A 230686-nucleotide genomic window follows, 5' to 3' on the forward strand; every position below is an offset into this window, starting at 1 on the left:
TGCCTTACAGTCTTCTATTGCATAGATACCCATATTCACAGCTGGTATCCACTTTATGCTCAAGGGTTTGACATCTGCCTCGTCAGTCTCAAAGATCACCTAGACCTTTTTACTCCGCGCTTACCCGAATCTCGCCTCATTTGGTTTCCGCCAGTAGTCATGGATAATGATATACCCGTCCAAATGGAAAAAGAATGGGACCTACTATTCGTCGGTAAAGTTGATCCAGAACTAACTCCCGAACGAATGTTTTTTCTTGACCAAGTCGCGAAACTTGTTCCGGATCTTCATGTTACTCAAGGTGAATACCGTAAGCTTTTTCCTAAAGCTAAAGTGGTTCTCAATATTGCAGAACGCGGGGACTTAAATTTCAGAGTATTCGAAGCTCTTGCCTGCGGTTCATGCTTACTAACACCGTACATTGAACACGGCTTAAATGATATATTCAAAGACGGAGTACACCTTGTCACATACAAGCCCAATGATGCTCCAGACCTTGTTGAAAAATTGCAGGGACTACTTAATGATGACGAGCGTAGAATACGCATAGCAAAGCAGGGAAATGATCTAATTGAATCTTCCCACCGAATCATACACCGCGCGGGAATTCTTCATAATCTGATTATAGATATGGACACTGAAAAAGCTGTCAGTGATCGACTTTCTGCAGCCCCTACACTTCGCAAAAGTTTTATGAAAAGTATCTACCTGCATTGGGCCGAAGCCATCGACGATAATAAACTTAAATCAATATATTTAAAAGCCGCTAAAGATTAACGAACCAGCCCTTCTTAACGACGCACAGAAAAACCCCGGTGAAGATAATCTTCACCGGGGTTTTAATATTTATCGCCCTGATTAAAAAATCAGGATTAGACTTACTGTTACTCTCTAATATGAAGAGCCTTGGTAAGTTTAGCGAGAATTTCAGGCTTGCAGTTAAGGTCTTCAGTCTGCTCAAGAAAGTGCCTGCGCTGTGCAAATCTATCTTTGAGAGTCTGCATGTACAAAGTCTGATTATCGGTATTCTTAGGATTGTATGTGAAATGGTATCCTGGAAGGAAGTTTTCCATACAATCACGTTTAGGTAGCTGTGCACCTGGTAGCAGATCCCAGTCTTCCCACTCAAGCTTATCTTGCAAGATCAATGACTGCAGGTGCAAGGATGTCTGTAGCGGAATAGGATGGAGATCAGTATCAGAAGATTTCCAGAAACCAACAGAGTTAAAGCTGTAACCCGTTGCGCCGTTTTCGTAGACCTTGGTAAATGCATCAACATCTTTCCAAAGTTCGTAAACTCTGAATGGATTTGCGTAAGGAATGAAAACAAGCTTTTTAAGTTCTTCTTCTGAAACGTTTTCTGCAAGGTTACGCTTAGTCATCAGGGCTGCGCCCATTGCAACTGCGAGATTTGTGTCAGTAAAACGAATAAGTGGAGGCAAACATGTATCTTTCATGAGCCAGCAAAGGACTTCAGGGAACTTACAACGATTTACATGAGATCCTAAAACGTCGCGATCAATAAGAGCGCGCCCATTTGGATTACGTAAATCCTGACCAATAGGAAGTACTTTACCGTCAACATTAAGAGTAGCATGGTTCATTACTGATACCATGTATTCCCAGTCGGGGTTGCCCAGAGGTCTTGAGTCGGTTTTATCAAAAAGAGTCGGTTCCCATACACGGCAAACACGATTATCGATATCAATTTGGAATGCATCATCATGCAAAACTTTCTTAGTGAACCCTTCAGGTAGAGTTCCACCGTTATCATGGGAGTTTGTGTGAGATGATTTACCAGTTCCGGAAAGTCCGAAAAAGGCAATGGAACGCTGTCCCATTTTCTTAGCATCAGCACTCTTACATCCAGTGAAATCAATTTCCTTGATTCCACCATGACAAGCAGCCATTCCAACACGAATGCCGGAAGTCCAAGCAAGTGTCAAAGTTCCCTTTTTGCGCTCACCGAAGTAACGCATACCGAAATTGTAGATGACGTTACATTCTTCATCTACAAGAGCGAGCTGTGGGAAACCCTGGTTATGATAAAAAGGATCTTCATTACGCCAAACATTGTCACCGATGATGATAATATCCTGAATGGGCAATTTTGAGCTTTTTTCATACTCTGCTGCCAACTCTTCGTATGGAGTAAAGTTGACAAGCCAGTTATAAATATTCGCAGCATCATCTTCACCACCAACAATGGTAGCTCTGATCATAAGATCTTTATCAAGGCCGATAATCGCTTCAGCCTTAATTAGAGGACGTTGCTGCATATCAGAGATAGCTTCTCTGAGATCTCCGAGGACTTTGCGCTGAGTTGATCCATCAAGTTTATTATAAAACCTGCGAGCCAAACCTGTGCGTCCAACGATCTTACCATGACAATGGTTTAAAACAGTTGCGCCTTCTGGAAGGCCCAAACGTTTTGCTGCCTTAGGATAGATCGGCTGATCCGTTTCCATGACATCCCACTGTTTTTTAGCAAGTTCATATGCCTCTGCAGCATTAACTTTTCTAACTCTTTTATCGTTAACGAGTGTTTCTGCAATAGCCCTTAAAGGTGGTATTTTAGAAAGATCGTCTTTGTAAAAATCATAGGTAGATTGACTAGCCACTGGTTACTCCTCCAAAGAAAATATAAGTCTGACTGACTGTTAAGATTCGCCCTAACCCTATTCCTAGAAAAAATCCACCCTAACCTGAACTCTGCTCCAAATGTCAGCAAGAACTCTGCATAAACCAACATGATTTAAAGAGTGATCACCCTACTACTATAATCAAAACATTTAACCGAAAATATACTTAAGCAAAAAGGCGCACTCTCATTTTGAGAATGCGCCTTTTGACATTAGTCTTTTAACTGGACCTTTTTTTTCTGCATAGTTGTCTCCAGACCGAGCGTTTTAAGCGCAATACTGCGCTTAAGCTTTTTCGTTCTCGCTCGATTTGTAATTACCATGATCATAACTCTACAGTCCAAGTACAGACCAGAGCACACCAGCCGCAACCGCGGAGCCAAGAACTCCCGATACGTTAGGTGCCATGGCATGCATGAGCAGGAAGTTATGAGGATCTTCTTGGCGTGCTACCATCTGGACAACTCGCGCGGAGTCAGGAACAGCGGATACACCAGCAGCTCCAATCAGAGGGTTTATCTTATCCTTAAGGAAAAGATTCATAAGCTTGGCAAAAAGAAGGCCACTTGCAGTAGCCACACAAAAGGAAGCCGCCCCTAGTCCGAAAATGAGCAGACTATCAGGAGTCAGAAATGTCTGAGCCTGAGTCGAAGCTCCAACGGAGAATCCAAGAAGGATAGTAACGGAATCAATGAGTGATGTACGCGCTGTTTCTGCCAAACGCTCAGTAACACCAGACTCTTTAAGCAAGTTACCTAGGAAGAGCATACCGACCAGAGCAAGAGACCCTGGAGCGATAAGAGCTGTGATTATGAATGCGCCGACAGGAAAGAGAACTTTCTCACGAGCTGATACTTCTCTTGGAGCTTTCATGCGAATGAGACGCTCTTTTTTAGAAGTAAACAATTTCATAATCGGAGGCTGAATTACGGGAACTAGCGCCATATACGAATAAGCCGCAATGGCGATGGCTCCCAGCAGATGCGGGGCCAGCTTCGACGAGAGGAAAATAGCAGTAGGACCATCCGCCCCACCGATAATACCAATCGCGCCAGCTTCAGCTGGGCTGAAACCAAGATACATAGCTCCGACGAGAGTAATAAAAATACCCATCTGAGCTGCTGCACCAAGCAGTACAAGTTTAGGATTCGAGAGCATACACGAAAAGTCCGTCATGGCTCCGATTCCAAGGAAGATCAGCGGTGGGAAAAGCCCTTTGCTGACTCCGAAGTAGATGTATGAAAGAACGCTTCCTTCGTCATAGACGCTAAGAGGCATACCCGCGATAGACGGGATATTACCTACAATTGCTCCAAACCCGATAGGCAAGAGCAGAAGCGGTTCGTAGTCCTTTATGATAGCAAGGGCGATGAAAAATATTCCGATGACAATCATTAAGAAATTGCCAATCGTCATTTCAGCGAACCCTGTGGTACTTAAGAAATGAAGAAGTATATCCATAACGTTCCGTCTAGCTCTTATTTTTGTGCAGATATGCAACTGCAGCTGCGACTATCTCCGCTTCATTAGGTCCTGCCGGAGCGGGAGCCTCTACACCGCTATGGTGCGCAGAAGGAGGGATAATCATATTACAGAAAGCAGCCAGCTTCGGAAGCATAGCTATGTAAAGACTTACCAGCAGCAAAGCCACAAATACGATGCCCATGCCCGTCAAAGAAAGGGCAATCCCGTTCCCATCGGTTACATGTTGCCAACTGAACACCATTTCCTGCATTGGAAACTCCTTTTGCGTTTAAAAATGCTCAGCTAGATAGATAGAAGAACTAAAGGCTGGCCCTGTTTGACCTGATCACCACCAGCAACTTCGATAGAAGCTACAGTTCCGGCAACATGAGCCTTAACTTCCATTTCCATCTTCATAGCTTCCATAATCAATAAGGTCTGACCTTCCTGAACAGCCGTTCCGGGCTGGACAGCAAGACGGATAATAAGACCAGGCATTGGAGCTGCAATAGGCTCGGTTGCTCCGCCCGCAGGCGCGGCAGAACCGGCTGCTGCAGGAGTACCATCTCCGGCTCCAATATTGAAAGACTTACCGTTAAGAGTAGCAGTCGCACCATCAACAGCAACAGAGTAAGACTGTCCGTTAACTGAAACATTTACTGTTCCAGAACCGGTTCCAGCGCTACCGCCGCCAAGATTTGCAATCTGCTCTGCTTCAACGTCTTTCTTATAGCGAATGCCCACTTTGGCATCGCCTTTAAGATAGGCAACGCCTTTATCTTTACAGGTAGCAACGATGAATACGTTCTCATCATTTACAGGCAAGCCTTCCTCTTCGAGGACCTTGCGTGCAGGTCCGAGACCTTTCGTAGGATCAGCATCGTTGAGTTCGATAGGGCTTTTCGTAGTAACTTCAAGTCCCATCTTCTCAGAAGCAAGCTTAATAAGCTCAGCATCAGGCGCAACAGGAGTTTTACCAAAGTAACCGAGAAGCATTTTACCGTAACCGTCAGCAAATTTTTCCCATGGTCCGAACATAACGTTGTTAAACGCCTGCTGGAAGTAGAACTGGGAAACAGGAGTAACGGAAGTACCGAAACCACCTCTGCGAACAACTTCACTCATTGCGCGAATAATCTCAGGGTAGCGATCCATAAGACCGTTATCTCTGAGCATCTGAGTATTAGCTGTCAGCGCGCCGCCGGGCATTGGGCTGAAAGGAATCATTGGATCAACCATAGTTGCTTCTGGCGGCAGGAAGTAATCCTTCATGCAATCGCGGAAGACATCTTCGGCTGTGATAATTTTGTCGATATCCACATCAATAGTGTAGTCGGTGCCGCGCAGAATGTGCCACATGGTGACAATATCAGTCTGACAGGTTCCGCCTGACGCTGGAGCCATGGACAAGTCGATGGCGTCTGCTCCGGCCTCAATGGCGGACATGTAGCAGAGACCGCCGATTCCGGCTGTTTCGTGAGTGTGGAAATGAATCATTGTATCTGCGGGAAGCATCTTGCGTGCGAGCTTGATAGTCTCGTAGACCTTGGAAGGAGTCGAAGTTCCTGATGCGTCTTTAAAGCAGACGGAATCATAAGGAATACCCGCATCCAAAATCTGGCGCAGAGTGCTTTCGTAGAAAGCCGCATCATGAGCACCGGAACATCCAGGAGGAAGTTCCATCATGGAAACAACAACCTGATGTTTAAGGCCGGCATCAGCAATACACTGCCCGCTATAGATCAGGTTATTGACGTCATTTAGTGCGTCGAAGTTTCGGATGGTAGTAATACCGTGTTTTGCAAAAAGATCCGCATGAGCTTTAATGACATCACTGGATTGAGATTCGAGACCAACAACGTTAACACCGCGAGACAGAGTCTGAAGATCTGCATCAGGGCCAGCTGTGGCTCTAAATCTATCCATCATATCAAAAGCATCTTCATTGGAATAAAAATATAGGGCTTGGAAACGTGCTCCCCCGCCAGCTTCAAACCAGTTGATTCCTGCATCTCTAGCTGCTTCTACAGCAGGCAGAAAATCATCGGTCTTAACTCTGGCTCCGTATACGGACTGAAAGCCGTCACGAAAGGCAGTACACATAAACTTAACTTTCTTCTTGGCCACTTCCCCTCCCTTGGTATGTGAATGAGTGAATCACCGCAATCCCGCCGGACCGCGTTTAAACATTCTTGTTAAACATATTTTTCTAAAGGAAACCAAATATTTACAACACTACACTCGCTATGGTTGCATCGAACACAACCTCATAACAAGCTGAAAGTGAACATCGAGTAGCACAATTCCGTCACAATTTCAGCAAGAAACCGCACCCTTAAAAAAATCATTTAAGAAAGGCTGGAATATATATGGCAGATGAGCAGGAGAAACATACGTAAAACCTACTATAGCCGAGGAATTTAATAAGCACAGGATTCGGATTCTATAAAGAAAAAAGTTGTGCAACAAAAGTTGCAAAGCGACAATTTTGTTTGACAACAGCTTCCTCTGTTACGTTTATAGCAATTTAAGGCCGTTTTTTATTGCATAAAAGTTAATTTGGCTAATAAAAACTCATTCTGCAACGGCAAAAAAATAATTCGAAAAGTTAAATTCCTACCCAACCAGTATCTATTTACCGCCAAAAGAGCACCTTAATTCAAAACAACCTTTCAAAATCAAGATAAACTACATTGAGATTCGAATAATTACTTCTTTTGTCTAAGATCTCCTATAGAAGACCCTTCTGAGTTACTGCGGTCACCATTAATAGTTTTATTAGCGGCACCACAATCACAACCACAGCCGCACCCTCCGACTCCCTTTCGGAACCATTTGATTCCTAAGTACAAGGCTGCAACCCCTATAATGACGAATACTAGTATTTCCTGCATAAGGCTCCTCGGTGATATAGAATTTCATTATCAGCTTCTTTTAACTTAATATTTATACAATCGAAGTCAACTAAAACCAAATCCGGCAATACAATTCAGGCAGCATCTTTGCACCATTACCGTAACAGGATCTATAAATACCACCGAGGGCTGATCAAGGCCTTATTTACCTATACTATCAACATCAGTCCGATACAACTTAACTGTTGCCCTTAATTTACTGACAGATCCGTACAGATAAAAATTACTGAGTTACTTGATTCTGTATAATTCACCTCAACGTAAAATGAATAAAAAAATCCTCCCTGGCCCAGATTAGACAAGAGAGGATTTTTTTTCATAGTAAACATAACTTCTCATGCGAGAATTTTTTGCAGCAAGACGATAAGTTTTTCTAGGGGTTCTGGAAATCTTTCCAGAAAGCTTTGAAGTGTAATATAGCTGGCAGATAAAAAAGCAACGAATCCGCCGTATACTACAACATCAAACAAAACCGGAATTGTTTTTCCCTTAATTTTAACTTTGGGCATATTTTTCCTCCTTCGTTAGAGGAGGCAACATATGTACCAGATAATATTAAGAAATATTAACTATTTACTAAGACGTCTAATGAACAATAGCCCTACCCCGCCCATAAGAATAGCCCATTCAAGACCAAATCCGGCAGTAGGATTCAAAACACATCCACCGCCAGTATCTGAGGGACTTTGCACTCCCAACGCAGCAGGGTCTTTAATAACACCAAGGGTTGGATCAGTATCGTATTTTCCGTTATCTTTTACAACGTAATTTACCCAGTAATTGGTGCCCAAAGTAAGCACGGTCTCTGAAGGCAAATAATTTTCGCTATCATCCTCCATCCACCAAGCCCCCTCAGTATCAGGATCTGCGACAGAAGCGTAGCTGCCAAAAGGTATACTGGTCCCATTTGCTTCGTAACACTTCATAAGAACCACATCAGCGACTGTTCCGTTAAGGCTTGTGGAATTAAAACTAAACACCCCGTTAGCTCCGGAACTGCTTACAGTAGCGGTAAACGTAGCAAGTGGAGAACGCAGGTTAAAACTGGAAGGAATGCTAAAAGTGTCCTGAATGACAGTATCTGTCGTTGCATTTTGGGTATTAGCAGTAACTGCAACTGTTACACCGGCCTGCTGATGTTCAGACTTTTTAACATAATCCTCTTCTATCGCCATACCCAATTGAATGGGACCATTCATAGTAGCTGAAGTAATTACTTGCTGTGGAACGGTAAGACCATCATCCGTGGTCTTAAAAACAACAAGTGTATCTATCGCAAAACTTGATACGTAAATTAAAGAATCCTTCACGATCAAGCCGTAAGGATTGTTTACAGCTGTACCTGCGGCTGAGATAGTGGTACTTGGAACAGTTACCCCACTTGAAGCGAGAGGGAAACTCATAATCGTGTCAGTACCACCTTGACTAATATAAATAATATCATTTGATATCCATAAGCCACGAGCGTCGTTCATCACGCCTGACACACTGAATGTTCGCTTAGGAGCTACATTTCCAGTGTCTGTAACATTAAAGACCGATACCAGATTCAAACCGTTATCAAGTACATATAGGTCACTGCCGTAAACCATCATCATACAGGGTTTTGAAAATCCTGTAGCAGCTCCGACGATCTCACGTTTAGGAGCGACATTACCACTATCAGAAGTATTAAAAACTTTGATGGACTTGGAACCTTCGTCTGCAATATAAATCTCGGAGTTGGAAATAAACAGCCCTCGTGGAATGTTAAGCCCTGGTGCAGCTCCGCTAATCACCCTTGTAGGGGCAATATTGCCAGTACCAGTTGAAGGGAAGACGGATATTGAGTCGTCATTCTCGTCGGTAATGTAAACTTCTTCATCATATAAAAATAAACCATAGCCATGACCTCCGCTGAGCAGAGTGGCAGCTCCGGAAATATTGCGCGCAGGAGTTGATAACCCGTCATCGGCACTGTCAAAAACCAGAATTTCCCCGCTATCGCGAGACATAACGTAAAGGTCTTCCGCAGAAGCAACAGCTCCTCCGAAAAGCAAAGCCGATAAACAAACGGTAATATATAGCAAAAAAGTACTTCTAATCACAATAGTAGACCTCCCCAGATATTCTATTTATTAGAGCTATTTATCCTATACAAGCAACAAATCAAGGTTGTAATAGAAATAACAGCAAACCAATTTTAATATATGATCCATTTTAAAGGAAACCAAATAAAAAAGTCCCCCCTTGTCAGTAACTAGACAAGAGAGGACTTTTTTTCGGAGTAATCTTACTTTCTCATGCGAGAAATTTTTGCAGCAGGCCGATAAGTTTTTCCGCTGGTTCAGGAAATCTTTCCAGAAAACCTTGAAAAGTAATATAGCTAGCCAACAAAAACGCAGCGAATCCGCCATATACTACGACATCAAACATGACTGGAATTGCCTTTTCCATAATTCTCTCTTTGTGCATATTTTTCCTCCTCGCTTTGGAGAAGCAACATGCATACCAGACAACATTAAGGAATTAGAATAACACCAAAGAGTGCCTAATAAATCATAGAATAGGATTCATAATATACAGCCTAAAAGACCTCAATCTAATTTCAAAACAGCTTGACACAACAAGTAGTGTGTCATAGTTTTTAAAAACGTATGCAGTACTAAGCTCATTAATTCGTTTTCTAGCTCGCTGCCACCTTTCTAATATTAATAAAGGTAGCGCAATAAATAAGGATTTGAACTATGCACATATCAGAGGGAGTTTTATCTCTTCCCGTTCTTGCCACTGGAGCGGCTGTAACAGTCGCCGGAACCATGATCGGACTGAAAAAAATTGATTCAGAAAAGCTCGTAACAGTTGCTCTGCTTTCGTCTGTATTCTTTGTCGCATCGCTTATTCATATTCCTCTAGGACCAGGCAGTGCGCACCTTATTCTCAGCGGGCTTATGGGGCTGGTACTCGGATGGGCCGCCTTCCCCGCGATCCTTACCGGATTACTATTGCAAGCTATCCTCTTTCAATATGGAGGACTCACTGTCATCGGCGTAAACACTGCCACTATGGCCTTGCCTGCGGTTCTCTGCCATTACCTATTCCGCTCTCTGCTCAATAAGGGCGGCAAGAGCATGACTGTCGGCGCATTTCTTTGCGGGGCGGTATCAATCGGACTTTCGGCGATGCTGACCGCATTCGCATTATCTTTCACCGACGACAGTTTCATCGGCGCGGCACAGCTTATTGTATATGCGCACTTGCCCATCATGATTATTGAAGGATTTATCTGCGTATTCACATACAGCTTCCTTTACAAGGTCAGACCTGAAATGCTGATGGCTACTCAAGAATAATTTACGCTAACGCGACTTATATGTTTCACGTAAAGAAGCGCGTAAGAGGATATCCTCTTACGCGCTTCTTTCTTGGCTATAACAAAAAGGATTAAACCGAAAACAGCTTACTCGATAACTTTCATACTCTGCCATTTACCGCCCTTGAAGCGTAAGTAAAAAGAAAAGCTTAGAGCAACCACGTAAGCGGTAAAAATCGCCCAGAGGAAATTAGGACCAAGCTTCCAAACCTCCACCCCGAGATAGCACGGTATTACCATCAAAGTTACACATAAAAAACCGACAAGCTTCATAACCCAGACAACATCTCCCGCACCCTTCAATGCTCCAGAGTAGACAAGCGCAAGTCCATCAAAGAAAATATAAGCAACCGTGAACAGCAAGAAGATTCGACCATGCTCAAGAACTTCTCCAAATTGCGCATCACCGATATCATGAGGACGAAACATACTTATCAAAGTGTCCGGTATGGCTATGTAAATCAGCCCCATAAAGAGCATCCACGCACAAGTGATATGAAATGCACAGGTCGTAGCTCTTTTAGCATACTCAGGGCGCCCCTGCCCTATTGCCTGACCAACCAGAGTACTAACTCCGACAGAAATACCATAGGCGGGGAAAAATGTTATTCCGTCAATAGAAAGAACAATATTGCTTGCAGCAAGAATTGTTGTTCCAAGCCTTCCCACCATATAAACAAAAAAAGTAACGGCAAAAATATCTAGAAAGAACTGAACCCCGTTTGACAAACCATACTTTATGAATCTGCGAAAAAGTTGCGGAGCGAATTTAAAATTACTTAATACACCGTATTTCTTCTCATTCTTACTATTAAAGATAAGAGGAATATAAAGACCTACAATTACACATCCAGCTAGAACAGTCGCAATTCCAGCCCCTTGAATACCCAACTCTGGGAAAATCCAAACACCGTTTATGAGTGCATAATCTAATGGAATATTGACCAGTGCTCCCACCATGTTCACGATCATAACGGTTCTGGTAAGCCCGCGTCCTGAATAGAAACTTGATAGTGCTGTATCTAGAACAGGCAGCCCTGCTCCGAACATCAATATTCTAAAATATTGGATCTCGAGCACGGTGACTTCAGGCGGATGTCCACCCAATACAAGCAATGGAGTCAGGAAATGACCAAAAATCACAAGAATGACCCACGCTGCGAGTGAAAAATATATGCCCTGCCATAAACTAGTTGCGACCTTGTCTGGCCTTGCGGCTCCGGTATATTGAGCAATGAAAACGTTTATATAGCTGGCAACGCCCATAAAGAAGGATATGAATAAAAAAGCAAGGATCCCTGCTGGAAGTGCGGCGGCAATTGCCTCAACGGAATACCTCCCAAGGAACACTCTATCAGTAATCTGCATAATAGTAGTAGAGGCCATGCTAACAGCAAGCGGTAAGCTTATTTTTAAAACATCCTTATAGCCAAAAGGCCTATTCCAAAGGGAAGACATTGAACGTTACTCCGTAAATAATAATTTTAATGTACATACGCATAAATATTGCAATCGGTTTAAGCAACCAAAATTTTCGCAAAAAAAAAGCCGCTTCCGGAATTCCCGGAAGCGGCTTGAACAGTCGTAAATAAAAAAATTATTTAACTGCGTCCTTGAGGAATTTTCCAGGAGTGAACTTTACTCCGCGTGATGCTGGAATCTGAATAGCGTCTCCAGTCTGAGGATTGCGTCCGGTTCGTGCGGAACGCTCAACGGTCTTAAAAGTACCGAATCCTGTAAGAGTCACATTACCTTCTTCTTTAAGTCCATCTTCGATTGCACCAAGAACACCAGCAATAGCTGCAGATGCATCTTTAGCGCTCATATCTAATTTTTCCCGGAACTTCTTAACAAGAACAGCCTTACTCATAATAAACTCCTTCAATTTGTTTTTACCGCTACCCAAGCGATATATCCGTACCCCAAAAAGGCCACTACACCATTCAACATCAAAAAGCCATAGGCAAAATGTTTTATTGCCAATCGCAGCATTACTTTACAAATAATTATAATAGAACCGCATTATGTCAGAAACACAATTGACCGTAATCAAGTTTGATGCGGAGGTGGCGGACTACAGGTGATACCGAACAATTGTCAAGTGAAACCTCTTATTTTGCGTATTTTTTAACATAAACGACACATTAAGCCAGTTTAAATTTTTAAAAAGAAAATTCAGCTATTATAATGCTCTTTTTTTATTCTGTGGTGTTGACTTATGGCTTCCGTGTCTTAATTTAGTTGAGCTTCACTTAGATGTAGCGGTCGACTCTTGCCGAAATACAAAGGTCCGGCCTTTAAAATCAAAAGTAGAAACCGCCATAACCACGCGGATTCTTTATTCATTATTAACCAATACTTTATTTAGTCGAGGGGGAAACATGAATCTCAAGCCACTACAGGATCGCGTACTTATCAAGCGTCTGGAAAGCGAACAGAAAACAGCCGGTGGAATTATCATTCCTGATTCAGCAAAAGAAAAACCTATGAAGGGTGTTGTTGCTGCTGCAGGTCCAGGTAAAGAAAAAGCTCCTATGTCCGTAAAAGAAGGTGACGTAGTTCTCTTCGCTAAATACGCAGGCAACGAGCTTTCCATTGATGGTGATGACTTCATCATTATGCGCGAAGAAGAAATTCTCGCAGTTGTTGAATAATTTCCGTTATATAAATTAAACGAATTTCTCTCTGGAGGATATTTAGATGGCAAAAGCTATAGAATTTGACGTAAAAGCACGCGAGCACCTCAAAATCGGTGTAGACACCCTTGCTGAAGCTGTAAAGGTAACACTCGGACCCCGTGGTCGTAATGTAGTTATTGAACAGTCCTGGGGCGCTCCTATCATCACTAAAGATGGTGTTACAGTTGCGAAAGAAATTGATCTCGAAGACAAATTCGAGAACATGGGCGCACAGATGGTTAAGGAAGTTGCTTCCAAAACCAATGACATCGCTGGTGACGGAACAACTACAGCGACTGTTCTTGCTCAGTCCATCTTTGCTGAAGGCGTAAAGCTCGTTGCTGCAGGCCGTAACCCAATGTCCATCAAACGCGGAATTGATTCTGCTGTTGCTGCCATTGTTGAAGAACTTAACGTTCTAGCTAAGCCTACACGTGACAAAGCTGAAATCGCTCAGGTCGGAACTATTTCCGCAAACAGCGATTCCACCATCGGCGAAATCCTTGCAGAAGCAATGGACAAAGTCGGTAAAGAAGGCGTTATCACTGTTGAGGAAGCAAAATCCATGAAGACTGAACTTGATGTCGTTGAAGGCATGCAGTTCGATCGCGGATACCTTTCTCCTTACTTCGCAACTGACACAGACAAAATGGTTTGTGAATTTGAAGATCCAATGATCCTTCTCTGCGAAAAGAAAATTTCCAGCATGAAAGATCTTCTCCCTATTCTGGAGCAGGTTCTCAAAATGTCTCGCCCTCTGCTCATCGTAGCTGAAGACATCGACGGTGAAGCTCTTGCAACTCTCGTAGTTAACAGACTTCGTGCTAACCTTCAGGTTTGTGCTATCAAAGCTCCTGGCTTTGGTGATCGCCGTAAAGAAATGCTTCAGGATCTCGCTATCCTGACTGGCGCACAGGTTGTTTCCGAAGACGTAGGTCTGTCTCTTGACGCTATGACCATCGACGGACTTGGAACTGCTAAACGCGTAAGAGTCGACAAAGAAAACACCACTATCATCGATGGTGCTGGTTCTGTTGAAGACATCAAAGGCCGTGTACGCAGAATTGAAGCTCAGGCAGCTGACTCCACTTCTGACTACGACCGCGAAAAGTTGCAGGAACGTCTAGCTAAGCTTGTTGGCGGCGTTGCAGTAATTAAAGTCGGTGCAGCAACTGAAGTTGAGATGAAAGAAAAGAAAGCTCGCGTAGAAGATGCTCTTAACGCAACTCGCGCAGCTGTTGAAGAAGGCATCGTAGCAGGTGGCGGAACCGCTCTTGTTCGTTGTGCTCTCGTTCTTGACAACCTCAAAGCTGGCAACGATGACGAACTAGCTGGAATCGGTATCATCCGCCGTGCTGCTCAGCAGCCTCTACGTATGATCGCTGAAAATGCTGGTTTCGAAGGTTCTATTGTTGTAGAAAAAGTAGCTGCTGGTAAAGACGGCTTCGGTTTCAACGCAGCAACAGGCGTTTACGAAGACCTCATCAAAGCTGGTGTAATCGATCCTAAAAAGGTTACCCGCATCGCTCTACAGAATGCAGCTTCCGTTTCCAGCTTATTGCTGACAACAGAATGTGCAATCTCCGAAGCTGTTGAAGAAGATTAATCTTCAACAACTAGTTTCACAGTAAGAATATAAGGCCCGAACGCTTAAGCGTTCGGGCCTTTTTTGGTGATATTTAGGCTAGGCTGTATGCCTCCGGAGGCTGAGCTCCGCCAAACAGACCCTCCCCCTAAATGGGATTCCATAAGGGGTCGCACTCCTTTGGCCTCGGAGACGAACTCATCTGTTAAATTGCACGCAGTGCGTCAAAATTGCTTTTTATAAGTACAAAAAAAAGAGCCGCATCAGTATATACTGATGCGGCTCTTTTATAAGCTATATTTAGCAGGGTTTTACCAATCGAGAGTTGCTTTGAAAGCTTCTGCAAGAAGGTGAACCTTACTTCTGACAATGCCTGTTGTACCTTCAGCAATACCAAAGGAATTAAGACCTGTTGTCATTCCGATACGCCCGCAGAATTGTCCTTCGAATAGCGCTTCAAACTGCTGAGCTTTCTCAGGAGAAACAGTCACTGCGAATCTACTTGCGGTTTCACTGTAAAGAGTTGAAAGAGTGCTCATGCCATATTCACAAGGCACAGAACACAAATCAATCTCAGCACCGATTCTACCGCCGAGAGACATCTCAGCAAGAGCAACTCCCAATCCGCCATCGGAAAGGTCATGACAGGCGCTTATGAGGCCCTGACGCATGGCTGCCTGAACAGTCTGATAACGTTTTAGAGCAGTGAGAGCTTCAACATGTGGAACTGAAGGATGAGTAAAACCAAGTTGTGAAGCAACTTCGGAGCCACCCATTTCATCTCTAGTCAAACCTAGAACATATATAAAGTCTCCAGCCTTCTTAAAGTCTGAAGTAACACACATATTAACATCAGGAACAACCCCGACTGCTGAAAAGAGAACGGTAGGCGGAATGGAGATTTTTACGCCCCCGCCCTTGTAGTCATTTTTCATGGAGTCTTTACCGGAAATACAAGGCACACCGTATGCGCGGCTAAAGTGAGAAAGGGCCTGATTGGCTCTAACCAACTGTGCTAGTTTGTAATGTCCGTCTGGAGTTGTTTCAGACTGAACTGGATCACACCAACAGAAGTTATCGATTCCGGCCATGTGGGAAATATCACCACCGACTGAAACCGCGTTTCTAACAGCTTCATCAATGGCATTAGCCATCATCCAGTAGGTGTCGAGGTCGCTGAACTTAGGACAGATACCGTGAGAAACGACAAGTCCCTTCTCCGAATCAAGGTCCGGCCTGAGCACACCTGCATCAGCAGGTCCATCTTCTTTCTCACCAACTAGAGGCTTAACAACGCTACGTCCCTGAACCTCATGGTCGTACTGACGGATAACGTATTCTTTACTACAAATATTAAGTCTGCCGAGCATATCTTTAAGCAGGGCAGTATGATCTTCAACTACAGGCTCACCTGTGAACTCAACAACAGGACGATCCCATACAGCTTTGAGCTGCATCTGCGGAACACCATCATGCAGGAAGTCCATGCGGAGGCTAGCAACAGGCTTATCACCATATCTGATATTGTATAGACCGCTGTCTGTGTATGTTCCAAGAGCAGCAGCTTCAACATCCATTTCTTTTGCAAGAGCCATAAACTCGTCAAGCTTTTCAGGTGGAACAGCAAGAGTCATGCGTTCCTGAGCTTCGGAAACAAGAATTTCCCAAGGCTTAAGTCCATCATACTTGAGAGGAGCTTGCGCGAGATCGAGATCACAGCCGCCAGTATCTTCTGCCATTTCACCAACAGAAGAAGACAAACCGCCAGCTCCGTTATCAGTGATAGCGTTGTATAGTCCGGTATCACGAGCGCGCATGAGACAATCATACATTTTGCGCTGAGTGATAGGGTCACCGATCTGAACTGCTGTTGCAGGGGAACCTTCATGTAGCTCTTCGGAAGAGAAGGTAGCTCCATGAATCCCATCTTTACCGATACGTCCACCGGTCATAACGATAATATCGCCAACCTGAGCTTGTTTTTCATGGCTCAGACGGCCAGCAACTTTAATGGGCATAGTGCCGATGGTTCCACAATAAACAAGTGGTTTACCTAGATATCTTTCATCAAAGACGATAGATCCGTTTACAGTCGGTACACCAGACTTATTACCGCCATGCTCAACACCTTCGCGTACTCCTTCGAATACCCTGCGAGGATGCAACAAACGAGGAGGAAGCTCGCCTTCGTGGAAAGGTGAAGCAAAACAAAAAACATCTGTGTTACAGAGAAGGTTTGCTCCAAGCCCAGTTCCCATAGGATCGCGGTTAACACCGACGATTCCGGTAAGCGCTCCACCGTATGGGTCTAGAGCGGACGGGCTATTGTGCGTTTCCATTTTAACGCAGACATTCAGCTTTTCATTGAACTTGATAACTCCGGCATTATCCTTAAAGACGGACAGACAAAAATCGTCGTCGCCCTTTTCTTTACGGATATCGCGAGTCGTGTTCTGAATGCAGGTTTTGTAAAGGCTGTCCACGGTAGAAGAAACACCAGTTTCTCTGTTCTCGTATTCAATCTTAGAGGCGAAAATTTTGTGCTTACAATGCTCAGACCAAGTCTGCGCGAGAGCTTCAAGCTCAGCATCAGTAGGCTTAGCGCCAATCCCTGATTTTTCGCGTTCTGCGATAACTTCTGGATCGGAGTAGTAATCACGAATGACACGGAATTCTTCAATGGACATGGCAAGAGTATTTGCGCGGCTGAAGTCCATCATTTCTTCATCACTCATAGCGAGCAAATCGATGGTGGCAACTTCGTCGCTAGCTTTGCCTGTAACCTGAGCTGCTTTAGCTTCAAAGCCTGGGGACTTTTCCCACTCGTCGGCAGAACGAATTTCGTAACGCTGAATGAGTTCATTAGCTAAAAGATCAGTTACGATGGACGATATCTGATCTTTTTCAAGCTTCTCTGCGAAAATATACTGAGTAGAGGTATAAACCTTAACTTTAGTAGCATCTTCAGGAGTAATAACTAGAACTACGGATTCTTGTGCTGTACGCCCTTCGTTGTCAGTGACACCGGGACGAAAGCCGACTTCCACGTTCCATGTAAAATTATCAGCAATAGGGGTAAGAGCAACATCATGAAGCACAGGGTCATGCAACACGCCAAGCTCTAAGACCTTATCAATATCAGCTTTTTCAAGCCCTTCAACAGTATATACTTTAATAGTCCGGACTTCGCCGGCTTCTATTCCGAGCTCTTCCCGAATCTTACGAGAAACTCTATGCCCCTGAACATCACGGACATTTTTTTTAAGACCAACCTCAACCCGCCAGAGCATGGTTATCTCCTTTTTTAATATAACTAACGAGATCTCAGCAAAAGCTTAAGACTCTTTTTCCGCCCATTTCAACAAATTACCGCCTAAATCTTTAGCAGCGTATGCCGCCGTGTCAGCTCTCTTAAGCATGCTGACAGAAGTGTCACCATCTTCTAAAACGGTCATACCGCCGCTGATGGTAACTCTTCCTGAAAATTTCTTCTCTATTTTCATCCGAATTCTATTCCCGATCATCTCAAGTGAGTCAGGACGAACCTCAGTGACAATAACTCCGAACTCATCTCCGCCGTATCGACAAGGAAAGTCCATTCCAGCTCTAAGCTCTTCTTTCAATATTTTAGCCACAGTTTTTAGAACAGCATCCCCAGCCTGATGTCCTTCTGTGTCATTCACTTTTTTAAATCCGTCCAGATCAAAAAACAATATACCAACAGGCCGCTTAGTTCTCCTGCTACGGGTAACCTCGCGCGCCAGCATTGTATTGAACTGCGTATGATTAAACAGCTCAGTCAACCCATCAAAAACAGCCTGCTTTTTAAGCTTCTCTTCAAGGCGCCTGACAGTTGTCATATCCCGGGCAACGATAAGATATTTATCTCCGGAACCTGCAAGCTGACTGATAACAAGTTCAAAGGGCAACCCCGCAGAATCAGTCCTTTTCATCAAGACTTCCACTACCGTTTTCTTATCCTCAAAAATTTCCGGACCCCATCGACCTGTGAAGGACTCTGTCGGGCTTGCTATATTAAAGATATTACGCCCTAGAAAAATCTTTGAATAACGTGAGGATGCATAGTGAACATTTCCTTTAGCATCTACGGTGAGAACCACATCACGCATAGAATCAATAAGCCCTTCAAGAAAATCTCTTTGTTTAAGAGCCTGAATCTGGCTTTCTGACACCTCAGTCATATCTTCCATTATGACTGATATTGCCATCCCCTCTTCGCTCTTCTGCTTATAAGCGGAAAAGTAAAGACAAGCTTCACGAGGCGTGCTTCCTGTGCGAAGGCGGACACATAGAATTTTGCTAAATGACTTTTTGGCCTCTTCATCAACGAACGCCCTCCACTCCACGCCAAGGCCGGCACTAACGCCTAGATCTAATAATTCACCAAAATCTTTAATACCGGAAACACCGGCCCCTCCAAGAATACGTCCCATCTCCTCGTTCATATCAAGAAGGTCACCGCTGATATCTAAGCGGGCAATCCCAAGAGGAAGAGTTTCAAGCGTAAGGGAGCGCCCTTCGGTCAAATGCTGATTAGAACAATAGTGTTCATAAGCCTGACCAACGAATTTAAAATATAGCTCTAAATTTTTCTTCTCATCCTTTGAAAGTCCGGGGCACATACAACGGAATTCTCCGTGATCGACACCACGACTGCTGATCTGTATCCCCACTCCGCGAAAAGACCAGCGCAAATCCGGTCTGACAACTTTAGAAGCGACTTTATCCAGAGCGAGTCCTTCCGCCTTATACAAGGAATACTTATCTAGGTCAGGTGACTTAAGCGCCAGTTCCCATTCAGTAACATCCCAGTTAAGTTTAACGTGGCGACCTATTATGCGTGGTATAGAATCGAGGCCACCTTCTGCGGTCAGCAGTTCCAGACTCATGAAATAACTTGATTGCAAAGACTTGATGGAATGATTGTAAAACCCGGCTCTGCTGTCACGTTCCCCCATACCTAAAGTACTGAGCATGGACTGAAATTTAGTGCGGCAGACACTTCTAAAGTCCTCAATATCGTCTGCATCCATATCAAGAGCAGTCTGCAATTGGACTTCAAATTGAAGCACATTAAACGGTGCAGAAAAGCTACCGAGTTCCATTTCTGCCCATTTCGTAGCTAAAATAACAGCTTGTGTTGGCAAATCAAATGAATCGAGATCATCCAAGGAATGGTGATGCAAAAGAGAGGGACACTCAAGAGTTTTAAGCTTCCAACGAGACAACAATAGTTGGCTAAGAGCACCATGAGACATACCCCAAACATCATTTTCAACAGCATCCTGCTCAGGATAAGACATAGTTACTGTATCTTTGTGACATTTATCTGGAAGCTCTTCCGGAGCGGCGCATCTTAAAAAAAGTAAGGAAATATCTTTAAGTAAACAGCAGAGGTAAATTTTATCAGCATGCTCAGGACAGGTCCGAGAGGCTATCAACTGGGCAGAAATAGCTCCCCAAACGGTAAGCATCCAATCATCATATATATCGTAATCGCATTTTTCGAGACTGCCAGTCGTATGCTTTTGATATGAAACCGTAACGGCAAGATTCAAAAGTTCACGAGTCCCTAGGACAATAGCTGCCCTTTTGAGATCAGAAACTTCCTGTGACAGACCGTAAAAAGGAGAGTTAACTAGGCTAAGAATTGTAGTTGATAGGGCAGGGTCTGTACTGATGATCTTTCCCATCACAGAAAAATCAGGTTCAGGCTTTGCGGCCTCCTCCATCAGTTGAAGCATCACCGGAGGAAAACTAAGTTTCATCATCAGCCGAGGTGATTCAAGGATCGCATCAAGACTCATTGTCAACAACTCCTCTCTTTTACCTACAACTACTTCCGACGGGTCAAAACAAAATCTGCGGCTTGCTTAAGAACAAGACATTCTACGCTGTCATCCAGTAAAGACAAACATTCTTTTGCTTTTTCTATATAATCGGCCGCATACTGCCTTGTTTTTGTCCCAAGCCCCTGCTCTCGAATAGATTCCAGAACAGCATCACGTTTTGCATCAGAAATTGTGCGATCTTTAATCTCTGCAAGTAAATTCTGAGCTTCATTACCTTCTAACATCTCAAGGTAAAGAATCAAAGGTAAAGTAACTTTACCTTCTCTCAAATCTCCGCCTTCCGGCTTACCGGTATCACCGACAGGAGATTCGTAATCGATAGCATCATCAACCAGCTGAAACGCAATTCCCATATTTAGCCCAAAATTTCCAAGCGCATCTTCTAAGTCAGAATCATCGCTCGCAATTGCTGCGCCAATCCGGCAGGAAGCTTCAATGAGCCGTGCAGTTTTACCTATGATAATGTCCATGTAGACATCGCGGTCAACTTTAGGCTCGGAAATATGTGCGATTTCAAGGATTTCGCCTTCTGCTGTGGACATTATCGCCGACGCGAGAATATAGCTTATACGAGAAATTCCGTAATCTGCTCCAATGCGATTAGCTAGGGCAAGAAGAACATCTCCGGCTAAAACAGTCTCGGTAACACCAAAAACGAGATGCGAAGCTTCAACTCCACGTCTCAAATCAGCATCATCAAGTATATCGTCATGAAGCAAGGTTGCAGCATGCAGCAGCTCGAGTGAGCAGGCTAAAGGATAAATATCATCCTTTGTATATCCCAATCCCCTAGCTGAAAGTATGGTGAGCACAGGACGTATCCGTTTACCGGGAGCAAGCAGAACATGCTTTGCGACCCCTTTCACCAATCCCGCAAGCTTATCGGTTTCTTCAATTAGAAAGCCGTTAATGCGAGGCAACTCTTGTTCGAAATATGCTAATAACTCAGTCATCCGCGTATGAATTATCCCAATTGTGTGTGAGAAAAGTACAAAAAAAGCAGGATTGTATTATTTCAACAGTGTAGAACAAACTCGGCCGAGTTCGGCCAAAGCTCCACGCAAATCCCAATCTTCTTTGTCTCTTGATCCCACGAGGTTCGACACAGTACGCACCTGACATACAGCTACTCCCGAAAGAATAGATCCATATGCAGCCGCAAAACCTTCCATATTTTCTATATCAGCCTCAAACTCGTCTCTCATCCTGACAGCTTCATCCGCCGTCGCCGTAACTCCGCTAACTGTTAAAGAAACAGCTTCGGGCAGTTTTGCGAATCGGTCAAGCCCGGACTTTCTGAGTGCAGATCCGGAAACAAGATTAACTGTATTCCAGATCTTCTCATTATCCACTTCCGCAAGGCAGAAGCCAAGACCTTTCGCATCAATATTCTTTCCGACCTTCAGTCCGTACTCAGGCCAGATTTCAGTCTTTACCATACAAGCTGAACAAACAGGAAAGCGCTGAGGATCAAAAGTGCCAGCAACTCCGGCAAGGATAACAAGTTCCACATTGTGCTTGGCTAAAGTCTGCCCCAAAGCAAAAGCGGAATTAATCACTCCTATCCCGGTAACAAGCAAAAGGCCTGATTTGCCTGCGAAGTCAAATGGAGCCGCAACTCCCTGCTCAAGTTCAGGAAGCTTACACACCCCACCAAGGGCCGCTTTCATTTCCTTAACTGTTGCAGTTGCAAAAAGAATTGACTTCAAAGTCCCCCCGAAGGTTCAACCGACTACAATCTCCAGAATCTAATTCCAGCTTTATCAAGCTCATCGCGATCAAAAAAGCATTTTACGTCAATAATCAAAGCATTTGCAGGAACTCTGAACCAGCTCTTGATTTCGTCAAAACTTAGATTGCGATATTCGTCATGCGAAACAGCAAGAATAACCGCATCCAGCCCGTTAAAATCAGAGAAAGGAACAGTTTTAAGTCCATATTCTTCTACAGCTTCTTCCGGATCAGCATAAGGATCGTGAACAAGAACATTGACCCCGAAGGAACGAAGCTCATCTACAACGTCAACAACCTTTGTGTTGCGGAGATCAGGAACATTTTCCTTGAAGGTCAAACCGAGAATACCGACCTTAGCATTTTTAACTTTGCTGTCACCATCAATCATTTGTTTAACTGTGGTTTCAGCCAAAAATTTACCTACAGAGTCATTAATCTTACGTCCGGCTAGAATAACCTGTGGGTGATGCCCGAGAGCTTCAGCCTTAGTAGTAAGGTAGTAAGGGTCAACTCCGATACAGTGCCCACCAACTAAGCCCGGACGAAACGGAAGGAAATTCCACTTTGTTCCAGCAGCTTCAAGAACGTCAAGAGTATCAATACCCAAACGGTCAAAAATCATGGACAGCTCATTCATGAGAGCGATGTTAAGATCGCGCTGAGTATTTTCAATAACTTTAGCAGCTTCGGCAACCTTAATGCAGGCAGCGCGGTGAGTCCCAGCTGTAACAACAGTGGAATACAGCTTGTCTAAAAGATCCGCAACTTCAACAGAATTACCGGCAACAACCTTTACGATTGTCTGTAAGGTATGTTCTCTGTCACCGGGATTGATTCTCTCTGGAGAATAACCAACACCGAACTCAGTTTCATACTCAAGCCCTGATTCTTTGGCGAGAATCGGAACACATATATCTTCAGTAAGACCCGGATATACAGTAGATTCATATACAACTATCGATCCGGTAGACATATTCTTACCGACCATTGTAGATGCGCCGACAACAGGGCGAAGATCAGGATTGCGTGCTTCATCGATCGGAGTAGGTACTGCGATAATTATTACGCCAGCATTCTTAAGCTCAGTAGGATCACTGGTGAACTCAACGAAATTATGAAAATCTGTTTCCAGAACTTCTGTTGTGCGGTCATAACCTTTGCGAAGCTCACTGATGCGCTGCTCGGAAATATCCAGCCCCAACACATTGAAATGACGTCCAAGAGCAACGGCAAGAGGCAGCCCGACATATCCGAGGCCGACAACTGCGACAGTGGTTTTCTTATCTTTTATATCTTCAAACTTAATCATGACTTCTAATCCTTTAATGTTTTACCGGAAAGCCGGTGACTATAATTCTTGTTCAATTACCATCTAAAATTTTATCAACAAACTTCCGACAGAAGGGTGGACAATGCTTAGCTGCCCATATAAAACCAGAGCTATGAATATTGACTGGTCTTTTTTGCTATCTGCCCTAGGCCTAGCCTTCATACTTGAAGGAATTCCCTACTTTTTGTTTTCTGAGCGTATGCCCAGAATTCTAATCTCTATCATCGAAAAAGGTCCGAAGCAGATGCGTATTCTCGGTCTGATTGCTATGATCTTCGGATTACTGCTTATCTCATTCGGGCAGTCTCTCGTTGACCTTTGACCGCTTACTCTGCTGACTCCAGAGGTTTTTCCGCCACATGAATGTACACAATTCCTGACAGCAGAGGGATGAACATCACTCTGCCGAATCCGGACTTGCGCAATTCTTCTCCTAAAGTTCTTTCGTCTGGGAAAGAGCGGATAGTGTCCGCTAAATACTTGTACGCACCGGAATCACCGGATACGACTTTACCCAAAAGCGGAAGAACCTTATTCAAATAAAAATTGTAAAAACCTTTCCAAATACGCTTGCGCCCTGAACCAAACTCAAGAATACAAAATCTTGCGCCGGGTTTGAGTGTGCGCAAAATCTCTTCATATGCATCTTCACGTGGAAGAATATTGCGGATTCCGAATGCTATGGTTGCGCCGTCAAGACAAGAGTCTGGCAATGGTAGTTGCTTTCCATCTGCTTGAACTGCCGCCACCGTTGCACCTCTTGTCTTCTCATGCTTGCCATCCAACTTTTTGGACTTCCCACAAGAAAGCATCGGATATGCGAAATCCATAGCTAGAACTTTGATGGATGGGTACTGTTTTTTCAGTTCCACAGAAACATCCAAAGTCCCAGCAGCAAGGTCAAGAACAAGGCCATTCTTAACTGGGCGAACAAGCTTTACCAAACGATAACGCCAGTAAATATCCTGCCCAGCGCTAAGAGCGTGGTTTAAAAAATCGTACCAGCCGGCAATTCGCCCGAACATGTCTGCAACTTTTTTACCATGCTCCTGATGCGTCTGCTCCTTCATCTACTTTGAATCTCCATTAGCTTCTTCTGTCGCAGCATTTTGTTGTGCTCTGACAGAAGCAATAACATCGGCGTATATAGAGCTGAAATTTTCGGAAAAGTTAGACGGAGAAATTCTTCCCACTTCGATGAATTTTACGACTATTTCCTTAGTTACCTGCAAAGCCTGCTTCTCAATTTTATCCATAATATGCTCCTGCTTGCGCTGAAAACCCCGCCCGGGGGAAATGGCCACGACCTCCACAGGTAGGGCTACCGGGCGGGTAAAAAGAAAAAAACCGAAAAGCCCTTCTCTTTTGAGAGGCTCAGTAACATGAGACCCCCATTTAGTCGACCCGCCTATTTTCCCGCATTTTGCACGCAGGACCCTGTGAAAATCAAACAATTTATCAAATATTTAAGCCACATAAAGTAAAGAGGTCCGCTGGAATATAACCTCCAGCGGACCGTCAAATTAATCTGTATTTTTTTTCGTCCAATTATTCTTCAAATTCACGGGCAAGAGCCGCAATTTCCTCTCGAATAATTCTAGCAGCTTCAGCCGGGACGGACTTTTCAAGCTTCACAGCAAGAATATCATCAATAGTAGACTTGAAGGATTCTTCAATTTCTGCCTTCATCTCGTCTACCTTCTCGGCAATGCGAGGTGTCAGATAGTCTTCTATCTCTTCGGTTAAGGTACTCTTTATACGATAAAATGAAGTAGATTCAGGATCAAGTTCTTTCTCCAAAACGCTACTTACCAATTCTTCTACATTTGGAGCTTCATCCAGACGTTCTTCAGTAATAGATACACGCTCGCCCATTTCGACCTGAAGAGTATCTACAGCCGTAATGCGCTCGCCAATTTCAGTCTGAATATTTTCTGCAGCCGAGACGCGTTCGCTAATTTCGGCCTGATTATTTTCTGCGACCGAGACACGTTCGCTAATTTCGGTCTGAATATTTTCTGCGGCCGAGACGCGTTCGCCAATTCCGGTCTGAATATTTTCCGTGACCGATACACGTTCACTCATTTCTATCTGATTATTTTCTACAGCCAAGACGCGTTCGCCTATCCCAGACTGAACCTCTGCGGCAGCAGCGGCTGCAATTGCAACAACCGCCGGAGCTTCCGGCTTAAGAACTTCGCTTAATTTCTGATCAATGGCAGAGTCTACATCAACACCCTGAGACAGCTTATCCTCAAGAGCCTGAATATTTTCCATCATCGCAGAAACGTTACTTTCAAGAGAATCAAACTTAGCAAGCTTATCTTCTAATGTGGCAATCTTAGAAGAAGACTCAGCAAGTGCAATCTCAAGATCTTCCGCACGCTTTTCAGCTAGTGCAACTTTTTCTTCAAGGTCAGCACCCTTACAACCCGCTGCATTCTCTTCAACAAAATATTTCAATGAGCCTAACTGAGAGTCAAGCTGGCTGACTTGTTCTGTTAAGCTATCAACAACCTCAGAACTAACTGATGCGACAACCTCATCAACCGGTACGGAATCATCCTCCAGATCAGAGAAGTCCATGTCGACATCTTCAAGTAATTCACCAAGATCAATGTCACCATTATCAAGATCGACATCATCATCGATAGAACCCAGAAGGTCAGCATCTTCAAATTCAGCAACATCAATTTCAGGATCAGAATCATAATCTAAAGATTCGCTCTCTAAAGATAAATCAAGATCATCAGTATCTTCAAGAAGAGAATCTAAATCTACATCAAGATCTATATCTTCTGCTGCAACCTCTTCTGTTGCGACTTCTTCTAGCACTGGTTCTTCTGCGGTAAGCTCTTCTATCACGGGTTCTTCCGCAACAGCTTCCACCACAGGTTCTTCTTCCGGAGCAACATCTATGACATCTGCCTCAACCATTCCCTCTGCTTCAGCAATTGGTTCTGCGCCCAACAAATCATCAAGAGGATCAAGGCCTTCTTCTGATACTTCTACTAATTCATCCTCTCCATCAGTAAGCAGAGCTTCGATATCTTCATCAGCAAGCACATCGTCAACAACGCCTGAAAGATCAACGCCATCTTCTACTTCGCCAAGCAAGTCATCAAGTTCGCCAAGTTCATCATCACCGGAATCTTCAAGCAACTGATCAAGGTCCGCGACATCTGTATCGCCATTAAATAAATCATCTACATCAAGATCATCGTCCGCAGCTACAGTCGTCTCGCCGCCAAGATCATCAATGAGATTATCCAATCCTTCAGGGTCAATATCTGCATCTGCAGCCCCATCAAAATCAGCCATCAGCTCTGCTTCGCCGAGATCAAAATTTTCTAATAAATCGTCAGTATCTTTGTCCACGGACCCTGCTTCCTCAACAATATCGTCAAGCTCAAGCACATCTTCCTCAACGACATCATCCAGAACAAGAGCATCATCTCCTGCTTCCTCAACGACATCAGTCAAATCAAGAATATCATCATCCGCAACATCTTCAATAACGTCGTCAAGCACAAGAGCATCATCATCTCCAGCGTCCTCAACAACATCAGTCAAATCAAGAATGTCATCATCCGCAACATCTTCTATAACATCATCAAGCACAAGAGCATCATCGGCTCCTGCGTCCTCAACAACATCAGTCAAGTCAAGGATTTCGTCGCCCGCGAAATCATCAACTATATCATCAAGTACGAGGACATCGTCCTCTGCTACAACATCGTCAAGCACCAGAAGATCTTCATCCTCGGATTCATTTGCAGCTGACTCGTCGAGATCAAGGTCTTCAGAGAAGAGATCTTCGAGTTCCTGCTCAAAAATATCATCGACATCAGGAGCGCCAGAAGAACCGCTATCAGCAATTTCTTCCGCGATATCATTAAGGTCTAAAACCTCGTCCTTTGCCTGCTTATCCTGTGAATCCGGGGTCATAGCTTACCCTCTGTGAAAATTTAAAAAGGGGACCCGTAAGTCCCCCTTCATTACAAAATCAAGAATACTTACTTCTTTTTCTTAGGGTGACAATCGCCACACTTAGTAGGTCCAGTCTTAGCTTTAGCTTTCTTCATAGACTTATGACAGCCTACACAGCTATTGTCAGCTTTAGCATGGAAAGCAGAGTAGAAAGACTCAGGCTTTTTCTTGCCTTTTTTACTTGTGTCAACGTGACAGCCTTCAGAAGAACATTTCTTTACAGCAGCTTTGCCGTCCCAAGTGTGGTGACACTTAGCACAGTCAACAGCAACATGTCCTTTGTGAGAAAAATCAACAGGCGCTTTAGTCATCTTAGCACCAGCTGGTGCTTTCAGAACCATATCACCAGGAGCATCTACAGCGTACAAAGTAGGGAGTGCGAATGCACATACTAATGCAGCTGTAACCATACAAATCAATAAGGTCTTTTTCATCCTAAGTTTCCTCCATTAAAATAACGTTAACCTAATTACAGTCTCCTAGAGGATTTAATTTAGAAAAAAAACCATGTCAAGCACACTCAGCAAAAACAATCTATTAAGATCAACTAAATCAATCGCTTTTACGACTCATTAAATATCATATTTTCTTGCATATCCACGAGGAGTAAGCATCTTATCCCCAACTGCTCTACTTGAAGAATTACCAATAATTAATACAGTTTGCATATCTACATCTTCTTCATTCACAGAACCTAAAGTCACGACCTGAACTCGCTGACCTTCCCGATATGCTTTATTCACAATCCCGACAGGAGTTGTCTCGTCACGAAATTCTTTTATTATTTTAATAGCATCTTTCAAATGTCCGGCTCTTTTTTTAGAACGCGGATTGTAAATTGCTATAACAAAATCCCCATCAGCAGCACATTTTAACCGTTTTTCTATCTTTTCCCACGGAGTGAGCAAATCACTTAAGCTGACGGACGCAAAATCGTGCATAAGCGGAGCACCAAGAAGGGCCGCAGCCGCAGTAAAAGCTGGAATCCCAGGAACGACTTCAAAACATATATCCCTAAACAGATCACGCGCTTCAAGAAGCTCCATAATGAGCCCTGCCATGGCATAAATCCCGGGATCACCACTGCAAACCATCACCACGTCTTTGCCGGCCAACGCTTCATCAATAGCTTTTCGGCAACGCTCTACTTCCGCCATCATGCCAGTAGATAAAACATCTTTGCCCTCAAGCAAATCTGCCGGAACCAGCTTCACATAGCCCGTATAACCTACCACACAATCAGCTTGTTTAATAGCGTCTCGAGCTTGAGGAGCCATTAGACACTCATCGCCCGGCCCGAGTCCTACGACTCTAAGACACCCTTTATTATGAGATCCTTTGCTACAGCCATTGTTACTCGCGCACTTTTGTTCTTCGGTATTATCAGATCCATTGTTCCGGCCTGTTTCATCGCTGCCGCTTCGCATACGCTGCCAACTCCCATATGTTTCATCACCATTCCCGAGGGATTGGTTCCTTTAATTTTGTCTAATTCATCTGCACTGAAAAATTTTATTTCGAGCCCCATGCGCTCGGCAAATTCAAGCATCCCAACTTCATCACTTTTAGCATCAATGCTGGACATAGAGCCAATTGACTGGCCCGCAACGCCATGATCAGCCAAAACGGCCACAATCAACGCGTATATTTCTTCAGCCGGAACACCTCTTCGACATCCCACACCAAGCCGCAGACATTGAGGGTAAAGCTTGAGCACACTTTCCGGCAAAACGTGAACACGCCAATCAATGCAAACGCCGCATCGTAAGTCCGCAAGTTCGCGGACATTCTCAACTCTATAAAAATAAGCACTAAGTCCATCCAAGTCCATATCCCCTTCAGGATCGTAAACTCCGACCATTTCGCCATCGAGCAAAGCACTGTTCACAGTCTTTATCCTGTCTATCTCACCAATAACCAGCCCATTTTTCTGAGCAAGCATGTCTATAGAAGGAACTCCGGCACAGTCTGTAGCGGTAGTAACCACAGCAGTCGCCCCGATTTTACCGGCTATCATGTAAGCAAGTTCATTGGCCCCGCCCAAGTGGCCCGAAAGAAGTGAAATGACAAACTGCCCTTCCTGATCAAGCACCACCACAGCGGGATCTTTATCCTTTGATTCCAAATGCGGCGCAATAGCGCGAACCACAATGCCCGAGGCGGCAATAAAAATATGGGAATCGTAAAGAGAAAAAGTTTCCGCAATAAGCGGCAGGAATTGCGTGTAAGAAATATCGCTATCATCAGCGTAGCGTTCAAGTACATAGCAAACTGCGTCTGCTTCTGGTGCAATGGAGCGCGCAAGTTCCGCGCCTTTGGCAGTTAGGGCGTATATGGCTGTTTTGGTGTTCATAATACTTCTCTAATTAAAGTAGATACCGGAAGAAAGCAAAAGTTCGGGAAGAGTTAACCTCTCCCCGAACTTTACGTGGAATATTTTACAAGAAACTAGTTACTAGCCTTTAAAGCTTTTAACAGCTTCCAAAGTAGCTTCGTAATCTGCTTCGCTGTGAGCGAAGGAAGTGAAAGTACATTCAAAACCGGAAGGCGCGAGGTTGACCCCATTTGCGCGCATGTGGCGGTAGAATGCGGAATAAACATCAGCATCACCAGTTTTTGCGGACTCAAAATCAGTTACCGGCTTGTCTGTGAAGAACATGGTAAAGATTGACGCAATGTGGTTCATGGTGATTTTGAAACCGTTTGCTTCGAGAGCGGCTTTGCAATCCTGTGCCAGCTTTAGTGTACGAGCTTCGAGAGCGTCGTAATCCTGCTGCTGTAATGCACGAAGGGTTGCGATTCCTGCGGCCATAGCAACCGGGTTACCGGAAAGCGTTCCAGCCTGATATACATCTCCGCAAGGAGAAATACGGCTCATATATTTACGCTTACCTCCGTATGCTCCTACAGGGAAACCGCCGCCGATGATCTTACCGAGTGTGGTTAGATCAGCTTCAACGCCGAAACGTTTCTGAACACCGCCGGAAGCGACTCTGAATCCGGTGATAACTTCGTCGAAAATAAGGAGAGCTCCATATTCGTCACAGAGATCGCGTAGTCCCTGAAGGAATCCTTCAGCGGGAAGAACGAGACCCATGTTACCTGCTACAGGCTCAACGATGATAGCCGCGATATTTTTGCCTTCTTTTTCGAAGACAGCTTTAACTGCTGCGAGATCATTATATGGAGCAAGCAGAGTATCTTTAACTGTGCCTTCAGGAACACCGGGGGTTCCGGGAATGCAGAAAGTTGCGAGACCTGATCCTGCGCTAGCAAGGAAACAATCGCTGTGTCCGTGGTAACAACCTTCGAACTTGAGAACTTTATCTCTGCCAGTCACACCGCGTGCGAGGCGGAGCGCACTCATTGTTGCTTCCGTACCGGAATTAACCATACGAACCATATCTATAGAAGGGATCATCTTAATGATTTCTTCTGCGAGTGTAATTTCATCAGGACAAGGAGCACCGAAACTTGCGCCCATATCAACAGCTTTATGAGCCGCGTCTTTGATTGCCTGATAACCGTGACCGAGCATCATTGGGCCCCAGCTCATTACGTAATCAATGAGTTCCTGACCGTCGACAGACCACATACGGCTGCCATCAGCTTTTTCAATAAAAAGAGGTTCACAGCCAACGCTTTTGCAAGCTCTTACAGGGCTGTTAACACCGCCGGGAAGAACTTCCTGCGCATGCTTAAATAGTTCAGAAGATGAAGCCATTAGAGGCACTCCTTATCTATACGGTTAAGTGATAATTTATAATAATATTAACAACTTTTGAGAGTGCAGAATAATTGTTCTCTAACAATTATGCCGTGCTCTCATTTAAATTCGAAATATTTCATTGAGGTCTTTTTGAGTTCTTTAAGACTTCTCAAGATACAATTGTCAGTGATACCTGTTTCAGACTCCAGCTCTTTGACCACATTTTTGCAGTCATCAGGCCCTTTGCCGTGAATCATAGTATATAGATTGTATTTCCATTCAGGATACGTGGTGCGCAAATAGCAGTGGCTGATTTCCGGTCTTTTAGCCATGTATTCGCCAATTTTCATTGGGTCCTGCTCATCCTTAACGCACCATGCAACCATCGCATTTGCACCATATCCGGCTTTCTGATGCCTGAGAGTGGCACCAAAGCGACGAATAATCTTTTCATCTTTAAGACGAGTGAGCAGCTCGATTACTGTTCCTTCATCAGTTCCAGCTTTCTCAGCTATATCTGCATAAGGGGTTAAACTCTCTGAAAGAGTTCCACCTGCAAGCGCCAAAATATTCTCTTCAAGCTCAGTAAATTTAATAGCCATGTATCCATCCTTGACTGCGACCGTTAATTAATTTCAGGCCGAATTCGTTTTTATAAAAATGGTGATACCTGCATATCGCCTCATCCTCAAGGGCTGAAACACAAATAATTACCCTCAGCCGTTTGTATAGGCAGTAAACATTGTTACCTGTTAAATATATTATCGACACAAGCCCTCTTTTATGACTTAAGTCATAGACTTAAAATCACAATAATGAGATATTCAATGCATTAATAATTTTTTATAGGAGGTAGCTTAGAATTTGATGCTAAGGAATGAGGTTTAAGAGAGATAACTCCTAACAGCATGGAGGTGACTGAAAAATGCCAGACAACCCTAAACCAAAAGGGAGTGGCGGTTTCAGTCGAAAATGGCGTTGGGGAGTTGCAACGGGACTTTTGGTAGCAGTTGTTACGGTGCTTGCATCCGGGTTTATGATAGACACGACAAATACAGATGTATTTTGTCAAACGTGTCATGAAATGAAACCGTTCAGGGCTTCATGGCAAAAATCAGTACATGGCGGACAAAATCCGCAGGGCTTTGCGGCTCAGTGTGTTGATTGCCATCTGCCACACGGAAATTTTCTGGAATATCTTACAACCAAGGCAATTACTGGAACGAGTGACGTAATCCATCATATCACGTTCAACCCTTCAGAGTTCGACTGGGCCGAAAATGCCGAGAAGAACAGGTTGAAGTTCACCTACGACAGTGCCTGTAGGCATTGCCATGTGAAGCTGGAACCAGTTGGTGTTAAACCTGGGGCTCTTCTCGCCCACCGGGCTTATCTCTACGGTCAGACTGATAAGAAGTGTGCAAGTTGTCACCCGCATGTCGGTCACAAAGACATGATTGAAATGGCCAACGAGTTCTTCAAGAAGGACTTATGATTTTAATTGGGGGTAATCATGTTGAAGCAGATGATTAAATTAGTGATAGTTGCTACGCTTATAGCACTATCCACCGCAGTGGCTTTCGCTGCTGCCGAGGCTCCTTTTCCTAACCTAGCTCCAAAAGAGCTGGTTGTTAAAAGGGGATTTTCTGAAGACGCTAGTAAATGTATTGAATGTCATGCAAAGAAAACACCCGGGATTGTGGAAGATTGGAAAACGGGCAAAATGGCCCATGCCACAGTATCCTGTTATGACTGTCACGTTGTTGAAAAAGCATCACCGATGGCTAGTCAGTGTGAAGGACTGAAAGGAACTAATACTTTCATTTCTCCAATGGTGTCTTCCAAAACATGTTCACGCTGTCACCCGCAAGAAGTTGATCAGTTCCTGAAAAGTGGACATGCTAAACTTGCCGGTGCTCCAGTCATCGAAAACAAAAAATTCCTCAAACTTATGTACTACTACGAAGGTGCAGAGTTTATTGGAGTGAAATCAGGCTCACCTGAAAGCATGGCATCCCGTGCCTCTGGCTGTCAGATGTGTCACGGAACTCAGGTCGAACTTGGACCTGACAACAAGCCTATCAACAACACATGGCCTGGCGGCGTGGGAACACGCTACCCTGATGGCTCAATCGGAACATGTACTGTTTGTCATACCAGACATAAGTTCTCCATTGAAGAAGCACGCAAGCCTGAAGCTTGTGCTAGCTGTCATTTAGGACCAGACCATCCGGATATCGAAATTTATCTGGAAAGCAAGCACGGCCAGCGCTACCTCACCCATGGTGAAGAGTGGAGATGGGACAGTGCACCTGATGCATGGCAGCCGGGCGATTACGATGCTCCAACCTGTGCAGTCTGTCACATGAGCGGAATTGGCGAACTCAGCACTACTCATAACGTCAATGAACGCCTCAAGTGGGACCTCATGCATAAGAAGAGCGTTATCCGCAGCGGCGAACGCGGTGACGGTGAGAAGGGCGACAAGCTCATGCGTAAAGTATGTGCTAACTGTCACGGTATCACTCACACCAACGTTCAGCGCGACACCCTTGATGCTTCTGTAGCTCTCTACAACAAGTACTGGGAAGGCGCGACTGTGATGCAGAAGGAACTTGCTGAAAAGGGACTTCTCCTCACTGATGATCCTTGGAATGATGGATTCCAGGAGCTGATGTACTACCTCTGGCATCACTGTGGTAGACGTGCCCGTCAGGGTTCAGCTATGAATGGACCTGACTATGCACATTGGCATGGTTTCTTCCAGGTATTCCAGGTTTACAAGGATATGCAGAAGATTCATGATTCCCGTATCAAGAACGGTAAGATTGAAGAACTGTCTCACGTAATGAGCACCGGACCTCTCTAGGCCAAGCGCATACGTAATTGATTGAAAGAGAAGGGGCCGCACATTGTGCGGCCCCTTTTTTACATTATGAGTATTCTGCACTTACCTGAGTGGCGCCGGACCGTTTAAATAGTATTCCTGAACCTTTTGAATCCAGAAGTAATCTTCACTTGGCGGACTGCCAACTCCATCGGTGCTCTGCCCGACTCCAGCTCCGAAGAGAACCGCGGTTACTCCGGCTCTGGCTGTTTCTTCCATATGACTGCCCCAAGTTATAGAATCAGAACTTGCGCTGAACTTCGAGTCATTTACCTTATTACCAAGGAAATGAGCCATCCTGTTCTGATTGCCCGGCTTGAAAGTGTCACCAAGGAACCATGTGGTTGCACTGTCCTCATAATTCCTATGAGTATTCGTCAGTTCAGGATACTTTTCTCCAGTATAAGCACTTATCGCGGTAGACTGATTAATGTGTCCAACCGGAATCTGCCAAAGTATAACTGGCAAACCTGATTCACTACTAATCTCCTCAGCAACCAAGAGATAGCTATTCCAATGATCGGAATTCCAGAACCACGGTGAATTAAATGGATCATCGGGATTCTTAACTCCTGCATCAAGGCCGTACTTGTCGATACTTAGGAAGTCTGCACCATGTGATAGAACTCCCGCCTCTACAGCATAAGCGGCGATATCCCGCGCTGTTTGAGCTATATAGTTACGACCAGCATCCCAGCCCATCTGAGCCCAGTCATCAAAATCAGTACGTCTTATCAAGCCCCTTCCACCATTGCTGCCAGCCTTTGCCCAAAGGTTTAGCTGCCAACCGAAGTGAACATTATCACCCTTTTCAGAGATGGTCTCATTAATGCGCTTTACAGTGTCGACAACAGTGCCGTCAGCAGTGCTTATTTCATGTGCCCTCTTGCCCGAATTCTGTTGCATGTACCCTAAGAAATCAGGCTCGAGGATCACGCCGTATAGTTCGCCCTTCATTATAGTTGTTACTTCGGAAAGGAAGAATTCAAGATTACTATGGTACGCAGCCATGTAGTTTGCATCCTGTACATTCTTCAAATCATCAACATAAGACTCCACAGTGTCAGGAATGTTGTAAAAGACAAAGAAAGGAATCATGCCGAACTTGAGACTTTCGCGAGCAAACAATCTTGCTCTAACGTTACCCCAAGTGGTCCAGCCGTTAATTGGTCCGCCGTTAATATAAATGTAACGGATATCCATTCTACGCCCCTTCCTTTCTTCGCCCATGTCCTTCCAGAACATAAGATCTTCCGGTGTGTCTTCAGAACCTGAACCTACTGCCAAATACTCTGGCATACCGGGAAGTTCACCTGAACTTGAATCAACACGCAAACCAGTGAAGTAGGTCTTCCCGTCTGCGGTATCAATCCGAAGTCCTGTTCGCCCTGTTTCCTTACCGCTTATTTCTATAGATGAGCCGGATACATCAATATCGGCGACATCAGGATTGCGGGAAAGAACACGGGTTATCTGCTTGTCAAAGTTAAAGGTTGTAGTCTGGAACTCATTTACATGAATCTGGAATGCAAGGTTTTCATCCAAGATGAAAGTCGTTTCATCACGATCGTCGTCATACCTTGAGCCATCACCAGCATCCACAACCGGAGTTTCAGTTGCGGTACCACCAGAGCTACTGCTGCCCGTGCTACCAGATCCAACGTTAATAGTTACAGAGCCACTTTCTGAATAAGCTCCATTTGTTCCATATAGTCTGACAGTATAAGCATACTGGCCGGAATCGCGGCCGGTAAGGGCTGCCATCCCTGTTTGAGCCTGCGGAGAATTCGGTGTCAGATCTTCAGAATGCACCTGAATACCATTTTCAAACAGTCCCCATCTTATCGCGTTATCGCCCCACCACATGTTCCATGCTACGGAGTAGTCGCCGTAACTTTGAACTGGGCTGACCCATGCCATTACAGGCTTGGCAGGTGCGCCAACAGCCGCTTCACCAGAATCAACTTCACCGCTGGTTCCAGAGTCACCAGTACTACCTGAACCGCTATCAACAACACTGGAATCATCCACTGAATCCCCACCCGAACCGACACCATTCTCATCACCGATTGAACCGGATTCGAGGAGGTTGTTTGCAAGAGCACCAAGAAGAGACTTTTCATTATCAACATCACGAATATCGCCTGAAAGCTCCCATAGTAATGCTCCGCCAAGCTTCTGCGCCTTAATATAATCAGTCTTGTTCTTGATAGATCTGACATCATCAAATGTGATGAACATACCGCCAGTCTTGCCGCCGGAGATATTTGCTCCATATGCATAAGAACACTTCGACTCACTGTCCCAGAACAAGGTAGTTCTGCCATCATCAATCATCTGACTGATTAACCAGTAATCAAAAGCACCTGCTTCCCAATGACCGGGACCAGAAGGAGCAGGAATACCTGTTGCCGGCTGGAAGACTCCATTTTCAGTGCTCTGCACGCCTTCCCAAGCCCTGCCATAAAAAGGCACGCCCAGGACAAGCTTTTCCGAAGGAACGCCCATTGAGAGATATGTCTGAACAGCACTCTCAATGCTTACGTCGCCATTATCGCTCGGATGAGCCTTCATTGCGGCATGATGTCCTGTCACATTCTCCCACCCGCCGTGAAAGTCGTAAGCCATCAGATTAATGAAATCCAAATAAGGCATCATTCCTCTAAGATCATAGTTCGCAATCTTATCTGAACCGGCAGGTCCGGCAATAGTCAGCTCATACTTGTCACCTGTTTCAGCTTCCTTTTCATCAAGCTGTCTTCTAATTTCACGTAACAAATGCACATAATTATCACGGTCAACCGGACGATATCTCTGGTATTGCTTTTCCAGTTCGATAGACATCTGAGCATTGGTTAAACCATCAGGAGGCTGAGGCAATCCGCCCGAAACAGGATACTCCCAATCAAGATCAATCCCGTCAAAACCCTGATGAATCATCATATCTACAGCAGAAGCCGCAAACCTCTCGCGAGTCTCTTCAGTCAATGCAACATCGGAGAAGAAAGTTGAGAGAGTCCATCCGCCCACAGAAAGCATCAGCTTGATGTGAGGATACTTCTGCTTAAGCTGCCTGAGTCTACCGAAGTTTCCGGCACGACTGAGACTTGCGTCCGCCCAACTCTGAGCAGGCAAACCATTTTCAGCAGGGAAGACCTTCTCAAAATCTGCATATTCGTCCACAGACTTAACCTTCAAAGTAGTTCCATCGATACCTACAAAGGCATAGTTGATATGAGTCAACTTATGAGCAGGAATGTCAGCAACCTGATAATCTCTGCCGTAAATTCCCCACTGAGCAAAATTGGCTATAACCTTTCTACCAGTGTACTCAATAGGATCACCTTCGCCAGTAGTACCACTCTCTGTTCCTGAATCTGTGCCGGAACCAGTATCTGCCCCTGTCCCCGCACCGGAGTCAGTTCCAGATCCAGAATCTGTGCCGCCACTTCCAGTATCATCACCACTTCCGGTATCACTACCGATTCCGGTATCACCACCGGTTCCAGTGCCGGAATCACTTCCACCAGTTGTACCGGAGCCACCGACAGTTGAAACAGCTACTCCATTCAATGAAACATTGGTAAATGCTGACGGGTCAACATTACCGGGCTGTCCGTTGAAACCGAATGAGATAGCACCGCCAGACGCTACATTACCATTCCAATCAAGCGGTCCGACCTTATAGTGATCCCCATTGTGCTGAAGAATCTTAGCGTTCCAAATGGAAGTGATATTTCCACTGTAATCGAACTCAAGAGCCCATCCATTCACAGCTGAACTAACCGTTACGTCTGCCTTGCCGCCAAAACCAGCACCCCAATCTGAGGTAATAGTAAATGTGGACTGCGCGGAAACGGAACCGCTGCCACTTGAACTTCCGCCAGTGCTTCCGCTGGAATCTCCACTGGAACTGCCACTATCGGATGGAGGCGAGCTGTCACCGGATGACAAGACAAAATTCTTCACCATATCGGAGGAAAGAGCGCCTTGTGTCTTTCCATTAAATCCGAATTCCAGAACAGCTCCAGCCGCCAAATTATTATTCCAATCCGGGCCTGAAACAGCATATGTGTGAGAACCGTCACTCTCTTCCACATCACCATCAATGCTGGCACTCCAGATCGAAGTTATTTCAAAAGGCACATTAAAAGTGGCCTTCCATTGTTCTAACTTGTTACCGCTGTCATTTTCGAACGATATCTTGCCGTCAAATCCTCCGCCCCACCACGTGGAACCATAAGAGAACTTTGCTGCAGCCGAAGCATCAGCACTGGCAAAACCGACTAGGCAAAAAATTGCCAACATGACACATAAAACTCTACGCATTAAAAACCCCTTGTATTAAAAGGTTAAAAGCTGTTTATGAAAAGATTCATTAAACTTGCTTCTAATCCGCATAACCTGCTCCAGTTTGCAGCCGGAACATCAGTTAAACTTAATAAATACAAAGCACCATGCATGCCACAGAGTTAACATACTTAAATACTTCACTTTAGACACAAAACGACCATTTAATGACTACTGATATTTCGTAAACATGGTTGATTTACATTCTACATTCCGATATTTCCTTAAAAACAGATATCCTCTTTACTCTAAAAACAGGACACCAGAATGCCCTACGTAAGCTTCCTGAAAGAACTTGTCGGTGAACTTTCCATCAGCGAATTACAGAAACGCTTTCTGCAGTTGATACTCAACTTACAGAATGTTGAACGGGGATCGATCTGGATAAAGAAAGAAGACAAAATTCAATGCATAGAAGCCGAAGGTAAAGAGAGCGATAAAATACTGCACACAATACTTAGCACGAAGAGCAAAAGTATTGTCGGCTGGGTTCTTGAGAACGAAGAGATGACCATTGCTGAGGGCGGGGTGGACAAGAGGCATTACAAGGATATCGAAGAAGAGCTGCACAAGAAAAGCCGCCTTATATTATGTTTTCCTTTGTTTCTTACCAGTGGAGAAATATACGGAGCCGTACAGGTTATCGACACCAGCGCGGGAGGTAAAAAACTTAACCTGAAACCTGAATACCTCAAAATTTTGCAAGATATGGTGGACATAGGTTCCATTGCCCTCTCCAATGCCCTGATCAGACAAAAAAGAATCGCGCAGGTAAAAGCTCTCCACGACACCATTGATTCAATGTATTCTGGAAGGTTTCTGCTTGGCGTAAGTCAGGCTTTCAGCAAAGTAATGACCCAGCTCGCAAGCTACGCCGTAACGGATTACCCCATCCTTATTTATGGGGAATCAGGAACGGGAAAAGAGCTTATCGCTAGAGAAATTCATAGACGAAGTCATCGTAAAGACATGCCTATGTTCATCCAGAATTGCAGCGCAATTCCCGGTCCGCTTCTGGAATCAGAACTTTTCGGATATGTAAAAGGAGCTTTCACAGGAGCATTCGAAAATAAAATCGGGCTATTTGAGGCTTCCAGCGGAGGAACAGTGTTCCTAGATGAGCTGGGTGAAATGGAATACGCTCTTCAGGCAAAATTATTGAGGGTCATCGAAGAAAACGAAGTAAAGCCTCTCGGCTCCAACCAGTCCCGTAAAATTAATATGAGGATCATATCCGCAACTAACAAGGACCTTGATCAGGCACTTAACGACGGAACTTTTCGGCAGGATCTGTTTTACAGGCTGAATGTACTGCCACTCTTTTTGCCCCCACTTCGGGAAAGACGGGAAGACATTCCGTTTCTCGTCGAACATTTCATTAATAGAGAAGCCCGTTTCATGAATTGTCCTCGAAAAAAGCTAACCGCGGACTCCATAAAACAACTTAAGGAGTACCGCTGGCCCGGTAATATCCGAGAACTTGAGAACTTCATCCGCCAGTTGATGGTGCTCTGCCATGAAGAAATTGTAACACCTGCGGATCTCCCTTCATATATCAGCGGAGATCAGTGCGGAACCGAGACTCATTTCACGCACTGCTCAGACACCTTTACGCCTTTTACAAGCGAGGAAGGCCCCAGCCCGACCCTGAACATGGAAGGGCTTACATGGAGCGAAGTGGAAGAATCTTACGCAAAATTTGTCCTCGAGAGCAGCGACGGAAATATTTCCCGTGCATCAAAAATTGCCAACGTAAATCGATCAACCTTCGATTCGCGGCTAGCAAAATTAGGCATAAAGAAATAATTGCCATGAGACATACTTATCAACCTACATGGTCATGCAGGTTGCCATAATCACTTAGTATGAGTACCTTGCCCAAAGTAAGTTAATATCAATATATATCCGTACAGAAAGGGTGTAAGCCAATTCAACGGAATTTCTAATAAGTTTGGTGAAGGAGTAGATATGAAAATCGCTGTTATCGGTGCGGGAGCATGGGGAACAACCCTCGCTAACACGCTTGCCAAAAAAGATCTGAACGTCAATCTCTGGGTCAGAGAACAGGAACTTGTTGACGAAATTACTAAAACCGGGCGCAATACGGTCTTTCTGCCGGACTTTGACCTTTCTAAGAATTTAATATGTGACAGCGACCCAGCAAAAGTGATGGAAGGCGCTGACTACTTTATCCTTGTAGTTCCGAGTCAATTCATACGCTCAGCTCTGGCAGACTTAAAGCACCTATTCCCACAAAACCCAGCTATCATCTGTGCGAGTAAAGGAATCGAGCTAAACACCGGTGCACCTATGTCTCAGGTTGTATTTGAAGCGCTTGAAGGACTTAACCCAAGATACGCACATATTTCAGGTCCCACTTTCGCTTATGAGCTTAGCGCAGAAATGCCTACATCAGTTGCTCTCGGGTGTGAAGACGAAGAGCTTGGCAAGGAAATTCAGGCTATTTTCGCAAGCAAATATTTAAGAGTCTACACCAACCCGGATTACCGAGGCGTTGAAATCGGCGGAGCTATTAAAAACATTATGGCAATCGCAGCCGGCATAGCTGACGGACTTAAGTTCGGACACAATGCAAGGGCTGCCCTCATAACCCGCGGAATAGCCGAAATGAGCAGACTCGGAACAGCCATGGGAGCAAATCCCGCGACCTTCATGGGACTTTCAGGCATGGGAGATCTTGTCCTCACCTGCACTGGCGACCTATCCCGAAACAGGCAGGTTGGCTTGAAACTAGGACAAGGACTGAAACTATCTGAAATTCTAAAAATGAGAATGGTAGCCGAGGGAGTCAAGACAACCGAATCAGTTCATGCGCTTGCTCAAAAACTGGGTGTGGAAATGCCCATCACAGAGCAAGTTTATAAAATTTTATATGAAGATAAAAACCCCGCAGAAGCCGTTCGCGATCTGATGGGACGCGACCTCAAACCTGAATAACAAATATTAAGGGGATTACTATGAAAAGACTTTTACTCATTGGAGCGACACTACTAGTTCTAGGCGGTTGCTCTTCGTGGCATAATTCAAACATTGTCGATCCAGCAGATAGGAATAAGGTCCTTGCCAGAGATAAAGCAAACTGTGAAAAGCAAGCGGCGCAGAGAGTTCCAATCGGGGCAGAAGAAAGTGGAGAGAGAAACGAGCCTACTACATATTCTGCTCTATTTTCAGAAAATTACTCACAGGTAAGCACTTACGACAAATGCATGAAGGCTCGCGGCTGGTACAAGAAATAATCAAGCTTAGTTATCAATAGAATTAGAATAAAAGAAAGCCCCTGATGGAATCTCCGTCAGGGGCTTTTTATATTATGCTTCGGCTCGTTTGGCCCGATACTTTTCAATCTGAGTTATGGCTCGCCCAGTTAAGGCTCCAAATTCAGGCTTTGTAACCTGATCGTCAGCCTTAACCTTTTCACCTTTATGATGAAGCCCCTTTGTTATCAATGAGGAGAAAAGAATTACTGGAAGCCGAGCAAGAACAGCATCTTCCTTAATATTGCGGGTAAATGTGTATCCATCCATTTGTGGCATTTCAATATCTGAAACAATCACATCTAGTTTATCCACTATAGATGAACCTTCATCTTCTGCTTTTTTCTGCATGGCTTTCAATCCTTCCCATGCCTCAAGTCCATTTGTAAAAAGATGAACGTCAAAATTAGCCGCCAAGAAATTTTTATTAAGCAAAGCCCGGACAGATGCGGAATCATCCACAATTAAGGCCGACCACCTTTCAGGAGCAGAAACAGCACCTTCCTGATTTTCAATCATAGTAGGGTCAAGTTCTGCAAGGATACTCTCGAGATCAATCATCAAAACAAAACGATTGTTAAGTTCAATTGTCCCTGTAATACAATTTGAATCCAAATCAGCTATATATTTGCTCGGTGTTTTTAAATCAGCCCAACCGATTCTATGAATCTGAGTTACTCCGGTAACAAGAAATCCAGTAACAACGCCATTAATCTCCGTAACAACTATTAATTGAAATTCTGAATCTTTTCTTTCTATTTCAAGCCATACAGATAGATCAATAATGGGCAGAATCATATCCCGAAGCGACATTGTGCCTAAATAGCTAGGATGAGGAGCTCCCTCAGCAGCTTCCAATCCCGCCGGGGCTTCAACAACCTCAAGAACCTTGGCGACGTTTACCCCGAAATAATCCCTTGATTCATTTCCACCGTTTTTCTCATCAATATAAAACTCAATTATTTCGAACTCATTAGTTCCGGTATCCAATAATATCTCATTACCGCTCATATACCCCCCGACTCCACTTCTATATTATGAATTTACCATTCAGATCTATTCTTGACTTCTTTACGCGGTTAATATTTTATGAATATATTTACACTTTTTTGTTTAAAAATGCACTCACAATTAAATTCAATTACTCAAATTTTATTAAAGCAATCTGTTTGCTCCATCAAGTATAATGATATATAAATCAAATTACTCATAAATTTCACAATTAGACAAGGATACTCATGATTACCAAGCGCTCACTCACCAAACTGGTTGCAATACTTTTCGTACTATTAATAGCGGGTTGCTCCAGCCACGATGTAAAGCCTGCAGTACCTATAACCGTCTTTAACCCAAGTTCAGGCACTTTTAATGCTCGCATCGTTCTTTTCCAATTAAACGGAGCAGGACGTGTTCAAAATCTTGAATCCGGAATTGTCCCAATTGCGCAGCAAGCTATCACGACGCTTGAAGGGATCGGCTACCATTACACACCTGATGGACCTGTAAATTATTTGATTGAAGCCAGGATCGGAAGCCTCTCACCTAAATTGGTTGCTCAGGGAGCCTCTGAACGGGTCGGTTTCGGAGTGGGAAGTTACGGCGGCCTTTCTTACTTCCAAAAGTATCCGGTCCTAGTAACTCAGTGGACACCAGAAATGCAGAGAATAAAAAGTGGCCCGGATGCCTGCTTTATCACTATGCAAATACTCATAAAAGAACTTAAAGATCAGCGCGAAGAAGTTGTTTACTACGGCACACCAACTCCTATTGAAGTTCCTTACAAGCTCGGTTGCCCTTTTTCAGAGTGTGGTCAGGGAGTAAGTCGGGCCTTGTCAAACTACTTACTGAAAACATTCACTCCAGCTGTCAGATAGTAAATATACATACTTGCCAGAACTTAAACAGAAACATAGAATGCGCATCCTAATGACTTAGACTCCCCTTACACCAAGGGGTCCCTTATAATTCGTGCAAGAACTGGAAGGTTTGAGTGGAAATTAATCGCCCTTGGCTCGATCATTATGATGCAGAAGTTCCAAAGAAAATTGAATTTAACTACTGCCCACTATTTGACTATCTAGACAGAACAGCTGAAAAATGGCCTAAACGCAAGGCAATTGAATTTCAGAACTGGTCTATTACATACGAAAAGTTGAAGCACGCTTCCGAGATAATGGCGGCAAACCTTCGCAAAAATGGTTTAGAAACTGGAGACAGGGTCGCAATAATGCTTCCCAACACTCCCCAGATGATCATTACTTATTGGGCTGTGTTAAAAGCCGGGGGCGTGGTGACCATGACCAACCCCCTTTATATGGAAACCGAGTTGGTCCATCAGCTCACGGATTCTGCAGCAAAACTGGTTATAACCTTGGACATGCTCTGGCCAAAGTTAGAAAAGCTGCGCGAAAAACTACCTGCCCGGAAGTATTTCGTTACGACAATATCAGACGCGCTTAAATTTCCGCTCAAACAGTTATACAAAATTAAGAACCTGAGAGATAAAAGTACGCCTAAAGTACCGTACAACGGATCTTCCATCATTAAGTGGAAAACCCTCCTCGAGGGGAAAGATACGTACACGGCATCGAACATACACCCTACCGAAGATACGGCTCTTCTCCAATATACTGGAGGAACAACGGGTCTTTCAAAAGGGTGTAGCATCACTCATGCAAATTTAGGTGCCAACATTCAGCAGTTCCATGCAATGCTGTATTCTCTCGGACGGGACCGCGAAGTGGTCCTTGGAATTTTACCGTACTTTCATATCTACGGCCTTACCGTTTGCCTGAATTATCCGACCTCACTAGGTGCAACGATGATTCCTTTCCCGCGCTACGTACCGCTGGATGTGCTTAAGGCCATGCACAAGCTTAAGCCCACCCTTTTCCCCGGAGCACCAGCTTTATACATCTCTTTGCTCCAACAAAAAGAACTTTCACAATTTGATATTGCATCGATCAAATATTGCCTATCAGGATCATCCCCAATGCCCGTCGAGGCTATTCAGCAATTCAACTCCGTGTTCGGGTCAACTATAGTGGAAGGATTCGGACTGACCGAGGCATCCCCTGTAACACACTTGAACCCATTGGACGGCAAAAAAAAAGCTGGATCGATAGGGGTTCCTGTTCCGGGAACTGATGCCGCAATAGTTGACATGGAAGTGGGTAGCATACCCATGCCTGTTGGAAAGATGGGAGAACTCATCATCCGCGGACCACAGGTTATGAAAGGGTATTACAACAAACCCGATGAAACTGCCGGAGCACTTCGAAACGGCTGGCTCTACACGGGTGACATCGCATACATGGATGAGGACGGTTACTTTTTTATTGTTGACCGTAAAAAGGACATGATCATTTCCAGCGGTTACAATATTTATCCACGCGAGATCGATGAAGTTTTATTTGAGCACCCAAAAATTCAAGAAGCTGTAACAGTCGGCCTGCCCCACAAAACACGCGGGGAAATAATCAAAGTATACGTCGTCCTAAAAGAAGGGCAATCTCTTGATCGCACAGAAATCATAACCTACTGCCGCGAAAAATTGGCTGCATTCAAAGTTCCAAGGCAAGTCGAATTTCGCAAAGAACTTCCAAAAACTATGGTAGGCAAGGTACTCAGACGTGCTTTGCGCGAAGAAGAAGCAAGAAAAAACAGCTAGTTTCTCTTTGGATAAATTGAACTTACGTAAGGTTCATCTGAATAAAACACACAGATCAACTTTGAATCTTAAATGTTTATTCGGGTGGGCCTTTTTTTAGTGAGTTTTATCCGAAACAAACGGCAGCAAGTATGCTTTTATTTGACAAATGATAGCCTCGCGTCCATGCTACTTACATAAAACGAGATAATATATTATGCCTAATTTGACACAATTGATAGCGTCAATTTAACAGGAACAACCAATCCGAGGTAAATATGCAAAAAGAGATGAAAACATTCACCATCGCTGCCGGGACACTTGGAAACGCGACCTTGCTCCAACGTGGAGTAAGAATACACGGAACAGCAGGGATGAGCATAAGAGAATTTATTGAGATCGGTTTAGGACTTGCGCCAGAATATGTAGAAAAGCAAATCCGAACTATTTTCTTAAACAACTCGCCCGCCGACGATATTGATATTGTGCAAATTAAGGATGGGGATATTTTATCTCTATCAGGAGCGCTACCGGGAGTGGCCGGCATGGCGATGGGGCGCGACACTGCCATTAGTGGATTCAGAAGTGAAATACGAGCAGTAAATTCGGGAGATGTAGGCGAAGGAGATGCCTTTGTCTCCGTCAAATTATTCAACCTGATCGCACGGGATTCAGGGCCAAAATTGCTTGAGCGCGGAGTAATCGTTAAGGCAAGTGAGATTCTTAAAAGCTATGGCGAGAATGCGCCCGAAGGACTTGCTGCGGAAGACGGAACCGTCATACTTAAAACTATCGTCACTTAAGACTGAATTTATTCCCTGTTAGGCACACAAGTAAAATCACTATTTTAAGATCGATTGTGTAAGCCAGATAATCACTTGATAATAAGACATAAAAAAGCCTGCCGGAACAATCCGGCAGGCTTTTTAAATTCTATATAATGTAGGAACTATTTATCAAGAAGCTCAAGCATAGCTCTCTTCATTCCACTTGTATCGATACCAATTTCAGCGCGAAGCTCTTTCTGCGTTCCATGTTCGATGAATTCGTCAGGAATACCTAGGCGCTTAATGTTATGCCCATCAATAGCGTTGTTATCGACTAGCATTTCGACCACTGCGGAACTGAATCCACCAGCCATAGCATTTTCTTCTACAATAACAATATTTTTGAAACGCTTTGCCAGTTCGAGAATCTGTTTCTCAGGCAAAGGTTTGATAAAGCGAGTATTGAAGACTGCAATCGACTTTCCATGCTCAGTATCAAGATCTTCAACAGCTTCAACCGCAGGCCATACTCTGGACCCCACAGTGATGATCACACCATCAGAACCATCACGAAGGAGTTCACCTTCACCGATGTTTAGAACAGGTGGAAACTCATCCATCTCTGCGCCGATACCAACTCCTCTAGGATAACGAACCGCTGCCGGACCATCGAAATCTATAGCAGTGCGGACCATGCGAGCTAGTTCAGCTTCATCCTTAGGAGCCATACAGATAATGTTCGGTATATGACGCATGAAAGACATGTCGAATGCGCCATGATGCGTTGCACCATCAGCACCGACCAAGCCTCCGCGATCAAGAAAGAAGTTTACATTCAGATTTTGCAGACATACGTCATGCACAATCTGGTCATATGCTCTCTGGAAGAACGTAGAATAAATCGCAACCGCAGGTTTATACCCCATAGTTGCCAGCCCGGCTGCAAAGGTCACAGCATGCTGTTCGCAGATTCCAACATCAACAAATCTATCAGGATAATTTTTCCTGAAACAATCAGTCCCGGTTCCTTCAGGCATTGCCGCTGTGATGGCCATAATCTTGTCATCTTTTGCAGCAAGTTTGCAAAGAGTGTCACCGAAAACTTTCGTATATGAAGGAAGGCCGCCTTTAAATTTAGCAGCCATACCTGTCTCAGGCTCAAAGCTTCCTACGCCATGAAAATAAGTAGGATTATCTTCAGCAGGTGTATAGCCTTTGCCTTTTTTGGTCAGAACATGAACCAATACGGGAGTATCAAGCTTTTTCACCTGCTCGAATACATCGATCAAAGCCTCGGTATTGTGCCCGTCAATAGGCCCGAGATAGGTAAAATCAAGTGCCTCAAAAAGCATTCCCGGTGTGAAGAAACTTTTAAAAGAATCTTCGCCGCGCTTAGCATACATAGCTAAGTCGTCACCAATTTTAGGAATCTGCTTGAGAATCCCTTCAAAATCTTTTTTAAATCTGGTCAGTACCGGATGTGACAACTTCCGACTAAGGAAAGATGACAAAGCGCCAACATTTGCAGAGATGGACATTTCGTTGTCATTTAAAACAACAACCATCTTGCGCTTCATGCCACCGGCCTGATTAAGCCCTTCGAAAGCCTGACCGGCAGTCATAGAACCATCACCGATAACAGCAACGCAGTTACGATCTCCGCCTTCGATATCATTGGCGACAGCCATACCCAGAATAGCCGATATAGACGTACTGGAATGCCCTACACCGAAGTGGTCATATTTATTTTCCGCCATCCGTGGAAAGCCACTGATGCCGTCTTTATGACGCAGTGTATGAAAATTCTCATAACGCCCAGTCAGGATTTTGTGAGCATATGCCTGATGACCTACGTCCCAGACAATACGATCATTATCAAAATCAAAACACTTAAAGAGTGCTATGGTTAATTCAATTACGCCAAGCGAAGGAGCAAGATGCCCGCCCCCCTTGGAAACAGTATTTATAATACACTGTCTGAGTTCATCGGCCAGTTGGGCCTGCTCTTCTTTGTCAAGAGCCTGAACTTCTACAGGATTCTTTATGCTTTTAAGGAGCGGAAAATCTCCGCAACCACATGATTTATCATTACTACTCATATTCCCCGAACCTCGCACCGGGTTATATTTCTCAAACCTCAGTAATAAAACACCCAGTTTCGTTATGACAACGCACTATAAATTAAATGACCACCCAGTCACTTAACAGTGTTAACTACCTAGCACAAAAAGAATATTATGCTTCTCTGAGAAACCATCAATTAATAAACTCTATCAACTATATATTGAGCAAGTTCGGCCAAGAGCTCAGCTTCCGGACCGGAATAAGGGGAGAGCAGTTCAACCGCTTCGTCCACATATTTACGGGCAAGTTCTTTGCTTTCTTCAAGTCCGATCAAGTTGGGGTAGGTCGATTTACCCTGTTCTTCATCACTTCCTACAGGCTTACCAAGAGATGCTTCATCGCCAACAACATCAAGTACGTCGTCAACAATCTGAAATGCAACTCCAATCAAACGACCATATTCTTCGGCACGTCTGACATCGTCGTCGGTAGCTCCTGTTCCTTTAGCCAGAACAGCGCCGGATTTACAAGCAGAAAGAATTAAAGCACCAGTCTTCATTGAGTGCATAATCTTGAGTTCATCAAGACTTACATCATCGCGACCAGTGTAATCCATATCTACATCCTGACCACCGACCATACCGCAAGCCCCTGCGGAATAGGCCATCAAGCTGATTGCTTCAACAATATTTTCAGCCGGAGCCTCAGCTTTTGCCATGAGTCCGAACGCTTCTGTAAGCAGTCCGTCCCCAGCAAGAATAGCTGTAGCTTCGCCGAACATTTTATGATTGGAAGGCTTACCGCGTCTTAAATCATCATCATCCATTGCAGGAAGATCATCATGAATCAAGGAGTAAGTATGAATAAGTTCAAGACTCGCGGCGAATGGCATAAGAGCCTCTTTCTTCGCTCCCAACATCTGGCCCCAAACGAGCACAAGCACAGGGCGAAGTCTTTTTCCACCAGCAAGCAGACTGTAATCCATCGCATCCAGCAACCTTTTAGGTATGCCGCGATTCTGTAGACATTCAGCCAGATATTTTTCTATTTCTCCCGCGTGAACCGCGAGTTTTTCTTTAACTGTCATCCGTCATATCCTCACTTTCAACTTTAGCGTCAAAGTCTTCAATCAAACCGTTACTGACTATTTTAACTTCATTTCCGGCTTTCTGGAGCTGACTAGCACAACTTTTAGCAAGAGCCTGTCCTTCCTTAAAGAGAGCTACACCCTCTTCAAGCGGAAGGTCCCCCCGCTCAAGTCCCGCAACTATTACTTTCAGCCGCTCCAATCTTTCTTCAAAAGTTTTATTATCTTTCATATGATTATTTTCATATTGCATGCCCTAAAGGCCAAGCAATTTATCCGTACTTTTTTCAAGTAAAAAACGGGGATCAACAAGCCTGCCCTGCACGCTTACGCTCATATGCAGATGCGGCCCGGTGACTCTACCAGTTGATCCAACGCGACCAATTAACTGTCCGCGCTCAACCGTGTCGCCTTCCTTAACATCGAATTGAGAAAGATGGAAATACAGAGTCACAACCCCGTTTCCATGATCGATGTAAACACAGTTTCCGGCATAGTAGTGATTCGCTACAAGTATAACCTTTCCGTCCGCCATTGCGCGAATCTTAGCGCCCTTAGCTCCGCGAAAATCTAAACCTCTATGCGGATTCTTAGGTTTACCGTTCAGTATGCGTCTGGCCCCGTAAGGACTAGACTGCGCGCCCTTTGTCGGGCGACTGAAAGGAACAAACCACATTCTTTCAGCGGTCTGAGTTTTCTTGGCAGCCGAAACCTCCACCCGATCATTCTGAATACGAGCTGATACCTTCTTCGGAGGCGTAACCATTTTCTCAGGCAATGTTAAACGCTGAGTTTTGTACTTTTTATTATAAACTTTAATCTTTCGACTAAACTTACGTTCCTTCCCATCTTCAACAGTGGTTATAATAAGCTCCTTCTTTCCAGCTTTATCAGCGAGAACATCGGTCCCAAACATAACCAAGGAAATATTTTTACCCTTCCAAGTCCTTATTTCCGGCGATACCGTTGTACCCAGCCACTTTGCTGAAACAGAGTCTAAAGTCTTATCAGATGTAACCCTAACAAGGAAAGGCTCACCCAGACCGACTTTCTTCGGAAACGCTAAAGAAACAGCCGCAAAAGCTGATGAAGCAAAAAGCAGCATAAAAATAAACGTAAACGTTAAAGCTTTTATCCTTCTCATGGATTTTTTCAACTTAAATTCTCCATTTTAAACTTGATCAAGCAATCACAATTATTACATTTAAGAAGGATAAACATCAGTCTAACAGGTTCATCCTCTAAAAAAATACATACAAAAAAACTATTTATCTACAACAGTAGCTCTGATTTCACCGGATTTAACCCGAACAATCAAGCCATCACCGCTAGCAACTTCATCAGGACTGCGCAAAAACTTTCCAGTCTTTTCGAGCGTAACAAGACTATACCCTCGCTCAAGCGGCTTTTCAGGATCAAGCATTCGCAGGGAATTGGCCATATTGTCAAATTCAGAAACCTTATTATCTATAAAGACCTTACCCGCCCTTCCAAGGCGAGCAGAAAGATCCGAAACCTCTTTATCAAGCCTATCAAACTGACTCGCACCGAGTGCGCCAGAAAGCCTATAAACAAGTCCTTCCAGCTCCAAGCACTTACGCTCCGTAAACAAATCAACAGCCCGATCAAGACGCTCTTTTTCTTCATCAAAAGAACTTAGTAATCTTTCAATCCGCTGCGAAGGAGACAGCCATGACAAACCTTTACGCAAAGTATCAAGTTTCGCCATCTTCACTTCAAGAAAATTTTCATAATTCCGAACTAAGTTACCCTCAAGCTCATCAACGCTCTGCATAAGCGTTTCACGCCGAGGCCATAGTTCCTGCGCCGCATGACTAGGCGTAGCAACCCGCTTATCCGCAACATAATCTGCAATGGAAGTATCAACCTCATGCCCCACACCGCAGACAACCGGCACCGTCGATCTATAAATAGCGTCCGCAACACGTTCAGTATTGAAAGCCCATAAATCTTCAAGAGATCCACCGCCACGAATCAGCACAAGAACTTCCGCCCAGCCGTCATCGCAAACATCATCAATAGCCTTAGCAATCTGATCAGGGGCTGAATCGCCCTGAACAAGCGAAGGATAAATTCGTACCTCTGCGCCAGTGCCGCGCCCTTCAGCAATACGCAAAAAATCAATCACAGCTGCTCCCGTCGCAGCCGTCACAACAGCAACCTTGGCGGGCGAACGAGGGATTTCCATCTTACGCTCTTCCGAGAAATAACCTTTATCAGCAAGCTTGCGTTTCATAGCTTCAAAAGCAAGCTTCAAATCACCAACGCCCTGCTCCTGAATAAGTTCAGCAATAAGCTGATAAGCCCCACGAGGCGCAAAAACATTCATATGACCAGCACAAAGAATCTCCATGCCGTCTTCAAGCCTAAGAGGCTCTCCCGTCTCAACTTCGCCAGTCAGCGGATTGATTTTCTCCGCACCATCCCCAGCCCCCTCTCGCTGATTGCCTTTAAACCAAACAACAGAAAGACCAGCATCGCCATCAGTCAGCGAAAAATAAATATGACCAGATGCTGGACGTGCCAGATTAGTGACCTGACCTTTCACCCAAATAAAGGGAAATTCAGCTTCCAAAACGTCCTTAACAGCACGCGTTATATCACTAACAGAAAATATTCTCATATTGGGGAGGATGCCTTCGGCGACCAGAGGGGGGACCCTTTTGGGAAAAGGGTCCCCCCTCTGGACTCCCCCCTCCAAAACTTTTTGGCGGGGGGGGAAGTTATTTTAGTAAGAATTTATTTTGGGAATGAGTTAACCTAGGACCGACGGACGCGAGCACGCACAAAAACTCTAACTATTAAGCCAGAATTATACGTCCTTAAAGACCCCAACCCAACTAAAAAGTTTTGGGAGTCTTGAACCCTTTTCCCAAAAGGGTTCGAGCCGCCGGAGGCATACTAACCCTATACTATAAAGTTAAACCCCATGACTGCCATATTTCGGCGCGCCATGTGGTGAAGGCTTCTGCGAATCCTTCGAGTGGTAATTCTATTTTTTCGCCAGTTTTGCGATTCTTGGCTTCTACTATTCCGTTTTTGAGTCCTTTGCCGCCCAGTACTAGCTGCATTGGATAACCGATAAGATCTGCATCTGCGAATTTTACGCCTGGTCTTTCTTTACGTTCATCGTAAGCTACGTCTATGCCCATTTCCATGAGCTGTGCGTAAAGCTCTTCAGCTTTTTCACCTACTGCTAGGTCTTTGCCACCTAGTGAGATCAGGCAAAGTTCGAAAGGTGCTATGGCTGGTGGGAAAATGGCTCCGTTTTCATCATTGTTCTGCTCAATTGCAGAAGCCATGATGCGGGAAACTCCGATTCCGTAACAACCCATGATCATAGGTTTGCTTTTGCCGTTTTCGTCTAGGAATGTTGCATCCATTGCTTTGGAGTACTTTTCGCCGAGCTTGAAAACATGCCCGACTTCTATTCCTTTGGTGAATTCGATTTTGCCACCACAGTCGGGGCAAGGATCGCTTTCGGTGATGACGCGAAGATCTGCGAACTGTTCGATTTTGCAATCGCGGCTTAAGGAAACATGCTTGATGTGTGCATCTGCTTTGTTTGCGCCAGCTACCCAGTCGGTTGCTCCGCAAAGCTCATGGTCAGCGAAAACGCGTTTGACGCCAAGCCCTACTGGTCCGGCAAATCCTACTGGAGCGCCGGTCCATTCTTTGACCTGATCTTCAGTCGCTAATTCGATTTCGTTACCACCGATTAAGTTTCTGAGCTTAACATCATTGATTTCACGGTCACCGCGAACTAGCGCGGCTACAGGTTCGCCATCAACATTGAAGAGCAATGTTTTAATGAGCTTATCTGCTGAAATTTCTAGGAAAGCACAGACTTCTTCAACTGTGTGCTTAGCGGGTGTTGCAACTTCTTCGATTGCAGCGCATTCGTCTTTGCACTCAGTTTTTGGTGCGCTAACTTTGGCTTTTTCGAGGTTAGCCGCGTATTCACATTTGTCATCGAGACAGACAGCAATTGTATCTTCGCCAGTGTCGGCTAGAACATGGAATTCGTGTGAAAAGTCGCCACCGATTGCACCTGAATCAGCTTGAACTGGACGGAAACGAAGTCCTATGCGGGAGAATATCTTTTTGTATGCTTCGAACATCAAGCCGTAAGAAGCTTCTGCCCCAGCTTCATCCTTATCAAAGGAGTAAGCGTCTTTCATGACAAATTCACGACCACGCATCAGACCGAAACGGGGACGAATTTCGTCACGGAATTTGGTCTGAATCTGGTACAAGTTGAGCGGAAGCTGTTTATAAGATTTAACTTCACCGCGAACTAGATCAGTAACAACTTCTTCGTGTGTCGGTCCGAGGCAGTAGTCACGGCCATGACGATCGTTAACTCTTAAAAGTTCTTTACCGTAGAAATCCCAACGGCCAGTTTCTCTCCAGAGATCACCGGGCTGAACCATGGGCATGAGCACTTCAAGAGCGTATGCACGGTTCATTTCTTCACGGACAATATTTGCTACCTTGTTCAAGGATTTGAGTCCGAGTGGAAGGTAGTTATAAATTCCGCTGGTCACCTTACGGATCATTCCAGCACGCATGAGCAATTTATGTGAAACAACTTCCGCGTCGGAAGGGTCTTCTTTCAATGTAGGTATGTAAAAACGGCTTAAAAGCATTTATTTTCCTTTTTTTTCTTCCAAAAATAATTCTATCTCTTTCATAAATTCGGGCAGCAAATTTTCATCGCCATGAACTTTGCGAACAACTTCACCTTTGCGGAAAATGATCCCGAGATCGCGACCACCGGCAATGCCGATATCAGCTTCACGAGCCTCACCCGGACCATTCACAACGCACCCCATCACGGCCACAGTGAATACATCCTGAACTCCGCGCAATTTATCTTCCACCTGCTGAGCAAGCTCAATCAGTTCAATCTCAGTTCTTCCACAAGTCGGACAGGAAATAATTTCAGGCCCTCTCTCACGTAGTCCGAGCGAGCGTAAAATTTCCCACGCAACTCCAACCTCAGCAACAGGATCATGAGTGAGTGACACTCGCATGGTGTCGCCCAGACCTTCCCAGAACAAAATACCAAGTCCTACCGCAGACTTAACCGCGCCGCGTACAAGAGTACCAGCCTCGGTAATGCCCACATGCTGAGGATAATCAACTTTCTCAGAAAGAAGTTTATAGGCAGCAATTGTGTTCAAAACGGACGAGGACTTGAGCGATATTTTAACATCATGAAAATTTCTTTTCTCAAGCAGTGCTACGTGTCCCAGAGCACTTTCAACCATAGCTTCAGGAGTCGGTCCGCCATATTTAGCAAGCAGAGCCTTATCAAGAGATCCACCATTTACACCTATGCGAATAGGAACCTTGCGGTCCTTCGCAGCGGAAACAACAGCGTCCACCTTATCTTCTCCGCCAATATTACCGGGATTAATACGCAAGGCATCAATGCCCGCATCAATCGCAGATAGTGCTAGGCGGTAGTCAAAATGGATATCAGCTACAAGCGGAACAGGAGAGTTCTTGCGAATTTCTACCAGAGCAGCAGCAGCCTCTTCATCCGGCACAGCAACACGCACAATCTCACATCCGGCTTCAGCCAGTGCATTAATCTGTGCGCCCGTAGCCAGCACATTCCGAGTATCTGTATTACACATGGACTGAACCCTGATAGGGTTGTCACCGCCGATTCCGACGTTGCCAATAAACAGCTCACGAGTCTTTTTTCTTTTGATCATTTTTCACCTGATTTATTCAATTGTCGCATCTAAATCAAACACGCGCTGTGCACCTTAATACATATATCCCTCGGAGCCAACTGTTGGGATATAGGTGGTTATGTGCCTCCGGCGGCTTAAACCCTTTTGGGAAAAGGGTTTAAGGATCCCAAAACTTTTTAATTGGGGGAGCTTTTTTATAAGAAGAATTACTTTGGGCTAGTTGATGTGGTTGTTTGCTATTTTACCCAGTTTATTTCTGGGCATTTTGCGAAATGATTCTCTGTTAAGAAAGCTCCGTCCTTTTGATCATTCAACCTTGGATGATAGCTTGTTAATTTTTGCGATTCTGGAATGAATGAGCAAAATTCCTGCGCATCTTTCCCCCAAAGGAACCATTTTGCCCCAGGCCTGCTCTGATTAATAAAAGTCAGCAATTCTTGAGAAAAATGTTTCCACGCAATGGCGTGACTTCCCGAATTGTCTATTTCGCATGTGAGCGCTGCATTTAGCATTAATACGCCCTGCTCTTCGAAATGACTGAATAGCTCTGTCGGGGGGAGTATAGGGAAAAGGCCAGCATCGATATCATCACGAACTTTGCTGATAGGGGCTATCTCGTCTGATCCTGTATAATTTTTATGGAGTAGTTTAAGCATATTTACGAGAGAAGCATTCCGCTTGAGCTCCGCCCAACTTTTAATATCTCCCACTTCAAAAGACCTACCGGTTGCGACTCCGCGCTGTGGATACGGGTCCTGCCCAAGAATCACAACTCGAACTTTATCAAGATTCATTTGGCTGAAGCGTAAAACCCGTTCAGCAGAAGGAGTGAAGTTCGTTCCAATCGCGTGCTCAAGATATCTAAGGTGTATGATTTTTTCAGTGGTAAAAAAAGAATCCCAAGAACTATGAATCTCGTATGTTTCGTCACAAAAATTAATTTTCATTAAAAATATCCTAATGAGGTTAGTAGTTCCAAATTCTTTTCTTTTTCTTTATTTCTGCCTTGGCGCTCGCTCTGCCCTTCACCTAATACGGTGCAAGGTTTGCAGCCTAAAGATCTATACCCTTGATCGTAAAGCTCACAATGCGGAATACTGTGCATAGTAATAAACGACCATATATCCATTTCGGTCCACTCTAATATGGGATTAGAAATAGTATGATCTGGATTATCGCGGTGCTCTATGGCTTCCCTTTTTGTCCTGCTGGGATGCTCATCGCGGCGTATTCCAGTTATTAATACTTGTATATTGTGCTCGGTTATAGCCTTTTGAAGGGGCTTTATTTTCAAATCGCGGCAACACGTCACAGCATCCATTGCCACTGGATAAGAGTTTATATCCACTTCAGGCCTAAGCACTTTTAAATTGATATTCCACTTTTGTGCAAGTTCATCCCTGAATAACATCACTTCCGGGAATTTTACGCCAGTATCAATTGACACAGCAAGAGGAGAATCTATCCCCTGCCCTTTTAAAACTTCGCACCAAACTGCTAAAACTACTGTGGAATCTTTGCCACCAGTCCATGCCACTGCAATTTTAGACGGATCGAATTTGAGCAATAAATCTGCCATTTGCTCAGCTAAATTCTGAACCTTTTCATCAAGGGTTGAATCTGTCGTGATTGTAGAAATTTCGTTCAAACTTTTACTCCTTAACATGCTGCCTTTTGTTCTTGCCTGAAACGACTTTTTTATCAAGATCACTTATCCATAAAAACGCCGTCTATTACGGGACTAGGGAAAGAATAAAGACCTTTAAGTTGATTAAGGTTAGCATCTTAATATACATAATTTGAATACTCTTTTTTGTTTTTTTAATACCAAAACGTTTTGGGGTTGCCCATGTATGCAGAACTCGCAGTCCTTACCCTGTTAGTATTTTTATATAGTTCTTTTGCTGGTCGAATTGAGCGAAGCGATGTTTCCGGCCCGATGGTATTTGTTATTGCAGGACTCATACTTGGCCCCATGGTCCTTAAAGTTTTCACTGCGGAAGTAACCCGCAACGAATTTAGGGTTATTGCCGACCTGACATTAGCACTCATACTTTTTATAGATGCTTCGAAAGCCGACCTGAAAACAATCAGACGCCAGATTCATATTCCGGCACGAATGCTCTTGCTCGGTTTACCTGGATCAATTGCTCTAGGGTCCATACTCGCGGTTGCACTTTTCGACGGTTTATCGTGGCATGAAGCAGCCATTCTTGGGACCATGCTTGCGGCAACGGATGCAGCATTGGGGAAAGCAGTGATCAGCAACACTGATGTGCCAGTCCGGATTCGCGAAGGATTAAATGCTGAAAGCGGCTTAAATGATGGGCTCTGCGTTCCAATTTTACTTGTTTTTATTGCATTGGCTCTAGGCGCGGAGCAAGGCGGCACAGGACTAGCGCTAGAGTACGTGGCGCGGGAACTTGGCATAGGATTAATTGTAGGACTTGGGTTAGCGGCTTCAGGGGGCTGGTTGCTACGATTATGCTGGAACAAAAAGTGGGTTACGGAAACATGGGCACATGTTGCTGTTGTAGCTTTGGCTTTAGCCACGTTTTCGGTAGCTCAGAGTTTACATGGCAGTGGTTACATCGCGGCATTCACTGGAGGGTTGCTATTCGGCTTCCAGTCCAAAGGATCCACACATGAAATGCTGAAAGCCGCCGAGGCCGATGGTGAGACCATGGCTATGTTAACTTGGTTCGCATTCGGAGGGGCAGTTATAGGGCAAAACTATCATCTATTCACATGGGAAGTGGTACTTTATTCCGCCCTAAGCCTCACCGTAGTCCGTATGATACCGGTATTTATATCCCTAATTGGCACTGGTGAAAGTGTCCCTAGCCGTCTTTTCCTTGGCTGGTTTGGACCCCGCGGCCTAGCTAGCATAGTCTTTGCCATTATTGTTTTAAATTCAAACATTCCTAACGGACCTTTTTTGACCTTAGTTGTTGTTTGCACTGTATTTCTAAGTCTTATTGCGCATGGCATTACAGCTAATCCACTTGCTCGCTGGATAGCAAAAATCGAAAACAAAAATTAAATACTATTATCTGACCTAATGACTCTTAATATATCTTAATACGGTCTGGTCAAATACTTGCTTGAGGATTTTATCTATTAATTTTTAAAATCCAAAAAAGGGAGGTTTTATGGTTGGAATTTCATCACTTGATAGCAGTTTGACCAGTGGTGTTTTAGACACAAGTCAAGCCATTCAAACAAAAAAAGTTGACGACGAAGAGCTTCTTAACTCTAAGACACAATCCGGCGACACCGTTTCCATTTCTGCAGAAGCTATGGCCTTATTCAGCTCAAAGCTTGAAGAATATGGAGCAGAAAACCCTTCAGAGCTTAGTGACGAACAAAAAGAAGAGTTGAAGGGGACCATGGATGAGTTTGCTATAGAGAACGGAATTGATCCTACTCAGGTAGGAGGAATGCCACCGCCTCCAGAAGGTGGAGGAGAAGGTGCTTCGGACAGTGAAGGGGAAGGCTCTTCGGAAGGGGGAGGCGCTGGTGGAGCTACAGGTGGCGAAGCGGCCCAAGGTTCTACAGGAACCTCTGACATGATAAGCGACAAAGAAGAAGAAATTGAAGAAAAAGAAGAAGAAATTGAAGAACTCAGAGCTAAAGTCAGTGAAGATGAAGATGCTGCGGAGCAGCTAAAGACTAAACAATCTGAACTAGCTTTACTTCAATCTGAACTTGCTCTCCTTGAGCAGCAATCAGCATAAACTGAACTTCTAATTGTTTAGTACTGCCTTAAAACGTGGCACATTTGTCATTAGAAAAACCCCGAATTCGACTTAACGAATTCGGGGTCTTTTTAATTCTTTACATACAAGTAGGCAGTTAGAAACTACCAGCCTGTTTTCTTTTGACTAGTCTTCTATTGAGTAGTCCATTTCAGAGAGCTGCTTGAGAAGTTTGTATCTCTGCTTACAATCTTTTTCGATTCCAGCACGCAAAGTTTTGGAAGTCTCAGGCATCATGCGCTCGAGCATTGCGTAGCGGTTTTCGCCAGAAAGGAAGTCCTGAAGAGTTCCATCTGGGCTCTTGTATTCAAGAACGAGCGGGTTTTCGCCATTTTCAGCGCGACGCGGGTCGAATCTGTAAAGAGGCCAGTAACCGGACTCAACAGCAAGTTTACCTTCGAGCTGAGTTTTACCCATGCCCTTCTTAATACCCTGATTAATACAGGGTGCGTATGCGATAACAATAGATGGGCCGGGGTAAGCTTCCGCTTCGAGGAATGCTTTCATGACCTGATTCTTGTTTGCGCCCATAGATACGGATGCAACGTAGACGTAACCATAGGTCATCATCATGCGTCCAAGGTCTTTCTTGGCGGTCATCTTACCACCAGCTGCAAACTTAGCGATAGATCCTAATGGAGTCGCTTTAGATGCCTGACCACCAGTGTTGGAGTACACTTCGGTATCCATTACCAGTACGTTGATGTCCTTACCGGAAGCGAGAACATGATCAAGTCCGCCAAAGCCGATGTCATATGCCCAGCCATCACCACCGAAGCACCACATGGACTTCTTAGTGAATATATCTTCCTGCTCTTCGATTTCGCAAAGTATGTCGCTGAACTCAGCTTCAATAGCTAAGAGTTCGCGGAGCAGATCACCGTATTCGAGAGATTTAGCTGCATCTTCTTTATTTGCAATCCAGCCTTTCATAGCGTCGCGCAGTTCATCACTGACTTCGCCTTCCATGGCCTGATTCATGAGCACAACTAAACGGTTGCGACGGTTGGAAATAGCCATTTCCATTCCGAAGCCATATTCAGCAGCATCTTCGAAGAGTGAGTTGCCCCAAGCAGGTCCGTGTCCTTCCAGATTCTCACAGTATGGAGTGGAAGGAGCAGAAGCACCCCAGATTGAAGAACAACCTGTTGCGTTAGCGATAATCATACGCTCACCGAAGAGCTGAGTAAGTACTTTTACATAAGGAGTTTCGCCACAACCTGCACAGGCTCCGGAGAATTCCATGAGTGACTGCTGGAGCTGGCTGCCCTTAACAGTTGTGCGAGGTAGAATTTCGTCCTTGAAGGATACGATTTCGGAGAAGTCATAGTTAGGAACCTGAGCTTCTGTCTGAGTCGCAATAGGCTTCATGACCAAAGCTTTTTCCTTAGCAGGACAAATATCAGCACAGTTACCACAACCCTGACAGTCAAGTGAGTTGACCTGCATGCGGTACTTAAGGCCTTCAAACCCTTTACCTTTGCCGTCAACAGTTTCGAAACTATCCGGTGCAATTGCCATTTCTTCATCGTTTGCAACTACTGCGCGAAGAGCACTGTGCGGACAAACGAAAGAACACTGGTTACACTGAATACAGTTATCTTTGATCCATTCAGGAACCAAGATTGCTACACCGCGTTTTTCAAAACGGCTGGTTCCCATTGGGAAGCGGCCATCTGGTGAAAATGCGCTGACAGGCAGTTCGTCACCTTTCTGAGCAAGGATAGGCTTAACAACGTCAGTGATGAATTCTGGATCGAAGTTTTCTTCTACAGCTTCATCTTCAGCAGTTGCCCATGATGCAGGATATTTAATTTCGTTGAGGTTAGCTTCTGCTTCATCAACTGCGGCATTGTTCATGTTGACGATCTTGTCGCCCTTCTTGCCGTATGCTTTCTTGATTGATTCTTTAAGGAATGCAACAGCGTCCTCGAAAGGAATAACTTTTGCGAGTTTAAAGAATGCAGTCTGCATGATCATATTAATACGACCACCGAGACCAACTTCACTAGCAATTTTCACAGCATCAATTGTGTAGAACTTAAGGTTGTTCTCAGCAATTTTGCGGCGAAGCTTAGCTGGAAGTTCAGCTTCTAAATCTTCAAGGCCCATGCTGGTGTTCAGCAGGAAGGTTCCACCATCGCGGATTCCTTCAAGAAGGTCGTAAAGTTTTACGTAGCTTGGATTATGACAAGCGATGAAATCTGAGATTTCAACGAGATATGTAGATTTAATCTGATGATCACCAAAACGCAGATGCGATACAGTAATACCACCGGATTTCTTGGAATCGTAAGCAAAGTAACCCTGCGCAAACATGTCGGTTTTATCACCGATAATTTTGATCGCCTGCTTATTCGCGCCGACAGTACCATCAGAACCGAGTCCCCAGAACTTACACTGAACTGTTCCTTCAGGAGTTACATCCAGATTTGGACCAACTTCAAGTGAAAGGCGGGTAACATCATCATTAATACCGACGGTGAAGTGATGTCTAGGAGCAAGAGCCTTCATATTGTCGTAGATTGCTTTGACCATGGAAGGAGTGAACTCCTTAGAACCAAGGCCGTAGCGTCCTGCGTGAACAGGAAGATCAATGTTCATTTCTCTGAGAGCAGTACAAACATCAAGATACAAAGGATCACCGATAGCACCGCCTTCTTTAGTGCGGTCGAGAACAGTAATCTGCTGAGTTGTTGCAGGCAGTGCGCGTCCGAGATGCTCCATAGAGAATGGACGGAATAGTCTTACTTTAACAAGACCGTAGCTTGCACCCTCTGCATTAAGCTTTGTGATTGTTTCTTCAATGGCTTCACAACCGGAACCCATTGCAATGATCACATCTTCAGCTTCAGGATCACCTACGTAATCAAACAGCTTGTATTCACGGCCTGTGATGTCAGCAACTTTTTTCATTGCGTCTTCTACGTAACCGGGAACAGCATCTCTGTAAGGATTTATAGATTCAAGTGCCTGGAAGTAAATATCAGGATTCTGTGCAGTACCTCTAGTATGAGGGTGCTCAGGGTTTAGTGCGCGGTCGCGGAAGTCTCTAACTTTATCCCAGTTAAGAGCGTCAGCCATATCTTCATAATCGATAGTTTCGATTTTCTGAATTTCGTGTGAAGTTCTGAAACCATCAAAGAAATGAAGAAATGGAATTGACGAATCGATGGTTGCCAGGTGGGACACGAGTGCAAGGTCCATGCTTTCCTGAACTGAGTTGGAAGCAAGCATTGCAAAACCTGTCTGACGACAAGCCATTACGTCCTGATGATCTCCAAAGATAGAGAGAGCATGCCCAGCAATCGCGCGAGCTGAAACATGGAAGACAGTAGGGAGAAGCTCGCCTGCGATCTTATACATGTTAGGGATCATCAGCAGAAGACCCTGAGATGCTGTGAAAGTACAGGATAGGTTACCAGCAGCCAAAGCTCCGTGTAGGGCTCCGGCGGCTCCGCCTTCGGACTGTAGCTCACGAACTTCCATAGTAGTGTCAAAAATATTTTTTACACCCTGAAGCGCCCATTCATCTGCGAATTCGCCCATAGGTGAAGATGGAGTGATTGGATAGATCGGTGCGGTCTCACACATTGCGTATGCTACGTATGATGCTGCTTGGTTTCCATCCATAGTTTTCATTTTTTTAGCCATTATTCATTCTCCGTGTCTTTTGGTTGGGAAGGCGTGCAATGCGCACCTTAGCATACGAGTATACAGGTTGCCTACCTGTAAATAACCGCATCCCGAGCAATCTACTATTTTTTTGGCCCTGATCGATCAATCAAACAATTTGGCAAACATGCCACTAAGCCAGTTCACAAGGGAGACACACATAAGACTATTGAATCAGCAATCAACTCTTAATATTTTCTGGTAAAAAAGATTCAACTCTGGTTTGCCTCCTGTTCTGCTTGTGCCTGAATAGCAGTAATAGCAACAGTGTTGACAATGTCTCGAACTTTACAGCCTCTGCTTATGTCATTCACAGGCTTTTTAAGACCCTGTAATATAGGCCCTATTGCTACAGAATCGGTAACAGATCTCTGAACTGCTTTATAAGTATTATTACCGGTATTGAGATCAGGAAAAATTAAGACAGTAGCCTTTCCTGCAACGGCATTACCAGGCATAAACTCTTCAGCCTCATAAGGGTCAATCGCTACATCGTATTGAAGCGGTCCTTCCACTGCCAGATGAGGTGCTTTTTCGCGGACCAGCCTGGTTGCTTCCACAACTTTATCTACATCTTTACCTTTACCTAAACCACCAGTGGAATACGAAAGCATCGCCACACGCGGCTCAATTCCAAAAATCTTTGCAGTCTCGGCTGAACTGATAGCAATGGCTGCAAGCTCCTCCGCATTCGGGTTAGGATTGACTGCACAGTCTCCGTAAGCCAGCACTTTATCGTTCTGACACATAAGAAAGACACTCGAGACAATGGAAACTCCCGGCTTGGTTTTAACAAATTCGAAAGCAGGCCGGATAGTTTGCGCAGTCGTAGTTACCGAACCAGAAACCATACCTCCGGCAACGCCCAACCAAACCATCATTGTTCCAAAATATGTAGGATCGCTCATGCGGTCACGAGCGTCATCGATCATGATGCCTTTGTGCTTACGCAGCTCGTAGTAGGTCTGTACAAACTTTTCAAAATGCTCAGATTTAACAGGGTCAACGACGTTTATACCAGTTAAGCTTATATCTATATTTGAAGCAGCCAACTTCACTTTCTCTACATTTCCAAGCAAAGTCAGCGTAACTACATCTCTGCGCCTTAAAATATCAGCTGCTCTTAAGATGCGTTCGCTTGTCCCTTCAGGAAGAACAATATGCTGTTTCTTCTCACGAGCTTTATGCAGAAGAGTGTGCTCAAACATGAACGGGGTAATTCTTGAAGAGGTCGTTGAAACCAGCTTTTCCTGTAATTCATGAGAATTAACGCAGGTCTCAAAAAGACCTAAAGCAGAGAGGACCTTAACCTGATTTTCAGGATCGATGGTACCGTGAAGGCCTCTTAAAATTTGTGCAGTTTTATATGTATGCTCGGGAGCAACTACAATTGGAATCGGAACACCACGCCACCCTTCGATCAAATGATGAACGGTCATGGCAGGTTTAATTCCACCTGTAAGCAATATTCCCGACACATTCGGATATGAATCTGAAAGACGCGAGGACAAACTCGCCAATATAATATCGGACCTATCACCGGGAGTAATTATTAAGCTGCCTTCGCCTACATATTTGAGAAAGTTCTCAATCTGCATGGCTGCTACAACGTAATTATCTACAGGTGTTTCCAGTCTGTCACTTCCGTATAGAACCTTACCGTTCAGCCACTTTACAACATCATTTATTGTAGGGTTACCAAGCCGTTTATCATCAGGAATTATGTATACAAGAGGCTTATTTCCCCCTCTAAATCCGGTTTTTATCCTATCTACAAGATTCGGAGAAAATTTCTTACTCGCTCTGTTGATCATAACAGCGATAACATCCAGCCCTTTTTCTTCAAAAAGCTCGAAAGTACGCTGGGATAAATCACAGATCTCATCTTCTTCGCTATTCATGCCGTTTAATACGGCGAGAATAGGACACCCAATGTTACTCACAACATCCATATTAATTTCAAACTCTAAAGCAGTCTCACCGCCAAGATAGTCAGTACCTTCACAGAGAACAAAATCGTATTCCGCTTCAAGTGCTCTAAACTGTTCAATAATATTCTCCATCATAACCGCGTGATTACCCGCATTTAGTAAACGGGTGGCTTGACTCTGAGTATATGCGTAGGTGGTTTCATATTCTTGATTAAGCTTGAAATGACGCAAGATGAGATCAATATCATGATCCCTGCTGCCCTGAAAGCTGTCGTGGATTATTGGACGGAAAATTGCGACTTTTCGTATATGAGTGAGTAGCAACTGCATCACACCAAGAACAATGGCTGACTTTCCGCTTCTAGCTTCTGTTGCGGCTATATACAAACTCTTTGACATATTTTCTCCTGAATAACGTACTTGTAGTTTAATTCTAAATAACAGAATTTATATTAAATTTCACGGCTTAAATAAGAGTAGATATTTCAAGAAAAAGAAAAATGTGGGCAGATATAGGGAGAGTTAAATGAAAGATCAGATGAAAAAGTTTCCAGACGGCTCATTATGAGCCGTCTGGAAATAAATGAAAGCAACTAATTAGGCATTACGGCCCATGGTGGAAGCACGCTCAGATCGATGCCCCATACAATCGGCAGGAAGTAAACAACGGAAAGAGTAATTAATATCGCTCCGAATACGTTTAACCAGAAACCGGCCGAGGCCATCTGTTTGATCGTGATACACCCACTCCCGAAAACAACCGCGTTCGGCGGTGTTGCAACAGGAAGCATGAATGCGAAGGAAGCTGCCACACAAGCACCGACGATAGTCGCGAAAGGATGAACGCCCATCGCGATAGCGGCACTACCCATAATAGGTACGAGAAGTGTTGCAGTAGCAGTATTGGAAGTAATCTCTGTCAGGAAGATTGTGATAACAACAACCAGTCCAACGAACATTAACAGAGTCATACCTTCAAGCATGGTCAATCTGGATGCAATGAAGTTTGCGAGGCCAGTCTTGGAGAAACCGTTCGCAATTGCAAGACCACCACCGAAGAGTAAAATTACGTCCCAAGGAATCTTAACAGCGGTCTTCCAATCAAGAAGGAACTCGCCTTTCTTGAAGTTGGTAGGAATCGCAAAAAGGATCAATGCGCCAAGGATACCAATTGTGGCATCGGAAATAAAACCGAACTGAGGCCACATATCTTGTATGAAAGGAGCTTTTTTAAGGAATCCACGAGAAAGCCAGAATGTAGCAACAAAGCAACCAACGATTACTATGTACTTTTCTTCTTTAGTCATTGGTCCAAGCTTTCTAACTTCTTCATCAATAATGGCTTCACCACCGGCAAGTTCCATTCCTTTTGTTGGGAATAAGAACTGAGTGAGAATCCACCATGAAACTGCGATCATGATCACAGCTAAAGGAACACCGTACATCATCCATTCGCCAAAGCCGATCTGTACGCCGTACATTTTGTCGACCATACCAGCCATAACGGTGTTTGGAGGTGTACCGATGATTGTACCAACTCCGCCCATTGATGCAGCGTAAGCGATACCGAGCATGAGACATTTACCAAAGTTTGATTCAGGACCAGTGGATGGACAAGCTCTAAGCGTTTTAGAGTCGAACCCGGTTGCCTGCTGAATGACAGCCAGACCGATGGGAACCATCATCATTGCTGTAGCGGTGTTGGACACCCACATTGAAAGGAAACCAGTTGCGATCATAAACCCGAGAATCATACGTCCCGGACTTGTTCCAACGGCTTTAATGGTGTGAATAGCAATACGACGATGCAAATTCCATCTTTCCATTGTGACAGCAAGAAAGAAGCCACCCATAAAGAGATAGATTAAGTGGTTAGAATAAGGCGCACATGCGGCTTTAGATTTCATTACGCCTAATAGCGGAAACATTGCGATTGGTAATAAGGATGTTGCTGGAATTGGAATTGCTTCCGTAATCCACCAGATCGCCATTAGAGCTGTTACAGCTGCAACTTTCCATGCAGCTGGGTTCATGCCATCCGGAGCCGACATAAGAAGCATAGATACAAATACAATAGGCCCTAGGAAAAAGCCGATTATTCTACCATTCCCACCATCATTTTGAGCGCCCATAGTCCCTCACTTTGCGCTTGCGGCATCTAAAAAAAGGATAAAATGAATGTCATTCGTGCTCCGCTTCGCAAGCGGATTGTCAGCGCACTTTAATAACACCCTGCCTAATCCTTAATTTAGACAACCAATTATAAATATACGATACCTCATCACCTATTTTACCTTCCCTAAGTCATAAATGAACAAGGAAAGGATTTTTTCAAGTCACTTACGCAAAATTCAGGAGCAGCCGAATATTTACGAAGTTCATTTAAAAGATGCTAAATTCCAGTTCTTTTCGATCTGACACCACAGATCTCTGCCTGTCACTGTTATGTGTATGCCACGAAAAGAACTCAATTTCCACTTGATTGACCAATCACATCTAAACGCCCGCAGCTTCTAGGTTCGGAACCGCATAAAGTTCCCCGCCATGACAGTCATTGATGACCAGCAAAGGAAACTCTTCGACAGCCAATTTGCGGATAGCTTCTGGTCCGAGTTCGTCAAAGGCGATAACTGTTGCTTCTTTAATGCACATAGAAAGCAAAGCTCCGGCTCCACCGGTTGCTCCGAAATAAACAGCCTTATTGTCCTTAAGAGCCTGTTTAACTTCGTCACTCCTTTTACCTTTGCCGATGCTGGCTTTCAGCCCGAGGCCATAAAGGCGGGGAGCATAAGCATCCATACGGTAACTGGTGGTGGGGCCTGCCGCTCCAATAGGTCTGCCCGGAGGGGCCGGACTTGGACCGACATAATATATAACCGAACCTTTCAAATCAAAGGGAAGTTCTTCACCTTGATCTAAAAGGTCAGTAAGTCTTTTGTGAGCCGCATCACGTGCGGTGTAGATAGTTCCGGTAAGTTTTACAACGTCCCCGGCTTTGAGAGGGACGATATCCTCATCAGTAAGCGGAGTGGTCAGTGAATAAGTAGTCATTATAGCTCCACCTCCTCATGCCTTGAAGAATGACACTGGATGTTCACAGCAAGCGGTAAGCTGGCAATGTGGCATGGACGCATTTCGATTTTCACATCAAAAACAGTGGTTTTTCCACCGAGTCCCATAGGACCGATCCCCAGCTTGTTAATATCTTCCATGAGTTCGGCTTCCATCTTCGCAATCTCAGGATCAGCACTTGGCTCGCCAACTTTACGCATGAGTGATTTTTTAGCCAAAATCGCGGAATATTCAAAAGTACCGCCGACACCAATGCCAACCATTGTAGGTGGGCATGGATTTGGACCAGCTTCAGCAACACGTTCAATGACAAACTTCTTGATTCCAGCCCAACCTTGAGCAGGAGTCAACATGGTCACACGGCTCATGTTTTCAGAGCCACCGCCCTTCGCCATAAATGTAATTTTAAGTTTATCACCCGCGACAAGATCAAAATGGATAATAGCAGGAGTGTTGTCCCCTGTATTCTTGCGAGTGAGAGGATCACAGGAAGACTTTCTAAGAAACCCTTCGTCATAGCCTTTGCGAGTACCTTCATTAATGGCTTCTCTAAGAGTCATGCCGTCAACGCTGACATCTTCACCAACCTCAACTATGTATACTGCGAGTCCCGTATCTTGACAAAGAGGAAGGCCTGACTTTTCAGCCAACTCCCAATTTTCTTTAATCTGCCTGAATACTTCTTTTGCCGCTGCAGAATCTTCTGCGGCAGCGCATTCTTCAAAACGCTTACGCACGTCTTGCGGCAAGTAGCGATTCGCGCTTACGCACATCTTTGCTACAGCTTCGATAATAGTTTCAGCTTTAATAGTACGCATCATCTACTTCCTGAATAATTCTTAAATTGTGGATACCCTTATCTTACGACGCAGGAAACCGAGTTAATTCTACCAGCACAAAAGGTAGCAGAAAAGTCAACAAAGCATTCCAGATACAACAAAGGACTTCTTGACAAGCCCACAGATAAGACACTGGATTTACTAATATATGTAGAAAAGAAGTTCAAAAAAGGCAGAATTGAAGAGAAGGAAACAGACAGAAAAACATCATAAAACAGAGTAAAGCAACACGCTACACTGTTTAGTTCCCTGCTGTTCTAACCGAGAAAAGGGCAGATTGGACACAATGAACACGCTAAGTATTCTACCTGACATGCATCCTCCCAAACGCCCAAAAATCGACCCAAAATCAACCCACCCATGAGTCTTTTCATACGATTTTCGGAGAGAATTAAATAAAAAAGAATCTCAAAATTTCACGAATTGTTTTTTAAACTTGAAGTGGCTAAAAAACCTTTTTTAAGATACTTGGAATAATGGTTACCACTCATTATTTGGCTGGTCAATCAATATTGGAAACGTATTGACAACATTCTAATTTCATACTCATTAGAGAACTAATTTTTAATAACGCTATTAACACTACTTTTTTCGGAGCTTCGGCCTAATGACTAAAAAACAAAGAATACTTCTTTCAGCTCAAGAACAATTTGGAGAACACGGCTTTACCGGCACTACCCTGAAAATGATTGCGGACCATGCGGGAGTAGCTGCAGGACTGGTTTCCCACTATTTCGGCAACAAAGACAGTTTGTTCCTTGAAGCCGGAGGAGCATTAATTGATCAAATGCTCACTTCTCTTAAAGAAAAGGCCAAAGAGGCAGACACAGGACTTGAAGCTTTACGGATTTTCATTGATTCCTATCTCGAGTTTACCGCCGCCAACAGAACAACCTTTCCCACCTTGTTAAGATGCTCACCATTCAGTGACGAGAACCCTCAGCTTGATAGAAACGAAATCGCTTCCAAATTCCTGCGTCTTATCAATCAAATTGAGATATACCTAAAAAAAGGAATGAAAGACGGCTCTATTAGAGAGCTCCCTATGCCGCAAACTTCATTCTTAATTTATGGCAACATTGTTGGGGCAGTTCGGACCGAATTTCTAACTCCGTACGAAATACCGGAATTATTTGAAGAAGCATGCCTATTCATCATCAGAAGCGTAGCAGCTCATTAGAGATTAACCACTTACCTCTACTCAGATGAGCCTTACTTATGGGTCGCGATTACTTTCCGTGCCTAACAGTTTTTTCATATGCATGGATATATCCTTTCTACTTTTCCTCTTTTTGTCCGCCCACAATTGAAAACCGGCACCCATAAGAGCATGGACGTCGGCTCTAAATTCATCTTAGGACACTCTATTATGGTCATTCTTAGAAAATATTGCTCACAAACGACAATATCTTTCACGAAAGATTATTAATATTAATAATCTTGAGCATAATGTTGTTCCCACTTGCTATTTACAACAAAAACACCAATTTAAAACTTAACCTTATATAACAGATACTTAGAAAGTATATCAGTACTAACGCGTTGAAATAATCAAAAAAAAACAACTTTATTTAAAATAACGCTTGACGAAATAGAGCTTTCTCAATAGTACTTCTTTTCGAAGCGCGCCTGTAGCTCAGCTGGATAGAGTGCCGGACTACGAATCCGTAAGTCAGAGGTTCGAATCCTCTCAGGCGCACCATTAGAAAAACAAGGACTTAGATGAAAATCTAAGTCCTTTTTCTTTTTTGTGATTTGCTAGTTCTTACCACTTTCTTACCAAATTTAAATCCTGACATAATTTTTATAAAAATTATAAATTCCTATGACTGGAAGTAATGCTCCAATAAAAGCGTACATCATTAAAAATCCCATGAGCCTAATTAAGTTCGCTTCGTGGGGCCTCGCTCCCCCAATAGGATCACTTGACGTCTCTCTAAAATTTGAAAGAAAAGAATCCATTCTCGATTCCTTGAGGCCTACAGCATTTATTTTATATAAAGGAGTGCTCGCGGCGATTAAATAAAATATGGCTCCTCCCCAAAGAGCAAGGCCAGTTGCCACCAATTCAGCAGAGTCTGACTTCCCATTAAAACCTATTATTATGGTCACTAGCCCTACCAGTATCCATACTGCCGCAGGAGCAGGTGAGCCAGTAAACCTTCTAGCCTTCATGCTAGCAATATGCGCGCTTGTTGAGGTGATTTTGTTTTGCACTTCAGAATCGGTGACTTCTAACTTTCTAATTCTACGAAGAACCTCATACCCCTGAAATACTTGCTGATATGATGTAGCAAAAGGTGAGTTATTATCATCAACCATCCAATCAGAGTAAATAATATCAAAATAAAAGGATGCGATTCTATTCTTTAATACGTTTCCATTAGGATTGCTTTGGAGAGTGTTTTCGAGTGAGGTAACAGCCCTTGGAATAACCGCTTCAAGGGTCTCTCTGGCTATTCTTTTTTGCTGCCACCTTTTCCGACTAAAATATATTGGTGCAAAGACAAACACGGTTAGAAGTGTCAATGTGAAAAGCAAAAATATTAATACTTCTAGTAGATCCCATTTAGTAATAATAGAAGTTCCATTTTTGTTTTCATGGAAAATATTTGTCCCACAAACCAGCAATAATAGCTGTTCAAGTGCTCTGTAGTTTATGCTCTTATGAGGGGGAGAAGAATAAGGTAAACGTCCATACTTGTCCTCTGCGTTAACATCTGCTCCGTAATAGACCAATAGCGCAGTTGTAAAAAAGTTACTATTTCTTAACTTCATAACTCGATGCAGTGGGGATCCCATGAAGCTATTCGCGTTAACATCCGCTCCATTTTCTAATAACAATTTTACAATCTTATAGTTAGAATCTGCGCTGGCAGCATCACTAAAGGCTGTGCTCTCGTACTCACCACCATATTTTGTGTTAACATCAGCGCCGCTATCCAGTAGCAACTTTACAATAGAATAATCTCCCTTTTCTTCGTTCAATGGTCCACTTGTAACAGCATAAGACAAAGGAGTGTGCCCAAATACGTCCTTTGCATTAACATCTGCTCCACTTTTAATTAAACTCTCTACCACCTCTAAATTCCTAGAATCTGCGGCAAAGTGCAAATCATGTGAATGCCTGCTTACAGGTAAAAGATATGGATCTGCTCCACTATTAAGTAGAAGTAGAACAATATCTGTAGACCCCTTTCCCAAAACATCCATTTTGAGAGCATAAATATACGGAGTATACCCGATTTTATTTTTCCCGTTAACATCTGCCCCATTTCTAATTAATCTCTTTACCTCTTTAATATCGTTGTATTCTATAGCCGAAAACAAGTTTTGTGAATGTGCTACTATGGTTCCTATTGTTAAATAATACAGAAGAGCAATAGTCACGAACAGTATGGTCTTTTTGTGATGCTTTACATTGGTTGTCATGATACCTTTCCCTGTCTTCATAATGCCATCCTATCTATACTAGGTTCTCATACGCTTACCTTGTTCTTAAGCTATAGTTCCGTCGAATTAAGGTGAAGTATGTTTGTCTTTTCCCTTCCTCCATCGTGGAGTAGAGACAGCCCTTCAAATACCAAATTTCAATATACTTACAATCTATTGATAGGACATAACTACATGATTTTAAAGCTTCTTTCAGATGTAACTGCGTAACACTGGTCATCTGCGATGCTGCACCAAGCAGACTATGCACTAGGATCATGTTGAATCAATCCAAGGGACGTTCCATAATCTCCTGAATTGATGTGTTGCATACTTCTTCGTACAATTCGCGATCTTTTTGAATGTCAGATGTTTCATTATTCATGAAACTACCTCCAACTGATCATTTTAATGTGTCAAGAAATGCTGAATATTTTCATTTTCTAAAAAGCACCCTTTGCTTTTGAAGAGCCTCACTCTCTCCGCACATTACACCAATAGCACTGCGTCATTGCAGCACGTAAAACCTGCGCAGGACCAATTACGGCACGGAGTTTATAATTGCACCCTGCTATCACAACATGCCAACCGATAATTAAGCTGGTACATTCTTTGTTAAAATTCTAATTAACGATATTCAAGCAGATTATGCAAGAAGTGACAAGAGCATTCAAAAATTAGCAAACCTAATGAGAACGCGCAAAAAACAGTAGGAATTATTGAATAAATTGTAAAACATCGGCAAATCGCATATAATCATACAGATCCGGAAAGCAGGACAGGTAAGGTGGCCCAAAGGTCAGGATTGGGATGATTTGCTTAGAGCAAACAAAATTAATAAAAGATTTATGGAGGACTGCAAGCACCGTGGCAAGCTACTCATGGCTAAAACGGTAGAAGAGTATACCTACCATAAGTATTGTAGAAATTCGGCGAAACGTTTTGTCATTACTTTCAAAAACAGACTCTTTAGCGTCTGCGTTGATATTGCACAATTGACTGAAGATTTAGCCGGCACTCCGCTTGAGGACAAAGATAGCTTTCCCGTATTTATCAGTCACTGCACTGTAATGGAAATATGCAATCGTGACCCTCAATGTCTTTATCGCGAAGTGGATGAATTGCTAGGTGAGCAATGGTATGTTTTCAAAATACAATCCACCAGCAAAAAACCTGAAATTGTACGCCTTGAAGGTTCGAATATCGCAACAGCGGATGCTTTCCACAAAGCCTTGCTAAACAGAACTGCTGGAGGGACTTTCAGCGGAACTCCTGCCGACATGCGAATTCTCACAAACCGTTGGCTTCAAAATGAACTCTCTACCGTCCGCTCTATCCCGTATATTGGGTATGACAATGAATCCCAAGCATATATTTATCCGGCAGCAGCTTTTTATAAAGGTAAGGAAATCAGGCTAGACGAAAACAGTTTTTATAGAGTGGGAAAAGATCTTGTCCGTCCCGGCCTGAAATCTATCAAAATAATTACAGATGGGAAATTCACCCCTGATTGGTTTGATAAGTTTTTGAAAACTTTTCACTGGCAGGGATTTGCTCTTCTTGCTTTCTGGACAGGATCACTCTTCGCACATCAAATACGGAAAGAGCAAAAATCCTTTCCTTTTTTTGAGCTTACAGGAGATCCGGGCGCAGGCAAATCCACCATGCTCGAATTCTGCTGGAAATTGTTAGGCCGAGAAGACTATGAAGGATTCGACGTGATGAAATCCACAATAGCAGGCCGCCGCAGGGCATTCAATCAGGTTTCCAATATGCCTATTGTGATCATTGAGTCAGACCGTGAAACAGGCGGTAAAGACAGCAAGCAAAAGCAATTCAATTTTGACGAATGCAAGCCTTTCTATAATGGTAGAGGAACAGGAACGCTAGGCGTCCCCAAGCGCAATAATGACGTGGAAGAATCCTTGTTCCAAGCATCCCTGATCATATCTCAAAATGCGCAAGTAGACGGCAGTGAAGCTCTTTTACAACGAATTGTACATTGCCATGCCGATAAAACTCATTACGATTCCGGATCGCGTGAGCTTGCACGTTTTTTTGAAAAGATTTCCTGCGAGGAAGTAAGCGGATTCTTGAAGACAGCTCTTATAAATGAAGCAAAGATTCTAAAAACGTATTTTGAGAGTTTCAAAAAGATAGAAACCGCTTTTTCTGCATCACTAAAAAATGAGAGAATAGCCAAAAATCATGCACAAGTCGCTGCTTGCGGATATGCTTTGCAAATAATCTTCCCAGCCATAAGCACAGAAACAATAGAGGATTTCAAACTATATATCTTACAAAGAGCAACCTTACGAGAGAAGCGGCTTTTAGCAGACCATCCTTTAGTGGAACAGTTTTGGGAGACTTTCAGATACCTAAACTCAGAAACAAGGAGCACAGAAGGAGAAGCCTTGAATCACAGTGGCAATCCTGCCTATTACGCAATCAATCTTAATCATTTCGTGCAACAGTGTAGAGATAACGGGCAGGAAATGCCTGATCTCAAAGTATTAAAAAAGCTTCTCCCGCACTCAAAAAAACATAAATTGCTTCATAAATCTAAGGCCATGACTAGCAAAATAACAAACAAAACAGTTCGCTGCTGGGTTTTTAAGGTCTAATAGCTTTTGAACAAAAAAATCATCACCAGAGGGATTCGGAAAACTGTAATAAGTGTAATTATTTGTAAATATACCTACAACAATCTAAAATAGTTGTACTAAAACAAAACTCTGCGTGTAATAAAAAGTGTGATTTTATGTAACAGATATTACACTTTGAGATTACATTTCTTAAAAGCACAACCCACCGAAAATACTGGCAATTACATTCCCCATTACATATTATTTCATTTTTATTACAATTTAAATTTCAATTAACCTGTCTTATTCCAATGTCTTAAGAAGATAAAACTGAGTCCATTACAGGAATTACACTTTCCCGAAGACCTATACCCAGCTTAAATCTATTAGCTAATATTTTCAGCATAGTATTCTTAATTGCCGCACCTTAAAGACTCGCTGTTTCTTACAATTTTTAATCCGTGTGCCTAGATCATACGAGGGCAGATATTATCGGATTAGCAGATTTAAGTTCCAGCTTTTTACCCTCATTGTTTTGAAATCTAAAAGTAGACTTCTTCTGCTGTCTGGAAAGATTACCATCCAAATCAAAGCGACAAAAATGAACGTAGCTTATCGTCAGCAATTCATCATTTTTTAACTTTTTATAAATGGCCTTCTTCGAGTATCCCTTCTCTGTCAGATCTCTGATCACTGACAACGAAGCTATCACTTCAACCCTTGCATCATATTTTTTCCGCACTCTATCCTCCTTTTGTACCCTGACTGACTCGCCGTAATAAGATCACTAAAACTAACAGATTAACTCTTTTAAAGTCAAAAGTATTAGACTGTTAGCTTGTGAAATATTAGGACACTATGTGATACTTTCAGATACTAAACGAGATTATAGATGATTTAAGAGGATTTTTTGATATTTAACAGGGAGCATCACTAAATATCAAAAAATCACCTTTAATCCTGTATAATAACCTAAGCGTTGGAGGCAGGACAGGTAAGGTGGGCCCACTTTTTCAAAGTGGACAACCTTACGCCCTGCTCCCTATGGGAGAAGAGCTTATTCGCCTGCGGCTCAATGCAAGAATAAAAACAGTCCAAGAAGAACGTGGAATCCGTACACAACAAAACGAAAGTCATAAAAGTTTATGTTTCTAATAAAGAACCCATTATGGTTAGTGTATTAGTCGGTCCTTTTCCACTTTTGCAAAAGCTCATGAAAACTTGATTCTGCGCTATTCCTCTTGATTGCTCCGCCGTGGTATTGCTTTTTATCCTCGCAGGTATTAATCTTATTCTATGATCAAGACATCAAAATATACTTTTGCAACAGCAAAGAGGCCCAAGAAGAAATCTGAAGTTTTGCAACGCCGCTTTATGCACGTCAAAGCATCCCTTGCTATTGAAGGCTTGCATCTGACCGTTGAAGAAATCAGTGTCTTTGAAGAATGTATCCAGAAAGAGTGCTCTTTTAAAGAACGAACAAATATTTTGAAAGAACGGTTCCCCGACTATGCCTACACGATATGCTCATAGAGACATATATACTTACAAAGATTCATCCGTCCTCAGAAATAAGGCCGGACTAACAAACCAAGAGGCGCTTGATCAATTCGAGCGCCTTTCTGTTGCCAACCGAATGATGGAAGATTCTCCTAGCGGAGAATTTAATTACCAACATCTCAAGGCTATTCACCTCCATCTATTCCAAGATGTTTACGACTGGGCAGGGCAAGAGCGAAATGTTTCAATAAGTAAAGGAGCAACCTTATTTGCAAATCCCCGCTGTTTAGAATCTTGCATATCTACACTTCTCACCGAATTGGCAGGTGATGATTACTTACAAGATCTTTCTCCCAGTGATTTCGTTGAACAGGTTGCTCATTATGTGGTTGAATTGAACGTTGCGCATCCGTTTCGTGAAGGAAATGGCCGAGCCATTCGTGAATTCCTATCTTTGTTGGCAAGCAAGGCCGGATATGACGTAGATATAGAGAAGCTGCAAGACGGCTGGCTGGAAGCGTGCATTGAAGGCGTTAGCAAGGGGGAGCAGCTAATGTGTGATGTTGTTGCCAGAGCTCTAGTTGTTTTTGAAGATTAAAGTGATCACCTTGCCTTAAGTCGACTCAAGCGACTAATATCACAACCTTATTCAAACATAATCTTGGCTAATGCTATATAAAAGAGCTGTAGAACTCTATTAAAGCTAAGGGAAGCTTCTTCATTAATTGAACTTATCGTATCTCAACAACATTATATATTCGTTATGGTGTTGATAATTTGTGTTTGATATTTTTACTGGTTAAAAGTCTTTGTTATCAATTCTAGGCTAAAGGGTAGTTATTAATGTCATCTTTAGAAGATTCAGACAAAATCTTAGATGGTTACTGGCGTGAAATGTATGCAGTTAAAGCTCACGCTTGTTATCACGCAAAGTACTCATTACTCTGTAAAAGAAAAATGTGGTGGGTGGATCTGTTTGTTTTAACCGTTACTTGCGGTGGTGTTGGTAGCTGGTTGATATGGAAAGATTATTCGAACTTTTTGTCAGGAATAGTCGCCTTTGCTTATTTATTGAGTGTTATAAAGTTAACATTCCCTTACAATGAAAGGGCTGACTGCTGCAATCGCCTTGCAGGTATTTATGATACAATCTCTATGGATTTTGAAGATGGATGGAGTGACATTCAGGCTGGAGATCTGACTCTGAAGGAAATTTCAAAAAAAACAAAAGAATTGAGAAGAAGAAAAAACGAAATGTTAAATGCCTGTATTGGAAATCCTCATCCTGTAAATAATCGCTTATTAAAAAATGCAGAAACTGAGGCTACAGATTATTTTCAGAACTTAATTGACTAACCAACGAAAAATAGGAAGAAATTGCTATGAACAAACACTCAGACAGCACAAGTAGAAAAGAAGTTCTTTTGGAAGATCGGGGTAATCCACCTGTAAAAAAAACGCCTCCTCGTCCACAAGTCCCCACTCCTAAACCAGAAAAGAAGAAATAGAATAAATACATATACCTCAACTTTTGTCAGGGTATATGTATTTATTCATTAAGTGTTTTAGCGAAAGTTCTAATTGTAGCCTTCAATACTTCAGGAATCAAACATGAATACCTCTTCGTCATTTCCAGCAAAGAATAGTTCCGTATTTCTCCAGCGTAGAAAAAGGCGATAGCTCAGACTATTCCATTTCATATATTACGACCTGTATCCTTTTAATCTATTTAGAGGGTTGATTATAAAATATGAATGATTCTGGAGAATGCCCGTAGATATTTGTAAATAAAGAACCTGCCCATTTTTTTATTCTTTCTTGATCATACTCGTCGGTTAGCCAACTATAATCATAGCTAAACGGGCCGTCCTCAACGACCCACTGATTGCTTAAGTCGTACAAGATATTCCAAGCATAGAATGAATTAAATGCTTCATCTACATGCTTATTCTCTTTACCGTCAAAATAACGGGGAACTATTTTGCCATTGTTTTCAGCTACAAATAGTGCCTGGTATTTATAAAATATTTCCTCTGTTTCTTCAGAACATCGCTCCCCAGCAAAATGAGCACCGGGCCAGCAGAATATCTCTGGGCATTTGCATTTATCTGTTTGAAATTTGATGAACTGCGAAAAGAATACGCGTATAGGCTGGTTCTCATTTTTAAATTTAAAAGTTGATTCTTCTACTAATAAGTCTTGAATTGACGTTTGATTTTCAGCCCAGTTTTTAACTATTAGAGCGCATTCCACTGGAGTTGGACACACTAATGCCGAACATAATTCTTTGCTTACAGTTATATATTCATCTTTGCTAAATTTTTTTATAGCACTAGTTAATGATTTTTCTTTTGCTACATGCTTGGCAAGTATTAAGAATCTTATTCCAGGATCGTTCGAAAGTATAAAAGATTCATGATGTATAAGATCATAAGGAAACCCATCGCCGAGATTGATCGCTATGTCACATATAAGTAAAAAAAGTCCAATCAAAGGATCTCCAATGTCAGCCGGCCATTCTGATTCAGAAGCTTCTAAAAAATATTTAAACGCATCAACGTAAATGTCAGAAAGTAGACCATTTGTTTCACAGTATTCCCATGTTATGCTTTTGTTTGACGCGTAATATAAATACTGAATTTGCGAAAAACGAGCTTGCCCTTCAAAAATTTCTCTCACACTCATTGGCGCTAGTCTTATTGGAGATCCCCAGTAAAACCCTTCAACTCTCTGATCGTTGAGTCTTCGAAATGATTTCTCCCAATTACGCGGGTCGGGTAAAAAATCGTTTGTTTGATCAAACGATGAGGATAGTAACCAAAGAACTGAACTCCATAATATTTGATATGAGTGCCCCATACTTTCGAAAAATTTATCTTTGGTAATGTCCGAAACTTCGAGAGGGAAGAACATGAGACTTTTAGAAAACTGTATGTCGAAATAGTTGTTTAGTATGCGGTTAAGATTCTGTTCATTTTTTGTTTGTGTGCTGGAAGCTTGATTTAAGCTATAAGTCCTTATTGATTTAAATGGCCCCATTTCGTTAATGATATCTTTTAAGTACAAATTGTTGATATGTGATTGTGCTGGGTATGCAAGACTGAGAAGCAACCCTATTGTTGACCCAATATGTTGCCACCAGTGAATTGTTTCATGAAGATACACTGAAAAAGAAGTGATGAATTCATCATCAATGTCATTGGTATATATACCTGATTCAATCGTGGATAATTTTTGCTGAACATCCTCTCTAAGCCTTAAGACAAAATGCATTGGATTATATGATCCACGAATAGAGGAATCATTAAATTCGGTTGTAGCTGCCCAGGCTGGCCGATTGCTTTGCAATACAGACTTATTCACGCTCATTCCTTTTATTGTCTTTCTGTTAGAGTAGAAGAATTCAAATAAACATGCCTTCCTCTCATTTGTCCAGAGTGCTGCCACATCAAATACTCCCATGGGCGTTTCCGAATACGAACTAGCGAAGTCTTTGCCTAAAGAGTTAGAATCCACTCTGCCGAGTATAGAGCAGCTTGAGAAGGAGCTTGAAGGGTTGCAAGTGAGGGATGAAGGAGAATGATCTCTCGATAAATATCAGCATAAGCCAGCCCCTAAAAACATTCCCAAGCATCATCTTTTAGCTAAGTTTTAGAATAGTTGCATGCAGTAGCAGAACAAGTGATGTCGCGTATAATTTATAGATTTTAGTTTCAATATAATATATTCAGTTCTGCATTATAAGCACATAGATTATCAAAAATTGCAGGATAAAATATATGACAGATGAAAAAACTCCTAAATATGTATCACTAGCACCTATCGACGATGCAGATCCCAACCGCACATACTCAAAAGCTTTAACTTTTGCTTTAAACGAAAGCGATATTAAAAACATTGCTTTAACAGGGCCATACAGCTCAGGTAAAAGCAGCGTAATTAAAACTTTTGAGAAGAAGTGCGGCAAGCGTTATAAAATTTTAAACATTTCGCTTGCTTCGTTTAAAGATGAAAAAGCGAAAGAGAATGGTTATGACAAGGGTCAAAGCCATTTAATTGAAAAAAGTATTCTACAGCAAATGATCTACGGAGCTGATGCGGACAATCTCCCCTACTCTCGCTTTAAAAAGATCATTACCCCCAAAGGAGCGAAGACAAAATCAACTATCTTTGCTCTTTGGATAGTACTCATCTATATAATGTATGTGCATAGGGGTGTCACTTCTACTTTGCAGCTTCCAATGTACCTTCTTTATTTTTTTGCTGGGCTCGTCACTTTTATTGGGGGCGTCGCCTTTTTCCATTATGCCTATCTTGCATTTTTTAAAATAAATTTGACGCGGATTTCTATAGCAAGTGCTGAGATAGAAACTTGTAGTAAAAGTGAAGATTCCCTTTTCAATAAATACCTTGATGAAATAATCTATTTCTTTAAAGCAACGAATTACAACCTTGTTGTCTTTGAAGATTTAGATAGGTTTGAATCAACAGATATTTTTGTAAAACTCAGAGAAATAAACACGCTAGTAAATGAAAACAATAACGATAATGGGAAAATAACATTCCTATATGCCGTTAAAGACGACCTTTTTTCTACTACTGATAGAACTAAATTTTTTGACTTTATTTTGCCCGTAGTCCCTGTTGTGAATGCTTCAAATTCTTTTGATAAGATACAAGAAATATTGAGAAATACCGCGACAAAAATAGATCATCAATTCCTTAAAGATATTTCTCTTTATTGTAATGATCTCAGACTCATCCACAATGTTGTTAATGAGTTTTTAATTTACCACAAAAAAATAAATGCAGATTTGGATAAAACTAAACTTTTGGCAATGATGTTTTATAAAAATCTATATCCAACAGATTTTGACAAGCTACATCACAGAGAAGGATTTTTCTTCAAAATTTGTGAACATAAATTTAAGTTTGCCCACACTAAAGAAACACAATTGAAGAAAGAGCTTGAATTTTTAAGAAATAAATTAACAGACTCAAACAGTGAGAAAATTAAAAATTTAAGTGAACTTGTCAAAGTATATCTCGCACCGATATTAATGAAGGCTACTACGATAAACGGTAATAATGGCGCAATCAGAGGCGAGTCTAATACAGTAATACGATTCAGTGATCTAACTACAATAAAGTCATTTGAAATCAACATTGCGAAGAACGGTGCCCAACTACAACTATGTAGCGAACAAGGGCGCAACGGCATAACCATCCCTACTTTCGCTGATTTTGAAAAAGAAATTGACCCAAATAGAACTTTTTTGGAGAGGAAAGAAGCTCTAGAAAACAACTCCTCAAAAAAGAGAGCTGTAATAGAGAAGGAAATTCAGAAAATTAAATCTGAAATTGAAAATTTAAATTGCTCGTCCTTGAGTGACCTCACAAAACAAGCCAGCATACAGGATATACTCAATCTCCAGTCTGATACGCCTGAAGATAACGGCAAAAGATATGAAGTTCTTTTATATTTAGTACGAAATGGGCATTTAGATACAGATTACCATAACTTCATATCCCTCTTCCATGAGGGCCGATTAAGCTTCGTAGATAGAGACTTCCTGCTTAACATACTAAACGGCAACCCTCCTGAACTCAGACAAAAAGTAGATAATCCTCTCGAAGTCATTAACGATATGCGAGAGAGTGATTTTAACACAGAATATGTCTTGAACATCCATTTAGTAAATTATTTATTCAAATATAATCACGCCAAACGCGATAACGTAGTACAATATATCATTGGTAATTATGAACAATGTGGAAACTTTTTTACCACGTACCTAGAACAGGGCGAAAGCTCAGAGGAATTATTTACAAGCCTAAGCCATAAATGGCCTGAATTTGCAGAAGAAGCTATCAATGCAAATACAGAAGTGACTCCAACAATCATTGGCTCAATTTTAAAATATGTTGAAAACAGCCACATCGTAAATGAAATGAATGATGGAGGAGTGGTTACGGACTATATTAGTGAATATGGAAACCGACTTTTTACTTATGAACTAGATGATCATCAAGACTATTCAGTTTTAAATGATCTTGAAGTAAAATTCGAGGTACTTAAAGAGCTAAAAAGCAACAACCAACTCATCGAATATGCTTATGAACACAATTTATATGAAATCAATGAAGAAAATATATCCTTCTTAATAGGTGACTACTCATGGAAATCGGACGACGGTAATCTTTCTGCTAAAAACTATACAACTATCTGTGAATCTGAAACCACCAAACTGGCACAATATATAGACAACAATTTAGCTGAATATATTAACAAAGTATTCCTTACGCTTCCTGAAAACATAAAAGAAAGTGGGGACGTGATCAACAAATTGCTCACATCAGAAAAATTAAATATGGAGCAAAAAGAAAAAGTAATCGAAAAGCAAGATTATATCTTCGAATCTTTTGAAGGAGTTCCCAGCGAACTGTGGAACACTCTGCTCGAAAAAGATAAAATTACCCCTTCATGGAAAGATCTGATAGATTACCTATCTTCCGAAGAGTACGAAGAGAGCTTACTTACCAGTGTATTTAAAAGCACTTATAACTGTAAAAAACTCGGAGCAGACGAAGACCACCTCGACGAACTCCGTACTGATGAGGGCTGGAATCTTTTTAAGGTTATTCTAAATAATGATGAAATAGCAGATACTAACTATTGTGCATTAGTGAAAGCAAGCCCTATAACACTCAAAGCATACCCTGACTCTATTTCGAATGAAAAATGTTTATGCCTAGCCAGAACAGATATAATAATTTTGTCACCAGAATCATTTCAAGCGGCCAAAGACAGGAAAAGTATAGACCTCGTTGTTGCCTTAATTCAATACAACATTGCCTTCTACATTGAAAATACATCCGATTATCCTATCAAAGGGGATGTAAAAGAACGACTACTGCAAAGCGATATTGATGAAAGCGCGAAGATCAGTATTTGCTACGGTGTTACTATAAATGACCTTGAAGACAGCCCAAACTTCGCCCCGCTAATTTCTGGCCTAATCCTTAAAGAAGAACTTGATTCTTCAAAATTTGAAGACGAAATACTGACAAAAGTGATTATTAGCTGCGGTGGAGAGGAAGACCAAATCAGACTCCTTACTAAATGCATTCCTACATGTAATAAAGACCTAGTTTCAAACATCCTTGATCAGATCAGCAAAATATATAGCGGGATGCTCTTACCTCGTAATCATAAATCATTTGAAAACATTCCATTGCATAAAAACCTCATAGATGCGCTCGAGTTGCGAGGGTTCATATCTTCACAAAAACTGATAGATGAGGATAAACAGATAAAAGTTTACACTTTTAGATCGTAGACAATAACGAGTTAGACTTATTCACTCCAACCGAGCAATAGCCTCCTCAGCCACGCTCTGACTTGATTTCGCATACCGCGAGACCATTGTTAAGTCCCTATGCCCTAACAAGTCCCTCAAGATCGTTATAGGCGCACCTGCATTACCTAGCCTCGTTGCGAAAGTATGCCGTAACGAATGGAAATCGAGTTTCATTCTACGGTCTGTGACTCCCTCATTCAGCTTCAATTCCTTCACAACTCTAGGAAAAGTAGAGCTCACGCTTTTGAAGGGGATATTGCTTTGACCGGGCCAGACCAAATCAATCTGTTTTGGGTTCTGCTTTTCAAACTGAATCTCTAGAACACTCCGAAGCTTTTTATGGATTGGAATTAGTATCTTTCGATCCAAACCACCTTTACCTTCAAGACAATTAATATGACCACTTTTTAGATCTATATGCAGCCATTTCAAATGTGCCGCTTCTGCGAATCTAAGCCCTGCATAAAGGCTCGTCATTGCAAGGCCGTAAGTAACAAAGGATCTTTCTTCAAGGGAGAGCATTAACTTCTTTTCATCCCTGCCATTCTCACCTTCGCTAGAATCAAAAGTATCTAAAGTTCGTTGCTTAGAATTATCACCGACCAAATTCCTAAGCTTAACGCCTACTATAGGACTAACGCCATACCACAAAAAGGGCTTATCATTAATTCCAATCGCCCCCTCAATGGCCCTGTTGTATACCTGCCGTACTATCACGATACAATGCTTAGTGGATGCAGGAGAAAGCTTTTTGAGCAATGTCGCTTTTATCTGCTCAAGAAGATAGCTGCTAACCTCATTGAAAAGAACTGTGTGAAGACTACCTTTCAAATGTGAATTGTAACGCTGCTCATCATCCTTCCAATGTGTTTTGTTGTTTTTAGCCCAGACCATATAAGCCGCAAAAACTTCACCAAAAGTAAGCTCTTCATTACGCCTGGATTCCGCTTCCTGTAGTTTGATTTGGCTATCTAGCTCGTTCTTTAGTTTTAAAAGCTCAAGTTCTTGCTTATAGGTATAGGGCTTTTCGCCCTTTTTTAAATTTTCCAGATATTCATCGCGTTTTAGATATGCTTTCTCTTCAGACCATCCGGCTGATTCCCAGCCAAGAGTTGAAGCAAATCTCTGACCTGAACCTGAGTACCTGATATCAAAACAACGATCATATCGAACACCATACTTTCTGGATTCGTGCTTATACCATCGAACGCCTTTGAACTTCTGTGAAGCTTCCCATTTAGGAGTTGCCATCATTCCCTCCTCTAAACTTTCTTACCATCTTCTTACCACTTTCTTACCATTTCCAGCCTCATTAGCTATGAAAACGTATGAAGACATGTGAAGACATGTGAAGACTTTCTACACAAGAACAAGGATAAAATCAAGCAATCAAAGGGATTAACAGTACCAAAGATAGGCATAAAAAATGAACCAGAGTGCCGGACTACGAATCCGTAAGTCAGAGGTTCGAATCCTCTCAGGCGCACCATTAGAAAAACAAGGACTTAGATGAAAATCTAAGTCCTTTTTCTTTTTTGGTCATCCAATCATATTTTATTCTAGTTTTACTCAAACACCCCACACCAAAAAAAAGGGCTTAGATATCAAATCTAAGCCCTTTTTCCATGTCGTGTCTTTTTTACTTCACTGAGATCTATGTTGCAAAAGAACCCTCAGCAAATCTTCAAATTCAAGTGGTTTAGAAATATAGCCGCTAAAACCTGCTTCAAGAAACTTTTCTTTATCTCCGCCCATCGCATAGGCTGTAAGGGCAATAACAGGAAGGTTTGCATAAGGCTTGCCGCTTGCTCGTATCAATTTAATTGCAGACATACCGTCCATGACGGGCATCTGTACATCCATAAGAACCATATCAAAAGAGTTGCTCTCGAGCATTGCTATCGCTTCCTGCCCATCTTTAACACAAACAGGATGAATGCCCTGCTTGATGAGCAATCCTTCAATAAGCATCTGGTTAATCTGTTCATCCTCAGCAACAAGAACGCGTACGGCAGACAGATCACCTTCAATATCAACTTCCGCAAGAACGCTTGCCTTTTCATCCTGACCAGGTACTGGCCCAAAGGTCAGACAAAAATATACCACAGTACCGCCACCTAGAGAACTTGCTATGGATATTTTACCACCCATCAATTCTACCAATCGCTTAACAATACTCAGCCCAAGTCCTGCCCCGCCGAAACGTCTGGTAAATGAAGCTTCAGTCTGTGTAAAAGGCTCAAAAATATTTTCAAGTTGACTATCTTCAATGCCGAGCCCTGTATCTGAAACTGAAAACAAAACGCGGTAACTATCCAAGTCCTTTGAAGGAAGCGGATAAGCCTCGACAACTATACTCCCTTCAGAGGTAAACTTAACCGCATTACCCACCAAATTAAACAAGATCTGCTTAATGCGTACAGGGTCTCCGAGCTGCGCGTCAGGAATCTCAGGAGATACTTCCAGAATCAGATCAACTCCCTTCTCACGGGCAGCTAGGCCGAATATTTCCTCAAGAGAAGTATAGATATCAGAAAGGTGAAACCGCTCAAGAATGATCGGCATCCGATTTGCTTCAATGCGAGAAAGATCAAGAATATCATTTAAAAGGTCTGTAAGGTTCTTACAAGAACGAATGGCTATCTCAGCGTAATCTTTCTGCTCGCTATTCAAGTCGCACATCTGCAGCAATTGCAACATGCCCAATGCGCCATTAAGAGGAGTCCTAAGCTCATGACTCATGTTTGCCAAAAACTCACTCTTAGCCCGACTTGCCGTTTCGGCCTCTCCTAAGCGAAATTGAAGCTCCTCATTTAGCTCAACTATGTGCACTTCGCGCGTGCGAATATGCTGCGACATTCGATAAAAATTTTCTTCCACCTCTTCCATCTCACGAATCCCTTCATGCGGAAGATCAAGCTGATAAGATCCATCACTCACCCGGCGAATATTAACGATGAGTTTCTGGAAATATGAAAATACCCTGCTCAAAAAATGATACGCAAGCGCAATCCCAAGTAGCATGAAAACAATGGCAAATCCGCTGTAAGTGTATGCCAGACGGTAAACAGGATCCATAACAAGCTGCATATCCTGAGCTACAACCAGCGTCCAACCTGTAACAGAGATAGGCGTAACCGTAATAAGCTCTTCATGACCGTCAATTACGAACATTGCGAGGCGTTCAGATTTTTTAGACAAGGCCAGATATTCATCAGCATTGGAATCTCTTTCCCGGCGAAGAGCTTTTCCAGAATCAGAATTAGCGAGAATAGTTCCGGCCCCATCAAGTATAGCAACGGTCAGTCCTTTTTCAGGAGCAAGCGCGCCAACACTGATACGAAGCTTCACAAAATCGTAATTAGCTACAATCACGCCGCCGGAGAACGGCACAGAGATAGAGGCGGTAGGCTGGTTCATGTACGCAGATATGTACGCTTTAGACCACATAGCCACGCCATGTTTCTTTGCATCAAAGAACTGCGGAGTTCGTGACATATCAAGACCTATCGCATCTTCATCGTGCGGCGACATGGCCCACACAATACCATTGTCATTCAAAACTCTGATATCAAGAAAACTACCGTGACTTTTTAAAATTTGTCCCAAAACAAAAGGTAAATTAGTAGAATTAATCTTCCCATCGTCCAAAAGTTTAGCCAGAGCTGTAATTCTATTTTCTGAATCTTGAAGACTGGTTTTGATCGTATTAGAAAGCAAAGTTGAAACACGCTTACTATTTGCAACCATCTGTGTTCTTGCATTCTGATACGCAGTAAAAATAGTGAATAGCGACATGAGCAACAAAGGAACAGCTAAAGCAGGCCCAAGATTGCGGTAAAATATATATTTCAGACTTCTAGGTTTAACCATTTACTCTAATCCGCCACAACAAATTTTCCGTCCTGAACTTTAACAAGATAGTATCCATCAAGAACATCTCCAAACTTATCAAAACGCACCGGCTGGCTGAGACCTTGAAAACCTTCAATAGACAGTATCGCCTTTTTTACCCCCTCAGGAGTTAATTCCTCGGACCTCTCAATCCCCATCAGCATGAGACTGGTCCCGTCCCACAACAGATCACTAACAAACGAAGGTGCTTGTTTATAACGTGAAAAATACTGTTTTCTATAAGCTACCATAGCAGCACTTGGCTGACCGTAAAACTGAGTAGAGGAAAGCACCATCCCCTCAACAGCTCTGCCGCCATGCGGGAGAAGATCATTACTCTGCGACCAACTTACACCGAAGAAAGGAATATCCGAATCAAGTTTACGAATTTGTTGGGCAAGATTTGCAGCATCAATAGCGGAAAGACACATCAAAACGCCGCCGACATCAGCATCTACAATTTTTCTAGCCAAAGCCAACATCTCAGGGTGTTTCGTTTTTTCTATAGTCAAAGCAAGAGGAACAAGCACCCCATGTTTTTCAACGTCTCTTTTGAATAATTTATAAACCTGCTCAGTATATTTTCTATTGCTGAGATCATAAACAACAGCCATTGATTTTATACCTTCTCCGACAACAGTCTTAGCAAGCAATGATGCCTGACGACTTGAGGTCGAACAAACCCGCAAAAGATTATCATCCCTTCCTACCAGAAGGTCAGTACTCATAGTTCCTGTCAAAACGAGGACATCTTTACCCTCAATAGCCTCAAGAGTTACTTCTGCCATCTGGCTGAATACAGGCCCTATAATAAATTTCAACCCATCAGCGATCATCGAATCAAGCACTTGGCGGCAAATCTCAGGATCGCCCGTATTATCACGGATAACAAGTTCAATGAGCCGCCCCCTTATGCCTCCGGCCTCATTTACCTGATCAACATAAAGCTGTACGGCATTGCGCGCGCCAACCCCGATCTCTGACCGCCTTCCAGACAGCTCTCCCACAACCCCGATTTTAATCGGTTCTGGATCACCACAGGCAGCGAATCCCATCATAGCTATCAAAAAAAACATGACCATCAGCTTTTGCATATTCTTAATCATACTGTTCTCCGCTCAAAGTGATGAAATTATCAATATTCTTCCGAAGAGAATATCGGATGAAATTTTGTAGGCGGGAGAGAATTTGAAGAATCCCAGTTTTTAATATTATTTTGATCAATCACAACAACAGACGGGGCCACATGTTTATAGTATTTACGCCCCTCAAGAATCCTTACCATAGTATCTACAGCAATTCGTGATAAGGCCACAGTGGAATCTGTCGGAGCCGCCAAAATACGGCCTTGCCTGATTCCCTCGTCCACAGCAGGAGTGTAATAATATGAGATAACATCTACTTTATCAGAAAGGCCTTGTAATTTAAGCTGCCTAGCAGCCTCTTCTGCAGAAGGAGCCGTGCCGACAATAACATCCAGTTCATCCTTATAATCAGACAAAGCTTTTGCAATGAGAGGGCGCTGAGAATACCTACCGGTATCGCCATATTCAGTTGCTACGATATTAATAGCCTTCCCCTCAATTGAAGAGGTGAATCCAAGAACTCCAGACTCAACCCACCCAGCCCCTCTAGGCCCGGGAAACCAAGCCACATCAATAGGCTTGCCTTTCTTTGCTTGAAGCTTGTTTAAGTAGTTACCAGTCAGTATCCCCATGTTTTGAAAAGAAGAGGCAACCCGGGCGGAAATATGCGGAGACCTGATAGTATTTGCCAAGTCAACTACAGGGATACCCATCTTAGAAGCTTCAATAACAATATCGTTCAGCCCTGTCTCAGAAATAGCTCCAATGATTAAACCATCAGGCTTTAACGTAGCAATACACGATTTGATTTGATCCCGCTGAATGTAGAGATTTACGTACCCACCAGCTTCATACAAAGTAAGGTTAATTCCGATCCGTTTTGCTTCTTCCATCAGACCGTAATTTGCACTTAGCCAGTAAGAATCTTTAAGATGTGGAATAAAAGCAGCAATCCGCCATTTTTTAGAAGCGGATTCTAAAGGAACATAAATAGCCTCTTTGTGCTTCAAACTTTCATTAAATGGCGGGGTCCATACATCAACTCCGATTGTCCATGAAGCTTTTTCTGCAAAGGCTTCAGTCTTGGCGAAACTGAAAAACAGGACCGCCATAACAAAAAACACCGCACCTAACTTAAGTTTACCCCGAACCCCAGGCAGGGCAAAGGAAAGTATAACTGACCCCTTACACATCTTTAAAATAACCTTCTTTTATAAATGCAACCCATAAAAAATAGCCCCACAAAACCACACTCGAAAAGTAGACAATTATAATTTAGCAAAATGTATCTGTTCTGACAACAAAAAGCAAAAAAAGTATAAAACAGCACACACAAAGTATACTACCAGCAAACCAAATATAAACAGCTATAATATATTGGTAAAAAATATTTTAATCGAACTTATTAAATACCTTCTTGTTCCAACCTCTATCACTATGCTAGATTCATATGAACAAATGTATATTTACAGATAGGATCGAGACTGGCACACAATTATTTCTTAACTAATCAATAACGCATTAAATGGTATCCAATGAATAGTATTGCCTCAACCCTCTCCCGCTATATGCTAGCCTTCTGCTTTGCATCAATTCTTCTTTTTGGAGGAATGATACTATATTTTCTGGTTTCAAATTATCAGAAAGATTGTGCGGAAACCGAAAATGTTCTTATGGGAAACGCAGAAGAAAATCTGAAGAATGAGATGTTTAGAATACAAGACTACATCAATTTTAGCATAAATACAGCTAACACCGTTGCAGCAAATTCGGTCAAGGCAGAAGTAAACGAAGCCGAAGAAATCGCCACTCATCTGTTTAATACATATAAAGAAGCCATGAGCCAGACTGAGCTGAAACAACTCATTAAAGAAGCTCTCCGCAACCTGACTCGCAAAAACAAGATTGACTACACATTCATTTTGGACATGGAAGGCACTCAAATTTTATCATCCAACCGTCCAGAACTGGAGCAGACAAACGTACTGTTATTCCAGGCGCCTGACGGCAGCCTTACCAACAAAGCAATCATAGATCTTGCCGTGTCCCAAAAAGAGGGTTTCATAAACCGGAACTGGAGCACGTCCGGCGCGGCAAAAAACACTCACTCTCAACTTGAATATATTAAATATTTTGCGCCATTCAATTGGATTCTTGGAACTGGTCAAGATTACGCAGCGATCACTGAGGCGACTAAAAAAGATGTCTTAAAGCGTTTGAGCCTAATCCGCCTCAGCAGAGATGGTTACATTTTCGCAGGCTCTTATGACGGAACCGTTTTTTTAGGCCCGGCAAAAGGACAAAACCCTATAGAAATGAAAGAAAGCAATGCCGCCCAAATCATGGTTGAACTTATTGACAAAGCGAAGGCTGGCGGAGGATTTCTCAGGTACACAATTCCATCAATTGATTCGAGCTTTAAACCTATTAGAAAGCTAAGTTACTGCCTACCGATTAACGATTGGGGCTGGTACTTCGGAGCGGGATCCAATATATCTTTGCTGGAAAAGACGCTTCAGGAAAAACATGAAAAGTTGTTTGAAATTCTTTTAGTCAAAATTTCAGCAACCTGTGCGCTATTTCTACTTCTTACATTTGCCGCCTTCTTTTTCACTGAGACATTCAAAAAGGTTTTGACTAACAATTTTGATTCTTTTGAAAGATTTTTTCGCAAGGGGACAGACTCTCCTATAAAAATCGACCGCTCACAAATAGCTTTTAAAGAATTCGATCAAATGGCTGTTCTCGCAAATACAATGATCGACAGCAGAGAATCAGCAAGAAAAGATTTATTAAAATCTGAAATAACCTATCGCGAGATATTTAACTCCACGAAAGAAGCTATTGGAGTTTTAGACATTGAAAAGCGCGTATTTATAGATGTTAATCAAGCTTTTCTGGATTTCTTTGGACTTGACCGCATGAATGCTCTCGGAATGAGTCCTGAAAAAATAAGTTTCAACACGCCACCCTACGACAACAAATACGCTGGAGAACTCTTTCACAAGGCTCTTCTTGGTGAAGCTGTAGACTTTGAATGGATGGTAAAGGATGCTCAGGGCAAACCTTTCTGGACAGACAACCTTGCCAGAGTTGCAACCATCGGTGGGCAGCAAAGACTCCTAATAGTCATGCGCGACATTACAGAGCGCAAAAAAATGCAAGAAATCATGATTCAGACGGAAAAAATGATGTCAGTGGGAGGGCTTGCTGCCGGCATGGCGCATGAAATTAATAATCCGCTTGGAGTTATCCTGCAAGTCACCCAAAACATCATACGTAGAACTTCTCCCGAATTACCAGGAAATATACCTATAGCGGAAGAATGCGGTATAGATTTAATTAAATTACAAGACTACATGGAGAATCGAGGAATAAACTACTACCTAACTAATATCCAAGAAGCGGGAGCCCGCGCAGCCACTATTGTGAAGTCCATGCTGGATTTCAGTCGTAAAAGTAATTCAGCAAAATCATCAGGAAACATTGAAGCTACACTCGAGAATGCGTTAGCCCTTGCCTCAAATGATTATGATCTCAAAAAACAATATGATTTCAAAAAAATTAAAATTATACGCGAGTACGAAAACCCACCCCCATTCAGATTCACTGAAATGGAGATAGGTCAAGTCTTTTTGAATTTGATTAAAAATGCGGCACAGGCTTTATCGGAAAGTTCGAATAAGACAGAAATACCCACAATCATAATCAGAACGTCCGTTGATAACTCATCTGTTCATATCGAAATAGAGGATAATGGACCCGGAATATCTGCCAGATATTTAAAGAGAGTATTTGAGCCATTTTACTCAACGAAAGCCCCTGGAACAGGAACCGGGCTGGGTTTATCTGTATCCTACTTTATTATTACTCATAACCACAGCGGAACCATTAAAGTCGATTCCAATCTAGGGGAAGGCACAAGGTTCACCATAACCCTACCGTTTTTTTCTAATTCAATAACGCACTAGAAATAAATTTAATCTTGTTGGGCAAGCAACATATCTGCATAGGATTGATACTTTGTTGCGCTAACTTCCGGCAGATAATCATCTCCGCCTATTAATGACCACACCAGTCTGGCAAGTCTTATCGGTGCAACCTGAGTATAATTGTTTCCGGACTCAGCTAGTTTTGCACTTAGAATATCTGCGACTTTTTTGACTCCGGTAAAATCAAAAATAATATCTACATCAACCCCTAACTGAATTATATCATCAATTGATACCACCGGAACACAATTCTCTTGGGCAAACTTTTTACCATTTGTATCAGCTAACTCGCAAACGCATTTAACATTCAGCACACTCTCAGTCCCTGCAACTTTCTCAAGAAATACTGACCCAACTCTCCCGAGACCAACAATAGCTATATTGTGATTTTCCATAGCCACCCCCCTATATTACTATAAAAATTAAGAAATACTGCGCAATTATACAATAATTACCAAGATTAATTCCCTTCTTACCCTGCCTTTACGCTTTTTCGCAAGCCCCATATCAATGATTTATCAATTCTGATTATTTTTCAGCATCTTTTCAATAAGCAAACCCCTATCTTCCGATGACTATATAGGAAAAAAATGGCATTATAAGGAAGTTACCGAAACTGGTCATAAATAAACGCTACATATAGATGAGGATTTACAAATGGATAGAGGACCTTCACCTTTCAGAGACAAAAAGAACGTACTTATCGGCCTGCTGCTCATGCTATGCATTATACAGGCATCGGCACTTCTAAAAAATAAACATGAATCCGTATCAAACCGCATGGAAGCGGGAGAAAATGTTGTAATCACGGACGTCAGTTTAGACAGTCAGGGCTATTCTCAGTTGCTTATTGCCTTTGACCGTCCCATAGGGCCTCTAGCCGTATCGACCGTACTGAAAACACCACCAGCCAAAATTACTCCAGAAGTAAAAGGCGAATGGCGCTGGATTAACCCATACGGTTTGAAATTCACGGCAGATCCGTCATTTAAATCGGACACAAAATTCACTATTGAAATGAAACCTGATAATTTCCTACTAGACGGACAAAATCTGAGCGGTGAGACAAGCTTCACGGTTCAAACGGGCAGCTTCACTGTAACTGAAACAACCATGCAAACTGAGCCCGTCACCGGGCCGGGAAAAAACGTACGTATTGAAGGAGCTATCACTTTCAGCAGTTACGTAAATCCCGAAAAAACACTTGCCAAGATCTCTCTCACGGGATCTGACGGCAAAGATATTCCTTTAAGCATAACTACAAATTACGATGACTATTACCAAAGATTTGTAAGTGGTCCCATCGAAAAGACTACGGCCAGCAAGACTTACACACTTAAAATAAGTAAAGGATTGCCAGATGGAAAAGGCAACATGGAACTTAGCAAAGACTATAACAAATCCATTGATATCGTCTTTGATCCTGTTCTTCGTTACATGGGATACAACGGCGCAAGCACTGTTACCGGATCAAGAGTAGAGCTTGGTTTTTCCAGCCCTGTAATCCCTGCGCAGCTACTTGAAATGATCTCAATTAAACCTGACGTTTTCGTTTCGGCGGCATCCTCGGGCAAAAAAGTAGTACTCTCAGGGCCATTTGTGCCCGGCAAAAAATATGACATCACTTTAAAAGAGGGATTAACTGCGTCCGACGGAGCAGTACTGGACGAAGGACTCATCGCCAACGTAACGATTCCCAACATTACTCCTGTCGCAGACTTCACTGCCAACGGCATGTTTCTCTCAGAATCAGGCTATAAAACTCTGGGCATCGAAACCGTCAATACCAACCATGTAGATATAAATGTGGACCGTGTTTTTCCGAACAACCTATTCTCACTGTTCACCCATTATGGCTACATGGCTTTTGACTCCACCACATATGGCGGCGGGCTTTCTCCTGCTCTGGGTAATAAGATTTTTTCTGGCAAAATAAACATTACATCTAAACCGAACGAGAAGACCGTAACTCCCCTATCTCTCCAGAGCTTTATAGCAGAGGGCGGCAAGGGATTATACAGAGTCAGTGCGGGAGTTCCGAGGCAAAACCAGAAGGCCCAGCGCTGGATAATGATTACCGATCTCGGAGTTGTTGCCAAACAAGGTGAGAACGAGTCTCTTTTCTGGGTATCATCTGTTTCCACTCTTAAGCCAGTTACCGATGCTCGAGTACAGATCATAAGCAATCGCAATCAAATTATGGCTAGCGGAACTACTAGCAAACGTGGACTGCTCATCATCAAAAAGTCTGCTCTTAGGCAGGACGTAGGCCGCCCGTATATGGTTATTGTTAAGCGCAAAAATGATATGACATTTCTCCTGCTGGACCGCTTTGCAACCGACATGGCGGGTCTCGATGTAGCAGGACAAAGACTTTCACCAAAAGGTTTCACATCTTTTTCATACGGTGAAAGGAATTTATATCGTCCAGGCGAGACAGTAAAAGGTGTCGCAATCATCAGAGATAAAAAACTTACTCCTTCAAATAAAATGCCTATAGTTCTAGTCTACACGGACCAGCGCGGGCGTGAACTTTTCCGCAAAACAGCCACCACCGACAGTCAGGGCATGGTCGAATTTAAACGAGAAATCCCGGACTACTCACCCACAGGTCATTTCTCAGTCAAAATTCTCGCCGGAAATGAAAATATTGGTAATTACCGCTACTCAGTTGAAGACTTTATGCCGGACAGAATTGCTGCAGAAATTATCACCGCAGAAATTCCAGAACTGGGAGAAAATCTAAAATTCGAAGTAGAAGGAAGATACCTATTCGGCCCTCCAGCAGAAAGTCTTCCTGTGACAGCAAGAGTGTCTCTTGAATCCGCTAATTTTGCCCCTAAAGGGTACGAAAATTACCGTTTTAATACGGACTCAAGCTCTTTCAAGCCACGCGAAATAATGGTTTCTGATGAAAAGCTGGACGGATCCGGCAAGCACTCTTTCTCCGTCATTATTCCTGACAACATAAAATCTGATTCAGCACTACAAGCTAGGTTAACAGCCAGAATAAGCGAAACAGGCGGACGCGGTGTTACTGCGACAAAAACAGAACCTATTAATATTTCAAAATTCTACCCCGGCCTCAAAAGCCCTGCCAAGCAGGGATATGAACAAAACGAAGCCGTCAAGGTTGATTACGTCACGCTAACCCCAGAGGGTGAGAAGACAGTTGCGCCCAATCTTACCATGACTCTTTACCGTGACCGCTGGCAGACGATTGTGCGCGCCACTCCTTCGGGCGGGTTCAAATATGTAACAGAGCGCGACCCGCAGTTAATCGAAACTCGTAAAATTTCGCCGGCAGATCCGCTTGGTTCATTCAAAGTATCCCCTGCCGAATTCGGCAGTTACCGAGTTATTTTAAGCGATCCCGAGTCCGGCGTATCAGCTCAGGCAAACTTCTTCTGCGGAGGCTGGGGATATTCTCCATGGGCCATGAAAAACCCTTCGAGGCTCGAAATTGTCCCCGTCAAAAAGGGAGACTACAAGCCGGGCGAAATGGCTGAATACCAAATTCGTGCCCCCTTCGCGGGAAAGATGTTGATCACCATCGAGGATCGTTCAATTCGTTGGTCAAAGACTCTATCCATAAAAGGGAACACAGCTAAAATATCCGTACCTGTTCAAAAAGGGCTCAGCCCGAATGCATATGTCACAGCCACTCTAATAAGATCGGTGAATGACATTGAAGCGGGATCATCCGCACGCGCAGTTGGAGCTGTGCCATTATTCGTGAACAGAAACTCTAATAAGTTATCCGTAGCTATTCAGTCGCCGGAAACAATCCGGCCCATGCAGACGGTTACAATAAAAGTTAAAACTGATCCCGGTGCAAAGCTGACTATTGCGGCTGTAGACGAGGGCATACTTAGACTTTCAGGCCAGAAAACAGCTGATCCTTTTAGTTATTTCTACGCAAAAAGAGCACTCGGAGTTAGATGGTCCGACACTTTCGGAATGCTGATGCCTGATGCGGGACCAATTAACAGTTCTCCCGCAGGTGGTGGCGCATCCCTTGCCATGATGAAGCAATTCGCTGGCAGTGCGTCCATCAAAAGAGTAAAACCCGTAACCTTCTGGTCCGGCATCATCACCGCCGACAAGAAAGGTAACGCCTCATTTGATGCCAAAATTCCAAGCTTCAGCGGAGCTCTGCGCATCATGGCAGTAGTTACCGACGGCAAAAAATTCGGATCATCATCAACACTCATGACTGTCCGTTCCCCGCTAATGGTAACGCCCACCTTGCCTAGATTCCTAGCTCCAAATGAGAGCTTCGACATCCCCGTAGCGGTGCGCAACGACACGCCCGAGCACGGCAACTTCACGATAACAGTCAAAGCATCCGGCGCATTCGAAACAGCAATGTCACTAGATTCTTTTGCAGTCGAAAAAAACAGACAGCAGACAGCTTTTTTCAAAGCCAAAACGAGCAACAGCATAGGTGAATCAGTCTTCGAATTCACAGCTGAAGGGAATAAAGAAAAAACTCAAGAATCCATCGATATGGTCATACGTCCTGCGATTCCCGTTCAGCGCGCAAGCAGGTCCGGCTTTTTGAAAGACAAAAAAACATCATTCCCACTCACTCTTAAAGGAATGAGGAATGCGACCATCAGTAGAACGCTGACCATCGGTAATCAGCCCATGATCCGCATGGCAGGGAAACTGGATTACCTGCTCCGCTATCCATATGGATGCGCAGAGCAAACAATCTCCAGAGCTTTCCCGCTACTGAAATTCCCCGAACTTGCGCGCGAACTTTCACCTTCAAGTTTCGATGAAAAGTCGCCGCAGTACATGGTGCAATCAGCCTTAAGCAGACTTGCAATGATGCAGAGTGGTAACGGCGGATTCGCAATGTGGCCCGGCAGTTATAAACCTGATGCATGGACCTCGGTTTATGCGCTCCATTTCCTATATGAAGCCAGCCTTTCCGGCTATCAGGTAGATAGCCTGCTTAAGAATTCCGCAATCGCTTATGTTTCCAGCATAGCAAGTCAAATTAACGATCAAAAGTCATTCAGATTACCATGTTACGCGCTCTATGTTCTCGCCAAATGCGGCAAACCAATGCACGGACCCATGAACTATGTGCGTGAACAAAAAACATCCAAACTAGACCAGCTATCGTTAACCCTACTCGGCGGAGCTTTTGCCGCAACGGGCGACATGGCCGCATACACAAAGCTATTAGCAACCAAGCCTATTCCTAGTTCAGACGCTGACAAGGACAATTTCTTCAGCTCCGAAACCCGCGACTTAGCCCTTGAAACGCTAGTTCGTATGGAGTTCGACAAAGCTGACGATTCCATACCCAAAATGATCAAAAAACTGTCCAACCTAATGGCGGACAGTGGCAGAAACATAACACAAGATAACGCCCTAGGATTTATGGCATTAGGCTCATTCTTCGGTCAGACTAAATCAGCCCCAATGCCCGCAGGTAAAATCACTAGCGGCGCAAAAGAGCTTGCCGTATTCGATAAAAATTCCACAACAGTTGTAACGCTAAAAGGTGATGCAAAATTCGATATAGAACTTGCTTCCGCTCCAAAAGAAGGAACCGCTGTCTGGACAATAACATCAAGAGCAGTGCCCGAAGTAACAAACTGGAAGCCTTTCTCAAACGGCCTTGAAATCACCCGCGAGTTCCTTAGCCGCGATGGTGAGCCATTAGACGTAAATAAAATCAAGCAAGGACAACTCATCGCCATGCGGACAACCGTAACGTCCAAAGGTAAACGAATCACCAACGCTGTGATCCAATGTCTGCTACCGTCCGGCTTAGAGCCAGAGAATACCAAGCTAGCCACAACCGAAGATCTACCGTGGCTAAAAAAAGGAAACGTAAGGCCCGATCACGTAGATATTCGCGATGACCGAGTACTAGTTTTCTCCGATATCCCAGCCAAAGGAAAAGTAGAGCAAGTAACGCTACTACGTGCCGTAACACGAGGAGAATTCAAAATCCCACCAGCACAGGTCCAAGCTATGTATAATCCTGAAATAGCGGGAGCTACCGATATAGGTGAGATGGCAATAAAATAAATGTTAAAATATTATTTTACTTTATTTCACTACACTCTTGACAAACAAACTGTGCTATCTATTTATAAAACAGCTTCAAACTCAACATTATAACGTCAACACAGGAAAAAATATGAGACCTACAATAGTATTGGGAGAAAAGAATTTGGAATGCCCTGATTGCGATGGAACAGGTCATGGGCCAAATTCTAGTCAATGCGAGAAATGTGGAGGAGATGGAAACCTCTGTGAATACTGCACCGATGAACCTTGCAATGATATTGATGGTGGCCATTGTCCAAAGTATGACAACTAAATGTTTTTTACACTCTTACAGGCTTGACTACAGCATTTATAGATGGCTAGAAAAATAGTCCCAACCCTTTTAGGCGGCATTGCTCTTTGCTTTGTCGTCTTTTTTACTTTGGATTTTGTGTATCCGTTTCCTGAGTATAAGTTGCACCCTGCGACTGCTACTGTTGTTTATGATCGTGATCATAATCCTTTGCGTATTTTCCTGCCTGCGGATGGTGCGCGCCGCATGCATACTGATATTTCTACTGTTTCGCCTGTGCTAATACAATCGCTTATAGCTTCGGAGGACGGTTGGTTTGAATATCATCCGGGCATTAATCCTTTCTCTGCTCTACGTGCGGCTGTTTCGAATATTCGTGCGGGCCATATTGTTTCAGGAGCATCTACAATCCCTATGCAGATTGCTCGTATGGCAGAGCCGAAATCCCGTACTTTGTCTGCCAAGCTCAAAGAATCCTTTCGCGCTGTTCAGTTAAAATTGCACCACTCAAATGATGAATTGCTTGAAATATATTTGAACATGCTCCCCTATGGCGGCAATATTGAAGGAGTTGCCGCAGCGTCACACTTTTATTTCGGACACGATCCCTCTACCCTATCTCTTGCCCAATCAGCACTACTTACAACCATGCCGCGCGGCCCTGCTACTTATGATCCCGTCAGACATCCTAAACAGGCCGAGCGAGGACGAAATCTTGTGATGGAACAGTTGGAGCAGCGCGGTGTTTTCCCGAGCGCGGAGGTTGAACGTAATAAGAAAGTTCCGTTGCCTACAAGAACGCAACCAGTTCCGCTAAAAGCGCCTCATTTTTCACGTATGGTTTTTAAACACACAGGGCCAGCATCTACTATAGAAACAACTCTAGATTATCCACTGCAACAGATTGCTGAAGAACGGCTGAAGAATCACATTTCTCTTCTGCGCAATGATGACATCGACAATGGCGCGTGTGTGATCATTCATATTCCCACACGCGAAATTCGTGCGCTAGTAGGCTCTGCTGACTTTTTCGAAAAGGGATATGGTGGCGCGATCAATCTTGCTGAAACCAAACGTTCACCGGGGTCAACACTCAAACCGTTTCTTTATGCACTTGCTATGGATAAGGGGCTAATGGCTCCAGCATCATATCTATATGATATACCCGTCGACTACTCTGGATATTCACCCGAAAATTATGATCAGACATGGAGCGGACAAGTTGAGATGCGTGAAGCATTAGCGCGCTCGCTCAATGTTCCAGCGGTAAAGACTTTAGCACAGACAACTGTACCGAGCTTTGTAGATTTATTGCGCAAGGGTGGCCTTAGCACCTTGAATAAAAATCCGATGGAATATGGTCTGCCGCTCGCACTTGGCGGGTGTGAGGTGAAGCTCACAGAGCTAACCAATTTATATGCATGTTTGGCTGATGACGGTAGATATAGGCCGTATAAAATTAGGCCGTCAGATAACGAAATAAGTTCGCAACTGCTCTCTCCAGAAGCGTCATGGATTACGCTGCAAATGCTGTCCAAAGTATCACGACCTGAAATGAATGATACATGGATGCTCACAAACGACATGCCTGAAACGGGCTGGAAAACAGGTACGTCCTTCGGCCATAGAGATGCGTGGGCAATTGGAATTTCAGGAGAGTACGCCATCGGTGTATGGGTGGGAAATCCTGACGGGAGACCACGCAAGGGTATCTCAGGAGCCGTTCATGCGGGGCCATTGCTATTCGACTTGCTCCGCGCCGCGTCACCTGGTGGTAAGCTTCCGGCACAGCCGGACGGTCCGGGGATAAGCGAAGTGAAAGTGTGCGCGCACAGTCATCAATTGCCCGGTCCATTTTGTACGGACAGGATCACCATGCAAACCTTGTCAGGCAAAACACAGTTCAAACCCTGCGAATATTGCAGACAGATTTTTATTGATCCTAAAAGTGGATTCCGCCTTTCAGGAGAATGTCTGGATCGCAAAAAATTAGATAAGAAAATAGTGAGAACGCTACCAGCGCAATTAGCCAGATGGAGAGCAGAAAACAGCATGGAAGTTCCGGAACTTCCACCCCTGTCGCCAGACTGCGATTTAATCCCCGCGGGTAATGCTCCAAGGATTATTTCTCCGGCATCAAGCACGCCCTATCTATTAAGAAAAGGAACACCGCTAAAGTTTCAGCAGATCAGCTTGCGGGCAAACGCAGAAGCTGACAGCGGAACGCTTCATTGGTTTTTGGATGGAAGATTAGTAAATAAAGGAGAGTTCGATCAAAAGCTATTCGCAGAAATAAAAGCGGGAAAACATAAAATATCTGTAACAGATTCACTCGGGCGGACAGATTCGGTTTTGTTTGAAGTTCGGGGTGGGGATTAAACTTCCCCAAGCCGCACACCAATCCACCGACTACCAAGTGACTTAGCCGCAATGCAACACCCTGCGGACATTGCGGACCACTCTATTATTTCGGGCAGTGATATGGCTCCGTTGAAATTACCTAGATGCGGCCCTGTTACCAGTGGGACGTCTGCTTCGTTCTTCTTAAGCTCCGCAACTTTTGCGGGGTCCATTCCGTACTTTAATAGATAATCGCGAAACTCTTGATCCTCTAAAATTTCCTGATCAACAACTCGCATAAACTCGAACATGTGCCGATCAACGCCCATTTCTTCGATCATACTTTTTACTAATTTAGCGGGATGCAAATCTATCTCATTTTGAAATTCACTGCCTGTAAAACCGCGATAATATCCTTTGAAACAGTCCGTCACTGCTGTTTCGAAAAATTCTGCATCAAACAACTCGCGAGCATCAACAGGCTCTTCGTTTTTATCTAGTCCGCACAGTTCGGGATTCTGCGCCCTGAAATAACTGCCTATTACCAGCAATATACTCATGAAATGCGAACCTACGGCTCTATAAAATTTATCTGAACCGGGCTTCATTACTTGCAGATGCTCAAAATCGCGCAATCCCGAAAGCCCGAAATTTGGAAATCTGCACGACTCAAGCCAGCGATCTAATCGCCCGAATCTATGCCACTGATATACCCCTTCATCCGTGCGGCGCATGGCCTGCACTCTATTATGAAAAAGCGGTATCGGAGCATCATGCACTATACCTTTTCCAGCTAACTGACCTAAAATAAAGGCATTACGGGACATTATCTCTAAAAAATCCTGCTTTTCAGAACGCCTACCTTCCCTATCATCATTGGGATATACAAAATAATCGCAGTGGGCATGGTAGGCCATAGCAAAGCCATCTTTATGTAAATTGCTAGGCGCGTCTGCTGGTAGGTTTGTAACCTTAAAGACCATCTGCCCCGCTACGCTGAAAGGGCGCGGACAATCAAAACGAACTTCGCAATTCTGAGCGAAATCCGCCAATTTTTCAGTCCATTTACCTTCAAGATGCAAACCGTCAGGAATTTCACCTTCGCGTGCAATTTTAATAGCAAAAATTTGTTCATCACCAGCGGACTTCATAACTGCGGATCGGCCTGAAAATGTAGGAGTCTCGAGCGCTTCTCCACGTTTTAGCAGTTCATCCCAAGTGATAGAGGGAGCGTGGCCTGAAAAAGGTGTAGGACTTTCAGGCAGGAGAAGCTCAAACGGCAACCCGCCAAGTCCTGCGGAAGCTTCAATTGAGGCATGTTCAGAACATGTTGATGCGGCCTGAACTTGTAGACTTAAAGCTTGTGATGAAAGCTCGGAATCTGAACTAGCAGCGCCAACGGCAGCAAGGGCTTTTGCGCACTCACGATAGAGCAGGCGGGACATTGTCTGATCAGAATATCTCTGCTCGATAATAACGTCCCAGACAGCCTTCAATATTGAAGAGTCTGCACTGTCGGGACTCTTTTGCAGAATTCCGCGCAAATTTCTCAGATCCATATAGGCCCCGCTGAACTCTCTTTCAGGAGTTAAGCCGCGAGCATAAGCAGTCGCTTCCTCTTTTTTCAAAATCACCCTCATTTGTTTATTTCGGCAGAACTATATGAATATACAAATTAAGGCTAGAGCGGGCCCATTGCTACTATTAATAGAATCAATAAATAGAGCACCAAAGGACTATTTAAATCTATTTGTTATAAATCCCTAACTCCTCTATTTCATACAGTTCTATCTAATCATATTTCAAACAACTTTTCAGGGGTAACAAATCATGTCTGATTCCGCTTACAAAAACATGTGGGAAAATCTAAATTTGGATATTGAGGCACACGATGGCCTTCTTGAAGTACTCGGTAAATTTTACGGTGACATTTATATGAGTCAGGAAGGACGTCTTAAGGGTATGGAATATCTTGATTTCGTACTTTCAGAAGTGCATGGGCTCCGCATTAAAGAACTAATGGATGCTAAAGAAGCAGGCAGAAAAATCATCGGAACATTCTGTGTTTTCGTACCCGAAGAGTTATCCCTTGCAGTTGATGCTATTCAAGTCGGACTGTGCGCTGGAGCAGATGCGGGAACAGAGGCAGCTGAAACTGTAGTGCCTCGAAATACTTGCGCTCTTATCAAATCTTTCATCGGTTTTAAAATGGCAAAAATCTGCCCTTACACCGAGTCATGCGACCTTATCATCGGAGAAACAACCTGCGATGGTAAGAAAAAAGCATATGAAGCATTCGGAGAAATGGCTCCTATGCACATCATGGAAGTTCCACAACGCAAAGAAGAAAGTGACCGAGTATTATGGAAATCTGAGGTTATTCGTTTGAAGGATGAGCTTGAAAAATTAACAGGCAAAACCATCACAGCCGAGTCTCTTAAAAAAGGCATTAAAATCACAAATGACAAGCGCCGTGCGCTGCAACGTTTAAACAAACTTCGTGCCGCCAAGCCTACACCAATTTCCGGACGTGACGTTCTTTTGATTAATCAGGTCAGCTTCTATGATGATCCTATCCGCTTCACTCAAAGCATCAACGCCCTTTGCGACCAAATTGATGAACGCATCGCAAATAATGAAGGTATTGTAGCTGAAAACACACCTCGTCTGATGCTTTCAGGTTGCCCGATGGCTGTTCCTAACTGGAAACTTCCATACATAATTGAAAGCTCAGGCGCAGTAGTTGTTGCAGAAGAATCATGCATAGGAACACGCAACAGCCGTGACCTAGTTGACGAAACCGGCGAAACCGTCGAAGAAATGATTAATGCTATCTGTGACCGCTACATGAAGATAGACTGTGCTTGCTTCACACCAAACAATGAGCGCATGGACAACATCAAAGAACTTGCTGAGCAAGCTGACGTTGATGGAGTTATTCATTACTCTCTCATGTTCTGTCAGCCTTATACCCATGAAGCTTTCAAAGTAGAAAAGACTCTAGCTTCTGAAAGCATTCCCATGCTTTCCATTGAAACAGATTACAGCATGGAAGACGTTGAACAGTTGAAAACAAGGGTCGAAGCCTTTGTTGAAATGATTTCCTAAACAGACCTTCCTACAAACAAATATAGGGGAGCTTTTGCGCCCCTATATATAAAATCACTGAGAATTATGATGATAGCTGGAATTGATATAGGTTCACGATCGATGGAATTAGTCCTGCTGAACCGCGATGAAACAAACAATGAAGTTGTGCTTGAACGCAGATTACCAACCACGTTTGATCCCGCAGCGCAGCTGAAAATCATTCTGGAGGGGATTGCTCCAGAAATCATTTCCGCGACGGGTTATGGCAGAAAACTCGTTACCGAAGAACTTTGCGGGGTTCCATCTGTTTCGCTGACAGAGATAAAAGCCTACGCCCTTGGGGTTTCGCACCTGTTTCCTGAAGCGCGCACCATTCTTGATATTGGCGGGCAAGACACCAAAGCTATATCTCTGATGAAAAATGGAAAAGTTGCAAAATTTGAAATGAATGATCGCTGTGCGGCGGGAACTGGTAAATTTTTAGAGCACCTAGCAACTGTTTTTCAAATCCCGATTGAAGACTTCGGAAACTATGCTCTTGAAGGTGATCAGCCACTAATGATAAATAGCATGTGCACCGTTTTTGCGGAGACAGAAGCGACCTCACTTATGGCCCAAGGTAAGAATCCGCGCGATATTGCACTCGGACTGCATGGTTCGATAGTTAGGCGTACAACTAATATGCTTCACAGAGTTGGGCTGAATGAGCCTCTGGTATTCGCGGGCGGAGTAGCCAACAACCCCTGTGTTATCAACATGTTAACACACTCACTTAAGATATCTCCATCCGTTCCGGAAAGGCCGGATATGGTCGGCGCACTCGGTGCTGCACTCCACGGAAAAAATTTACTTAAAATATCTTAAACAAATGGTTTGAAAAATAAGTCCAATACCGTTAGGTTCCCATTGTTCGCGGCACTAAAAAACACATCTGTCGCGAAGTTTTTTCCCTCTAGGAGTATAGAGAATGTCCGAGCAGAACGTGGAAGCTAATGGTGAAGAAAACTTTGCCGAACTTTTTGAAGCCTTTCAGTCAGAGTCAAACGACAACCTTCAAGTCGGTGATTTAGTCAAAGGAACTGTAATTTCAATCACAAAGGATTCCGTGTTTATTGACACTGGTTCCAAAGTTGATGGAATTGTAAACCGTGAAGAACTAAATGATCCCGAAGGTGAACTGACCGTTAAGGACGGAGACGCCGTAGAACTCTACGTAATATCCATAGACAGTAATGGAATCAGCCTATCCAAAGCCATGTCCGGCGCAGGCGGCCTCAATATGCTTAATGATGCATATGAGAGCGGCGTACCTGTAGAAGGCAAGGTTCTAGAAACATGTAAAGGCGGTTTCAGAGTCAGCATGATGCACCGCAAGGTATTCTGTCCTGTCAGCCAGATTGACGCAACTTTCGTGGAAACCCCCGAAGATTACGTTGGTGACACACACAATTTCAAGATCATCAAGTTCGAAGAAAACGGACGTAACATCGTCGTTTCCCGCAGAGCTCTTCTTGAAGTTGAACAGGAAAAATTCCGCGAGAAATTCCTCGAGGAAGTCAAGCCTGACGCAGTCATGGATGGTAAAGTCACTAAGCTTATGGCATTTGGTGCCTTTGTGGAACTGGCTCCCGGCGTAGAAGGAATGGTTCACATTTCTGAACTCAGCTGGTCCCGCTCTGCGAAACCCGAAGACATTGTTCAGCCCGGTGATGAAATCACTGTAAGAATTCTTTCTATCGAGACTCGCAAAGACGGCAAAGGACTGAAAATCGGTCTTTCTCTCAAGCAGCTTCAGGCTGATCCTTGGGACGAGCTCGGCGATAAGTTCAGTGCTGGCGACAAAGTCACCGGAACGGTTGCCCGTTGCGCAGACTTCGGCGCATTTGTTGAGATCGCTCCCGGCATCGAAGGACTCGTTCATATCTCAGAAATGAGCTATACTAAACGCGTTCACAAGCCTGCCGACGAAGTTACTCCTGGACAGGAAGTATCTGTAATGATCAAAGACCTCGACCCAGTTAAACGTCGCATTGCACTTAGCATGAAAGACGCTGCTGGCGATCCATGGCTTGACGTTGAAGATTCTTTCAAACCCGGCACTGAAGTTGAAGGGACTGTTGAGAACAAAGCTGAATTCGGTATTTTCATCAGCCTTGCTCCTGGCATCACCGGGCTTCTGCCTATGTCACACATCTCCCGCTCAGACAAAAAAGTTGAGCTGGAAGCACTGACTCCAGGCCAGAAAGTTAAAGTTTTCGTTGCTGACCTCAACGTTGCTGACCGCAAAGTAACATTGACAGTTGGTGAGCCGAAAGAAAATGAAGACTGGAAACAGTACTCCAAACCTGCTCCTAGAAAATCCGCTCCTCGCAAACAGCAGTCTGCTCAAAGCATGACTTCTGGCGACACAGCTGGTTTTGGTGGCCTTCTTGGTATGAAACTACAAGAAGCCATGAAAAACAAAAAATAGTGCTCACGGCCGGATTCTTCACAGAATCCGGCCTTCTTTTTTTACCGCCTAATATTATGAATAAAAACTCCATCATCTGCTGGGCAGACTGCTGAACAGGTTTTATCGAGACGAGTTCCCGTCTCCAAGATCTCGAGTCAGGCATGACTGTCCCTGTTGAAATATTCACAGACCAACGCGCGCGGATAGATAGAATATCCGCAGTTAAGGGTGCGGAAGTTCTAAAAGAAATCTCCTTAGATGACACAAAAAAGCTTTTAATTCTTCGCAAAAAATAGTCTTCTACATTCTGGCAAACACGATTGTACAGCAGCACCGCTGATAATTCCGCAATCCAGACTATACCCATGACCCCATTTATACTTGTTCCACTAATTTTTCTAAGCGCTGGTTTCCTGCAAGGATTGACCGGATTCGGCTCTGCGCTTATTGCTATGCCTCTGCTTGCCATGATCCTAGATATCAAGACCGCAGTTGCTGTCTGCACGCTTTGCGGAGTGACCATAAACCTCAAAATGGCTATGAATCTGCGTTCCAACCTTGATCGCAAAAAGATCCTTCCACTAATTATCGGTAGTATCCCCGGCGCGATCTTCGGAACTGTGGTCCTTAAAGAAATGGACGCACATCTTATCACTTTGTTCCTAGGCGCGCTGGTAGCTGGCTACGCTCTATATTCGTTACTTATGAAGCCTATCGTCCTTAAACTAAACCCTGCGTGGGGGCTTCTTTCAGGTTTTTTGACAGGATCAATAACCGCAGCTGTGAGTGCAGGCGGACCACCGACTATCATATACGCAACACTCATGGGCTGGAAGAAAGATGATTTCAAAGCAACACTATCCGGCTTCTTTTTAGCAGCGGCTTCTATGGCTGCGGCAGGTCATTTAATAAGCGGTCTTACGACTCTTTATGTTTTCAAGCTTTTTCTGGTATCTCTAATTCCCGTACAACTCGGAGTTTTCCTCGGGCATACCCTTTCTGGAAAGGTGACCGAAGGACTTTATAAAAAAATGGTTATGATTCTGCTTGTCTTCATGGGAATCATGCTTATTTTTTACAGCACGAGATAAGACTTTAAGCACGGAGAAAAAACTCATGTTCGGCAAAATATTTTTAGCCTTTGTTGTTATCCCGATTTTTGATTTGTATCTGCTTGTGAAAATTGGGGGAGAAATCGGAACCCTCAATACCGTAATGCTGGTACTGCTCACCGCATTTATCGGAGCATCCCTTGCCCGTTCGCAGGGCATGTCCACCATGCAGAAAGTGCGCGAAAACATGGATCGCGGGGTAATGCCTGCCGAAGAGATCCTAGACGCAGTAATAATATTCGCAGCCGGACTTGTGCTGCTTACTCCCGGTTTCATTACCGATGCGTTAGGTCTGCTTCTGCTCTTCCCGCCCACACGCGGATATTTCAAGCGCTGGTTGCGTGTTCAAATTGAACAGATGAAGAAAAATCCGAATGTTCACATGACCTACCAGCAGACAGAATTTAAAGCTTGGACCAACCAAGAACAGCCTTCACAACGACTTGATAACGTAATTGATATCGAAGCCAGTGAAACAAAATCTAACGAAGCAAAAAATGACGATAAGGATACACCGATCCAGTAACCTCCCCCCACCTCTGCCCTCAAGTAAATTGCATAAAAAAATCCCGCCCTCGATTCGAGAGCGGGATTTTTGTTTTTAATAATCAAAAAAATGCAGAATGTGAAATCAATCTTTACACCAAATGTTGCATTTTATTCAGAAGAAACAAGCATTGACTTGTTATACTTAAAACAATATACAAACAAATCTTTGCTATCTTAATATCAATAAAAAACTCATATAGACATATTTAAGCGTATTTTAACATCACTATTGATAACTATCCTTCCTCCATTTAATATAGAATATAACTAAAATTTAAGAATTTAAATGAAAATACTACTATTCGATTTAGGCACCAACAGAGAAGAATACAATGAGCCCATTGGAATATGCTGCCTACAACCGATGCTGCTGCAACACGACGTTGATATGTATTGGGAAAAGATTTCAACTCCTCCGACTTACAAAAAATATGATCTAATTGGTTTAAGTGTTGGGCTTGGAAGATATGATTATTTCAAAAAGCAAATGGATATCATCAAGACGGAGAACCCTAGCGCAATGGTATTCGTTGGAGGAAACACACCCACTTTTGCCTACGAAGAACTACTAGCTGATTTCCCCGAAATAGTATGCGTCGTAGGTGAAGGAGAATCGGCAACAGCAAATTTAGTTGAAGCTTTCGAAAACAAAAAAATTACTCTAAAAGAAATAAAGAACTTAGCATTTATCGAGAACGGATCTCTTGTTGAAACTGAACGCCTTCAGGAGGATCTTACTCTACATAAAGGAGCAGCACGGTATTTCATTTCTGACGTTATCGATCGGCAGGGCATTGCAAGAATAGAAGGAAGTAGAGGATGTCCATGGGGAAAATGTAGTTTCTGTTGCGTTGAAGCAAAATATGGATCCTCTACATGGCGCCCATTCCCAATAGACCATATTCTGATTGAACTTATCAAACTTAATGATTTAGGAATAACCTCACCATACTTTACAGATGAAGATTTCTTTGGAGAAGATTACCCTCGATCGATTAAATTAGCACAATTAATCGTTGAGCAAAAAAAGGCTGGTATAATTGCCAATGAAATGAACTTTTTTGCATCTATCAGAGTAAAGGATGTTAACAAAGAAGGAATCGTTGCTCTAAAAGAATGGAAAAAAGCAGGTCTACGAGAAGTTTTCATAGGAGTTGAATCATGCAGTGAAGAACAACTCAAGCGATACAAAAAAGGAGTGTTGCCAAACGAGAATCTTAAAGCAATTGAAACACTGCAGAACTTGGGATTTACCGTTGACACAGGCTTTATACTATTTGACCCACAAATGAATTATGAAGAATTAAAAGCTAGCGTTAAACTTATCGAGCATATCCATGACATGGGAATTGACTCGCGCTCAATCAAATCTCTAAGGGTGCAGCCAAAAACCAAATATTATTTCGATATTATTGCAAAAGGCACCACGACCTCACCACTAAGTATATCCTCTCTAAAATATGATATTGAATACCAAGACAAAAAAGTTCTAAAAGCAAAAAAAATCTTTGAACAATTTGATTCTATATTTAAAGAGGAACTACACACCTTACAAGCAAAATCGAGAGGAGAAGTAAACTCAGAAGACGAAAGAGCTACAATAAAAAAGACCCTTGATAGCTGTAGAAAGGTAGATACACAGGCCCTCTCATACTTAATAAAAAACCTAGATTCAGGAAACTTAAAAAAATATTTGGTTTCTTTTATCTCTAAAAAAGAAGCATTACTGAAGAATTCGGGATCGGATCTTAATCCTGAATAACGTCCGCTAGTATAAAAGTTCCAGTGAATCCTTTTCCTATTTTTTTATGAGCTGCGCGAGCACTGGACAAACTTTTATACATACCTAGCTGAACTTTGAAAATCTGCGCACTATCTGTCACAACTCTTACAATCCTTGAATTGTTGAAGCCTGACTTTTGGAGTCTTCCAATAAGCATATCCGCATTATCTTTTACTTTGTACGCCCCCACCTGAATATAAAAAGATCCGTAAATATTTTTCTGAACAGGCGCAGCAATTGCGATTGAAACCAGCTCTGAGTCTGAAGACGGCTTAGGAGTCGGTGCTTTTTTTACTTCAGGACGATACGGTTCTATGCTGACATTCGCCTTACCGGCATCAAGAAAATCGAGCTTTTGAGCGGCTGCGCGGGAAAGATCAATTATACGGTCCGGAACAAACGGGCCTCTATCGTTAATAACTACGGCAACACTTTTTCCGGAACTAAGATTTGTTACCGTAACTTTCACGCCCAGCGGCAAATAGTTATGCGCGGCAGTCAATTTATCCATATCATACGGTTCACCACTGGCTGTGACCTTACCTTGAAACTTTTCGCCATACCATGAAGCCACGCCTTCTTCTTTATAGTTAGCAGGAATAACTCTAGTTTTTGTTGAAGCGGACGCTTTGCTCGCCACAGTACTGTTCATAGTCTGCTCTGCTGCAAAAGCAGACCCAGCAAAAATAATAGTGAATACGAATTGTACCAATAAAAATCGTTTAAACATAAAAATCTCCTACCGTATGATATGTATAGTCTTGTGCTACAGCACTATACCTTTATTAAGTATTAGCGTTCATTGCAAGCGGGCATGGGAAAATTATAATTTCTTCATCTCTCTTTCACGCATTGTTTCGTTAAATTCGCCAAGATCATACATTCTAATTTTGTTGCTTCGCGGAAATTCACGCTTAAATAAATTTTTCAACAACTTACGCACCGTTTTTAACGTTGTTTTGTGTTCTAATACTTCATAACCATCCTCAAATATAGTGAACTCTTCATCTATATGATGTAGAATGAGCAAAGAACGGTTGCGTTTGTATGTTCGCAGGTCTATGCAGTGCCCTACGGGAAGCTTTTTTAACTTCCGCAGCACCGACTCAAGAGCGGTTGCTTTATCAATCATGAGCAGGAATATACCTTGGCTCAAGGAGAACTGTCAAATATGAGTAATAAAACGAATACCCTTGTTAAGGGCGATACAATAGAAGTCGAGATTGAATCTTTAGCTTTCGGTGGACAAGGCATTGCGCGTCTAGACGGGTTAACTATCTTTGTTAACCATGCCGTCCCCGGACAGGTTTTGAGTTGTGAAATCACAAAACTCAAAAAAAGATTTGCCATCGCCAAACGACTTGATGTCATTACACCTTCTAAAGACGACGTCACCCCGTTCTGTGAACATTTCGGAACATGCGGTGGCTGTATGCATCAGGACATGGCATACTCTGCACAGGTTATGTGGAAAGGCCGTCAGGTCTGTGAAACATTTGAAAGAATTGGTAAAATTTCCAAAGAAACAAAAGGCATGGGCGAAGACACCCTGCCATCACCTCTCGAAAAAGCTTACCGTAACCGGATGGACTTTTCTTTTGAGGGATATGGCGATGCTCTGAAAATTGGATTTAAAAGACGCGGTTCTGAAACTGAAGTCGTCAGCGTAGGCTCATGTCCGCTACTTCCTGAATCATGTGCAAAGATTTCTGAACTTGTTCAGGCATACTGTATTAAAAGCAAAATCGGCACACATAGACATGGCAAAGGTGGTTACTGGAGAAAGCTCGTTGTCCGTGCATCGCACGACACCGGCAAGATATTGATTCACGTCATTACCGCTCCTTCTAAAACTCACCATGCCATTCCAGGATTGCAAGAGCTTCTTTCCGCAGAAGTGCCTGAGCTTATATCCTTTGCTCACTCTACACGTATCGGCAGACCGGACATTGCTTCCGGCGAGCGTCTTATATCTCTTACCGGCAAGCAGTTTATCACTGAAGCCCTAAATAAAAGAGATGATAATCCGGTCAGTTACAAAATCACACCGAACGCTTTCTTCCAGACCAATACTGTCGGAGCGGAAGTGCTCTACCAGAAATGTCTTGATATGGCTGATCCAACCACAGATGATGTCGTTTACGATCTATTTTGCGGATCAGGTGGAATCGGACTGTTCATGGCCCGCTCTGCGAAAAAAGTTATCGGATTTGAGCTTTCAAAAGAATCCATCATGTCAGCAAGAGAAAATGCAGAACTTAACAGCATTGAAAATTGCCAGTTCATTGCGGCGAACCTCGCTGACAAAGACGGCGTTCCTATGGAACTTCCAAGCGCTGACATTATCGTATTAGATCCGCCTAGAAGCGGCCTGCCGTCTCCAACACTAGACCGCATACTTTCTCTTGCTCCAAAAAAGATCGTATACGTTTCTTGTAACCCCTCTACTCTTGCCCGCGACGCTGAAAGACTCGAAGGTAAATACAAGCTTACTGAATTCACCTCAGTTGATATGTTTCCACATACTTCCCACGTTGAGTGCATTGCTTTGTTGACTAGACACGCTAAAAGCTGACACAATTCGAGAAACAACAACTCTACCATCACGGAATCCTGAACTTAATCAGGATTCCGTGATTAATTACTCTTATGGATGAAACGGAAAAACAAGACACTCTACTTAGAGAGTTACGCCGCCTTAATCTATACCCGCCGGAAGAAAGACAACTTCACGACCTGCGCGCCAAGATTGAGCCACGATTCATTGCAGCAGGAGAAACATTATCATCTCCCCGCGAAGCTAAATTTTCTGTGCTATTTTATGGACTTGCTACAAAGTCACTAGAAGCAGCACAATCAAGCACTACGGTTTCCTCGTCTCCTTCATCTTCTAAAGAAAACGATTCCGCTGCGGACATATGCCTAGATGCTCTTTGCAATTTAGGGCTGCTTGGCAATACTCTTGCGGCGGATATTCTGTGCAATAAGCTAATGCCTCTTTCGAGAGTCAAAGACTGGTTTAAACGCCAGACAAATCTGTCTCTCGTTGCAGTGGCAGATAGAATGATTGCTCTTAATTACGACAATATTCCAGAACGAATTAATGTAGCAAAGCACGTGATCACAAGTGCAGCTGCACTTGACCCGGAAAGTACTGCTCTTTTTTTCAAAGACAATGGCACCAGCAAAGGGCAAATGACTTTTTTCACTTTAGAAAATTTCATGTCCGGCAATTATGGAACCAAGTGCCGCGAAGAGTTAATTAACCCTGAGTCTTTAGAAAAAATAGGCTTTTACGCACAATCAATCCCTTCTTATCCTGACCACGAGCTTGTGTCTGACATTGCGTTGCATTTGCAATCAATGGACCCTCTGGTTATGGAAAAAATTCTTATATCCATATCAAGATTAGCCGAATCCATTGACAAATCTCTCTTAAAAGAGATTATCCCACTCGCAAAATCACCTACACAGGCTCTTAGTAAAGCAGCCCTTAACATCATCGCAAAATATGCAGCCAGCCAAAAAGGAAGCATCTTTGCAGAGCTTTTTAACAATGCTCCTAAAATACGTGCGGAGATAATCAACAGACTCCCTAAGCTAAACAGTGATAATTTTACGATTTTCATGTCGAAAATTTCTGATCATTTCCATGCACCTGTCATTTCCGCACTGTTCTCCACCCTTTGCGAGGAAGACTCGCACTGTTTCGGCCAAAATTTATCCTCTACAATGAAAGGGCACCGAGGCAAGAAACACAAACAGCTTAGCGAAACCATTGCAAAGGCCATAAGGTCAGACACCCCTTTGCCTCCGGCTAAACCCGTTTCTCCTGAAGGCAAAGAGGTCCCGGGGCTGGACTTCATAAAACTTGGCGCGCCTATTGTTCTAAACCTGGAAAAAAGTCAGGTGACCAAGGGGCTCAATAGAATTTTTGGCTCTCCAGATGAGGAAAGTTCTGACTCATCTCCGGATGTCTATACTAACGCCCAGATATCAAATCAGCGGTTGCACAAACTTAACCGCTGGAAAAGTTTAGCAAGCAAACTTACTTTTCAGACATCAACTTTCAATGCAGCCGATTTTAGAAATTCAACATTCGAAAGCTGTAGCTTTGTCAGATGCACATTTGACTCATGCTCATTCGGGGAAGCTGTTTTCACTGAATGTGAATTCAAAGATTGCTCATTCACAGGATGTTCATTCGACAAAACAGTTCTTTACGACACAAAATTGAATGGCTGTAAATTCGAAACAAGCCACTTTGACTCAGCGACTCTTTTTTTATGTCGCATTAAAAACTCCGAATTTAAGGCTACAACTACTGCTGGATCTTTTTTTTGCAGATCACAAATTCAATCGAGCACATTCAATATCGCAGACTTCCGCGAAACGCATTTTTTCCGGGGATTAATAAAGGGAGTATCTTTCACTAGCTGCGACTTTGCTGCTGCCCTATTTAATAACACAGAAATCAAAAACTGCTCTTTTACTAATTGCTCCACAAAAGAGTGTCAGGCTCTTAATTCATCCACAGATGCACCGGAAGTGCTTACTTCTATGGACAAAACACTGACCGCTCGCCTCGCAAAAAGAGAAAAACTTAAGAAAAAGAACTCTGGAATTTCAAAACTTGATGAGTCGGACCGAGCGCTGATTTACAAAGCAATAAAAAGGTGGTTCGCTGTAAAAGATATCAACCACAGCTATGAAAAATTCTCTGAGAACAATTTTCGGCGCACGAACTGGGCTCTTGATAAACTTGATTCAAAAGGCAAATTTTTCTTTGAAATATTGCCCCTGATTTTACATACTAATGCATTTGAAAAAGCTCTCAAATTTGAAGAGAAGTCGATGGCTTCCCAAATTTCTGCATATACCCCGCCACCAAACCTGACGCTAGCTCTGGAAACACTTTTCCATGGCATAGAGGAAGAACCCCTCGCAGAAAATTTCGTTCCAATTGAAGCTCTTCTTTCAATAGGAAGCATAGGGACTATCGCGCAGACATCTTCCTCAGACCTCGACTGCTGGGTATGCTGTGACTTCTCGCATAATTCAGCTGAGGACAGAAAGAAACTTAATTACAAGCTGACCCGCATAGAAGATTGGGCTATGAAAGAATATTCCATTGAAGCTCACTTCTTCCTCATGGACATCAAAGAGATAAAAGAGAACAACTTTGGGATAAGTGATGCGGAAAGTTCCGGCTCTGCTCAGGGAGCCATTCTCAAAGAAGAATTCTACCGATCAGCATTGCTCATAGCCGGTAAACCTCCCCTCTGGTGGTTCTCTCCGGTTGAGGCAAACGACAAGCTTTACCTGGCAACAAAAAAGAAAGTTTCCGTGCTGAAGGGCAAAGATTTTGCGGTTGACCTTGGCAACGTTCCAGTCATCCCCGGTGAAGAGTTTTTCGGAGCGTCCTTATGGCAGATTGTAAAGGGTGTGAAAAGTCCATTCAAATCCATTATGAAGTTTGGCCTTCTGGAAAGGTATACATCAGGGAGCAGAGTTCCGCTATTGTGTGAAACAATCAAGAAGAACATAATCGAAGGCGAACGTGACTTGATACGTATTGACCCTTACATGCTGATGTATCAAGAACTTGCTGTTTTCTACAACAGACAAGGGAAATTCGAGAACGCATGGCTTACAGCCATGGCCCTGCGCCTTAAATGCGGACTTCTAAACGGGAAAGATGCAGAGCACACTCCTACCCGCCCTGAGGAAAAAGAGCTTATAGAATTCACAGAGAATATATCAAAGCCTACAATTGAATCAGGAAAACAAGAATTTCAATCCCTTACAGATTTTAAATCAGTACTTAGTCTAGGTGAAAAGATTAACCTTTTCATGATGAACACTTATCAGCATATCAGAAAGGAACAGGATAAGCTTTCTAGTGTATCCATTACGCCAGAAGACTTAACTAAGCTCGGACGTAAAATCTCCGCAAACTTCACGCCGCGCCGATATAAAATTAACAGACTCAGTCTGCCCGGCCCTAAAACCCACTTTTTCACCAACATCCTTGTTTCACGTCCTGATCCTAGGAACTGGGTGCTAAGCGGTGAGTACCCTGATGAAACAGGTGCTAGAAATATCATCACGGAAATTAAGTCCGCTCCGAAATTACCGCCCATACTTGTATGGCTTGTGATGAACGGACTTTATGATCCTAGTATCAAGCTTAAAACAGATCTCAGTTCTGCTCCTGTAAGGGACCGGGAAATAAAGACTCTCGTTGCTGATCTAAAGAAATTTTTCCCTCCGAAGCACACTTTCGACACGCCTATTGAGGAGACTTTAAATCCTGAACGCATGTTAAAAGCATTTTTTATTGTGAACTTATCTATTGCGCGCGAAAGCAATGTAGTTAAAGAGGTTTGCCTCGTTTACAATACCAATTGGGGTGAAATATTTTGTAGACCTCTAAAGATAACCCCTATGCTGATGGAATCTCCTGCGAAATATCTACTTAGCGAAATGCGGGATGTATGCAGCGAACAGCCAGAAATGGAACAATTCGTCCCGCAAAATTCAGACTGCCCATATTTAAAAATACCCATCGGGAAAAAAAGCTCCGGCACTAATCCGGATAACTACCTTATAACAAGCTGATACTACCCAGCCCCTTAAGAGGTCGAACATGCCCAATATACGGAAAAGCCTGCTTCAACTTATATTTTCAGGTTCATTTATGAAGCGCTGGAACGATAAACTCCGCCCGATGGAGCTTGTGGAAATAGATAAGCAAGCTCATAAAATGATCGCAGCGTGGATGCTCTTTACGCTCAACAGTGAGCACTTAGAACCACATGAAAAAGTTAAGCTAGGCTCTGATATTGTTGAGGGCGGTATTTTTGAATACCTATTCCGAATGGTAATCACAGACATTAAGCCACCCGTATTCTACCGCATTAAAGAAAATCCTGAACATTACCGAAAGCTGACAGAATGGGTGCTGAAACAATTGCGCCCGCGCTTGATGCCCCTTGGTCAAGAATTCTGGAAAAGGCTCAAAGCTTACCATTTGAACCCCGATGAGACCTCGCTCTCCTACAGGATTCTAGCGGCTTCGCATATGTATGCCAGTTACTCAGAATTCAAACTTCTCAAGCACCTGAATCAACCAGATGAAGAGATTGTCGGTATTGAAGAAAGTTTCAGATCTCGCCTCGAAAGCTATTCAGACCTGATTGGAACGCAGGAACTGCTCAACTCAGAATCAACCCCACTTGGCAGATTCGCGGACCTTTGCGGACGACTTAGATTCCAGACAAGATGGTCACAAACTCCCAGAATTCCTGAAACATCCGTTCTGGGTCATGTTTATCTTGTGGGAACTTTTGCTTGGTTCTTCAGCCTTGAGATCGGAGCTTGTCCAGCCCGAAGACAAAATAATTTTTTCGCAGGACTGTTTCACGACCTTCCCGAACTGCTGACCCGCGACATTATTTCTCCCGTAAAAAAAGCAGACCCGACCATCGGAGATTTGATTAAAGAATATGAAGATCAGGAGCTTGAAACAAGGATAATGAAACCCTTGATTGAGAACGGCTATGAAAATTTAGCATCAAGACTCGGTTATTTCCTTGGGGCAGAAACGGGATCTGAATTTCAATCAGCAGCAATAATAGATGGGGCTGCCCAAAAAGTTACTACCGAAGAACTCGACGCTCTTTACAATGAGGACTCTTTCGATCCGAGAGATGGAGAGCTCCTGAAATTATGTGACCATTTGGCCGCTTTTCTAGAGGCATACAACTCATTGCAAAATGGAATCACTTCCGCACATCTGCATCAAGCATACTGGCGAATAAGCCAGCGCTATATGGAAAACCCCGTAGTGGCAGGAATCCATGTAGGACCGCTGCTCGCAGATTTTGACTAGGCATTTGAACTAAAATTTGGCCTTATCCTGAACTACTCCGAGAATAATCTGGGTCAACTCATCTGCAAAGGATTTGTCCATGGGCGCGTGACCTATAAGCAAACGATACCACATGGCGCCGAAAATCATGTCCACCACCATTTCCAAATTATGATCAGAGCCGATCTGTCCATCTTCCACTGCCTCTAGGAAAATAGATACTAAAGCTGCACGCCTTTTTGCAACAAAATTAGCCCGAAACCTCTCGCGAAAACCTTCATCCTTTTGAGCCTGCGCCATAAGGAAACGAAGATGCGCGCCACCGCCATCAGCTATAGACTGCATTGATTGCCTCAAGAATTGACGGAGAGCTTCTCCCAGCGAATCACAAGTGGGAACAGGAATACTTGTTTCGGCCTGACTGAGCACCGCTTCCAACACGATATCAGCCGACGTGGCCCACCAGCGGTATATTGTAGGTTTGCCAACTCCAGCGCGTTTTGCAATGGCCTCGATAGTCACCCCTGCCACGCCTTTTTCTGCTAACAAATCATGAGTGGCATTAATTATAGCCTCCCGCGACTTCTCGCTTCTGGGTCGTCCTGTTTTTGCCTTCACCATATTTTCACCTCTGTAATTTTTCTACTTGCCTTTTTCACACACTTGACAAGTTTTAGCAAGTTTCGTTACGAACAGTAACGAAACAACCCTAAATGACCGACAGAGTCACACAATTGATGGAGTAAACAATGAAAATAGAATCAGCTAAATTAGTATATTTTTCACCAACCGGAACAACAAAAGCGGTTGTCCAAAGCATCGCAAATGGTATTAATCCAAGTAACATAGAATTAATTGATATCACGAAACCAATAGTCAGAGATCAACCATTACTGACATCTGAAAATGAACTTCTTGTAATTGCAGTCCCGGTTTATATGGGAAGAGTTCCGGCATTATTACTTGAATGGTTAAATTCAATTCAAGCTGACAACACCCCCACTATCTGCGTTGTTGTCTATGGGAACCGAGTATATGATGATGCTCTGCTTGAGCTAAAAAATATTGTAACAAAATGTGGATGCAAAGCCATCGGGGGCGCAGCATATATAGGAGAGCACTCATTCTCCAGTTCCGAAACACCAACGGCACACGGACGTCCTGACAAAAATGATTTAAATCATGCTGAACTGTTTGGACAAAAGATACGTGAAAAATTGGAATGCTATTCATCAATTTCGCAAATTTCAGAAATTGATGTGCCGGGAATTGATCCATATAGAGGAAGTTCAACTTTATGGGATGTTGATTTTATTGCGATAAATAACGAATGCTTACAATGTGGAGTTTGCGCAGAGATATGCCCTGTTGGTGCTATCGATTCAGAAAATAGTGCGGTAATTAACCATGAAATGTGCATCTCGTGTTGTGCCTGTATCAAGAGCTGTCCACAAAAAGCCAGATCAATAAAAGAAGGCCTAGTAAAAGACGCCTCAAAGAGACTTAATAGCCTTTACAAAGAGCCAAAAAAACCAGAATATTTTTTGTAATCAATCATCGCTATCATATAGGTCAGCACTCTATGGAAATACTGCCGGGGCTGGAATTATGCTATGAGGTTCTGAAATATTTTGACTAAGATTCGCCCTTAGCCCTCTTTACGGAAAGGGTTACTATATGCTTTAAGTTGTTTTTAACGTATAAAACAAAAAATAGAGCTATACTTAATAACAACTGCTTTGCGAAGGAGATTGCTAATGCTTCTAAGAAAAAGAGCCTGGGATATGATGCGCGAAGACTTCGCGACTGTTGATGAATCTGCCAGCCTTGCCGAAACTATCAGAATACTTCGGGACAGCATGAAAACTGCCCCTGACAATAATGTTGTCGTAGTTAAAACCAAAAGAGGCGCACTTAAAGGCGTTGCTTCTATATGGACCATGTTAAAAGCTGTCGAAGACATTGTTCTGAAAGATGATGATCTGAAATTGACCGAAGACACAGACTGGGATCGTGCATTCAAAAGAGCAGGAACAGCTTGTTGCCATAGCTCCCTTGATGACCATATCGAAACTGACGCTCCTATACTGAAACCCACGGACCCCATGCTGGTGGTTCTGGAAGTTTTCCGCAAAAAGAAACGCTCATGGGCACTTGTTCAAGAAGGCGGAAAAATCATCGGAGTTGTTCTAATCAATGATGTATACCGCGAACTTACCCGCGATCTCGTCACTCAGTTTTAGCTTCTGCCTGATTACAAATTAAACAGCTGATTACACAAAATAAAAGCCCGGACTCTCATACGAGAATCCGGGCTTTTTTCATGAAAGCTATTTATTACTGTTTCACTGTCATGGCCCAAGCCAAAATATGCTTAGTCACATTAGGATCATACTTTGCATCCTGCGAAATCAAAGATGCGGCCTTCTCAATATCAATTGATTCAGCATAAGGACGCTTCGTAATCATGGAACAAAACGAATCCACAGCCCCGCAAATTCTGCCGATCTGAGTAATATCTTTATCCTTCTTTTTCTGCGGATATCCTTTCCCGTTTACGCGCTCGTGATGCTCAATTACGCAAGCCTCAATCTCTTTATATTTGAGATCAAGCTTACTAAGCATTTCATATCCCACCAAGGGATGTTTATCAATTTTAGTACGCTCATCAGTGGTGAGCGGTTTTGGCTTTTCTCTAATGAAAGCAGGTATTTTGCTCATACCTAAATCATGAATAAACAGCCCTACAGTAAGTCTGTTAAAGTGATTTCTCGTAATAGCTTTATCCGCAAAAGCATCAAACTTCATTCTAATGAATATTGCCAGTCCGAGTATTCCGCAATTTACGCTATGCTTTGCTAGGGAATGGTCTTTATGAAGACGTTTAGCCAAAGCCTTAATTCTATATACATCGCCCCATAGGTACTCAGTAAGAACCATTAGATCCTCCCAGAGTTTTTGCTTTACAATGGGAATAGGCTGATCCAAAAATTCATCCATGCGCATGGTCAGAGCTTCGAGGAAAATATCCGCGATTTCACTCTCTTTCAAATTTCGGTCAACAAGGACCAAATCAAGCTGATAAGCGATATGTTTAACATAAACGACGTGGTCCACGCGGGAAACAAAAATGAGCCCTTCTTTCACCAGACCGGCTAGTTCATCAATCTGTTCCTTGCTAAGCCTTTCGCCAACTTTATAATAAGGGGCAATGCGACCGACCTCTTCCTTAAAGACGAAAATATTAAGCGGAGGTCTAAACTTATTAAAACTTTGAATGATATCAGCACTTATCTGATAAAACTCATCGTTCAAACTTTCAGGAACTTCCATCTTAGATTTTGCGTTCATACCTTCATGTTCTCCAAAGCGGGATAACCTGCCGTAATGTTGACTTATATACAGTTCAAAAATCTATTTTGATTAATTTTTCCAAAAAACAAAAACGAGAACAGGAGCATTCACTCATCTCATCTAGACTGCTCTATATTATGGTAGACCATAACATCCATATTTATATTCGTGAAGACCAACTCACTTAAGATCATTTTTTTATCCATTATTATTAAAAAAAACGTAACTTTTTTTTTGCTTAAATTAAGTTTTCTAAAGTCCATATATTTAAACTGTTAGGCCTATCTATAACGCCTGAATACGCCTGAATACGCTGAATAGAGTACCCTAAAATTTAGAAAGCGCTATTGACTTTTTCCCTATTTTCACACACAGGTGGGTAGACGGGGGGAATTGGTGGGAGAACTGTGTAATTAGGTGGTAGAAGGATGAAGTTTACAAGTCACGCACATCGGAGCATGGATGCCAAAGGCAGACTCATGCTTACGCCAGAATTCCGGGATCAGGTTTATACTGATTCTGCGGATGGTGTCGTGACTCTAACTATTTTTGAAGGAAACATTGTTGGTTTCACTCCTCCTGACTGGGCTATTCTGGAAGAAAATCTTGCAAAGATCAAGAATCCAAGCCGAAGTCTTAGAAACTTCATCCGTATCATCATTTCCGGTTCTGAAAAAGTTCACCTTGATAAACAGGGTCGAATCACCATCCCCTCCCATTTGCGAAAAAGCGGCAAGCTGGGCAAAGACATTGTTCTAGCTGGTGTCGGAGACAGATTCGAAGTCTGGGACAAGATAGCTTACGAGAAGCTGCTTGAACAAGAATTTGACGATGTCTACGACGAAATATCCGCGAACGGAGCAGAACTCCCGTTCTAGATATCGCTTAATCGCCCCACTGTTGAACATAGTCTCTTTATAATTTTGAAATTTTAATTTCCAAAAGCCACCAAAAGATTCAAACCGTTCCCCCCCGAACAAACATTGGATCAGGACATTATGGAAACAAATACTACGAACCCTGCAAAGGTTCACACCTCGGTTCTACTTAACGAAATCATCGAATGGATCGCTCCTAAGCCGGGCGGTTTATACCTTGACGGAACTTTGGGTATGGGCGGCCATTCCAGTGCTATTCTGGAAAAAGCCGGCGAAGGCGCCCAGTTAGTAGGACTCGACCGAGACGAGCAGGCACTCGAGCTTGCAAAAATACGACTGGCTCCTTTCGGAGACAGGGCGCACAGATTTCACTTGGCCTTTAGCAAGTTTGAAATCGCCCTTAACGAAATGGGCTGGGATAAGATTGACGGAGCTATTTTAGACCTTGGTGTATCCTCTCTGCATCTAGACCATGCGGACAGAGGCTTCAGCTTTGCTAAAGACGGTCCTTTGGACATGCGAATGGACCCGTCAGGAGGAATGCCTCCTGCCTCAAGCATTGTAAATAAAGGGTCCCACTCTGACCTAAACAGAATTTTTAAACTATATGGCGAAGAACCTTTGGGCTCAAAAATCGCCAGCGCAATCATTGCTGCCAGAGAAATCAAAAAGATAACTACGACATTAGAACTGGCTGCTATCGTTTCGAAAACCTATCCGGCCAAAAGGAAAGCTTTATCCCGGACACATCCGGCGACAAAGACCTTTCAGGGACTGCGCATAGCTGTCAATTCTGAGCTTGAAGAGCTAAAAATGTTCTTGCACAGAATTACTGAAAGACTGAATCCGGGCGCGAGAATAGCGGTTATATCCTTCCATTCATTGGAAGATAGAATCGTTAAAAGATCTTTCAGGGACCAATCACAATCCTGCACGTGCCCTCCCATGCAGCCTATGTGTACATGTGGAAATGAACAGCGGCTTACATTGCTGACCAAAAAACCTCTCCTTCCTACTGAAGAAGAGATGGAAGGAAATCCGCGCAGCCGTAGTGCGAAACTAAGGGTGGCTGAAAGGTCACAGGATACCAAGTGAGTCCGTCATGAAAGAGGATTCGAAAGGAATAGCCCTAGCTCTGGCTACGACAATGGTTGCAGCACTTCTCCTAGGGCTGGTATCTGTCTGGCTGAACATAGAACGCGTCGACAAAGCTTATGATTTAAGACGAATGGAAAAGAAACTGAACGAACAGGAAGCTCTGGAAAGTAAGCTTGAGGTTGAAAAAAACAACCTTATCTCACCCATGAGACTTAGAGAATTAGCAAAGAAATACGGATTCGGACCCGCGTCACAGGGGCAGATTAGAAGGGATCGCGGGGATTTAAAGAAGTAACAACGGTAAAAAGAAACAGGAGCCGAGGACGTGGCAAAAAGGAAAAAAGAAAGCCTGAAGTCGAGCAAAAATAAGCTGCTCTTCGTCATGGTTCTTTTCGCCCTTGTATGGACGACCCTTCTTGGCAGAGCAGCATGGTTGCAGCTCTACAAAGGAGCGGATCTTTCACGCCTTGCATTACGTCAGCACCTGGCTGCGGAACTTGAACGCGGTGAACGCGGAGACATATTTGACCGCAACGGCAATATGCTTGCCACCAGCGTAGATGCTTCATCTCTCTATATCCGTCCGGTAAAAGTAACTGACGTTTCTGGAACTACAGCTAAACTTTCTAAGATACTCGGAATTTCGAAGGCCAATCTTAGAAAGAAATTATCTAAGAAATCTAATTTTATCTGGATTAAAAGACAGCTCGATGACAGAACCGCCCGCAAAATCAAAAAAGCGGATTTACCGGGAGTATACCTGACCACAGAATTCGTCAGATTATACCCCAATAATCACTTAGCAGGACAGCTGCTCGGTTTTGCAGGGATCGACGGAAAGGGCCTTGAAGGACTGGAAAAAGAATTCAATGACCGCCTAGCAGGACGCAAGGCGCAATTTGTAGTTCAAAGGGACGCATCAGGCCGCAGACTTTATCTGGATGAGCTTGGCCGCGAAATGGACATCAGAGGGAAAGACGTTCACCTGACCATTGATTCGCACCTGCAATCAGTAACAGAAAACGCATTGGTTGATTCAATCAAAAAGTACAATGCGAAATGGGGCACGGCGATTGTTGTGGAAGTGGCTACGGGAGATATACTCGCACTTGCCAACTGCCCTAGGTTCAACCCGAATATTTTTCGCACAAGTTCTCCTAAAACGTGGAGAAACCGTGCAGCAATTGACGTAGTAGAGCCGGGATCAACAATGAAACCATTTTTGATCGCAGCAGCTTTAAAACACGGAGTTATTACTCCCGAAAAACTCATCGACTGTGAAAACGGAAGATGGAAGCTGAACGGCAACTACATAAAAGACACGCATAAGTACGGCTGGCTTCCCGCACATAAAGTGCTCAGATATTCAAGTAATATCGGGTCAGCAAAAATAGGACTTGAACTTGGAGTACAAAATTACCACAAGTTCCTGACCGACATAGGTTTTGGAAGCAAAACAGGTCTTCCGCTTCCAGGAGACAGAGTAGGATCAATCCGCCCCGCCGCACAGTGGAACGAAATTGATCTTGCCGCTGGAGCTTTCGGACAGGGAATAGGAATTACAGCTCTGCAAATGGCAAAAGCATATCTATGTCTTGCTAATAAAGGAGTTGCAAAACCTCTTAGACTGGTCCAGCTGCCAAGAGAAGAAGAAGAGGAAGCACCAAAAAGAATTTTCAGTGCGGATGTGGCAGAGAAAGTTCTCTCCATGATGCGCGAGGTTGTACAAGAAGACGGAACAGGGACCCGTTCAAGAATCAGCGGGACCACCGTCGCAGGTAAAACGGGTACAGCTCAGAAAGCGGTAAAAGGCGGATACGGCGACCAGTACCTAGCCTCATTTGTAGGCATGGTTCCGGGGTATAACCCCGAATATCTCGTGGTTGTAATGGTCGATGGTCCTCAGCCGAATCATTACGGCGGAGTCGTTGCCGCTCCGGTAGTTAAAACCGTGATGACTGAAACACTCGCTTACTATGGCAAACTGCCTGAAAAGCAGAATTCAGTTCCGGTAATGTCTGCAAGTCTGACGTCCAACTCTGAAATGCCGAAAAAAGCGGTAAGAGCAAATTCTGCGCAGACATCTGTTTCAAGCGAAACAGTACCAAATGTAAAAGGAATGCCCATTCGCAGGGCTGTTGAAATAATGGTGAAGAGAGGATTCATTCCCAAACTGAAAGGCCAGGGAATGACTATAATCAAACAGGTTCCTGAAGCAGGCGAGAAATGGCCTGAAGAAGAAAACGCTGAAATAGTTCTTTGGTTATCTTAAAAGGCTAAAATGTCAGACATTACTATGGACATAACAAAATGGAACAAGCTCCTCGATAAAGTTCGAGCTGGGCTGATGGTTCGTACCGATTCACGGGAAGTTAGCGATGGCGATGTTTTTGTCGCGATCTCTGGCCCTACGTGCAATGGGACGGATTTTGTTCCACAAGCCATTAAGAACGGAGCAGCATATATTGTCTGCGCCACACAAATTTCAACTGATTCCGCAGAACTGATTATACATTCTGATCCACGTGAAGCACTGGTTGAGCTTGCTATTGCCTATTTCAAGACCGACAACTGCAAAGTAAAAGTTATCGGCCTGACAGGTACGAACGGCAAAACCACTGTCTCGTATCTTATCGAGCAGCTACTTACTTCCGCAGGAATGAAAGTTGGAGTCATCGGAACTATCAGTTACCGCTGGCCCGGACACGAGCAGGAAGCTCCTCTCACAACTCCCGGCTGCTGGCAGTTGCACGAAATGCTTTCAAAAATGGACGCAGCAGATGTAGATGTCATGGTTATGGAAGTTTCGTCTCATGCGCTCGATCAGAAACGCGTTGCAGGGCTGGACTTTGACGCAGCCATTCTGACCAATGTCACTCAGGATCATCTAGATTATCACGGTGATATGGAATCATATTTCGAGGCCAAATCTCTGCTGTTCAATTATTTCCCGAAGGCAGGCAAGTGCGGAATCATTAATTTTGATGATCCTTACGGAAAGCGCCTGCTTACATCCCACACCCCTTCTATCGGGTTTGGAATGTCTGACCCAAAAGATCTCAGCGGCAACAACCTTTGCGGAGAGATGCTCTCCTGCACAGGAAAAGGAATGGTCCTGAAAATGACCTACGGTGCCGAGACATGGGAAATCAAGACCGACTTGATTGGTAACCATAATGGGTCAAACTTACTCACAGCTCAAGCTGTAGGACTGCACCTCGGACTTAAGCCTGCGGACATGAAAAAAGTCTCATTTAAGGGCGTTCCCGGGCGACTTGAGCGAGTCCAGAATAAGAAAGGCTTAGACGTCTTTGTGGACTATGCACATACTCCTGACGCTCTTGAAAACGTGCTGAAGACTCTGGAAGATCTAAATTTCAAACGCATCATCACAGTTTTCGGCTGTGGCGGTGACAGAGATAAGGCTAAACGCCCTCTTATGGCAGAAGCCGCGTGCAAATATTCCGACGTGGCGGTTCTCACTTCTGACAATCCAAGGACCGAAGATCCTCTTGAGATTATCAATGATGTCCGTCCCGGTATGAAGGGATGTCCACTTTTCATTGAAGAACCAGACAGAGCTACAGCCATTCGAAAAGCTGTAGGAGAAATGACCAATAAGGATGTGCTCCTCATAGCCGGAAAAGGGCATGAGACATATCAGATAATAGGAACAGATAAACGGGACTTTAGCGATGTGCAGGAAGTCAGCTTGGCAATCAAGGAGATATTCAGTTGAAACTAACTATATCTGAACTTGAAGAGCAGCTCAAAGGGGGCAGCGATTTCCCCAATGCAAAAGACACACAGATCTCAGCCGTGCGCATAGACAGCAGGCTAGTAGGTAAAGGTGATGTTTTCTTTTGTATTGAAGGTGATAATTACGATGGTCATAATTTTGCGGATCAGGCTCTTAAGGCCGGAGCAGCAGCAGTTGTGGCGTCGCAGTTTCTACCCGAGCTAGAAGATAAACCTGTGATCATGGTCAGGAATACCGTTCAGGCTCTTGGCAAGCTTGCCGCATACTGGCGGACTCGTGCAAAAGCTAAAATGATAGCTGTGACAGGATCAGCTGGAAAAACTACCGTGAAGGAAATGCTCGCGCATGTTCTTGGCGGCCAATATTCCGTTCACAAAAATTTTATGAACCTGAACAACCAGATAGGACTACCTATGTCCATGCTGGCTGCAACAGGGGACGAAGACTTCTGGGTCATGGAACTTGGAATCAGCTTACCGGGTGATATGGACGAACTTGGTGTGATTGCCGAACCTGACATGGCAATAATCCATAACATCGGACCTGCTCACCTTGAAGGTTTAGGTTCAATGGAAAACGTTGCTTGCGCAAAGGCTTCTCTTTTCAATTACATACAGCCGGGCGGTAGAGCTCTCTGTTGTAAGGATCACGAACAGCTTTGGAATGCGGCATCTGAAATTACAAACCCGACTCCGTTTTCGTCTGAAGATTCAAGCGCACCATATTTCAGTGAACTGCTTGAAGCTATGCCTGACGGAAAAGGACGCTTCTTACTCAAGGCCGAAGACGCGAAAGCTGAAACACTGCTACCGACCTGCGGTTCACATTTCGCAGAGAACGCAGCAGCTGTCACATGCGCGGCTTCTTTGCTCGGACTAGGATTAGAGGAAATAGCTGACAGATTAAAAACTGTAGAGCTACCTAAACAAAGATTTCACTGCCACACTCACGGAAAATGGACGCTCATAGACGACACATATAATGCGAATCCACTTTCCATGAACAAGGCCATCGACACGGCGAACCAGATATCCGGGGAAAGACCTCTGGTTCTAGTGCTTGGTGACATGCTTGAACTTGGTGACGACGCGGCAAAAGCTCACTGCGAGCTCGGTGAAAAAATCGCTGCAATTAAGCCTGACGTAACTTTCTACTTTGGCAGCCATTATGATGATGTTGCATCTACAACCAATGGCTCCACTTTTGTTCCAGTTAGACAGCCTTCTGAATTTTTGAACGGAATGCATGAACTTAGATTAAATAATGCGGTGGTTCTTTTTAAAGGGTCAAGATCCTGCCGCATGGAAAATTATTTCCACGCACTTAATAACGAGGTCACTGGGGAGACCGGAGGGAGAAACGCATGATCTATCATTTTCTAGTCCCCCTGAGCGCACAAATTAGCGCACTGAATGTATTCAGGTACATCACATTCAGATCCATATACGCCATGCTTACGGCTCTTATTATTACCATAGTGCTTGGCCCTATGTTTATGCGCTGGCTGCAGAAAATTAAATGCGGACAGTACATTCAGGAAGATGGCCCCGACCACCAGTGCAAAGCCGGAACCCCTACAATGGGCGGCCTGCTACTTGGATTCGGAGTATTGGTTTCCACCCTGCTATGGGCGGACCTTACAAATATTTATGTCTGGCTAACAATTTTCGTGTTTACAGGATTTGGCGCAGTGGGCTTTGTCGATGATTACATCAAGGTTGTCAGAAAGCATAATAAAGGGCTTTCAGCCATTGCAAAGCTGATAGGACAATTGCTGGTTGCGGGGATTGCAGTATCACTACTTATCATGCAACCCGCATATTCTACTGAGCTTTCTGTTCCGTTTTTTAAGAATATAACTCCCGATATCGGCTGGTTCTATCTACCGTTCGCGTTATTAGTTCTTATCGGATCATCCAACGGAGTGAACCTGACAGACGGACTTGATGGCCTAGCCATCGGACCCTCAATTGTCGGGGCGAGCTGTTTTACACTTTTCATTTATGTTGCCGGACATGCAGGAATAGCAAGTTACCTGAATGTAACCCACGTTCCGGGAGTTGGCGAAGTAACCGTTTTTTGCGGAGCATTAGTGGGGGCCGGACTCGGATTCCTCTGGTACAACGCCTACCCCGCTCAGATTTTCATGGGTGATGTAGGTTCGCTCAGTATTGGCGGAGTCTTAGGATTCATCGCGGTACTCGCAAAGCAGGAGCTGCTACTGACCATCGTAGGTGGAGTGTTCGTCTTCGAAACTCTCTCAGTAATTTTACAGGTCGGTTATTTCAAATTCAGTGGCGGGAAAAGAATTTTCCGTATGGCCCCGCTCCATCATCATTTTGAGCACAAGGGCATTCCTGAATCAAAGATAGTTATAAGATTTTGGATTCTTTCGATATTAATGGCTCTAATGGCTTTAAGCACATTGAAACTCAGGTAGAGGAAATGGACAGCGAATTCGTCAAAAAGGTCACTACGACCCGCATGTTTACAGACCGCCTCGCAATTGTTGCGGGAGCCGGACGCTCAGGGATTGCCGCCGCAAGGTTGCTCCATGCCCTTGGTGCGACTGTGCGCATTGTTGACGAAAACACGAGCCTCACTGAAGACATTCTGAAAGGACTTGGACCGAAGGCTGAACTTATGGTCGGCCCTGCGTGTCCCGAGCAATTTGCAGGCGCAGAAGTCATTGTTGTCAGCCCCGGTATTCCAGTCAGAAAGATTGTGCCAATGATCGGTGATTTGCCGGAACGCAAAATAATCTCCGAACTTGAGCTAGCTTCATGGTTTGCCGATGAACCGAAAATAGCCATTACGGGAACCAACGGTAAAACGACAACCACAGCATTGATCACTCATATTCTGGAATATTCCGGCAAGACTGTTTTCGCCGGAGCCAACTACGGCACTCCGCTTTCTGAGTATATCCTTGCTAAAGGACAGTCCGATATCCTTGTTCTGGAAGTTTCGAGCTTTCAGCTGCAGAACTGTCATCTATTCAGACCAGATGCGGCTATACTGCTCAACATTTCAGCCAACCATCTGGATTACCATTTGGACATGGATGAATACGTCAGTGCGAAGCTTAAAATTTTCGAACGTCAACCATCTGATGCTTTGGCTATTTTACCAAAAGCAATGCGCGATGAGCTTAATCCGGCAGAATTTACCAAAGCCACTGTCAAATGGTTTGGCGGAGAAATGTTCAAAGAGCAGCCAAACCTGCCAGGCAAACATAACCGCTCAAATATTGAAGCGGCATGGCTTGCACTGGAAAAGTTCGGCCTGACCATAGAAGAATTTCAAGCGGGTCTAGATTCCTTTAAAGGGAAAGCACACCGCATAGACAATATTGGAACCGTGAACGGAGTTACTTTTATTGATGACTCCAAAGGAACCAACCTTGATGCGGTTGTTGCCGCACTGGGCAGCTTTAACGCACCAATAAGACTTTTACTCGGCGGTGTTTTTAAAGGCGGAAATGTTGCAGATCTAATTCCGGCAATGAAAGGAAAGGTCGCAGAAGTAGCAATTTTCGGCGCAGGCAGAGAGCACTTTGAAGCTCCTCTGGCGAATGATTTTAAAATTTCGTGGCATGAGAATCTTGAAAAGGCTGTAAATGCTCTTTTCGCGAATTCCAGTGAAGGAGATACTATCCTACTCTCCCCCGCCACAGCTAGTTTTGACGCTTACTCAGGATATGTGGCTAGAGGCAATGATTTCAAACGGATCATGGAGGAACTGTCTTGAATAAAAAGAAGACACTATCCGATAAACCGGAACGCTTAGACTACTGGCTCCTTGGCGCGGCACTATTGCTCGCGTGCTTCGGGCTTATGATGGTCCTTTCTGCCAGTGGCATTATGGCTGAACGGTTTTTCGATGATAAGTACCTGTTTTTCAGAAAACAGGCGATCTTCCTGTGCGCCGGTACATTTATGATGTACCTATGTTCGCGCCTGCCCAAAGCCTTTTTCTACAATTTGGTTTACATCTGGCTTATGGCAGCGTTCGTACTGCTGATGCTCAGTGATTTCACTCCTCTTTCCGTGGCTGCAGGGGGTGCTAAGCGCTGGATTGCATTCGGCCCCATACGCATTCAGCCGCTTGAGTTTTGTAAGCCAGCGCTGGTGCTTTATCTTGCTTACTTTTTCTCCCGCAAGCAGGACAGAATTAAGTCGTTCAGCATCGGCTTTCTACCGCCATTCGCCATTACAGGCGCTTTATGCCTTCTACTGATGCTCCAGCCGGACTTCGGTGGATCAGTATTTCTCTGCATGATCTTATTTTTCATGTCCCTTGTAGGCGGAACACGAATTTCATATCTGCTGACCTCCCTTCTATTCGCAGGGGGCGCAGGTTATCTACTGATTACGAGTTCTCCATACAGACTAAAACGCATGACTGCTTTCATGGATCCGTTTAAAAGCGCACAAAACGAAGGCTATCAGCTTGTGCAGTCTCTATACGCTTTTGGATCAGGGAATGTTTTCGGCCAAGGACTTGGCGCAGGTAAACAGAAACTTTTCTTTCTTCCAGAAGCACACAACGATTTTATTATGGCTGTTGTCGGCGAAGAACTTGGATTCATCGGCGTCACGATTGTAATGATTGTAATCGGATTTTTGCTCTGGAGAGGCTTTAAAATAGCTTTAGCACAAGAAAACTTGCAAGACAGATTCACAGCTTACGGAATGACCATAATGTTAGGCCTCGGATTCATTTTGAATCTGGCTGTTGTGATGGGGACGGTTCCTCCGAAAGGAGTTCCAATGCCTTTCGTCAGTTACGGTGGATCAAGCTTAATTATTTCATGCATCGCCATTGGCATTCTCCTGAATTTATCCAGGGGGAAAGTATAATGCAGCGCGTAATTCTAACTACTGGCGGAACAGGCGGACACGTTTTTCCAGCTTTGGCTGTTGCAGCCAATATTCAGGAAAAATATCCACAGTGTGAAATCCTTTTCCTTGGGGGTGCAGGGCCGGAAGGTGACATGGTCAAACGTGCAGACATCACGTTTAAGGATCTTCCTGCCAAAGGGGTTATGGGCGGCGGATTAAAAAGAATTTTCGGATCTTTCTGGATATTTAAAGCATTGGCCTACGCAATAAAAGAAATCGTCAGCTTTAAGCCTGATGCCATTATAGGATTCGGAGGATACGCAGGATTCAGCCCAGTATTAGCTGGATGGATGCTCGGAGTTCCCACGGCCATTCATGAGCAAAACAGCATTCCCGGAATATCAAACCGGATACTGGGTAAAGTCGTTAAAACTGTTTTTGCCTCTTTCGAAGATACAAAAGGCTTTTTCTCCCCAGACAAAGTTGATGTTGTGGGGAACCCTGTTCGCAAAGAAATCATTGATTTTGCGAGCAAAGCAAAGGAAAGAAGTATTCTGGTTTTTGGTGGAAGTCAGGGAGCACAAGCTATCAATGATGCAATCATTGAAGCGCTTCCACTACTAAAAATGGAAGACATAAATATGCGGCACCAAACTGGCAAAACAGACTTCGAAAGGGTCAAAAGCGAGTACAAAAAGGCATCCGTGAATGCACTTGCTGTCTCACCTTTCATATATGATATGTCTGCCGCTTACGCAGAGGCTCAGCTTGTCGTTTGCAGATCCGGTGCTTCAACAGTTTTCGAAATAGCGGCAGCAGGCAAACCAGCGATTTTCATCCCGTATCCGCATGCTACGCATGATCATCAAACTGGAAACGCTCAGCACCTTGAAAAAATCGGGGCCGCAATAGTTATTCCGCAAAATGAACTAACAGGTAAAAAACTGGCTCATCAAATAATGAACTTACTTAGAGACGAAGACGCTCTCGATAAAATGGGGAATCAAGCACTTAAATTTGCACGCCCCGAAGCCGCATCCGCAATAGTGAGCGGCTTAGAAGTAATTATTCGCATGAAAAAAACGGGAGGTTTGGCATGATCGCAGCAGAAGGACCTAGTGTACCAGCACACATGGACAAAGCATGTCCCATTATGCGCAGTAGAGTCGGCACCATTCATATGATAGGAATCGGCGGTTCCGGCATGAGCGGAATTGCTGAAGTTCTGATCAACATGGGCTTTACCGTTACAGGATCGGATTTAGCGGCGGGAGATCCCGTTAAACGTCTCCTTAAAATTGGAGCACAAATTTTTATCGGGCACGGTGCGGAAAACGTCACCGATGCTGATGTTGTGGTCAAGTCTACAGCAATTTCAGACGACAACCCTGAGATTGTTAAAGCTAGGGAACTTGGAATTCCGATTATTCCAAGAGCGGAAATGCTAGCCGAACTGATGCGCCTCCGCACAGGGATAGCTATTGCCGGAACCCATGGTAAAACAACGACCACCTCACTGCTCGCTACAATATTTACAGAAGCCGAGCTGGATCCTACCGTTATCATCGGCGGGAAACTGAACACTTTCGGCAGCAATGCACGCCTTGGCGAAGGGCAGTTCCTTATTGCCGAAGCTGATGAGTCTGACGGATCTTTTCTTTGCCTGTCCCCGATCATCACTGTTGTCACTAACATTGATATGGATCACATGGACTTTTACAAAGATCAGGATGCCATCGACAACTCATTCAGACAGTTTATGAATTCCATTCCATTCTACGGAATGAACATAGTCTGCGGAGATGATCCCGGGGTTAAAAGGCTTCTGCCATCTATCAAGAGACCTTGTATGTCATACGGTTTTGAAAAGCAGAATAGGCTTAGAGCAGAGATTTTGTCCTGTGAAGTTCGTAGCCTGTTTAAAGTTTTCCTTGATGATGAATTACTAGGTGAAGTTTCACTAGCTCAACCCGGCAAGCACAATGTGCTGAATGCTCTGGGTGCAATCGGCGTTGCTCTTGAGACTGGTATTGACAAAAAAGCAATTCTGGAAGGGCTCTCGAACTTCATGGGAGTCGGGCGCAGATTTGAGAAGAAAGGCGAATGCAAAGGGATTCTGGTTATTGATGATTACGGACACCATCCGGCAGAAATCAAAGCAACCATTGAGACAGCAAAGGCTTGTTACCCGACCAGAAGATTGGTTATAGCATTTCAGCCGCACAGATTTACCCGCACGCAAGCTCTCTTCGGAGACTTCTGCAAAACTTTCGAATTGGCTGACGAGCTCTTGTTAACAGAAATTTACCCAGCTTCTGAATCACCGATTCCAGGCGTGAACGGAATGTCTTTGGCGCAAGGAATCAGACAGGTCAGCTCTACGAAAGTACGTTTTTACCCTGACTTTGAAATGATGGAAAATGAACTGCCTAAAATCCTTAAAGCAGGTGACGTTTTTATCACTCAGGGAGCAGGTTCGGTTTATCGCATCGGCGAAAACTTTTTGAAACATCTAGAAAAAGGATCTGGAGACAGCTCAACTTCCACTTCTGAAACCACAAACTCGGAAACAGTTACTTCGCTGTAAAGCGATAAGTAATGGCAAAGGAAAAGTAATGATGCTTGAATTACTTCACGAACCGAAAATGGCAGACCTTACCTCTTTAGGTATAGGCGGAACTGCCAGAGCTCTTGCAAAAGTGCGGGACGAAGCGGGATTAGAAGAACTGTCTATCTTTCATGAGAAAGAAGCAGTAGGTCTTATCGCTATCGGTGAAGGAAGTAATATGCTCGCAGCAGATGGCAAACTTAACTACGCCTTCGTGAATGTGGATCTTGCAAATAAGGTTGCACCTGAATTTTCTGAGGATGATACTCGTGACATTACCGTCAGAGTTTCGGCAGACACAAGACTTCCAGGATTGCTAGCTTTCCTCATACGAAACGGTCTAAGTGGAATGGAAGGTCTAGCGGGGATTCCGGGATCAGTGGGCGGAAGCATTGCGATGAACGCTGGATCCTACGGAACCGACATTGCCGCGTCCATAACTAAAGCAAGGCTATGGACTCCCAGTAAAGGTCTGTTCTGGATGAATGTTGACGAGATGGATTTTGGTTACAGGCACTTTTCTGCCGGAACAGATGAGTTCACCTTGGTATGGGAGGCTGAATTCAAGTTCAACAGATCTACCGAAGATGAAGTTAAAAAGAATGTTCAGGATGTTTTCGCTAAAAAGAAAAGTTCACAGCCTGTTTTAGAGAAAACCGCGGGTTGTGTTTTCAAGAATCCAGAAGGACATAGCGCGGGCAAACTTCTCGATGATGCCGGATTCAAGGGTAAAACCATCGGCGGTATGGCTTTCTCGGAAATGCATGCAAATTTCTTGGTTAATAAAGGAAGTGGGACAGGGGCTGAAGCCTTGGAACTGTTGGATATGGCCACAGAAGCCGTTTTGAAAAAGTTCGGTGTAACCCTTGAGTCGGAGGTAATAATACTACAATGAGCGTTGTTAAATTAAGCAAAAGCCGTCTCAACCTGAATCACGTGGACAGGAAAAAACGGGGCCGCAATGTCAACAAGATGCGCAATAATCCGTCTCGCCCGCTTTCAGAAGTGCTTTCAGGAATGTTCCGTACGACATGCATTTCGTCAGTATGCTTACTTATGCTCGCAGTCCTAGGACTTGGATGCCTTGCCGGATATCGTTGGCTGACAGCTCACCCCTACTTTGCTCTGCAAGATATCAAAGTAACAGGCAACCATCGTTTAACTTACGGTGAGATCCTCGGCATTTCGGATGTTGGACTGAATAAAAATAGTCTGGCCGTTAATATCGGAGATGTAGAAAGCAGACTCAGCGCTAACAACTGGATTAAATCCGCAGCTGTAAAGCGCGAATTGCCGGGAAGTCTGTTCATACATGTGCGGGAGAAATCACCGCAATTCATGGTCAGACAAAGTGACAAACTTTTCTATTGCGACAGTTCTGGGGAACTAATCGCACCCGTAGCACCGGGAAAATTCGCCTCATTGCCTTTTTTAAACATTGAGTCGGATGCTATGGAGAAGGCTGAAATACTGCCTAAATTTATGGCTGTGCTGAGCAGAAGAGAGCTTCCTTTTGATCCTGGTCAAATTGCATGGATCGACATTAAAGGCGGCAACAGGATGGAAATTTTTATGGACAACTTAGGCCTGACGGTACGGCTGGAGTTGAACAACTGGCAAGAACAGCTTTCACACCTGAACACCGTTTGGAACGACCTCAAACACAGGGGAGAGTTCAGGAATGTTGCGACAATATCAGTCGGAAAAGGTAGAGTCTGGGTTGAAAAAAAGACTCCCGGCATGAGCACATCGCAATGAGAAATGTCCCTATATTTAAGATGATGAGGAGAAAAGAGTATGGCCAAATCTGATCTGATAGTCGGTCTCGACGTAGGCACCACCAAGATATGTGCTGTGGTTGGAGAAGCCACTGCGGACGGTGTTGACATCGTCGGTATCGGCACTGCGCCTTCTACAGGCCTTCGTAAAGGAGTTGTAGTCAATATCGAGCAAACAGTGCAGTCCATCAAAAAAGCTCTTGAAGAAGCTGAGCTGATGGCTGGCTGTGAAATCCGCTCAGTATACGCAGGTATCGCCGGAAGCCACATCAAAGGCTTTAACAGCCACGGAGTCATTGCTGTTAAAGGCGGAGAAGTAACTCAAAAAGATGTGGATAGAGTAATTGACGCGGCTAAAGCCGTAGCTATCCCACTCGACAGAGAAGTCATTCACACTCTGCCGCAAGAATTTATAGTCGACGACCAACGCGGCATTGCTGACCCACTTGGTATGGCTGGCGTTCGCCTTGAAGTTAAAGTGCACATCGTAACAGGTGCAGTAACTTCTGCTCAGAATATCATTAGATCATGTCACCGTTCGGGGCTGGATGTTTCTGACATCGTTCTCGAATCCTTGGCATCAAGCAAGGCTGTTCTTTCTGAAGAAGAAAGAGAAATCGGCGTTGCAATCATTGATATCGGAGGCGGCACAACTGATCTCGCAATTTTTGCTAACGACTCAATTAAGCACACCTCGGTTATAGCTCTGGGGGGCAATAACCTGACCAATGATATTGCTTTCGGCCTTAGAACTCCTATGGGTTCAGCTGAGCAGATCAAAGTTAAATACGGAACAGCTCTGACAGATCTCGTCACAAATGATGAGACAATCGAAGTACCTTCTGTTGGTGGGCGTGATCACCGCAAAATGTCTAAACGCGTACTTGCTGAAATATGTGAGCCTCGTTGTGAAGAAATTATTGCACTTGTTGATCAGGAATTAGTTCGTAGCGGTTACAAGAACCTGATTGCTGCAGGTGTAGTGCTCACGGGGGGGACTTCACTTGTAGACGGTATGCAGGAGCTTGCTGAACAAGTCTTCGACTTGCCAGTACGCATCGGCTACCCGGCTGGGATCGGCGGTCTCAAAGACGTTGTTCACAGTCCGAAATATGCAACAGCAGTAGGTCTTCTTATGTACGGAGCAGAAAAAGAAGGCAGTTCTGAACAGGTTTTCCGTATTCGCGACGAAAATGTTTTCAACCGCATTCTGGGCAGGATGCGTAAATGGTTCTCCGACATAGCTTAGTCACGGCTGTTTCGGTGAAGGCTTTCCCGGACTCGATCACCGGGAATTCAAATTAATGGAAGCTTAACAGGGGAAGGAAAAATGATGATGGATTACATGGAAATCGAAAACGACGGTCATGCTAAGATTAAGGTAATCGGTTGTGGTGGTGGTGGCGGTAATGCTATCAACAACATGATTCAGTCCGCTTTAACTGGTGTGCGCTTTATTGCTGCAAATACAGATGTTCAGGATATCAACAAATCTCTTGCAGAATACAAAATTCAGCTAGGCGACCAATTGACCAAAGGTCTTGGAGCCGGAGCTAATCCAGATATCGGTAAAAATGCGGCCCTCGAAAGCATCGACCAGATTCGCGAACTTGTCAGCGATTGTGATATGGTTTTCGTTACTGCCGGCATGGGCGGCGGAACCGGAACAGGCGCGGCCCCAGTAATCGCTCAGATTGCTAAAGAAGCTGGGGCACTTACCGTAGCTGTCGTTACCAAGCCATTTTATTTCGAAGGCAAACGTCGTCTTCTTCAAGCTGAAAAAGGCATTGAAGAACTCAAAAACGTTGTCGATTCAATTATTACTATTCCTAATGACCGACTCTTGCAGCTCGCAGCTAAAAAAGCAGCTTTCTCTGAAATGCTGAAAAAGGCTGATGAAGTGCTCTACTACGGTGTTAAGGGTATTGCAGACCTCATTACAGTTCACGGTTTAATCAACCTTGACTTCGCTGATGTTCAGGCTGTTATGTCCAGCTCCGGTCTTGCTCTCATGGGAACAGGAATCGCTCGCGGCGAAAACAGAGCACGTGAAGCAGCAATGAAAGCTATCACATCACCTCTACTCGAAGATGTTTCAATTGATGGCGCAAAAGGCGTACTCATCAACATTACATGTTCACCTGACATGACCATCGATGAAGTAAGTGAAGCAGCTAATATTATTTATGAAGAAGCTCACGAAGATGCTCAGATTTTCTTCGGGACTGTATTTGACCCAGATGTAGGTGATGAAATGCGTATCACCGTTATTGCAACCGGAATCGAAGATGTGAATCAGATTCCTGCTCAGCCTGTAGTCGAAATGGGACAGCCGAAACGTTCTAACCTGACTCCTAGAGGCATGGCTTCAAAGCAAGTTGACCACAATAATGTAAGACATCTTGGAAATGCTCATTCCGAGGAAGATCGCTCTATTCCTGCTTACCTACGCGCTGGTGCTAAACCTGCCGAAGCAGCGGGAAATCCTGAACCTGCACAGGTTAAATCTGCAGCAAATTCAGGTGGAGAAGAATTCATATTCCACGATGATGACGATTTTGAAGTTCCTACTTTCATTCGCAAACAGGCTGACTAATCCTGCTTGCATATGAATATTAATATGGAATCAGCTCGATTAAAACAAGCCGCCCTGGAACCTGCTCTATGTCTGTAGAAGAAGATTTCTTCTATTACGGGCGTGAAGAACCCGCTGCTGAAGAGACTGGTGGACGTCTGCCCACGGCCCTAGTCTTCCCCGGCAGAAAGGGAGCTGCTTTATCCACATTAGGGTGGCAGGCTGTTTATCGCCTGCTTGCTCCTGACGAAGGATTGGCAGTTGAAAGGTTCTTTCTAGGCGACCCTGGAAAATCGGCTGTTTCCATGGACAGTGACAAAGAACTGTCCGAGTTTCCCCTGATCGGTTTCAGCATCAACTTCGAGGAGGAGTACCTCCACCCAGTTAGAATGCTGAAAGATTCGGGCGTTCCACCGCTTGCGGCGGAACGCCCGGGCTTCCCTCTGGTCATGGCCGGAGGCCCGGTTGCATTTCTGAACCCAGCTCCAATTGCGCCCTTTTTCGATCTTTTCTGGGTAGGAGAAGCCGAAGCAGGTCTCAAGGATTTATGTATAGAGCTTAAGCACCATATTTTTAATGGTGGAAGCAAAGATGACTTTCTTGACCTGATAAAAGACAGACCCGGTGTATATGTACCCGGCAAAACAACAAATCAGGTCAAAAGAGCTGTTGTACCCCCTGCTATCGGTAATAATAACGAGCAGGTTCCTGTTCTTACGTCTCCAGCGTACTCATGCTTCATCAGTCCCGAAGCAGTATTTAAAGATATGTTTTTGGTTGAAGTAAACAGAGGCTGCCCTTACGGGTGCAGATTCTGCGCAGCGGGATACATTTATAGACCGCCAAGGCATGCTTCAATCGACCAGTTGAAAGAAATAGTTGAACTTGCTGATCCCCCTAAAGTCGGCCTCGTGGGCACTGCTCTTACTGATTGGCCCGACCTTGTTCCATATATTAACTGGCTCAAAAACAGGAAAACAAAATTTTCGCTATCCTCAGTGCGAGCTGATGGACTTACAGTAGAATTGCTCGATATATTGAGAGCCTCCGGTGTGCGCACTGTTACACTAGCTCTTGAAGGTGCAAGCAAAAGACTGCGCGACTCTACAAATAAAAATTTAAAGGAAGAAGATTTCCTTAATGCAGTTGAACTATGCGCATCCAAAGGCGTAAACCATTTACGGATTTACATCATTGTGGGCTGGCCCGGTGAGACAGAAGAAGACTACGAAGAATTATCAGAAATGCTTGAGAAGATAGATCAGGCTCGCAGCCGTGGTCAGGGCAATAAGAAAAAACAATACATGCGCATCACCTTAGGAGCCAGTTGCCTTGTTCCAAAACCGTGGACCCCGTTGCAGTGGGCCGCGATGCCACCTGAAAAAGATCTCAAAGATATCCTGACTAAAGTTAAATCCCTCACTAAGAAATATAAGGGAATAGCATTTTCAGGCGATTCACCTTTTCAAGCGAGATTGCAGGGCATACTCGCTCGCGGTAATGAAGAACTACATAAATTTATTATGATCGCTGCCGAGAAAGGCGGATGGAAAAAAGCCTTCAAATATTACGAAGGCGACCTTGAAAAATTCATAGACCACAATTTAGATAAAGAAACCCCGCTCCCATGGGATTTCATTGATACGGGCATAAATAAATCATACTTATGGCGCGAATGGGAACGATACCAGAAAGCAGTATTAACTCCGCCCTGTCCAGCTAAGGGATGTGAAGAGTGTAAAATGTGTGGAATGCAAAAGTGGCTTAGCGAATAAACCACTCCCTACTAAGCATTGCACGTTCTCCTTACCACCTGCACTTGTGCAACCCTTTGTGCATATTCATGCACATACCTATAATCCAACCTTGACCTGTTTTCTATAATCACCTGCAATAATGCTACTTATTACTTTGGCACGCATACTGCTTTAAGTAATCCTGAGAGGGCAACAACATTTAACCGCAGGAGATCAGATGACAAAGAAAACCTTGATCCCATTATTAGCAATATTCATACTTTCAATCGCAGCTGTAGCTATGGCTCGTGGTGGTTACCACGGCGGCGGCAATTGGGACGCTTATGAACAACTGACACCTGAAAAACAGCAGCAAGTTCAAGCTATCATAAAGAATTACGAACCAACTTTCGAAAAGTTGAAAAGCCAACAGTGGGCAAAGCGTACAGAACTAAATGCTCTTGTCGAATCCGGCAAAGCAGATAAAGAAACAATCCACGCACTCGTGAAAGATCTCTCTGAAACAAGAGATAAAATGTATGCAGCCCATAAGCAGATGGCTTCAGAGATTGAAAAAGAAACCGGCCTGACATTTCCTGCAGCAGGAATGGGTCCTAGGGGTGGCAAGAACGGATGTGGAAAGAGGTCTCGCAGTAATTGCGGTGGCTCTGGATCACAGAACTGCCCCGGTCTTAACTCTTAAATGATTTAATTAGCGTTCATCTACACAGAATTAGGAAAACGGGTAAAAAGGAGGACTTTTCAGTCCTCCTTTTTTTGTTAATTGTACTTTCTATCATGGTAGTGTTTAAGCTATATAAATTTTGGTTTCAGTAATTACGTCAAAATTTTTCACTACAGGAGCATCCTATGTTTAGAAAAATCACTTCACTGGTAAGTTTTTTCTCGATAATCATCCTATCCATAACAAGTGTTGTTCTTTATCTCGTGCCTCAGGGCCGCGTTGCATACTGGGCAAATTGGAATTTACTTGGGCTAAGCAAAGAACAATGGGGCGACATTCATATATGTACAGGAGTTCTTTTCCTTGTCGCATCCATTCTGCATATCTGGCTGAACTGGAAACCTATTATGGCTTACCTCAAAAAAAAATCGGGTGCCGCAAACTTTTCTTCTCCTGCGTTTTTCATTAGTCTTATCATTACGCTTTATGTCGTCATTGGCGCCGTCGCAGGTGTACCACCTATGAATAATATACTCGAATTTTCTGCACATTTAAAAGATCAGGGCGCAGTAAAATACGGTGTACCGCCATACGGACATGCGGAGCTCAGCTCACTTGGTGTATTTTGCAAACGCATGGGTCTTGATGCTGATAAGGCAATAGCTTCTCTTAAAGCAGCACAGATAGCTGTTGAATCTCCGAAGCAGTCCCTCAAAGAACTGGCCGGAAAGGCAGGGATTACACCTAAAGAGCTACATGAAATAATACTAAAAGATCAGCCGGGTGCAACTAAGAAAACTGACTCCCATAAAAAGAATGAAGCTACACACGAAAACGATGCTAAGGCTAAACCAGCCCCTAAGAATGAAGCCCACGAAAACGGCGCAGCTGGCATGGGACTCGGCAAGCTGACTCTGGAACAATACTGTGAAAGACAGAATATCGAATTAAACACTGCTCTAGCAATACTTGAAAAAGAAGGTGCTGTTGTTGACAAGTCTACACCCATCCGAGACATTGCCGGAATGCTTGACATGAACTCTCCGCGAGAGATCGGAAAACTTCTACACCCCTAACGCAATAGAATATTTATGGAATTAAGCTCTAAAAGATCACATAAACTTCCGCTGGCTTTAGCGCTTCTGGCTCTGTTATTACTCGGAGCCGGAAGTCTTTACCTTACGTGGCAAAACCTGCGTCAAATGCAACAGACTGTATTTGAACACATGCTGCTTTCTGCAAAATCCATTACCCGAGGACTTGATATTCAGCTAGCCGAAGGGATGCGCAGAATGCGTCGACAAGGTATGAAAAGTCATCAGGCGCAGGAAAATCTTGCGCCAGCGGCAAGAGAGCTTTTTAGAGAAATGGTCGCGCAGGGAGACCTGCTATTCATCGGATTATATGGACCAGACGATAAGCCACTGATTATCGTTGGACAAAATAAAATAGCATCAAAATTCACTCCCCCCCCAACAATATTTAATATGATCCGGTCACTTAGAGAGTCCAGCACTCCGGTCATAATCAATGATAAGGCTTCCTTACTATATGGAACCGTTGGCCAACCTCACCTGCTGAGACTATATGGACATAAAGACCAGCGCTTCCTACCACCGCAGGAACGGCAAACCTACCTTTTGCTGGTGCTTAATGCCGAGAAACATCTAGCTCAATTTAAACAATATAAACGTGCGGCGCTTATTCAAACAGGATATGTCTTTATTGCCGGCTTTGTACTGTGGTTACTGGCTCTTGCTTATTTTAAACGCCGCGAGCAGGACAAACAACTTGTTAAACTCGAACGGTTTCAGGCCAATCTTCTGGATCACATGCCGGATGGACTGCTGACCTTATCCCCTGACGGGAAAATTCTGGCAGCCAATGGCTCAGCGCATACTTTATTGAGCGCGAATGAAAAGGCCCCGCTTGTCGGGCGGGACTGGAAGGAATTTGCTTTCGATTCTCTTCAGGAATTTCGCAGAGGGGCTGTGCTGTGGGAAAGAGTGAAGCTTAACGGAATTAACCTAGAGTTGCTATTTTTCCAATATTTCGACAGCCCCGCAGATGTCCGCACAATGGTCATCATCCGGGACAAAACCGATATTGCCGAGCTTGAAGACGATCTTAACGAAGCACGTAGGCTAGCCTCAATAGGATCACTTGCAGCGGGTGTCGCACATGAAATCCGCAACCCACTCAGTTCCCTACGTGGATTTGCGCAACTTTTTGCAGAGAAACTAAAAGATGAAAAGCCTTATGGAACATACGCAAAAACCATGCTTGAAGAAGCTGACAGGTTGAACCGTGTTGTTACGGACTTACTATATTTATCAAAACCGCACGAACTTGAGCCACAGATAGTTAATCTCGGCGAAATTTGCGATTCAATGAACACTTTGATGGGTTTTGATCTGGAACATAAAGGCACGGAACTAGAACATAGTCTCGATGTAAATGAGGTTTACGCTGACCCTGACAGCATCAGGCAGGTATTGTTAAATCTTCTGGTGAACAGTCTTGATGCTGTCCCTGAAGGTGATGGAAAGATTTCTATACACGCAAAAAAAAATGACCACGGAGTATGGATCAGCGTATGCGATAATGGACCGGGCATGCCGGAAGATGTTCGCAAACACGCACTTGAGCCATTCTTTACCGACAAGCCGAAAGGAACAGGACTCGGACTAGCAATAGTTAATACTATAATGCGCGGCCATAGCGGACGTGTCACAATTTCACCTTCCGCTTCTCCCGGAACCTGTGTAGAACTTTTCTTCCCAAGCCCCCGTAATGAAGGATAATATATGTCCATGACCGATAAAAATGTACTCATAGTTGATGATGAACCTTCTCTTCGCCTGCTCATAAGAGCTGTACTTGAAGATGATGGTTGGACTGTGCACGAAGCAATTTCTGGAGAGGAAGCCCTTACGATGCTTCCAAACCTAACGCTCAATACTGCACTGATTGATATGCGCATGGGCGGCATGGATGGTATGACTCTGCTGAAAGAAATTCACGCAAAAATACCCGGCCTCCCAGTCATAATGTTAACAGCGTACGGCAATGTAAGTGCCGCAGTAGTTGCCATGAAACATGGTGCTTTCGACTACCTCACAAAACCTGCTGACAACGAAGAACTGAAAGCAGTGATGGCAAAGGCCCTCGACTATTCCAGACTCGTAGATGAAAATGAACGTCTCAAATCAGCTGTAGAGGCGACAGAGAAAATGATTGGTAACAGTCAGCCCATGCGCGATGTAAAAGAACTCATCGAGCAGGCCGGCCCTTCGGAAGCCACTATTCTGGTTCTCGGTGAATCCGGAACAGGTAAGGAACTAGTTGCAGAAGGACTCCACCGCGCCAGCCACAGAGCGGACAAACCACTCATAAAGGTAAACTGTGCCGCCCTTCCCGGAGATCTTCTCGAGAGCGAACTCTTCGGTTACGTAAAAGGGGCATTCACAGGGGCCGCAACCAATAAACCCGGAAGATTCCAGCTAGCTTCCGGCGGCACTCTTTTCCTAGATGAAATCGGTGAAATGGAACAAGTTCTTCAAGCAAAAATTTTACGTGCTATTCAAGAAAAAGTGGTTGAACCACTAGGCAGTGTCGCACCTGTAGAAACCGATGTACGCATAATCGCTGCGACCAACCGCGACTTAAAAGTGGAAGTGGAAAAAGGTAACTTCCGCGAAGATTTATATTACAGGTTAGGAGTTCTTGAAATCCGCATTCCGCCCTTAAGAGAAAGACCCAGTGATATTCCAGCACTGGTCGCACACCTGCTAGAAAAGCTAGGGCGAAAGAACAATAAAAAAGTGCGCTCAGTAAGTCCGTCTTTTCTGGATGAACTCAGCCGCTACGGCTGGCCCGGAAATGTTCGTGAGCTTGAAAATGTACTTGAGCGAGCAATCATTCTCAGTAGATCCGAGGTACTTGGTACAGAGCTACTACCGCCTCAAATACTAAGCTCAGGCACATCGACAGCGACTCCAGCGGGAGAAACTCAAGCTGAGACGTCAGGCTTGCCCCCTAAAACATCTTCCGCGCCACTAGATGACGCTGAACGACAAGCACTAATTACGGCCCTTGAAGCAAATCAGGACCACCGTGAGCGTACAGCCGATGCATTAGGAATCAGCCGCCGTACACTGCAATACAAACTTAAAAAATACGGTCTCACCAGAAGATAGTTACTACTCGGTTCTAAACAGCCTTATATTTCTGAATCATTAAAAAAAAAGGATAGTTCTTTCGAACTGTCCTTTTTTTCGCCATTTTTTCTAAAAAGTCATAAAAATATATTTTTATCATCCAATCCTACAACAATTATGTTCCTTAGATATTTCATAAAATATTCCCTGTACTTTTTTTCTAGATAAGGCCTTATCCCCCACCATGCCTGCGTTCACTCCATTTTATGTATCAATTTTTAAAAACCTTTTTTTTTAATCTAATGCACAAAAAATATGCAGATTTATTTGCAACAATCACTATATTTGACATACTATTCTTATTTATCTACTCTTAAGACTGAAAAAGACTAATTCCAAAATTAAAATTTAGCTGGATTAATCTCTTTTAAATTTTGTTTTACTCTAACAAATGTAACGAACTTGCATTCAATGCACTAGACTTGTACATTCAATGCAACGAGAGACATACTATAGCAACAAACAATTACTGCATTAAAACGTACTGTTATTTTTTTATACTGCATAAAAAGATACTTTAATAATACATTAAGTATATCACTTAACTCTCCCGCCAAGCTTTAAGCTGAAGGCGGATTTTTGGTTTTCTAACTGGAGAAATCATGGAAAAAATACGCGTCGAAAACCTTTACAAAATCTTTGGCCCTCAGCCAGCTAAAGTCATCCCAATGCTTGAACAAAAAGCATCTAAGGATGAAATAATGAAAAAGACCAAGCACGGAGTTGGCGTTAATAACGCGTCTTTTTCCGTTGAAGAGGGTGAAATAGTCGTTGTTATGGGTCTCTCGGGCAGTGGTAAATCCACTCTCGTCAGATGCATAAACAGACTGATTGAACCCACTCAAGGCCGCATTTTCATTGATGGCATCGACCTTACATCCTTAAATAAGGATGAACTACGCAAAGTACGTCTTGAAAAACTTGGAATGGTTTTTCAGAACTTTGCTCTATTTCCTCATCGTACAGTTCTCCAGAACGCAGAATACGGCCTTGAAATAAAAGGTATGGAACCAGAAGAACGCAGCAAAAAAGCGTACGAAGCACTTGAGCTTGTTGGCCTTAAAGGATGGGAAGACTCATATCCGAGCCAGCTTTCTGGTGGAATGCAGCAAAGAGTTGGACTTGCCAGAGCACTTGCTCTTGATCCAGACATATTGCTTATGGATGAGGCTTTCAGCGCACTCGATCCACTTATTCGCCGAGACATGCAAGACGAACTTATCAGCTTGCAGGACCGCATGCAGAAGACAATCCTCTTCATCAGTCATGACCTTGATGAAGCATTAAAACTTGGCGATCGCATTGTTCTCATGAAGGACGGAGAAATAGTTCAGGTAGGAACCCCCGAAGACATCCTGACTAATCCGGCTAACGATTACGTCTCCCGCTTTGTAGAAGATGTCGATATCACCAAAGTTCTCACAGCCGAATCCGTAATGAAAAAGACGGAAGCTGCCGGTCATATCAAAACGGATGGACCAAGAGCTGCTCTTCGCAAAATGCGTAAAAATAGCATCTCCAGCCTTTTTATATTGAACGAAGAGCGCAGACTTATGGGCGTTGTCAATGCGCAGGACTGCGCTAAACTTGTCGAAGAAGGCTCAAGCGACCTTAGAAGTGTAATTTGCACAACCTGCAAAACAACACATCTAGACACGCCAGCTCAGGATTTATTTATTATTATGCAGGATCTCGGCTATCCGCTAGCTGTTGTTGATGACGACAACAAATTAAGGGGCGTAATTATCCGAGGTTCATTAATTGCCGCGATGGCTGAAAGAGGGGGCAATTAATATGGACATCCCACGCATACCCGTCGGCAAAACAATTGAAGCCGGCATTGATTTTCTAGTTGAGCATTGCTCATTTGCAACAAGAGCGTTCTCTGAAGTACTGGATACAGGGCTAGACATAGTACAGACTGGCATGCTCTCTCTTCCACCGTGGCTCTTTATCATCATTGTCAGCCTGCTCACCTGGAGACTGTCCAGAAGCAAGCGCATAGCCCTGTTTTCAATAGCAGGACTTTTGCTGATCTGGAACATGGGTTTATGGAAAGCTACCGTCAGCACCATTTCACTGGTAATCGTATCCACTCTTATGGCCTTGATGATCGGTGTACCTACCGGAATTCTGGCTGCCATGAGCAAATACGTGAACAAAACAGTAATGCCAGTGCTTGATGTTATGCAGACCATGCCAGCATTTGTATACCTCATCCCTGCCATCCCGTTTTTCGGATTGGGTAAGGTTGCGGCCATATTTTCCACCGTTATTTTTGCGATGCCTCCGGCAATCAGATTCACATGTCTCGGCATTCAGCAAGTTCCTAAAGAACTTATCGAGTGCTCCGAAGCTTTCGGATCTACACGCTGGCAAAGACTCATTAAGCTTGAGCTCCCCCTTGCAACCCCCACTATCATGGCCGGAGTAAATCAGACTGTCATGCTTTCGCTATCTATGGTAGTTATTGCAGCGATGATTGGAGCGAAAGGCCTTGGTGGAGAAGTTTGGAAAGCAATTCAGCGCCTTCAGATGGGCAAAGGATTCGAGGCAGGCATCGGCATCGTTATCGTGGCCATTATTATGGACCGTGTTTTACAGAAATTAGGTACTAGAAAGCAATAATTTACGAAAACTCTTAAAAATGGAGAGAAAATGAAAAAGATTTTGACACTAGCCATGGCGGCTCTACTTGTGGCTTCCCTTGCATTCCCAGCTTTCGCTGGCGACAAAAAAGAAGTTAAGCTTGCATACGTTGAATGGGACTGCGCTACAGCGACTACCAACGTAATCAAAGCTGTTCTCCAAGAGCGTATGGGTTACGAAGTAGAAGTTCTTCCAGTAGCAGCGGCTATCATGTGGCAAGCTGTATCAACAGGTGATGTTGATGCAATGGCAACTGCATGGCTTCCTGTAACACACGCTGAGTACCTTAAAAGAGTAGAAAAAAACGTTGTTAACCTCGGACCGACTGTAAGCGGAGCAAAACTTGGTTGGGCTGTTCCGACTTATGTTACAGTAGATTCAATTGCTGACCTTAATAAATACGCTGACAAGTTAGACGGCAAGATCATCGGTATTGATCCAGGCGCTGGACTCATGGGCCTTTCTGAAAAAGCCATGGAAGAGTACAAGCTTACTGACCTCGAACTCATGGAAGGTTCAGGAGCAACTATGACTGCTAGCCTTAACAACGCCATTAAGAACAAAGAATGGATCGTTGTTACTGCTTGGTCCCCACACTGGTTATTCGGTCGCTGGGATATGAAATACCTGAAAGATCCTAAAGGAATCCTAGGCGGCGAAGAAACAATTAACACCATCGTTCGTAAAGGCCTCAAAGAAGACAAGCCTGAAGTATATGCTTTCCTTGATAAGTTTGCATGGAAAGACGCAAACCAGCTTCAGATGGTCATGGCTTGGAATCAGGCAGAAGACGCTGATCCATACGAAAACGCTAAGCGTTTCATCAAAGAAAACAAAGAACAGGTTGATGGCTGGTTGAAATAGACCGCAACCCGCATTCTTAGAAAACTAAAGTTCCCTGATCTTGGGCTTGTACAAATTCAAGCTTCGTTCTGGTTACCACGGTTAAATCATGGGTTTACGAACAATTTTAGGATTGTTTGTAAACCCTTTTTTTATGCCAAACCCCATTCCAGCTATCACCCTGACACCCGAAACACCACCAACAGGAGCTAACCTTACCCACGATATAAGGTTTAGCTCAAGTTTTGAGCTAAACCTTATGAGGAAGAGCAGGATCTAATGCCCTTCGCATTTATGTTCACTTGGCTCCCAGCCTTCCATATACCATGCAAGCGCCCCCTGCACCTGTAACCCGTGTAACCGAATATACTCCAGCTGTTCTGGGGAGTAAGTTTGGCCATCTAAAGGTTGTATTGATGAGACTTCTGTAGGTCCGTATGCGGTTGTCGAGGACTCAGCAACAAATACGGGCTTACCACAAGACCCTGAAGGGTGTTTAACCGTCAATTTTCCTAAGCCGATACCCTCAGCCATACAAGGAACATCTACGTCTTTGACTAAATCCATATTAAATCTCCTTAAATTTGGTTGGGAAGTTTTTCAAAATAATGTTTTTAAGCGCCAATTTATCTTTAAAATAGCAATATAAACGCAGCTCAATATTTCCGTCTAACTCGCTTATATTTGCGTTATCATCATCCCATGTCACCCCGTCAACAAGTTTTATTATTTAAAAAATATTTTTTATCGGCATTTATCACTCCTCAGCACCTTGTGCATTACCGATCAGTTGTATCTGATCAAACCATCAGGTTAGTTCATACAACTAGGCATAACCTGTTATTTGCTAGCAGCCGCAAAGTTTAATATTTTACCGCCACAAATAACACTCTTGAAAGTATTATGGATAGTGTGAAACGGTTATATTCGGACATTTTACTATCAAACCTAAACAGATCAGACTTATCATTGACAGCAATCACTTCTTTGCTATCAATCTTATTTGGTGTAATGTTGTATTAAGCAATTAACCCCAAGCAATGCGGTACCATATATGACCGAAGATATAACTATCCCAGAAGACACACTTGCAGAAGCAACGGCCTTGATGGATGAACGATTTGCCCATGCAGATAGAAGCAAACCAGTTCTCGCCACATTGTATGAGCTGGGACTTGATCATGTAGCAAGAGATTTAATTGAGCACCCTGAGTTATACAGAAAGGGTGAACCTCTTCCCATGCCCAAAAAAAGATTTGAACCAGTGAATCCAATGTCACTGATGCAATCTGATATTAAACTGCCGTCTTTGCCACAGGTTTTCATTGAAATGAGGCAGGTTATTAATGATCCAGCCAGCTCCGCTACAGATGTAGCAAACGTTATTTCACAGGATACAGCTCTTTCTGCATTCCTGCTGCGCATGGTAAACAGCTCTTTCTACAGTTTTCCTTCTCAGATAGACACAATATCCAGAGCAGTTGCAGTTATTGGAACTAAGCAACTTTCGACTCTGGCCCTAGGAACGTCCGTTATGGATATGTTCAAAGGTATTCCTACAGATATACTTGATCTTGAACTTTTTTGGAGACACAGCTTTGCCTGCGGAATTATAGCCAGCCAGCTTGCAAAGATGTTTAAGCAAGGCTCACCTGAAAAATGTTTCGTAGCCGGACTTCTTCACGACATAGGACGCCCTGTATTCATGATGACCCTGCCTGACCGGGCCATCGCTGCGACTGCTATTTCACGGAATAAAGGCGCTCTGATGTTCAAAGCGGAAAGGATTGTTGCAGGGTTCGACCACTCAGAACTCGGCGGAATGCTTCTGCGCAAATGGAATCTGCCGTTCTCGCTGGTAACAGCTGTACTATACCACCACAATGCAACAAAGGCCGCAAAGACACCTGAATCATTATACGTCTATTTTGCCAACATTATTGCTAAAACGCTTGGAATAGGCGGTAGTGGAGACTTTTTCATTCAGGATGTCAAAAATGAAAGATGGGAAGAAAGCGGCCTTACTCCTGACAAGCTTAAAGAGCTTGATGCAGGGCTTGGACCTATCCTTGAAGACGCATTCTCTATCCTCACGACCATGGGAACTTAGCACGCGCACCAAATCCTCCGTGCGTTGACAAGGTTCGTTAAAGGCATTATTTGACCATGCATACCAAACCGGAGGATTTACCATGCACGATAGAGTCGAAGCTGCACTCGAAAAAGTCAGACCTGTTTTACAAGCTGATGGTGGCAACGTTGAACTCGTAGAGGTAACAGATAAAGGGATTGCTATAGTCCGCCTTCAGGGCGCATGCAAAGGCTGCCCTATGTCACAGAAAACGTTAAAAAATGTAATCCAGCGCACCCTTCTTAAACTTATTCCAGAGCTTGAAGGCGTTGAATCAGTCGATTAACGTTCCCACACCTTGAATTTAAACCACTGAATACCTAAAGAACAAAAGCCGCGATCTCTTGCGGTTTTTTCTATTATACGCATTTTCCCTAATAACTCTCAGGAGATTTTTCGATGAGCAATACAGTAACCCGTTTTGCACCAAGTCCTACAGGACATCTACATATCGGCGGAGCAAGAACCGCTCTTTTTTCTTGGCTTTTAGCTCGCCACAATGGCGGAAAATTTGTTCTGAGAATTGAAGATACCGACCAGAAAAGATCCACACAGGAATACACTGATGCGATCCTTGAATCCATGAAATGGTTAGGTATGGATTGGGACGGTGAGTTAATGTTTCAAAGCGAACGCTTTGATCTATACAACAGCTACATCGATAAACTAATCGAAACTGGCCACGCTTACTGGTGTGACTGTACCTCCGAACAGGTTGATGCCATGCGCGAAAAAGCCATGAAGGAAAAGCGTAAACCTAAATATGACGGTTCTTGCCGCGAAAAGAATATCGGCCCCGGTGAAAATAGAGTTGTAAGATTCAAAACACCTGTCGAAGGACGCACCTCTTTCAATGACATGATCAAAGGCCCCATCACAGTCGAAAACATCGAACTTGATGATATGATCCTGCGCCGCTCAGATGGAGCACCTACTTACAACTTAGCTGTTGTAGTTGACGATCACACTATGGGAGTTACTCAGGTTGTTCGCGGTGATGACCATATCAACAACACCCCGCGTCAGGTTCTTATTTATAAGGCACTTGGATGGGACGTTCCACGCTTCGGCCATGTTCCTATGATCTTGGGACCTGACAAGAAAAAACTTTCCAAAAGACATGGCGCACTTTCCGTCATGGAATATGAAAAAATGGGTTACCTGCCTGAAGCAGTTGTGAACTACCTTGTTCGCCTTGGCTGGTCTCACGGTGATCAAGAAATATTCTCTAAAGATGAGCTGATTGAGCTTTTCAACACAGAACATCTCGGAAATTCCGCTTCTGTTTTTGATACTAAGAAGCTGGACTGGGTGAACTGTGAATATATCAAAGCAAAAGCTCCGGCAGAATTAATTCCCGGTATGCGCTCCTTCCTTCCAGAAGGAACAGAGGTTGCGGACGAATACTTAGAAAAGATTATTCCTCTGCTCCAGCCCCGCGCTACCAATTATAAAGAAATGGCCGACATGTGTGATTTCTTCTTAGTAAGTACAGATGAGCTTACATATGACGAAAAGAATGTAGCAAAAGTTCTGACTCCAGAAGCAATAGAGCACCTTAAAGCAATCACTGCTAAGATCGAAGCGGACGCTGAATTCAGCCATGATTCACTTGAAGCTATCCACAAAGGGTACCTCGAAGAAAAAGAGCTTAAATTCAAAGCAATAGGGCAGCCTGTCAGACTTGCACTTTGCGGAAAGGTCCAAAGCCCCGGCGGCCTGTATGATCTTATGCTCGTTATGGGAAAAGAAGAAACCATTGCCCGCATGAAGAAGACCGTAACTCTCGTATAGTTTTCCCCTTAAAAGACCACACAAAAAAGCCCCGCACTAAGTAAGTGCGGGGCTTTTTTGTGTGGAATATTTAATCATTATGCTGCTCAAAATAAGAATCAATTATGAATTGGTAAATGCCGTTCCCTTTAATTTCATCCAAAGCGTTCTGCCACCTTTGAACGACCTCATCAGGAACATGAGAAGCAAATGCTATGTAAGTATCAACGGTAAACAATGCCGGACCTGCTTTTTCAAACATTGAATAATCAAGCTCAGGATACTTTTTTAAAAAGCCCTGTATAATTCGCTCCCCCATAGGAACAAAATCAACACGCCCCTTCACTAACTTAAGAAAATCTAATCTCTGACAAGAGCTGACATCAAGATGAGTAAATCCTGTTTCAAACAGTATTTGATGGTAAGCAGCATCACGTGTTACAGCTATTCTAGAATTTTTCTTAGTCTCTTCAATACTTATAAAACTTACATTTGCCCCTTTTTTTCGGTAAAAATAAACATTACTAGTAAAAACAGGACCAACGAATTTGAATAACTTCTTCCGCTCCGCAGTAATAACCATAGGGTAAAGAACATCAGCCCGTCCATTTTGCAGATTTTGGTATGCTCTAGCCCAAGGGAGAAAAACAATTTCAGTATGCTCCTCGCCCAGTTGCCCTCTTAGAATATTGACAATGTTTGAAACAAATCCTTCAGCATGCCCATTAACCTTATAGCTAAATGGGGGATAACTTTCGGACATAATTCTGAGAGGACCTGCAGATGCTATCTGTGCCGTAAAAAAAGAAAAATAGGCAAATAATATGACATGGATAAGAATTTTCATACTGTAACGTTAAGACATAGAGACTGAAAAAGCAATTACATGGCTAAATTTACATGGTAAAATACAATAAAATATAACGAAAAGAACTCTTCACCCCCACTAAATACTATTATCACCTACCCACGGCACTATTTGGAACATCATAGCAGAAAGTAATACACAAACAGGACTTCGTCTTTACGCACAAAACTAAGCTTGCAATATCTAATCTATTTTCACTACTATAGCAGCCGACATACCAGTATAAAACGGAGAATAATATATGAGCCCCTTCGAAATATCTGACCACGCACAGCCCGAATTTACCTTCAACGCGAGACGATCACCTGTCTACTCAACGAAAGGCATGGTTGCGACTAGCCAGCCTTTAGCGACTGAAGCTGGACTTGAAATGCTACGCGCAGGCGGAAACGCAGCGGATGCAGCGATTGCAATAGCAGCCGCCCTTGCCGTGATCGAACCTTGCAGCACAGGGCTTGGCGGTGATGCATTTGCTCTTTACTACACGGCAGCCGATAAAAAAGTTTCTGCGCTGAATGGGTCAGGCAAATCTCCTAGCGAAATGACGCTCGAAAAAATTCAAGCTATGGGCATCGAAGGTTCATTACCTACGCGCCACGCTATGACCGTTAACGTCCCCGGTACATGCGCCATGTGGTGCGATCTAGTCGACAAATTCGGAACTCTGCCACTTTCAAAAATTTTTGCACCCGCCATACGGTTTGCTGAAGAAGGCTTTCCCGTCAGCCCGGTAACTGCCAAACTATGGAAAGATGGCGAGAACGAGATACTCACTACAAGCCCCGGAGGAATGACACTACTGCTCAACGACAAAGCTCCTAAAGCTGGCGAGATCATGCACAATCAAGTTCTTGCTGATGTACTGCGTTCCCTTGCACAGCTAAGTCCGCAGGAAGCTAAAAAGCTGTTTTACACGGGTGAAATTGCAGAGAAGATCGTAACTACAGTTCGTGAAAATGGCGGCTTTCTTTCCATGGATGATATGGCAGACCACGAAAGCATCTGGGCTGACTCAATTAAAGCGGACTACAGAGGGTATGAGATTCATGAATGCCCGCCCAACGGACAAGGACTTGCCGCCCTGCTTGCTCTGAACACACTCGAAAACATCGACCTTGTGGGCAAAGGTGGGCCCGGTTCAGCTCAAAGATTGCATCATCAAATTGAAGCAATGCGCCTTGGATTCGCAGACGCAAGGCTCCACATTACAGACCACACAGTATATGAAACACCGCTAAGCAAACTACTTTCACCAGCATATGGAGCAAAAAGAGCTTCCGAAATACATGCGGGAAAAGCTAATCCCGACGCTGAAAGCGGCGTACCTGTAAACAGCTCTGACACAGTCTATTTCAATGTAGTTGATAAAGATGGAAACGGCTGTTCCATGGTCAACTCTATCTATATGAATTTTGCGACAGGAATTGTACCGGACGGACTGGGATTCCCACTGCAAAATCGTGGACACAATTTCTCTCTGGACCCGTCCCATCCAAACGTGCTTGCACCAGGAAAACGCACATATCACACCATTATCCCTGGAATTTGTCTCCGCGCCAATGGATCACTCCATTCTGTCTTCGGAGTCATGGGTGGATTTATGCAGCCTCAGGGACACATGCAAGTTATCTCGGCCATGCTTGACGATGGAGCCAACCCGCAGGAAGCTTTAAACAGACTCAGGTTCTGTATCGAACCGGGAGAAGCAGGTGGTAAAATTTGCGTCGAAGAAGGCATTCCCAGTGAAATATTAAAGGAACTTGAAGATATGGGGCACGAAATTGAAGTCCGTAAAGGGTATGATCGGGTCCTATTTGGACGCGGGCAGATCATAAGTAGAGATGAAACGACAGGAACCTTGTGCGCGGGATGTGATCCTAGATCTGACGGAATCGCAAACTGTTTATGCTAATATCAAAACAGGCCACCCAGTACAGGGTGGCCTTAATCTATGATTTAGATACTATCTAAAGCTTTCACCAAGGCAGAACAGACTGCAACTGCAGCTCTAGGATCATCCGCACTAAACTCCACACCGTCTTTTGAATAAACTACACGCCACATACAATCATCCATGCTCCGGCGACAAAGGTCCTCCATTTGAAAAGAGAACCCTTTAGACTTCACAATTTCAGCCACTTGCAAGGCTACATTAACATCTTGCGTAGCCTGTTCAGGAACATCATCCCCTAAAAGATCATTCAGTCTTTTTTCCAATTGCTCAATCGTAAGCTCTGACATTTCATATCTCTCAAGTAAAAAATTATATAATCCCAAACACCTTCTACGTACCGCTTGTGGAATCTAGCATTTCGAAAACCATTTATACTCTCAATTCTAGACACCGCAAGAACCACACTTCATTGCGAGGAAATCGCCCCTCACCAGCTTTATTCATACTTCTAGTTAGGTGAATATTTGGCGCGGTCATCACTTCGTTCTGCATCACAAACAAGACAAATTTGTTTTTAATTAATTACCATTTTGTTAAAAACAAACGACACTCCTTCCTGTTTACGCAAAAACACCAAGCTCTATCTTTCATTTAATGATTATTTTTAACTAATAATCATTTTTGTTCAAAAAGAACCTTTTCGAACACATTTTACACTTATGTTTGATCGACCAATCAACACAGGAAAAAACCCATGAACCCTTTAGAACTGGCGTTTTTGGGCATTTTAGACTATAGCTTTTTTCACTCACCAACTTTTTAAATCGATAATTCCATACAACATATGGTATTTATATTGATTTATTTTTTCACCCCATACGCTACACAAACAAACTCTGGAGGAGTAATGTTAAAAAGTCTTTCCTGCCTGCTCTTAGCTTGCATCATCTGTGTCACATTCGCTGCTGCCCCATCACAGGCCAGCGACAAAAACCTTATTCTCGCAACAGCAACAACTGGCGGAACTTACTACCCTGTTGGAGTTGCAATCGGCACGCTCATCAGCATCAAGCTTGCGAAGAGCGAAAAGATCACCGCGACAGCAATCAACTCCGCTGGTTCCGGCGAAAACGTACAGATGCTTAAGAACAAAGAAGCTGACCTTGCTATCTTACAGGCTCTTTACGGCCTTAACGCATACGAAGGCAAAGGCCCTTACGAAGGACAAGCTTTCAAAGGATTCAGAAGTATTTCAATGCTTTGGGAAAACGTTGAACATTTCCCAATCCTGAATAAGTACCTGAAAAACGGAAACATCGAAGATCTGAAAACCCTCGACGAAAAATTTTCAATCGGCAAGCGTGGTAGCGGATCTGAAGGCTCCGGTAGAACTCTGCTCAAAATCATGGGCGTAGATGTAGATAAGGACCTAACACTTGAATTCCTTGGCTACACTCCATCTGCACAGGCTATGATGGATGGCCGCATTGCAGGAGCAAACATTCCTGCCGGCCCTCCTGCCGCAGCTATTACTCAGCTTTATGCACAGCTCGGAGCTGACGACGTCACAGTCCTAGACTTCACAGACGCACAGCTTGCTAAAATCCAGAAGCAGTTTCCAATCTGGAACAGGTATGTAATCCCAGCAGGTACATACCCTTCCCAGGTAAAAGACATCAACACCATCGCACAGCCAAACTTCCTAGCATGTCGTGCTGATCTCCCTGAAGAAACTGTATACCTCATGACCAAGACTATTTACGAAAACCTTTCATTCCTGAACAACATTCACAAAGCGACTAAAGCAATGAGCCTTGAGCGCGCAACAAAAGGTTTGCCAGCTCCTCTGCATCCAGGTGCAGAAAGATACTACCGTGAAGCCGGCGTAATTAAATAAACGAACAGTACCCATTTAATGACGGCGGGAGACCAATACTCCCGCCGCCATTTGTTTCAAGAATATATTTCCAAGGATGAGATAAGCATGGCTGACATTAAAAATGAAAAATCCGCAGTACAAGAAGATTCAGGCGGTGAAACTCTGGCGATCAAAAGAGTTTTTGAGGGCAAAACGGCCCAACTCATATATGTAGTAGGTATTATATGTTCGCTCTTCCATCTATGGGTAAACACCGTCGGTGTTATGCCGGAAATCCAGCGAAATGCCATACATTACTCATTCATGCTGTTCATTGGTTTCATACAGTATCCGCTTTTAAAAAAGCATGCGAGAGCAACACTTCCCTTAGACTACTTCTTCGCTACTCTATCATTCGCAGTAGGCTTCTATTTGGTCTTTTTTGAAGATGCCCTGCACATGCGAAACGAAGTTCCTGTATTAGTGGACTTAATCGTGGCAGGACTCGCCATGGTTCTGCTGATGGAGTTAACAAGACGTACAACCGGATTTTTAATTCCGTCACTCGCAATAATATTTCTAGCATATGGCCTTGGAGCCGGACGCTACCTTGACGGGTTATGGCATTTCCCAGGGGTAACAGTACCGCGCATGCTTTACCGCATGTACTTTGCTCCCGACGGAATATTCGGAACAATCGCTACAATATCTAGTACGTTCGTATTCCTCTTCGTACTTTTTGCCTCGTTCCTAATCAAATCAGGGGCCGGAGATTTCATTATCAAACTGGCACTGGCGACAATGGGACGTACTATCGGCGGACCTGCGAAAATGGCAGTGTTTGCCAGCGGATTCATGGGTTCAATATCCGGTAGCGCCGTAGCTAATACAGTGGGAACAGGTTCAATAACCATTCCCATGATGAAAAGAACCGGTTTCCCTAGCAAGTTTGCAGGAGCGGTTGAGGCGGCATCTTCCACGGGCGGGCAGCTCATGCCTCCAATTATGGGAGCAGGGGCATTCATCATGAGTCAGTGGACTCAAATTCCATACCTGACAATTGTCGGGGTGGCATTCATTCCTGCAATTATGTATTTCGTAAGTGTCGCATTTTTTGTTCACCTACGCGCAAAAAAATTAGGTATCAAACGTGTACCTGAAGAAGATATACCGAAACTACGTGAAGTAATCAAAGAAGGCTGGAACTTCTTTATCCCCATTGGAGTTCTAATGGGACTGCTCATGGTCGGATTTACGCCGACATTTGCAGCATGTGGAGGAATCGTTTCGATTGTAGCTTCAAGCTGGCTCAATCCCAAAACCCGCATGTCCGGCAAGGATGTCCTTGATGCTCTGGCTTCAGGCGGTATTAATATGGTTACCACAGGTGTAATTCTGCTTTGCTCAGGTATCGTCATCGGAGTTGTCCTGATGGTCGGGATGGGAATTAAATTCTCAATGCTAATTACCATGCTTGCCGGAGACAGTTTGATACTGACAATCTTCATGGTTGCCATCGCATCCCTCATTTTGGGGATGGGACTGCCCGTAACAGCTTCCTACATCGTTTTAGCAGTGCTTGCAGCTCCGGCAATGCAGATGCTCGGGACAAGCCTAATTGCAGCCCATATGCTTATCTTCTGGTACTCACAGGATGCAAACGTTACCCCGCCTGTGTGCCTCGCGGCCTATAGTGCCGCAGGAATATCGGGATCAAAGCCACTTGAAACTGGAATTGAATCGTGGAAAATAGCAAAAGGACTTTACATAATACCGTTGCTGTTCTGCTACACTCCGATTCTATTTGAAGGTCCAATCTGGCAGGTAGCTGAAACAGTTATCACCGCAACAGCTGGTCTATTCTGTTTTGCCGTTTTCTTTGAGGGGTTCAACACATACGCTCTGAACATTTTCCAGAGAGTCTCTTATGCGGGCGCAGCAGGTCTTCTGCTATGGCCTGACATGAGATTGCATGCAATCGGCGCAACGTTGCTGTTAGCTATGTATATGCGCGAACAAGCAGTGTTCAAAAAACAGGCTTTAAAAGCAGCTTAGACAATCACTTAAAAATCAAAAAGATTTAAAAGGAAAGTTCCAGATCGGAACTTTCCTTTTTTTTTGGCAGTATGAATATATGGCGTAAAAACGTGATATACATTAAACAGAAGTTCTGAATTGAACCTAACAAACAATGCATATAGCGAATGGAGAGAGAACATGATCGAAATAATGTCTGAAAGTACCGGAAACCTATTGGCCGTCAGAGCGACAAAAACATTGACCCAGAGCGATTACACTGAAGCTTGGATCCCTGCACTGAAAAAAATCATCGAAGAGTACAAGAAGGCTAACATCGTCTTTTACATGGATGAAGAATTCGAAGGCTGGGAACTGGAAGCAATGTGGGAAGATGCTAAATTTGGATATGCTCACAAAAATGATTTCGATAGAATCGTAGTTGTTGGCGGACCTAAGTGGGTCAAATGGGGAACTGAAATTGCTGGAACCTTTATGAACTGCAAACTTAAAACTTACGACATCGCAGAACTTGCCGAAGCTACAGCATGGGCAAGCAAATCTCTTTTGAAATAAGTTTCTCCTAAAAATTAGTGACAAAAAAAAGCCCCGACCAGTAATGGTCGGGGCTTTTTACACGGCAATCCGTGCGAAATAAAATCTCTGAAAGAATTACTTTTCAGCTTTTCTAGCAACTGGTTTGATAACCGAGCCAGAACGAATGCAACGAGTGCAAGCTTTAATGCTCTTCACTTCTCCGGTTGGGAGCTGAGTACGAACATTCTGAAGATTTGGCATAAAACGTCTTTTGGACTTATTATGAGCGTGAGATACGTTATTGCCTGTCTGTGGTCTTTTACCGCATATATCGCATACCTGGGACATGTTGAACCTCCTTATGGAACTTATCTTTTCATATTTGTGCGAAACATACAATCCTTCGGGAAGAAGCATTGCTCCACCCACACAAAAGAGGTATCATTTAAACGTTGGTTCTGGAAAATGCAAGCTCTTTTTCCTTGACAGAAGAAAAAAAACTCATATAGAACCCCTTCCTCGAGGAAAAATATGTCAGAACTTTGGATTACGCTTAACGACATCCCTGAAGAGGGCAAAGATTTAGTTTTTGATGATCAGTCTTTTTGGACTGAAACAATGAAAGACTGTAATGTTGACGCAGAAATTGCGGCACCTCTTATTACTGAAGTATTTATACTTCCGCAGGACAATGGATGTCTCGTCCGGGGGAAAACGTCTGGAGCAATCAAACTTGTTTGCGATAGATGTACGGCAGACTACAAGCAGAATATTTCGACCGAGTTCGAGGAATTTGAACAGGTTGCGGACGCTGAGGACACTGAACCGTCCCCGGTGGTTAAAACCAAAGAAGGTTTAAAATTCGAACTTGGAGCTCTCCTTTGGGAACATTTCGTCTTGGCGCTACCCATAAAACCCCTATGCAGCAACGGTTGTCAGGGTCTTTGTGATAAATGTGGAGCCGATTTAAATAAAGACGGATGCGCCTGTAAAAAAGAAGAGGGCGATCCAAGGCTTGCGGTTTTCCGCAATCTTAAGATAAAGAACTAAATTCCGGTTTACAAAAATCGGTTTAAAATCACTCTCAGGAGACAGTCATGGCACAGCCTAAAAAGAAAACTTCCAAGTCCCGTAGAGGTATGCGTAGATCTCACGATGCTCTCACACCTCCTAATGTAATCTTTTGTGATTGCGGTGAGCCTATCATTGCTCACAGAGCTTGCTCTTCTTGTGGATCCTATAAGGGTCGTCAGGTAATCAACACCGAAGATGCCTAAAACCCTTCCCCGCATTGCAGTTGACGCCATGGGTGGCGATCACGGCCTTACGGGAATAGTTTCTGCTGCGGTTCGCGCCGCAAAGAACGGCACTCCAATAACTTTGGTTGGAGATGAGTACATGATCCGGTCCGAGCTCAAAAAGCTTGATACCGGATCATGTACTATTGACGTAGTCCACGCATCTCAGGTTGTCACAATGGAAGACAAACCTGCTGATGCCATGCGCAAAAAAAAGGACTCGTCAATTCAGGTGGCTTGCCGCTTAGTGAAAGAAGGACACGCTGACGGAGTAGTCAGTGCTGGTAATTCGGGAGCTACAGTAGCTGCGGGTATGTTTATCATAGGTAGAATTAAAGGTGTGCTTAGACCCGGAATGGCCGGAATTCTTCCCACTGAAAAAAAACCTATGGTACTCCTCGATGTTGGAGCCAACGTAGACTCTAAGCCCGAGCATCTTTTCCAGTTTGGAATTATGGCCGACGTGCTTGCCCGTGATGTTCTCGGTATCAAAAAGCCTCGCATCGGAATCTTGACCATTGGTGAAGAGGAAGGCAAAGGCAATAATCTGGTAAAATCTACCTACAATATGCTTAAGAATTCATCCTTGAATTTCGTAGGCAACATTGAAGGAAGAGACATTTTTACCGGAGACGTTGACGTTGCAGTCTGTGATGGCTTTGTAGGCAACGTTGCACTTAAACTTTCAGAAGGTCTTGCGAACAGCCTTGGCAATATCCTTAAGGGAGAGCTAAAACGCGATATTGTTTCAAAATTAGGAGCAATGTTAGCAATGAAGGCTTTCAAAAGATTCGGTAGACTGGTAGACACGTCTGAATATGGCGGCGCCCCAGTACTCGGGCTAAAAGGTATTGTCCTTGTCTGCCATGGTAAGGCTGATAGTCTGGCAATCGAACGAGCCATTGAGATGGCGGCAAGATTTGTTAAAAATGATGCCGTTGCTCATTTAAAAGAAGGTCTGGCCGCGCACAGTGAAATAATCGAGCGCAAAGTTTAATAGTACCAGACCTCTTTACTCTTCACCCCCGGATGTATACAGCTATTTTTTTTCGGAAGGCTTTATAAGCAGGAGAACTGCTCCCCTCCCAGTCAAAAACAGGAACTGTAACAATGAGTAATTTCTCCTATATCAGAGGCTTTGGCTACTACGTCCCTGAAAGAGCTTACACTAACGCCGATCTTGAAAAATTTGTTGATACTACTGACGAATGGATAACCACCCGCACCGGGATCACAGAACGCCGGATTGTTGAAAATCAAACCAGCGCGGATCTAGCTTTCGAAGCAGCTAAAAAAGCTCTCGAAGATGCCAAAATGGACGCGGATGAACTTACCCATATTCTAGTCGCAACCTTCACAGGTGATATGTACATCCCATCGACAGCATGTCTGGTGATGAAAAGACTTGGTATCAAAAATAAAATTCCAATAGATATCGGAGCTGCTTGCTCAGGGTTTGTATTTGCCGTTGAAACAGCAAGAGCTTTCGTTGCCTTAAATCCAGATGCTAAAATTCTCGTATGTGGAAGCGAAGTTGTCACCAGCCGAGTAAACTGGGAAGACCGCTCAACCTGCGTTCTTTTCGGAGACGGAGCCGGAGCGATAGTTGTCACATCGGAAAACAGCGATAGTTCAGCGAAAATTATTGACGTTCTTCTCTCCTCAGAAGGAGAGGATACCGCCCTGCTAGTTAGAGGCGGTGGATCATCCTGCTCTTACAAAATGGGTGATGTTGTAGGGGACGCTCATTTCGTACATATGAATGGACGCGAAATTTACAAGAAAGCTGTAAGAGCAATGCCTGCCATTGCTAAAGAGCTATTCGCCAAGCACGATATTACCAGTGATGACATCGATATTTTTATCCCGCATCAGGCTAATATGCGCATAATCGAAGCTGTAGGTAAAAAGCTGAACATTCCGCGCGAAAAAGTGTTTGTTAACGTTAATAAATTCGGGAACACTTCAGCGGCATCAATACCTATTGCTCTCGCTGAAGCAAAAGAAACCGGATTTGTTAAAAAGGGAGATCTGACCCTAGTTACCACCTTTGGTGGAGGATTAACTTGGGGAGCATCTCTGATCCAGTTCTAGCAAGCGCAGCCCAACATTGGACACGCATATATTAAATTTGCAGTCGGAGCCTCTTTAGGCTATGAGACGCAGGACTACACAAATTATACAGAGGAAACACAGATGAGTGATCTGCCAAGCACCGCCCTCGTTACGGGTGGATCAAGAGGCATAGGCGAAGCATGCGCCAAGAAGCTTGCTAAAGACGGTTTTGACGTTATCATTACTTACGTTAGTCGTCCTGAATCAGCAGACAAAGTCTGTTCCGATATAGAAGCCGCTGGTGGAAAGGCAAAAGCCTATAAGCTGGATTCTTCTGACCGTGAAGCGGTAAAGTCCTTTTTCAAGGAAGAAATCAAGGGTAAAGCTAAACTTGATGTCCTTGTAAATAATGGTGGCGTTACCAAAGACGGACTCCTCGTTCGTATGAAAGATGCTGACTGGGACAAAGTTCTGGACATCAACCTTACCGGAGCGTTCACATGTCTTCGCGAATCTGCAAAGATCATGATGAAACAGCGTTACGGAAGAATTATAAATATTTCCTCAGTAGTAGCTCAGGCCGGTAATGCCGGCCAGGCAAACTACGTTTCGGCCAAGGCCGGCCTAATCGGCCTGACCAAAGCGAGCGCCATTGAACTTGCTCCGCGTAATATCACAGTGAATGCCGTTGCACCGGGATTCATTGCGACTGATATGACCGCAGAGCTTTCTGAAGAAGTAGTGGCTCATATGTTGGAAAACATACCGCTTAAAAAACTTGGAACATCTGATGACATAGCTAACGCTGTATCCTTCCTCGCGTCGGAAAACTCAAGCTATATCACAGGACAGACTCTCGCCGTTAATGGCGGGATGTACATGTAATAAAACAAACCTAATGATTTGGAGGGACCTATGTCCGCAGCTGAAAAAGTAAAAGCAATTATCGTAGACCAGCTTGGTGTATCCGCAGACGAAATTAAAGACGAAGCTTCCTTCGTTGAAGATCTCGGCGCAGACTCTCTTGATCTAACTGAACTCATCATGGCTATGGAAGAAGAGTTCGACATCGAAATCGAAGACGAAGACGCTCAGAAGATCCTTAAAGTTAAAGACGCTGTTGCTTTCGTAGAAGGCAAATAGTCCATAAGACTTTGATCTAGACAAGGCTTTTGAATGAGCGCCTTACTAAACCCTTACCGGGTGTAAGGCGCTCCTTTTTTCATTGGCCCAGCCAAACTAAACTCCCGAATACATTACAGGCTATAATACCATGAACAGGGTAGTAGTAACCGCCGTTTCCGCCATCACCCCCATCGGTAATGACATAGACACTAGCTGGAACAACCTCCTTGCTGGTAAGTCTGGCATCGCTAAAATTACATCTTTTGATGCGAGTGAATTCACATCTCAGATTGCTGGCGAAGTCAAAAATTTTGACCCAAAAGAATTCATCCCTCACAAGCAGGCAAAACGCATGGAACGGTTCACACAGCTAGCTGTGGCCGCAGGCGAGCAGTTGCTCGGAAGTGCAAAGCTTAAACTTGAAGGTGATGATTGCAAACGCGCCGGAGTAGTTATTGGCGTTGGGCTTGGTGGTCTTCAGACCATTGAAACTCAGCACGCAAAACTTCAGAAATCCGGCCCTAGAAAAATTACTCCTTTCTTTATTCCGATCATTATCGGAAATATGGCAGCGGGTCAGGTTTCCATTTTTTCAGGAGCTCGCGGACCGAATATGTGCATGTGTACAGCTTGCGCATCCGGAACTCATTCCATCGGCGCCGCTTACACCGACATAATGCTTGGACGCGCAGATGTAATGATCTGTGGTGGAACAGAATCCACCATAACCCCTCTCGGGTTTGCCGGCTTCACATCCATGAAGGCTCTCTCCACTCGCAACGATGATCCCGAAACGGCATCGCGTCCATTTGATATGGGTCGTAATGGTTTTGTAATGGGTGAAGGTTGTGGCCTACTCCTTCTGGAATCACTCGATCACGCAAGAGCGCGTGGTGCTGAGATTCTTGCTGAAGTAGTCGGTTTCGGTGCTTCTTCAGACGCATACCACATGACTGCTCCGCCAGAAGATGGCAGCGGCATGGCTCTTGCGATGGAAGCAGCTATCCGCGAAGCGGGTATCAATCCTTCTGACATTGATCACATCAATGCGCACGGAACCTCCACCAAACTGAACGACTTTTGTGAAACAAAAGCTATTCATAAAGTTTTCGGAGATCATGCTAAAAATATTGCTATCACTGCTAACAAATCCCAGACTGGTCACCTCTTAGGTGGAGCCGGAGGAATGGAAGCAGCATTTGCAGTAAAAACGCTTGCAACCGGCATAATCCCCGGAACTGCAAACCAGTTTGAAGCTGACCCTGACTGTGACCTCGATTACGGTAAAGACGGAATGCGTGAAAAGCAGGCGAACTACGCTCTGAGCAACTCGTTCGGATTCGGTGGAACAAACGCCTGCATGCTCTTCAAAAAATTTGAAGATTAATTGGCCCCCTCTTTGTAAGGGACCGTCAAACTCTTGGAGCTAGTCATGGAAGAACTAATGATGAAAGATCCGGCAGTGGCAGCAACCATCAGCCGTGAAGTAACTCGCCAGATGACCAATCTTGAACTTATCGCATCGGAGAATTTCACTTCTACTGCGGTTCGTCAGGCTATGGGCAGCGTAATGACTCATAAATACGCTGAAGGTTACCCGGGCAAACGTTACTACGGCGGTTGTGAATTCGTTGATCAGGCTGAAGAACTTGCTCGTAACAGAGCGAAAGAAATCTTCGGTTGTGAATATGTCAACGTTCAGCCTCATTCCGGTTCTCAGGCCAACATGGCTGTCTACTTTGCGGCTCTACAGCCCGGTGACACTGTACTTGGTATGGATCTTTCTCATGGTGGTCACCTTACCCATGGATGCCCGGTAAACTTTTCAGGAAAACTCTTTGATTTTAAATCATACGGAGTTGATCCTGACACTAAAACAATCAACTATGATAACGTTTTAGAAATTGCCAAAGAGTGCAAACCTAAAATGATCGTAGCTGGTGCAAGTGCATATCCACGCATCATCGACTTCGCACGTTTCCGTCAGATCGCTGATGAAGTAGGCGCAGTCCTTATGGTAGATATGGCTCACATCGCTGGACTAATCGCGGCTGGCGTTCATCCTTCATGTATTGAGCACGCGCATTACACCACCACTACCACCCATAAGACCCTACGTGGTCCTCGCGGCGGTATGATCCTTTCCTCCGAAGAATTTGGCAAGTCACTAAACTCAAATATCTTCCCCGGAATTCAGGGTGGTCCTCTGATGCACGTAATCGCAGCGAAAGCAGTAGCTTTCGGCGAAGCACTTTCTCCTTCATACGTTGATTACCAGAAACAGGTTGTTGCTAATGCAGCTGCTCTTGCTGGACACCTGACGGATGCCGGTTTTGACCTAGTTTCAGGCGGAACTGACAACCACCTTATGATGGTAGACCTGACCAACAAAGACATTACCGGTAAAGATGCCGAACATGCTCTTGACGCTGCAGGTATCACCGTCAACAAGAACACCATTCCTTTCGAAACCCGCTCCCCGTTCGTAACTTCAGGTATCCGCATCGGAACACCTGCTATGACAACACGTGGAATGAAGACCGAAGAAATGGCTAAGATTGCAGACTGGATCACAGCTGCTATCGGTTCTATCGGTAACGACACACAGCTTGCCGTTATCAAAAAAGAAATTGCAGACTTCGCTAAAGATTACCCAATATTCGCATACTAGGAATATTTGGAAATCGGCTACTAAATAGCTGAAGTTTTAATTACATATCAAATTCATTGACATAAGGGCGGATTCAGGAAGCAATTTCTGAATCCGCCTCAGCTTCAAAGCAGGGAGCTTCCCATGGAAAACAGACTTCCTTGGCCTGAATATTTTATGCGCATTACGCATCAAGTCGCGGAAAGAGCAACTTGTACCAGACGCAAAGTCGGTGCTATCGCCGTTAAGGACAAACGAATCCTCGCCACTGGATATAACGGATCACCATCCGAAATAGCCCATTGTGCCGATGTAGGATGTTTGCGCGAAATCATGGGAGTACCTTCCGGTGAGCGCCACGAGCTCTGCCGCGGTCTCCATGCTGAACAAAATGTCATTATTCAAGCTGCTGTCCATGGAATCAAGCTTGGTGGTTGTGAAATTTACTGTACCACTCAGCCCTGCCTCATCTGCACCAAAATGCTCATCAATGCTGGTGTAACTGCCGTATATTTTTCAGAAAGTTATCCTGACGATTTATCAGAAGCCATGTTTAAAGAAGCTGGAGTTAAGTTTGAACACATGCAGTTCGAAATATAACTCTTCTGAACAGTTCATGGCTCACGCTGTGAATCTGGCTTTGCGTGGCAGAGATCGCACTGCGCCCAACCCTACAGTTGGAGCCGTGATGGTTTGTGACGACCGAATTGTAGCCGAGGGATGGCATCAGTACTGCGGTGGACTTCACGCTGAACGCAACTGCATTGCTGACGCCATTACTAAGAATGTGGACATGACCAAATGCACCATGTTCGTCACTCTTGAGCCATGCAACCACTTCGGCAAAACGCCCCCCTGCACGCATGGAATCATCGAAGCGGGAATCCCGCACATTGTGATCGGAACACGCGATCCAAATCCAAAAGCCTCTGGCGGACTTGAATTCCTTGAATCCAAGGGAGTAAAAGTCGAAACAGGTGTGCTTGAAGAAGAGTGCTTGGATATTATCTCAGACTTTTTACTCTGGCAGAACAGCGACCGCGCCTACTCTATTTTAAAACTAGCCTCCACAATCGATGGTAAAATCGGCGGTGCAACAGGCAAGCAGGAAGCAGTATCCTGCCCCGAATCTTTCGTAGATGTGCAAAATCTGCGCGCCATGGTCGGTGCTGTCATTGTGGGCGGGAACACTTTGCGTGAAGATAATCCATCACTCAATTGCAGACTTGAAGTAAAACCCGAAGGATTCACTCAGCCGCTAGCTGTTGTTGTCACCACAAAGCTCCCTACAAATCACGATGATTTTACCCTGACGACCACTCGCGCAAAAGAAACAATTTTCTGGACTACCACCGAACAGGCCGCTTCAGAAGTCGCTAAGTCGCTTGTTAATAAAGGTATTGAGATTATACCTCTTCCCCAAGACGAAAAAGGTCTTATATTTGAAGATGGGTTTAAATCCTTGCGCGAAAAACACTGCGTGTTGCGCTCCCTTTGTGAAGGCGGAGGAAAGCTGGCCTTATCACTTGCCGAGCAAGGGCTGATAGATGAATTCGTAATGTATCAAACACCACGCATTCTAGGCAACGCGCTAGGCAGACCGAACTTTGCAGGGTCTGACAGACAACTGATGGAAGACGCTCTTAATTTCCGTGTCAGCCGAGTCTGTCAAAGCGGCCAAGATTTAAAAATAGTTTTCAAACCTGTTGATACTGATAACTAGAAAATCAATAGAGGATCAATAAATGTTCACCGGACTTATTCAGGGAAAAGGATCAATTGCAAAGGCTGAAAATCGAGGTAAAGAAACCCGCTTTACAGTCACTGCCCCTGATATTAAAGATTACCAGCAAGGCGAATCCATTGCCATCAATGGAGTATGCCTCACAGTTGAAACTTTCAGTCACAGCTGGTTTTCCTGCTATGCAAGCAAGGAAACCATGGGCTGCACAAATCTCGGCAATTTAAAACCGGGTTCAAAAGTCAACTATGAACGCGCTCTTGCCATGGGCGACAGACTGGGTGGGCATATTGTAAGCGGACATGTGGACTGCTTAGGTTCTGTTGAATCGGTTCGCCCTGCCGGAGAATCCAAGATTTACAGAATTAAATTTCCTGCTGAACACGGTAAGTTTGTGGTTACGAAAGGCTCGATCGGACTTGATGGAATCAGCCTCACAGTCAACGACTGCGGCTCTGACTTTCTTGAGGTCAACATCATCCCCGAAACTCAGGACCAGACCACTATTTCAGATTGGAAACCGGGGTACCCTGTTAACATTGAAACCGATGTTATCGGAAAATATGTACAGAAAATGCTCGGACCATGGACAGGGCAACCCGCAAAAAGCAAAAGCCCAGAGAGCAAATTGACCATGGATTTTCTCCAGAAAAATGGATTTTAATCAGTTTCTTAATGAGCCTGAGTGCAAAGCCGTTTCAAACAACTTGCAGGTCAGCCATTTTTATCCAAATAACATGCTTAAATAATTTTATTTTTTTTGCATGAAAAACATATTTCACCCTTTTTGTTTTTTAAGGTAAGAAGACATCTCCTGTTCGCGAGATTGGAACAGGTAAAAAAATAACGAACCGCTCCGACATGCTGGAGTACGAGGATATTAATATGCCTTTATGTACAATTGAAGAAGCAATCGAGGACATCCGTGCAGGACGCATGGTTATCATGGTCGATGATGAAGATCGTGAAAACGAAGGTGATCTCGTTTGTGCTGCTGAAAAAGTAACACCTGAGATTATCAACTTCATGGCCACACACGGTAGAGGTCTTATCTGTCTCGCCATGTCCGGTGCCATGGTCGACACGCTTAAACTCCCACTGATGGCTCAGAACAATGATTCTCAGTTCGGTACCAACTTCACAGTTTCCATTGAAGCTCGTGATGGCGTAACCACAGGGATTTCAGCTGCTGACAGAGCAACAACAATTCTAGCTGCTGTTGCTGATGGCGTTCAAGCTGAAGAAATTGTTTCTCCCGGTCACATCTTCCCGCTCCGCGCTAAAGACGGCGGAGTTCTCGTTCGCGCTGGCCAGACAGAAGGCAGTGTTGATATTTCCCGTTTGTCAGGACTGAAACCAGCCGGCGTCATATGTGAAATCATGAATGATGACGGGTCAATGGCTAGACTTCCTGATCTAAAAATTTACGCTGAAAAGCACGGTCTCAAAATTTGTAGTACTGAAGCTCTTATCAAATATCGCATGAAATTCGGTAGCCATACCGTAACCCGCGAAGCTGATGCTGAACTACCTACAAACTGGGGTGATTTCAAAGCTGTTGCTTTCCACTCCTCCGAAGATAATCGCACACACATCGCATTAGTGATGGGCGAACTTGACCCTAGCGAGCCTACTTTGGTCAGAGTCCACAGCGAATGTCTGACTGGTGATGTTTTCGGTTCACAGCGCTGTGATTGCGGCGGACAGCTTGCATCTGCAATGTGTATGATTCGCAAAGAAGGACGCGGAGTTCTGCTCTACATGAGACAGGAAGGACGCGGAATCGGCCTTGGTAATAAAATCAAAGCTTACCACCTTCAGGATCAGGGTTGCGATACCGTTGAAGCGAATGAGAAACTAGGATTCAAAGCCGACCTCCGCGAATACGGAACCGGCGCACAGATTCTCGTACAGCTCGGAATTTCAAAAATGAAGCTTATGACCAACAATCCTAAAAAGATTGTCGGCCTTGAAGGATACGGACTTGAAGTCACTAAGCGCGTTCCCATCGAAATGGACGCATGCGAAATGAATCATGACTACCTCCAGACTAAAAAAGATAAAATGGGTCACCTTCTGGAAAACCTGAAAGATACCAAGAAATAAGGGAGACTGAATATGAGTCACATCAAAACAATCGAAGGACAGCTGGACGCAAAAGATCTTAAAATTGCTCTCATCTCAGGTCGCTTTAACGATTTCATCGTTGAAAGACTTGTCGGCGGAGCTGTTGATTATCTAGTTCGTCACGGTTGTGACAGAGCAAATATCACTTTGATTAAAGTACCGGGTGTATTTGAAATGCCTGTAGTTACCAAAAAAGTCGCAGAATCAGGCAAGTATGACGGAATCACGTGCCTTGGAACTGTAATTCGCGGTGCTACTCCTCATTTTGATTACGTTTGTAGCGAATGTGCGAAGGGAGTTGCTCAGGTAAGCATGGACAACAACCTGCCTATCGGATTCGGAGTTCTTACTTGTGACACTCTTGAGCAGGCTATCGAACGTGCCGGTACAAAGGGCGGCAACAAAGGCGTTGAAGCTGCTTCCGCAATGCTCGAAACTATCAGAGTAATGGAACAGATCTAGGTCAGAGTTTTTACATCGAATGAGTCAGGAGCTTCGTCCAACGGGACATGCAACTGTATTAGTTATATATTTATCACATGGGCAGCCGGACTCCGGCTAAAAACGGAGACCGATTGCCCGTTGTGTTGTTTTAAAAACAATTTAATTGTATCTTAGGGACACGGCGCATGAGCGTCTGAACCTACAGGATTATAAAGTCAGATGTCCCAGACTAAAGGTTTACGCAGAAAAGGCCGTATATTAGCCTTCCAGGTTCTTTACGGTGTAAGTTTTGTCCCTCCGCACGGTGGTTGGACAAGTGAACGTATATACAATCAAAGCCCAGCAGTTACACGCGAATCAGATGAAGAATTAATTCTTTACGCTCGCGACCTGCTGATCAATGTTTGCAATACGCTTGAAGAATTAGACGAAGTCATCAAAAGCTACTCGAAGCATTGGAAGATCGAGCGCATCGCGAAAGTTGAACTGTCGATACTTAGACTGGCTATTTACGAACTGATTTATAAGGCGGATATTCCCCTTAAAGTCGGTATCAATGAAGGGATCGAAATTGCTAAAAAGTTCGGAGATGAAAATTCCCGTAACTTTATCAATGGAATCCTCGATGCAGTAGCACGCGACATAGACGGCGGAAAATTCTCCGTTACTAAGAAATTCTAGTTATATTATTGTAGGCAGAAGAATCTCTTCTGCCTACAATAATATTAGACATATTACGCAAGGATTTTATAATGGGCTTCGGGAAATACAACCCAGAAACAATCGAAAACAAATGGCAGAAGGCTTGGACCGACACAGGCGCCTTCCACGTAGAAACAGATACATCTCGTCCCAAGTACTATGTCTTGGAGATGTTTCCGTACCCTTCAGGTAAAATCCATATGGGTCACGTGCGCAACTACTCCATCGGAGACGTTGTTGCTCGTTATAAGAGAATGAAAGGCTTCAACGTCCTTCACCCAATGGGCTGGGATGCTTTCGGTCTGCCTGCTGAAAATGCAGCGATCAAAAACAACACCCATCCTGCTGAATGGACCTACGCCAATATCGACGACATGCGTACTCAGCTATCCCGTCTAGGTTATTCATATGACTGGAGACGTGAGATGGCGACCTGTCATCCCGGTTATTACAAATGGGAACAGCAGTTCTTCCTAGATTTCTTGAAAAAAGGTTTAATTTACCGTAAGAAATCTCCGGTTAACTGGTGCGAAACCTGTAATACTGTCCTTGCGAACGAACAGGTTGAAGACGGCCTTTGCTGGCGTTGTGAGACTGTTATTGAACAGAAAGAACTGTCCCAGTGGTTCATGCGTATTACCGATTATGCAGAAGAACTCCTAGACAGCCTCAAAAATCTTGAAGGCGGATGGCCTGAAAGAGTTCTGACAATGCAGCGCAACTGGATCGGCAAAAGTGTCGGAGCAGAGCTTGAATTTGAAGTTGCCGACGCACCAAGCGACAGCGATAACAAAATTGCTGTATTCACAACCAGACCAGATACACTTTTCGGTGCAACCTTCATGTCTCTTGCCGCTGAGCATCCCATGGTGGAAAAGCTCATCAACGGCAAACCGGAAGCTGAAAAAGTCCGTGAATTCGTGACTAAAGTTTCCAATCTAGACAAGATTGTCCGCTCCGCTGATGACCTTGAAAAAGAAGGTGTGTTCACGGGATCATACTGCATCAACCCGCTTAACGGCGAAAAGATGCCTATCTACGTGGCAAACTTCGTACTCATGGGTTACGGAACTGGCGCAGTTATGGCCGTTCCAGCACACGATCAGCGCGACTATGAATTTGCGAAAAAATACGACATCCCGATGCAGATAGTCATTCATCCTAAAGATCAAAATTTGAATCTTGATGAAATGACAGAAGCTTTCACAGCCCCTGGAGTTCTCGTTAACTCAGGTGACTTTGACGGTATGCCGAACGATGAAGCTAAAGGCGCGATTGTCAGTTACCTTGGCAAAAGCGGTAAAGGCAAAAAATCGATCAATTACCGTTTGCGCGACTGGAATATTTCACGCCAGAGATTCTGGGGATCACCGATTCCTGTAATTTACTGTGATCAGTGTGGAATTGTACCAGTGCCGGACGAAGACCTTCCAATCATCCTGCCAGAAGACGCAATAATGAACGAAGATGGCCGCTCCCCGCTTCCGCAGATGGAATCTTTCGTCAACACAATCTGTCCTAAATGTGGAAAGCCTGCTGAGCGAGAAACTGACACCATGGACACATTTGTTGAATCTTCATGGTACCCATTACGCTACACAAGCGCGCGGAAAGAAGATGGCCCATTCGATCCCGAAGCACTTGATTACTGGCTTCCAGTTGATCAGTACATAGGTGGAATTGAGCATGCGATTCTGCATCTGCTCTACGCCAGATTCTTCACCAAAGCTCTGCGTGATGAAGGTTACACAAAAGTTGCTGAGCCGTTTAAAAACCTGCTGACTCAGGGAATGGTACTCAAAGACGGCGCCAAGATGTCAAAATCTAAAGGCAACGTAGTTGATCCAAATTCCATGATTCAGAGATACGGCGCAGATGCAACCCGACTTTTCATTCTGTTTGCTTCTCCTCCTGAAAAGGATCTCGAATGGAGCGATCAGGGGCTAGAAGGTTCTTCCCGCTTCTTGAACAGAATATGGAGACTGGCTGAAGGACTTGAAGGTTTAATTTCTCCAGTTGGTGCTTGCGCCAAGCCGGAAGGATTCGAACTCTCATCCGACGCTAAAAAACTTCGCCGCAAAGAACATGAAACCGTCAACCGCGCTAGCCGTGATATGGAAAACAAATTCCAGTTCAACACAGTTATTGCCGCTACCATGGAACTGGTCAACGAGATGTACGCTCTTAAAGATACATTGGTTGAGTCAAAAGACGGAAAATTTGCACTGTCATCAGCTTTCAGCACAGTACTTACTGTTCTTGCTCCTATTACTCCACATCTATGTGAAGAGTTATGGGAAATCATGGGCTACGAAGGAATCGTTGCTGCCGCTGCATGGCCTGAATATGACGAATCTGCACTCATCACCGACGAGCTGCTCATAGTTATTCAGGTTAACGGAAAAATGAGAGCTAAGATCTCAGTTCCAGCCTCAGCAAGCAAAGAAGATATCGAGAAAGAGTCGATTGCTCACGAGAATGTTGTTAAATTCATCGAAGGCAAGACAGTTAGAAAAGTGATCGTTGTTCCGGGTAAACTGGTTAACATCGTAGCTAATTAGTTAATTATGAGGGGCGGATGTATCCGCCCCTTTTTCATAAATATTTTTCACAGCTCATTTTCACACATTGCTAACAACAACCCGCTAAACGCGGCTTACAGGGACATTCCAAATGATTGCCACCAACTCCGTAAAACGACTCCTCTTACTACTTTGTCTCGTTTTCTTTGTCAGCGGGTGTGGCTATCATAACTCTGAAAGCGAACCGAATACACTCTCTGAAAAATTTCACGAAGTTGCCATTTCTGAAGTAACAAATCCTACCCTCGAACGTTGGCTTGAACCTCGACTAAGAGGAGATCTCAGAGATGAAATTACACGTCGCGGACAGCTGGTATGGGTTGAAAAATCGAAAGCAGAAGCGCTCATCAGTCTAAAAATTATAAGCTTTTCCAATAACAGCCGTGTACTTGGCAACAACGATGAGACCCTGAAATACAACTCCATTCTCAAAGTTCAGATGAAAGTTACTGACGCAGCAGATGGTCATATAATCTGGAACTCCGGAACAGTAGAAGTCACTGAATCTTATTATGAAGATGAGGAAGACACTACACAGGATCTGGTCGTAGAACTTATGATTCGCAGGCTCGTAGACCGCATGAATCAGGCCTATTAAGTTCATTTTTAGCCACATGTACTTGCGATACGCAGCCTTAAACAGCCCAAGCCGATTTACTTAGAAGCTAAAAATTAAGCAGGATAAACATGTCCAGACCGGGATACATCTTTCTGACCTGCCCTGATGCCGAGCTATTACATGCGCGCATCAGTGAATTACTTGAAAGTAATAATTCCTCCGATTTTGAGAAGAAAGTCTATTGGGCGGACGAAGACCTACCTTCAAATTTCTGGGACGATTTAACTCTCCAGACTCTTTTCGGCTCCAGTAAAGCCGTTGTCCTTCGCCGCGCGCACAAAATCAAAACAGCCACTTGGAAAATGCTGGACAAAGCTCTGGCATCGCTTTCTGACTCCTCATTCCTATTCATCTGCCTAGAAGGCAAGTGGGAAAGAAAAGGACCTCCAGTTCCTGCGGTATTGAAAAAACGCCAGTGCTGGAAATTCGCTGAAAAACAAAAATGGACATGGCAATCTGCCGGACTTGACGAAAAATCTATTGCTGGCTTCATTAATAAATGGGCTGCCAAAAATTCCATTACCATGGAAAATCCAGTCAAAAATTCACTGATCAAAGCACTCCCTAAAGATGCTAGAGCCGCAAAGCTTGAACTGGATAAGTTAGAACTAGCTGCTGGCCCTGACAAAAAACTTTTGGAAGACCACATAAGCTTGATCGCTTTCTCCGACGATATGAATTTCTTTGAATTCATGAATGCCATATCTCAGGGCGGTGACCCTATCGAAATATGGCGTAGAGTTCTCACTAATCACATGGAAAAAGATTCCATGGTCTTTATGCTCACAGCTTCCCTCACTCGTGAAGCAAGAGCATTGTGGATGATGCTTCACGGAGAAGAGTCATCTGTAAGATTGCCCCCTTTCGTTAAGAAGCAAAAAATGACCTTAGCCACACGTATCGGGCCAGCAAGAATTGCAAAACTTTTCGACATCGTTATGGAAGCTGAAATTGGGATCAAGACTGGTAACAGAAAACCGGAACAAGCCTTAGAGTTAATGGTTGCAGCGCTTACGTCTCTTTTTGCTCCCACTGCTCCAAACCGTAGCAGACGCTAAACCTTATCTAGCAATTACTCTCCGCAGCTACTGACAAATCTCTTTTTTATATTATTCGCGAGCTAAATTCGCTCACTTTTTCACGTAAAAAACTCGTTTTTTATAAAAAATAATGTTTTTTACACGAAAACAGACTAAAACGTATCATACACGAGTTGATTTGCCGAAACTTACAGTTTATTCTGACTTCATATAATCTAATTCATGGCCTTAAGTAGGATATCCATATTATTATTTGGATGAATGATCCGATTTAGACTAATTATTTATTCATAAATGATCTAAAATTGCCTTTATTTCATTTTTTCCGTGTTATTTTCAATATTTTACACATTTTTTATCTTTTTTAACTATACGACTTGCCAAAGCATACTTACTATTTACTTATGAAGGACAAACCACACTACCATGGACATCGGCAGAGATTAAAAGAACGGCTTTGTAGCAATTCTCAAAATCTTGCTGATTATGAGATATTAGAACTAATGCTGGGGCAAGTCCTTCCCAGGCAGGACACGAAGCCAATTGCGAAGGCGCTGCTTGCGGATTTTGATTCTTTGAGCGGAGTGTTCAGAGCTTCGGATGAAAGACTAAAAAAAGTAAAAGGAATTGGACCTGGAGTTATTATTTTTTTTACTCTTCTTCGAGAATTCTGGGCCAGAATGTCTGAAGAACCTATGTTTACTCAAAACGCTCTATCTTCGCCAGAAGCGGTAGCGAATGCGGCAATTGCTCGTATAGGAAACTTGGCAATCGAACAATTTTGGGTAGCACTGGTCAACAATGGCAATAAAGTGATATGTTGGGAAAAGCTCTCCGAAGGAACTGTTGATAAAACTGCGGTTTTCCCTAGAGAAGTTGTTTCACTGGCTTTGAGAAACAACGCAAGTGGAGTGATTTTAGCCCACAACCATCCCGGAGGAGACCCGAATCCATCCCCCGAGGATCTTTCAAGGACTATGGAGATAGCCTCTGCCTGCATTGAGCTTGAAATAAGGTTACTTGATCACGTGATAGTTACCGCTGATAAATTTTTCAGTTTTAAGAAGGAAGGACGTTTGCAATTTTAGCCATAGGAAGGACTCGATGACTAAAGCATATCATTGTGTTGTTACTGGTAAAGTTCAAGGTGTCTACTTTCGTGCATGGATTCATGATCAAGCGGTTGCGCTAGGTCTCGGTGGCTGGACTAGAAATCTCGATGATGGAAAGGTCGAAGTTCTGCTACAGGGAAATGAAGATAATATCGCTGAAATGAAAAAAAGACTGCTTGTAGGATCTCCTCTGTCGCAGGTTTCTGACCTGAAATGCGGATGGATGGATTATGATACAAAGCACGATTCTTTTGAAATTCGCTGACCAATAAATAGCTTTAAACCTGTTAGTGAGGACCTATCCTGCAACAGGTTTTGAATAGTACTTATGAGCATATTCATACTCCAGACCGTTTTCAGGGAAGGAGATGGATTGGTATTGCTCTTAATATATCGCAATAAATAACCACTTTGACATAAGGATCTTCAGTTGAAAAAAAAGAAATCCCCGATCAAACCACTCAAGCTTAAGAGAAAAGAAAAAGCTAAAAAGGTTACCAAAAAGCATTTCAAATCTGACGCCGGAAATGATCAAGGGCTAAACAAACCTCCTGTGTCTCCGCTGAATGTACTACACGATGCGGCAGACCTTTTAGATGAAACCGGACACATGAATGAAAATATTCATACGGATATCCCGTCGACTCTTCCGGTTTTAGCTGTTCGTGATATAGTTGTATTTAACTATATGATTCTGCCTCTTTTTGTAGGCCGTGAGAAATCAGTTAACGCCGTTGAAGCCTCCATGACTAGCGACCGCTACGTGCTCATCCTAACTCAAGAAGATGAGAGCATTGAAACTCCCGAGCATGACGATCTCTATAAGACTGGTACAGTCTGTATGATTATGCGCATGCTCAAAATGCCTGATGGCAGACTGAAAGTTCTGGTGCAAGGTGTTTCTAGAGCCAAGGTAAAAAGATTTATCGGTTCCGAACCATTCCACGTTGCTGAAATCAGAACAATTTCAGAAGAAGAAGCAGAGCCTATCACTCCTCAGCAGGAAGCTCTGATCAGATCTTCACGCGAACAGAGTGAAAAAATACTTTCGCTTAGAGGCATCTCTTCCGCAGATATTATGAGCGTACTCAATAACGTTGATGAACCGGGAAGGCTTGCCGACCTAATTGCATCTAATCTGCGCATGAAGGTACCCGTAGCCCAGTCTATCCTTGAATGCGAAGGTCCAGTTGAAAGACTTACACTGGTCAATACTCAGCTGACTCAGGAAGTCGAAGTCGCTTCCATGCAGAATAAGATTCAGTCCATGGCAAAAGAAGGCATGGATAAAGCTCAACGCGATTTTTATCTACGTGAGCAATTGAAAGCCATTAAAAATGAGCTTGGTGAATCTCACGATGAAGCCGAGGAAATGGAAGAGCTGAAAAACGCAATCAAAAAAGCCAAAATGCCGAAAGAAGTGCGCAAGGAAGCGGAAAAACAACTCCGCCGCCTTGAAGCGATGCACCCCGAAGCATCAGAAGCTACCGTTATCAGGACCTACCTCGATTGGATGACTGAAATTCCTTGGAAAAAACAGTCCCGCGATCGTCTTGATATTATAGAAGCTAAAAAGATCCTCGATGAAGATCACTACGATATCGAAAAGGTTAAAGAGCGCATCCTTGAATACTTGAGTGTGCGCAAACTTAATCCGTCAATGAAAGGACCTATCCTTTGTTTCGTGGGCCCTCCAGGTGTTGGTAAAACATCCCTTGGTCGCTCGATTGCGCGCAGTCTGCAACGCAAATTCCACCGTATGTCTCTTGGCGGAATGCGTGATGAAGCTGAAATCCGCGGTCATCGCAGAACCTACATAGGTTCAATGCCTGGCCGCATCATTCAGGGAATCAAGCAGTGCGGAACCCGCAACCCAGTTATCATGCTCGATGAAATTGATAAGCTCGGTTCTGATTTCCGCGGCGATCCATCTTCAGCTCTGCTTGAAGTGCTCGACCCAGAACAGAACAACACATTTACCGATCATTACCTGAACGTGCCTTATGATCTTTCAAAAGCCATGTTCATTTGCACAGCTAACGTTTTGGATTCGATTCCCCGTCCTCTACTTGACCGCATGGAAGTAATAAGACTCCCCGGTTACACTGAGCACGAGAAGGTCAAAATTGCCCGTCGTTACCTCATTGCCCGCCAGACAAAGGAAAATGGGCTTGAAGAAGACGAACTCATCATGAATGATGAAACACTGGCAAAAATAATCACAGAATACACTCGCGAAGCAGGACTTAGAAACCTTGAACGTGAAATTGGATCGGTTTGTCGCAAGTTAGCTCGTAAAAAAGCTGAAGGCGAGAAAGGACCATTCGAGGTCACAACTGAAGTTCTTCATAAGCTGCTGGGTATTCCTCGTTACCTTGAAGATGAAAAAGAAAAGGTACTACCTCCGGGAGTTGCAGTAGGCCTTGCCTGGACTCCATTCGGTGGCACTATTCTTCATATCGAAGTTTCAGCTATGCCCGGTAAGGGTAAGCTGCTTCTGACAGGACAGCTCGGTGATGTAATGAAGGAATCTGCGCAGGCAGCTGTATCCTTCGCTCGCCGTCATGCGGAAGAATACGGCATCAGCCCTACCTTCCACGAAGAAATGGACCTGCACATCCATGTTCCAGACGGCGCTACCCCGAAAGACGGCCCTTCCGCAGGTGTTACACTGGTTACAGCGCTTGTATCTGCGCTAACCAACATCCCTGCTGATCCAGAACTCGCAATGACAGGTGAAATATCCCTGCGCGGAAGAGTTCTTCCTGTTGGCGGAATAAAAGAAAAGATTCTTGCAGCAGTCTCTCTCGGAATGAAGCGTGCTCTCATCCCTGCTCAGAACATGAGAGACCTTGAAGACATTCCTGATGATCTACGTGCTATGATTGATATTACCCCAATCGAAAGGATCGAAGAAGTTTGGCCTAAGGCTAAGATTAAATAGTAAATTAACAGCTATTATTATAAAAGCGCGACTTGCCAAAAGGCAGGCCGCGCTTTTTATTAAGCAATTAATTAAACAAAAACATTCACCAATTGGATGATTCGTTTTAGGTTGCAATTACTCCAACCGTACTTATATGAAAGCAAGACATTGCCCGTCCGGCTGTTTTGGGCTATGAATTTTTCGCGACTAGACTTTAAAACATGGAGTAATTCATGCCTATATACGAATATAAATGTGCGGACTGTGGAATAGAGTTTGAAGAACTTGTCTTCAAACGAGATGAATGTCCTCCCTGTCCCGAATGTAAATCCGAAAGTACCGGAAAGTTAATTTCCGCGTGTAAGTTTAAAACTGGCGGCGGCGCCGATTCCAGAGATATGGGCGAGGCTCCATCTGCTCCGGCACCGTCATCAAGTGGTAGCGCCTGCGCAGGATGTTCCGGCGGCGACTGTTCTTCTTGCGGTTAATTCACAAAATTTTAAAATAAATGGCGGCACTATGAGAAAAATTACCATCGCGACCCGCGGAAGCAAACTTGCTCTCTGGCAGGCTAATCATATCTCTGACCTTCTTCGCAAGGAATACCCCGGCATCGAAGTTCAGTTGCTCAAGATCAAAACAAAGGGCGACATAATTCTGGACGTTCCACTTGCAAAAGTTGGCGGCAAAGGATTGTTCGTAAAAGAGATCGAAGAAGCGCTCCTAGCGAAAAAAGCAGATCTGGCTGTTCACAGCATGAAAGACGTACCGACTCAGCTTCCTGAAGGGCTAGAAGTAGGTATCATTCCGCCAAGAGAAGCTGACACCGACACTCTTCTATCCGTTAAATATGCATCGCTCAAAGACCTTCCTGCTGGCGCAGTTATAGGAACGAGCTCCCTACGTAGACAGTCGCAGCTCCTAGCCCTGCGGGACGATCTTGAGGTTAAATTTCTGCGCGGCAACCTTGATACCCGTGTGGGCAAACTTCTTGCTGGCGATTTTGACGCCATTATACTTGCTACAGCGGGTCTGAACAGACTCAATCTTTCCGCTCCTAAGAGCGAAATTCTCGGACCTCCGACCTTCCTGCCAGCAGTGGCACAGGGCGCGCTAGGAATCGAGTATAGAATTGAAGATACCGAAATTCAAGATATCCTTAAGTTCATTCACCATGAAGAAACAGCACAGCAGGTTCGCGCTGAACGCGGATTCTTGACTGGGCTTGAAGGCGGTTGTCAGGTTCCCATCGCAGCATGGTCTGTATTTGAAGGTGAAAATATCAAGCTGACTGGATTTGTTGCAGATATCGACGGAACATCCCCTATCAGAATGGAAAGAACTGGATTAGCTGTCGAAGCATGGGACATTGGAATGAAATTAGCCGACGACGTTCTTGCCAAAGGTGCAAAAGAAATTCTCGACCGTGTCTATGCAGAATGCGGCAAAGGCTAGCATACTAAAAAGCTTCCGCACTCTACCAGGAGTTGGCAAAGTTATTGCCGAAGACCTCTGGAACATGGGATATCGCGCGCTTGAAGACCTAAAGGGCGAAGATCCGGAAGAAATGTATATCCAGTTGGAAGAATTAGCAGGGCAGCACGTGGATCGCTGCATGCTCTACGTTTTCAGATGCGTAAATTACTGCGTTAATAATAAAGAACGCGATCCGCACCTTGAAAAATGGTGGAGCTGGAAAGACTGATTAGATCCACAACCATTGACAATAAAAAAGCCCGAAATCTTGTGCATATAGTTCGCACATAGATTTCGGGCTTTTTACTGTTCAGTCAAAGCATCTTTAATTATTAAGTTTTATAAATTAATCTTTTTTACTCTAAAGTTTTGCACTCTGAAACCGATAAGAATATTAAAGAGGAACAATTTTAAAGAGTATTTCAATTATAACTTCCACGGATGGAGGTCCAAATGCTAAACTCACCAGATCTAACTCAGGTTGCTCAGGTTCCAAGGGAAACAGAAAACGTAGCTAACTCAATGAAGGTTTTACAGCGCAAGAGGCTGCACAGACAGGCTTTCGCGGACCCATCAATGCATCGCGAACTCGTAAAGATTGAATCATCCCCGGTTTATAATGCCAGCGGAAATCTGATTCAGGCTGTAACATCGAGTCACGGCAGTGCATAGTGCTCAGGGCCACCTCCATTCGACTTTAAGTACACCGACTTCACTTAATTAAAAAGCGCGAATCTGTAACAGATACGCGCTTTTTGTTATTCAAAATATATAGAAATAATCTTTACACTATCCGCAACCGCCCCTGGCCCGAGTCACAAGAAACAACCTGCCCCACATGAGCAGCCAAATCCCCAGTCTCAAGCAGCATATCTGTTGCCTGACGAAGTTTAGATTCAGGCAAAGCTAAAATCAATCCGCCGGAAGTCTGAGCATCAAACACAAGATCTGTCTTAATTTGATCTGCACAATCTTTAACTTCGACCTGCGAACTACAAAAATCACGATTGGCAAAACTTCCAGCCGGAAGCAGTCCCATGGATGCAAGTTCAACCACATCATCCATGAATGGCACTTTATCCAGCCACAACTCAACAGCAACTCCAGATGCGGCAGCCATTTCAAGCACATGCCCACCCAGTCCGAACCCAGTGACATCCGTAGCACCAAGCAAACCAAGCTCACGAATGATCTTCCCACCAGTCACATTTAGCCGTGAAGCCCATTTATAAACGTCTTTCTCAAACCGCTCGGCCCCGTCCCAGTCTGCTTTAAGAGCAGTTGCCAATACCCCAGTTCCCAGTGGCTTGGTAAGCAATAAATGGTCCCCTTCACAGAGACCTTTATTAGAAGCAAATTTATCTGGGTCAATATAGCCTGTAACCGACAGACCATACTTAATTTCATCATCTTCGACGCTATGTCCGCCAGCCAGAACAGCTCCGGATTCACGGATTTTATCCATGCCGCCTTTTAAAATTTCGCGCAGAACTTCGCTTCCCATTTTTTTCATGGGGTAACAAACAATATTCATCGCGGTCCATGGAACACCGCCCATAGCATATACATCAGAAAGTGAATTAGCAGCCGCAATCTGTCCAAAACAATATGGGTCATTCACAACTGGCGTTAAAAAATCCACAGTCTGCACGAGAGCTTTGCCCGCAGGAAAAGACACTATGGCGGAATCATCATTCCCCCCCAGTCCAGTCAGCAGACGCTCGTCTTCAACAGCTAAACCTTCAAGCACTTGCTCCAGGTCCCCCGGAGCGATCTTGGCGGCTCAACCCGCGGCTTTGACAGTCTTGACCAGTTCCCAAGCGGACATAGTCTTCTCCTTTCAGTAAAACAATAAATATCAAGTACCGGGATCGACTCCGGCATCATCAAATGTCGCCATATCGGTATAAATATTCGAAGCAACCCGAAGCATAAACATGCTAAGCGCCGCGCCAGACCCTTCACCAAGACGCATATCCAAATGCAGCAAAGGACGTCTGCCAAGAGCCTTCACAACTCCAGCATAACCGGGCTCAGCTGAGGCATGGCTCAAAACAGAATAACCCCCCACAGCAGGACAAAGCTTATAAGCCGCCGCATAAGCCGCAGTTGAAATAAAACCGTCGATACAAACCATCTGTCTGTTTTTAGCACCACCGATGATCAGTCCAGCAAGCGCGGCAATTTCATAACCACCCAAAGCTGTAAGGATTGAAAGAGCACCACCCTCCGCGACAACCTCTCCATTAGCGGCAAGAGCGTCGCAAACAACTCCAGTCTTTCTGATCACGCCTTCAGCATCAATGCCGCCACCGGGACCAGTTACTAACTTAGGCTCCAAACCGAAATATGCACAGTAAAGAGCAGTAGACGGTGTCGTATTTGAAACACCCATCTCGCCAGTACCAAGAGTCTTAACCCCATCCCTATGAGCTTCATCAGCCAGATCAATACCAAGAAAAATTGCTTTTAAGCAATCCTTCTCAGTCATGGCTGGCCCCTTAGAAATATTTGCTGTTCCATCACCAATCTTGCGCTGAATAAGGTCAGGATGATCAGGAAAACTACCGCCCTTACAACCAGCATCAACCACCATAAGCTCAACGCCCGAAGTTCTAGCCAGCACATTAATGCCTGCACCGCCACGGACAAAATTTTCCACCATCTGGCGAGTGACTTCTTGCGGATAAAAACTCACATTTTCTGCATTAACGCCATGATCGCCCGCAATGGTATAAATACGAGCAGGATCGGAACAAGGAGGATTGCCGCCCGATGCAACATACATCTTAACCGCAAGATCTTCCAGCCGACCAAGGCTGCCCATCGGCTTAGTTAAATTATCCAAGTGGGCGCGCGCAGATTTCTCAAGAGCAGAATCAACTTCTGCTACCTGTGATATTATATTTTCTAAATCTGCTTTGGAATAATTTGTCATTTATTTTTACCTAAGAAATTTGATGCCCTGCGGGCTATTTGACATTTGGATGCGCTTTCAGCTGGACCAAAAGGGATAACCCCCTTTGGAAACCCTATCGACAGGGAGGAACTCTCTTTGTTGTGCTATCATAACTGATTATGTTAGCCTGCGTTCTATAATGAAGAAGAAAGTTTGCATATTACAGGCGAATTGCCAAGGTGAACCTATTGAGAATCTCTTGCGACTTAGTCGCGAGTTTTCGGAAACTTACGAAATTCACCGTTTCACCAATTATATACGTGAAGTAATTCCTGATGAGCTATTAGCAAATTGTGATATTTTTATATACCAACACCTTGCAGAACCGTGGAAAGAATTCTCTTCAGCGAACCTTTGTAGCAAGATGAAACAAGGCTGTAAAACCATCGCCTTTCCGAGCATGCTTTTCATTCACTACTGGCCACTCTGGTCAGGTAAAAAAGGATTCGATTACACTGATACATTCCTTGAATCTTTGATCGAAAGAGATCTCAGCGAATCACAGATTCTGCACCTTTTTATGAATGCCAAGCTCACAAAAATTTATGATTTCGAATCCATTATTGCCAAATCTGAACAGATAGAAAGGGCCAAAGAAAGTTTATGCTCCGCCGGATATTTCGATTACATACTCGATAACTATAAGCAAAAGAGATTGTTTAACACTATCAATCATCCCAGCGCGGAGCTGCTCAGCCGCACTGCAAATACAATTCTCTCAGAACTTAAGTGGCCCGAGGTAACCTGCGATCAAATTGAAACATTCCCTGAACCGTTCCCCGAATTCGAGCAGCCAATTCATCCACAAATAGCAGAATACTTAGGCTTAGAATTCGCAGGCCCGGAAACCCGCTACAACGTCTACGGGGCAAGCCTGACTTTCGAAGAATATGCCATCCGCTACATAAAATGCCGCCAGATGGGCATAAAAGATTTCATAAGTTTCCTACACGCAACAGCTAAGAAGACAACTCCCCCCAGCTAAGGCTTCCAAAGGGGATTATCTGTTGCACTCTCAATATCCGCAAGACTCGAGCAGAAACTCTCGCCTAACGGCTATAGGCTTTTGGTCCAGCTGAAAGCGAAATCACCCATTCTTTTCTTCCAAAACTATAAAATTACTTCTGTGAAAGTTTATTTATATCTGGAGGACCCATTACGATCATCTCAGCGAGTGTGAGATTTACTTTGGGCATAGTCCTTATTTTATTACCGAGCAAAGCCATTTCCAGACCAACTAGATCTTTATAGAGCGGAGTTCTGTCTAATACAGGAACATTTTCCATTTCCGCAGTAATAGCCTGACATTTGAAACATCCGGGGAATGAGCGCTCCAGACCATTAGGTTGACGCAAGGCATTAACTACCCCGTGCATCCGGCAGATCATTAGTCTATGCTTGTATGCTCCGCACAAACCTTCATCATTTAGCGGGCACATAATTTTTGGGCGCACTCCGTTTTCGAGCATTCCACGCGATGATCTGACATAGTCAGCGGCCCTTTGCACGTATTCGTTTCTTTTTTCTTCTGACAGCTTATTTAGCCCCTGCCACAAGTATAGCCACTCAACATATGTATGATGCTGAAAGTAACTGGTACAGCAGTTATCTTCGCAGTCAACGCAAGATAGACCTATCTTTGCTGAAGTTTCGGCATAAACGTCCGCCATGCGTTCGTATAGGGAATCAAGTTTACGGAAAACGGCTTGTCTGGTCAGTTTTTTCATGAATTATTCAACCTTTATATTCTTTTATTCTTGTATCGACTTAAGCCACTGTGCAATTTGCTCAGCGCATTCATCAGATGAAAATTTATCCGTATCAATTGTAAAATCGGCGTAGCGCTCATAGATAGGCACGCGTTCATTATAGAGGGCTTCAAGGGACTGCTCAGGATCTTTTGCAAGACCGCGTCCGTCCCCTTTTCCAACCCGCTCAAGGCAGGTTTCGCAATCTATACAAAGATAGATAACAGGTCCGAGCCTTTGTAAATTTTCCATTGCCCGTGCGCCATAAATAACGCTTCCGCCCGTAGAAACAACCGTCCTGATAGCGCCGAGAGTAGATAATATTTCATCTTCTGTTTCACGGAACTTTTCCACTCCGAGATAATCTACTACATCTTGCAAAAGCCTGCCGTAGAAAGCTTCTATTACCAGATCGGTATCAAGGTTCCTCCAGCCCAGCTTCGCAGCTAAAAGGGGAGCGAGTGTTGATTTGCCTGCTCCGGCCATCCCGATAAGGCTGACTCCGCTGGCTTCGGAAAATTTCAAATCTCTATCACTCATATGAAACCAAACCTTTATAATTTAATATGGACTGTTAGCGAAAATTTTATCCACAATCATAAACCAATTCAGTGCGTACAGCGCCTACTTTGTTTCAGGCAGGGTAAGGACAACCTTATCTTCGCCGTCGCGCTCTTTGACCAGCACATTCACATGCTGATCGCCACCGGTTCTGACTTCTTTACCTATGTAATCTGCTCGTATAGGAAGCTCACGATGTCCGCGATCAACCAAGACTAGAAGCTCAACTCTGCGTGGCCTTCCGAAATCCAGAACAGCCTCAAGTGCAGCACGAACAGTCCTTCCCGAAAAGAGAACATCATCAACCAGAATAATTGATGAAGACTCAATATCAAAAGGAATCTCGGTGCAATTAATGGATGGCTGACGGCTTAAATTTGTCCAATCATCACGATAAAGATTGATATCCAGCTTCCCAAGAGGTATTTTCCTACCAAGGCGGTCGTCTAACAAATCTTTTAATCTCTGGGCCAGATCCGCTCCACGGCGCTGAATGCCGATTATAGCCAAATTCTCGTTGTCGCCGCGACGCTCCATTACCTCTGAAACAAGTCTCTCCAGAGTTCGAGCCATCGCTTTTTCTGAAAGTATAATTTTTTGATTCTGCATATTAATCTTCCTTTAAAGAAGCTCTAGTATTTAAATAAAGTCTGTTTAATCTTTTAATTAGTATCCCTTTCGGGAATAGCTATAAAAAATGTAACGGGGCAATGCAATCCCTGAGCGCGCCCTAATCAGGATATATATTATGAATGCTCTTTTTGAAATCAAAGGAATGACCTGTTCAGCATGTTCAACACGCCTTGAACGGGTCATCGGTAACATGGATGGAGTTAACCACGCCAGCGTTAATCTGGCTACTGAATCCTTAGCTGTAAAATTTGACGAGCAGATAACGTCCACCAAAAAAGTCATGGAATCCGTTGAAATGGCAGGTTTTGAAGCCACCGAAAAGATTGAAGGAACCGAAGTTCTGCTCCCAATATCCGGCATGACCTGTTCAGCGTGCTCTTCAAGGCTTGAGCGCGTTTTAAATGTGACTGACGGAATCATTGAAGCGGCGGTAAACCTACCCGGTGAGTCTGCTACAATAAAATTTAACTCCGCTATAATTTCACTTCGTAATATCAGACAAACAATCTCAGATATTGGCTTTGAGGCTGGGAAAGTTGAAGAGACAAAAGATGCACACAAAAATTTCGACGCTAGGCGCAAGCAAAACGAAGCAAAACTGGCTTTAATGAAACAGCGGTTGATCAATGCGCTGGCGTTTACCATCCCACTGCTCATAATCACCATGGGCCATATGGTGGGCATGCCGCTACCTGAGATGATCAATCCGCACTACTCACCGCTTGGTTTTGCTCTTATTCAATTGTTTCTAACCCTGCCTGTCATGTGGTTCGGTAAAGATTTTTACATCCACGGGTTCCCTACTCTTATGCGCGGCGCACCGAATATGGATTCTCTGATCGCTGTGGGAACATCTGCGGCTTTCGTTTATTCACTTTGGAACCTTATTGAAATCGCCATGGGTATTGATCCTCAAATGAAGGCCATGGACCTTTATTTTGAATCAGCTGCTACTATCATCGCGCTTATTTCTCTTGGAAAATTTCAGGAAGGACGTGCTAAATCGCGAACATCCGAAGCCATTGAAAAACTTATGGATCTGACTCCGGCAAAAGCCATCTTGCTGGAAAACGGAGAACATATTGTAACTCCCATCGAAGAAATCGGCCCCGGCGATAATATTTTAATCCGCCCCGGCGACAGAGTCGGTGCTGACGGAGCCGTTTACGAAGGACATTCCGAGATTGATGAGTCAATGCTTACAGGCGAAAGTATGCCAGTCTCCAAGACAATCGGCGATGATGTTGCAGGTGGTACAGTTAATACTGGTGGAGGCGCGCTCAAAGTTCGCATTAAAAATGTCGGAGAAAACACGGTTCTTTCACGCATCATCAAGTTGGTGCAGGAAGCACAAGGATCAAAAGCTCCGATATCCAGCTTAGCTGACACTGTGAGCTTTTACTTTGTGCCTACGGTTATGGCTATTGCCGTTATTTCAGGACTTTGCTGGTACGGATTCAGCGACGAGCCATTCTCCTTTGCCCTGCGTATTTTCATCAGCGTAATGGTTATTGCCTGCCCTTGCGCCATGGGACTTGCAACGCCGACAGCCATAATGGTCGGAACTGGGCGCGGAGCACAGCTAGGCGTCCTTGTTAAATCAGGTGAAGCTCTTGAGACTGCTGGCAAAATAGACACTATGATCTTCGATAAGACAGGCACTCTGACCTACGGACAGCCTGAGCTTGCAGACACTTTCATCATAGAAGGAAATGATGCGGATGAAGTTCTAGCCCTCGCCGCATCTGCGGAACAGCAATCGGAACATCCTCTGGCAAAAGCGGTTCTCCGCGGAGCCGAAGACGCGAAGTTAACGCTGCCAGAAACAACTTCATTCAATGCGGTGGCGGGTCTAGGCATTGCCACCAAGACGGGTGGATATTCCATGTTGCTTGGTAATCAGGAATATTTAAATCGAAATTTTGTCGGAGATCTTAACAATAAAGATGCGCAAGCTGCCGCTACTCGTTTTGAAGAGGCAGGACAAAGCCCGCTTTATATCGCCAAGAACGGTAAGTTGATCGGAATTCTGGCTATTGCGGATAAAATTAAAGAAGAAGCGCCTGCTACAATTAAAAAGCTGCACGCGCTTGGCGTGAAAACAATTATGCTGACAGGAGATAATGAAAAAGTTGCTCGAACTATTGCGAACAGCGCAGGGATTGATGAAGTCGTCGCGCAAGTTATGCCGGATCGTAAAGCTGAAGTAGTTAACAAAGAAAAAGGTTTAGGGCGTAGAGTTGCTATGATCGGGGATGGGATTAATGATGCCCCGGCTCTTGCCTCGGCTGATTTAGGAATAGCCATGGGAACGGGGATAGACGTTGCCATCGAGTCCGGTGATGTGGTGCTTATGAAAGGGGATTTAACGGGAGTGCTAACTGCTATCTCGCTCAGCCGGGCTACGGTTCGCAACATTAAACAGAATCTATTCTGGGCATTCGCATTCAACGTACTGGGAATTCCTGTTGCCGCCGGAGTCCTTTATATATTCGGAGGCCCGACTCTTTCCCCCATGTTTGCGGCAGCGGCAATGTCACTAAGCTCAGTCACCGTGGTAACAAACGCATTGCGGCTTAAGTTTTTCTCAATCGAAGATTAGCCCATAAAATCCATAAAAAAAAGGCCGCCTAAAGTTAGGCAGCCTTTAAAATTAATCTGCTGTAAATACTATTTGAGAAGACTGCGACGGCAGAATTCAATAGCTTCAGTGCGGACATCTGTTTCGTTAGGCCAGTACAAATGTAATCTGGTCAAACCAAAAATAATTGTCATCACTACTGTTGCATTTTCTTCTATTGGAACGTCTTTTACTTTTCCGCTCTTAATTCCGAGCTTCATGCAATCCTGTAGAATCAATTCAAGATTCTTAAGGAAAATAGCCATAAGTCGCTTTGAAGAATCGAGCAATCCATAAGTGGAAAGCATGATCTTAACCTCAACTTCATTGGCTTCAACAAAGGTAAAATACTCTTCCATTATCATTTCCAGAGAACATTGATCTTTATCAAGTTTCTGGCGAATACTCTCAATATAATTAGCGAACTGCTCTTCAAGTGCTGCAAGAATATGAAGAAGAATATCTTCCTTACTTTCAAAATGCCTATATATAGTTCCTTCAGAAATATTGGCAGTCTTCGCTAAATTCGAGGTTGTGGCTCTATGGAAACCCACCTGAGAGATCATTTCCTTGGCTGTTGCCAAGATGATATCTTTGGTTTTCATTTGCTGACTCCAGATAAACGCCAGAGGCGTTTAGTTAATCTTGTTGAAATATCTTTAACTAATGCGTTATAATTGATAACACTTAATAACAGCGTAATTCCTACCTTAAGCGGCTGTTAAGGTCAACACAGTGCATTTGACAAAACTCGATAGAAAACTTATTTTTGGATAGACATGTCCTATAAGGAGGGAATAATGGTTGAAATTACAGAAGCTGCTAGCAAGCAGTTAGAAAGCTACTTTGCAGATAAAGACAAAACCCCTATACGCATCTATCTTGCGACCGGTGGCTGAGCAGGCCCCCGATTGGCATTGGCTCTGGATGAGCCAAAAGATAATGACGAAAATATAGATGCTGCAGGTTTTACGTTTCTTATAGACAAAGAACTGAATGGACAGGGAAGCCCTTTTAAAGTTGACCTAAGCTATAGCGGATTTGTTATCACATCCGATATGGATATGGGCGGCGGCGGAGAATGCGGATCCTGCTCAGGAAGCTGCGGCTAACCAGTCGTCACAGAATGTTTCCGGGGTCATAGACCCAAATAAAAAAGGCCGTTTCTTAAATGAAACGGCCTTTTCTGTGTCATATGAATAAATAAGATAAAATTAAACTTTCCACTCGCTCATAAAATCAGAAGGCCCGACAACTTTGTGTCCGCGTTCTTTTAAAGCGCTAATGACTGGCGCAGGATCTTCAGTATCGATGCGTACAACTACCATTCTGCGACTTTTATGATAAAAAAGACCAGTACTGATAATGCTGTATTTCATATTTGAAATAATTCCAGCAAGTTCATAAAGAACCCCTGTGCGCTCTTCAGCTTCGACAACTATCCGCGATCCACCGTGCTTAAGACCCATTTCTTCTACAAGAACTTCAAGCATCTTATTACGATTGATATAGCCGATTAGTTTTTCGTCTTCATCGACTACAGCTAGGCCGGAAAGATTCATCTCAAACATCAGATCTGCAGCAGCTTCTATATCTGTCTCAGGAGGAATTGTTGTTATAGTTTTACGAACCACATCTTTAACTGTGATTTTATCAAGTAAATAGTTCAGTTCGTGCTTCTCGAGAGAAGTAATAATTGAAGGCAAAGCTGCTCGGACATCCTCTTTGGTGACATAACCGACAAGGTCTTCACCATCTTTGACAAGAAGCATCCACAACTGATTATCTTCTAGAAGTTTGTCCGCATCCTTCACTAAAGTTTCAGGAGTTACCGTAACAAAATCCTTAAGCATTTTCAGTCCTACATACATCTATAAGTCCTCCAGAGTCCGGGAAGCCCGGCTTCGTAAAAAAATTTATGGCTCAAGTTTTGTGCTGCACTAATGCTCGATAAAACACTACTACCACTTACGCAAGGGTTATGACAGGAAGTATCTTGCCCCTGATACTTTTTTGAGGTAGTCCAAATTTATGCATGAAATGTCAATAGCTCAAAGCATACTTGCCATAGTGGAAGAGGAATTGAGGAAACACCCCGATGCAAAGCTTAAGAAAGTTACAGTTGCAAACGGAGCCCTCGCCGGAATCGTATCAGACGCTCTAACCTTCGGATGGGAAGCCATTACAATGGGAACCCCGCTTGAAGGATCGGTTCTTGTTGTTAATGAAATACCAATAAAAGTAAGTTGCGGTGGATGCTCGAAAGAATTCATCCCTGAAGATAAACTTTACATGCCATGCCCCGATTGCGACCTCGAAATAGGACACAAAGTCCTTCAAGGGAAGGAACTGCACATCGAAGGCATAGAGATTGATTAAGACTAAATAAGGAGATTAAAATGGCTGAAGTGCCTATCATACGGAATATCCTGGAAGCAAATGACAGAATTTCTGAAGAACTAAACAAATTTTTCACAGATAACAAGATTCTTTGCCTCAACCTTATGAGTTCTCCAGGATCAGGTAAAACCAGCCTTTTGGAAAAGACACTCACAGACCTTAAAGGTGAGTTCAAGATGGCTGTTATCGAAGGTGATCTGCAGACAGACAACGACGCACGCCGCGTTGCTGCAACTGGAGCTCAGGCAGTCCAGATCAATACCGACGGTGGATGCCACCTTAACTCTAGTCAGGTTAAAGAGGCTCTGAGCCTGATTGACACTGACGGTCTTGATATCCTTTTCGTTGAAAACGTAGGTAACTTAGTTTGTCCTGCGGAATTCAATGTAGGTGAAGATCACAAAATTGCTCTTTTGACTGTGACTGAGGGTGATGACAAACCTGAAAAATACCCCCTCATGTTCCACATTTCTTCTGTAATGATCCTGAACAAAATCGACCTTCTTCCTTATGTTGATTTTGATATGGAAAAAGCTAAAAAGCACGCCAGCAAACTTAATGCTGATATTAAAATATTCCCTCTTTCCTGTCGCTCACGAGAAGGGCTTGAAGGCTGGTATCAGTGGCTTAGAGAAGCGAGAGCTACAAAAGCTTAAATAAAAAAGCTGATCTCAGATAAGCTTAAGAAAGCTAACCCGCGCCCCTTGAAGATGACAAATCGATAGGGGCGCATTATTTAGATCAGAACAACTGGAAACATGCGGAGCGGAAAATGAAATTTCCCAGCAACCTCCCCTGTTCTGCTGTACTGGACTCACTTGCGGACGGAGTCTTCACAGTAGACAAAGACTGGAACATTACTTTCTTCAATGAAGCTGCCAGCCGGATCACGGGAATTCCCGGAGAAGATGCTGTCGGCTCCAAGTGTTGGGAAGTATTTCACTCCAGCCTGTGCGATGGGAACTGCGCCTTACGCTCCTGCATGAAACACAATGACCGCATCAGCAACAAATCAATATTTTTCATCCATGCCGACGGCGAAAAAGTACCTGTATCTATCAGCGCGGCTCCTCTTGTAGATGCTGACGGAAAAATCATCGGCGGCGTCGAAAGCTTTCGAGATCTCACCGATATTCAAGTTATGCGCCGCGAAGTGCTAGATTCATGGAGATTTGAAGACATCATCGGCAAAAGTAAGCCCCTTGCCAAAGTATTCTCTATCATGCCGCAAGTGAGTAAGAGCGAAGCCACAGTTCTTCTCTTAGGCGAATCAGGCACAGGTAAAGAACTTTTTGCCCGCGCAATCCACAACCTTAGTGATCGAAAACACAGCCCCTTCGTGGCAGTAAACTGTGGCGCTTTACCGGACAATTTACTTGAATCTGAACTTTTCGGATATAAGGCCGGAGCATTTACCGATGCGCGCAAAGATAAGCCGGGTCGCTTTGAACTAGCTGCCGGTGGTACAATTTTTCTCGATGAAATCGGCGACATGCCAGCCAAACTTCAGGTTAAACTCCTCAGGGTACTTCAGGAAAAAACTTTCGAGCCTCTGGGGTCAGTTGCCAGCGTGAAGGCAAACGTGAGAATAGTTGCAGCAACCAACCGCAACCTTGCTGAACTTGTAGAGAATGGCATGTTCCGTCAGGACCTGTTTTACAGACTGAATGTGGTTACCCTCAATTTGCCATCTCTTAAAGAACGTCCTGAAGACATTCCCTTGTTAATTAATCACTTCATAAATAGATTTAACATCTTGCAGGGCAAAAAAATTGAAGGCCTTTCCGAAGATACAATCCAAATTCTCATGCGGCACCCTTTCCCGGGAAACGTGCGAGAACTGGAAAATATCCTCGAATTTTCATTCATTCTATGCCCGGCCGGATTCATTCAGGTTGAGCATCTTCCTGAATACCTACAGCCCCATAATCGCTGTCCCCCACCCTCTGAAGACCACCCCATGACTCTGGAAGAAGTAAAATGCTTAGCAATCAGCCGCGCTCTTGAAAGAAACAATGGTAAAAAAATGGCTACTTGCAGGGAACTCGGCATATCCAAAGATACCTTACGCAGAGCAATCTCCCGCTGCGAGGAAAAGGGCGCATAACTAGCCCTGATTACAAATAAGCGGCGCATAAAACGCCTCGTCATAAATCCCCCAGACCATTGAAATACCCCTAAACACTTACAATATAAAATATTGTTTGTTCAGGCACGTCTAATGCTTTGTCCTCCGTCATGAGAGGACAGAAACAACACACAACAAATAACGCCGAAACGCTTTGTTTGGCCTGCTATGAAGACAGGCTGGCCTCTGTATTTGATAGCACTACGGAACTCAAGATGTTCCAAATTAACGACCATAAAATTTGCCCCGTGGGTCTCCTATCCCTTCCCTCAGAAGACCCAAAGGACAGGACATCCGCCACTTTGACCTGCGGGGCAACATCTTTAATATGCGGCGCAATTTGCGGCTGCACCAGAAACACACTGGAACAAGCCGGAATTAAAGTCATCCCCTGGGTCAGGGGAACAATTAATGAAGTTCTTGAAGCGTACCAATTAGGACAGCTTGAGAAATTCATGATGCCGGGCTGCTCAGGCAGAGCACGGCAAAACGGCAGGTGCAGACAAAATCGCACTCAAAACATTCCTTCCAACAACAGGCTCAAGGAGAAATAAAATGAAAATTGCAATCAGCTGCCAAGGCTGCGAATTAACAGACCTAGTCGATCCACGTTTTGGCCGGGCAAAAGGTTTCATGGTTCTTGATACCGAAAACGATTCACATGAATTCATAGACAACACTCAGAACCTGAATGCTGCACAGGGTGCAGGAATTCAGTCTGCGCAAAATGTTGCTGCAACAGGCGCAAAGGCAATAATCACAGGTCATGTCGGACCAAAAGCTTTTACCGCTTTAGATAAAGGAAAAATCGCAGTTCACCTGATCGAAGGTGGAACTGTTGCCCAAGCCTTTGCAACATATAAAGACGGAAAACTTGAAGCTGCTTCAGGCGCAGACAAAGACGGGCATTGGTAGGCCAAATAGACTCAAACGTGGCGATGTGTTGACATCGCCACTATAAGTCTTACTTTATGCTGGATATTTCTTTAGTGATAAAACATAACCCCCTACTTTCAGGGGCGGGAGATTATAAATGAGCGATCAAGCTTGCGGAAGCTGTTCTTCCTCCGGTTCAGGATGTTCATCTCAGGGTTGCAGCCCTGAAGATATGAAAATGAAAAAGACCCTTGCCAGAATTAAACACAAGATCGTCGTTATCTCCGGTAAAGGCGGCGTAGGTAAAAGCACCGTGGCAACAAACATTGCCGTAGCTTTATCCCTCGCGGGCAAACAGGTCGGCCTGCTTGATGTTGATGTTCATGGCCCAAGTATTCCAAGACTGCTGAGCCTAGAAGGCCAACAGCCTCACATCGGTCACGAAATTATTGAACCTATTTCATACAGCAAAAACTTATGGGTTATGTCCCTTGGGTTCATGCTTCCAAGTAAAGATGAGCCAGTCATCTGGCGTGGACCGGTTAAAATCGGCATGATTAAGCAATTCGTTCAGGATGTAGCGTGGAATGATCTTGATTTCCTCGTTGTAGATTGCCCTCCCGGAACAGGTGATGAACCTCTCTCCGCATTGCAGACTCTCGGACCTGACGCTCAGGCTGTTATCGTAACCACTCCTCAGGGAGTTGCTATTGATGACGTTCGCCGCTCAGTTAATTTCTGCAAACAGGTCGGTAACCCGGTTCTTGGAATCGTTGAAAATATGAGTGGTTTCGTTTGTCCAGATTGTGGCAGCGTTCATGACATTTTCAACTCAGGCGGCGGAGAAGATCTTGCTAAAGAAATGGGCGTAAACTTCCTTGGTAAAATCCCGCTAGACCCAGAAGTCGGTCGCTCAGGAGACGAAGGCTATCCTATCGTCAGAGTTGACCATGACGGCATCACAGGTAAGGCACTAAGCGCGATTATCAAACCGATGCTGAATCTCGCTGAAACTTTGCAAGAAAATTTAAAAATGCCTAATCTGGAAGACCTTGCAGGTAAAAACGGCATGGTCAGAATAGCTGTCCCTGTTGCAGCAGGTAAGCTTGCCATGCATTTCGGTCATTGCGAACAGTTTGCATTGGTTGATGTTGATACCATGACCAAAGGTGTTGTTGCCACAAACATGGAAACACCTCCACCGCACGAGCCGGGCGTTATACCTAAGTGGATTGCAGATCAAGGCGTTCACCTTGTCCTTGCTGGCGGCATGGGTGCAAAAGCGCAGACCATGTTCACCGATGCCGGCGTAAGAGTCGTTGTTGGAGCTCCAGCTGAATCCCCTGAAAACGTTGTTGCTAATTACTTAGCAGGTTCTCTTGTCACAGGTCAGAACACCTGCGATCACTAGTCAATCTACCAATACAAAGCTCTTAGACAATATCACATTCCTACTCCTTAAGTGATAGTGGCCCGCAAAACTCATCTTTTGCGGGCCATTATTATTTTATTTTTCTGCCATATCACGATTCTATCCAACTTTTTTTCAGAGTCCTTATTGACGCATTAATCCATCTATCACATACTCATCCTTCCTTATTTTCTATTCATGATGTCAAACCAAACTAAAGAGGAAGTATAAAATGGGCAAAGAACTCGTAGTTATAACTGGAGCAAGTTCAGGAATTGGCGAAGCAACAGCTAAAGCATTTTCGCTTGCCGGGCACCCGTTACTATTACTGGCACGTAGAGTCGATCGACTCGAAGCCTTAGGTTTACCAGACTCCATGTGCGAAAAAGTTGATGTTACAGATCTAGAGTCATTCAAGACCGCAGTTAAAAAGGCAGAAGCTAAATACGGCGAAGCAGATTGCCTCGTGAACTGCGCAGGATTGATGCTTCTTGGCGCGATAGACACACAAGATCCATCTGAATGGAAAGCGATGTTCGACGTTAACGTAATGGGAGTTTTGAACGGTGTGAAATCTGTCATCTCTGAAATGAAGGCAAGGCAGGGCGGGACTATTGTAAACATCAGCTCTGTCGCAGGAAGAAAAACTTTTCCCGAGCACGCTGCATACTGCGGAACTAAATTTGCTGTGCACGCAATGACTGAGAACATCCGTGAAGAGGTTTGCGGATCTAATGTCCGCCTCGTTACCATTGCCCCCGGTGTTGTTGAAACAGAGCTACTCAGCCATACAACATCAGACGAAATCATCAGTGGATATAACGAATTTAAAAAGGCGATGGGGTCTGTTCTTGTGCCGCAAGATATTGCAGGCGCGATCATGTTCGCATATCAGCAGCCACAAAATGTGTGCGTACGCGAAATAGTAATAGCGCCTACAGGGCAGCCGCAATAGCAATAGAGTTGGAACAGTTAGTCATTACTTAAATCGGCTTCGACTGCGCCAGTAGTTGGAGCCGATTTAATTCTTGCCACGCGCGCTAGAGCTATGGCACTTGTCTACATATAGTTCAAACAATTTCAGCAATTCGAGCATTACAGCAAGGAAATCAAATGATCACCGCAATCGAAGGTAGCCCCAGAAAGAAAGGTAATTCGCATACTATGATGCAAGCCGTGCTCGAAGGAGCGCAGGAAGTTGGAGTTACCACCAATACGATTCATTTGCGCGACCTGAAATATGACCCCTGCGTAGGATGCGAAGCGTGCCGAAAAGCAAAAGTCTGCACCATGTTTGATGATGGCATGACTACACTATATCCGCTCATTGAAGAGTCCAAGGGACTGGTTCTTATCTCACCAGTTCACAACTACAACGTAACGGCATGGGTGAAAGCCTTTATCGACCGCATGTATTGCTACTACGATTTCACAGACTCACGCCCAAGGGGCTGGGCAAGCAGACTTGCAGGACAAGGACGTAAAGCTGTTATCGGAGCTGTTGCCGAACAGGCGCATAAAAAAGATATGGGATTTACTCTAGAAGCAATGCGCCTTCCGCTCGAAGCATTCGGTTACGAAATAGTGAGCGAAATTTCAGTCCTGAACCTCTTCGACAAAGGAATCATAGCCAACCATGAAAACATCATGGAAGAAGCAAGGCTTGCAGGAAAAACTCTTGCGGAAGCTCTGTAATTTTAAGCTAGCAACTAACGAGCATAACTATTCTTTTTCAGGACAGCGGAATTACCTATTCCACAAAAATAGTATCCGCAAGAACGACATGGCCATCTTTAAGATGAGAGATAAACACATCTTTAGCTGGATCACCGTTATTGTTGTAGTCAAATTTACCCGTCACTCCGGCAAATGGCGGCATGTCCACTAGCCCATCATGGATAGCGATAGGATCATCAGAATGATCCTTTTTGATGGCGGCAAAAACGGACATAGCTGCATCATAAGTTAATGCTTCCATCTCAGTCGGATCCACTCCATTCTTTTTCTTATAATCAACTTCAAATTTTGCGGAACCGGGAATTGGAAGCCCTGGGAACCAATGGTCGGTAAAGTAACTATTCTTGAAAATATCGTTTCTAAGCAGATCAACAGGGTCCCATGAATCACCGCCTAAAAGGATACCCTTAAATCCAAGCTTTATAGCCTGACGAGCCTGTATCTGTATTTTTTTCGTATTGTTCGGCAGGAATAAAATTTTAGGATTGGCTGCAACAATATTCTTCAATTGCGCATCATATTCTCGCGATCCTGCCGGGTAGCTTTCGAAAGCAACAACCTTTCCTCCGCGCTTAGAGTAATCCTTTTTAAAAAGAGTCGCCAACTCGGCACTGTAAGTATTATCTGCATCATACAAGACCGCAACAGATTCGCTTTTCAGCTTATCACTGACAAACCGAGATAAAGCCGCTGCCTGCACGGAGTTAGTATAGGAAACTCTAAATGCGTATTTATATGATGTCAGCTTATTAGTGCTGGCTACGGGGGTAATGAAAGGAACTTTCTTTTCTTCGCAAACCTTGGCAATAGCTAACGCAACTGCGCTGCTTGCTCCGCCAATTATAACAGATACTTTATCCTGATCAATCAGGCGCAAGGCCATGCTCGTCGCAATTTCAGAAGTTCCGCCACTATCGACTGGAAATAATTTTACAGAATGCTTAACGCCAGAAATATCAACACCGCCCTCAGCGTTAACCTCCTCGGCTGCATATCTGGCAGCAGCAAGTATATACGTACCTTTTCTGAACAACTCACCACTGGTGACGCCGATCACCCCGACTCGAAGTTCAGGACCACTGGCTGATTTTTCACCAGAACATCCACCCAAAGCGGAAACCATCATAATAATCAGACCAAAAATAATAGCTGCTTTTTTAAAATTCATGGGTGGAAGAACCTCCGGAGATTTATATTTTCCTTATTAAAGCACTAAGGGGCAGTTCCGTAAAGAACTACCCCTTAACAACTAAATTCCGGCCATACAGTCGTATAGCTCTTGACTTACTTCGATACGAACAATGCCGTCTTCGATGTAAACGCGGACATTGCTTGCAGGAATAAGTGCCATATCAATCGCGACTTCTTCCCATTTGTACCTAAGTTCCGCCGGATCAACATCCTTAAGGGGATGGCTTTCAGCTACTCTCCAACTCATAGTAATATCCTCCTGAAACAGTTTTGCTTCCAATTGAAGCGTCTCAACATTTTATTCTATATAACTCTTCGGGTTCAGACCCAAAATACAGAAAACTTCATAAGTAATTGTGCCCCACCAAGCTGCCAATTCTTCGGGACTTATAGCCCCGCCTCCTTCACCGCCAAGCAGATAAGCAACATCCCCGAATTTCACATCCGGAATATTGCTAACATCCACAGCCGTAAGCTGCATGCACACGCGTCCCAGAATATTTGCCCGCTGACCGTTAATACACATCTGCCCGTTGTTTGAAAGATGCCTGCTATACCCATCTGCATATCCAGCGCAGACAATGGCAACAGTCATATCTTTCTCGGCAGTATAAGTGCATCCATAACTAATGGTCTGCCCTTTGTTAAGCTTGTGAACAGAAGCTATCTTTGTGCTGACTTGCATAGCAGGTTTCAGACGTGCCCCAAGAGCTTCCCACTCTGTTCCACCAAAAGGATTACCGCCATATAGGGCGATACCGCCACGCTGAGCACAGAAATTTATTTTATCATGTTTCAAAATACCGGCGGAATTAGCCAGACTAGGCTCAACGCTAATCCCTGACAACTCAAGCGTATCTAAAATACTTTTAAACTTAGCTGTCTGCTCTTCAACATACCCTTCGTATGAAGGATCATCAGAGGTTGCAAGATGAGAACTTGCCATTACAGGGCGGATTTGCGGCAACTCTTCGAGCCTAGAGATCAGATCAGGCAACTCTTCTGAACTAAATCCCAGACGAGCCATTCCAGTATCGAATTTTAAGCTTATTTCAATCTCTAATTTGTGATTCCTAGCAACCGATCCCAATAAATTGAGTTGATCAAAACAACCGACAAAAGGAATTATTCTGTTCTCAGCCAGAGCCATGCAATCGGGTTCATCAAGAGGTCCAAGCAAATCAATAATTCGTTTAGTACAACCGCTTGCACGGAGCTCTACAGCCTCAGCAACTGTGCCAACGGCGAAGGTATCTGCGCCTTCACTCTCGAGAGCGCGAGAAACTTTAATAAGTCCGTGCCCGTAAGCATCAGCCTTAATAACGCCGTATACATTATATCCTTTCTCGCAAAGAACCCGATAATTGTTACGGATTGCGCCAAGATCAACTTCAACTTCAAGAGTATTATATCCGATTGCCATAGATTTACCGTGTGCCTCTTTCAAATGATTCTATTTGCGCTTAAATAATTTTTCCATGTCAGAAAAAGACCAGCTGATCATTACCGGCCTGCCGTGCGGACAATACTCACGTTGCGGACATTGAACCCAAGCCTCGAGCAAAGCAAGAGCTTCATCAACCGCTAGAGACTGGTTCGCCTTGATTGCAGACTTGCATGAAAGCATAATCCATAAATCATCAAGACTCTTAGCCTGTCCACTGATAGCTGCTTTGAGATACTCTTTAGCTTCACCAGTTTCAAGGGATGGAGGTATTCCTCGCATAGAAAGGGTCACTCCACCTTCAAGCTCAAGCAAAAATCCGGCACTACGCAATTCTTCCCACATTTCCTGCACTCTTGAAACTTCACTAGTATGTAAAGTCAGGTCAATAGGAATAGCCAACGGGCGCGAATCGCCTTTCGTCCGCTCAGCCCGCATATTATAATAAATGATGCGTTCATGGGCTGCATGCTGATCAAGCAGGCCAAGAGACCCGTTAACAAGCTTTAAGACCAGATAAGTATCGGAAACCTGTCCCAAATACTCGATAGACGTACCAGGTACGTACAGAGATCTAGGAGCGCTATCTCCAACTCCTTCGTAAGAACCTCCAACTTCGGAAGTTCGTACATTTTCTGTAACATCGGAGGTCACACCATTTGATGGAACAAGCTGCGAGTCTGCGCCACCGTGCACTTCATAACCGGCAGATTGCTCGTTTACAAATTCGGAATTAATATCACCGCCGCCATGAACCGGAGCGGTAAAGTCAGTACGCCCAAAACGTTCATCAATATGCTGAGATCCAGCTTGAGTTACAGGATCAGGCTCGCTTGAAAAATCTGTATTCTTAAACTCATTCCAACTGGAAAATTTCGGACGAGGTTCGATGGGTAGGGAAGTGTGCGTTGCCCTCGGCCCTTCTTCTACAGCCGAACGTGTGTCAGACAAAAAAACTTCAATGCCAGAAGAGTCATCACCTTCAACTACACCAAGTTCATAACGAGCAAGAGCCTGAGAAATACCATTGTGGATAATACTATAAATCGACCTTTCGTCCTGAAAACGAACTTCCATTTTCGCAGGATGCACGTTCACATCTACTAATTCTGGTGGAAGGGTAAGAAAGACAACTGCCTGCGGATATTCGCGGGAAATAAGCCTGCCCTTATATGCACCTCGAATGGCGCTAAGGAGTAGTTTGTCCTGAACGGGGCGTCCGTTTACGAACATAATAATTCTATCGCCGCGTCCCTGAGCAACAGAAGGAATACCCGCGCATCCTGAAATTTTCATATCCCCAACTTCATGGGAGAAATCCAACAGAGATTCACAAATATTGCGGGGCCAGAACAAAGATAGCCTTTCAGGAAGAGTCTGTGCAGGTGGAAGTCTGAATTGCTCTCTGCCGTTTGAAACGAAAGAAAAACCAGCTTCCAGATTTGAAAGACTGATCTTGAATAAAACCTGATTACAGCGCCGAGCTTCTGTTGACTCAGTTTTTAAAAATTTCAACCGGGCCGGAATATTATAAAAAAGGTCCTTAACTTCAACGGAAGTTCCTTCCGGCATAGCGGCAGGCCCTTCATCAACGACATCACCGCCCTCTACACTTATGAACCATCCTTCAGACGAATCAGCAGTGCAAGAACTCATTTTAAATCTGGATACGGAAGCGATACTAGGAAGAGCCTCACCTCTAAAACCGAAGCTGGTAATCCTTGAAAGATCCTCGACTCCTGAAATTTTACTTGTCGCATGCCTTGTTACTGCAAGGTTTAATTCATCAGAGGATATCCCAAACCCATTGTCGCGCACAGAAAGAAGTCCCTGACCGCCACGCTCAACAAGCACATCAACTTGAGTGCTTCCGGCATCAATAGAGTTTTCTACCAGCTCTTTAACAACACTGGAGGGACGTTCGACAACTTCACCGGCCGCAATTTGGTTTCTTAGTGCGGCAGGAAGAACATGAATTTTATTTTTGCTCATATCCAGCTAACGTATCCTTTTCACTTGTTTCATTAACACACTAAATATTCCATTACGTATTCAATCAATTCGTGATGAATACAATTAAGTCTCATCTAATGATAATCAAGGGATTATGCGCGTATTTTTTAAAAAACTTACAATAAGGCAAGCCCCCCGTCCATCATGTGAACGGGGGGCTTAATATTATTAAATTCGTTTTATGAAGTCTAGAACACGCCGAAATCAACTAAGTTAAAATTCACGCTGTAACTTTCGTCAACGGTAGTTTTAGATGCAAGAAACTCGACGAAGAAACATTGCTGTTTCCAGCCTACGGAAAGTGTTTTTTCAAGGTCTTGATTGTTATTTAGATCAGCTCTGAATTCTCCAGCAACCTCGAGGCCCCATGGAAGAAAAGCTTTAGCACCGTATCGAACAATCTGCATATCGGTAGCCTGCGAACGTTTATACTCATCAATCTTACGAAGGTAATCGTAGCCGAAAAGCACCTCACCAATCGAATCATCAAAAACCCGGAGCACATTCTCATGCTCAGTAATATCTCCTACGTACGGAGACAACCATGTGCGCGAAGTCAGATTAACAAAATTATAAGGAGTCAGTATAACTTCACCCATGACATCAGAAAACGGGCGACTCTCATATTCGCTCAATTCAGAAGAACGACTGGCCTCGTCAATGTCATACCCTTGTTCTAAGCGGAACCTGAAAAATTCAAGATATTCATTTTCAAGAGCGGCTTCTCCGCCTTCCCCTGCAACAACAGTAGACAGGCTCCTATCAAATACGTTTGTAAGTGAGAATACTATATCATTTTCTGCTGATATGCGGTCACGGGAATCAAAATAAGGCAGTTCGTCTTGGTCCCGCTGATCCTGCACCCAGTTGTAATCGAGACGCGGAACAATGTTATGCTTCATTTTAGTCCAGCTGCTTTGGCCAATATTCTCTTTGGAAACAACTGGGCCTGATCCAACATCGAAAACTTTAAAAAAATCGGTGAATGCGCTAATTCCAGCATCGGCCATGATACGGCCTTGGCTTGAATCTTTATTAATTGTTGAGTTCGCATTCTCAAAAGAATCCATCAAGTATGACGTAGCTCTAACCCCTGCATGAGGGATAAAAGTAATTCCCGCTGCAGTTACAGGCATGCTTAATTCCGGATGGATATCAAAGCGTCCACCGGTCATTCCATATTCACGCCAGAAATAACTGGCCTGCATATCACCCTGCCACTCAAGGGGGGTATCACCTATCTGCTGCTTGAAAGCAAAGCCATCAAACTCAGGCAATGTCTGCAACGTAGGGTTTAAATCACCAGGATTATTACCATTACGGTAGAGTAGATTTTCATTATATTGAACCAAGCCGGAAACAGAAAATTCGTCCCAACTTTTAGCGACAAGAGCTGTACTTATTCGATTATTGGAATCCGCAGCGGCGATATCTCGACCGAACCCATCAATGAACCCTTCGCGAGTCTCGTCATATCCATTCAAACCACCTTTGAATTCGCGGAGGTAATCCTGATCAGAAACCATGTCTATATCAACCATTGTCTGCCAATCGGGAGATCCTATATAACCATCATATTTAGATCTGACCCACCATCTATTATTGTTTGGTCTGATCATTCCGTTATCTTCAAATACGCTGGATCCGTCAGCGGAATTGTCATACGATTTACCATCATATAACCAATCAGCCCGCCACTCCCCCTTGGAGTTAGCATCGTCACTATGACGGTATTCGACACCAGGTCTAAATCCACGTTTTCCGAGATATTCACCGTATACAGTCAGATCTTTCTCATCATCAATAGCCCAGTAGTATGGGACAGTAGCCTTAAAGCCCATCTTATCTGAACTACCAATTGAAGGCGTTAAAAAACCCGATTGGCGTTTAGACTCAAGCGGGAGGCTCATATACGGGGTGTATGCGACAGGCACACCTTTAATTTTAAATTTAGAATGCCAAAGTCTTGCATAGCCATTAAGAGTGATGTCCCCTTCTTCAGACTCAAAAGACCAAAGAGGGTTCTCTCCATCACAAGCAGTGACTTTTGCATCTTTAAAGCTATAAGTGGCGCCGTTATGCTTTTCTATAAATTCACTTTCGAAGTAAACATGAGGCTTTGCAACAAAAACGCGGCCTTTTTTAAGCCAACCGACCATATTATTCAGGTCAAATTCAGCTTCGCCGGCTTCATAAAAATCGCCTTCCCACTGCGCTTTGACATTACCTTTAAGATAAATCCATTTTGTAGCCTGGTAGAAGCGCGCAAAGTCGGCTTTAATATAGCTTCCGCCACTGCGAACAGTTACGTTCCCATAAGCCTGCACATACTCGCTATCATTCTCAGCGACAACTTTATCCGCAGAGAATTTCCACTCCTTATCACCTCTCCCTGCAACATCACTTTTAGTCGCAGGAATAACAAGATGCTCTTGCGCAAATGCGTAACCCGAGGAACACATTAGCAAGCAAAGTATGAGTATGGTTAGCCTTAATTTCAAAACGATCTACCTCTAATATTCAAATATTTAAACTATATGCTTTTTAAAAACGGATTTTCTTGCGCAAGATAATTCTGAACGTAATCTTTAGCTGCATCTTCAAGCGCAGTGAACGGCTTTTCATAGCCAGCTTCAACTAACTTGCTCATATTTGCCTGAGTAAGATACTGATATTTATCACGAATAGACTCAGGCATTTCAATGTAACTAATGTCAGGTTTAACATCCATTGCAGCAAAAACTGAATTTGCCAGTTCATTCCACTGGCGCGCCTGACCTGTCCCGATATTGAAGATACCGTTCTTATCTGGGTTCTGTAAAAACCACCACATAACATCTACGCAATCTTTAATATAAACAAAGTCGCGCATTTGCCCACCGTTGGGGTATTCATCTTTATAAGACTTGAAAAGCTTCATCTCACCTGTATCTGAGATCTGGCGGAACGCCTTGCAGATAACACTTTTCATGTCATCTTTATGATACTCATTAGGCCCGAAAACATTGAAAAATTTGAGACAGACCATCTTATCCAGCACCCCTCCGCGGAGCGCCCATAGATCAAATAGCTGCTTAGAATAACCATACATATTCATGGGCTGAAGCTGAGTGATGCCATCATGATTATCATCAAACCCAAACCTGCCATCCCCATAAGTCGCAGCACTGGAAGCGTTGATAAAGCGGACATCATGTTTAAGGCAAAAACGAGCAAGCATCTGCGTATAACGATAATTATTTTCCATCAGAAAATCGGCATCAAGCTCTGTGGTGGAAGAACAAGCTCCCATGTGAATTATCGCATCAGTTTCAAAAGGATCATCCCCTTCAAGGATTAACCGGTAAAACTGGTCTCTATGTACATAATCTTCATAACGAAGATTAACTAAATTTTTCCATTTATCGCTCTTAGCAAGGTTATCAACGATCAAAATATCGTCAATCCCCATCTGATTGAGCTTCCAAACCATGGCACTACCAATGAAACCAGCTCCGCCGGTAACAATATACATATATCAATTCTCCTGCTTTTTTAGGCAGATATGACTAAGTTACTATACAATTGCACAGTTCAAGATGTCGGATGTTACTTATTTTTCTAACAATTTTCAACAACATTTCGTCCCATACATCAAAATTGACTGATGTTCATCAATAAAAACAATTAATTCCACTTACACAGTTAAGATTAAAATCCACCGCGATTCTTATTACAAGGCTGAAAACATTCATTTTAATTATTTTATATGAATTTATTTACTCAATATAATAAATCAATTTTAATTTTAATTCCTTTCATATTCATTAAAGATACATCCAACAACTGCACAAATTATAAAAAATACATTAACTGTTGCAGTACTAATATTTATTAATGTTACACAATTGTATATGAACAGTTAGTTAGATGCACTTATAGAATAAAAATTGCTTTGAACTACACAAATAACACTACTCAACATAATTATTATTTGTGATACATCATCTTTACGCTTGCCTGTATTTTATTTCATGTTATACTGATACAAACACTTGTCTTTATCATGATTTTCTCTAGACTTTATTAATAACTACGTTATATATACGTTAGCAAGCGAAATCAGAAAGTAAAAAAACAAATAAGAGGATTAATCAGCATATGGCCTATACCGTTAAAGAGATTCTCCATCTTGAAGTTGCTCCAGCACTTGGATGCACTGAGCCAGTTGCTATAGCTCTAGCGACAGCTGCAGCCGCTTCTATTTTTAAAGATGAAACCCCTGACCACATTGAAATATGGGTCGACCCTAATATTTATAAAAACGGTCTTGCGGTAATTATTCCAGGAACCGGAGGTTTGAACGGACTGGATACTGCTGCTGCTCTTGGAGCTTTATGCGGCGATGCCTCTCTTGGACTGGAAGCCCTTGAACCTATCACTGAAGAAGGGGTTGAGCGGGCTTGCAAATTTAAAGAGGAGTCCAGAGTTACAGTGCATCTTCTTGCTGATCAAAAAGGCATTTACGTTAAAGCTTTGCTAACCTTCAAAGAACATCAGGTTGAAGCAATTATTGAAGGAGTCCATGACAATATCACGGGGATAACAATGGACGGCGAGCCGATTACAGACTCCCCGTTGGTAAAAGCAAAGCAAGCTCAAAAAGCTGATGTTTTCAAGCTTGAAGACTTTATAAAAAAACTTACGCTCGATGACCTCATTGATATGATTAGCGACCTCGATGATGACGATTTCGCATTTCTCAAGGAAGGAATTACATATAATATGCGCCTTGCGGATTATGGCCTTAAACATGGGTCAGGTCTCGGGGTAGGACTTACACTAGAAAGACTGGCAAGACTGAAAATTCTTACCCGCGACATGATACTATCGGCGCGAATTATCACCTCGGCGGCTTCTGATGCAAGAATGGGCGGAATAAAACTTCCTGCCATGAGCTCTGGCGGTTCCGGAAACCACGGACTAACGGCAATTCTGCCGATATATGCAGTTAGTAAATTTATTGATTGTGATGAAAAAACTTTGCTCGAAGCCATCGCGCTTAGTCATTTAGTCACAGCTTATGTGAAAGCTCAAACGGGCAGATTATCCGCTGTATGCGGTTGCTCCGTGGCAGCTGGCGCAGGAGCAACAGCAGGAACCACTTATTTAATGGGAGGAACATCATCGCAGATGGCTGGAGCAATTACCAATATAACGGAGGATCTTGCCGGAATTATTTGTGACGGGGCTAAGTCTGGATGCGCTCTTAAGCTCGCGACAGCTGCAGGAACGGCTGTTCAAGCTGCACTGTTTGCGATTCACGGAGTTAACGTTCACTCAACAGATGGTATTATTGGTACATCACCGGAACAGACCATGCAAAATATTGGTACACTGAGCACGCAGGGAATGATTGATACGGATAGAACTATCCTCAAAATTATGCTTGAGAAACATTTTGCTTCAGCAAGCAATTAAGAGTTGTATAAAAATAATACAAAAACATTGCTTAAGAAAAAATAATACCTTAATAATTAAGGTATAAGTATATCTTATTAAAACCTATTAACCATTTTTTTGGAGGAATTTTATAATGAAAAGTAAAAAACTAATTTCACTTCTTGCCTTAATGTTGATCGCTTTTATGGCTATGGGATCACTGGCTTCAGCGGAGTCAAAAATTGTTCTCAAACCTAAAGTAGACGCGTTTGCTTTATTTGTAGATACTTCTCCTTCCATGGAAGAAGCATACAAAGCTACAGGCAACTCTAAAATCGTTTCAGGCCTAAACGCTCTTAAGCAGTTGAATAACGTTATCCCTAATCTAGGATACCAGTCTGCGCTTTATGCAATGCCTGACTTTGCAACATACTCCCCAAAAGCAACTTACAATAAAGGTGCTATTGCTAGAGGACTGAATGCAGCTCCAACTGATCTTCCTTTCTTCCAGTCTACCCCAATGGGAACTGGATTTTCTGATCTAGATAACACTCTTTCCACATGGAAAGGCAAACTTGCAGTTATCTTTGTTTCAGACGGTCTTTCAAACGTAGGTAGGAACCCTGCTGCAATTATCAACAACATGTCCCAAAAATATGGTGATCGTTTCTGCCTGCACACCATCAGTGTTGCAGATACACCACAGGGAATTTCTATGATGAAGCGTCTTGCTTCCCTTACTCCTTGTGGAGTTTTCGTAGAAGCATCTGCTCTTTCAAACAAAGCCGTTCTCGACAAATTCGCTCAGGACGTTTTCTACACAACAGAAGAAGAACTTATCGTTGAAATAGTTCCTGTTCCTGTAGTTGTTCCAGTTCAGGAAAAAATCGTTTTCCGTAATCTTAACTTCGGTTTCGATAAATTCCAGATCACTGAAGAAATGGAACCATCTCTTGTAGAAGCTGCTGCAATGCTTGAGTCTTTCCCGAACCTTAAGGTTATGGTTGGCGGACACACAGACAGCACTGGTGCAGAAGCATACAATCAGGGCCTATCCGAACGCAGAGCTAAATCTGTAGGCGACTGGATGGCTGCAAACGGCGTTTCTGCTGATCGCATCATGATTCAGGGTTACGGCGAAATGAATCCAAAGTACGACAACAAGACTAAGGAAGGCCGCAAGCTTAACCGTCGTGTTGAAATTGATGTAGAAGAATAAAAAACTCTAAAGATTATAAGCTCCTGACTGGTTCTTGTTTTCAAGACTAATAAAGAGTAACAATAGGGTGGAAGGGGCGTTGTCCTTTCCACCCTTTTTTTATCCGGAGATGTTTAATGAAAAGAATCAGAATAGTACTGACTGCAATATTTTTATGTTTTGTTTTATCATCTGGAGCCTTTGCAAGCGATGTGACGGAGCAAACAGAACTCAGTCGCTTCCAAATCTTTGCCAAAAGCTGGGTAGTTAAACTTAACAGAAGCCACATCAAAGGCATACAGCGCATGGAAATAAGGCCAAACGAAGACGGGACATACCTCGCCAGATATCACGCCATTGATCCCACAAGCGTTCAATGCATTGTAAAAAAAACAAGCTCCAAGCGCAAAGGACTTATCGGTCTTCTAAAATATATCGAGACCGTCTACGAAAGCACAGGAAGCAGCCCCAAGACTGCCCGCAAGAGCGACTTCAAGGCTGTTAAGCGCACCCGCATTACCGAAATATTCAGTAACTCGGGAAAAGGCTGGCGCTAAGAAAGTTAGACCAAGTGCAGCAAGAGTCTTCTTCTAATTTCACCTAATAAAATAAAACGGCCCGCTGAACTAAAGTTCAACGGGCCGTTTCTTATTAAATCAAATAAGAATGTAAACGGACTGTTATTTGAAGCGGGAGACAAGCTCACTTAGGTGCTGAGCCATTTCCGACACTTCTTGAATCCCATCGTTCGCATTCATAATCCCCTGTGAGAGAGTCTGCGATAGAGCGTTAATCTCTGTCACACTATTGTTGACTTCATCACTTGTTGCGGACTGCTCTTCAGCGGCAGTTGCAATAGCTCTTACCATGTCGGCAATACCGTCGGACTCTTTGACTATTTCTTGAAGAACTCCACCTGCGCTTTCTGCCATAGTGACAGTCTTGCCTACGCGCTTACGAGCGTCACTCATTTCGTCCACAACTTTCGTTGTGCTCTGCTGAATAAGCCCAATTGCTTCTTCAACCTCGTTGGTTGCATTCATTGTCTTTTCAGCAAGCTTACGAACTTCGTCAGCCACAACGGCAAATCCGCGGCCCGCATCTCCAGCTCTAGCAGCTTCAATGGCAGCGTTAAGAGCAAGCAAGTTGGTCTGGTCAGCAATATCATTAATTACGGACATGACCTCACCAATGTTAACTGCACGAACCGACAAGTCTTCAAGAAGTTCTGCAAGTCGGTCAGTTGTATCGGTAACCATGTGTATTTCTTTAACAGTATCACTTACAACGACACCACCATCACGAGCAACAGATTTAGCTCTTTCGGAAGATTCAGCAGTTTCACCAGTGTTGCGTGCTACTTCCAAAACAGTTGCGTTCATTTCTTCCATCGCAGTTGCAACCTGTCCGGTCTGCATTGCAGTAGTGTCGACACCAATTGTAAGTTCATTCATCTGCTGAGACAGCTCTGCTGTATAAGAAAGCAATCTAGTAGAAACTTCAGTGACTTCGTTCGCAACCTCAAGAAGAGCTTCTTGCTGCTTCTCAATATGCTGCCTACTTTCTTCTTCTTCAGTAAGGTCCACCATCACAGCAATCGCCCCGACGATTTCATCCTCTGCATTAAGAAGAGCACAAGCCTGGTAGCGCAATGGAAATTCAACACCATCTTTGCGCATGTAGCGAATCAAGCCTTGTGGACAGCCATTACCCTCAAGGGCATCGGCAGTAATTGCTCTGCCATCTTTCGTAAATAAACTTGCGACAGGAGAACCAACAACATACGATTCTAACTTCTCAAGTATTTTCAACATCGGTTTATTAACAAATCCGATATTGTTATTTGCATCAGTAACAATAAGAGGAACGGTTATACCGCTAAGTACACCCTTATTGTATTGTAATTGATCTTTAATCTGTCTGGCCATTTCGCCCAGATTTTTACCGAGAGATCCAAGCTCATCACTTCCCGGAACATCAAAGTGGGCATCGAGATTTCCACCAGTAAATGCTTCCGTTGCACCGGCAATAACTTCGATCCGGTTAACAACAGATTTGCGCATAAAGAATAGTAACGCACCAAGCAGGACAACAAACCCAGAAAAGGAAAGCATTGCAGCTTTCATCTGCGAATCAACAAGGGCTCCGAACTGGCTTGAAATATCCTGAACCATGACTATCGAACCGAGAATAGGTCTTCTACTACCGTGACAATGGTAACATTTTTTTTCATTTTTAATGGATTCAATTTCTACAAAAACCTTCTTACCACCAATCTCAGAAAGCATCCCGCCTTTAACCGGAGACTTCAGACTCTTCTGATAAAGGGCACCCACTTCTGGATTATCAAATTTAGTGGATAACTCAGACCGCAAGTCATCTTTAGTAGTAGAATAGGTGATATTACCTTTAAAATTTGTTAGATAAACACTTACATCATCGTAATGTTGAGAAATAGTGGCAAACTTTTCAGTAGTACCTTTATTGTTACCTTTCGCCATCGGCTCACGAATAGCGAGCTGAATTAAATCAGAGTTCCGAATGGCAGAATTTTCAATCTCGTGCAGCATGGCATTTTTCTGCCAGTAAGAGTTTGCTGCAAAAAGACAAATGAACACTGTGGCTGTCAACAAAGAGGTCAAGACCATAACTTTGTTACCAAGGGAGTTTTTAATAAAATTCATATTCTCTCCCTTAGTGGGCTCCGCCGTATATCAGCGGCTTAAAGTTGAAATTCTCTACTCTGGCAGCATTATGGCAGGTTTCACAATCGGCAATATCCATCTTTGCTTTAATAAGATCAGGGTCTCCATCTTCAGCGTGCAGGGAGCCGGGACCATGACAGACTTCACAACCGGCATCAGCTAAATGGGGAGTTTCTTCGAAAGAAACAAACCCGCCTGGCTTTCCATATCCGGTAGCATGACAAGCATAACATTCCTCAACTTCATCTTGATCAAGGTCGGAAGACATAATTTTAATACTGGTACTGGAGTGAGCTTTTTTGGAATACTTACTATAATTTAAAAATTCTTTTTCGTGACATTCAGCACACGCTTCGGAACCAACAAACGTAGCAGAATCTGTAATACCGTATTTAACAAACGAAAGTCCAAAGACGGTAAGCACCACCAAGAGAACTGAGGTTCGCATGATATAGTCTTTTCCTCGCATAAAAAATCACCCCTACCTTTTTCAATGTATTAATTACACTTCAACCCTGCCCTTCCAAACGCTTTAACCCCCTACAACCCAAAAAACAGTTTACCTACAAATGAGAATGTCACACATCTTATCTTAACTTTTGCTACTATCTTTAGATTTATATGTGAAGACAAATGTCACATTATTGTTATCAGGGTTAAAAAAAATAATAACATCAACCTCTATCAAAAAGCATAAAGGGCACCTTAAATTATCAAGTTGATAGTTACACTCAACGAAAGTTCAACAAAACTTGTAAAACGATCCCACCACACCACCTGATTATACAATCAATTTAGAGCCTTGAAAAAAAATTAGTTTCTCACATGGCTCCATATCCTGTGAATATTACTTGCGGTAAAGGGGCTTCTTCTGGCAGGATGTCTCATCTTAAGAATCCATCATCTGTTATGAATCTTTAAGCCAATCTACACACAGCAAGTCCGCTCCACCGGACTCCAAAGCGGAAAGGCGGCTACTCATTTATGGAAATAGTTAATATTACTAAGTCTTACGACTCAAGTTTTGTGAAACAAGTCGAAAAAGAAAGCGGCCAAAACATGAGCCTCTGCTACCAATGCGGTAACTGTACCGCAGGTTGCCCGTATACATTTGTATATGATCAGCCTGTGAACCAGATTATGCGCCTTGTGCAGGCAGGTCAGAAAGAGACTGTTTTAAAATCCAAATCTCTTTGGCTCTGTGCCACATGTGAATCATGCACAACCAGATGCCCAAACAACATCGACGTAGCACACATCATGGACGTATTACGCCACATGGCTCGCCGTGAGGGATACGCTCCTGTACCTACAGTCAAATCGTTTTGGGACAGCTTCCTGTCGTCTGTTGAAAAGAACGGACGCGTATTTGAAATTGGCCTTTTGGTCTCTTACATTGCGAAGACAGGTCGGTTCTGGACAGATGTGGACCTTGGCCCGAAAGTTTTGCCAAAAGGCAAAATGCACTTCAAGCCTCCCCAGATTCAAGGGAAGGAAGAAGTTCAAAAGATATTCAACCGATTTAAAGAGGAGTCTCAAAAATGAGTGATTCCTTAAATTATGCATACTATCCCGGGTGCTCAGGAACCGGAACATCTATTGAGTATGATATGTCCACACGCGCAATTTGCGCCAAGCTGGGCATAACTCTGAACGAGGTTCCGGACTGGAGCTGTTGCGGCTCTACTCCTGCACACACAGTCGATCACACTTTGTCCTCAGCTCTTTCGGCTCGCAACCTTGCACTAGTCGAAAAAATGAATCTGGACACAGCTGTAACTCCTTGTCCAAGCTGTTTGACCAATCTCAAAACAGCCACTCATAGAATGAGTAAAGACGAGTTTAGAGATGACGTAAACAAGCTGCTGGATACTCCCTATAATGGAGGAGTTGACACAAAGTCTGTATTGCAGATTCTCGTTGAAGACATGGGACTTGATGCGCTTAAGGCAAAGGCTGTGAAGCCTCTTAAGGGACTGAAAGTTGCGGCATATTACGGTTGCATTATGAACCGCCCGCCAGAAGTCATGAACTTTGACGACCCTGAACACCCCATGGCTATGGATAATATCCTTACAGCTCTGGGAGCGACTGTCCTTCCTTTCCCACTGAAAGTTGAATGCTGCGGAGCTTCATTCGGTATCCCTCGTAAGGATATTGTCATGAGCCTGTCCGGCAAACTTTTGGATGCGGCTGAAGACATCGGAGCAGAGGCGCTGGTTACAGCCTGCCCTCTATGCCAGATGAATCTGGACCTCAGGCAGGATCAGATCAACTCAGCTAATGGTGCAAAGCACAATATCCCAGTGTTTTACTACACTCAGCTTATTGGACTTGCCCTCGGAATAGATGAGAAGGAACTCGGAATTGATAAGCTCTGCGTATCCCCTCGCACAGTCATTAATGGCATCGGCGCGGAAGACGCTTCCTAGTAGAGCTACCCAACCGGTCAAGAACGTCAAGGAGAAGACTTAAATGAAAATAGGAGTCTTTGTCTGCCACTGCGGATCTAATATTGAAGGAACCGTGGATACTGCCGCGGTTGCTGCAGCTTCCCGGGAATTTCCTGGTGTAGTATTCGCAACAGATACAATGTACGCCTGCTCCGAACCCGGACAGGATGGTATAATAGAAGCTATTAAAGAGCATAAGCTCGATGGTGTGGTTGTTGCCTCTTGTACCCCAAGAATGCATGAACCAACTTTCCGCCGTACTCTGGAAAGAGCGGGTCTTAACCGTTATCTTTTCGAGATGGCCAATATCAGAGAACACGTTTCATGGATCGGAAAAGACAGAGAAGCTAATACCAACAAATCTGCGGATCTTGTTCGTATGGCTGCTGCAAAACTACTCAAAAACCGTCCATTGTTCTCTAAACAATTCCCAGTAAATAAGAGTGTCATGGTTATCGGTGGCGGTGTCGCCGGTATTCAGGCCGCTTTGGACTGTGCTAACGGTGGACTCAAAGTAGTCCTCGTCGAAAAAGATACCACCATTGGCGGTAAGATGGCTAAACTGGATAAAACGTTCCCTACAGTGGATTGTTCCAGTTGTGTCCTCGGACCTCTCATGGTTGATGTTGCGCAGCATCCGAACATTAAACTTCACGCATATTCAGAAATCGAAGAAGTTAATGGTTATGTCGGAAACTTTGAAGTCTCCATTAAAAAGAAAGCCAGCTATGTTGACTGGGATTCCTGCACAGGTTGTGGTCTGTGTGTGGAAAAATGTCCTAGCAGAAAAGCTACTGACTTTTTTAATGAAAAGCTGGCTACGACAAAAGCTATCAACATTCCATTCCCGCAGGCCATCCCTAAAAAGGCAAAAATCGACGCTAATTTCTGTATGAAATTACAGAAAGATAAATGTGGAGTTTGTGCCAAAGTATGTCCTTCGGAATCAATTGATTTTAGTCAGAAAGATGAGATTATCACCGAAAGTGTAGGCGCAATTGTCGCTGCTACCGGTTTTGATCTATTCGACTGGACTGTATACGGCGAATACGGCGGCGGGAAATATCCTGACGTTATCACCTCCCTGCAATACGAACGCATGCTTTCAGCTTCCGGCCCAAGCGAAGGACACATCAAGCGTCCATCCGACGGTAAGGAACCAAAGAATGTTGTGTTCATTCAGTGTGTAGGATCCAGAGATAAATCTGTCGACCGTCCTTATTGTTCAGGCTTCTGTTGTATGTACACAGCAAAGCAGACAATTTTGACTAAAGATCATATTCCAGATTCTCAGTCACATGTATTTTATATGGATATCCGCTCTCCGGGGAAATTGTACGACGAGTTCACTCGCAGAGCCATGGAAGAGTACGGAGCCAACTACATCCGCGGTCGCGTTTCTATGATCTACCCGCAAGGCGACAAATTAGTTGTTCGCGGCGCAGATACCCTTATGGGCGCACAGGTTGAAGTTGATGCTGATCTCGTTGTTCTTGCTGTTGGCGCAGAAGCCGCTGCGGGAGCCACAGATTTAGCTAAAAAACTTCGTATATCTTACGATAATTATGGCTTCTACATGGAAGGACATCCAAAACTTAAGCCTGTTGAAACTAACACTGCCGGTGTTTACTTAGCCGGAGCTTGTCAGGGACCGAAAGATATCCCTGCTTCAGTTGCTCAGGGTGGTGCGGCAGCGTCTAAAGTGCTTGGTTTATTCTCTCAAGATATGCTTGCAAGTGACCCACAGGTTTCAGTTGTTGAGATCAAACGCTGTATCGGATGTGGAAAATGTATTGAGACATGCCCATTCGGAGCCATCAAGGAAATTGATTTCCGCGGCATGAAGAAAGCAGACGTGATTGAAACAATTTGTCAGGGTTGCGGAATCTGTACTTCCACCTGTCCGCAGGGCGCAGTTCAGCTCCAGCATTTCACTGACAACCAGATTCTCGCGGAGGTTAACGCAATATGCCGATTCTAGAAGGTAAAGAACTTAGAATCGTCGGTTTTCTCTGTAACTGGTGCTCCTATGGTGGTGCTGATACCGCTGGAGTAGGAAGATTCAAACAGCCGACTGATTTACGAGTTATAAAGGTTCCCTGTTCAGGGAGAATAGATCCCCTGTTTATCGTCAAGACTCTCATGGCCGGCGCAGACGGAGTTCTAGTTTCCGGGTGTCATCCTAGAGATTGTCACTACTCAGAAGGAAACTACTACGCACGCCGCAGACTGGAAATGCTCAAAAGGTTCCTTCCAATCATGGGAATTGATCCTAAGCGTTTTGATTACACTTGGGTTTCAGCTTCTGAAGGGCAACGCTGGCAGGAAGTCGTGACGAAGTTCACCGAGCAGATTCATGAGCTTGGTGCCGCCCCCAAAATTGCCGGAGCGGAAGCAGAAGAGACTCTCAAATTGATGGAAGCTGCTCTTTAGCGAGCTGTTTTCAACCAAGGAGATACAGGGTGCAAAATCTGAAAGATCTAAAAGAACAAGTCAGGAAAGCCCTGCCGGAATTAGATGTTGTGATAGGCTGGACAGGGGGTTACGACCCACTTCACGCCACACCACATTTCATTCGCAGGGATGAAGATATTGATAAACTTCAAGTGAACGCGCTTTGCGTTCATAACCTTGCCACCTATCTGCCAAGCATGCGCGGCAAAAAGGTTGGCATCATAGTAAAAGGTTGCGACAGCCGTTCTGTAGTTGAACTACTACAAGAAAAACTGATCGATCGCGAAAATGTCACCATTTTCGGGTTCGGTTGTAACGGAGTCGTAGACCAGACCAAGATCCGCAGAATCGTTGGGGACGTTGGAAACATCGAGTCCTGTGAAGTATCCGGATCTGAAGTCAAGGTCAGCGCATCAGGCACAGAACACAAACTCGCCATGAGTGATGTTCTTTCCGACAAATGCGCAACCTGCCGTTACCCTAACGCAGTACTCAGCGATCATTTTGCTGGAGACGAAGTAACTACCACAGCGACCTTTGAAGACGGCTACAAAGATGTAGAAGAATTTGAAGTAAAGCCTGAGGAAGAAAAATTCGGATTCTGGCTTAAAGAAATGGACCGTTGTATCCGCTGTTATGCATGCCGAAATGCATGTCCGATGTGCGTATGCCGCGATCACTGTGTAGCTCAAAGCCGCGATCCTCACTGGCTCAGTCAGGAAGCTCATGTTCGTGACAAATGGATGTTCCAGGTTATACATGCCTACCATCTTGCCGGTCGCTGTACTGAGTGTGGAGAATGTCAGCGGGCATGTCCTGTAGATATCCCCATCCTCCTGTTCAAGAAAAAAATGAACAAAGAGATCAAAGATGTCTTCGATTATGAAGCTGGAATCAATCCGGATGCTACGCCTCCGCTGATGACCTTCAAGATTGATGAAGACAAGATCACAGAGAGGAAATGGTAATGGCGCAGACTAAATTCATAAAAAAAGAAAGTTTGTCGGCATGGCTGGAAGAACTGGGAAAACAGCATGAAGTGCTAGCTCCACGGTTCGAAGGTGACTCTATCATTTTCCGGCCCTATGATTCCGAGAAAGGATTATTCATTGACCGCGAAGCAACTGCCCCTCCTAAAAAGGCAATCTTCCCGCAAAGTGAGACCCTTCTTGAATATAGCCAGATCAAAGACATGGAAAATCTCACCAAGATCGCTGTGGATGTTAAGGAAACTATTCCGACAACAACCTATGTAGTCTTCGGTGGACGCCCATGTGATGCACGCGGTTTCACTATGTTTGACCGTGTTTATCTTGATGGCGATTATGTCGATGCATATTACAAAGCTCGTAGAGAAAACACCTGCTTCATAACCCTCACATGCGAAAAAGGTGAAACCACCTGTTTCTGTAATGCGGTTGGAAGCGGGCCGTCTGATTCTGATGGATCAGATCTTCTCATTACTCCTGTAGCAGACGGTTATTACATCGAATGTGTCAGTAAAAAAGGTGAAGGACTGCTAGCCAGTTCTCTGCTGACTGACGGTGATTCGATGGAAGCCGAAGCTACAAAATATAAAGAAGCCGCTGACGCATCCATGAACGAAGCACCTGATTTCACAGGCAGCCCAGAAAAACTTCTGGCTGTTTTTGATAATCCTGGTTTCTGGGAAGAAATGTCAGATAAATGTATCAGCTGTGGCGCGTGCACATACCTGTGCCCCACCTGTTACTGCTTTAATATCACTGATGAAGCCAACGGCCTTCAGGGTACACGCATCAGATCATGGGACAACTGCATGTCAGCTATGTTCACATCTGAAGCAAGCGGACACAATCCGCGTCCCGCCAAGGCGAACAGACTCAAAAACAGAGTCGGACATAAGTTCAGCTACTATCCTGACATTCATGGCGGAGTTATCTCCTGCTGTGGTTGCGGACGTTGCATCAAGAGCTGTCCGGTCGGCGTTGATATCCGTGAAATGGTTAAGAGTGCAATCGCTTTCGTAAGCCCTGTAGCGAAGGAAGTTCCTGCAGAGAAACCTAAAGCGGCTCCAGCTGAAAAGCCAGCCCCGAAAGAAGCTCCTGCAGTAGCAGAGCCTGTCGTGGAAGAAGCACCAGTAGAAAAGCCTGCGGCTAAAGCCTCTAGTGTCAAAGCCGAAAAGACTAGCGCCAAAGCCAAAAAGAATAAAAAGAATAAAAAGCCAGCATCCAAGAAAAAAGGAGCTAAATAATGACTAGTAATCCTTATTTGCCGGCCATGGCGACAATTCAGGAAGTAATCGAAGAGACTCATAATATTAAAACGTTCCGTGTAACACTGAACAATCCGAATATTAGAGATGACTTCGAATTTGGTCCTGGTCAAGTCGGACAGCTATCTGCGTTCGGGATAGGAGAGGCTACATTTGTAATCAACTCTCCGCCAACCCGCATGGATTACCTGCAGTTCAGCGTAATGAAGACTGGTGAAGTAACTTCTATGCTTCATACTTTAAGCGAAGGTGACCAGATTGGTGTTCGCGCACCGCTCGGTAACGCATTCCCTTATGAAGATATGAAAGGCAAAGACATCGTCTTCGTCGGTGGCGGAATCGGCATGGCGCCGCTTCGCACACTGCTTCTTTTCATGCTTGATAATCGTAAAGATTACGGCAAAATCACTCTACTCTATGGAGCAAGAAGCCCTGTAGATATGGCGTTCAGCTATGAACTTCCTGAGTGGCTGGAAAGAGACGACCTAGACACTCATCTGACCATCGATGCAGCTTACGAAGGATGGGAGCACAACGTAGGGCTTATCCCTAACGTGCTTCTGGATATTAATCCTTCTCCTGAAAACTGTGTCGCAATAACCTGTGGCCCCCCTATCATGATTAAGTTCACTGTTCAGGCACTGGCTAAACTAGGTTTCAATGATGAGCAGATCTACACCACTCTTGAAAAACGCATGAAATGCGGAGTCGGCATCTGCGGACGTTGTAACATCGGAACCAGCTATGTTTGTCAGGATGGACCGGTTTACACCTACGCACAGCTAAAAGAACTACCGAACGAAATGTAAAAACAGTGCCCCGTTCGTAAAGAACGGGGCACTTATTAAAACCAAGAAACGAGCCGGATGAATATACTTTTAGCGGACGATGAAAAAATAAACCTGCTTTCCGCCTCACGTCTTCTTGAAAAGAGCGGATATACAGTCACGACAGCAATCAACGGGCTTGAAGTTCTAGATATCCTAAAGAAGGATGACTTCGACTGCATTCTTATGGATCTTGAAATGCCTAAGATGGATGGTTTTGAAGCCACTCATCAAATTCGAACCGACCCATCTTTCGGTGATAAATCGAAAATACCCATCATAGCCATGACAGGCCATTCCATTCAGGACAAAAAGTACGAGCTGGATAAGGCTGGTATTAAAGAATACGTCAGCAAGCCCTTCGACATAGCCATTTTAATACAGACCATAAAAAAAGCGACTTCGAGTTAATAAAATAACCCAAAGTCGCTTTTGTAATTTCAAAACGGTCACGCTATCTAAACCAAACCCTCTCCCCTAAATGGGAGTCCAGAGGGTAGTGGGGCTATACATACTCAGCAGCAGCAAAAGCAGAAGACCAAGCCCACTGCAAATTATATCCACCAAGCCAGCCTGTTACGTCCAGAACTTCACCTATGAAGTAAAGGCCCGGAACTTTCTTTGATTCCATAGTCTTAGACGAAACCTGATTAGTATCCACACCGCCGACAACAACCTCAGCTTTAGAAAACCCTTCGGTTCCTTCAGGCTTAAGTGTCCAGCAATGAATGCGTTCGGATAAAGCAAGACGGCGTACTTTGGTCAGCTGACTGACAGGAGTTTCCTCGTCTTCGCCGCTAAGCAGAATGTCTACCAATCTACGTGTGAAATATCTGTTCATGAAAGAATGCAAAGCAATATTCTCAGTGCGGTAATCTTCCAAAATATCACCAAAGTTCTGACCGGGCAAAAGATCGATATCCACGCTGGAGCCTTTGCGCCAGTAAGATGAAATCTGTAATGCCGCTGGACCGGAAATTCCTTTGTGAGTAAAGAGCATATCGCCTTCAAAGCTCTGCCCTTCGCAACTAATACGGACAGGCAATGAATTGCCACTAAGCTCTTCACAAATTTTACCGTTAGGGCCACCGATCATAAGCGGAACAAGACCAGGGTGAGGGTAAACAATGCGGTGAGCGTACTGGTCAGCAATATTATAGCCGAGAGCAGTTGCGCCCACAGATGGGAAAGTAGGTGTGCCTAGTGCCACAACAAGTGACGGAGCTTCAAAAATCTCCACACCGGTTTTCACGGTAAAAGGCCCGCGCCCTTCAACGGAATCAATGTTGCGGTCAAGCAAGGTATCTACGCCCAAACGGTGACATTTAGATACGAGAAGCCCGGCAATCTGCCCCGCTCCGTCCAAAGTGAAAAGTTCACCGTCGTTACGGTCTTCGTATGCGATTTCGGCTTCAGTAATAAATTCTATAAAGTCCCACTGGTTATGACGAGCCAGCGCTGATTTAGCAAAATGAGGGTTGGAGCAGATAAAATTCTCAGGCCCAACATTCAAGTTAGTAAAGTTACATTTGCCGCCACCGGTAACCCGGAGCTTACGGGCAGCCTTGCCCGCATGGTCCAGAACCAGCACACGTTTGCCATTCTTGGCTGCATGCATGGCACAGTAGAGACCGGATGCGCCAGCGCCTAAAATAATTACGTCGTAGTCAGTGTTAATTTCGGAGTTGTTCATCTGCGCTTTGTAGAATTATTGCGGGACTGCGTAAAGGTTTATTTAGAAAGCTCAACTTCATTTTGAAACACTTTCTTGTGCGAAACTTGACATTCACACAAGAAATGCGGTAGTTTGATTTTCATGAACAAAAACATTTCGCAAACTATGACACTAACAAAGGAAAGATTCGAGCTAATTGAAGTTCTTGAATCAAAGCTAGTCCCATGCATTGAAGAGTCTGTAGGTGTAACACTTAGTGCTTACGAACTCGATAGGGAAATAAATCAGCTAATGCCAGGATACATCGTAGGCTGTTACCTATATGCAAACTTACTTTCAAGACTCCAAGGAGAGGAATGGATTCAAACCCCTCAGAACTCAAATGAAGCTTGTAAAATAACTTTACGAGTTAAAGGGCGACTCATATCTATTAATATCTCTAAAGTTGACCCAGACACACGAATCCCCACTGGAGCAAAATCTTTAAAGAAAAAGCTTGGTCATAAAATGCATCTCCCAGGCATGGTAGAGTATTATGAAAATCAGACTTTCCCTTCTGAATTAAATATAGGATATGATGTCAGCATCGCTTCTGGATTAGGCAAAGTGACACTTGACCGAATTTGTGGAACAGAAAAAAAACAAATTGCACTTACAGAAGCAGTCCTTTTTGACAGTCAACTTGAAGTTATAGCGACAACGGCTACGCCGGTTCCAGAACAAATCATTACAACAGAATATGCCCCTAAGAGAGACAATAAAGAAAATGAAGGGAAAGACTAATCAATACCATTTATCTCAGCTAAATCCTGCAAGAATAACTCTTGCAAGAGAACTCAAAGGATTTACAAAAAAGCAATTAGCTGAAAAAATTGGTAAAACACCCTCTGCTGTAACTCAATATGAGTCTGGACGAACTCGCCCAGAACTCACTACGTTTTGTGCTATTGCCTTAGCTCTTGGAGTTACTACGACTTTTTTTGCAATTCAGAATACACCTGAAATATCTCTTTCATCTTGCCACTTTAGAGCAAACCGCAAAACATCAAAAACAGCTAAACGTCAAGCTCTCCAATATATTAAAATTGGAGTATCACTATACCAACGACTTGAAAGTGAAGGAATTAAATTACCCCCTGTTCAAATACCTCAATATGAGCTTGAAAGCAGGTCGGGAATTGAAATTGAAAATTTCGCTCACGCTATTAGAGAAGAATGGGGAGTTGGAACAGGCCCAATTCCCAACGTTTTGAATTTACTTGAAAGTAAAGGCGTATGCGTAATTCTCTTAAAAGAAGCCCTTGCGGGCTTAGACGGTTTTAGCTTTTGGCATGAAGAAAGACCCTTCATTGCATTGGTTCCGAACCTTAATAAAGGCAGCCGAATACAATTTGATTTGGCACACGAGCTCGCCCACTTAGTTCTTCATTCAGAAGAGGATACCGGCGACCTGTCCATTGAAAGAGAAGCAAACCGCTTTGCAGGAGCACTTTTAGCTCCTACAAAAAGCTTTGCAGCAGACTGCCCTGCTCGATGGAATGAGCAAGCTTTTTTGGAAATAAAAGAAGTTTGGCATATATCTATGCAGGCGGCTCTTTACCGAGCAAGGCAAATTGGGAAAATATCAGAATCTAGCTTTAGATGGGGCATGGTTCAAATATCTAAAACAGGGCAACGCACAAACGAAAAAGGCGAATTTACGATTGCTTATCCTTCGCTACTAAACCAAGCCCTGTCATTGATAAGTAACGATTTATCTCTGCCAGCAATCTCTGAGAGTCTCGGACTAAGTGAATCGGATGTAAAATCTCTTCTCAAAGAACAGGGCGTCACAAATGACATAATCGCCTCTTTGGAGCCATCCCCTTTGCCTTCTAGTATCCCAATAGTAACTTTAAGGTAACCACCGCCCCCATTCTTCCCTTGCCCAACGCAGCGAAGAAAGGTATTGAGGGCCGCGTAGGGCTGATTTTATTGCCCTGCCCCCACAATAAATAATTCAGGAGTACCACCGATATGGCCCTCAGTATAGGAATCGTGGGCTTGCCAAATGTCGGCAAATCCACACTTTTCAACGCCCTTACAAAAGCTCAGAACGCAGAAAGTGCAAACTACGCATTCTGTACCATCGAACCAAACAAAGCAGTCGTCCCTGTGCCGGACGAACGCATTGATAAAATTTCTGAGCTTGTTAAGCCTCAGCGCACACAAAGCTCTACTGTAGACTTCATCGACATTGCCGGCCTTGTTGCCGGAGCAAGTCAGGGTGAAGGACTCGGTAATAAATTTCTTGGTAACATCCGCGAAACACAGGCCATTCTTCATGTTGTCCGCTGTTTCGACAACGATGATGTTATCCACGTTTCCAACTCTGTCGATCCAATCCGCGACATCGATATCATTGAAACTGAGCTGATTCTTTCAGATGTTCAGGTTCTAGATACTCGTGTTGAGCGCATGGCTAAACAGGTTAAAGGCGACAAATCCATGGGTCCTAAAGTCGAGGAGTGCAAAAAACTTCTTGAGCACTTAAACGAAGGCAACCCAGTTAATACTTACGACAAACTCGACACCGATATCATGATCGAGATGCTCAAAGAGTTTCGCTTCATCACTGAGAAAAAAGTTATCTACTGTGCAAACGTCGACGAAGACGGCCTGACCGAAGATAATGATTACGTCAAATTAGTAATGAAACTTGCAGAAGAACGCGGCGCTGCGTTCGTGAAAATTTCTGCGAAGATGGAAGAAGAGCTTATCGGTCTTGAAGATGACGAATATGAAGATTTCCTTGAATCATATGGCGTAACTGAATCCGGCCTAGCCAAGATCATCCGCACAGGGTTCTTGACCCTCGGCATGATCAGCTACTTTACTGCCGGAGTAAAAGAAGTCCGCGCTTGGACCATAAACGACGGGGACAAAGCACCACGCGCCGCCGCCGCAATCCATACCGATTTCGAAAAAGGTTTCATCCGCGCAGAAGTCATCGGCTACGAAGACTACATCAAGCACGGCACAGAAGCAGCTTGCCGCGCAGCAGGTGTTCTACGCTCCGAAGGAAAAGAATACGTCTTCAAAGATGGCGACGTCGTTCACTTCCTATTCAACGTATAAAGTACATAAAAATATCAATTAAAAAAGGGAGTCGTTCGCGGCTCCCTTTTTTTATGCTTAAGTTGCTTTGATTAGTTAGATATCGTACTAAAATACAATATAAAGGAGCAACATAGCGCAACCGTGTGTTTATACTTGAATTCGCGGGCACCCTCCATTTAGCAATTTTAGCGCAATATTTGCTTCTTTTTGGTTCTAGAACGATCAAAAGGAGTCAAAACAATGGCGAACTGTCCTAAAAAAATAGTGATAATTGGTGATTCTTTGGGAATGGAACGCACCGGAAAGTTAGGTGATGTACCTTCTCAAGTTACATGGCCCATACTTTTACAACAGTTTCTACCTAAAAAAATAAATACGGATGTTGAAATTGGATCGTTATGCACTCGCGCCAGAACCATGGACACAGTGCCAGAGGCAATAGCTGAAGCCACCAGATTTGAGGCTGAGACTATCATTATTCAAGTGGGACTTGTGGACTGCTTCCCGCGCGTTACGACTCTTGAAGACAAAAAGCACATTGATGAACTCAGACCGGAGTTGCGCGATTTTGTTTGGAATTTGATGAATGAACATAGACATACAATTCTAACGACCACCAAAAGAGCATCCTACACTGATCTGGATACATTTACTGAAAATGGCCTTCAAAGCGCACGCCTCGCAGAGCAACATGGAATTCACGTCATATTCCTTTCAATTATTGCTCACGCGGATTTAGAACCCGGAACTCCCGGAACTGTAGAAAATGTAGAGCTGTACAATAAAGCCCTGCAAGACATTTGCGCCAAATGCGGCAATGCTGAATATTTCGACCTAAGCAATTTCTCACAAAACAAAGAACTGCTTCACGATGACCTTTATCACCTAAGCCCAGAAGGCAACACGAACCTTGCGCTTCTCCTGCGGAATCATTTAGCTCAGGCTGCACATGTGCCTTCTGCCGCACAGGAAAAAGGTCAATTCCTCCACTCATTTTTCCACGCTAAAAACAATTTCTTGCAAGTGCTAAGCAGTGTATTAGCGGCCGCAGGGCAAACCGAAAAGGCCGCATCATTTGCCCATTCTGCCGTCAACTCACAGGTTCCTTGTTCAATCAGAAAAACACAGGATATTCCGACAAAAGCCTTCATCGAAATAACTAACCACTGCAACCTGAACTGCACAATGTGCAACACTCACATGTCAAAGCGCAAAAAAGGCTACATGCCGCCCGAGATGTTTGAGCGTGTTGTCGTCCGCTTGCAGTCTTTGGGTGTCAATAAGGCTTCGCTCCATACTGTCGGGGAAACATCAATTCACCCTCAAATATGTGACTTACTTGCCATAGCGCAAAAAAGGAATTTCACAGTATTTTTCAGCACCAACGGACAACTTGTCCCTCGCGTGAAAAAAGTATTACCGTACTACTCGAACACTTTTAATTTAATAAGATTTTCCATCGATGCGGGAACTCCCGAAACCTATGCGGCAATTCGCAGAGGCGGAACAATCGATAAAGTGTGGGAATCACTACAGGCCATAGTCGATTTTAATGCGGCAAACTCCACGGACATGGGAATATGGACCAACTACATCGTCTCTGAAACCAATAAAGATGAAATCGATGTATTCATGAAACAGGCGAGTAAATACACTACTACGGAGCGAATGAGGTTCCATCTTCCTAATTCGCTTAGCCCTGACCCTACATTTTTAAAAGAAATTATACCGTTTCATAATCTCATATTCCCGACCCCGAATGTTTGCACAATGCCCTTCGATACTATCGCGATAACCTTTGACGGCAAGATATCTCTGTGTTGCAGAGATTATGACGGAGACCTTGAAATCGGTTCTTTCTTGGAAGAAAATCCGCTGGCAGTTTGGCGTAATAGGCGAGCTGAAACTATTCGCAAAGGACTTCTCGGAACAGCTGAACCTTCAAAGCTTTGCTCAGAATGCCATACCGTCGCCGGCTCTGAAATATGTGATACTTTCATCAGCAATGCGAACAGCCTCGGCCTTGATGACATCGGCAACCGCTTATGGTCCACTCTGGAAGCTTTGAATGGTGAAACCGAAAATCTTTCGGCAGTCCGCAAAGCGTGCAAAAATGCGCTCGCATAATTTATTTTGTGTAAAGCATTAGTTCATCTAAAAAAGTAGGATTTGGTTAAAACAAATCCTGCTTTTTTTGTGCGCCATCAGTCTTTATATGGAAGAGGCTAACCTCTTTTCTTAAGCACAATGACCCCGCCCAGAATCAAAAAACATCCTGCCCATTGCATGGTGGTCATATATTCACCAAGTGTCGGGATGGCTATGAGCGCGGTCATCATCGGCTCTGTGGTTAGCAGTATACTTGCCACCGAAGGCGTTAATTTAGACAGGCTCATATTAATGAGCAGCCAGCCCAGCATGGTCGGCCCCATGGCTAGAGTCAGGATCAAGCCCCACACTTTGAGGGGCACGCCCGGCAATAGAATTTGCGCAGGAGAAGTTGCCGCTCCTGGAATCAGCCCATTTGAAAATAGATCCGCTATCAGCAGAAACAAAGCGGCAAATGCAAAAATATGCATCAAAACGGTGTAAGGATTAATTCCTCTGAGCGCACATTCCCGTCCCATTAGTGCATACCCAGCATAGAATACACCAGAAAATAATCCTAAAAACATCCCCATAGGCGTAAGCGCGAAATCTGATATTCCCTGAATACCACAAACTAGCGCGCACCCTATTAAGCAGAGTACAATGGACGGAATGAGCCGCGCCGAAGGTTTCTCCCCGCCAAGCCACCATTGCCCTATTACCGTCAGTGGGACTGAAATATACACCAGAACCGTTGCCACACTTGCCCCGTTAAAATAAACGGAGCCACCCCATACACCATTTAACATGGTTAGTATGAAACCGTATCCTGCGAGAACAGGGAGATTCTTCCTACCCGCGCGAAGTAGTTCAGGTTTAAATAATGTTAGACCTATCAGTAAGGCGGTGCAGACAAACAGGTTGCGCCAAAATGCTACCACCAGAATTGGCAGAGAATAATCAACCACCAGAATTTTTATAAAAATAGCGACAAGAGCAATCAGCGCCGATCCAGCAAGAACCTGCGCCACTCCCAGCCCTGTGGTCGATTTAAATTTATACATTAACACACCTTGCTTAACCCCAAATCGGTTAAGTCACTTACAATTAATATCATAGAGACTGTTTGACGTAGTTAAGGGTATTTATATAGATACAGTTTAATGAATCTAGATCAATACAGCCCTTGCCGAGGTGCAAAACATGACTAAAACACTGCCCAGATTAATTTCAGCTGTAATATTCCTGCTGCTCACGGGATTTGTCCTCTTTATGCTGAATCAGATTTCGGCGTTGGCGGGACTGTGCGCTATATACTTTCCGCAGTCTCATGACTACGTGCTTTTCGGGCTGAGCGGACTGTTTTTGGTCATGATCATCAGCCCCGTAATGATATTTCTTTTTCGTCCCGGACCACTGACATTGCCGGATAATCCTACGCCTTCCCAGCAGGTAAAATTCATGCACAAGCTACGCAAAAGATTGCGCGGCAATAAACATGTACGAGCTATGCGACTGGATCTTTCCCGCGATGAGGACCTCGACACAGCCCTTTATCAGCTCGATGAAATTTCCACCACGCAGATGAAATCCGTAGCCTCGAGAATATTCCTAAGCACTGCTATTTCACAAAACGGCAAACTCGACTCATTCATAGTTCTGGGATCACTGACCAAGCTGGTGTGGGATATATCTAAAATATATAACCAGCGCCCATCCCTGCGGGACATGGTTTCGGTTTATTCAAATGTGGCGGTCACGGCATTTTTTGCGAGCGCAATAGAAGATCTCGATATTCAGTCGCAAATTGAAGCTATCATGTCCCCCGTACTCGCAGGCTCAGCTCTAGGAATGATTCCCGGTGCAAGTGGGCTGACCTCTATAGTAACAGCCTCAATTCTCGATGGTTCTACGAATGCATTTCTAGCCCTGAGAGTAGGTATCATTACGCGAAACCATTTCAGCTACAGAGCGGACAAAAAGACTCCTGAATTTCGCAGAGCAGTGCTTAAAGAAGCCGCTAAACTTCTGCTAAGCATCGCAGTAGATTCAACCAAAATGATCACCTCAGCATACCTGAAGACAATCACCAGCTCAGTTGGCGATAAGGCTATGAATGCAGCACGAAAAGTTGTGGATTCCAAAGATAAGGCCTTCGAGGCAACAGGTAAGGCTGCAAGGTTTTCAGCGAAACAGGCGCAGAAGGTCGCAAAGTTTGCGAGTTTTTCGGGCAGCGAAAATGGGCAAAAGAGCGAAGATGCAAAGGATGAAAATCAATCAGAACATGCAGATATAACAGGGACAAAAAAAGAATCCCCGCGAGAAATTATTAAAAATAAAGGTAAGGCCGTACTTGGTAAGTTTTTTAATAGGAAAAAGTAATTTTATTCAAGACGCTTGAGAGATTTTTTGGAAAATTCATTACCCAAGGCAGCACCCTTTTTATACCATTTTATAGCATCACTGCGGCTTTTTACATCCCCTTGCCCTTTCTCATACATGTAGCCAACCCAGCCAATGGCATTAGGCACTCCCTTTTCGGCAGATTTTTTTTGCCATTCCATAGCTGAAGCATAGTTTTTATCTACTCCAAAACCATTGTAATACAACATTGCAATATAATGCATCGCACCAGGTTCACCAAGAGCTACGGCTTTTTTATACCATTCCATGGCTGAGTTGTAGTTTTTCTTAATGCTACGGCCGTTCTCATACATAAAACCTACGCTTCTCATTGCAACGGGATCACCTAGCTCTGCTCCCTTTTTATACCAATCCATAGCTGTAGTATCACTTTTCTTAACACTCTTTCCGTCACTATACATAAACCCAATATTTGTCATAGCACGGGGTTCACCTAGATCTGCGGCCTTTTTATACCAATCCATTGCCAAGCTATAGTTTTTGTCCATTCCCCGTCCGCGCGAGTAAATGCCCCCTAGAGCAATCATAGCATCAGCATTACCCCTTTCAGCAGCCTTCTTATACCAAGCAGCTTCCTTGACATAATCCTGCTCAACGCCCGTACCATCCCTATACAAGCTCCCAACGCCCACCA

At 43.9% G+C, this 230686-nt stretch carries 193 protein-coding genes, 1 tRNA gene and 1 pseudogene (2 of these 195 only partly in view); 121 read left to right on the forward strand and 74 right to left on the reverse strand.

Annotated elements, in window-relative coordinates:
• Window positions 1-777, forward strand: partial view of a glycosyltransferase family protein gene (locus tag BR06_RS0104580; protein ID WP_235727666.1) — the 3' portion only. Its footprint begins 219 nt before the window's first position; the window shows 777 of its 996 coding nt (coding positions 220-996); its start codon lies off the left edge, out of view; its stop codon occupies window positions 775-777.
• Between the two features lie 107 nt (window positions 778-884).
• Here the strand turns inward: BR06_RS0104580 and BR06_RS0104585 are convergent, their stop codons facing one another.
• The 8 genes from BR06_RS0104585 to BR06_RS20490 form a co-directional block, all read right to left on the reverse strand.
• Complete coding sequence (locus BR06_RS0104585) at window positions 885-2621, reverse strand: phosphoenolpyruvate carboxykinase (ATP) (RefSeq protein ID WP_031480595.1); 1737 nt, start codon at window positions 2619-2621, stop codon at window positions 885-887.
• A gap of 354 nt (window positions 2622-2975) precedes the next feature.
• The gene (locus BR06_RS0104595; RefSeq protein WP_031480597.1) at window positions 2976-4103 is read right to left on the reverse strand and encodes a sodium ion-translocating decarboxylase subunit beta; all 1128 of its coding nucleotides are present in this window, start codon (window positions 4101-4103) and stop codon (window positions 2976-2978) included.
• A 10-nt stretch (window positions 4104-4113) separates the two neighbouring features.
• Window positions 4114-4377: an OadG family protein gene (locus BR06_RS0104600; RefSeq protein WP_031480599.1), complete on the reverse strand. Its 264-nt coding sequence runs from the start codon at window positions 4375-4377 to the stop codon at window positions 4114-4116.
• A 32-nt stretch (window positions 4378-4409) separates the two neighbouring features.
• Window positions 4410-6233: a biotin/lipoyl-containing protein gene (locus tag BR06_RS0104605; RefSeq protein ID WP_031480601.1), complete on the reverse strand. Its 1824-nt coding sequence runs from the start codon at window positions 6231-6233 to the stop codon at window positions 4410-4412.
• A 581-nt stretch (window positions 6234-6814) separates the two neighbouring features.
• Window positions 6815-7000, reverse strand: a complete 186-nt coding sequence (locus BR06_RS0104610; RefSeq protein ID WP_031480603.1) for a hypothetical protein — start codon at window positions 6998-7000, stop codon at window positions 6815-6817.
• A 356-nt stretch (window positions 7001-7356) separates the two neighbouring features.
• Complete coding sequence (locus BR06_RS20485) at window positions 7357-7530, reverse strand: hypothetical protein (protein ID WP_169738221.1); 174 nt, start codon at window positions 7528-7530, stop codon at window positions 7357-7359.
• A 60-nt stretch (window positions 7531-7590) separates the two neighbouring features.
• Window positions 7591-9108 carry an NHL repeat-containing protein gene (locus BR06_RS0104620; RefSeq protein WP_031480605.1) on the reverse strand — a complete coding sequence of 506 codons (1518 nt, stop codon included), beginning with the start codon at window positions 9106-9108 and terminating at the stop codon, window positions 7591-7593.
• 193 nt (window positions 9109-9301) lie between these two features.
• Window positions 9302-9475 carry a hypothetical protein gene (locus BR06_RS20490; RefSeq protein ID WP_169738222.1) on the reverse strand — a complete coding sequence of 58 codons (174 nt, stop codon included), beginning with the start codon at window positions 9473-9475 and terminating at the stop codon, window positions 9302-9304.
• Window positions 9476-9747: 272 nt separating this feature from the next.
• Here BR06_RS20490 and cbiM point away from each other — a divergent pair, with 272 nt between their 5' ends.
• Complete coding sequence (gene cbiM / locus BR06_RS0104630; RefSeq protein WP_031480607.1) at window positions 9748-10353, forward strand: cobalt transporter CbiM; 606 nt, start codon at window positions 9748-9750, stop codon at window positions 10351-10353.
• Window positions 10354-10460: 107 nt separating this feature from the next.
• Here the strand turns inward: cbiM and BR06_RS0104635 are convergent, their stop codons facing one another.
• Both BR06_RS0104635 and BR06_RS0104640 read right to left on the reverse strand, forming a co-directional pair.
• On the reverse strand, window positions 10461-11831 hold the full coding sequence (locus BR06_RS0104635; protein WP_031480609.1) for an MATE family efflux transporter: 1371 nt from the start codon (window positions 11829-11831) through the stop codon (window positions 10461-10463).
• 139 nt (window positions 11832-11970) lie between these two features.
• Complete coding sequence (locus BR06_RS0104640; protein ID WP_031480611.1) at window positions 11971-12243, reverse strand: HU family DNA-binding protein; 273 nt, start codon at window positions 12241-12243, stop codon at window positions 11971-11973.
• A gap of 511 nt (window positions 12244-12754) precedes the next feature.
• Between BR06_RS0104640 and BR06_RS0104645 the strand changes: the two genes are divergently transcribed.
• A complete protein-coding gene (locus BR06_RS0104645) occupies window positions 12755-13027 on the forward strand; it encodes a co-chaperone GroES (RefSeq protein ID WP_031480613.1) in 273 nt (90 codons plus the stop codon).
• 46 nt (window positions 13028-13073) lie between these two features.
• On the forward strand, window positions 13074-14657 hold the full coding sequence (gene groL / locus BR06_RS0104650; protein ID WP_031480615.1) for a chaperonin GroEL: 1584 nt from the start codon (window positions 13074-13076) through the stop codon (window positions 14655-14657).
• A 290-nt stretch (window positions 14658-14947) separates the two neighbouring features.
• Here groL and BR06_RS0104655 read toward each other — a convergent pair whose 3' ends face one another.
• From BR06_RS0104655 to BR06_RS0104675, 5 genes are read right to left on the reverse strand one after another with little or no spacing between them, the layout of a single operon-like run.
• The gene (locus BR06_RS0104655; protein WP_031480617.1) at window positions 14948-17926 is read right to left on the reverse strand and encodes an AIR synthase-related protein; all 2979 of its coding nucleotides are present in this window, start codon (window positions 17924-17926) and stop codon (window positions 14948-14950) included.
• Between the two features lie 45 nt (window positions 17927-17971).
• A complete protein-coding gene (locus BR06_RS0104660; protein ID WP_031480619.1) occupies window positions 17972-20464 on the reverse strand; it encodes a sensor domain-containing diguanylate cyclase in 2493 nt (830 codons plus the stop codon).
• 29 nt (window positions 20465-20493) lie between these two features.
• Complete coding sequence (locus BR06_RS0104665; RefSeq protein ID WP_031480621.1) at window positions 20494-21462, reverse strand: polyprenyl synthetase family protein; 969 nt, start codon at window positions 21460-21462, stop codon at window positions 20494-20496.
• 57 nt (window positions 21463-21519) lie between these two features.
• Window positions 21520-22218, reverse strand: a complete 699-nt coding sequence (gene mqnB, locus BR06_RS0104670) for a futalosine hydrolase (RefSeq protein ID WP_031480623.1) — start codon at window positions 22216-22218, stop codon at window positions 21520-21522.
• Between the two features lie 23 nt (window positions 22219-22241).
• The gene (locus BR06_RS0104675) at window positions 22242-23552 is read right to left on the reverse strand and encodes a nucleotide sugar dehydrogenase (protein ID WP_031480626.1); all 1311 of its coding nucleotides are present in this window, start codon (window positions 23550-23552) and stop codon (window positions 22242-22244) included.
• A 133-nt stretch (window positions 23553-23685) separates the two neighbouring features.
• Here BR06_RS0104675 and BR06_RS0104680 point away from each other — a divergent pair, with 133 nt between their 5' ends.
• Window positions 23686-23895, forward strand: coding sequence for a DUF2065 domain-containing protein (locus BR06_RS0104680; RefSeq protein ID WP_031480628.1), 210 nt, complete (start codon window positions 23686-23688; stop codon window positions 23893-23895).
• Window positions 23896-23899: 4 nt separating this feature from the next.
• Here BR06_RS0104680 and BR06_RS0104685 read toward each other — a convergent pair whose 3' ends face one another.
• The 8 genes from BR06_RS0104685 to ahbB all read right to left on the reverse strand — a co-directional run bounded on the left by BR06_RS0104685 (window position 23900) and on the right by ahbB (window position 31874).
• Window positions 23900-24643 (reverse strand): ubiquinone/menaquinone biosynthesis methyltransferase, encoded by a 744-nt coding sequence (locus tag BR06_RS0104685; RefSeq protein ID WP_031480630.1) that lies wholly within the window; start codon window positions 24641-24643, stop codon window positions 23900-23902.
• Window positions 24644-24829 (reverse strand): hypothetical protein, encoded by a 186-nt coding sequence (locus BR06_RS0104690; RefSeq protein ID WP_031480632.1) that lies wholly within the window; start codon window positions 24827-24829, stop codon window positions 24644-24646.
• Between the two features lie 292 nt (window positions 24830-25121).
• Window positions 25122-27521 carry a midas domain-containing protein gene (locus BR06_RS0104695; RefSeq protein WP_031480634.1) on the reverse strand — a complete coding sequence of 800 codons (2400 nt, stop codon included), beginning with the start codon at window positions 27519-27521 and terminating at the stop codon, window positions 25122-25124.
• 68 nt (window positions 27522-27589) lie between these two features.
• Complete coding sequence (locus BR06_RS0104700) at window positions 27590-27997, reverse strand: cytochrome c3 family protein (protein WP_031480636.1); 408 nt, start codon at window positions 27995-27997, stop codon at window positions 27590-27592.
• 138 nt (window positions 27998-28135) lie between these two features.
• The gene (gene cobJ / locus BR06_RS0104705; RefSeq protein WP_051676927.1) at window positions 28136-28840 is read right to left on the reverse strand and encodes a precorrin-3B C(17)-methyltransferase; all 705 of its coding nucleotides are present in this window, start codon (window positions 28838-28840) and stop codon (window positions 28136-28138) included.
• Between the two features lie 26 nt (window positions 28841-28866).
• Entirely contained in the window at window positions 28867-29916 is a 1050-nt protein-coding gene (locus tag BR06_RS0104710; protein ID WP_034602860.1) for a cobalt-precorrin 5A hydrolase, read from the reverse strand.
• Window positions 29917-30018: 102 nt separating this feature from the next.
• On the reverse strand, window positions 30019-31287 hold the full coding sequence (gene hemL, locus BR06_RS0104715) for a glutamate-1-semialdehyde 2,1-aminomutase (RefSeq protein WP_031480642.1): 1269 nt from the start codon (window positions 31285-31287) through the stop codon (window positions 30019-30021).
• Window positions 31288-31388: 101 nt separating this feature from the next.
• On the reverse strand, window positions 31389-31874 hold the full coding sequence (gene ahbB / locus BR06_RS0104720; RefSeq protein ID WP_031480644.1) for a siroheme decarboxylase subunit beta: 486 nt from the start codon (window positions 31872-31874) through the stop codon (window positions 31389-31391).
• Between the two features lie 323 nt (window positions 31875-32197).
• Between ahbB and BR06_RS0104725 the strand changes: the two genes are divergently transcribed.
• Entirely contained in the window at window positions 32198-32767 is a 570-nt protein-coding gene (locus BR06_RS0104725) for a cytochrome c3 family protein (RefSeq protein WP_031480646.1), read from the forward strand.
• 18 nt (window positions 32768-32785) lie between these two features.
• Entirely contained in the window at window positions 32786-34141 is a 1356-nt protein-coding gene (locus tag BR06_RS0104730) for a multiheme c-type cytochrome (RefSeq protein ID WP_034602861.1), read from the forward strand.
• Window positions 34142-34222: 81 nt separating this feature from the next.
• On the opposite strand, the gene BR06_RS19620 is transcribed toward BR06_RS0104730, so the two are convergent.
• Window positions 34223-38488 (reverse strand): glycosyl hydrolase family 18 protein, encoded by a 4266-nt coding sequence (locus tag BR06_RS19620; RefSeq protein WP_051676928.1) that lies wholly within the window; start codon window positions 38486-38488, stop codon window positions 34223-34225.
• Window positions 38489-38776: 288 nt separating this feature from the next.
• On the opposite strand from BR06_RS19620, the gene BR06_RS0104740 reads away from it, so the two are divergent.
• The 3 genes from BR06_RS0104740 to BR06_RS0104750 all read left to right on the forward strand — a co-directional run bounded on the left by BR06_RS0104740 (window position 38777) and on the right by BR06_RS0104750 (window position 41766).
• Window positions 38777-40315 (forward strand): sigma-54-dependent Fis family transcriptional regulator, encoded by a 1539-nt coding sequence (locus BR06_RS0104740; protein WP_031480652.1) that lies wholly within the window; start codon window positions 38777-38779, stop codon window positions 40313-40315.
• A 162-nt stretch (window positions 40316-40477) separates the two neighbouring features.
• Window positions 40478-41467 carry an NAD(P)H-dependent glycerol-3-phosphate dehydrogenase gene (locus BR06_RS0104745; protein ID WP_031480654.1) on the forward strand — a complete coding sequence of 330 codons (990 nt, stop codon included), beginning with the start codon at window positions 40478-40480 and terminating at the stop codon, window positions 41465-41467.
• A gap of 20 nt (window positions 41468-41487) precedes the next feature.
• Window positions 41488-41766, forward strand: a complete 279-nt coding sequence (locus BR06_RS0104750) for a hypothetical protein (protein ID WP_031480656.1) — start codon at window positions 41488-41490, stop codon at window positions 41764-41766.
• Window positions 41767-41838: 72 nt separating this feature from the next.
• Here the strand turns inward: BR06_RS0104750 and BR06_RS0104755 are convergent, their stop codons facing one another.
• Window positions 41839-42795: a chemotaxis protein gene (locus BR06_RS0104755; RefSeq protein ID WP_031480658.1), complete on the reverse strand. Its 957-nt coding sequence runs from the start codon at window positions 42793-42795 to the stop codon at window positions 41839-41841.
• Between the two features lie 227 nt (window positions 42796-43022).
• On the opposite strand from BR06_RS0104755, the gene BR06_RS0104760 reads away from it, so the two are divergent.
• The 3 genes from BR06_RS0104760 to BR06_RS19165 all read left to right on the forward strand — a co-directional run bounded on the left by BR06_RS0104760 (window position 43023) and on the right by BR06_RS19165 (window position 46236).
• Entirely contained in the window at window positions 43023-43658 is a 636-nt protein-coding gene (locus BR06_RS0104760; RefSeq protein WP_031480660.1) for a hypothetical protein, read from the forward strand.
• A gap of 116 nt (window positions 43659-43774) precedes the next feature.
• Window positions 43775-45454, forward strand: a complete 1680-nt coding sequence (locus tag BR06_RS0104765) for a long-chain-fatty-acid--CoA ligase (protein WP_031480661.1) — start codon at window positions 43775-43777, stop codon at window positions 45452-45454.
• A 257-nt stretch (window positions 45455-45711) separates the two neighbouring features.
• Window positions 45712-46236 (forward strand): hypothetical protein, encoded by a 525-nt coding sequence (locus BR06_RS19165; RefSeq protein WP_031480664.1) that lies wholly within the window; start codon window positions 45712-45714, stop codon window positions 46234-46236.
• 146 nt (window positions 46237-46382) lie between these two features.
• Here BR06_RS19165 and dxs read toward each other — a convergent pair whose 3' ends face one another.
• The 9 genes from dxs to BR06_RS0104815 all read right to left on the reverse strand — a co-directional run bounded on the left by dxs (window position 46383) and on the right by BR06_RS0104815 (window position 56728).
• The gene (gene dxs / locus BR06_RS0104775; protein ID WP_031480665.1) at window positions 46383-48299 is read right to left on the reverse strand and encodes a 1-deoxy-D-xylulose-5-phosphate synthase; all 1917 of its coding nucleotides are present in this window, start codon (window positions 48297-48299) and stop codon (window positions 46383-46385) included.
• Window positions 48300-48460: 161 nt separating this feature from the next.
• On the reverse strand, window positions 48461-49351 hold the full coding sequence (locus BR06_RS0104780) for a polyprenyl synthetase family protein (RefSeq protein WP_031480667.1): 891 nt from the start codon (window positions 49349-49351) through the stop codon (window positions 48461-48463).
• Window positions 49341-49583 (reverse strand): exodeoxyribonuclease VII small subunit, encoded by a 243-nt coding sequence (xseB, locus tag BR06_RS0104785; protein WP_031480669.1) that lies wholly within the window; start codon window positions 49581-49583, stop codon window positions 49341-49343. Before xseB ends, BR06_RS0104780 begins: the two co-directional genes overlap by 11 nt.
• A gap of 24 nt (window positions 49584-49607) precedes the next feature.
• Window positions 49608-50507, reverse strand: a complete 900-nt coding sequence (locus BR06_RS0104790; protein WP_235727667.1) for a M23 family metallopeptidase — start codon at window positions 50505-50507, stop codon at window positions 49608-49610.
• A gap of 108 nt (window positions 50508-50615) precedes the next feature.
• Complete coding sequence (gene xseA, locus BR06_RS0104795) at window positions 50616-51995, reverse strand: exodeoxyribonuclease VII large subunit (RefSeq protein WP_031480673.1); 1380 nt, start codon at window positions 51993-51995, stop codon at window positions 50616-50618.
• A 289-nt stretch (window positions 51996-52284) separates the two neighbouring features.
• The gene (locus tag BR06_RS0104800) at window positions 52285-54021 is read right to left on the reverse strand and encodes a proline--tRNA ligase (RefSeq protein ID WP_031480675.1); all 1737 of its coding nucleotides are present in this window, start codon (window positions 54019-54021) and stop codon (window positions 52285-52287) included.
• On the reverse strand, window positions 54022-55098 hold the full coding sequence (gene ispG / locus BR06_RS0104805; RefSeq protein WP_031480677.1) for a flavodoxin-dependent (E)-4-hydroxy-3-methylbut-2-enyl-diphosphate synthase: 1077 nt from the start codon (window positions 55096-55098) through the stop codon (window positions 54022-54024).
• Between the two features lie 218 nt (window positions 55099-55316).
• Window positions 55317-56027 carry a uracil-DNA glycosylase gene (locus BR06_RS0104810; RefSeq protein WP_031480679.1) on the reverse strand — a complete coding sequence of 237 codons (711 nt, stop codon included), beginning with the start codon at window positions 56025-56027 and terminating at the stop codon, window positions 55317-55319.
• A complete protein-coding gene (locus BR06_RS0104815; protein WP_235727668.1) occupies window positions 56027-56728 on the reverse strand; it encodes a phosphoadenosine phosphosulfate reductase family protein in 702 nt (233 codons plus the stop codon). Before BR06_RS0104815 ends, BR06_RS0104810 begins: the two co-directional genes overlap by 1 nt.
• Window positions 56729-56929: 201 nt before the next feature.
• Between BR06_RS0104815 and BR06_RS0104820 the strand changes: the two genes are divergently transcribed.
• Window positions 56930-58123 (forward strand): cation:proton antiporter, encoded by a 1194-nt coding sequence (locus BR06_RS0104820; protein ID WP_031480683.1) that lies wholly within the window; start codon window positions 56930-56932, stop codon window positions 58121-58123.
• 109 nt (window positions 58124-58232) lie between these two features.
• Window positions 58233-58817, forward strand: coding sequence for a hypothetical protein (locus tag BR06_RS0104825; RefSeq protein ID WP_031480685.1), 585 nt, complete (start codon window positions 58233-58235; stop codon window positions 58815-58817).
• Between the two features lie 147 nt (window positions 58818-58964).
• Here BR06_RS0104825 and nifJ read toward each other — a convergent pair whose 3' ends face one another.
• The 5 genes from nifJ to BR06_RS0104850 all read right to left on the reverse strand — a co-directional run bounded on the left by nifJ (window position 58965) and on the right by BR06_RS0104850 (window position 68334).
• Window positions 58965-62492: a pyruvate:ferredoxin (flavodoxin) oxidoreductase gene (gene nifJ / locus BR06_RS0104830; protein ID WP_031480687.1), complete on the reverse strand. Its 3528-nt coding sequence runs from the start codon at window positions 62490-62492 to the stop codon at window positions 58965-58967.
• Window positions 62493-62725: 233 nt separating this feature from the next.
• Complete coding sequence (pta, locus tag BR06_RS0104835; RefSeq protein WP_031480689.1) at window positions 62726-64843, reverse strand: phosphate acetyltransferase; 2118 nt, start codon at window positions 64841-64843, stop codon at window positions 62726-62728.
• 194 nt (window positions 64844-65037) lie between these two features.
• A complete protein-coding gene (locus BR06_RS0104840; protein ID WP_031480691.1) occupies window positions 65038-66576 on the reverse strand; it encodes an SLC13 family permease in 1539 nt (512 codons plus the stop codon).
• A gap of 364 nt (window positions 66577-66940) precedes the next feature.
• Window positions 66941-67495, reverse strand: coding sequence for a Fe-S-containing hydro-lyase (locus BR06_RS0104845; RefSeq protein WP_031480693.1), 555 nt, complete (start codon window positions 67493-67495; stop codon window positions 66941-66943).
• Window positions 67495-68334: a fumarate hydratase gene (locus tag BR06_RS0104850; protein WP_031480694.1), complete on the reverse strand. Its 840-nt coding sequence runs from the start codon at window positions 68332-68334 to the stop codon at window positions 67495-67497. The genes BR06_RS0104845 and BR06_RS0104850 overlap by 1 nt, the downstream gene beginning before the upstream one ends.
• Window positions 68335-68962: 628 nt before the next feature.
• Here BR06_RS0104850 and BR06_RS0104855 point away from each other — a divergent pair.
• Entirely contained in the window at window positions 68963-69535 is a 573-nt protein-coding gene (locus tag BR06_RS0104855; protein ID WP_031480696.1) for a TetR/AcrR family transcriptional regulator, read from the forward strand.
• A 445-nt stretch (window positions 69536-69980) separates the two neighbouring features.
• Window positions 69981-70057 (forward strand) — tRNA-Arg (locus BR06_RS0104860).
• 83 nt (window positions 70058-70140) lie between these two features.
• On the opposite strand, the gene BR06_RS0104865 is transcribed toward BR06_RS0104860, so the two are convergent.
• Complete coding sequence (locus BR06_RS0104865; protein WP_031480698.1) at window positions 70141-71808, reverse strand: ankyrin repeat domain-containing protein; 1668 nt, start codon at window positions 71806-71808, stop codon at window positions 70141-70143.
• Window positions 71809-72668: 860 nt separating this feature from the next.
• On the opposite strand from BR06_RS0104865, the gene BR06_RS0104875 reads away from it, so the two are divergent.
• On the forward strand, window positions 72669-74411 hold the full coding sequence (locus tag BR06_RS0104875) for a hypothetical protein (protein ID WP_156952657.1): 1743 nt from the start codon (window positions 72669-72671) through the stop codon (window positions 74409-74411).
• Window positions 74412-74844: 433 nt separating this feature from the next.
• Here the strand turns inward: BR06_RS0104875 and BR06_RS0104880 are convergent, their stop codons facing one another.
• Window positions 74845-75114 carry a hypothetical protein gene (locus tag BR06_RS0104880; RefSeq protein ID WP_031480702.1) on the reverse strand — a complete coding sequence of 90 codons (270 nt, stop codon included), beginning with the start codon at window positions 75112-75114 and terminating at the stop codon, window positions 74845-74847.
• A 554-nt stretch (window positions 75115-75668) separates the two neighbouring features.
• Here BR06_RS0104880 and BR06_RS0104885 point away from each other — a divergent pair.
• The 4 genes from BR06_RS0104885 to BR06_RS20825 all read left to right on the forward strand — a co-directional run bounded on the left by BR06_RS0104885 (window position 75669) and on the right by BR06_RS20825 (window position 77380).
• Window positions 75669-75905, forward strand: coding sequence for a hypothetical protein (locus BR06_RS0104885; RefSeq protein ID WP_031480704.1), 237 nt, complete (start codon window positions 75669-75671; stop codon window positions 75903-75905).
• Window positions 75883-76470, forward strand: a complete 588-nt coding sequence (locus tag BR06_RS0104890) for a Fic/DOC family protein (protein WP_034602865.1) — start codon at window positions 75883-75885, stop codon at window positions 76468-76470. The genes BR06_RS0104885 and BR06_RS0104890 overlap by 23 nt, the downstream gene beginning before the upstream one ends.
• Before the next feature lie 245 nt (window positions 76471-76715).
• Complete coding sequence (locus BR06_RS0104895) at window positions 76716-77228, forward strand: hypothetical protein (protein ID WP_031480708.1); 513 nt, start codon at window positions 76716-76718, stop codon at window positions 77226-77228.
• Window positions 77229-77254: 26 nt separating this feature from the next.
• Window positions 77255-77380, forward strand: coding sequence for a hypothetical protein (locus tag BR06_RS20825; RefSeq protein ID WP_268870783.1), 126 nt, complete (start codon window positions 77255-77257; stop codon window positions 77378-77380).
• Window positions 77381-77597: 217 nt separating this feature from the next.
• Here BR06_RS20825 and BR06_RS0104900 read toward each other — a convergent pair whose 3' ends face one another.
• On the reverse strand, window positions 77598-79334 hold the full coding sequence (locus BR06_RS0104900; RefSeq protein ID WP_031480709.1) for a hypothetical protein: 1737 nt from the start codon (window positions 79332-79334) through the stop codon (window positions 77598-77600).
• Between BR06_RS0104900 and BR06_RS20830 the strand changes: the two genes are divergently transcribed.
• Both BR06_RS20830 and BR06_RS0104910 read left to right on the forward strand, forming a co-directional pair.
• A complete protein-coding gene (locus BR06_RS20830) occupies window positions 79333-79455 on the forward strand; it encodes a hypothetical protein (RefSeq protein WP_268870784.1) in 123 nt (40 codons plus the stop codon). The genes BR06_RS0104900 and BR06_RS20830 overlap by 2 nt on opposite strands.
• Before the next feature lie 196 nt (window positions 79456-79651).
• Window positions 79652-83212: a YobI family P-loop NTPase gene (locus BR06_RS0104910; protein ID WP_031480710.1), complete on the forward strand. Its 3561-nt coding sequence runs from the start codon at window positions 79652-79654 to the stop codon at window positions 83210-83212.
• 21 nt (window positions 83213-83233) lie between these two features.
• On the opposite strand, the gene BR06_RS0104915 is transcribed toward BR06_RS0104910, so the two are convergent.
• The 4 genes from BR06_RS0104915 to torT all read right to left on the reverse strand — a co-directional run bounded on the left by BR06_RS0104915 (window position 83234) and on the right by torT (window position 89324).
• Window positions 83234-84484 carry a tyrosine-type recombinase/integrase gene (locus tag BR06_RS0104915; protein WP_031480711.1) on the reverse strand — a complete coding sequence of 417 codons (1251 nt, stop codon included), beginning with the start codon at window positions 84482-84484 and terminating at the stop codon, window positions 83234-83236.
• 393 nt (window positions 84485-84877) lie between these two features.
• Window positions 84878-87106, reverse strand: a complete 2229-nt coding sequence (locus tag BR06_RS19625) for a hybrid sensor histidine kinase/response regulator (RefSeq protein ID WP_051676930.1) — start codon at window positions 87104-87106, stop codon at window positions 84878-84880.
• A gap of 5 nt (window positions 87107-87111) precedes the next feature.
• Window positions 87112-88233, reverse strand: coding sequence for an ABC transporter substrate-binding protein (locus BR06_RS0104925; RefSeq protein WP_031480713.1), 1122 nt, complete (start codon window positions 88231-88233; stop codon window positions 87112-87114).
• 29 nt (window positions 88234-88262) lie between these two features.
• Window positions 88263-89324, reverse strand: a complete 1062-nt coding sequence (torT, locus tag BR06_RS0104930) for a TMAO reductase system periplasmic protein TorT (protein WP_169738223.1) — start codon at window positions 89322-89324, stop codon at window positions 88263-88265.
• Between the two features lie 498 nt (window positions 89325-89822).
• Between torT and BR06_RS0104935 the strand changes: the two genes are divergently transcribed.
• Entirely contained in the window at window positions 89823-92183 is a 2361-nt protein-coding gene (locus BR06_RS0104935) for a cache domain-containing protein (protein ID WP_235727669.1), read from the forward strand.
• 8 nt (window positions 92184-92191) lie between these two features.
• Here BR06_RS0104935 and BR06_RS0104940 read toward each other — a convergent pair whose 3' ends face one another.
• Window positions 92192-92599, reverse strand: a complete 408-nt coding sequence (locus BR06_RS0104940) for a Gfo/Idh/MocA family oxidoreductase (RefSeq protein WP_031480718.1) — start codon at window positions 92597-92599, stop codon at window positions 92192-92194.
• Window positions 92600-92861: 262 nt separating this feature from the next.
• On the opposite strand from BR06_RS0104940, the gene BR06_RS0104945 reads away from it, so the two are divergent.
• From BR06_RS0104945 to pbpC, 3 genes are all read left to right on the forward strand, one after another.
• A complete protein-coding gene (locus tag BR06_RS0104945) occupies window positions 92862-98258 on the forward strand; it encodes an alpha-2-macroglobulin family protein (protein WP_031480720.1) in 5397 nt (1798 codons plus the stop codon).
• Between the two features lie 112 nt (window positions 98259-98370).
• Window positions 98371-98553: a hypothetical protein gene (locus tag BR06_RS20285; RefSeq protein WP_156952658.1), complete on the forward strand. Its 183-nt coding sequence runs from the start codon at window positions 98371-98373 to the stop codon at window positions 98551-98553.
• A 42-nt stretch (window positions 98554-98595) separates the two neighbouring features.
• Window positions 98596-100911, forward strand: coding sequence for a penicillin-binding protein 1C (gene pbpC, locus BR06_RS0104955; protein ID WP_031480722.1), 2316 nt, complete (start codon window positions 98596-98598; stop codon window positions 100909-100911).
• Here the strand turns inward: pbpC and BR06_RS0104960 are convergent.
• A complete protein-coding gene (locus BR06_RS0104960) occupies window positions 100908-102500 on the reverse strand; it encodes a SidJ-related pseudokinase (protein WP_031480724.1) in 1593 nt (530 codons plus the stop codon). The two genes, pbpC and BR06_RS0104960, sit on opposite strands and share 4 nt — an antisense overlap.
• 202 nt (window positions 102501-102702) lie before the next feature.
• Here BR06_RS0104960 and BR06_RS0104965 point away from each other — a divergent pair, with 202 nt between their 5' ends.
• From BR06_RS0104965 to BR06_RS0104995, 7 genes are all read left to right on the forward strand, one after another.
• On the forward strand, window positions 102703-103980 hold the full coding sequence (locus tag BR06_RS0104965) for a double-cubane-cluster-containing anaerobic reductase (RefSeq protein WP_031480726.1): 1278 nt from the start codon (window positions 102703-102705) through the stop codon (window positions 103978-103980).
• Window positions 103981-104049: 69 nt separating this feature from the next.
• Entirely contained in the window at window positions 104050-104826 is a 777-nt protein-coding gene (locus BR06_RS0104970; RefSeq protein WP_034602868.1) for an acyl-CoA dehydratase activase, read from the forward strand.
• A 103-nt stretch (window positions 104827-104929) separates the two neighbouring features.
• Entirely contained in the window at window positions 104930-106432 is a 1503-nt protein-coding gene (locus tag BR06_RS0104975) for a 30S ribosomal protein S1 (protein WP_031480730.1), read from the forward strand.
• Window positions 106433-106575: 143 nt separating this feature from the next.
• Window positions 106576-106710: a hypothetical protein gene (locus tag BR06_RS20835; RefSeq protein ID WP_268870785.1), complete on the forward strand. Its 135-nt coding sequence runs from the start codon at window positions 106576-106578 to the stop codon at window positions 106708-106710.
• Between the two features lie 69 nt (window positions 106711-106779).
• A complete protein-coding gene (locus tag BR06_RS0104985; protein WP_031480732.1) occupies window positions 106780-107505 on the forward strand; it encodes a sulfite exporter TauE/SafE family protein in 726 nt (241 codons plus the stop codon).
• Window positions 107506-107530: 25 nt separating this feature from the next.
• A complete protein-coding gene (locus BR06_RS0104990) occupies window positions 107531-108052 on the forward strand; it encodes an FxsA family protein (protein WP_031480734.1) in 522 nt (173 codons plus the stop codon).
• A gap of 309 nt (window positions 108053-108361) precedes the next feature.
• Entirely contained in the window at window positions 108362-109837 is a 1476-nt protein-coding gene (locus BR06_RS0104995; RefSeq protein ID WP_031480736.1) for a B12-binding domain-containing radical SAM protein, read from the forward strand.
• On the opposite strand, the gene BR06_RS0105000 is transcribed toward BR06_RS0104995, so the two are convergent.
• Both BR06_RS0105000 and BR06_RS0105005 read right to left on the reverse strand, forming a co-directional pair.
• Entirely contained in the window at window positions 109824-110588 is a 765-nt protein-coding gene (locus BR06_RS0105000) for a septal ring lytic transglycosylase RlpA family protein (RefSeq protein WP_031480738.1), read from the reverse strand. The two genes, BR06_RS0104995 and BR06_RS0105000, sit on opposite strands and share 14 nt — an antisense overlap.
• A gap of 93 nt (window positions 110589-110681) precedes the next feature.
• A complete protein-coding gene (locus BR06_RS0105005) occupies window positions 110682-110990 on the reverse strand; it encodes a hypothetical protein (RefSeq protein ID WP_031480740.1) in 309 nt (102 codons plus the stop codon).
• A gap of 39 nt (window positions 110991-111029) precedes the next feature.
• Here BR06_RS0105005 and rlmD point away from each other — a divergent pair, with 39 nt between their 5' ends.
• From rlmD to BR06_RS0105020, 3 genes are all read left to right on the forward strand, one after another.
• Entirely contained in the window at window positions 111030-112433 is a 1404-nt protein-coding gene (gene rlmD / locus BR06_RS0105010; protein ID WP_031480742.1) for a 23S rRNA (uracil(1939)-C(5))-methyltransferase RlmD, read from the forward strand.
• A 74-nt stretch (window positions 112434-112507) separates the two neighbouring features.
• On the forward strand, window positions 112508-116479 hold the full coding sequence (locus BR06_RS0105015) for a class I adenylate cyclase (protein WP_051676932.1): 3972 nt from the start codon (window positions 112508-112510) through the stop codon (window positions 116477-116479).
• 28 nt (window positions 116480-116507) lie between these two features.
• Window positions 116508-117752 (forward strand): HD domain-containing protein, encoded by a 1245-nt coding sequence (locus BR06_RS0105020; protein ID WP_031480746.1) that lies wholly within the window; start codon window positions 116508-116510, stop codon window positions 117750-117752.
• Between the two features lie 9 nt (window positions 117753-117761).
• Here BR06_RS0105020 and BR06_RS0105025 read toward each other — a convergent pair whose 3' ends face one another.
• On the reverse strand, window positions 117762-118352 hold the full coding sequence (locus BR06_RS0105025; protein ID WP_031480748.1) for a TetR/AcrR family transcriptional regulator: 591 nt from the start codon (window positions 118350-118352) through the stop codon (window positions 117762-117764).
• 128 nt (window positions 118353-118480) lie between these two features.
• Between BR06_RS0105025 and BR06_RS0105030 the strand changes: the two genes are divergently transcribed.
• Window positions 118481-119281: an EFR1 family ferrodoxin gene (locus tag BR06_RS0105030; protein WP_031480750.1), complete on the forward strand. Its 801-nt coding sequence runs from the start codon at window positions 118481-118483 to the stop codon at window positions 119279-119281.
• Between the two features lie 207 nt (window positions 119282-119488).
• Complete coding sequence (locus tag BR06_RS0105035; protein WP_031480752.1) at window positions 119489-119974, forward strand: CBS domain-containing protein; 486 nt, start codon at window positions 119489-119491, stop codon at window positions 119972-119974.
• Between the two features lie 94 nt (window positions 119975-120068).
• Here BR06_RS0105035 and BR06_RS0105040 read toward each other — a convergent pair whose 3' ends face one another.
• Entirely contained in the window at window positions 120069-121082 is a 1014-nt protein-coding gene (locus tag BR06_RS0105040) for an HD-GYP domain-containing protein (RefSeq protein ID WP_031480754.1), read from the reverse strand.
• A 431-nt stretch (window positions 121083-121513) separates the two neighbouring features.
• Here BR06_RS0105040 and BR06_RS0105050 point away from each other — a divergent pair, with 431 nt between their 5' ends.
• The 23 genes from BR06_RS0105050 to BR06_RS0105160 all read left to right on the forward strand — a co-directional run bounded on the left by BR06_RS0105050 (window position 121514) and on the right by BR06_RS0105160 (window position 148780).
• The gene (locus BR06_RS0105050; protein WP_031480756.1) at window positions 121514-121963 is read left to right on the forward strand and encodes a division/cell wall cluster transcriptional repressor MraZ; all 450 of its coding nucleotides are present in this window, start codon (window positions 121514-121516) and stop codon (window positions 121961-121963) included.
• 120 nt (window positions 121964-122083) lie between these two features.
• Window positions 122084-123058, forward strand: coding sequence for a 16S rRNA (cytosine(1402)-N(4))-methyltransferase RsmH (gene rsmH / locus BR06_RS0105055; RefSeq protein WP_031480758.1), 975 nt, complete (start codon window positions 122084-122086; stop codon window positions 123056-123058).
• A 7-nt stretch (window positions 123059-123065) separates the two neighbouring features.
• Window positions 123066-123356 carry a hypothetical protein gene (locus BR06_RS0105060; protein ID WP_031480760.1) on the forward strand — a complete coding sequence of 97 codons (291 nt, stop codon included), beginning with the start codon at window positions 123066-123068 and terminating at the stop codon, window positions 123354-123356.
• Between the two features lie 30 nt (window positions 123357-123386).
• On the forward strand, window positions 123387-125333 hold the full coding sequence (locus BR06_RS0105065) for a penicillin-binding transpeptidase domain-containing protein (protein WP_031480762.1): 1947 nt from the start codon (window positions 123387-123389) through the stop codon (window positions 125331-125333).
• A 9-nt stretch (window positions 125334-125342) separates the two neighbouring features.
• Window positions 125343-126800, forward strand: coding sequence for a UDP-N-acetylmuramoyl-L-alanyl-D-glutamate--2,6-diaminopimelate ligase (locus BR06_RS0105070; RefSeq protein WP_031480764.1), 1458 nt, complete (start codon window positions 125343-125345; stop codon window positions 126798-126800).
• A complete protein-coding gene (locus BR06_RS0105075; protein ID WP_031480766.1) occupies window positions 126797-128188 on the forward strand; it encodes a UDP-N-acetylmuramoyl-tripeptide--D-alanyl-D-alanine ligase in 1392 nt (463 codons plus the stop codon). The genes BR06_RS0105070 and BR06_RS0105075 overlap by 4 nt, the downstream gene beginning before the upstream one ends.
• Window positions 128185-129261: a phospho-N-acetylmuramoyl-pentapeptide-transferase gene (mraY, locus tag BR06_RS0105080; RefSeq protein ID WP_031480768.1), complete on the forward strand. Its 1077-nt coding sequence runs from the start codon at window positions 128185-128187 to the stop codon at window positions 129259-129261. Before BR06_RS0105075 ends, mraY begins: the two co-directional genes overlap by 4 nt.
• A gap of 5 nt (window positions 129262-129266) precedes the next feature.
• A complete protein-coding gene (gene murD, locus BR06_RS0105085; protein WP_031480770.1) occupies window positions 129267-130571 on the forward strand; it encodes a UDP-N-acetylmuramoyl-L-alanine--D-glutamate ligase in 1305 nt (434 codons plus the stop codon).
• A complete protein-coding gene (ftsW, locus tag BR06_RS0105090; protein WP_031480772.1) occupies window positions 130568-131683 on the forward strand; it encodes a putative lipid II flippase FtsW in 1116 nt (371 codons plus the stop codon). Before murD ends, ftsW begins: the two co-directional genes overlap by 4 nt.
• Entirely contained in the window at window positions 131683-132765 is a 1083-nt protein-coding gene (murG, locus tag BR06_RS0105095; RefSeq protein WP_031480773.1) for an undecaprenyldiphospho-muramoylpentapeptide beta-N-acetylglucosaminyltransferase, read from the forward strand. The genes ftsW and murG overlap by 1 nt, the downstream gene beginning before the upstream one ends.
• Before the next feature lie 53 nt (window positions 132766-132818).
• Window positions 132819-134252 (forward strand): UDP-N-acetylmuramate--L-alanine ligase, encoded by a 1434-nt coding sequence (gene murC, locus BR06_RS0105100; RefSeq protein ID WP_051676959.1) that lies wholly within the window; start codon window positions 132819-132821, stop codon window positions 134250-134252.
• Window positions 134253-134280: 28 nt separating this feature from the next.
• Window positions 134281-135168: a UDP-N-acetylmuramate dehydrogenase gene (gene murB, locus BR06_RS0105105; RefSeq protein WP_031480777.1), complete on the forward strand. Its 888-nt coding sequence runs from the start codon at window positions 134281-134283 to the stop codon at window positions 135166-135168.
• Window positions 135165-136031, forward strand: a complete 867-nt coding sequence (locus tag BR06_RS0105110) for a cell division protein FtsQ/DivIB (protein ID WP_031480779.1) — start codon at window positions 135165-135167, stop codon at window positions 136029-136031. Before murB ends, BR06_RS0105110 begins: the two co-directional genes overlap by 4 nt.
• Window positions 136032-136070: 39 nt before the next feature.
• Window positions 136071-137300 carry a cell division protein FtsA gene (gene ftsA / locus BR06_RS0105115; protein WP_031480781.1) on the forward strand — a complete coding sequence of 410 codons (1230 nt, stop codon included), beginning with the start codon at window positions 136071-136073 and terminating at the stop codon, window positions 137298-137300.
• A gap of 87 nt (window positions 137301-137387) precedes the next feature.
• On the forward strand, window positions 137388-138647 hold the full coding sequence (gene ftsZ / locus BR06_RS0105120; RefSeq protein WP_031480783.1) for a cell division protein FtsZ: 1260 nt from the start codon (window positions 137388-137390) through the stop codon (window positions 138645-138647).
• 68 nt (window positions 138648-138715) lie between these two features.
• Complete coding sequence (locus BR06_RS0105125) at window positions 138716-140401, forward strand: radical SAM protein (RefSeq protein ID WP_031480785.1); 1686 nt, start codon at window positions 138716-138718, stop codon at window positions 140399-140401.
• A 199-nt stretch (window positions 140402-140600) separates the two neighbouring features.
• Window positions 140601-141065 carry a Spy/CpxP family protein refolding chaperone gene (locus tag BR06_RS0105130; RefSeq protein WP_031480787.1) on the forward strand — a complete coding sequence of 155 codons (465 nt, stop codon included), beginning with the start codon at window positions 140601-140603 and terminating at the stop codon, window positions 141063-141065.
• Window positions 141066-141232: 167 nt separating this feature from the next.
• Window positions 141233-142123, forward strand: a complete 891-nt coding sequence (locus BR06_RS19170; RefSeq protein ID WP_034602871.1) for a DUF4405 domain-containing protein — start codon at window positions 141233-141235, stop codon at window positions 142121-142123.
• Window positions 142124-142138: 15 nt separating this feature from the next.
• Window positions 142139-143851: a two-component system sensor histidine kinase NtrB gene (locus BR06_RS0105140; protein ID WP_031480791.1), complete on the forward strand. Its 1713-nt coding sequence runs from the start codon at window positions 142139-142141 to the stop codon at window positions 143849-143851.
• Window positions 143852-143854: 3 nt separating this feature from the next.
• Window positions 143855-145246 (forward strand): sigma-54-dependent transcriptional regulator, encoded by a 1392-nt coding sequence (locus tag BR06_RS0105145; protein WP_031480793.1) that lies wholly within the window; start codon window positions 143855-143857, stop codon window positions 145244-145246.
• Window positions 145247-145869: 623 nt separating this feature from the next.
• Window positions 145870-147060, forward strand: coding sequence for a quaternary amine ABC transporter ATP-binding protein (locus BR06_RS0105150; RefSeq protein WP_031480796.1), 1191 nt, complete (start codon window positions 145870-145872; stop codon window positions 147058-147060).
• A gap of 1 nt (window position 147061) precedes the next feature.
• Entirely contained in the window at window positions 147062-147895 is an 834-nt protein-coding gene (locus tag BR06_RS0105155) for an ABC transporter permease (RefSeq protein ID WP_031480798.1), read from the forward strand.
• A gap of 30 nt (window positions 147896-147925) precedes the next feature.
• Window positions 147926-148780 carry a glycine betaine ABC transporter substrate-binding protein gene (locus BR06_RS0105160; RefSeq protein WP_031480800.1) on the forward strand — a complete coding sequence of 285 codons (855 nt, stop codon included), beginning with the start codon at window positions 147926-147928 and terminating at the stop codon, window positions 148778-148780.
• Between the two features lie 255 nt (window positions 148781-149035).
• Here the strand turns inward: BR06_RS0105160 and BR06_RS0105165 are convergent, their stop codons facing one another.
• Complete coding sequence (locus BR06_RS0105165) at window positions 149036-149326, reverse strand: SadB/YajI family lipoprotein (protein WP_031480802.1); 291 nt, start codon at window positions 149324-149326, stop codon at window positions 149036-149038.
• Window positions 149327-149813: 487 nt separating this feature from the next.
• On the opposite strand from BR06_RS0105165, the gene BR06_RS0105170 reads away from it, so the two are divergent.
• From BR06_RS0105170 to gltX, 3 genes are all read left to right on the forward strand, one after another.
• The gene (locus BR06_RS0105170) at window positions 149814-150869 is read left to right on the forward strand and encodes an HDOD domain-containing protein (protein ID WP_031480804.1); all 1056 of its coding nucleotides are present in this window, start codon (window positions 149814-149816) and stop codon (window positions 150867-150869) included.
• Window positions 150870-150951: 82 nt separating this feature from the next.
• Window positions 150952-151176 carry a NifU family protein gene (locus BR06_RS0105175; RefSeq protein WP_031480808.1) on the forward strand — a complete coding sequence of 75 codons (225 nt, stop codon included), beginning with the start codon at window positions 150952-150954 and terminating at the stop codon, window positions 151174-151176.
• 113 nt (window positions 151177-151289) lie between these two features.
• The gene (gltX, locus tag BR06_RS0105180; protein ID WP_031480810.1) at window positions 151290-152684 is read left to right on the forward strand and encodes a glutamate--tRNA ligase; all 1395 of its coding nucleotides are present in this window, start codon (window positions 151290-151292) and stop codon (window positions 152682-152684) included.
• A 70-nt stretch (window positions 152685-152754) separates the two neighbouring features.
• Here gltX and BR06_RS0105185 read toward each other — a convergent pair whose 3' ends face one another.
• Window positions 152755-153510 carry a substrate-binding periplasmic protein gene (locus BR06_RS0105185; RefSeq protein ID WP_031480812.1) on the reverse strand — a complete coding sequence of 252 codons (756 nt, stop codon included), beginning with the start codon at window positions 153508-153510 and terminating at the stop codon, window positions 152755-152757.
• Window positions 153511-153772: 262 nt separating this feature from the next.
• Here BR06_RS0105185 and ggt point away from each other — a divergent pair, with 262 nt between their 5' ends.
• Window positions 153773-155443 (forward strand): gamma-glutamyltransferase, encoded by a 1671-nt coding sequence (ggt, locus tag BR06_RS0105190; RefSeq protein ID WP_031480814.1) that lies wholly within the window; start codon window positions 153773-153775, stop codon window positions 155441-155443.
• A gap of 44 nt (window positions 155444-155487) precedes the next feature.
• Here the strand turns inward: ggt and BR06_RS0105195 are convergent, their stop codons facing one another.
• The gene (locus BR06_RS0105195; protein WP_031480816.1) at window positions 155488-155772 is read right to left on the reverse strand and encodes a hypothetical protein; all 285 of its coding nucleotides are present in this window, start codon (window positions 155770-155772) and stop codon (window positions 155488-155490) included.
• A 560-nt stretch (window positions 155773-156332) separates the two neighbouring features.
• On the opposite strand from BR06_RS0105195, the gene BR06_RS0105200 reads away from it, so the two are divergent.
• The 3 genes from BR06_RS0105200 to BR06_RS0105210 all read left to right on the forward strand — a co-directional run bounded on the left by BR06_RS0105200 (window position 156333) and on the right by BR06_RS0105210 (window position 159875).
• Window positions 156333-157322, forward strand: coding sequence for a TAXI family TRAP transporter solute-binding subunit (locus BR06_RS0105200; protein WP_031480818.1), 990 nt, complete (start codon window positions 156333-156335; stop codon window positions 157320-157322).
• 87 nt (window positions 157323-157409) lie between these two features.
• Window positions 157410-159338 (forward strand): TRAP transporter permease, encoded by a 1929-nt coding sequence (locus BR06_RS0105205; protein ID WP_031480820.1) that lies wholly within the window; start codon window positions 157410-157412, stop codon window positions 159336-159338.
• A gap of 162 nt (window positions 159339-159500) precedes the next feature.
• Window positions 159501-159875 carry a SpoIIAA family protein gene (locus tag BR06_RS0105210; RefSeq protein ID WP_031480822.1) on the forward strand — a complete coding sequence of 125 codons (375 nt, stop codon included), beginning with the start codon at window positions 159501-159503 and terminating at the stop codon, window positions 159873-159875.
• A gap of 96 nt (window positions 159876-159971) precedes the next feature.
• Here the strand turns inward: BR06_RS0105210 and rpmB are convergent, their stop codons facing one another.
• Window positions 159972-160184 (reverse strand): 50S ribosomal protein L28, encoded by a 213-nt coding sequence (gene rpmB, locus BR06_RS0105215; protein ID WP_031480825.1) that lies wholly within the window; start codon window positions 160182-160184, stop codon window positions 159972-159974.
• A gap of 183 nt (window positions 160185-160367) precedes the next feature.
• Here rpmB and BR06_RS0105220 point away from each other — a divergent pair, with 183 nt between their 5' ends.
• The 24 genes from BR06_RS0105220 to BR06_RS0105335 all read left to right on the forward strand — a co-directional run bounded on the left by BR06_RS0105220 (window position 160368) and on the right by BR06_RS0105335 (window position 182405).
• Entirely contained in the window at window positions 160368-160886 is a 519-nt protein-coding gene (locus tag BR06_RS0105220) for a YceD family protein (RefSeq protein WP_031480827.1), read from the forward strand.
• Between the two features lie 47 nt (window positions 160887-160933).
• Window positions 160934-161113: a 50S ribosomal protein L32 gene (gene rpmF, locus BR06_RS0105225; RefSeq protein ID WP_031480829.1), complete on the forward strand. Its 180-nt coding sequence runs from the start codon at window positions 160934-160936 to the stop codon at window positions 161111-161113.
• Window positions 161106-162131, forward strand: a complete 1026-nt coding sequence (plsX, locus tag BR06_RS0105230; RefSeq protein ID WP_031480831.1) for a phosphate acyltransferase PlsX — start codon at window positions 161106-161108, stop codon at window positions 162129-162131. The genes rpmF and plsX overlap by 8 nt, the downstream gene beginning before the upstream one ends.
• Before the next feature lie 113 nt (window positions 162132-162244).
• Window positions 162245-163228 (forward strand): beta-ketoacyl-ACP synthase III, encoded by a 984-nt coding sequence (locus BR06_RS0105235; RefSeq protein ID WP_031480833.1) that lies wholly within the window; start codon window positions 162245-162247, stop codon window positions 163226-163228.
• Between the two features lie 102 nt (window positions 163229-163330).
• Window positions 163331-164074, forward strand: coding sequence for a 3-oxoacyl-[acyl-carrier-protein] reductase (gene fabG / locus BR06_RS0105240; protein WP_031480835.1), 744 nt, complete (start codon window positions 163331-163333; stop codon window positions 164072-164074).
• Between the two features lie 30 nt (window positions 164075-164104).
• Window positions 164105-164332 (forward strand): acyl carrier protein, encoded by a 228-nt coding sequence (locus BR06_RS0105245; RefSeq protein ID WP_031480837.1) that lies wholly within the window; start codon window positions 164105-164107, stop codon window positions 164330-164332.
• Window positions 164333-164462: 130 nt separating this feature from the next.
• Window positions 164463-165701 carry a beta-ketoacyl-ACP synthase II gene (gene fabF / locus BR06_RS0105250; RefSeq protein WP_031480839.1) on the forward strand — a complete coding sequence of 413 codons (1239 nt, stop codon included), beginning with the start codon at window positions 164463-164465 and terminating at the stop codon, window positions 165699-165701.
• 45 nt (window positions 165702-165746) lie between these two features.
• Window positions 165747-166985, forward strand: a complete 1239-nt coding sequence (glyA, locus tag BR06_RS0105255; protein WP_031480841.1) for a serine hydroxymethyltransferase — start codon at window positions 165747-165749, stop codon at window positions 166983-166985.
• Window positions 166986-167108: 123 nt separating this feature from the next.
• The gene (locus BR06_RS0105260) at window positions 167109-167564 is read left to right on the forward strand and encodes a deoxycytidylate deaminase (protein WP_031480843.1); all 456 of its coding nucleotides are present in this window, start codon (window positions 167109-167111) and stop codon (window positions 167562-167564) included.
• Window positions 167539-168687, forward strand: coding sequence for a bifunctional diaminohydroxyphosphoribosylaminopyrimidine deaminase/5-amino-6-(5-phosphoribosylamino)uracil reductase RibD (gene ribD / locus BR06_RS0105265; RefSeq protein ID WP_031480845.1), 1149 nt, complete (start codon window positions 167539-167541; stop codon window positions 168685-168687). Before BR06_RS0105260 ends, ribD begins: the two co-directional genes overlap by 26 nt.
• A 22-nt stretch (window positions 168688-168709) precedes the next feature.
• Entirely contained in the window at window positions 168710-169369 is a 660-nt protein-coding gene (locus tag BR06_RS0105270; RefSeq protein WP_031480847.1) for a riboflavin synthase, read from the forward strand.
• A 221-nt stretch (window positions 169370-169590) separates the two neighbouring features.
• Window positions 169591-170811, forward strand: a complete 1221-nt coding sequence (locus tag BR06_RS0105275) for a bifunctional 3,4-dihydroxy-2-butanone-4-phosphate synthase/GTP cyclohydrolase II (RefSeq protein ID WP_031480849.1) — start codon at window positions 169591-169593, stop codon at window positions 170809-170811.
• Between the two features lie 12 nt (window positions 170812-170823).
• Window positions 170824-171294: a 6,7-dimethyl-8-ribityllumazine synthase gene (gene ribH / locus BR06_RS0105280; RefSeq protein ID WP_031480851.1), complete on the forward strand. Its 471-nt coding sequence runs from the start codon at window positions 170824-170826 to the stop codon at window positions 171292-171294.
• A 201-nt stretch (window positions 171295-171495) separates the two neighbouring features.
• Entirely contained in the window at window positions 171496-171957 is a 462-nt protein-coding gene (gene nusB, locus BR06_RS0105285) for a transcription antitermination factor NusB (protein ID WP_031480853.1), read from the forward strand.
• A gap of 71 nt (window positions 171958-172028) precedes the next feature.
• Window positions 172029-174539: a leucine--tRNA ligase gene (gene leuS / locus BR06_RS0105290; RefSeq protein ID WP_031480855.1), complete on the forward strand. Its 2511-nt coding sequence runs from the start codon at window positions 172029-172031 to the stop codon at window positions 174537-174539.
• Window positions 174540-174651: 112 nt separating this feature from the next.
• Complete coding sequence (gene lptE, locus BR06_RS0105295; RefSeq protein WP_031480857.1) at window positions 174652-175158, forward strand: LPS assembly lipoprotein LptE; 507 nt, start codon at window positions 174652-174654, stop codon at window positions 175156-175158.
• A gap of 89 nt (window positions 175159-175247) precedes the next feature.
• Window positions 175248-176237 carry a DNA polymerase III subunit delta gene (holA, locus tag BR06_RS0105300; RefSeq protein WP_031480859.1) on the forward strand — a complete coding sequence of 330 codons (990 nt, stop codon included), beginning with the start codon at window positions 175248-175250 and terminating at the stop codon, window positions 176235-176237.
• Window positions 176238-176623: 386 nt separating this feature from the next.
• Window positions 176624-177307 (forward strand): RadC family protein, encoded by a 684-nt coding sequence (gene radC, locus BR06_RS0105305; RefSeq protein ID WP_031480861.1) that lies wholly within the window; start codon window positions 176624-176626, stop codon window positions 177305-177307.
• 16 nt (window positions 177308-177323) lie between these two features.
• Window positions 177324-177596, forward strand: coding sequence for an acylphosphatase (locus BR06_RS0105310; protein ID WP_031480863.1), 273 nt, complete (start codon window positions 177324-177326; stop codon window positions 177594-177596).
• Window positions 177597-177761: 165 nt separating this feature from the next.
• A complete protein-coding gene (gene lon / locus BR06_RS0105315) occupies window positions 177762-180275 on the forward strand; it encodes an endopeptidase La (RefSeq protein ID WP_031480865.1) in 2514 nt (837 codons plus the stop codon).
• 215 nt (window positions 180276-180490) lie between these two features.
• Window positions 180491-180745 carry an FmdB family zinc ribbon protein gene (locus BR06_RS0105320; RefSeq protein WP_031480867.1) on the forward strand — a complete coding sequence of 85 codons (255 nt, stop codon included), beginning with the start codon at window positions 180491-180493 and terminating at the stop codon, window positions 180743-180745.
• Between the two features lie 31 nt (window positions 180746-180776).
• Window positions 180777-181712, forward strand: coding sequence for a hydroxymethylbilane synthase (gene hemC, locus BR06_RS0105325; protein WP_031480869.1), 936 nt, complete (start codon window positions 180777-180779; stop codon window positions 181710-181712).
• Complete coding sequence (locus tag BR06_RS0105330; RefSeq protein WP_211252469.1) at window positions 181690-181962, forward strand: helix-hairpin-helix domain-containing protein; 273 nt, start codon at window positions 181690-181692, stop codon at window positions 181960-181962. Before hemC ends, BR06_RS0105330 begins: the two co-directional genes overlap by 23 nt.
• A gap of 224 nt (window positions 181963-182186) precedes the next feature.
• Window positions 182187-182405, forward strand: coding sequence for a hypothetical protein (locus BR06_RS0105335; protein ID WP_031480873.1), 219 nt, complete (start codon window positions 182187-182189; stop codon window positions 182403-182405).
• Window positions 182406-182517: 112 nt separating this feature from the next.
• Here the strand turns inward: BR06_RS0105335 and selD are convergent, their stop codons facing one another.
• Both selD and cobT read right to left on the reverse strand, forming a co-directional pair.
• The gene (selD, locus tag BR06_RS0105340; RefSeq protein WP_084154031.1) at window positions 182518-183561 is read right to left on the reverse strand and encodes a selenide, water dikinase SelD; all 1044 of its coding nucleotides are present in this window, start codon (window positions 183559-183561) and stop codon (window positions 182518-182520) included.
• Window positions 183562-183591: 30 nt separating this feature from the next.
• A complete protein-coding gene (cobT, locus tag BR06_RS0105345) occupies window positions 183592-184671 on the reverse strand; it encodes a nicotinate-nucleotide--dimethylbenzimidazole phosphoribosyltransferase (RefSeq protein ID WP_031480878.1) in 1080 nt (359 codons plus the stop codon).
• 160 nt (window positions 184672-184831) lie between these two features.
• Here cobT and BR06_RS0105350 point away from each other — a divergent pair, with 160 nt between their 5' ends.
• Window positions 184832-185677 (forward strand): WcbI family polysaccharide biosynthesis putative acetyltransferase, encoded by an 846-nt coding sequence (locus BR06_RS0105350; RefSeq protein ID WP_031480880.1) that lies wholly within the window; start codon window positions 184832-184834, stop codon window positions 185675-185677.
• Window positions 185678-185810: 133 nt separating this feature from the next.
• Here BR06_RS0105350 and BR06_RS0105355 read toward each other — a convergent pair whose 3' ends face one another.
• The 3 genes from BR06_RS0105355 to pyrR form a co-directional block, all read right to left on the reverse strand.
• A complete protein-coding gene (locus BR06_RS0105355) occupies window positions 185811-186419 on the reverse strand; it encodes a hypothetical protein (RefSeq protein ID WP_031480883.1) in 609 nt (202 codons plus the stop codon).
• Window positions 186420-186443: 24 nt separating this feature from the next.
• On the reverse strand, window positions 186444-186980 hold the full coding sequence (thrB, locus tag BR06_RS0105360) for a homoserine kinase (RefSeq protein ID WP_031480885.1): 537 nt from the start codon (window positions 186978-186980) through the stop codon (window positions 186444-186446).
• A gap of 84 nt (window positions 186981-187064) precedes the next feature.
• Window positions 187065-187610 carry a bifunctional pyr operon transcriptional regulator/uracil phosphoribosyltransferase PyrR gene (pyrR, locus tag BR06_RS0105365; RefSeq protein WP_031480886.1) on the reverse strand — a complete coding sequence of 182 codons (546 nt, stop codon included), beginning with the start codon at window positions 187608-187610 and terminating at the stop codon, window positions 187065-187067.
• 139 nt (window positions 187611-187749) lie between these two features.
• On the opposite strand from pyrR, the gene BR06_RS0105370 reads away from it, so the two are divergent.
• Window positions 187750-190236 (forward strand): heavy metal translocating P-type ATPase, encoded by a 2487-nt coding sequence (locus BR06_RS0105370; protein WP_031480888.1) that lies wholly within the window; start codon window positions 187750-187752, stop codon window positions 190234-190236.
• A 68-nt stretch (window positions 190237-190304) separates the two neighbouring features.
• On the opposite strand, the gene BR06_RS0105375 is transcribed toward BR06_RS0105370, so the two are convergent.
• Window positions 190305-190859, reverse strand: a complete 555-nt coding sequence (locus BR06_RS0105375) for a TetR/AcrR family transcriptional regulator (RefSeq protein WP_031480890.1) — start codon at window positions 190857-190859, stop codon at window positions 190305-190307.
• Between the two features lie 195 nt (window positions 190860-191054).
• On the opposite strand from BR06_RS0105375, the gene BR06_RS20695 reads away from it, so the two are divergent.
• The gene (locus BR06_RS20695; protein WP_235727670.1) at window positions 191055-191366 is read left to right on the forward strand and encodes an IscA/HesB family protein; all 312 of its coding nucleotides are present in this window, start codon (window positions 191055-191057) and stop codon (window positions 191364-191366) included.
• Between the two features lie 102 nt (window positions 191367-191468).
• Here the strand turns inward: BR06_RS20695 and BR06_RS0105385 are convergent, their stop codons facing one another.
• A complete protein-coding gene (locus BR06_RS0105385; RefSeq protein WP_031480892.1) occupies window positions 191469-192125 on the reverse strand; it encodes a CBS domain-containing protein in 657 nt (218 codons plus the stop codon).
• A 160-nt stretch (window positions 192126-192285) separates the two neighbouring features.
• On the opposite strand from BR06_RS0105385, the gene BR06_RS0105390 reads away from it, so the two are divergent.
• The 8 genes from BR06_RS0105390 to BR06_RS0105425 all read left to right on the forward strand — a co-directional run bounded on the left by BR06_RS0105390 (window position 192286) and on the right by BR06_RS0105425 (window position 198764).
• A complete protein-coding gene (locus BR06_RS0105390) occupies window positions 192286-192633 on the forward strand; it encodes a hydrogenase maturation nickel metallochaperone HypA/HybF (protein ID WP_031480894.1) in 348 nt (115 codons plus the stop codon).
• 20 nt (window positions 192634-192653) lie between these two features.
• Window positions 192654-193310, forward strand: coding sequence for a hydrogenase nickel incorporation protein HypB (gene hypB, locus BR06_RS0105395; RefSeq protein WP_031480896.1), 657 nt, complete (start codon window positions 192654-192656; stop codon window positions 193308-193310).
• Window positions 193311-193426: 116 nt separating this feature from the next.
• Window positions 193427-194761, forward strand: a complete 1335-nt coding sequence (locus BR06_RS0105400; RefSeq protein WP_031480898.1) for a sigma-54 interaction domain-containing protein — start codon at window positions 193427-193429, stop codon at window positions 194759-194761.
• Between the two features lie 236 nt (window positions 194762-194997).
• Window positions 194998-195336 carry a NifB/NifX family molybdenum-iron cluster-binding protein gene (locus BR06_RS0105405; protein ID WP_235727671.1) on the forward strand — a complete coding sequence of 113 codons (339 nt, stop codon included), beginning with the start codon at window positions 194998-195000 and terminating at the stop codon, window positions 195334-195336.
• Between the two features lies 1 nt (window position 195337).
• Window positions 195338-195697 (forward strand): NifB/NifX family molybdenum-iron cluster-binding protein, encoded by a 360-nt coding sequence (locus BR06_RS0105410; RefSeq protein ID WP_031480902.1) that lies wholly within the window; start codon window positions 195338-195340, stop codon window positions 195695-195697.
• A 118-nt stretch (window positions 195698-195815) separates the two neighbouring features.
• Window positions 195816-197069, forward strand: a complete 1254-nt coding sequence (locus BR06_RS0105415) for an iron-sulfur cluster carrier protein MrpORP (RefSeq protein WP_031480904.1) — start codon at window positions 195816-195818, stop codon at window positions 197067-197069.
• 232 nt (window positions 197070-197301) lie between these two features.
• Window positions 197302-198024 carry an SDR family oxidoreductase gene (locus BR06_RS0105420; protein WP_031480906.1) on the forward strand — a complete coding sequence of 241 codons (723 nt, stop codon included), beginning with the start codon at window positions 197302-197304 and terminating at the stop codon, window positions 198022-198024.
• Window positions 198025-198182: 158 nt separating this feature from the next.
• Window positions 198183-198764, forward strand: coding sequence for a flavodoxin family protein (locus BR06_RS0105425; RefSeq protein WP_031480908.1), 582 nt, complete (start codon window positions 198183-198185; stop codon window positions 198762-198764).
• A 55-nt stretch (window positions 198765-198819) separates the two neighbouring features.
• Here BR06_RS0105425 and BR06_RS0105430 read toward each other — a convergent pair whose 3' ends face one another.
• The 6 genes from BR06_RS0105430 to rfaD form a co-directional block, all read right to left on the reverse strand.
• A complete protein-coding gene (locus BR06_RS0105430; RefSeq protein ID WP_031480910.1) occupies window positions 198820-199974 on the reverse strand; it encodes an ABC transporter substrate-binding protein in 1155 nt (384 codons plus the stop codon).
• Window positions 199975-200055: 81 nt separating this feature from the next.
• Entirely contained in the window at window positions 200056-200244 is a 189-nt protein-coding gene (locus BR06_RS0105435) for a hypothetical protein (protein WP_031480912.1), read from the reverse strand.
• Window positions 200245-200295: 51 nt separating this feature from the next.
• Complete coding sequence (gene alr, locus BR06_RS0105440) at window positions 200296-201420, reverse strand: alanine racemase (RefSeq protein WP_031480914.1); 1125 nt, start codon at window positions 201418-201420, stop codon at window positions 200296-200298.
• 30 nt (window positions 201421-201450) lie between these two features.
• Window positions 201451-203433: a DNA mismatch repair endonuclease MutL gene (mutL, locus tag BR06_RS0105445; RefSeq protein ID WP_031480916.1), complete on the reverse strand. Its 1983-nt coding sequence runs from the start codon at window positions 203431-203433 to the stop codon at window positions 201451-201453.
• Window positions 203434-203642: 209 nt separating this feature from the next.
• Window positions 203643-205955, reverse strand: a complete 2313-nt coding sequence (locus BR06_RS0105450) for an LPS-assembly protein LptD (protein ID WP_235727672.1) — start codon at window positions 205953-205955, stop codon at window positions 203643-203645.
• Window positions 205956-205987: 32 nt separating this feature from the next.
• Window positions 205988-206968 carry an ADP-glyceromanno-heptose 6-epimerase gene (rfaD, locus tag BR06_RS0105455; protein WP_031480920.1) on the reverse strand — a complete coding sequence of 327 codons (981 nt, stop codon included), beginning with the start codon at window positions 206966-206968 and terminating at the stop codon, window positions 205988-205990.
• Window positions 206969-207594: 626 nt separating this feature from the next.
• On the opposite strand from rfaD, the gene BR06_RS0105460 reads away from it, so the two are divergent.
• The 3 genes from BR06_RS0105460 to BR06_RS0105470 all read left to right on the forward strand — a co-directional run bounded on the left by BR06_RS0105460 (window position 207595) and on the right by BR06_RS0105470 (window position 210630).
• Window positions 207595-208914 (forward strand): L-cysteine desulfidase family protein, encoded by a 1320-nt coding sequence (locus BR06_RS0105460; protein WP_031480922.1) that lies wholly within the window; start codon window positions 207595-207597, stop codon window positions 208912-208914.
• A 115-nt stretch (window positions 208915-209029) separates the two neighbouring features.
• Window positions 209030-210094: an OmpA family protein gene (locus BR06_RS0105465; RefSeq protein ID WP_031480924.1), complete on the forward strand. Its 1065-nt coding sequence runs from the start codon at window positions 209030-209032 to the stop codon at window positions 210092-210094.
• A 116-nt stretch (window positions 210095-210210) separates the two neighbouring features.
• Complete coding sequence (locus tag BR06_RS0105470; protein ID WP_031480926.1) at window positions 210211-210630, forward strand: hypothetical protein; 420 nt, start codon at window positions 210211-210213, stop codon at window positions 210628-210630.
• 123 nt (window positions 210631-210753) lie between these two features.
• Here BR06_RS0105470 and BR06_RS0105475 read toward each other — a convergent pair whose 3' ends face one another.
• Together BR06_RS0105475 and BR06_RS0105480 are read right to left on the reverse strand one after the other, a co-directional pair.
• On the reverse strand, window positions 210754-212757 hold the full coding sequence (locus BR06_RS0105475) for a methyl-accepting chemotaxis protein (protein ID WP_031480927.1): 2004 nt from the start codon (window positions 212755-212757) through the stop codon (window positions 210754-210756).
• Between the two features lie 10 nt (window positions 212758-212767).
• Window positions 212768-213226, reverse strand: coding sequence for a cytochrome c family protein (locus tag BR06_RS0105480; protein ID WP_051676961.1), 459 nt, complete (start codon window positions 213224-213226; stop codon window positions 212768-212770).
• A gap of 536 nt (window positions 213227-213762) precedes the next feature.
• On the opposite strand from BR06_RS0105480, the gene BR06_RS0105485 reads away from it, so the two are divergent.
• The 8 genes and pseudogenes from BR06_RS0105485 (at window position 213763) to BR06_RS0105520 (ending at window position 221177) form a co-directional block, all read left to right on the forward strand.
• Window positions 213763-214323, forward strand: a complete 561-nt coding sequence (locus BR06_RS0105485; protein ID WP_031480931.1) for a 4Fe-4S dicluster domain-containing protein — start codon at window positions 213763-213765, stop codon at window positions 214321-214323.
• Complete coding sequence (locus tag BR06_RS0105490) at window positions 214320-215210, forward strand: CoB--CoM heterodisulfide reductase iron-sulfur subunit B family protein (RefSeq protein WP_031480933.1); 891 nt, start codon at window positions 214320-214322, stop codon at window positions 215208-215210. Before BR06_RS0105485 ends, BR06_RS0105490 begins: the two co-directional genes overlap by 4 nt.
• A gap of 43 nt (window positions 215211-215253) precedes the next feature.
• Window positions 215254-217212 carry a CoB--CoM heterodisulfide reductase iron-sulfur subunit A family protein gene (locus BR06_RS0105495; protein WP_031480935.1) on the forward strand — a complete coding sequence of 653 codons (1959 nt, stop codon included), beginning with the start codon at window positions 215254-215256 and terminating at the stop codon, window positions 217210-217212.
• Window positions 217200-217664: a hydrogenase iron-sulfur subunit gene (locus tag BR06_RS0105500; protein ID WP_031480937.1), complete on the forward strand. Its 465-nt coding sequence runs from the start codon at window positions 217200-217202 to the stop codon at window positions 217662-217664. The genes BR06_RS0105495 and BR06_RS0105500 overlap by 13 nt, the downstream gene beginning before the upstream one ends.
• A gap of 29 nt (window positions 217665-217693) precedes the next feature.
• On the forward strand, window positions 217694-218653 hold the full coding sequence (locus BR06_RS0105505) for a 4Fe-4S dicluster domain-containing protein (RefSeq protein ID WP_031480939.1): 960 nt from the start codon (window positions 217694-217696) through the stop codon (window positions 218651-218653).
• Window positions 218653-219687, forward strand: a pseudogene (locus BR06_RS0105510) (4Fe-4S dicluster domain-containing protein); the annotation flags it as partial. The gene BR06_RS0105505 and the pseudogene BR06_RS0105510, both read left to right, overlap by 1 nt.
• Window positions 219688-219917: 230 nt before the next feature.
• Window positions 219918-220748, forward strand: a complete 831-nt coding sequence (locus BR06_RS0105515; protein ID WP_031480943.1) for an FAD/NAD(P)-binding protein — start codon at window positions 219918-219920, stop codon at window positions 220746-220748.
• 57 nt (window positions 220749-220805) lie between these two features.
• Complete coding sequence (locus BR06_RS0105520; RefSeq protein ID WP_031480945.1) at window positions 220806-221177, forward strand: response regulator; 372 nt, start codon at window positions 220806-220808, stop codon at window positions 221175-221177.
• A 94-nt stretch (window positions 221178-221271) separates the two neighbouring features.
• Here BR06_RS0105520 and BR06_RS0105525 read toward each other — a convergent pair whose 3' ends face one another.
• Window positions 221272-222459 (reverse strand): aminoacetone oxidase family FAD-binding enzyme, encoded by a 1188-nt coding sequence (locus BR06_RS0105525; RefSeq protein ID WP_031480947.1) that lies wholly within the window; start codon window positions 222457-222459, stop codon window positions 221272-221274.
• 123 nt (window positions 222460-222582) lie between these two features.
• Here BR06_RS0105525 and BR06_RS0105530 point away from each other — a divergent pair, with 123 nt between their 5' ends.
• From BR06_RS0105530 to BR06_RS0105545, 4 genes are all read left to right on the forward strand, one after another.
• A complete protein-coding gene (locus BR06_RS0105530; protein ID WP_156952660.1) occupies window positions 222583-223224 on the forward strand; it encodes a hypothetical protein in 642 nt (213 codons plus the stop codon).
• Complete coding sequence (locus BR06_RS19180; RefSeq protein ID WP_034602875.1) at window positions 223208-224344, forward strand: helix-turn-helix domain-containing protein; 1137 nt, start codon at window positions 223208-223210, stop codon at window positions 224342-224344. Before BR06_RS0105530 ends, BR06_RS19180 begins: the two co-directional genes overlap by 17 nt.
• Before the next feature lie 113 nt (window positions 224345-224457).
• Complete coding sequence (gene ychF, locus BR06_RS0105540) at window positions 224458-225558, forward strand: redox-regulated ATPase YchF (protein WP_031480951.1); 1101 nt, start codon at window positions 224458-224460, stop codon at window positions 225556-225558.
• A 222-nt stretch (window positions 225559-225780) separates the two neighbouring features.
• Entirely contained in the window at window positions 225781-227667 is a 1887-nt protein-coding gene (locus tag BR06_RS0105545) for a radical SAM protein (RefSeq protein ID WP_031480953.1), read from the forward strand.
• 98 nt (window positions 227668-227765) lie between these two features.
• Here the strand turns inward: BR06_RS0105545 and BR06_RS0105550 are convergent, their stop codons facing one another.
• The gene (locus BR06_RS0105550; protein WP_051676933.1) at window positions 227766-228692 is read right to left on the reverse strand and encodes a DMT family transporter; all 927 of its coding nucleotides are present in this window, start codon (window positions 228690-228692) and stop codon (window positions 227766-227768) included.
• Between the two features lie 139 nt (window positions 228693-228831).
• Between BR06_RS0105550 and BR06_RS19185 the strand changes: the two genes are divergently transcribed.
• Window positions 228832-230010: a DUF697 domain-containing protein gene (locus BR06_RS19185; protein WP_084154035.1), complete on the forward strand. Its 1179-nt coding sequence runs from the start codon at window positions 228832-228834 to the stop codon at window positions 230008-230010.
• A gap of 2 nt (window positions 230011-230012) precedes the next feature.
• Here the strand turns inward: BR06_RS19185 and BR06_RS0105560 are convergent, their stop codons facing one another.
• A protein-coding gene (locus BR06_RS0105560; protein ID WP_051676934.1) for an SEL1-like repeat protein crosses the window boundary here: on the reverse strand, window positions 230013-230686 show its 3' portion. 601 nt of this gene lie beyond the right edge of the window; 674 of the gene's 1275 nt are visible here — the last part of the coding sequence; its start codon lies off the right edge, out of view — the gene reads right to left on this strand; the stop codon is at window positions 230013-230015.

This window comes from Maridesulfovibrio frigidus DSM 17176, assembly GCF_000711735.1.
Lineage (GTDB): Bacteria > Desulfobacterota > Desulfovibrionia > Desulfovibrionales > Desulfovibrionaceae > Maridesulfovibrio > Maridesulfovibrio frigidus.

Bases quoted from the DNA above. Each gene is read 5' to 3' on its own strand.
- BR06_RS0104595 (WP_031480597.1), bottom strand. From the start codon at position 4,103: ATGGATATACTTCTTCATTTCTTAAGTACCACAGGGTTCGCTGAAATG.
- BR06_RS0104600 (WP_031480599.1), bottom strand. From the start codon at position 4,377: ATGCAGGAAATGGTGTTCAGTTGGCAACATGTAACCGATGGGAACGGG.
- BR06_RS0104610 (WP_031480603.1), bottom strand. From the start codon at position 7,000: ATGCAGGAAATACTAGTATTCGTCATTATAGGGGTTGCAGCCTTGTAC.
- BR06_RS20485 (WP_169738221.1), bottom strand. From the start codon at position 7,530: ATGCCCAAAGTTAAAATTAAGGGAAAAACAATTCCGGTTTTGTTTGAT.
- BR06_RS20490 (WP_169738222.1), bottom strand. From the start codon at position 9,475: ATGCACAAAGAGAGAATTATGGAAAAGGCAATTCCAGTCATGTTTGAT.
- cbiM (WP_031480607.1), top strand. From the start codon at position 9,748: ATGCACATATCAGAGGGAGTTTTATCTCTTCCCGTTCTTGCCACTGGA.
- BR06_RS0104635 (WP_031480609.1), bottom strand. From the start codon at position 11,831: ATGTCTTCCCTTTGGAATAGGCCTTTTGGCTATAAGGATGTTTTAAAA.
- BR06_RS0104640 (WP_031480611.1), bottom strand. From the start codon at position 12,243: ATGAGTAAGGCTGTTCTTGTTAAGAAGTTCCGGGAAAAATTAGATATG.
- BR06_RS0104645 (WP_031480613.1), top strand. From the start codon at position 12,755: ATGAATCTCAAGCCACTACAGGATCGCGTACTTATCAAGCGTCTGGAA.
- groL (WP_031480615.1), top strand. From the start codon at position 13,074: ATGGCAAAAGCTATAGAATTTGACGTAAAAGCACGCGAGCACCTCAAA.
- BR06_RS0104655 (WP_031480617.1), bottom strand. From the start codon at position 17,926: ATGCTCTGGCGGGTTGAGGTTGGTCTTAAAAAAAATGTCCGTGATGTT.
- BR06_RS0104660 (WP_031480619.1), bottom strand. From the start codon at position 20,464: ATGAGTCTTGATGCGATCCTTGAATCACCTCGGCTGATGATGAAACTT.
- BR06_RS0104665 (WP_031480621.1), bottom strand. From the start codon at position 21,462: ATGACTGAGTTATTAGCATATTTCGAACAAGAGTTGCCTCGCATTAAC.
- BR06_RS0104675 (WP_031480626.1), bottom strand. From the start codon at position 23,552: ATGATTAAGTTTGAAGATATAAAAGATAAGAAAACCACTGTCGCAGTT.
- BR06_RS0104680 (WP_031480628.1), top strand. From the start codon at position 23,686: ATGAATATTGACTGGTCTTTTTTGCTATCTGCCCTAGGCCTAGCCTTC.
- BR06_RS0104685 (WP_031480630.1), bottom strand. From the start codon at position 24,643: ATGAAGGAGCAGACGCATCAGGAGCATGGTAAAAAAGTTGCAGACATG.
- BR06_RS0104690 (WP_031480632.1), bottom strand. From the start codon at position 24,829: ATGGATAAAATTGAGAAGCAGGCTTTGCAGGTAACTAAGGAAATAGTC.
- BR06_RS0104695 (WP_031480634.1), bottom strand. From the start codon at position 27,521: ATGACCCCGGATTCACAGGATAAGCAGGCAAAGGACGAGGTTTTAGAC.
- BR06_RS0104700 (WP_031480636.1), bottom strand. From the start codon at position 27,997: ATGAAAAAGACCTTATTGATTTGTATGGTTACAGCTGCATTAGTATGT.
- cobJ (WP_051676927.1), bottom strand. From the start codon at position 28,840: ATGGCTCCTCAAGCTCGAGACGCTATTAAACAAGCTGATTGTGTGGTA.
- BR06_RS0104710 (WP_034602860.1), bottom strand. From the start codon at position 29,916: ATGAACACCAAAACAGCCATATACGCCCTAACTGCCAAAGGCGCGGAA.
- hemL (WP_031480642.1), bottom strand. From the start codon at position 31,287: ATGGCTTCATCTTCTGAACTATTTAAGCATGCGCAGGAAGTTCTTCCC.
- ahbB (WP_031480644.1), bottom strand. From the start codon at position 31,874: ATGGCTATTAAATTTACTGAGCTTGAAGAGAATATTTTGGCGCTTGCA.
- BR06_RS0104725 (WP_031480646.1), top strand. From the start codon at position 32,198: ATGCCAGACAACCCTAAACCAAAAGGGAGTGGCGGTTTCAGTCGAAAA.
- BR06_RS0104730 (WP_034602861.1), top strand. From the start codon at position 32,786: ATGTTGAAGCAGATGATTAAATTAGTGATAGTTGCTACGCTTATAGCA.
- BR06_RS19620 (WP_051676928.1), bottom strand. From the start codon at position 38,488: ATGCGTAGAGTTTTATGTGTCATGTTGGCAATTTTTTGCCTAGTCGGT.
- BR06_RS0104740 (WP_031480652.1), top strand. From the start codon at position 38,777: ATGCCCTACGTAAGCTTCCTGAAAGAACTTGTCGGTGAACTTTCCATC.
- BR06_RS0104745 (WP_031480654.1), top strand. From the start codon at position 40,478: ATGAAAATCGCTGTTATCGGTGCGGGAGCATGGGGAACAACCCTCGCT.
- BR06_RS0104750 (WP_031480656.1), top strand. From the start codon at position 41,488: ATGAAAAGACTTTTACTCATTGGAGCGACACTACTAGTTCTAGGCGGT.
- BR06_RS0104755 (WP_031480658.1), bottom strand. From the start codon at position 42,795: ATGAGCGGTAATGAGATATTATTGGATACCGGAACTAATGAGTTCGAA.
- BR06_RS0104760 (WP_031480660.1), top strand. From the start codon at position 43,023: ATGATTACCAAGCGCTCACTCACCAAACTGGTTGCAATACTTTTCGTA.
- BR06_RS19165 (WP_031480664.1), top strand. From the start codon at position 45,712: ATGCAAAAAGAGATGAAAACATTCACCATCGCTGCCGGGACACTTGGA.
- dxs (WP_031480665.1), bottom strand. From the start codon at position 48,299: ATGAGTAGTAATGATAAATCATGTGGTTGCGGAGATTTTCCGCTCCTT.
- BR06_RS0104780 (WP_031480667.1), bottom strand. From the start codon at position 49,351: ATGACAGTTAAAGAAAAACTCGCGGTTCACGCGGGAGAAATAGAAAAA.
- xseB (WP_031480669.1), bottom strand. From the start codon at position 49,583: ATGAAAGATAATAAAACTTTTGAAGAAAGATTGGAGCGGCTGAAAGTA.
- xseA (WP_031480673.1), bottom strand. From the start codon at position 51,995: ATGAGAATATTTTCTGTTAGTGATATAACGCGTGCTGTTAAGGACGTT.
- BR06_RS0104800 (WP_031480675.1), bottom strand. From the start codon at position 54,021: ATGCTTTTAAGCCGTTTTTACATACCTACATTGAAAGAAGACCCTTCC.
- ispG (WP_031480677.1), bottom strand. From the start codon at position 55,098: ATGATCAAAAGAAAAAAGACTCGTGAGCTGTTTATTGGCAACGTCGGA.
- BR06_RS0104810 (WP_031480679.1), bottom strand. From the start codon at position 56,027: ATGAAAATTAATTTTTGTGACGAAACATACGAGATTCATAGTTCTTGG.
- BR06_RS0104820 (WP_031480683.1), top strand. From the start codon at position 56,930: ATGTATGCAGAACTCGCAGTCCTTACCCTGTTAGTATTTTTATATAGT.
- BR06_RS0104825 (WP_031480685.1), top strand. From the start codon at position 58,233: ATGGTTGGAATTTCATCACTTGATAGCAGTTTGACCAGTGGTGTTTTA.
- nifJ (WP_031480687.1), bottom strand. From the start codon at position 62,492: ATGGCTAAAAAAATGAAAACTATGGATGGAAACCAAGCAGCATCATAC.
- pta (WP_031480689.1), bottom strand. From the start codon at position 64,843: ATGTCAAAGAGTTTGTATATAGCCGCAACAGAAGCTAGAAGCGGAAAG.
- BR06_RS0104840 (WP_031480691.1), bottom strand. From the start codon at position 66,576: ATGGGCGCTCAAAATGATGGTGGGAATGGTAGAATAATCGGCTTTTTC.
- BR06_RS0104845 (WP_031480693.1), bottom strand. From the start codon at position 67,495: ATGACTACTTATTCACTGACCACTCCGCTTACTGATGAGGATATCGTC.
- BR06_RS0104850 (WP_031480694.1), bottom strand. From the start codon at position 68,334: ATGCGTACTATTAAAGCTGAAACTATTATCGAAGCTGTAGCAAAGATG.
- BR06_RS0104855 (WP_031480696.1), top strand. From the start codon at position 68,963: ATGACTAAAAAACAAAGAATACTTCTTTCAGCTCAAGAACAATTTGGA.
- BR06_RS0104865 (WP_031480698.1), bottom strand. From the start codon at position 71,808: ATGAAGACAGGGAAAGGTATCATGACAACCAATGTAAAGCATCACAAA.
- BR06_RS0104875 (WP_156952657.1), top strand. From the start codon at position 72,669: ATGGCTAAAACGGTAGAAGAGTATACCTACCATAAGTATTGTAGAAAT.
- BR06_RS0104885 (WP_031480704.1), top strand. From the start codon at position 75,669: ATGATCAAGACATCAAAATATACTTTTGCAACAGCAAAGAGGCCCAAG.
- BR06_RS0104890 (WP_034602865.1), top strand. From the start codon at position 75,883: ATGCCTACACGATATGCTCATAGAGACATATATACTTACAAAGATTCA.
- BR06_RS0104895 (WP_031480708.1), top strand. From the start codon at position 76,716: ATGTCATCTTTAGAAGATTCAGACAAAATCTTAGATGGTTACTGGCGT.
- BR06_RS20825 (WP_268870783.1), top strand. From the start codon at position 77,255: ATGAACAAACACTCAGACAGCACAAGTAGAAAAGAAGTTCTTTTGGAA.
- BR06_RS20830 (WP_268870784.1), top strand. From the start codon at position 79,333: ATGGGCGTTTCCGAATACGAACTAGCGAAGTCTTTGCCTAAAGAGTTA.
- BR06_RS0104900 (WP_031480709.1), bottom strand. From the start codon at position 79,334: ATGGGAGTATTTGATGTGGCAGCACTCTGGACAAATGAGAGGAAGGCA.
- BR06_RS0104910 (WP_031480710.1), top strand. From the start codon at position 79,652: ATGACAGATGAAAAAACTCCTAAATATGTATCACTAGCACCTATCGAC.
- BR06_RS0104915 (WP_031480711.1), bottom strand. From the start codon at position 84,484: ATGGCAACTCCTAAATGGGAAGCTTCACAGAAGTTCAAAGGCGTTCGA.
- BR06_RS19625 (WP_051676930.1), bottom strand. From the start codon at position 87,106: ATGGTTAAACCTAGAAGTCTGAAATATATATTTTACCGCAATCTTGGG.
- BR06_RS0104925 (WP_031480713.1), bottom strand. From the start codon at position 88,233: ATGATTAAGAATATGCAAAAGCTGATGGTCATGTTTTTTTTGATAGCT.
- torT (WP_169738223.1), bottom strand. From the start codon at position 89,324: ATGGCGGTCCTGTTTTTCAGTTTCGCCAAGACTGAAGCCTTTGCAGAA.
- BR06_RS0104935 (WP_235727669.1), top strand. From the start codon at position 89,823: ATGATACTATATTTTCTGGTTTCAAATTATCAGAAAGATTGTGCGGAA.
- BR06_RS0104940 (WP_031480718.1), bottom strand. From the start codon at position 92,599: ATGGAAAATCACAATATAGCTATTGTTGGTCTCGGGAGAGTTGGGTCA.
- BR06_RS0104945 (WP_031480720.1), top strand. From the start codon at position 92,862: ATGGATAGAGGACCTTCACCTTTCAGAGACAAAAAGAACGTACTTATC.
- BR06_RS20285 (WP_156952658.1), top strand. From the start codon at position 98,371: ATGAGACCTACAATAGTATTGGGAGAAAAGAATTTGGAATGCCCTGAT.
- pbpC (WP_031480722.1), top strand. From the start codon at position 98,596: ATGGCTAGAAAAATAGTCCCAACCCTTTTAGGCGGCATTGCTCTTTGC.
- BR06_RS0104965 (WP_031480726.1), top strand. From the start codon at position 102,703: ATGTCTGATTCCGCTTACAAAAACATGTGGGAAAATCTAAATTTGGAT.
- BR06_RS0104970 (WP_034602868.1), top strand. From the start codon at position 104,050: ATGATAGCTGGAATTGATATAGGTTCACGATCGATGGAATTAGTCCTG.
- BR06_RS0104975 (WP_031480730.1), top strand. From the start codon at position 104,930: ATGTCCGAGCAGAACGTGGAAGCTAATGGTGAAGAAAACTTTGCCGAA.
- BR06_RS20835 (WP_268870785.1), top strand. From the start codon at position 106,576: ATGACTGTCCCTGTTGAAATATTCACAGACCAACGCGCGCGGATAGAT.
- BR06_RS0104985 (WP_031480732.1), top strand. From the start codon at position 106,780: ATGACCCCATTTATACTTGTTCCACTAATTTTTCTAAGCGCTGGTTTC.
- BR06_RS0104990 (WP_031480734.1), top strand. From the start codon at position 107,531: ATGTTCGGCAAAATATTTTTAGCCTTTGTTGTTATCCCGATTTTTGAT.
- BR06_RS0104995 (WP_031480736.1), top strand. From the start codon at position 108,362: ATGAAAATACTACTATTCGATTTAGGCACCAACAGAGAAGAATACAAT.
- BR06_RS0105000 (WP_031480738.1), bottom strand. From the start codon at position 110,588: ATGTTTAAACGATTTTTATTGGTACAATTCGTATTCACTATTATTTTT.
- BR06_RS0105005 (WP_031480740.1), bottom strand. From the start codon at position 110,990: ATGATTGATAAAGCAACCGCTCTTGAGTCGGTGCTGCGGAAGTTAAAA.
- rlmD (WP_031480742.1), top strand. From the start codon at position 111,030: ATGAGTAATAAAACGAATACCCTTGTTAAGGGCGATACAATAGAAGTC.
- BR06_RS0105015 (WP_051676932.1), top strand. From the start codon at position 112,508: ATGGATGAAACGGAAAAACAAGACACTCTACTTAGAGAGTTACGCCGC.
- BR06_RS0105020 (WP_031480746.1), top strand. From the start codon at position 116,508: ATGCCCAATATACGGAAAAGCCTGCTTCAACTTATATTTTCAGGTTCA.
- BR06_RS0105025 (WP_031480748.1), bottom strand. From the start codon at position 118,352: ATGGTGAAGGCAAAAACAGGACGACCCAGAAGCGAGAAGTCGCGGGAG.
- BR06_RS0105030 (WP_031480750.1), top strand. From the start codon at position 118,481: ATGAAAATAGAATCAGCTAAATTAGTATATTTTTCACCAACCGGAACA.
- BR06_RS0105035 (WP_031480752.1), top strand. From the start codon at position 119,489: ATGCTTCTAAGAAAAAGAGCCTGGGATATGATGCGCGAAGACTTCGCG.
- BR06_RS0105040 (WP_031480754.1), bottom strand. From the start codon at position 121,082: ATGAACGCAAAATCTAAGATGGAAGTTCCTGAAAGTTTGAACGATGAG.
- BR06_RS0105050 (WP_031480756.1), top strand. From the start codon at position 121,514: ATGAAGTTTACAAGTCACGCACATCGGAGCATGGATGCCAAAGGCAGA.
- rsmH (WP_031480758.1), top strand. From the start codon at position 122,084: ATGGAAACAAATACTACGAACCCTGCAAAGGTTCACACCTCGGTTCTA.
- BR06_RS0105060 (WP_031480760.1), top strand. From the start codon at position 123,066: ATGAAAGAGGATTCGAAAGGAATAGCCCTAGCTCTGGCTACGACAATG.
- BR06_RS0105070 (WP_031480764.1), top strand. From the start codon at position 125,343: ATGTCAGACATTACTATGGACATAACAAAATGGAACAAGCTCCTCGAT.
- mraY (WP_031480768.1), top strand. From the start codon at position 128,185: ATGATCTATCATTTTCTAGTCCCCCTGAGCGCACAAATTAGCGCACTG.
- murD (WP_031480770.1), top strand. From the start codon at position 129,267: ATGGACAGCGAATTCGTCAAAAAGGTCACTACGACCCGCATGTTTACA.
- murG (WP_031480773.1), top strand. From the start codon at position 131,683: ATGCAGCGCGTAATTCTAACTACTGGCGGAACAGGCGGACACGTTTTT.
- murC (WP_051676959.1), top strand. From the start codon at position 132,819: ATGCGCAGTAGAGTCGGCACCATTCATATGATAGGAATCGGCGGTTCC.
- murB (WP_031480777.1), top strand. From the start codon at position 134,281: ATGATGCTTGAATTACTTCACGAACCGAAAATGGCAGACCTTACCTCT.
- BR06_RS0105110 (WP_031480779.1), top strand. From the start codon at position 135,165: ATGAGCGTTGTTAAATTAAGCAAAAGCCGTCTCAACCTGAATCACGTG.
- ftsA (WP_031480781.1), top strand. From the start codon at position 136,071: ATGGCCAAATCTGATCTGATAGTCGGTCTCGACGTAGGCACCACCAAG.
- ftsZ (WP_031480783.1), top strand. From the start codon at position 137,388: ATGGATTACATGGAAATCGAAAACGACGGTCATGCTAAGATTAAGGTA.
- BR06_RS0105125 (WP_031480785.1), top strand. From the start codon at position 138,716: ATGTCTGTAGAAGAAGATTTCTTCTATTACGGGCGTGAAGAACCCGCT.
- BR06_RS0105130 (WP_031480787.1), top strand. From the start codon at position 140,601: ATGACAAAGAAAACCTTGATCCCATTATTAGCAATATTCATACTTTCA.
- BR06_RS19170 (WP_034602871.1), top strand. From the start codon at position 141,233: ATGTTTAGAAAAATCACTTCACTGGTAAGTTTTTTCTCGATAATCATC.
- BR06_RS0105140 (WP_031480791.1), top strand. From the start codon at position 142,139: ATGGAATTAAGCTCTAAAAGATCACATAAACTTCCGCTGGCTTTAGCG.
- BR06_RS0105145 (WP_031480793.1), top strand. From the start codon at position 143,855: ATGTCCATGACCGATAAAAATGTACTCATAGTTGATGATGAACCTTCT.
- BR06_RS0105150 (WP_031480796.1), top strand. From the start codon at position 145,870: ATGGAAAAAATACGCGTCGAAAACCTTTACAAAATCTTTGGCCCTCAG.
- BR06_RS0105155 (WP_031480798.1), top strand. From the start codon at position 147,062: ATGGACATCCCACGCATACCCGTCGGCAAAACAATTGAAGCCGGCATT.
- BR06_RS0105160 (WP_031480800.1), top strand. From the start codon at position 147,926: ATGAAAAAGATTTTGACACTAGCCATGGCGGCTCTACTTGTGGCTTCC.
- BR06_RS0105165 (WP_031480802.1), bottom strand. From the start codon at position 149,326: ATGGATTTAGTCAAAGACGTAGATGTTCCTTGTATGGCTGAGGGTATC.
- BR06_RS0105170 (WP_031480804.1), top strand. From the start codon at position 149,814: ATGACCGAAGATATAACTATCCCAGAAGACACACTTGCAGAAGCAACG.
- BR06_RS0105175 (WP_031480808.1), top strand. From the start codon at position 150,952: ATGCACGATAGAGTCGAAGCTGCACTCGAAAAAGTCAGACCTGTTTTA.
- gltX (WP_031480810.1), top strand. From the start codon at position 151,290: ATGAGCAATACAGTAACCCGTTTTGCACCAAGTCCTACAGGACATCTA.
- BR06_RS0105185 (WP_031480812.1), bottom strand. From the start codon at position 153,510: ATGAAAATTCTTATCCATGTCATATTATTTGCCTATTTTTCTTTTTTT.
- ggt (WP_031480814.1), top strand. From the start codon at position 153,773: ATGAGCCCCTTCGAAATATCTGACCACGCACAGCCCGAATTTACCTTC.
- BR06_RS0105195 (WP_031480816.1), bottom strand. From the start codon at position 155,772: ATGTCAGAGCTTACGATTGAGCAATTGGAAAAAAGACTGAATGATCTT.
- BR06_RS0105200 (WP_031480818.1), top strand. From the start codon at position 156,333: ATGTTAAAAAGTCTTTCCTGCCTGCTCTTAGCTTGCATCATCTGTGTC.
- BR06_RS0105205 (WP_031480820.1), top strand. From the start codon at position 157,410: ATGGCTGACATTAAAAATGAAAAATCCGCAGTACAAGAAGATTCAGGC.
- BR06_RS0105210 (WP_031480822.1), top strand. From the start codon at position 159,501: ATGATCGAAATAATGTCTGAAAGTACCGGAAACCTATTGGCCGTCAGA.
- rpmB (WP_031480825.1), bottom strand. From the start codon at position 160,184: ATGTCCCAGGTATGCGATATATGCGGTAAAAGACCACAGACAGGCAAT.
- BR06_RS0105220 (WP_031480827.1), top strand. From the start codon at position 160,368: ATGTCAGAACTTTGGATTACGCTTAACGACATCCCTGAAGAGGGCAAA.
- rpmF (WP_031480829.1), top strand. From the start codon at position 160,934: ATGGCACAGCCTAAAAAGAAAACTTCCAAGTCCCGTAGAGGTATGCGT.
- plsX (WP_031480831.1), top strand. From the start codon at position 161,106: ATGCCTAAAACCCTTCCCCGCATTGCAGTTGACGCCATGGGTGGCGAT.
- BR06_RS0105235 (WP_031480833.1), top strand. From the start codon at position 162,245: ATGAGTAATTTCTCCTATATCAGAGGCTTTGGCTACTACGTCCCTGAA.
- fabG (WP_031480835.1), top strand. From the start codon at position 163,331: ATGAGTGATCTGCCAAGCACCGCCCTCGTTACGGGTGGATCAAGAGGC.
- BR06_RS0105245 (WP_031480837.1), top strand. From the start codon at position 164,105: ATGTCCGCAGCTGAAAAAGTAAAAGCAATTATCGTAGACCAGCTTGGT.
- fabF (WP_031480839.1), top strand. From the start codon at position 164,463: ATGAACAGGGTAGTAGTAACCGCCGTTTCCGCCATCACCCCCATCGGT.
- glyA (WP_031480841.1), top strand. From the start codon at position 165,747: ATGGAAGAACTAATGATGAAAGATCCGGCAGTGGCAGCAACCATCAGC.
- BR06_RS0105260 (WP_031480843.1), top strand. From the start codon at position 167,109: ATGGAAAACAGACTTCCTTGGCCTGAATATTTTATGCGCATTACGCAT.
- BR06_RS0105270 (WP_031480847.1), top strand. From the start codon at position 168,710: ATGTTCACCGGACTTATTCAGGGAAAAGGATCAATTGCAAAGGCTGAA.
- BR06_RS0105275 (WP_031480849.1), top strand. From the start codon at position 169,591: ATGCCTTTATGTACAATTGAAGAAGCAATCGAGGACATCCGTGCAGGA.
- ribH (WP_031480851.1), top strand. From the start codon at position 170,824: ATGAGTCACATCAAAACAATCGAAGGACAGCTGGACGCAAAAGATCTT.
- nusB (WP_031480853.1), top strand. From the start codon at position 171,496: ATGTCCCAGACTAAAGGTTTACGCAGAAAAGGCCGTATATTAGCCTTC.
- leuS (WP_031480855.1), top strand. From the start codon at position 172,029: ATGGGCTTCGGGAAATACAACCCAGAAACAATCGAAAACAAATGGCAG.
- lptE (WP_031480857.1), top strand. From the start codon at position 174,652: ATGATTGCCACCAACTCCGTAAAACGACTCCTCTTACTACTTTGTCTC.
- holA (WP_031480859.1), top strand. From the start codon at position 175,248: ATGTCCAGACCGGGATACATCTTTCTGACCTGCCCTGATGCCGAGCTA.
- radC (WP_031480861.1), top strand. From the start codon at position 176,624: ATGAAGGACAAACCACACTACCATGGACATCGGCAGAGATTAAAAGAA.
- BR06_RS0105310 (WP_031480863.1), top strand. From the start codon at position 177,324: ATGACTAAAGCATATCATTGTGTTGTTACTGGTAAAGTTCAAGGTGTC.
- BR06_RS0105320 (WP_031480867.1), top strand. From the start codon at position 180,491: ATGCCTATATACGAATATAAATGTGCGGACTGTGGAATAGAGTTTGAA.
- hemC (WP_031480869.1), top strand. From the start codon at position 180,777: ATGAGAAAAATTACCATCGCGACCCGCGGAAGCAAACTTGCTCTCTGG.
- BR06_RS0105330 (WP_211252469.1), top strand. From the start codon at position 181,690: ATGCAGAATGCGGCAAAGGCTAGCATACTAAAAAGCTTCCGCACTCTA.
- BR06_RS0105335 (WP_031480873.1), top strand. From the start codon at position 182,187: ATGCTAAACTCACCAGATCTAACTCAGGTTGCTCAGGTTCCAAGGGAA.
- cobT (WP_031480878.1), bottom strand. From the start codon at position 184,671: ATGACAAATTATTCCAAAGCAGATTTAGAAAATATAATATCACAGGTA.
- BR06_RS0105350 (WP_031480880.1), top strand. From the start codon at position 184,832: ATGAAGAAGAAAGTTTGCATATTACAGGCGAATTGCCAAGGTGAACCT.
- BR06_RS0105355 (WP_031480883.1), bottom strand. From the start codon at position 186,419: ATGAAAAAACTGACCAGACAAGCCGTTTTCCGTAAACTTGATTCCCTA.
- thrB (WP_031480885.1), bottom strand. From the start codon at position 186,980: ATGAGTGATAGAGATTTGAAATTTTCCGAAGCCAGCGGAGTCAGCCTT.
- pyrR (WP_031480886.1), bottom strand. From the start codon at position 187,610: ATGCAGAATCAAAAAATTATACTTTCAGAAAAAGCGATGGCTCGAACT.
- BR06_RS0105370 (WP_031480888.1), top strand. From the start codon at position 187,750: ATGAATGCTCTTTTTGAAATCAAAGGAATGACCTGTTCAGCATGTTCA.
- BR06_RS0105375 (WP_031480890.1), bottom strand. From the start codon at position 190,859: ATGAAAACCAAAGATATCATCTTGGCAACAGCCAAGGAAATGATCTCT.
- BR06_RS0105385 (WP_031480892.1), bottom strand. From the start codon at position 192,125: ATGTATGTAGGACTGAAAATGCTTAAGGATTTTGTTACGGTAACTCCT.
- BR06_RS0105390 (WP_031480894.1), top strand. From the start codon at position 192,286: ATGCATGAAATGTCAATAGCTCAAAGCATACTTGCCATAGTGGAAGAG.
- hypB (WP_031480896.1), top strand. From the start codon at position 192,654: ATGGCTGAAGTGCCTATCATACGGAATATCCTGGAAGCAAATGACAGA.
- BR06_RS0105400 (WP_031480898.1), top strand. From the start codon at position 193,427: ATGAAATTTCCCAGCAACCTCCCCTGTTCTGCTGTACTGGACTCACTT.
- BR06_RS0105405 (WP_235727671.1), top strand. From the start codon at position 194,998: ATGTTCCAAATTAACGACCATAAAATTTGCCCCGTGGGTCTCCTATCC.
- BR06_RS0105410 (WP_031480902.1), top strand. From the start codon at position 195,338: ATGAAAATTGCAATCAGCTGCCAAGGCTGCGAATTAACAGACCTAGTC.
- BR06_RS0105415 (WP_031480904.1), top strand. From the start codon at position 195,816: ATGAGCGATCAAGCTTGCGGAAGCTGTTCTTCCTCCGGTTCAGGATGT.
- BR06_RS0105420 (WP_031480906.1), top strand. From the start codon at position 197,302: ATGGGCAAAGAACTCGTAGTTATAACTGGAGCAAGTTCAGGAATTGGC.
- BR06_RS0105425 (WP_031480908.1), top strand. From the start codon at position 198,183: ATGATCACCGCAATCGAAGGTAGCCCCAGAAAGAAAGGTAATTCGCAT.
- BR06_RS0105430 (WP_031480910.1), bottom strand. From the start codon at position 199,974: ATGAATTTTAAAAAAGCAGCTATTATTTTTGGTCTGATTATTATGATG.
- BR06_RS0105435 (WP_031480912.1), bottom strand. From the start codon at position 200,244: ATGAGTTGGAGAGTAGCTGAAAGCCATCCCCTTAAGGATGTTGATCCG.
- alr (WP_031480914.1), bottom strand. From the start codon at position 201,420: ATGGCAATCGGATATAATACTCTTGAAGTTGAAGTTGATCTTGGCGCA.
- mutL (WP_031480916.1), bottom strand. From the start codon at position 203,433: ATGAGCAAAAATAAAATTCATGTTCTTCCTGCCGCACTAAGAAACCAA.
- rfaD (WP_031480920.1), bottom strand. From the start codon at position 206,968: ATGTATATTGTTACCGGCGGAGCTGGTTTCATTGGTAGTGCCATGGTT.
- BR06_RS0105460 (WP_031480922.1), top strand. From the start codon at position 207,595: ATGGCCTATACCGTTAAAGAGATTCTCCATCTTGAAGTTGCTCCAGCA.
- BR06_RS0105465 (WP_031480924.1), top strand. From the start codon at position 209,030: ATGAAAAGTAAAAAACTAATTTCACTTCTTGCCTTAATGTTGATCGCT.
- BR06_RS0105470 (WP_031480926.1), top strand. From the start codon at position 210,211: ATGAAAAGAATCAGAATAGTACTGACTGCAATATTTTTATGTTTTGTT.
- BR06_RS0105475 (WP_031480927.1), bottom strand. From the start codon at position 212,757: ATGAATTTTATTAAAAACTCCCTTGGTAACAAAGTTATGGTCTTGACC.
- BR06_RS0105480 (WP_051676961.1), bottom strand. From the start codon at position 213,226: ATGCGAACCTCAGTTCTCTTGGTGGTGCTTACCGTCTTTGGACTTTCG.
- BR06_RS0105485 (WP_031480931.1), top strand. From the start codon at position 213,763: ATGGAAATAGTTAATATTACTAAGTCTTACGACTCAAGTTTTGTGAAA.
- BR06_RS0105490 (WP_031480933.1), top strand. From the start codon at position 214,320: ATGAGTGATTCCTTAAATTATGCATACTATCCCGGGTGCTCAGGAACC.
- BR06_RS0105495 (WP_031480935.1), top strand. From the start codon at position 215,254: ATGAAAATAGGAGTCTTTGTCTGCCACTGCGGATCTAATATTGAAGGA.
- BR06_RS0105500 (WP_031480937.1), top strand. From the start codon at position 217,200: ATGCCGATTCTAGAAGGTAAAGAACTTAGAATCGTCGGTTTTCTCTGT.
- BR06_RS0105515 (WP_031480943.1), top strand. From the start codon at position 219,918: ATGACTAGTAATCCTTATTTGCCGGCCATGGCGACAATTCAGGAAGTA.
- BR06_RS0105520 (WP_031480945.1), top strand. From the start codon at position 220,806: ATGAATATACTTTTAGCGGACGATGAAAAAATAAACCTGCTTTCCGCC.
- BR06_RS0105525 (WP_031480947.1), bottom strand. From the start codon at position 222,459: ATGAACAACTCCGAAATTAACACTGACTACGACGTAATTATTTTAGGC.
- BR06_RS0105530 (WP_156952660.1), top strand. From the start codon at position 222,583: ATGAACAAAAACATTTCGCAAACTATGACACTAACAAAGGAAAGATTC.
- BR06_RS19180 (WP_034602875.1), top strand. From the start codon at position 223,208: ATGAAGGGAAAGACTAATCAATACCATTTATCTCAGCTAAATCCTGCA.
- ychF (WP_031480951.1), top strand. From the start codon at position 224,458: ATGGCCCTCAGTATAGGAATCGTGGGCTTGCCAAATGTCGGCAAATCC.
- BR06_RS0105545 (WP_031480953.1), top strand. From the start codon at position 225,781: ATGGCGAACTGTCCTAAAAAAATAGTGATAATTGGTGATTCTTTGGGA.
- BR06_RS0105550 (WP_051676933.1), bottom strand. From the start codon at position 228,692: ATGTATAAATTTAAATCGACCACAGGGCTGGGAGTGGCGCAGGTTCTT.
- BR06_RS19185 (WP_084154035.1), top strand. From the start codon at position 228,832: ATGACTAAAACACTGCCCAGATTAATTTCAGCTGTAATATTCCTGCTG.